Genomic DNA, 230,686 nt, shown 5'->3' with positions numbered 1-230,686 from the left:
GTTATTCTACCCATTACTGGGAAAACTGGAAGGGGCATGACGGGCCGCTGATGCCGGATGTGGCCATTAGTTATTCCGTGAAGAATTATGCAAAAGGGATTGACGAGGCCTTGGTATATTCGGATAAATAGCCTAAGGTCTTATTATTAACAACAAGTTAACCTGCCCGGCCTATCTTTGAAAAGGTGAAAGAGCTACCCGATAAAACCCTGTTCACATTGGTTCAGGACCATGATGAACGCGCGTTCGCTGTCCTGCTGGAAAGGTACAGCCGCAGGATGTATGACCTGGTCTACAAGCGTACCCGCGACGATGACGATACCAAAGATATTTTGCAGGACATTTTTATATCGTTCTGGAACAACCGGGATAAGATCAGGATCGAAGACTCTATTTATCCTTACCTTCACCGCTCGGCCAAGTACGCCGTCATTGACCTGGCTATCAGAAACCAACGCGTCAGCGCTTATCAAAACTTGTTAGCCAAACAGGACGAACCATTTATTCATCCCGCTGAAAATTCGTTGATCGCTGATGAATTGAAGCTACAATATGAACGGGAAGTCGCCCGGATGCCCGGTACCATGCAGCAGATCTTCCGGCTCAGCCGTGACCAGCACCTCTCCGCCCGGGAGATCGCGGCGCAATTGCAACTCTCCGAACAAACCGTCAGGAACAACATTACCCTGGCCCTGAAAAAGTTGCGGCTGAGCATCGGTTCCGACCAACTGATCGTTTTACTGCCGCTCAGCCTGTACATTTCTTCCGCCCTGACCGTGAATTAATTCCCTAACAAAAGTTTAATATTTTCTTAACGGTATATCAGGGCATCTCGACAGATTATACTGTTGAATGGCAAAGACACCGGAAATAACACCCGAAATAGCACTCCTGCAACGTTACCGTGCGGGGACCTGTACCCCTGAAGAAACCAGGCAGGTCGATGAATGGTTCGACGCGCAGGAAAACGAAGGCGTACCACCGCTTTTGCGCAGGCGATCCGTACAGGAAGTAAATAGCGCCGTCCTGCGGGCGATCCGCTCGCCGCAGCGAAAACGACAAAGCGGTTTTTTCTTTTTAAAGATTGCAGCTGTACTGCTGTTGGCCTTCATGGCGGGTCTTTTTGGTTACAGGCAACTATACCCTGCAAAAGAATTACCCGTTAGTTATACCACGGTCAGCACCAAACCCGGCGAACGCAAGACCATCATCCTGCCCGACAGTACCCGTATCAGCTTGAATAACGCATCGGCCATTCGATTTGCCGAAAACTTCGACGGAAAGACGAGGACTGTCAGCCTAACGGGTGAAGCTTTTTTTGAAGTACATCATGATGCTAACCGGCCGTTCATCGTCAGTACCGATCAACTGCATATTCAGGTATTAGGCACCTCCTTTGATGTCAAAGCATTCCCCGGTGAAGCACAAACTAAAGTGACCGTAGCCTCCGGAAAAGTAGGTGTTTACGGCACTAAACTCCAAACAGCGACGAAAATGCTGCTGCCCGGCCAGCAGCTTATCTATACAAATACTACAGCAACTTTTAGAACAAGCCAGGTTAACCCAGATGACCAGCATGCCTGGCAAAACGGCATTTTGGTATTCAAAGGCGAAAACCTGAAGGAGATCGCCCGGCAACTGGAACGCTGGTACAACGTAAAGATCAGTATACCGGATGCCAACCTGCAAAAGGAACAATTCAATATCAAACAGAACAACGAAAGCCTAGACCATGTCCTGGCCTCTTTAAGCCTCTCTGGCGATGGTTTCCATTACCGGATCAAAGGCAGGGAGGTACAGATTTGGTAAGCCTTTAATCAACAGAATACCTCACTTAAATAACAACAGATGAAATTATAGCCAACTATCCGACCCAGCAAATAACCCGATCAGTTAATAAAAAAGCGAAAGTGTTCCACCACTTCCGCTCATCAAGTATTCATGATCTATTGAGTTTCTAACGCAACAATAACCATTAAATACAATGCACAATTCTACAAAAAGAACTGTAATTAAACTACTGTTTTCTATGATGAGATTAACCTTTATGGTCCTCACGATCCTGCTATCCTTGACATGCACATTACTGGCCTTTAGCGGTAAAGCCCAGGATATGGACAAAACCAATATTTCCGTTAATCTAAAAAAGGCCCGGCTCGGCGAAGTATTCGACGAACTGGAAAAACAATCGGGCTTTTCCTTTACCTATCCCACAAGAATGGCCAATATCAGCCCGGTCAGCATTCAGGTTAAAGATCAATCTTTAAAAGAAATATTACAAATACTGGCTAATGCCAATAAGCTGAAGTTCACCCGGATCAACCAGATGATCTCAGTTAGCGAGGTACCGGCCCCGGCAACGCCGGGAAAGATCAGTGGAAAGGTGCTCGACGAAAAAGGCGAACCTTTACCTGGCGCGACGATCAAGGTAACTGAGACGGGTACGGCAATCCAAAGCAACGTGGATGGCACCTATCAGTTCAGCCTGCCCCCCGGCAGCTATACCATTGAAGTGAGCTATATTTCCTACCAGGCCAAACGCGTCACCGGCGTGCTGGTCACGGAAGGTAAATTGACCCAGCTGGATATCGCCATGCAGCCTGCCAAGAACTCATTGAACGAGGTAGTGGTTACTTCGGGCTATAAAAAAGCCTCGGTAGAAGGATTATATGCCCGCCAGAAAAACAATGCAGCCTTCACAGATGGGATCAGCGCCGAGCAGATCGGCCGTACTCCCGATAAAAATATTGGTGAAAGCTTAAAAAGAATTAGCGGGGTGAGCACCATCGATAACAAATACGTGGTGGTACGCGGCCTGGGCGAACGCTATAATGGGGCTATGCTCAACGGGCAGCTTATGCCGAGCACCGAACTCAACCGCAAGCAGTTCTCCTTTGACATCATCCCCTCCAATCTTGTGGATAACGTAGTGGTCAGCAAAACGATCACCCCGGATATGAGCGCCGAATTCGGCGGCGGGCTTGTCGCAGTCAATACCAAGGCCATTCCCACCGAAAATTTTCTTTCGGTAACCGTAGGGGAAAGCGTGAACGACCATACAACCGGTAAAAGGTTTCGCTCTCTTAAACTGGAAGGCCAGGAATACTGGGGGGGCCTTTCCGACCACCGCAAACTGTTTGGCAACTTCGATTGGAAAAATACCGGTGAGATCCTGGCACTCGGAAAGTTTGCGACAAGAAATAATGTCAACTACCTCAAAAACACTTCGGAATTCAATAATAACTGGGGATTGTCGGAATTTAACCCACCGCCATCACCCAATTTTCAACTGGCGTATGGGCACCTCTTTCCCAAAGCCGGTGAAGATGGCAAGATCGGTATCATCGCTTCGGCCAGTTACCGCAATACCTTGCAAACCCAGGACATCCAAATGAGCCGGGATGGTTTTGCCAACGACAGCACCGGAACGTTTGCGGGAAAACGCTACGGTTTTACTACCAATATCGGCGCGCTTGCCGGTGTCGGCTATACCAATAGCCATACCAAGATCAGCTTGCAGAGCATGTACCTGCGCACGCTGGATCAGCAACTGATTCTGGGGCAGGGCGCGCATGGCGACAACGGCTACCAGGCGGCCTTATACGACATCGCCACCCAGACCACGCTTTTTCAGCATTCGCTGAAAGGCGAATACAGTCCGAACAAGGAAGGGATCAAACTCAACTGGAACGTAGCTTATACAAACCTTGACCGCCAGAAACCCGATAACCATATCGCCCGTGTCGGGATAGCCCAGGATAATCCATCGCTTGACCAGATCAATACCAGCGGCCCTGTTGACGGTGGTTTTGAAACCGATGGCGGCGCAGGACGCTGGTGGAACCGTACCGGTGAAAAGAACCTGGGCTGGAATGCCGACCTGGCGGTTCCCTTTAAACTTAACTTTATACCTCAGCTGAGCAATACCCTGAAAAGCGGTTATGCAGGCTGGTATAAAGACCGTTTTTTATTCGTGTTCAATACCACAACGCTTTCTGATGTCAGCGACAACCCGCCATTGTCCCAGGCCTTTGACAACGAGCATGTGACCGGTATTACTTACAGCCGCTTTGGTGATGACTTTCACCGTAAGGCGGCACTGCACGCCGGTTACGCTATGCTGGATCAAAAAATTGGAAAACTAAGGTTAGTATGGGGGCTGCGGGCCGAGTATTATAACCTGAACAAGGTGAACGGTGTGCTGGATTCACTTTTCGTACTGATCAACCAGGGACAAGGTAACAAATACAAATATGACTATTCGGATTTGACGAACCGGGAAAAGAACATGCAGTTTTTCCCCTCTGCCAACCTTACTTACAGACTTACACCGAAAATGAACCTGCGCCTGGCCTATTCCAAAAGTATCATCCGGCCAGATCTGCGTGAGCTGTCTTTTTTCAAGGAGTATGATTTTGAGCTTGGTGGTACCTATGAAGCGAATGATCCGATCCATTCCACTACGATCCATAATTATGATTTCCGGTACGAATGGTACCCGGAACCCGGCGATATCATCTCTTTTTCCTTGTTCTACAAAGACCTGGATTATCCGATGGAGATCTACAACCTGGGTGGCAACCGGCAATATACCCTGCGTAATAACAAGTCGGCTAAAAACAAAGGTATTGAACTGGAACTTCGTAAATCCTTCGCATTCACCGGGCTGCCTGTCATTAAGCACATTACGCTTTACAGCAATTTCACCGCGCTGGATGCCAGCGTTGTGCCGATGACGGTTTGTCACGTCCTGAAAAAGGTTTACACATTTTACTGATTAATCCTGTTTCAAGTTTACACTTTATTTTAGTCCTGTAATGGGTTTACAGTTTTATAAAGATAAAGAATAACTGTTGTTGTTTGCTTGTAGTGTTGGAATGTGGGAAACTCCTTCAGTTTTCCATATTCCAACACGTTTTTCTTTTTTTGCTTCTTTTTTTCTTTTTGTTATCTCCTTTCTTTTTGTTTAAAAGCTATGCCATCACTTTTGCTGTCGGATGGTTAAGCAGATTTCTCCACCGGCGCTTGATCGGGCCGGTTTGCGTGTGCGCCTTTTCCGGTGTCATCATATCCACGCTGCTGTGCGGCCTCATCCGGTTGTAAATATCGATGGCTATTTTTGCCGAACACTGCGCTTGATTACTATTCGAATAAGCATCTTCAAGCAGCTCCTGTTTAAGTATCCCGTTCACTCTTTCTGCAATAGCGTTGTCTTTGGGGTTGCCGCTTTGGGTCATGCTGATATTGATAGTATTAGATTTTAATAAGGTTACATAGCCGTCGCTACAGTATTGTGAGCCACGATCGGAATGATGTATTAATGGCTTATCGCTTGCCCTCCCTTTTAACGCCATTTCCAAGGCTGTCAGCGGCCCCTCTGCCGACAAATCAATATGCATACAGAAGCCAACAATCTTACGGCTATAAGCATCCGTTATCAGGCTCAGGTAAGCGAACTTCTTCTTTCTCAGACGTATGTAGGTAATATCACTTACCCATAACTCATCTGCGCGGCTTAACCTGATGTCCTTTATAAGGTCGGGATATTTCTTCATCCAGTGATTGGAATCTGTTGTTTGGGGCTGACTGCGCCTTCTCTTTACAATCAGTAAATCATTTTCCCGCAACAAGTCAAAAAGCAGATCCCTGCATATATACATGTCATGACCTTCCATAAATGGTTCCATCATCACATGCAGTTTCCGGCATCCAAGCCGAGGCTGAAAAGTACGGTGATAGAGTACTTGCTGGATAAGCAGGTCCTCCTCAAGCGATTTTTTGCCTGACAATTTCTGGTGCTGATAGTACGCCTGCGGTGAATGACCAAGCAGTCTGCAAAACCCACGAAGACCGCGTGGGCAACTTTGCATTTTCATTTGGACTGCCTGGTGCCATGTTTTTTTCGCAGGTCGATGCCGAGCTCCTTACTGGATATATCGAGCATAAAATCCTGCAACTCGATCTTTAGCCGCGCCTCGCGTAATTCCTTTTTCAGTAGATTTATGTCATCAGGTATCGGTAATTCTTCCTTCACCACCCGGACTATTTCTCTGGCTTTTTTTGGCTTATTATGTTTTGACATCACAATACGATGTACTTGATCACGGCTTATTCCGTACTTCGCTGCTAATATACGGTAACCTAATCCTCCTTCATTATGATCATAAAGGATTGCTGACACATTTTTATATTCCATTTTTGGTTTATTTAATGTGTAAACCTATTTCAGGACTAGACAGTTAATTACGGTGCCCTCAATAAAGACAATCCATTAAAAATAACCCCGATAGAGGTATTTGGAAAAACGGAACACAGACCGCAGGCAGGAGCCAGTAACTATACGTATAACGGTGGCTTTCAATATGATGACAGCTGGCTGTCCCTCAATATCAGCTATAATTATGTATCCAACCGCACTTATCGCCTTACAGACATCTACCCGCAGTCCCTGTTCGAAAGGCCGATCAACTCCCTGGACGGGCAGCTGGCTTTCAGGATACTGAAGAAAAAGGCAGAGATTAAATTCAATGTCTCCAACCTGCTGAATTCCTCGGGTATCGTGTATACCAACTACTATGACGGCAAGCAGGTTCCAGGCGGCAGTTTTGATAATTACCCGGCCCCAACCACCCAACAGTTGCTGTACGACCCAAAAAGCGACCGGCTGGACTACAAAGCCTCACCGGGTCGTACGTATTCCCTGGCATTTACCTATAATTTCTAAAACATTATCCCATGAAAAAATATACGAAACTTTCCTTCCTGTTAGCCTTCGCCATTCTGCTGAACGCCTGTAAGAAAGGTGAACCATTGCCCGAAAAATCTTTTGCCAATATCACGGTGATCAGCAAGGTCCTGCTGGATGTACCCACATTAACGGTTTACGTAGATAGTGTACTGATGGATACGGTAGGTGGCGGCAGTGCCGGTACCACACTGATCGAGCGCAAAAAAACGACCATGAAGCTGACGATCAAAAACCTGCAAACCGGTAAAACGTTGTTGGATTCTACATTTACGGTCAAACCTAAGAACAGCTTTACCGTATTGGTCGACAATTCACTCGGTATCGCCACATTTTATACACCATCCACCAAGCCCATTCCAGCCGACAGCGGTAGTGTGCAACTATTCTGTAATTCAGTAGTAGGCGGAATGACAGGAAAAGGTCTGACCTTCAAACTTTTCACCACTTACGATAATGCGAACACATTTAATCCGACAACTTACGAAGTCAAAAACCTGGAGAACGGAAAACTGGCGGCTCCGTTGATGCTCCCCTTAACCAAAGACGCGGTGGGCGTTATGCCAACCTACTATATCCAGACAGTTGATCCGGATACCGGCACTATCCTTTCGGATCTTTTTCCCGGTTTCAGTGGCTACGGGCAGGTAACTGTTGAACCCGGCAAAAACAATGTCGTTAAAGTCGACATTATCAGCGATCCGCTATATGGCAATTTCTATAACAGCCCCTTTCTGTATTTTCCTTTATAGGCCAGGCTATCTCGATCGATCCATCCTTTCTTGAACAGGCGGTCCCGCAAGGACCGCCTGTTATTCAACCAGCAGATGAACAATACCCAAACAGCTATTACCATCCTCTCGGTACTTGATCTGAGCATCCTGGTACTCGCCCATAGCGTCGACCGTCAACTTTACCGGAAACGTACCTTGCAAAAATCCGGAGCCGGTCATTTCTTTTGCAACCCGGATTACGACGAGCGGGTCAATCGGTTTTTACTGAGCAGAGGCGGCCTTGTAGCTTACTGGACTTCTTTTCATCATAATCCTTTTATACTATTTGAGCGATGCCCAAATTTAACGAAGAAAATCAGCAACGATACACCCAAAACTCATGCTTATTGATTACCGGGATATTCGTCGCATTGGCTGGTTCCCTATGTTGGCTGCTCATTTTAAGGATGATTAATTTCCTTTCCGGCTGAACCAGACGTTGCAAGGAAAGATAAGCAGGAAGGCCTGGAACTACTTATTCAGCTAATAGCGTTGTTCAGTTGCTTTATAGCTTTACTTAATACCTGCTTAATTTACTTTAGCTATTTTAGCGGCGGTGGATCATTTATCAGATACGGAATTGTTGTTGCTGATGCAGCAAGACAGCGAACAGGCCTTCGCTGTTGTCGCTCGCCGTTACCAGGAACAGCTATACCGGCAGATCTATAAAAGAGTAGGTGATGAAGAAGATACCAAGGATATGCTCCAGAACATCTACATTTCCCTGTGGACCCGGCGTTATAGCCTTGTGATCGAAAGTTCCTTTGCACCTTACCTGACACGGGCCGCCCATTACGCCATTGTGAACGAGTACCTTTTTCGTAAGAAAAGAGCCGGGTTTGAAAGCGCTATGGCTATACTGGATGAGCTGGTCCACCCGCCGGTCGAGGACACGCTGGTCGCTGCCGACCTGCGGCAGGAATTTGAACATGAATTGCTGAAGATGCCCAAGGCCGTCCAGGAAGTATTCCGCTTAAGCAGGCAAGAAGGTCTTTCCGTCCGGGAGATCGCGATACAGCTTGGCTTGAACGAACAGACTGTTAGGAATTATTTATCTACCGCCCTACAATCGTTGCGGGCCTACCTCAAAAAAGATAATATTGCCTTTGTACTGGCCCTGGCATCCGCCTGTTGGTTCGGCGATCTGTAGACTTACCATCTCTTTACATGAACTTAACGAACTGTTGTTGATTATTTAATAGTATAAAAGGCCGCTTTGCTTGATTATACTGTTGAATGGAAACACAGGACAATCAGCTGAAAGCACTGGCCGAAAAGTACGAGGACGGGCTTTGCACACCGGAAGAGTTGAAACAGATCAGGGACTGGTACGACAGTTTTGAAGCGGATGGCTATCCGCTGCCAGCAGATCAGGAGATCAAGCGAGCCGCAGGAGAAGCGACGACACGCGCTGTTAACTGGGTCGCTGCACATCAAAAGCAGGCCCGGATCAGGAAGCTATGGCTGCCCGTCTTAAAGATAGCCGCCGTATTATTGCTGGTTGCCTCGGCAGGTTCGCTGATCTTCAAAGCAGCCCATCGTACGGAACAGCCCATTGCATGGCAAAAGGTCAGCACCGAACTGGGTGTTAAAAAACAGGTTACCCTGTCGGACGGTTCGGTGATCTCCCTCAATAGCGGATCAACCATCGCTTACCCGGAAACGTTCAGTAACACTACGCGTGAACTGAAACTCAGCGGCGAGGCCTTTTTTACTGTTGTACACGACCCCAAGCATCCTTTTATTGTGCATACCCGCCAGCTCCGGGTACAGGTGCTGGGAACCTCTTATAACATTCAAGCCTATCCTGACGAAGTAAATACAGAAGTCGCGGTCGCAACCGGTAAAGTCGGTGTATGGAACAGCAGCGAGAAAATTAAAAAAGTGTATATGCTGACGCCTGGCGAGCGGCTGGCTTATAACAATACCCATAAAAGCTATGTAAAAAGCAATTTGCGGCTTGCCGATATCGGCAGCTGGCAGCAAAATGTGCTTGACTTCCGGATGGAGACACTGGAGAACATCAGTAAAAGCCTCAGCAGGGAGTATGGTGTGACCTTTATCTTTAAAGACAGGTCATTACTGAGCAAACGCTTCCAGCTCAAAGTAAAAAAAGAAAGCCTGGCCAATATCCTGAAGCTGTTAAGTATTTCGGGGGGAAGTTTCCCTTATAGCATCAGCGGCAAAAAAGTGACTATCGGATAAATGCTATTAATTATTCACTATAAAGCAGGAGGTAAGATTTAAGAAGTGTAACCCCAAATAAAAGAAAAACAATGCGGTCATGAAAAAAGCGAAAGTGTACCACCACTTCCGCTCATTAAGCTTTATGACCACCAGATTGCAACCCAATAATCATTTTAAAAAGCTATGTACAATTCTACAAAAAGTAGTGTAATTAAACGACTATATTTTATGACGCGCCTAACTATGATGGTGACCGTTATTTCCTTCACCCTGAGCGGTGTGCTCTTCGCCTCCGAGGTCAGGTCCCAGCACCTGGACCAGACTATTGTTTCTGTTAACACGCAGAAAAGCAGCCTTCATGTCCTGCTATCCGATCTGTCAGCCCAATCGGGGTTTAACTTTGTTTACGCCGAAGAGGTCGGTAAAATCAACCCTGTTTCTTTGAACGTCAGCAAGATCAGCCTCGACAAAGTACTGGAGCTTTTAGCCAAACAGTATAGGTTGCGTTTTGCGCAGATCAACGGGGCTATTGCGGTCAGTAAGCTTCCGCCCCCGGCAGCGCCGGGAAAGATCAGCGGAAAGGTGCTCGACGAAAAAGGCGAAACGCTTCCAGGCGCGACAATTAAACTCGTAGAAACCGGGCAGGCCGTGCAAAGCAATGCAGACGGTTCTTATGTGCTGAGCGTTACACCCGGCACTTATACCGTCGAAGTGAACTTTATCGGTTACCAGCCGCAGCGCATTACCGGCATCACCGTGAACGAAGGAAAAGTAACCCCTCTCGACCTGGCCATGAAACCAGGCAATACTGCTTTAAAAGAAGTGATGGTAACGGCAAACTATCGCAAAGCATCCCTGGAAGGGCTTTATGCCAAACAAAAGAACAATGCCGGTATTACCGATGGAGTAACCGCCGAACAACTGGCGCGTACCCCGGATAAGAACCTCGGCGAATCACTGAAACGTATCAGCGGCCTGGCCACCATTGATAATAAATACGTGGTGGTGCGCGGTCTGAGCGAGCGTTACAATAACGCCGAACTTAACGGGCAATCAGTACCGAGTACCGAACTGAACCGCAAAGCCTTCAGCTTTGATATCATCCCATCTAATATGGTGGATGCCGTAATGGTAACCAAGACCCTGACCCCGGATAAAAGCGCCGAGTTCGGCGGCGGCCTGGTGCAGGTGCAGACCAAAGATATTCCTGATGAGAATTTCACTACCGTAACGATAGGCAGCAGCATCAACAGCAACACCACCGGAAAAGATTTCCTGACCCTGCCGATGGAAACCCGGAATTATTTTGCCCTACCCGCCAGTAGCCGTAACCTTTTCGGTAAACTGGACTGGAAGAGTTCTAACGATGTTTTGGCCAATACCACGCTGAACGCGACCTCGGGCAATTATGACGTCAAAGATCCCAAGGCATTGGCCAACAACTGGGGTTTATCAAAATTGAACCCGGCACCCGCACCAAACCTTCAGTTTTCTTTGGGACGTGTGTATTCGCTCAAAGATAACCAGCGCATCGGTTTGATCGCTTCGGCCAGCTACCGCAACACGTTCCAGACACAGGATATTGAAAGTACCCGCTTCGGTTTTGAAGAAACCCAGAATCCCTTATTGGGCAAACGTTATGGTTTTACAGCGAACCTTTCCGGCCTCGCAGGGCTGAGCTACAGTACAGAGCGGCTGAAACTTGGGCTTCAAACGATCTATCTGCGCACGCTTGACCAGCAATTGCTGATCGGTACAGGCAACAAGGACGGGTTCAGGCAACTGGCCTATTTTGACCAGACCACAGCTTCCAACCTGTCACAAAACCAGTTGAAAGGTGAATATGCCATCGGTAACAGGGGTATCAAACTGAACTGGCTGGGCAGCTATATCCGGCTGGACCGCCTGAAGCCCGATAACCATATCATGACAGCCAATTATGTGAAAGACGCCGCTTACGGCCCTGATGAATTTTACATCAGCCAGCCGCAGAGCGACCTGAGCCGCGGTGCCCTGCGTTCCTGGAGCCGCGCTTTGGAAAACAACCTGTCCTGGAATACCGACGTACAAATCCCATTTCAATTCAATATGGGTAAGCTGCCCTTGGCGAACAGCCTGAAGGCAGGGTATGCCGGCTGGCAAAAAGACCGCCTGTTCTACGTACTCAATTCGGGCAGCTCTGCCAACACCTCCTATTTTCCGCCCCTGGCCGAAGCTTTTGATCCCAATAATCCAGGGACATCCATCGAATTCAGCCGGTTTGGCGATGATTTCCATAAAAAGGCCAGCCTGCACGCCGCTTACCTCATGCTGGACAATAAGATCGCCGGTAAGCTGCGCTTCGTATGGGGATTGCGTGCCGAATACTATAACCTGAACGGCCTGAACCAGAACCTGGATCAGATCAAAGCCAGTGTTAAGCAATACGATTTCAGCGCGTTGGATAAACTGGAACCCAACTGGAACTTTTTCCCTTCGGCCAACCTCACTTACAGCCTGACGCCGAAAATGAACCTGCGCTTGGCCTATGCCAAAAGCATCATCCGCCCGGATTTGCGCGAACTGACCTTCTTCCAGGAATATGATTACGAGTTAGGCGGAGTGTATAATTCCCAGACACCGATCCGGTCCACCAAGATCAGCCACTATGATTTCCGGTATGAATGGTTTCCTTCACCCGGCGAGCTGATCTCGTTTTCGCTGTTCCGCAAACAGTTCGACTACCCGATGGAGATCTACAAAGACCAGAATAACCGCTTGTTTACCCTCAAGAACAACAAAGCGGCAACCAATAAGGGCATAGAAGCGGAATTCCGCAAATCGTTCGCGTTTACCGGCATACCCGTATTAAAACAACTGACCTTATACGGCAATTTCACCGCGCTGACCAGTACCGTAACGCCTATGACCCTGGCCATCGGTGCTACCGATCCCGCTCAACCCGGCAAGGTGGTAGTGGAAGAGAAGGCCGGTGCACCGGAAAAGCGTGTGCAAACCGGGGCCAGCAACCTAATGTACAACGCCGGCCTTTATTATGATACCAAACCGGTAAGGCTCAGCATGAGCTATAATTATGTATCCAACCGCCTGATCCGCCCAACCGTTGACTATTCGCAATCTCTGTTTGAACGGCCGGAAAAAGCGCTGGACGCGCAGGTAGCCTTTTACCTGCTCCAAAAGAAACTGGAGATCAAGGGCACGGTCAGCAACCTGCTGAACAGCTACTCGGTGGTTTACCAGAATGTGTATGACCAGGGTAGCCTGACGACCAAAGAACCGACCAGCCAACAATTACGTTATCAACCCGGTGTGGACCAGATCAATTACAAGTCCGCCTCCGGCCGCACCTATAGTTTAAATCTTACCTATAATTTCTAAGGACATGAAAACATTTCCATATCGTTTACTGCTGCTGCTGTTAGCTACCGCTATATTTTCCTGTAAAAAAGGAGAACCCCTAAAATCTGAACACCGCTTCGGTTCCCTGACAGCGGCACTTGCGGACCTGCCGGGTACCCCCGTCATGGATATTTATTTCAACGGCAAAAAACTCCCGGACAGCCTCATCGCAGGAGGCACCTACGGTTTAAGCCCGAAGCTTTTACTCGATGCGGGGGTAAAAGCCAAACTCGCCTTTAAAAAACATGGCACGGACAGCCTGCTGATCGATACACTGGTCACGATCCCTGCCGCAAATCTATTGAATTTCAGGCTGGCCTACAGCGAGGATCTGGGATTAAAAACCTTCCTGGATGCGGGTGCCAGTGTGGGTGTGGATTCCGTCAAAATGCAGCTTTTCAATAACCTGACCACACTGCTGCCGGATGGTATCACCGTGGATGGTTATTTGACCAGAGCGCATAACGATGGCAGCGGTATCATCGACGACCTCGGCGTAATGCCCGACCTTAACCGGAAAACGATTTCCAAAGCGATGATCCTGGCACTGAACGACCCCTCGGGGACACCCTATGGCTATATTGTCCGCCTAAAGGACAAGGCCAGCGGACAGTTTCTAACCGATGATTTCTTCGGGGAAAGCCTGGCTTTTTCATTCGACAGTTCTGCCGGAGGTAAAACCGCCATCGTCAGCCTGGTACAAACGATACAAAGAGGAAAAAAGAAATTCGCTGCGAATATCGCTATCCTGTAAAAAACGATCAAAAGGCAGCGCCCTGAAAAGCCTGCCTTTTGTATTCAAAACCATGACTACTACCCAATCCGCGATCGTCCTATTAACTGTATTGGATATGCTTATCCTGTTATTCGTATACCGGTTTGACCGCAGGCACTACAGAAAACCTTTAACTCAACAAATACACACCCGGCATTTCTTTTGCAACCCAGCATACGATGATCAGGTTAACCGTTTATTGCTCAGCAAAGGCGGTTTGCTGTTGTGCACTATTTTATTTACCCTGATATTCATATTACAGTCGCTTCATGGCTTCAACTGACGATAAAGAACATCGACAACAAAACCATAATTCACGCTTGCTGATTTCCGGAACACTCGTCGCATTAATGGGTTCGCTCTGCTGGCTGCTTATTGTTCAGATATGCAACTTCCTTTTCGGCTGAATCCAAAGCAGCAGTAAGAATACGTAGGCTGCCCTGGCCTTCGCTATTGTCGCGCGACGTTATCAGTAATAGCTCTTTGAATTATAATTTTTAATGATGGAACTGGAAGACGAACTTTTAGAGATTAATATTGCCTGTTTGTTATTGTTTTAATAAAAAGGCCTCAACGATATTCATATAGGCATCCGGTTCCTCGAACATAGGTGCATGTCCGGAGTATTGCATTTCTTCAAATGTTGCATTTTTTATTAGGGAAGCCACTTCCTTTCCGTCAGCAGGAGGGTTCAAGCCATCATATCTTCCGCTGATCACTAGCGTTTTTGCTATAACCTTGGATAATTGATTCCTGAAATCGAAAGCACCAATTGCTTTATTGGCAGCATTGAATTGTTCGGCACTTAGCTTGGTTTCAAATACCTCCAAATGGTTTTTCATCAGTTCGGGGTCATACACCATAAATTTTAATAGTTTCAATATGGTTTCATGCATATTCAAACCCTTAATTTCTTCTTCATTTTCTTTAAATAAACGCAGTATCGAAGAGGTAAGTCCATTGGATTTGGTAACCGTCAGTATTAGTTTATCAATACGATCCGGAGCGGTGATGGCAACCAACTGAGCGATATAGCTGCCCATGGATACGCCCAGTAAATGCGCTTTTTCGAAGCCAAAGTGATCCATGATTTCAATAATATCCTGAACATGATCTTCGAGGGTAAATGCTGCCGGCTTATCAGACTGTCCGTGGCCACGGCAATCCAATGCCACCGTTTGGAAGTTTTTCGAAAGTGGTTCAATTATATTTTTAAAATGAGCCTGGTGATCTCCGCCGTTTCCATGGATTAAAATAATAGGAAACCCGGTTCCTTTGACTTCGACATACAGCTGAATGCCATTAATTTTTATAAGTCCCATATAGATGATTAAACGTGTTTTTGCTATCAAAAGGTATACTTCTGAAAAGACGTAAAAATTAAACTACGTTAATTTTTGTTATCGTAATTAAAGGCTTGTCAATTATTTTTATGTTCGAGCAAAATTTGTCAGCTGAATTTTTGAATTGCTTCAAGCGTAACTGGTGTGAAAAAGTTGATCAGGTTACCATCCGGATCGCGAAATAATAGCGAGCGGTTTCCCCAGGGCATGGTCGTAGGGTTTTGAACAACTACAGGTACCAAGGCTTTAATCCGCTCGTAAGCTTCGTCTACGTTGTCCACCAGGAATTCAATGATCACACTTTTATTGCTGGCCGGCTCGGCAATTCCCTCGCCAAATAAACTCAAGGTACGTGTACTGCCGATGGCCAAAGTAGCGGTGCCGTTAGCCAATTCTGCAAAATCTTCTGTGAACCATTGCGCCGTCAGACCAGTAACACTTTCATAAAATGGCACCAAACGTTTGATGTCCCCGGTAATAATTCTTAATGACTTTAAATTCATGATATAGCTTTTTATTGTTTTTGATAGCACAAGAATAATAAGCCATAGTGACAACCCTATGTCAGGAGGATTGAATAATAAAAAACATTCTTTTAATGTCCTTACTAAACTCGAATGCCATATTCGAAAACGGCCGACCTTATTAATAGGTGGATAAGGTCATCAAGGCGGTGTTTTAACGTAATACGCATCTTATAGCACTCAACTTTTAGGTAGAAGCAATTTTTAATTATTACTATCAGTAGTAATGAATTTTGCAGTTCATTACTACTGATAAATGTTATGCTAATCCTGCATGCTTTTATTTTGTCTTAAATTGATCAATTATTACCTTTTCCCATCTCATTATATTCCTTTAATCTTTCAGGAAAATCGGCCAGCCACTTCAAATCAACGATGAATCGCGATGTAATTTGTACGGTTAAGCACCCTTTTCTGAAAAGCCTTTTTACAGCAGTAAAAGGGCTTTTTTTATGCCCTGAGGGCTTTTTTTTCGATAAAATTCTAATTCGTCACCACACACACAGTATTTTACCCGTTTATTCAAACAAAAAGCAGGCGTTACGCCGAATGATTATCGGATGTTTAATTAAATAAACTTATTTAGAATTCATATTGGGCATTTTTCTATAATAGAGTAAGTTATAAAAAATCGTGATTGCCAAGTTGAAAAGATAGCCGAGCTGAACTTGCTCGGGATATGTTTATGCTTTCCTTTACCTGTGTGGTATTAACGCTGTAGATTTATACTTAAGTAACTATAAAATCAAAGATGGAAGGATAGAATATAACAGGTCAAAAACCAAGGGTAAAAGACAGGATAAGGCTTTTATTAGTATTAATTAACCTGATGAAGCTCACCCATTCTTATTCAAATAAAGGAACATGCTTTCTGATAGGTATGCCACCATTACTAACCTGAATAAGGCTCTTAGTAAAGGCATGGCAGATACAAGAAGTTTAACAGGCATCAGCATTATATTTTATTGGGCACGACATACCTTCGGAAATCTCGCCAGAAACAAGTGTAGGAAATCAAAAGATGATGTTGCATTCGATTCCACTTTGGAACTTATTAATATCGTAACAAAATAGAAGGGGCTCTGACATGCGACCCTGCCCTGACCGAAACCAAGATAGATAATTTGGTTTGCAGCATGCCAAACCCTCGTTCATCTGTAGCCTTTTTTAATACGTTATAGCGTTATTGAATGCTAATATCAGCGTGAACCTTTAGTTTGAGGTAATATTATCCCAATTTTAATTCCTTCTTCGCTTTTCTTTCCATCTTTGTACGATTGCACGTACGTGAGCCTGAAATTGAGGTACTGCACACCCGCTGCAACCTCGTAATAGCTTTTAAGCACAGGCGTGGTTAAATAATTCAAATCTATAATTTCCTGCAGTTTTAGCTTACGGATTAGTGGGACGTTATTTAAGATATATCCTGAAAAATTGTGTTCGATATGGGCTTCAAAATATTTGTCTGGTGTGCTGTACCGGTATGAATCCAATAACAAAAACCGGTTTGACGATATGAGATTTATGAAACCGTCATTACCTATAAACTGGGCATAATCTATAAAGTATAATTGCTTAGCACGTAAAAACTTACCTGCCCCAATATAAAAAGAAGACTTGCCATAGATGCCCATGTTTACGCCCTCCTTTGATAAATTTGTTGAAAGCACATCATAATCCACATCAGAGGCGAAAATGCTTTTAATACCCTTTGTATAGCTCAGCTCCAGCTTAGGGTAAGCAGAGGGCAAATAGTGTTTACCTGTAGGGTAAGTTTCGTATTTATTACTGAAATTGTAACTGGTGCTTGCATTAATGGTAAATGATTGATTTTCGGGAAATAAAGACTGATCAATATCTGGAGTATTGGGGTTATTGGATGTAAAAGCCTTATCCCGGTTACCAAAGCTGTAAAAAGAACTGTTAGGATACCATTTGCGGTTGGCATACGTTGTTGAAATTCTTCCAAGCCAGCCCCCAGCTATCCTGGCCGATAATGATGCCTGGCCAAACTTTTTTTCATAAAGCTTCTCAAGATTTTGCCTGTCGAACAAGGTACTAATAGTGTTATTAGCGGGATCGATTGGCTCGAGGTTGTTCAAGTCATACATGCCTGTACCGCCGCTAAGGCCCAGGATAAAACGGCCTGCCGGTATGTCGGCCATTGCATTGGCATGGAATAAATGATTGCCAAAACCGTAACGCACATTTCCGCCCAGAAGCAAGCATTTACTATCGGTAGAATCTATCTGTTTAGTAAATGTTGCACCATAATTAACCGTAAGGCCTTCTACTGTATTATAAAGGAACGAGGGTATAGTCGGGTTGAAATTAAGGTATTCATTAGTATAACGGTTACGATGCAGCACACCTGTGAATAATACCTTGCCGGGAGTTACCTTATTGTATACCCGGTCAAGCGAATCGAGGTAGGGCTTTGATTCACGCCTGGCCGCCATAATAGCTTTTTTTCGGTAATCATTTGTTTCTTCTAAAGTTAGCGGTACCGGCCGTTCCTGCTGCCAATAGGTCGAATCTTTTTTGTTGATGCCTTTGGACACGCGCAATACCTCCTCAGCAAAGTCTTTTTTATTGAGGGCAGGGTTGAGAACATAATTGCTGTAAACGGCAATAAAGTAGCCGCCGAATTTGAAGCCAAAAAGGCCGCCGGTAAACTCATACTTTACCGAAGCTGGCATCCATACTTTGTTGCCAACGGGTATATATTGTTCCTTTATTTTTAAGGTGTCAACCACGTTTAGGTTGGCGCTTTCAGTTATCTTCAGGTCTAAACTATGTATGCGCCAGCTATCCTCCATAATATAGATCACCCCGGTGAACGCCGGTTCGAAAGCATGCTTGGGGGTCAGTTGTATCTTGTTTACAATTTCGCCGTTCTCTTCAATAGCGCCCAGCCATTTATAATAGTAAAAATTGAGTGCATTATCCGCAATGGGCGATATCAGCGGGCGGTTGCTCAGTTGGTCCCAGTATTGAAAATTCTCGTACATATTAACCTTAATATCTGATGCCCTGTTAAAGCTGAACGCCTGGTTACTGCCTGATACTTTGGATGAGATCATTTCTTCATGTAAAAGGTCAGGTTTTATGAAGCTGAGTTTGGATAGTGATTCTGAAAAGTATATAACACCCCGACGGTTGGAGTCAAGCCCAATCTCGCGGCCTATCTTGTTCATATCCCTGCCCAGAAACTTTTTGGGTGCGGCCAGTAGTTTTTGTAAACCTTTAAGGTATACATCGGCACTGTAGGTATCAACCTCCTTTAAGTAGGTTTTACGTTTGCGGATGGCATTGCGGATGATACCATAGGCGGGGTCTTCGCCGGTGGCGTGCACGGCCACTTCATTTAATTGGTACGAAGCTACATGGAGTTCGATATTTAAAACAACATTTTTTGCCACAGTTATCTTACGTGTTTCCTGTTGAAAACCGATGGCCTTAAATAAAAGTTCATAATTGCCGGCTGCTACGTTAATGCTGTAAGCCCCATCGCTGTTGGCAGAAGTACCCTTGGTTGTATTATGGATCAATATACTGGCAAACGGAATCGGTCTACCGGTGTCATCTGTAATAGTACCATTAATAGTGAGCTGCTGAGCGGATGCTATAGCATAGCTGATAATTAGCAAAAAGAATGCGATAACCTGTTTTTTAAGCATTTATAGGTGGTTGTTCCCTAAAGATGAATCTGTTAGGATAGTTAAGTGATGTATTGAATTCGGTTAAAGAGGCGAGCGTGTTCGGAATTTGAAATGAGGGATTTCCCAGCCATCTTATTTTTGACGGCAACTGTACGCTATGGCAACTTTGACAACAGCTGTCTGATGTTTTCAATGACTAAATAAGGTTCATCAAGCATAATAAAGTGTCCTGACTTTATTGTTGATAAATGCTGAAAAACTGTAACTCCATTTTTCAAGCTTTCATGAGCGTTATACCATAATTGTTTGTCGGCACTTGAAACCCCGGCACTGGTTTGCATACTTGTGATTACTGTTACTGGAACATTTGGCAGATTTGGTAGGGTTGACATATATTCCAAATCTTCGCGGAGCTCTCTTACCTCTTGTAGCACCCCAGGTCCGGCACCGTAAGTTTTTTTTGTTTCATCATATAACTTATCTTCCTCGTCTTGCGTCCAATGGTTATACAGTTCATGTGAAGAATCAAGAAACAAAAGCGCAGCTATCTTTGATGGATTTTTGAAGGCGTAAGCTCGTGCTATCAAACCACCTAAGGAATGGGAAACGATAATAACTTTTCTTTCACCGGCAACTGCGGCGATGACGGCAGCCAATTCATCGCTTAATCTGTCAATGGTTCGGGGTGACGGTCCTTTTTGAGATTTTCCGTAGCCAGCCCGGTCATACATCAACATATCGGAAATGCCAGATAGCGGTTTTCTAATCTTTTCTTCAGTCCAAACGGAGGCATCATTACCCAACCCGCTTTCGAATACGATTAAATATTTAGAGCCTGATGATGATGAATAAGTCATCAGCTTGTGAGTACCTAAGTCAACTTGTTTTTCGGACAAAACGGGATTAACCGAGTTTTTTTTGCAGGAAATACCTAATAGTGTAAAAAGCGTAATTAAGAAGAATGATGTTTTTAGTTTATATTTCATGAAGCAAAATTCGCTCGTAAAAAAAAATCGAACGTACTTCTTAATAAATATATTATTTTATAAAATACTGTAAGTCAATTATTTGATAGAGAAGAACTAACTTCTAACGCATTTTTTTTATTACACTGCTCTCTATATTCTCTGGGTGACAAGCCGGTGATTTTTTTAAAGAAAACATTGAAAGAGGTTTTGGAGTTGAAGCCACATTCAAACGCAATTCCTAAAATTGTAAAGTGATCATAAGCCGGGTCGTTAAACAAGCGCATGCATTCTTCAATTCTGTACCGGTTTATAAACGTGTAAAAATTTTCTTCCAAACATTCATTGAGCAAATACGACATGTGGTAGGTATTGGAAAGCATCATTTTACTGAGCTTCGGCAGCGTAATCTCACTATCTAAATAAGGCTTATCTTTTCTCATCAATTCTAATAATTGATATTCAAGCTTGATTACCTTTTCATCTGTCAATACTTTTTTCTTTAATGGTGTTGACCCGGGATTGACTGATATGGCAATATCGTGTGATACACAAATTTCCTGATTGTTAGATAGATCATCCACGCTCTGATCTTGCTCAGGAACAAAAAAAGGAGTGTCTTTTTGCTTCATAATCTGCACACCGATATAATAAAATGAGCACAGATAAATTATTGAAGCAATTAGGGAGAGTAAAGGCATGCCTGCAATGCTTTCTAACAACCAGATAACAGACAGCATGCATAATCCTATAGTTATTTGGATGAGCCATTTATAATCATTCCCAGTGAAACTGGATAGAAATAGCGGAATGGATTGCCTGTATTTTCTCAACTGCCTTAATGCCAAAAACAAATACCAAAAAATCTGTAGAAACAACAGTGTTGATAAACAAATACTTGCGATCTTCTCTATATGATTTTCTTTTGTTTTATTGGCAGCAATTACATCCGGTGGTATTTGAAAAGTTAAAATACAAACAGCAAGAAGGAAAATATATGGCAGGAAATGTAAGATAACTTTACCATTCAACTTTTTATCAACTGATGTTAAATAAACAGATGCCAAATAAAAAGATGGAGCAATGGCATAGGTGCCTGGCTGAAATATCAGCATTAGTACTGGATGCTTTAGGTACCCTCCGCCGGCACTAAATGCATCATTTGCAAAGTTTAGTGTAAGGAAAAACAAAAAGAGCGATAAAAAACGGTAGCCTATCAGTGCTGTGCTTTTTTTTGTAAAAGTTAAAAAAGCTAAAAACAATAGCGTGCTGGATATAACAGTGCTAACGTTAACTATAATTTGCGGGTTTAGGTTTAGTGAAAACATACTAATTGTCTACAGAGTTGCCAGCTATATCCATCGGTATTTGTTTCCTAAAACCAATTTTCCTTCCAAGGCTTTATAGGCAAAAACAATCGCAGATTTATAATTTGTCATATTCTATTTGAGTACAATTTTCGATAATTGTTACAACATATTTTTTTGCGTACTTGATTTATTTACTTAGTTATTATATAATTCTTTCATTTAAATATTGCCCATGATATTATTGTCGATTTGGGAAAGCACACTTCATCCAGTTCTTTTGTGTCGTTAGGTAATATGAGCCCCGGGAGATTTATCGCTGCCATCTCTGTCGGCTCATGTCTTGTGGTCTTCACGATGATTACAGCCATCTATGTTCGTATTTAGCCAGCCGTTCCGGCTTGATGTATTGCCGCTCGGTTTAAAGCCGCCAATCATTCCCTTGTCGGTATTGATTTTAGCCGGAGCAAATATCTTTTATACCATCAAGCTATATAAAAAAAACGCCCATACCGTTTATACAATAAAAGTATTTGAGGTTGTCCCCGGGTAATCATGGTCCTGATTGTCCATGCACCTGCACCGTTTATCCATGTTATCGATAATTTAAGCAGTGCACCTTTGTATTGTCAATGAAGACAAATAAAATTAAAAAAAATGTCACGTTTAACAGCACTTGATCCTGAAACAACTACAGGAAAATCTAAAGATCTTTTTACTGCCATTCAAGGCAAGCTGGGAATGGTTCCTAATATGATGAGAACTATGGCTAATTCGCCGACGGTTTTAAACGGCTATCTTGCTTTAAGCGGTGCTTTAGGAGGAGGAACTATCGGCGGAAAGCTTGGTGAACTGATTGCGCTTACCGTTGCCAACGCTAATAGCTGCGAATATTGCAATGCCGCACATACCTTTATCGGCGAAAAATTAGTCCATATTGATGCCGACAGTATTGCATACGCCCGTGAAGGTAGATCTGCTGATGCAAAAATTCAGGCAGCGCTTGATTTTTCAAGAACGATCATTGAAAAAAGAGGACTGGTTAATGACGCTGATGTAGATGCCTTGAAAAATGCCGGTTACGATGAAGCAGGAATTGCAGAAATTATCGCTCATGTTGGTTTAAACATATTCACCAACTATTTCAACAATGCCGCAAAGGTAGTGGTAGATTTCCCTGTGGTTGAGCTGGTTGAAACAGCCGCTATTTGATCGTGTTCACTCCCTAAAGAATGGATAGATTTGTATTTATCCATTCCTTAATTTAAAACTACTATGGAACAAAAACTTCCCTTGCCTCCATTTACCATGGAGACTGCATTAGAAAAGGTACAGCTTGCAGAAAATGCCTGGAACACGAAAGATCCGGAAAAGGTATGCTTGGCTTATACCATTGATACAGAATGGCGCAACCGCACTGACTTCATTAATGGTAGAGATGAGGTGAAAGCTTTTTTAGTTAGGAAATGGGAGAAAGAGCTGGATTACAAGCTGAAAAAAGAACTATGGGGATTTCGAGAAAATCGTATGGCTGTTCGTTTTGAATATGAGTGGCATGATCAAACCGGACAATGGTACCGCAGCTATGGCAACGAACTTTGGGAATTTGATGAAAACGGCTTGATGCGTAAGCGTTATGCCAGCATCAATGATCTTGAAATTTCCGTAGAAGATAGACTGCTGTTTTAATTGATATCAAACATTAATAAACAAACTTTGACAGCTCAAACCGCCTTTACATTAATTAATCCGCAAACGAAAGCTTTAGCCTTTAAGATCTTTGCTTTTGAAGACGATTCCTATTTTAACCAACAGAAAAACTACAACTACTATTCGATGCTTTTGGTGACTAAAGGAAAAGGCCGACTAACGGCGGATTTTTCTGAATATGAATTTACAGAAAATGGCCTGATAAGCTTTTCTATTTACCAGCCATATAAGATCAGGGCTGATGGTGAGTTTAAGGGGCTTTTAATCAATTTCCATCCTGATTTTTTCTGCATTCATAAGCACCATGATGAAGTCGCCTGTAATGGTGTGCTTTTTAATAATATATACGAATCGCCGCAGGTGCAGTTAACAGAATCGGAAATGGGCCTGCTTACCGGCCTGGTTGATCAGTTAAAGGTTGAAATGCAAAATATAGCAGTCGCCCAATATGAATTAATGATTGCATACCTGAAGATATTTTTGATCAATGCATCGAGGATAAAACTTAATATGCAATCCCCTAAGATATCCAATACCGAGAAGGAGCCATTTATATTAAAAACCCTGAAAGATACTATCGAAGAGCATTATAAAAGCAAGCACAGTCCCAGTGATTATGCAGATCTTCTGAACATCTCTGCCAAAGCATTGAACAGGATCAGTAAAACATATTTCAATAAAACCTTAAGTAACCTGATCTCGGAGCGCATAATTATCGAAGCTAAACGCGAATTATATCTTACCGCGAAGCCGGTTAAAATGATCGCATACGAACTGGGTTTTAACGATGAGTTTTACTTCAGCCGGTTTTTTAAAATCAATGCGGAAGTATCCCCTCAAATTTACCGGGATACGGTAGGATTTGCGAGGGCCGATGCCTGATTTATCAGATGAAATTAGCTGTCATTTAGTTGGCTTCTATAAATTCGTTTTGTAAGGACTGTAGTACTGAAGCATTATTCAACTATCCACTCTTCAATGGAAGAATAAATAAATAAAGAATGGCAAACTTTACGAAATCACAAAGTCAGAAGCCAACAGCAATATATCTTACCATAACGCTGTGTTTAAGGGTTGTGGTTTAGATCTTAACCTTAAATCAGGAAACAGGCAGAATTGGCGGCAGAATATATGGTTATGGATAATGTGGTGCCCTGCCCACTTATCTCACGTTTAGAACATTAAAGTTTAATATTGCTGGCTTGTCATGGCAAATAAACTCCTTATTGTAAAAATTGCCCCAACTGGTATTTTGATTTCCCCATTGATCGGAGGAGGGCTAAACCTGCACAAGCGATCTGATTACTGGCATAATTATAGCAATCTACCTAACTCATTGTATTTTAATCCGGTAGGATGATCCAAACTTTACTTTCCAATGAAAAAGTATTAAAGCTTATCCGGGCTAAAAGCAGAGCTGGGGCTGAGGCTTTATATGATCAATACGCGGTCGTTTTGCGTTTTGCCATATTTCGAATTGCGGGAGAAACGGATAATACCGACATCATTCTTGAAAAAGCCATCTGTAAAATATGGGACAGTGCCGACCTTTATAATGAGCATGAATTGCCGCTACTGGCCTGGATGTTAGGCATCGCTAAAGGTTTAGCCAAAGAATATTGCATTGTTCCCCTTTGAATCAGTTAGCGCCAGAATCAGTTAAATGCAACTGGCACCAAACTTGAATAACGCGAATCATCTACCTATGAATAAAAAAAGCTTTTGTCAGGAAAGCTTTTTTTATTCTGAAATCCGCTGGCCTTGATGCTGAATCTAAAACTCAGCTCAGTCAATGTTAGTACGCTTTTTATGAGTAGCGTTCAGCAATAATTTATTTTTATCCGTTTAAATTAATATTAGCACAAGGGAGTAACTTACAAGATTTTTTAATGGAAATGGGAAGAGGCTTTTGCTTGGAGGCAAGACAAAACGGATATTGATCGGTGATGAATATTTTTTTATCGATATGGTTTTATACCATCGGATATTAAAATGCCAAGTGCTAATTGAGTTAAAATCCGATAAATCTAATCATGCGCATATTTCACAACTTAACACATACCTAAATTATTACAAAAAAGAGGTGATAGAAGATACAGATAATCCACCTATAGGTATACTCATGGTTGCCGACAAAAATAATCACTTAGTTGAATATGCACTTGCCGGAATGGACAATCAACTTTTTGTTAGTCGGTATTTACTTCAACTTCCTGATAAGAAACAACTGCACGATTTTATTGCCGCAGAGATAAAGAAGTTATAGTTGGTAAATTGAAGTTTTTATTTGGCCAACGAAACTAAAAAATACCATGTCTGTAATGAAGGATGACCGCTTAGACGCATACAAATCTCTATTTAAAGCAGAGAGGATGTATTTGAGTTAAGAGTGGAGAAAAGCGGTAAAAGTAGCTATATGGCCGCCTATAGCTTTGACCCATATTGTTAAATGTGTAGTAAGTGCACAATAAAACATCCATATTAGATTAGGGGTAGTGTAAACCTCTCTACCATGGATAACAATTTTTCTGATTTACCGATCTTGCGAATCACTGTTAAAACCCAATTATGATTTTTTGACAGGTCATCATATCTTTGATTTTTTTCGGTAAATCGGCCATCGCTTTAAATCAGCGATAAACTTCGATGTAATTCGTACCGTTAGGCCTCCCTACATAAAAATGCGGGGCGTTTTTTTGTTAACATATTGCTCAGTCTCAATATTCCCATTCTATTTTATCAGGATACATTCTATTGTATTTAAAATCGTCGAAGCTATCGTAAAATTCGACACGCGGGTAGGTAGCTATTTCTTTTGCCCCTCTCCAGGTTAAATGAACAACAGCAAATTGTTTATTATAATTTTGTTTTCTTGTTACAAATAAAACATCATCATTCCTTGAATCGTGACATAGGGCCGAAATTTCAAAATCAGCTAATATATGCTGGTTTTTATTGGAAGTAATTATGTCCCCAAACGATTTATCTATATAAGTTCCGATCTCTTTCCTTAGCTCATTTTCAAATTCTATTTTTTGTTCAATTGAAATATCTTCCCAAGGGTCTTCTGTAAAAGGCCGGGGTTCTGTTTGAAGGAAAAAATCTTCAATTACATGCCTATCTACGCCAGCAATATCAATTCGCTTTGGTTCTTGTTGTAGCTCTTGAATATCATCAATTGCAAATCCTCCTGCTGCATAAATAAAATAACCATTATCAAGTTGAGCATTAAATCTCATCGCAGTCCATTTTTGATAATCGGGCTTACTTTTTGACCCAAAATCCCAAACAGCTTTTTGAATAGACTTATAGTAATTTTCATTTGGAATAAAATCCCCATATATACAACTCATGCTTTCATCCCCCAAACGTAATTCAGTTGTGCCAATATGTTTTTCATAGGAAAATATTTGTGCTCTCATCTTCTGTGTAATAGTGCTGATCTAAGATATGTATTTTTGATTGCAAGCTTAGCCGCTGTGAGTAAGCATTACTTTTGAAAAGCTGCCTATTTCAGGCCATTCATCTACAAAAAACGGCTCAAATTATGTTCAGTCATTGAGACTTTTTATGCCTTAATGGCAGTTTTTCAATAATAAAATCCGTCAGTTTTAACTCAGGCAGTCACAAATCCGTAATCGGTCTTTTCCAATCCAATAGCATTTTTATTATCAATATACTAAGCGTCGCAAGTGAATATAATGGTAGATTAAATGCTTTTGAAAAAATAAAATACTTAACAATTAGATAGTTATGTTTTAAATGGAAAATAAATTCGTTATTTTAGACCGATCGGTCTATATTTGTTCTGTCAAACAATAAGGACATGAGCAAAGCGGAAAGAACCAGGCAATTCATCATCGAACAATCCGCACCTTTATTTAATAAGAGAGGTTTGGCGGGTACGGCGATGAGCGATGTGATGGCAGCCACTAAAATGGCTAAAGGCGGTTTGTACGGGCACTTTGAAAGCAAGGATGAATTATCTTATGCCGTTGTTGATTATAACTTAGGCAAACTGGTGGATAAAGTGGATTATGCCATCAACAAAGCAGCTACGGCCAAAGATAAGCTGTTTGCATTTCTGGATGTGTTCAGCACCCCAGCGCAATTCCCGATAGAGGGCGGTTGCCCGATGCTGAACTTCGGCACCGAGGCCGATGACACCAGCCCGGTTATTACTCAAAAGGTAAAAGGCACTATTTTGAGCGCCCAAACTAAGATTGCCGCCATTATTGGAAAAGGTATCGCCAGCGGAGAGTTTAAGCCAACTTTTGACGCCAGGGAGTTTTCCATCAAAACCATGACCCTGATTGAAGGCGGTACACTGATCGGCCGTGTATTGGAAACGAACAGCCAAATGGAAATTGTCCTTAACATCCTGAAAAAAGAAATTGAAGAGCAACTGACATAACCTTTTTTTTTGATTTAAAAACGACCGATCGGTCGTTTTTAAATCGGTCTTAAATCAGAAACAACAAAATAAAAACAATCATAAAAATCAAATCACCATGAAAAAGTTAACCACCATCATCGCTATCCTGTTTTTAGCTTCAGCATTCGCCAGTGCACAACAAAAAAGCAATCGCTCAAACATCGTCATCGTACACGGCTCCTGGTCGTCTGCCGGGGATTGGGGCACGGTAGCCGCCCAACTCAAGACCGACGGAAACGATGTGACCGTGGTGAACCTGCCCGGACACGGCGCTGACGAAACACCCATTAACCAGATTAATCTCCAGGGTTATGTTGACGCGGTAAAAAAAGCCATCGGCTCCCAAAAAGACGTAATCCTGGTTGGCCACAGTTTTGGCGGCATTGTGATTAGCGAAGTGGCCGAACAGATCCCCTCGCAAATCAAAAAACTCATTTACGTGGCCGCCTATATACCTAAAAACGGCCAGAGCCTGCTTGATGTGGCCAATACCGATGCTAACAGCGATGTGCCCAAATACCTGCAAATTGAAAAAGAGAAAGGGATTGCCGGAATTGCAGCAAACGGAATTGCGTCCACCTTTGTTCCTGATGCGCCACAAGCGGTACAGGCTTATGTGGTAGCCCACTTTAAAGCAGAGCCGCTTGCGCCTTTAGCTGCACCGGTAACCCTTACCGCAGCCAACTTTGGCAGCGTTAACAAAGTATTCGTGCATACTTTCAATGATAAGGTTAACAGCTACTCCCTGCAACAAAGGATGGTAAAAGATGCAGGCATCACCCGCTTTTACGGACTGCCATCCAGCCATACGCCTTTCGTTTCCATGCCAGCCGTATTGAGCGTTATCATCGAAAACGAAGCTAAATAAATAATTCGTTCACCTAAAATAAAGTGTCATGAAAACGACCATACCATTCAGCGGATCAATCCCGCAGCATTACCAGGACCTGTTAACCCCATTTTTGTTCGATGGATTTTCAGCAGACCTGATGGAAAGAATTGATTTCTCAAACGCCTACAATGTGCTGGAACTGGCCAGCGGCACCGGCAGCGTCACCAAACAACTATTGAGGCACCTGCCGTCCGGGGCGCATTTAACAGCAACGGACTTACAAGCTGATATGCTCGAAACCGCTAAACAGCAGGTTACGGCAACTAACATTTCCTGGGATGTGGTGGATATGACCAACATTCCTTATATCGACGGACAGTACGATCTGATCGTGTGTCAGTTCGGGCTGATGCTGGTACCGGATCAGCTCAAGGCTTTAAAAGAAATGCAACGCGTACTGAAAACAGATGGGCGGTTGGTTATCAGCGTTTGGGCGGATATACAGGATAACCCGGTTTGGGAGATCAGCGGAAAAGTGATCGAAAGCTTTTTAGGAGCTAACCCGATTCTGCAGCTGCCCGGTCCGTTTTCGCTTTCGACCGAAAATGACACTAAGGAAATGTTGCAACAGGCCGGTTTCAGCACCATCAAATCCAGTTTGGTTACACAGTCCGGGCAAATAGCAAGCGCCGCTTCAGCAGCAAAAGGCTTCCTGCATGGCTTGCCGGTATTTACGGTGCTCAGTCATAAAGCACCCGGCCTGATGCCGCATATTGAGCACAGTTTGGAAAAGGAACTGGCCGCTCAATTGGGTGATCATCCGTTAATCTCTCCTTTAAAAGCCTGGATTTTTGACATCATTAAATAATTAAAAAAACTTAGCAATCATGGAAAATTTACCTTTATATATCGCCGCCACTTTCGGTATCACCGTTTTACTCACCATCTGGTTATTCAGTAAAGCTACCCACTACGCCAAACCCTTTCTTGTTTTTTTATCGGTTTTGACGATAGTACAGTCCGCCTTGGGCCTGTCGGGCTTTTACAGCGATGTTCATACCATGACCGCCCGTTTCCCTATGCTGGTTATTCCATTAACCGTATTTTGTATAGCACTTTTTCTGACCGCTAAGGGGCGGATGTTTATCGACAGCCTGGATATCAAAACGCTGACCATTTTGCATATCATCCGTATTCCGGTAGAAGTTACCTTGTTCTGGTTATTTGTACATCAGGCCATCCCACAGGCCATGACCTTTGAAGGCAGGAACTTCGATATCCTGTCCGGTCTGACCGCACCCCTGGTGTATTACTTTGCTTTTGTTAAACAGCAGCTCAGCAAAACAGTATTGATCATCTGGAATGCAGCCTGTATGCTTTTACTGATCAACGTGGTAGCCAGTGCTGTGCTGTCTTTACCGGTCAGGTTTCAAAATTTCGGCTTTGAACAGCCTAACGTTGCGGTTGGTTATTTCCCATTCTTATTGCTGCCTGCCATATTAGTGCCTCTGGTGTTATTCGCCAATGCTGCAGCTATCAGGCAATTGATCTATAATAAAAACATCATCCTCAAAAATTCAAAATAATGGAAACTCAATATACAGTAACCCATATTTCGGTCAAACTTGAATCAGGCTTTGCCGAATTCACAAGAGAACTGGAAGCGGCGCTTGGGCGGCTTGATGTACCAGCACTAACCAAGGCCGGACACGATGCTGAAGCCACCACTTTAGCCATTAAGGCTATGCAGGGCGAAGATGGAATGACTTTGTTTAACATAGAAGACCTGGGGCATTTATTGAGTTTAAACGGGCCATCCCGGACAGCTAAAAGATATTTTGTCGGCAATTACCTGCGCGCATCGCAGATCATAAGCACCGATATCCGCCTTGGTTTATATGCGCCATTACGCGTGCTGGTTTACGAAGCTGAAGATCAAACCGCTTACGCTGAATACGATTTGCCATCCTCCCAATTCTCAATGTTTGGTGATGAGCTGATCACCAAATCCGGTTTCGGATTAGACACCAAATTAAAAAATATCATCACCCTGGCCGACGAATGGGCCAAACTAAAAAATTAAACCATCAAAATTAAATCATCATGAAAAATCAAGTTTTAATAACAGGCGCTACAGGTGCTACCGGAAAAAATTCTATCGCTAAACTAATAGCATTGAATATACCCGTAAGGGCAATGGTTCATCAGATCGATGAACGTTCAAATGCATTGGCCGCCCAGGGCGTGGAAGTAGTAGTGGGTGACTTGTCTGATTTCAATTCGGTCAGCGCAGCTTTAAAAGGAATCAGTGCCGCATATTTTGTTTATCCCATCCAGGTTCCCGGCCTGATCGAAGCCACAGCTTATTTTATCCAGGCGGCATTGGAACAAAACGTCGGTCACATCGTCAATATGTCGCAACGCACCGCCAGGAGGGAATCGCCCAGCCATGGAGCACAAAATCACTGGATAGCAGAACGGCTGTTGGATCTTTCAGGCATACCGGTTACGCATTTGCGCCCCACACTTTTTGCCGAATGGCTTTCTTATTTTTCGGCTGAGATCAAAGGAAACAATCGGCTGTTATCTCCTTTTGGAAACGCGAGTTATGCCCCCGTAGCCGGAGAAGACACCGGGAGAGTGATTGCGGCTGTGCTGGCTAACCCGGATCAGTTTGCAGGGCAAACACTGGAATTGTATGGTGCAGAAGAAATGACGCAATTCCAGGTTGCACAAATACTCTCAGAAGAACTTGGCAGAAAGATCGACTATATCCCTATGGAGATCGAACCGTTCGGCGAAATGTTGAAGCAATATTTCACGCCTTACTTTGTACAGCATATTGATGGTGTGGCGCAGGATTTCAGAAGCGGCATTTCTGGAGGCATGAACGATAACGTCGAAAAGATCACCGGGCAAAAACCGCTGACGATCAGGGATTACATTCAATCACATATCCAAATATTTTAAGCTTCGCCTTTTTTGATCAGCTGGTGGAAGGTTTCTTTATAACCTTTCGCCCCAGCTTTTCATCGCCCTTAAAACCTCCATTATGCTTTCACCACCGGGCGTTAAGGCATATTCTACTTTAGTCGGCAAAATATTAAAGATCGTCTTTTCAACAATACTATGAAATTCCAGTTCGGATAGCTGCTGGTTCAGCATCCTTGCGGAAGCTCGAGGGATAGACCGATGCAGTTCAGATGGTCTTTTGAGGCCTTTACTGATATTAGCTAAAAGATTCGCCTTCCATTTGCCGCCGATTACTTCAATGGCAATGTTCAACCCACAGGTGAGGTCTTTAGCTATTTTCTTCTCGTACATGATGTGGCCTTAAGCGGGCCGCTACATTTCCGCTTTGCAAAACCTGATCTATCACCAGCAAAGCAAGCATTGCCAATGCCAGTATTTTAGCTGGCGCTTCGGTCATAACAAGTTACGCCAGACCGAAGAGCGTCGGCGCCGCGGATGAAAAAGGAAGGAGCGGCGGTTGATCTATATATCTGCGCGTTTCGTCTAAAAACCAGCGGCGCTTTTTAGGAATACGTACCTTAGTATGATGAACAAGGAACCCATCCTGCGCTTCCTGGTAGACCGCCCTTACCGTATTTACCGCCGGGTTGCCTTCGTACTGATCCTGCTCGTCCTGCTGAAAGGCGGGAACGAAGAGCACCGCTACGCGGACGATACGTTTGTATACCTGAAGCTGGGCGGACTGCTGGTGATGGTGGGCCTCACAGCGCTCAACCTGTATATACTGATCCCCCGCTTTTTATTTAAGGGAAAGTACGGGCGGTACTTTCTTTGGGTGGGGGGCGGAATCGTGCTGTCCTTCCTGGTTTTTGTTCAGGTACGCGCCTGGCTGCCCTCCCTGCGCCTGCCGGGCAACCCGGGCAAACCGATGGATAATACTGCCGACTTCCTGGCTTATGTGGTGCTGCTTTGTGTGCTCTGCGCCGCTACCGCCGGGATGAAACTCTTTCAGCGCTGGGTGACAGACAGCTACCGGCTCACCCAACTGGAGAATATCCGCATCCATACCGAACTGGACCTGCTGAAAAGCAATGTAAGCCCGCATTTTTTGTTCAATATGCTTAACGGCAGCGAAGTGCTCATCCATACCGAACCCGATAAGGCCAGCCAGATGCTGATCAAATTATCGGATCTGCTGCGCTACCAGCTCTATGACAGCGCGCGCGAACAGGTTTTATTGAGCGCCGATATTCGCTTCCTGCATGATTTCCTGTCGCTGGAAAAGATCAGGCGGGATTTTTTTGAGTTTAGTATCGAGGAGACAGGTACACACATGCCGCAAATGGTGCCGCCGCTGCTGTTCATTCCCTTTGTAGAAAATGCAGTGAAACACAATATCCAGTCGGAGGCCGGGGCTTATGTCCGGCTCGGCTTTGTATTAACAGGTACCGAACTGGTATTTACCTGTATCAATCCTAAAGGGCCGTTACCAACTCATGAACCGGGCGGCCTTGGTCTGCCCAACGTGCGGCGACGGCTTGAACTGCTGTTTCCGGCCATGCACAGCCTCATCATCCACAATAGCCCGGATAGTTATACTGTTAACCTCACCTTAAAGCTATGAAATGTTTGATTGTGGATGACGAACCGCTGGCGCGCAAAGGCGTGCAGTTGCACCTCAAAAAATACCCTGAGTTGGAACTGGCGGGCTGTTTCAATAACGCTGCGGCAGCGGCTGCTTACCTGTTGCTTAACCCGGTGGGCCTGATTTTTCTCGACATCCGCATGCCAGGGGGCAATGGGCTGTATTTTGCCCGGTCGTTAGGCAGGCAAACAATGGTGATCTTTATTACCGCTTTCGCGGAATACGCCCTGGATAGTTACGAGGTTGATGCCATTGGTTATCTGGTTAAACCGATACATGCCGAACGTTTCGACAAGGCGGTGCTGAAGGCGCTGGCCTATGAAAGGTTATTTAGTGAATCCCGCGATACTTCAGTTGAATTTGTGCCGGATCATCTGCTGGTGCGGTCCGACCGGCAATTTATCCGGGTGGCGCTGGATGAACTGCAATACATCGAGGGGCTGAAAGATTATGTGATCCTGCATCTGAAAGACCAAAAGATCATCACTGCGATGAACCTCAAACAGATCCATCAGAAACTGCCGCAGGAGCGCTTCCTTCGCGTCAGCAAATCCTATATCGTCAATACTTCCTTTATTAAAACCTTCGACAATAACGCCATTTATATCGGGTCCAACGAAGTACCGATCGGCAACAGTTTCCGCGATGCCTTTTTTGAAACATTTGTACAACGAAAACCATGAAAAGTATACGATTTGCCTGTATAGTATTGATAGTTTTGCTTTTTAGCGCATGCCGGAAAACCGATGCGCAGGATAAGGGCAAAGCGCCCCAAAAACACCCGCAGCCGGCGTTGTTCGTTTTTCCATCGCCTGGCGCTTATGATGCCGCTACCACCCTCAGCGGACGTTTAAAAGACAGCTTAGACCATACCGTTAATAACCTGTTCCGTATGACGGGCATGCCTGGACTGACCGCGGCTATGCTGGCTCCGGGTAAGGGTTTATGGCAAACTGATACCGGTTACCTCTCTAAGCCCGACCAAAGAAAAGTAAATCCCAACTCGGTATTTTATTGGGCCAGCGTGGGTAAACTACTCACCGCAACGGTTATTGAACAACTGATACAGGAGAAAAAACTGGACCGCGAAGACAAACTATCGCGCTGGTTCCCGGCTTTGCAGGACGCCCGTAAGATCACCATCGATGAACTGCTGATGCATACCAGCGGCATTTACAGCTTTAATAACGACCCTAAAGTTTTTGCCATTGACAGGTATTATTCGCCGGATGAATTGCTTGGCCTGGCCCACGCGCAAAAAAATCTTTTTCCCCCGGGCACAAATTGGTCTTACAGCAACACCAATTATTTACTGCTGGCGCTGATCGCGGAAAAGACCGAAGGAAAACCATTTGATGAACTCATCAGGGACAGGATCGCAGTACCCCTGCACCTGACATCCTTACGCGCCCTGAAGCCGCATGAACAACCAGCCAACCTCGCCGTGGCGCACGAGAACGGACAAATCGTCAAAGAAGATTATTCGGTACCTTTAGGCGCAGGGAATATCGTGAGCAACGCCAGCGATATGGTGATATTGCTCTACAGCCTGATGACCGGCAAATTAGGCCCGGTAGCACAGGTGCATGACCGCCTGAAAGACCTATATGCCATGCCAGATACAGGCACATGGTATGGCCGTGGCATGATGCTATACGATTTTAACGAAATTACCAATACGGATGATCTCTGGATCGGCCATAGCGGTGGCACCCAGACTTACCGCGCGCTACTGGTTTATGATACGGCATCCAAAACCTTTATCGCGGTAGCCATCAATGCGCATATTTCGGTGGAAGCGGTGGCCAGGAAACTGCTTTCCCGGCTGCGTTAGTCTAACAGATTCACCAGAACCTGCCGCAGCAACGTTTCCTGCGCGTCAGCAAATCCTATATAATCAATCAAAAAATGTATCTGATTACTAAACTTACGACTTGATACCGCATGAAAGCCCTGATCATCATACTTACGCTTAATTTGTTTGCCGTCCAAATGGTTTGGGGGCAATCCCCAGAGAAGTATACGCCATATAAAATGAGACAAGATGTGGATAGCCTGGTTAAATACTTATTGGAAACGCACCCTAATCCCTTTTACAGGTATCCGGAAGCTTCTTTTTTTAAAAATGTTTCCCGGATCAAAAGCCAGTTGGACAGAAATTTGAATAAAGTGGATTTTTATCTGCGGATAGCACCTTTGCTGGGAACTCTGGATGACGGTCATACCGATCTGCATATCGGCCAGTTTTATAACAGCCTAAATCCCTTTGTATTGCCTTATCATGTTAAATTATCAACAAAAAAACCTTTTATCACCTGCTCAGGAGCTTATCAAGGCTTAAAGGCGGAATTGCCTTTAGGCGCTGAGATCCTCAGTATCAATAATATCCCCGCGCTGAAAATAGTAAACGATATTATCGACTTAAACACAGGCGAAAGCCGTTTATTCAGGGCCGAGTTTGGTGCAACACGCTTTTATTTTTATCTCGAAGCGCTTTATAGGGCGAATGGTATTTACCAGCTGAAATACAAAAGCAAGGGCATTGTCAAAGCTATCACGATAAAGGGCATTCGTAAAACCGTACTCGATGACCTGGCTAAAAGGCAAGCTGATGGCAAGAATCATGCTGATCGGGTTTATGCACTCCGGCTCTTGAACGACGATCAAACGGCGGTTATTGATTTCAAAAGTTTCGATTGGAATGGATTTAAAAACTTTGCCGATTCGGCATTTAGGGTGATCAAAGAAAAGCATGTGCAGAATCTTATCATCAATTTAATCGATAACGGCGGGGGCGATTCGGATGTTGGCGACGCACTTTTTCAATACCTGTTAAATAAACCCTTTACCCAGTACGCCAAAGTGATCGGAAAAAACAGTGCGTTGTTAAAGCAACGCTTACGTGAACACCGTTTAAACAAACCGCTGGATAGCGCCGATAAAGTATTACTGGCCCGGCCCAACGGCTCATTGGATACCCAATATGTTGACCAGATAAGTATTGGAAACACCCCCCTGCGGTTTAACGGGCGGGTGATTTTATTGGTAAATATCGAAACCTATTCTTCGGCATCAGATTTTGCGCAATGTTTTAAATACTATAACAGGGGTATTATTATCGGTGAGGAAACCGGCGGATTAATCAAAAGCTATGGCGATATTGTGACTACTCACTTGCCAAACACCGGGCTCGAGTTAACGATTTCGAGCAAGCTTTATTACAATGTAGGCGCAAATGAAAATGACTGGAGGGGGGTAATTCCTGATATCTATTCATCGCCCGACAAAGCATTGCAACGTGCTTTGGATGTTGTCAATGGCAAAAAATAGCCCATTAATCAGATCCCCTGCTTGAATTGATCACGTTGGTCTAAGAATCGGCGACTTTCGTCTAAATTTCAGCCCCACCGTTTCAACCGCCTTTATTTTGCAGCCATATATGAAAAACTACAAAATTTTAGGGCTGCTGGCACTGCTGTTTGGACCGCTGGGCGTTCTGGCACAAAGTAAATACACGCTCAGCGGTACCATCACCAATAAAGCTAATGGCGAAACCCTCATCGGCGCCACCATTCGTAGCGGTGCTGCCGGTACTTCCACCAATGCTTATGGCTTTTATTCACTAACACTACCAAAAGGTATGCAGCAACTCAGCATCAGCGCTGTAGGGCAAAAAGCCAAAACGATCACTCTGAACCTGGCCTCCGATCAAAAGCTGGATATCGCCCTGGAAGATAACACCCAGGAACTACAGACGGTAACCATTACAGCCCCTTCGCGCAATGCCCGTGACCTGCGCGGCGCCCAGATGGGCTTAGAAAAACTCAGCATCAAAGAGATTAAGGACATCCCGGTACTGCTGGGCGAGCGTGATGTAGTTAAAACCCTGCAACTGTTGCCCGGTATCCAGTCTGCAGGCGAAGGCAGCGGCGGCTTTTATGTACGCGGCGGTGCGGTTGACCAGAACCTGCTGCTGCTGGATGAAGCCACGGTATACAACGCTTCGCACCTGCTTGGCTTCTTTTCCACCTTTAACTCCGACGCGATCAAAAATGTGAACATCTACAAAGGTGATATGCCTGCGCGCTACGGCGGGCGCTTATCCTCGGTGATGGATGTGCAAATGAACGATGGCAATAACCAGCAAACCCACGTGAGCGGCGGCATCGGCCTGATTGCTGCCCGGCTCAATGTGGAAGGGCCGATACAAAAAGACAAGTCCTCTTTCCTGATCTCTGCCCGCAGAACTTATGCCGATGTGTTCCTGAAGCTATCCAAAGATACCGATGTGAACCGCAGCCAATTGTACTTTTACGATCTGAACGCCAAGGTTAATTATGTATTGGGTAGCAAAGACCGGATCTATTTGTCGGGTTACTTTGGTAAGGATGTGCTGTCCGCGGATAAAGTGAACGGCATCAATTGGGGCAATACCACCGGCACCCTGCGCTGGAATCATATTTTTAATAACCAGCTTTTTTCCAATACCTCGCTCATCTACAGTAATTATGATTATACCATCAGCCTACGCCAGGATGTGAACGACTATAACATCTATTCGCGTATCCGCGACTGGAACCTGAAAGAAGACCTGCAATGGTTCCCCGGCGACCGGCATACCGTCAACTTCGGCTTCAACAGCGTTTACCACAGCATCAAACCGGGACAAATTACCGCCAGCGGCAATGCAGGGATCAGTTCGCAGGAGCTGCAGAACCGCTTCAGCCTGGACCAGGCGATATACGCAGCCGATAACTGGAAGCTGACCGACCGTTTGAGCCTGAGCTACGGACTGCGGCTCTCGGCCTTTTCTATCTTGAAGGAACAAAGCGCAAAAACCTATTTGAACGCCGAACCGCGCATCGGTGCTGCCTACCAGCTGGATGAGCAAAGCGCGCTCAAGGCGGCCTATTCGCGCAATGCGCAGAACCTGCACCTCATCTCCAATTCAAGTTCCGGCTCGCCGGTGGATAAGTGGGTGGCCAGTACCCAGATCATCCGGCCCGAACTGGCCGACCAGCTTTCGCTCGGTTATTACCGGGACCTGAGCGAACATCGATACGAGCTAACGGTAGAAACCTATTACAAAAAATTGCAGAACCAGATCGACTACCGCAACGGTGCCAATATCTTTACCAACCAGCCCATCGAAACCCAGTTATTGTACGGCCTGGGACGTGCGTACGGGCTGGAGATGCTGCTCAAAAAGAAGACAGGGCGGCTAACCGGCTGGCTGAGTTATACACTGTCGAAAACACAGCGCCAGATTGACGGCATCAACCAGGATGACTGGTATAATGCCCGGCAAGACCGCACGCATAATATTTCGCTGGTGGGCATCTATAAGCTGAGCGAGCGCTGGGTGCTGTCGGCCAACTTTGTTTATTATACCGGCGATGCAGTAACCTTCCCCGCAGGCAAATACCAGGTGGATGGCAGCACGTATTACAACTACACCAGCCGCAATGCCTCGCGCATGCCCGCCTATCACCGGCTGGACCTTGGCGCTACCAAACAGTTGAAGAAAACCAAAAAGTTCTCTTCCGAACTGAGCTTCAGCCTGTATAACGCCTACGGCAACCCGAACGCTTACCGCATCTATTTCCGCGATAACAAAACCGATCCGAACCGCACCGAAGCAGTGCGTACCACCTTGTTCACCTTTGTTCCGGCCATTTCTTACAACTTTAAATTTTAAGCCATGAAAAACATTACCTATCTCGCCTTACTGCTGCTGTTATTGAGCTCCTGCGAAAAGGCCATCGACCTGAAGTTGCCCGATAATACCCCCAAATACGTGATCGAAGCGGTACTGACCAACGAAGCCGGCGGCTGCCGCTTGGCCATCTCGCAAACCAAAGAGTTTACCGGCGACAATACCTTTACCGGCATCAGCGGAGCTACCGTCACCATCAGCGGCAACGGAACAACCCAAACGCTCCTGCCAACCAGCGCCGGTGTTTACCAGCACAGCACGTTTACCGGCGCTCCGGGAAATACGTACCAGTTAACTGTGCAGGTAAACGGCAAGGTGTTTACAGCCAGCAGCACCATGCCGCAGCCGGTACCGCTCGACAGTTTGTATGTGCAACAACAGGAGGGTAGCAATAAAGACGGCAGCCCGCTCAAATACGCGTTCGCCAAATACCATGATCCCGCTGCGGCAAAAAACTTTTATCGTTTCGTGCAGTACGTCAATAACAAAAAGGAAAAGACCATTTTTATTGCTGATGATGAATTCACTAATGGTAACACCGTGAATAACCGCCTGAGCTTTAGCAATGACAATGATGACCCGGCCCGGAACGTCAAAAGCGGCAGCCAGGTGACTGTCGAAATGCTTTGCCTGGACCCGGTAATTTATCAGTACTGGTACAGCCTGGAGAACAGCGCGGGCGGTGATGGCAACAATGCTGCCCCGTCCAACCCCGACACCAACCTTTCCGGCGGGGCGCTGGGGTACTTCAGCGCGCATACCATTCAACGGAAGACGATCTTAGTGCCCTGATTGATGATCCATCCCTGTAACAATTTACGTAAAAAAAACGTCTTCTTTTAAATTTAACCGCAATGCATCATCCGCTCAAAAAAACAAGCATCTTACTGTTAACGGCCCTAATGCTATTTTGCGTAAAATTGCCGGCCCAGGTCAGGAGCCTGTCCGGCCATTCGCTGGATAACGCGGCCCTGAGTACCTATATCAAAAAGCAGATGGATTCGCTGAAGATACCGGGCGCTGCTGTTTGCATCATCAACCACAAACAGGTGGTTTACCAGCATGTTTTCGGTTATGCCAACCTGGAACAAAAGCGGCCTGTGGACGCCCATACTTTGTTCGAGGCAGCATCCATGACCAAACCTTTGTTCGCTTACTATGTGAACTTGCTCGCTCAAACAGGGGAGATCAGTTTGGATAAGCCACTATATCAGTACTTGCCACTTCCAGACCTGGATTATGACCCGCGTTATCAAAAGAACGCCGCTTCCAGTTTACTCGCTACCAGTAACGATTACGCACCCTTCCTCTCTGCGGTACTGAGCAATCATGGGCATGAATTAAACAAAAAGATCGAAGCCTTAGTGATCAACGGACAATAACATAAAAATATCTAAATATATGATGAAGTAAGCCCATGAAGATACTTAGAAGCCTTTTGACGCTATTGTTTTTTTGTACGCTGTTGCCGGGAAAACCCGCTGCGCAAACGTTGAACGCGCGCATTGATGAATATTTTACCGCATTAACACGGCTGAAGAAATTTAACGGCGGCATCTATGTCAGCGCTAATGGCCACGACGTTTTGAAGAAAGTTTATAATATTTCCGGAGACCCAAAAAGCAGCCTCCGGGTGGCCAATAGCAGCCAGTTTGATATTCATTCCATCAGTAAGCTAATGGCTTACAGTATATTAGTTAAGCTGCAGCAGGAGCACCAGGTAAAACTAACGGATACCTTAAGTAAATACCTGCCGCAGTTCCCCAACAGCAGCCAGATCACGGTCGACCAGTTGCTGCACCACCGTTCAGGCCTGCCTCGTGAACTGACGAACAAGCCGAATAGCGTGCTATCGCTGAATCCGGAGCAGATCATGGCCGCCATTAGCAAAGAAAAACTGGAGTTTGCCCCCGGCACCGATACGCGCTACTCCAATCTGGGTTACGAGGTCATCTACTACCTGATCCGGAAGATCACCGGTAAACCTTTCGTGCAATGCGTGAAAACCTATATTTTTGATCCTCTGCAAATGAAAGCTTCGGGTGCCCACTTTTTCATCAGCCATGCCAATTTGAAGCGCCCCGCCCTAAACCATCAGGTACGGGACGGTGTGCTCACGCGGGTGCCTAATATTACGCAGGATGAGTTTTCTACGGCCCGTATTTATTCTGCCACGAGCGACCTGATGCGCTATCTGAAGTTACTTAATAAGGAACCTTACCTGTCTGCCATGCGCGACGCGCAGGGTGTGATTCAAAAGAATGGCGGCTCGGATGGGATCAGGGCACAAATATACACCCATACAGTACGGAATTACAGCTTTGTGTTATTAGCCAATGATGACGACATCCCCTTTCAACAAATCATCACGGATCTGGTGAATATGCTGGAGGGAAAGCCTTATCAGGTTCCGGCGGAGATCAACCGTAAAGGCGCACCACTGGCTCCAGCAATCCTGCAGCGGTATACCGGCTCGTATGATTTTGCAGAAGCAAACCATACCCGTTTGGAATTCAGGGTAGAAGCGGGACAATTAGCACTTTACCAGGACGATAAAAAAGAAACTTCCCTGTTCGCTGAAAATGAAAGGGTGTTTTTTGACGACCCGAAATCGGCAGACGGATTTGAATTTATCCCGCAAGGCGATGGCTGGCAGGTAAGCTGGACCTACCATGGGTCGAAATTTAAAGGCCTGAAAGCTGAAAAGCTTTAGGCATGATTTATGAAATATCTTTTGCTACTGATCTTAGCCTTTTCGGCTGTGGCTTAAACTCGAGCGCCCAGGGTAAGTATGATGCTATGACCGCTACGAGAGATCCAAAGGATTATGCCGGGATGCACAGTCCACTCATCGTTAAAAGGCGGGAAAAATAACAAGGGAGCAGGATGAGTTTAGGCAGCCAATCAGGAATTGCCGATCAGGATTGAAAATCAACGTTAGGAATGGGTTATAAAATTCAGACTTAATATCGCAAAGGCATCTTCGAAGCAGCGTAACAAATGTGAGCTGTTTGTTTGCTCACATTTGTTTAACTAAATATTAAGTTAATTGTGGGCTATCTTATTCATCACCACGTTTCCATTCGCATCATCGGTTAAATACAACGAATAAATTTTACCTGCTTGCAGATCGGAAAAAGTGTAGTTGCCGACGATGTTTTTAGATGTAAGACCTGCGACCTGTACAGTAAGCGAACCCGGCGTTACATATTTATAACCGGTAGCCAGATCCCTGACAAGTGAACCGGAATACTCATCTCCGTTTGAATTTTTAATGGTGACGATATTAGGGGCCTTATCACTAAGATGAATAAATTTAATCTTTACCTGCCCATTATTGGGTGCGCCCAGATCATCTTCAAAGTTTTTAACCCTGGCATTTGAACCGGAACCGGCCAGGTAAACGGTAAAGCTCACGCCGTTAGTTGTATAAAGTGACCCGGAAGCATACACTGTGTTTGTTCCGGCATTTTTAAACTCCGTGACCATATTTTTCCCTGAAGCGGTATTGATGTAAGCAGAGGCGTCGGTATAATTCAACCCGCCATTGACCAGCACATTTCCGGCCAATGTAAAACTCTGCGCTCCTGCCGTTGCCGAAGCATTAACGACTTTAATGTTGAACTGCCCGGATGGGTCGATGGTGTTTTTCTTGCAGGAAGAAATTAAGGCTACTGCTATGACCATGGCTATACCTGTAAATAGCTTTTTATAAATTGCTGTTTTCATACTTTTCGTTTTTTAACTATTGATAGTTTTGCGGATGTTGCCGTTACATATATTTTACTTTGATCTCCACCACCGGGTGGGCTTTCAAATCGATCTTAAAATCCTCAAAAGCCGGCTTTTTCATTTTCGTCATAAAGAAATTGGAGAAACCGAAACCCTCTTTAGGTATCCTGATCAGGTTTTTATCAATCTTTCCGTTGCTGTTCTCATCATCCAGCAGGGTGATACCATAAGTGCCGGGTTCCAGCGCTAACTTTAGGGTCATGGTGCCTTTATCCATGGGCTTTTTGTCAAATTTGAATTGCTTAAAAGGTTTTTCATCATCATAACTCGTCTGGTCTTTGAAGACGTTAATGATGATATTACCCTTAAGGGACCTGATGCCGATCACTTTGACCGGCAACTCCTGAGCCTGTATAGAGGAGCCAAAGAAAATCAACAGCAAACCGATGAATGGGTTAATGCTGGATACCGTAATTTTTTTCATAGTCTTAAATTTTAATTGAGGCGAAAGTATTAGCCCGCGAAACAAGCTGCTCATGAAAACACATTGAAACGGGCAAAGTAAGCAGCGAAGGTTTAAACGAGCGAGCTGAATATCAGTTAACCACCTTGCGGCTTATGCCTGGCTTAGGCCGCTCAAGGCTGATTTTGCCTGTTTAGGTGGGTAAAAGGTTTGTTAGCTTCAGGAAATGATTAATTTAGGACCTATGCAGGAAAAGTTACCTTTAAAGCGACTGGTGCGCCTGACCTGGTTACAGACGATCATTATTGGTTTTATCTTTTATCTGGTAGCATCTAACACGGACCGGCCACTTCAGCATATCATTGCTTTTACGCTGCTCACCATGTCCGGAGTTTTGTTGGTCGGCTATTCCGACATTTCTTTAATGATCGTTTTAGCTAAAAAAAATTCGATCAGGTCAAAAAAATTCTCGCTGTCGCGCTCTTTGTTAAGTTACCCGATCAGTGTGCTGATCTACTTGTTGTTGAGGCCTGCATTCGGTTTTTTCCAAGACAAACAGTGGTCATTTTGGGACTTTGGTTCATTTCTGGCTTTTGTCGGGTCGGGTATTGTAATCAATACTTTAATTACCCTGCTTCACAATTCAGTTTTATTATACGAGCATAAAATGCATAGTGAGCTCGAATTATCCAGGTTAAAAACGGCCCACACAGAAGCGATGAACCTCGCTTTAAAGCAGCAAATCCATCCACATTTTTTATTCAACGCGCTAAATACCTTAAAAGCGCTTTACCATAAAGACACGCAAATTGCCGATGAATATATTGTCCATATGGCTAACTTTTTAAGGGCCTCTATTTATCATCACAGCGACCATGTTTCCCGTTTAAAAGAGGAGGTGAGTTTGCTTTTAGATTACCTGGAAATGCAGCGCATCAGGTTTGGTGCGGCGCTGGATTGCACGATCGATCTGCCTGCTGAAATTTTGGAAGGGTATTTCCTGCCTTCCTTTTCACTCCAGCCGCTATTGGAGAATGCCATTAAACACAACAACTTTACAATAGAAGCTCCCCTGCAGGTGGTCATCAATCAAAGCGGCGGCTGGCTGGTGATCAGCAATAATATTCAAAAGAAAAATATAAAGGTTGCCTCGGCCAATTATGGATTAGCTAATCTTGCAGAGCGGTATAAACTCTGGTCGGGAGATGAAATCATTATCGTCGAAAAAGAAAATACATTTACAGTAAGTATTAAATTGTTAGCTCATGAATATCGTAATCATTGAGGATGAGGAAATAGTTGCAGATGAACTGGAAATCAATCTCCGTAAACTGATCCACCAACCGGTTGATATCATCAAACTTCGGTCTGTTAAGGAGGGAGTTGCCTATTTTAAAAGTAATGATGCACCAGACCTGATCTTCAGCGATATCCAGTTAGGCGATGGTTTAAGTTTCGAGATCTTTGTAAGTGAGCAGGTTGCCGTTCCGGTCATTTTTTGTACCGCATACGATGAGTATGCTTTAGATGCTTTTAAAGCTAATGGCATCGATTACATTCTAAAGCCATTTACCCGCCAGACACTGAACGCCGCATTAGAAAAATACATGCAGCTAAAGAAAATATTTTCAGTTGATCAAACGCCGCAATATGATGCGCTTCTAAAATTGTTGTCCGGAAAAGAAGGGCAGAAAGCGGCTTCGGTATTAGTTTACCACCTCGACAAGATCATTCCGATCAACCTGGAAGACATCGCCATGTTCTACCTGGAAAACAATGTTACCAATTTACTTACTTACTCCGGCAAGACATACTTTCCCAACAAGAATCTCGATGAACTTGAACGCTTGTCTGGTAATTCTTTTTTCCGTGCTAACCGTCAATACCTTGTTTGCCGAAAAGCGATCGTTGATGTTTCCAATTTTTTTTCCAGGAAACTATCCTTAAATCTTAAGGTAGCACATCCTGAAAAGGTTATCGTCAGTAAAGGAAAAGCGGCCCAGTTCTTAAGCTGGCTCGCTAACGGATAAACTTGAGGCAGACCATCTTTTTAGAGCCGTATTGCTCAGGCCCGGCTCAGTCGTTTCCAGGGTTACTTTGCCCGCTTCATTCACATTTCATGATAAATCGCGCCGTCCCCCGTGCACTTTTGAATTAAATAATCAGCAGGCCATTTGCAGGCAGCATTTAAAAATTCACAAAGAAAAAAGATTTATGAAAAAATTAGTATTGATGTTAGTGGTATTTACCGCTATAGTAATCAAAGGATTTAGCCAGACAGCGTCGGAAAACCAAAGCTTCGGCAAGAAGTTGTTAGGTAAAATGGAATTCGGACTGACGGCAGGCGGTAATGCCAGTAATTTTACCAATGCCAATTTCCCGACAGATCCCTTGCCGGGTTTCCAGGCCGGACTTACCGTAGCCTATAAGTTCACCGACAATTTCATGGTTCAGGAAGAGTTTCTTTACGCCATGCAGGGAGCCAAAGTTAAGGGAGGTATCTTAGGCACACAGGATATTAAACTGTCTTATGCTGCTGTTCCGATCCTTTTTAAATACCGCACGAATTCGGGTTTATTCGTAGAAGGCGGTCCGCAGGCCGGATTTAAAATTAAAGAGGATATGGTTGGTTATACGGACGCGCAATTTTTCAAAAAGATTGACTTTGGCGTGGTCGGTGGCATCGGTTATAAATCCAGCATTGGTTTAGGGATCGACGCCCGCTATGTTTACGGTTTGCAGAAGGTTCAGGAAAATCCGTCGGTGATCTTAGGAGATTTTAAAAATAATAGCATCCAAGCCAGTATATTTTACGTTTTTTAACAGCTACTTTAAAGTTAACAACTATGATCCCGGTATACAAAGCCGGGATTTTATTTTATATTAGAATGATCGAAATATTTAAAACGAACGTTGAAAATAAACAGGAAGTTGCCGTTGTTATTGATCTCCTCCGAATGTACTATCAGCACGCGGAAATTAATTTTGATCTGGAAGACTGTGACCGAATATTGAGGATTAAAGGAGAAGGCTTTTGCGTAGAGAATGTTATTAAGATCTTAGCAAATAATGGTTTCGAGTGCTGTTTGTTAGCATGATCTTAATATTTTTAAATAAGAAGTGGTTTAAGGCTTCTGGCAGTTGATCAGAAAAAAGCTAATTCTCTTCAGCTTCCTCAATTATGACCAAACCCGCAGCTCAAAACTCGGCTTGGATCGACTCTCGGTTATAAAAGAACATTTGCATGCTCCCAGCATAACAAATCGACCGGGGCCGATCATTTGTACTCGACTATGAACAGGCGCCGTTTGTGAAATGGCCGTGTCTATCTGAAGTGAACCCCAAAAGTTAGACAAAAACTTTTGGGGTTTATTATTTATGTCAAAGCACACATTTGAAGAGAAACTTGATGTAGTTTCTCAAGTAAGAAAGGGAAAGCCGATTCTACGGATATCCCGCGAACGCCATATCCGTGAAGGCATGATATTGGAATGGGTTCGGAAATATGATCTTTATGGCGAAAGTGGGCTGCTCAAACAACCTAACGTCAAGCCCACGCCTGATTTCAAAGAAGAAGTTGTAAGGCTTGTCATAGGAAAAAAAGTACCTTTAAATCAGGTTGTTCTGGAATATAGATTAAGCAAGACTGCTTTAGAGCGCTGGGTAAGATCAGTACGGGTTGAGGGATATGCAGTACTATACCAGCAAAAGAATCCTGGACGACCACCTAAATGCATGGGAAGATCAAAGAAGCTTGAACCTGAAACAGAAGTAGAGAAGCTCCAGGCGGAAAATAGCCGTTTGCGGGCGGAGAACGCACTATTAAAAAAAGTCACGGCCTTAGTCAAGGAAAAAGAAGCCCGCGAACGCATGAGTGGGCAAAAGCCATCGAAGAACTAAGGCCCGAACATGATGTTTCAATTCTATTGGATTGCAAACAGATGGCTCGTTCTGTATTTTATTATCATCGCAAGCGCCTAAATGATGATAAATACAAGCATGAAAAAGAAGAGATCGCAAGTATATACCACTTGCATAAAGGCAGATATGGTTATCGGCGGGTCACCGCCGAAATGAAGAACCGGGGTTATAGCATAAATCACAAGACTGTCCAAAAATTGATGGGAACATTAGGCCTAAAATGCAATATCAGGAAAGTAAGTTATCGCTCATACAAAGGTGAGGTTGGTAAAATTGCCCCTAATGTACTTGAAAGGGATTTTGAGGCAAATCTGCCTAATCAGAAATGGGCTACGGATGTCACTCAGATGAACATTAAAGGGGAGAAGATCTATTTATCTCCTATAATTGACATGTTCAACGGGGAAGTCATTTCTTATAGTATTTCAAAATCTCCAAATATGCAGATGATAGATGAAATGTTATATGAGGCTTTTGATAAAGTGAAAGATATAAGGGGACTTATTTTTCACTCTGACCAAGGGTGGCAATATCAACATTATGGATATAGAAAGGCTTTGGAAAAACATGGAATTATTCAAAGCATGTCCAGAAAGGGAAACTGCTTGGATAATGCCTTGGCCGAAAGCTTCTTTGGGATCTTAAAGACAGAATTACTGTACAAACAGAGCTTTGAAACTGCGGAAGAATTTATAACTTCGTTAAAAGAATACATTCATTACTATAACAATGAAAGAATAAAAAACAGGTTAAATGGAAAGAGCCCGGTGGAATACCGAGCTCTCGTACAAAAAACTTAATTTTGTAAACTGTCCAACTTTTTGGGGTCACACCAATCATCCAGCCGCTTTCTTTTAATATTGATAGTTATCCAAGGGCATATCCGTTAACGAGCCGCGATAAATTGTCATCATCGCCGTAGTGATTCCGCGCCCGGGTAATGACGGCTTGGACATCTCAATGCCGGTTACCGTCATGTCTCCCTGAAGAAACATAGGCTCATTTCGCCCGTAATCCAAAGCCGCGTATCCGTTCATTATTTATCGATTGCGTAACCAAAAAGTCCTTGGTCATTACTGCTGAATTTGCAGTTTCAAAATCACACATTTAGTCCAATTGCTTTTATACCCTCCGAAGATAAAAGTTCATTTTATCTTGATTGTTAATACGTAACAAAATATTATAACTTGTCCAGCCCAATGTCAAATGCGCTGCGTTCGTAATTGGGAAAGTACGGCGAAATTGTGCATAGAGGATGTATTACAGAAAGCTGAATGCCAACAAATACACCCTCTAATATATGATCTGTTAAAAAAGATTAATTGCCGCATTATGTTCAGCCAATTAATCCCCGTTAATTTTTTTTATTAATAGTGTAACCAAGGGGGCGCCTTCTGCATCTTAATATAAACAGTCCGGTTACGGCTTAAATCAACAGCCGGTCATCAAAATTTAAATCATACTTTTTAAAAAGCATAAAAAACTTTAACAGGATAACTATTGCCAAAATTTTACCACGTCAACCTATAAACATCGCTCAAAATGAAACATCTTTTTAATAAATTATACGTGCTACATATATTGCTGCTGGCAATAGCAACGGCAGGATATGCGCAAACAGCCAAACCGGGTGCAAAAATCAGCGGATCAATTGTAGATGCCCAAAATAAACCGGTAGAGTATGCTACCATTGCCCTCATACATGCAAAAGACTCTTCGATTGTAAAAGGTGTACTGGGCAACGGGCAGGGCGCGTATGTTTTAGAACGTATCCCAAACGGTACTTATCTGATTAAAGTAACCGCAGTTGGCTATAATAAAGGCTTTAGTAAAGCATTTACCGTAACGGGTGCAGATGTACGCGTTCCGGCTATTACCATGCCATCTTCGGCCAAAGCTTTAAACACCGTTACCATCAGTTCAACCCGCCCGCTGATAGAACGTAAGTTCGACCGCCTGGTGATGAATGTAGAAAACAGCGTGCTGGCTACCGGTAACACAGCTATGGATATTCTGGAACGCGCTCCCGGAGTAAGCATTGATAAAGACGATAACATTAGCCTGCAAGGGAAAAACGGCGTAACTGTAATGATTAATGATAAACTCACCTACCTTTCGGCAACCCAGCTGGCTACCATGCTGCGCGTTACCGATGGCAGCAACATTGCATCTATAGAAGTGATCACCAATCCGTCGGCCAAATACGATGCATCGGGCAATTCGGGCATCATCAACATTAAACTGAAAAAAAACCGGGACATTGGCAGCAGCGGCAGCATAACTGTAGGTACGGCCTACGGCAGGTACTGGAAGGATAATGAAAGCATATCGTTAAACCATAAACAAGGTAGGTTAAACGCTTTTGGCACTTTTAGCCACAACGATAATAAAAACTACCGCACATTGAGTATTAGCCGTGTGGTAGACAGCGTTGGCAAGAAGACGTATTTTAACCAGATGACGCTGATGGACAAATCGAACCATAACAACAACTACCGTTTTGGCGCCGATTATGATATTTCGAAAAAGAACAGCATTGGTTTCATCATCAGCGGATACAATTCATCCAACGATCAAAACACACCAACAACCACTTACATCAGCAAAAGCGAAAATTCTCGCGATTCTACACTTATCGCCAGTTCGATCACCAATCAAAACAGTCAAAATTTTGCGGCCAATATTAACGACCGCTGGCAGATAGACTCACTGGGGCAATCGCTCGGTATCGACCTGGATTACTCTAAATTCACTAATAACTCGGACGCCGACTACGTGAACGCTATTTATTTGCCAGACGGAACGTTGAAAAAACCGGCATCGTACCTGCGCAATCAAACACCATCTACTATTGATATCCGTACCGCTAAGGCCGATTATGCTTATCCGTTTACTAAAACCTTGAAGCTGGAAGCCGGCCTAAAATTTAGCGATGTTAAAACGGACAACAACCTGAACGCCCAGATTAAAGATGCATTGGGCAATTATGTTAACGATGCTACCCGTACCAATTACTTTATTTACCAGGAAAAAATTGATGCCGGGTACTTAAGCCTCAGCAAGTCGTATAAAAAAACATCAATACAGGCCGGCCTGCGCAGCGAGTACACATCGTCGGTTGGTAACCTGGTTACCAACAGCCAGGTAGTGGCCCGCCATTACATCGACTTTTTTCCCAGTTTATTTATTAACCATACGCTGAACAAGAAAAACGAAATAGGTTTTTCGTACAGCCGCCGTATAGACAGGCCAAGCTATGATGACCTGAACCCTTTTGTTTACTATCTTGATCAGTATACTTATAAGCAGGGTAACCCGTTCTTAAATCCGCAGTATACTCATTCGTTCGAGTTACATTATACCTGGAACAGCACGATTAATGTCAACCTGAATTACAGCCATACCAGCGACGTGATCACACAGATCATCCTGACGGACGCTGTTAAAAAGGCAACTTTCCAAACTGATCTTAACCTGGATCAACAGGACGCTTATGGATTGAATGTGAACTCGCCCTATACGATCACCAAATGGTGGACCGGAAACCTGAACTTCGGCTCCTTCTATCTCGATAATAAATCGGCAGGCTTATTGGGCGCCAACCTTAACAGCGGCAAATTATCGTATAACCTAAAGGCCACCCAAACATTTACCATGATTAAAGGCTATCGCATTGAAATATTCAGTGCCTATAAATCGGCTATCTCTACAGGTATTTATGATGTACGGCCGCAGTACAGTACCGATGCGGGTATCAGCCGCTCCTTTGCCAATAAAAAGCTGAATGTTAAATTATCTGTGAACGATATATTTAATCAGCGTACCAACAACGTAAACAGTATGTACCAATCGGTTAACCTTCAAATTGTCCAGAAGCCCGAAAGCCGCATAACCAGGTTGAACATCACTTATAACTTTGGTAACACCAAAATTAAAGCCCGCCAGCACCAAACCGGTGCCGACGACGAAAAGAACCGCGCCGGAGGAGGAAATTAGGCGCGGGATATTTAAATCTTTAACTCATAACCAGAGCAAACAATTGCCATTGCTTCACCAATTAATCATATTGATGAGGCAATGGTAACCTGTATCCCGAAAAGATATTTCGTTTAACCCTATCGGAAATCTTATTTGCGGTTATTCTGATAAACCAATAAACGCAATCCGTTAAAAACAACCACCAGGGTTGAGCCTTCGTGGCCTACAACGGCGGGGCCAATACCGGATATGCCTAAAATGGTTAGGGGGATCAGTATGGCCACCATGCCCAAGCTGATGAACAGGTTTTGCTTAATGATACGGCGTGATTGCCGGCTTAAGCCAATGGCGAAAGGTAGATTATCCAACCTATCGGCCATTAAAGCAATATCTGCCGTCTCCAAAGCTACGTCTGATCCGGCTGCACCCATGGCTATACCCACCGTGCTTTTGGCCATGGCGGGCGCATCGTTCACACCATCGCCTATCATGGCCACTTTTTTCTCTGTTTTGATGAGATTTTGGATAGCCTGCACCTTTTGCTCGGGCAGTAAGCCACCCATGGCGTTGGTTATACCTATTTCTTTGGCTATAGCGTCGGCCACTTGTTGGTTATCACCTGTCAGCATAATCATTTTTTTAATGCCGAGTTCCTTGAGTTCCGCTAAGGTGTTTTTAGCTTCCTTGCGCGGTACATCCATCAAGGATACCAAACCAACAATTGCTCCGTCAAGTTCAACAAGCATGGTGGTATTACCTTCTTTTTCCAGCTTCTCCACTTGCTCATTTACTTCGGTTGCCAGTTCTTTAAATAAGCTCCGGTTGCCAATCACTACTTTTTTACCGCCAACCGTGGCCTTTACGCCATGCCCGGTTACGGCCTCCAGGTTCTGGGCGGATGGTATGTTTTTTTGTTGCAGCCGTTCCAGGCCGCCCTTTACAATGGCCGCGGCTAAGGGATGATCGCTCAATTTCTCTACAGCGATGGCCATTTCCAATACTTCATTTTCCGAAAGTTGGGCCAGGGCTACTACGCCGGTTAACTTCGGCTTGCCCTCGGTAAGGGTGCCTGTTTTATCAAAAGCTATAGCAGTTAACGCACCCAATTCTTCCAGTGGGCCGCCGCCTTTAATTAGCACACCTCCTCTGGCCGCACGGGCTATGGCACTTAACACTGCGCTTGGTGTTGAAATAGCCAAAGCACAAGGGCTTGCGGCTACCAATACCGCCATTGCCCTGTAAAAGCTTTTACTAAACGGCTCATCAATAACCAGGTAAGCAAACAGTAAGGTAACTACCAATAACAATACAGCTGGCACATAAAACTTTTGGAGTTTATCTGTAAATAATTGGGTTGGCGATTTTTGCGCCTCGGTATCATTAACCAGCTTAACCAGGCGCGAAAGTGTTGAATCAGCCGCCAGTTTGGTCACCTTTACTTCCAGTACCTGGCTGCCGTTGATGGTTCCGGCAAATACCTTGTTTTCTGGTTTCAGGATTTTGTCATCGGTATAATTGTCGGGGTCGGCTACCGGCGATTTGTCCACCGGTATGCTTTCACCCGTGATGGGGGCCTGGTTAACACTGCTTTCGCCTTTAATCACCGCGCCGTCTGCCGAAATCTTGCTGTTCGGTTTTACAATGATGACATCACCCAATACCAGCTCTTCAATCGATAGTTCAGTTTCCTTACCATCGCGTCGCAAAATGGCGGTTTTGGGTGCCAGATCGGCCAAAGCCGCGATTGATTTGGTTGCTTTGCCCATAGCGTAATGTTCAAGCGAATGGCCGAAACTGAACAGGAATAACAGTAATGCCCCCTCTGCCCATTGGCCCAGAAACCCCGCGCCGACGGCTGCTACCAGCATCAGGAAATCAATCTCGAAATGGCCTTTACTGATGGCCTGGTACGCTTCTTTAGTGGTATAAAAGCCGCCAAAAAAATAACCTATGCCATAAAGAATAGTGCTGGTAAGCACTGGTAGCGCATGTACAAAAGATAAACCGAAGCCCACTGCCAGGAATACCCCCGACAGGGCGGCGAAGATCAGTTCGGTATTTTGGCCGAAGATACCGCCATGCTCATGGTTGTGGCCGGCCGCATTTTCATCGTGGTTGTGTTTTTCTTCTTTGTGCTTTGCAGAAGAGATATCAATCCCGGGTTGTTTTTTATCGCGTGCCTGATGTTCTTGTTTCATATTGTTGTCGCTATTCTTCTTCGGCGCCACCGTCCGCTTTTGATTGTAAATAAAATGCGCCCTTTAAAGCAATATTTGCCAATGCGGGCAGCTCTTCAAGCGGTTTAATCTGTATAAAACCCAGTTCTGTTACACCGGTGCCTACTTCAGCTTTTTTAAATTTAACCGTACCCTTTTTGGCGTTTTTTTGTGTTACCACAAAAATAAACTGCTTACCTTCTGAGCGTACAACGGCGTCAACAGGTACAGCTGCTGTAAGGCGGCTACCGGTGCTGATCAATGCTGTAACATACATACCAGGTATCAGGTTTTTTTGTTCTTTGTTTTTGATTACCGCATGAACTGTAACTCCCTTGCTTTCGTTTTCAAAAGATTTATTTATCCCGTTGATGGTTCCGGTAATTAATTGGTTTTCCTGGTTTGTTAATTGGAAACTCACCTTCTGCCCAACTTTAACGTGCATCAGGTCTTTTTCAAATACGGTAAGGTCGCAGTGAATTTTAGAGTTATCTACCACTTCCATAATGGAAGTTCCGGGTTGTACAAAAGCGCCGGTATTGGCAGTGATGTGGCCGATGGTTCCTCCAATTGGCGACAGTACCGGAAATTGTGAAACGATGTTTCCGTTAACAATTTTATGTGGCGCAATGCCGAGTTGTGTTAACTGACTTTCATAAGCCGTAATGCGCGAAAGTTCGGCATGGTAAGTGGCTTCTGCCGATTGAAACGATTTGCCTGTGCCAGCCCCGGCTTCCCGTAACTGTTGCTGCCTGTTGTATTCGGCCTGTACATAGGTAAAGTTGTTTTTGGCGGCTAAATAGTCCTGCTGTATCTTGATCAGGTCCTGGTTTTTAATCATTGCCAGTAGTTGCCCGCGCTTTACCTGCTGGCCTTCAATAACGCTGATGTGGTTAATGATGCCACCGGAAAGGATACTTACATCGGCTTTATTTTGAGGGGGGACGGCTAACTGTCCGTTCGCTTTGATTACCGAATCCAGATTTTTTTGTGCGATAGGGCCGGTTACAATACCAACGGATTGCATTTGCTCTGCTGTTAGTTCCAAACCATCAGGTTTTACCTTTCGCGGTTCTTCTGTATCTGCTTTTGTATCCGTTTCTTTTTTGCCGCCACCACCCGAACAGGATGCGAGCCCTATTCCTAATAAAAAGGCAGCTGTTATAAGTTTATATTGATCAATTTTCATCTGTTACTCTCCTTTAATAAATAGTATTTGAATGGCCGCTTGGTTTAAGCGGCTTAAGGTTTCGATGTAGGCTAATTTGACTTGCACTGCTGCCGACATATTTTGGATATATTCGATATAACCGATCTCGCCCAGATTGAATGATACCTGGGCGATACGTAATTGTTCGTCTGCTTGTTTTAACCCCTCAGCTAAATAATAATCTGCCGATTGCTTAAATTTGAAGTACTGCTGCAATTCCTGTTTGTATTGCATTTGTACCTCTGACCGCGAGAACTGGTAATTGGCCTGGGCCACCTGTGCCGATAACCGTTCAGATTTTACCCTTGCACGGTTTGCCCCATTGAATATCGGCAAGGCCACACCCACCTGGATCCCCGCTATACGGGTGCCTGGCGAGTAGCCGCGATCAATGCCCGAAGGATTAAAGCCGGAGATGAGCAACTGCTGGTTATAGCCTAAAGTAAGGTCGGGTAAACCTTTGGATTTTTCTACGGCTATCCTTGCATTAGCTACTTCAATAGTTTGCAGGCCAATATTCACCCGTGGGTTGTTAGCTACATTGATGGTATCCGTGGCGAGCGTGAGCAGGAGCAGTAATTTGCTTTCGGCGAGTATAAGCGGCTCGGTAGTATTGAGCAATTGTTGTAAACTCAATTCGTTACTCCGCAGATCGGCCTGAGCACCCATCTTAAGGGTGGCAATCTCCTGGTATTTATTCCGGGCGCTAATCAGTTCTAAATTGGAAGTTTCACCTGTTTTAAACCTGATTTCCGCCTTTTTAACAAAACCTTTATAAACGCTGTCCTGGTAATTCAGGATGCGCAGCGTTTCTCTGTTCAATAAATAAGCATAGTAGGCACTGCGTACCTGCCGCGTGATATCGGCACGGGTTAAATGGGCCGACCGTTCGGCCAGCAAAGTTTGCTGGTTAAGCAGCTTACGCTGGTTTTTGTATAAACCGGGCCAGGCAATAGTCTGGGTAATGCCTATCGCGTTATCCATGTTTCCGCCGCTGGTAGGGTCCTGCGTTATCATCAGCTCCGTTTTTGAAATATCAGTACCCGATTTTTGCAGCGCCCTGGCCTGTTCTACCGTGAGTGCTGCCGAACGCACTTGCAGGTTGTTTTGAATAGCGATGTTGATGGCGCTGTCGAGCGTGAGTGGTGTTTTAACTTGTGCTTGTGCGATGCTTTGATGGCAGACGCTAAAGCCCAGGATGATGCCTGCCATAACCAGGCTTTTAGGCACTTTGGCTTTTTTAGCCTCCTTGCGGTTAAAGAGCATGTAAAGGCAGGGCAGAACAAAAAGTGTTAAAAAAGTTGCGGTAATTAAGCCGCCTATAACCACGGTTGCCAGTGGCCGCTGAACCTCGGCACCAGCGCTGGAAGATAAGGCCATGGGCAGGAAACCTAAAGAGGCAACCGAGGCTGTCATTAAAACCGGGCGAAGCCTGGTTTTCGTTCCTTCCAGCACACGGTGGTAAATATCGTTCATCCCTTCTTCTTTTAACTGGTTAAAGTATCCAATCAATACAATGCCATTTAAAACCGCCACGCCAAACAAAGCGATAAAGCCTACACCTGCCGAAATGCTGAATGGCATACCGCGAAGCAACAAGGCGGCAACACCACCCATAGAGGCCAGCGGAACCGCGGTAAAAATCAGCAAGCTATCTTTTACGGAGCGGAAAGTAATATAAAGCAGCAGCAGGATAAACAGGAGCGCCGCAGGAACAGCAATTAGTAACCGCGACTTGGCGGCCTGGAGGTTTTGGAATTGGCCGCCATAGCTCAGGTAGTAGCCAGCAGGCAGTTTAAAGGTATTGCTTAGTTTAGCCTGTATCTCCTTGATGGTGGTTTCCACGTCCCGGTCCTGTACGTTAAAGCCTACATAAATGCGTCTTTTGCCATCCTCGCGGGAGATCTGCGCAGGCGCGTCTTTAAAATTGATATCTGCCACCTGGCTCAAGGGCACCTTATTGCCGGAGGGCAGGGGCACCAGCAGGTTTTCAACGCCTGATATGTTTTCCCGCAGGTCACGATTCAGCCTGACTACCATATCGAAACGCTTTTCGCCCTCAAATACCACACCGGTTACACTTCCGGCAAAAGCTGTTTTCAGAATCATATTCACATCGCTGATGTTCAAGCCGTATTGTGCCATCTTATCGCGGTTATAAACAACTTGTATTTGAGGCAGGCCACTCACTTTTTCAACATAAGGTTCGCTTACGCCCTTAACGGGCGCAATCAGTTTGGCCAGTTTTTCAGCCTGAACAGCCAGAATATCCAGGTCATCGCCATAAATTTTAATGGCAACATCCTGGCGGATACCGGTCATCAGTTCGTTAAATCTCATTTGCATGGGTTGTGATATTTCCACGTTGATGCCTGGAATGGCAGAAAGCACTTCCTCCATTTTTTCGATCATTTCCTCTTTACCGGATGCCGACTTCCATTCGCCTTTAGGTTTCATGGCCAGCATCATATCGCCTTTCTCCATGGGCATGGGGTCGGTTGGTATTTCGGAGCTGCCTATACGGGTAACGGCCTGCTTAATCTCGGGGAATTTATCTTTTAAAAGTTTTTCGGCTTTACCAAATGTTCTAACTACCTCGGTAAGCGATGTTCCCTGCATCATGGATATTTCCACGGTCAGGTCGCCTTCCTCTAAAGTTGGGATAAACTCGCCCCCCATACGGCTAAATGCCCATATCGCAACCGCAAATAGAATAAACACGATACTTACTGTAATCACCTTAAATTTTAATATGGCGATTAATGCACGTTGATAAATACGTTGTAAGAATTCGATAACACGGTCGGAGATATTCCGCTTATGGGATGTTTTTTTGCTTAAAAATAAAGCACTCGCCATCGGTACATAGGTTAACGAAAGGATGAATGCACCCAAAATGGCAAAGGCCACGGTTTCGGCCATGGGCCTGAACATTTTACCTTCAATACCAACCAGCGATAATAAGGGCAGGTAAACAATCAAAATAATGATTTGACCGAACGCGGCAGACTTCATCAGCTTGCTGGCGCTGTCGCGCACCTCAACATCCATTTGTTCGGCAGTCAGCTCAGGGACACCTTCTTTTTGATATTTCCCGGTGGTGATGTGATGCACAACGCTCTCCACGATAATTACCGCCCCATCAACAATCAACCCAAAATCAATGGCACCTAAGCTCATCAAATTGCCCGACACACCGAACAGGTGCATCATGGAGAAAGCGAATAGCATGGCTAAGGGTATTACCGAGGCTACAACTAAGCCCGCCCTTAAATTGCCTAATAGCAGTACCAGCACAAAAATAACAATCAGGGCCCCTTCCAAAAGGTTGCGTTTTACCGTCCCGATAGCGCGGTCAACCAATTCTGTCCGGTCTATAAAGGGTTCAATCATCACCCCTTCGGGCAGTGATTTTTGTATCTGCACCATCCGGTCTTTAACATTTTTAATCACCTCGCTAAAGTTCTCGCCTTTCAGCATCAACGCTACACCGGCAACCACTTCACCTTGGCCATTGCGGGTAACGGCGCCGTAGCGGGTGGCGCTGCCGAACTGAACGGTGGCAACATCACGTACCAAAATAGGCGATCCTTTGGTATTGCTAACAACAATACGGCGGATATCGTCGAGGTTCTGCACCTGGCCCAGTCCCCTGATAAAGTAGGCGTTGCGTTGCTGCTCAATATAAGATCCGCCGGTGTTTTCGTTATTCTTTTGGAGCGCTTCATACACCTGGGGTATGGTAATGCCTAATGAGTTAAGCTTATCATTATCCAAAGCTACTTCGTACTGCTTAACGTAGCCGCCCCAGCCGCTTACCTCAGCTAAGCCAACTGTGCCGGCTAACTGTGTCCGCACTATCCAGTCCTGGATGGTGCGTAGATCGGTTGCCGTATATTTATTTTCATAGCCTTTTTTGGCGTGTATAACATACTGGTATATTTCGCCAAGCCCGGTAGTTATTGGGGCGAGTGTGGGTTGGCCTAAACCGGTGGGGATGCTGTTTTCGGCTTCCTTCAATTGGGCATTAACCTGTTGCCTTGCCCAATAAATATCAACATTATCTTTAAAAACAAGGGTAATAACGGATATGCCCGAACGGGATATAGAGCGTTTTTCGATAATCCCGGCAATATTAGCCATGGATAGCTCTATGGGAGCGGTAATAAACTGCTCAACCTCTTGTGCCCCAAGGCTTGGGGCTTGTGTAATAATTTGTACCTGGTTATTGGTAATATCGGGTTGCGCGTCAACCGGAAGGTTGTATGCCGAGTAAATGCCCGCCAGTACTAAAACCAGCGTTATGATCCCGATAGTTACCTTGTTCCTGATGGAGAACGCGATAATTTGATCAAACATAAATTGTAAAAATGAATACGATACACAAAAGCCATGCAGAATTTATTGCAGGCGGAAACTAAAAGAAAGATCGTATTATGCTATTTGAGGAGGTTGCCAGATAGCGATAGGCTGTTTCAGTACGGCAGGAATGCGGTAAGCAGGATAAACGCTTATTAACGTGATGATGGGGAGCGAAATAACGCAAGGCGAACTGACGTGCCTTACCGTTGAGCAGCAGGCGCAGGTACAAAAGGGCGGGCAGCTTTCCCGGCTTTCATGTTGATTGCATTCCCGGTTTTGCCTAACGGTTACTTGCCTAACGGTTACTTGCGTAACACCGGCCATCATATCTTCACTGTCCTGGCAGGGGAGCAAGGACAGCAAGGTCATATACAAACTGATGATGATGGCAAGATATTTCACTGGTGCAAAGTTATGTATAAATTGCTTGGCTTGCTAAATATGTTTTTAATCACATTTTTACCAACCGGCAATGCTGCATACAAAAGCAGTTAAATAGGGGTAGTCGAAGGATACTGTTCCTGATCATTTGCTGATGCGATCAGAAAGGCAATTTATCCACCTCGCTCTGTATGAACTCCCAATTAGTTTATCCCCCCTAAAAAAACGCTGATTAATACCGCGTGTAACCTGTACGTAACAAATGTTACCGTTTAGCTTTTTTGCCGAAACTACCTTTGTTTCAAATTAAATTTAATGATCAGTTCTAAATATTGGATAAAGGTTGTTACCGCGTTACTGGCGGGTACGCATGTATTGACTACGCCGGTTTTGGCCCAGGACAGCACCAGAACCCTGACGCTAAATGATGCCATACAAAGCATGTTAAAAAACAACAAAAGCGTTCAGCTTTCCAAACTGGACGTAAACATAGCCACGGCTAAATATCGGCAAACAGATGCCGTATTTTTGCCGCAGGCCGACCTCTCTTATACCGCCATGGGTACCAATAACCCGCTCAGTGCCTTCGGGTTTAAGCTGGAGCAACGGAGGATATTGCAAAGCGACTTTAATCCCGACCTTTTAAATCACCCGTCAACAACGCCCGATTTAATGGCTAAACTGGAAGTACAGCAGCCATTGCTCAATATCGATATGCTGTATATGCGTAAGGGCGCCCAAAAACAAACAGAAGTTTACCAGTATAAAGTACAACGTACCGAGGAGTACATAACTTTCGAGGTGCAAAAAGCCTACCTGCAATTACAACTGGCCTACCAGGCGGTAAAGGTGTTAACAGAAGCAAGGCAAACCGCCAATGCAGTTTACGTATTTGCGGATAATCATTTTAAGCAGGGGTTGATACAAAAGTCGGACCTGTTAAATGCCCAGGTAAACGTTACTACGGTAGAGAGCAACCTGGCAAAGGCAAAAAGCAGTATCGGTAATGCGTCAGATTACCTGGGCTTTTTGATGGGGGTGCCCGCAGGCATTATTTACCAGGTTGTTGATGATCCAGGTACAACGCCGTTAACAGTAGATTCTGCCCGGCAAACATTTGCTACCCGGTCTGATTTTATGGCGATGGAAAAGGCCATTGAGGCATCGGGATTAATGATCAAGTCGAGCCAGATGACTTACCTGCCCAAACTGAACGCCTTTGGCAATTACCAGTATAACAATAGTAATTTAACTGGTTTGGGTGCTGGCGCTTACCTGTTTGGTGTACAATTGTCATGGAAGGTTTTTAACGGCAACAAAACCAGGCATGTGGTAGAGGAACAAAAACTGGAACGAGACAAACTGGCCGCCCAGTTGGTGCAGCAAAAAGAAGAGGGGGAGGTGGAGTTGAACAAGGCCTATCGCGACCTTGCAGACGCTCGTTTTGAAATTGCCCAGGCCCAGGCATCCGTACAACAATCATCAGAAGCCTTAAGGATACTGCAAAACCGTTACCTGCAAGGCCTGGTTAACACTACCGATATATTAACAGCCGGTGCGCAGTTATCCCAAATCAAATTTTTACTCGCCCAGGCGCAGTTTACCGCTAATGTAACCAGGGCTTATATTCAACTATTAACATCAACTACTACTAAATAAAGCCGAACATGAGATTAACTATCCATCCCAACAGTGCCATGCCATTATTCACCGGTATATGTTTAATGATCATGGGTTCCTGTTCTTCCAATCATCATAAAGATAAGCAAGCTGTTGCCGATACCGCAGTAGTAGTTACCGTGAGCCAGCCCGCTACCGATTTAAAAAAAGGGCTGAGTGTAAGCGGGGTTATCGAAGCGGTGCAATCGGCCAATATCAGTACTCGGGTAATGGGCTACATTACCAGCATCAAAGTTAACGTGGGTGACAGGGTGAGTAAAGGACAATTACTGCTGACAATTAGTAATGATGATATTTTGGCTAAAGGGGCCCAGGCAGATGCGATGATAGCGGAAGCCAATGCCGGATTTATTAACGCCCAGAAAGATTTTGACCGCTTTAACGCTTTGTACAAACAGCAAAGCGCATCGGCAAAGGAACTGGATAATGTTACGCTACAATATAAGTCGGCCAAAGCGAGACTGGATGCTGCCAAACAGGCCCGCAACGAGGTGAATGCTACGCTAAGTTATACCAATTTAACTGCACCCTTTGCCGGATTGGTTACCCAAAAAATGATTGACGCGGGCAGCATGGCTAATCCCGGAATGCCGCTATTGACTATTGAACAAAGCGGCAGTTACCAGGTAAGCGTATCCGTGCCCGAAAGCGAGATCGGTTTGATTACTGAAGGTACACCGGCAACCGTCACCATCAGCGCGGCTCATCAGGTTATTAACGGAAAAATAACACAGATCGGTAAATCGTCTCAAAACAGCGGCGGGCAGTACATCATCAAAATACATATTCCCGATTACCAAAAACAAGGTTTGTTTGCCGGGATGTACGCCAATGTGGCTATACCGTTAAAGCAGGCCGTAAAGGCTGCTGATACAGATGGGCTGGTTATGGTACCGGTGTCGGCTATTGAATATAAAAATCAGTTAACGGGCTTGTATACCATAAGCAGTAACCATACCGCTTTGCTGCGTTGGGTACGGTTGGGTAAAACCAGCGCAAACGAAGTAGAAGTATTAAGTGGGCTGGCAGCAAACGAGCCATTTATTGTGAGCGCCGAAGGAAAGTTATATGATGGTGTAGCGGTAAAAATAAAATAAGGAAATGAAAGAAGGATTTGCAGGAAATATAGCTAAAGCATTTATACAGTCTAAATTAACGATACTGTTGATGATTGCTTTTTTGCTCATCGGCGGGTACAGTACGTTTTTGATTCCGCGCGAGGAGGAACCGCAGATACAGGTACCCATGGCCGATATTTTTATCGGCTATCCGGGCGCATCGCCAAAAGATGTGGAGACTAAGGTAGCTGCGCCTCTCGAAAAAATGATCTCCAATATTAAGGGTGTGGAATATGTTTATTCTACCTCCATGCAGGGGCAGGCCATGGTAATTGTTCAGTTTAACGTTGGCGAAGACGTGGAGCGCTCGTTGGTGAAACTGTACAGCGAACTAATGAAGAATATGGATAAAATGCCGCAAGGCGTTACCCTGCCCATGATCAAAACCAGGGCCATTGATGATGTACCGGTGTTGGGATTAACCCTTTGGAGTGATAAGTACGACGATTACCAGCTGAAACAGATAGGCCAGGAATTAGCCAACGAAGTTAAAAAGATCAACGATGTATCGGATGTCAATTTGATAGGCGGCCGCAACCGCGAGGTAAAAGTAATATTGGATAAAAGTAAAATGGCAGATAACCATGTGGACTTTTTATCGCTGAATAAACAAATACAAGGCAGCAATATGCAATTGCCCGGCGGTACGCTACTAAAGCAAGATACTGCATTTTCTGTAGAGACAGGCAACTTTCTTACCTCTTCTGACGATGTAGGCAACCTGGTTGTAGGCGTTAACCAGCAACAGCCGGTTTACCTGAAACAAATTGCGAAGGTTGAGGAAGGGGCCGAAACCCCTAATCAATATGTACTATTCGGTTATGGAAAGGCCGATGCTGCTAATGCACCAGTTTTCAAATCCAATTACCCGGCTATTACACTTTCCATTGCCAAAAAGAAAGGCGCGGACGCGATGAAACTGTCCGAACAAATTCTGGGTAAAGTTGAGCATTTGAAGAAGGCCCTGCTGCCCGATGGTGTGCATTTAACGGTTACCCGTAATTACGGCGAAAGCGCTTCGGACAAGGTAGGCGAATTGCTGCTCCACCTGTTTATCGCCATTTTGGTTGTAACCGTATTTGTAATGCTGGCTATGGGCTGGCGCGGGGGCCTGGTGGTATTTTTATCTGTGCCGGTAACCTTTGCGCTTACGCTGTTTGCATATTACTTTATGCATTACACGCTTAACCGCATCACGCTTTTTGCCTTAGTATTTATCACAGGTATTGTGGTTGATGATTCGATCATTATTGCCGAAAATATGCACCGGCACTTTAAAATGAAAAAATTGCCCCCGCTACAGGCCGCAATTTATGCTATTAACGAAGTTGGTAACCCAACCATCCTGGCTACTTTTACCGTTATAGCGGCAGTTTTGCCAATGGCCTTTGTATCGGGGATGATGGGGCCTTATATGAGCCCGATGCCAATAGGCGCATCCATTGCCATGATTTTATCACTGGTTGTTGCGCTTACCTTAACCCCCTATCTGGGTTATATATTTTTGCGCGAGAAAGAAAACCGCGGTATAGCTCACCAGAAAAGTAAACCGAAGCTGCTGGAAGAAACACGTATTTACAAGTTATACCGCTCATCTATTCAGCCCTTACTCGAAAGCAGATGGAAACGCTGGGCATTTATCCTGGGCACCGTGGTAATCCTCTTCGGTTCACTATCTATGTTCTATACCAAAGCGGTTGCGGTTAAAATGCTGCCCTTTGATAACAAAAATGAATTTCAGGTGGTGATTGATATGCCGGAGGGAACCACGCTGGAAAAAACGCAGGCCGTAGCGAAAGACATCGGCTCTTATATTTCCGGGCAGGCATTGGTAAGAAATTACGAAACCTATATTGGTACTTCGGCACCTATTAGCTTCAACGGGCTGGTTCGGCATTACGATTTAAGGCGGGGCGACAATGTTGCCGATATACAGGTGAACCTTGTTGATAAAAAAGACCGCAGCATCCAAAGTCATGGTATAGCAAAGCAAATGCGGGCCCCTATACAAGCCATCGCCAAAAAATATAATGCCAATGTAAAGATAGTGGAAGTTCCGCCTGGGCCTCCGGTATTGTCAACCCTGGTGGCTGAGGTTTACGGACCGGACTATAAGCAAAAGATCAATGTGGCAAGGCAAGTGAAAAGCTTGATAAATAAAACAGCAGATGTGGTAGATGTGGACTGGACGGTAGAAGATGACCAGCCGGAATATCACATCGAAGTAGATAAAGAGAAAGCAATGCGTTATGGTATAGCTACCGCGCAGATAGCGGCAACTGTTAACGCCGCCCTGTCGGGCATGCCTGCAGGCAATATTGCCCAACCCGCCGCCTATAGTCAAACGGCCATTAAGCTGCAATTGAGCGATGCGGATAAAAGTAGCATAGATGATGTGCTGAGCCTGAAAGTGATGGGTATGCAGGGTAATGCTGTGCCGGTAAAGGATTTGGTTACCATAAGGCGGCAAATCAAACCCAAAAGCATTTACCGCAAAAACCAAAAGGAAGTGGTTTATGTGCTGGGCGATATGGCAGGTGAGCTGGAAAGCCCTTCGTATGCCATTTCAGATGTATCAGACCATTTAAAAGCCGTTACCGTTCCGAAAGGCTTTTCATTAAAGGAAGAATATACCCATCAGCCTGAGCTGGAGGATAATTATAGCCTGAAATGGGATGGCGAATGGCAAATCACTTTTGAGGTTTTTCGCGATCTTGGCATCGCCTTCGCTGTCGTCATCATCATGATCTATATCTTGATTGTAGGTTGGTTTCAAAATTTTACCGTGCCGCTGGTGATGCTTGCCGCTATACCATTATCCTTAATTGGGATTGTGTTAGGTCACTGGGTATTACATGCTTATTTTACAGCCACTTCCATGATCGGTTTTATTGCCTTGGCAGGTGTGATGGTGCGTAACTCTATCCTACTGATCGACTTTATCAATATCAGGCTCACAGAAGGTATTCCGCTAAAGCAGGCAATTATTGAAGCCGGTGCGGTACGTACCACCCCTATTTTGTTAACAGCGGGCGCGGTTGCTTTGGGTGCGGTAATTATTTTATTTGATCCTATTTTTCAGGGCCTTGCCATCTCGCTGATGGGGGGAACCATTACTTCAACCTTTCTTACACTTATTGTAGTGCCTTTATTGTATTTTAAGATGATGCGCAAAACCGAATAACAATTAAAAACATGAAAGAAAGAGTTGTGCGTGCCGTTGCCGGCACCCTGGTTTTAACCAGTATAACACTGGCTTATGCTGTAAATATCAACTGGCTTTGGCTGGGTGTATTTGTAGGCGTAAATTTATTGCAATCGTCGTTTACCAGGTTTTGCCCCCTGGAACTGATTCTTGATTTTTTTGGCGTTGCAAATACCTCAAATAGCTCTGCTCAATAAATAATATAATAGAAATAACGAAAATGGAAATTCTCAAACGAATATTTGGCTTAGGCAATCAGATTGACCTGGCCGCAATAATTACGAAAGATACACATCTGGTAGATGTACGCACACCGGCAGAATTTGCTGGCGGACATGTTAAAGGTTCTGTTAATATCCCCTTAGACCAGTTGCAAAAACGGCTTTCTGAATTTAAAAACAAGAAAAGTATTGTTGTTTTTTGCCAGAGCGGTAACAGAAGCCAACAGGCAAAAACCATTTTAGAAAAAAACAACATTCCCAATGTGACTAATGGCGGGAGTTGGACTACCGTTAAGCAATTTGTTAAATAAACCAAACTGGCTTTCTTTAAGTATTGGTGGTAAAAGCTGCATTTACTGCTAACTTAGCTTGATGGAAAATATTGACATTTTTGGTTCTGTTTTCGAGCCGGCTTTAGTTAAAGAGATTCACCAATTTGGCGAACTCCTGTCGTTTAAGGAAGGCGACGTCATTATGGACTATGGCAAATATATCCGTATGATGCCGATGGTGATTAAGGGGACATTGAAAGTGTTAAGAAAAGAAGAAACAGGTAAGGAGATTCTTTTATACTATCTTTCAAGTAATGAAAGTTGTTCCATGGCCTACAGTTGCCGCCTCGAGGCAAAGAAAAGTGAAGTAAAAGCGATAGCGGAAGAAGATGTCGAATTGATCGCTATTCCGCATGCTAAACTGGATGAATGGCTTTGCAAATATCCAAGTTGGAAAAACTACATTATGCGTAGCTTTAACTTACGGTTTCTGGAACTGTTAAAATCAATTGAAAGTATAGCTTTCCATAAGCTTGATAGCCGTTTAATAGCTTACCTTAAAGAGAAACAACGCCTCTCCGGCTCAAGCGTAATCAGGGCGTCGCACTACTTAATAGCCGATGAGCTTGCCACCTCCAGGGCATAGCCGTCAATTTAAGTAGCTGTACTCATATATTGTTGATTTTCAGTTATTTAATTTTTAGGCGCGGTTTGCCCGCATGGGCAAACCTATGTATTTTTACTCTCATATTTTTCGTTTTTTAAGGCGGGGAGGTTTAGATGACCCCGCCTTTCTTATTTTTGTTTAACTATCTAAATATAGTATTTAAATATCTAATAATCAAATACTTATTACAATTTCTTCTATTTTTAACCTATGTTTTCTGTGCTCTTTTGAAAGGTGCTTTAAGTTTAATTTCTCCAACAGAGCTAACCACTTTGAGCATATCCCTAAAAGCTGCGCTCGCAATTCTTCTTTCGTAGAAGCGATTAGTCGATGCACCTTTAAAACACTAATTTGACCTATCTTACCGATAGCCATGCATATTTTCCAACTCAAAACTGCCCAGATCAACTTACTGTATAATATACTGGTTATACGATCCGAACTTCCTTTGGGGAACGTGTGTATCTTTAAAAACGACTTCCATGCTTTAAAAACCAATTCTATCTGCCATCGCAGGTGATATAACTTTTGGATCAATTCAGCGCTATATTTTTCGCTCACCAGGTTGGTAACAATAAAGTTAAACCCTGCCCGCTCTTTGAATCCCTTACTGGTGGTACTGCCTTTCTTTTTATTGTACTTTTCAGTATTGGCTATCCGCCTTGCCTTGAGCTCTTCACTTACCGGTTCTATTATTATCCTTACCGGCATCTTATCAGCTCCGATATATACCTGTTGATCAAATACGCCGGTTATGCCTTGTAGTTTCGACAACTCTAACTTTTGGTATTGGTCGTCCTTTAATAGATAAATCGTTGTTTTCGGACATAATTTATTAATAAAGAAAGCTTTGACTTTGTTAATATTGTTCATATAACTCAAGTGAGTGTAACCCAGATCTCTCATATATAATACCCCCGGCTGAATTGATGCCTTGTCCAGATGACTCTCACCCTGGTCATTTGCGTTGGCCGGAGTTACTTTGATATCGCTTTTACCACTTTTGATTTCAAATTCAAATTGTACAGATGCTCCCGCTTTCATCCCACTTCCTTTTGTTCCGGGGAATGTCTCTGCAATAACTTCCGGCAACGCGAAACGGGTAGAATCTTTGATACGGATCTCCAAGCCCTGTGTTTGCTCTTGCGGTAACTCAACTGCTATTAATTGCTCAAAAACGGCTTGTACAAACTTTGTCATATTGCTGTGATGTCTTTGATGCAATGCCTGCTTCGAAATATCAAGCCCATCCCTCCGCATTAACTGCATACTCATGCCGTTAAACGATTGATCTCCATCAAATAACGCCATATCCAATAGTTCCTTGCCTCCCACTTTTCGTTTGCGTTGTATAGCCTCTGTTTTACGGGCCAGGCCATCTAACACCGTTGGTTCAAATAGTTCCGAACTCATTCGCTCGAATAATGACTGCAATTTTGCAGTTCCGATTCTTGCTCTAAAAAAATTTTATCCCTTTTTTTTCTAAAGTTGACGGCTATGACCTCCAGGGTAGTAGTTTCACGCTTGCTCAAGCAGCTGGAAAATGATGGCAAGATTGTTTTGTACCGGAACGAGATTAAGCTTTTAAATAATTTTGACTGATGTATGCTTGCGGTAAGCAGTATCTTTTGGAGTAAATGGGAAAGAGATGTAAACCGCTATATCAATTGATATGGAGCCGGTAAAATGCCCGGAAAACCTTATTTGGTATAAAAAACAAGGCCTTTGGTATAAAAAGGCAACAAGCGTTTTGCCGGATGGTAATTTGCTCTCAAAAAGATGCTTACCTTTTTGAAACAAGCCGTCACCAATATTTGGCAAACGGGTTGCCTGGTATCAAGTTTGGATGTTCAGTTTGGGCAGCTCAACGCGGTCTTCCGCGATATTGCGGTAACCGGTTTTGAATTTCGTATCAATGCCCTCAGCATTAGTAAAGATACGCTTACAACATACGGAGTAATTTTGGCTGTTGGCTCAGCAATACCCGTTTCTTGGCTTATATCCTTACCTTGAAGCCGACCTCCGGTCGGCCGATCGCACGGGCACCAGGTTGCTGTTTAAGTTACACCTGTTTTTTTAAGCTAATCCATTTTCTGTTCAACTGGTGTTGACTAAATAGAAACTTAAAATGGTTATTACTGTAACCTATCCGGCAAAATGTTGTCTTGTAATTATGAAACGATCTTTCCTGTTTTTGATGATCTATTCCTTTGCGATGTCGGGTACGGCTACTGCCAGGCAACAGTTAACCGATACAACAGATTTGATGAGCCGGATGACGAGAAAAATCGTTCAGAATGACTATGCCGGTATCCATAGCTTACTTATTGCCAAAGGTGGAAAATTGGTTTACCAACGCTATTTTAACGGATATTTGGCCGACTCGCTTCATGATAGCCGGTCGTCTTTCAAGTCGGCTACCAGCTTATTGTTAGGTATCGCTATCGATAAGGGCTTAATCAAAAGCGTTAACGAGAAAGTATATACCTTTTTTCCGGATGACAAAGCCTTTGCTGCTGACCCGCTGAAAAGTACAATGACCATCAAAGACCTGCTCGAAATGCGGTCGGGCTTAGACTGCGATGAATGGAACGATGAAAAGGATTGCGAAACAGCCATGGCCGCAACAGATGATTGGCTAAAGTTCGCGCTTAATCTTCCCATGAAACATGCGCCGGGAAAGGTGTGGGCCTACACTTCCTGCTGCCCGATGATTGTGGGCGGTATCATCAGCAAAGTTTCGGGTATGCCGGTGATGGATTTTGCTAAAAAGTATTTGTTCCAGCCGATGGGGATCAGTAAATACCGGTGGACTGTTGACCCCGCAGGGCAGGGCATGACGGGCGGCTCTTTCTATATCCTGCCTTCGGACATGGTTAAGCTTGGCGAAATGGTACTCCATGACGGACAATACCACGGTAAACAAATTATTGCTGCAAAATGGTTAAAGGAATCAACTACCGGCACGATCCCTATACCTGATTTTTCTTTTGTCAAACTGAGCCGTACCCCGGTTGCTAAGCCCCAACAAACCCACTACGGCTATTACTGGTATAACGAATTGATTAAGATTAAGGATGATGCAGTCCCGGTTGTTTTTGCTTCGGGCAATGGGGGGCAATACATCATCATCATTAAAAAGCTCGACCTGGTAGTTGTTTTTACCCAAGGAAACTTTGGAAGCTGGAAAGCCAAAAGGGCATTTGATCTGCTCGCGCAATATATCATTCCAACCTTCCAACATAAACAACAGGTGAACAAAGGTTCTGTGAATAAGAAATGATTAATGCATGCGGAGAGGGAAGGAATTAAAAAATGCTAAATCCTGTAACGCCTTAAACTCTTCGGCGTCTTTACCAACAGATGATAAACATGAAAAATAAGACACTGCTAACTGTGCTGATCCTGATGCTTGCCCAAGCCGCCTTTGGGCAAGGGTTGGTTCAAAAGCGCCTCGATTCTATTATGCAACTGGCTCATGCCCGTGGTGTTTTTAACGGCAACGTTATGCTATCGCAAAAAGGTAAAATTATTTACGAAAGATCGTTCGGCTATGCCGACGGTAGTAAAACCAAACTGTTAATATCTGCTTATCAATTTGATGACAGGGAAAGGCCATTTACTTTACCTGGATAATGCAGCTCATTACCTATATGTAGACCGGCAGGATGCTTTTCTGGATGCCTTGTCGGACCTGGGTTAAATAGGTATCAAAGTTTAGCAGGGTTAAAGCTGAAACAGTCGTCTATTGTTCAATTTCGCATTTGGTGGCACAATAAGTGAGGGGTGACTTAAATAAACAAAGCATCACTAACTACCATTTGATATGGCTGTCAATGTAAGCAATCAAGTCGTCAGCCATTACTTTATTTTCTTCTACACTGGGGTGTCCCTGCGTATTTTTGTAGGCAAAAAAATGGGTGGTAATCAATTTATCGTTGGTACGGGCTACTGCTTTTTCAACGTAGCCTTTCCAGGGCAGGGCATCTTTAACAGCATCCATACTACCTAATACACAGATAATGCGCGTGCCGGGATATTTGCTTCTGAGTGTTAGTAAAAATTTGTGATAAGCCTGGATAATAAACTCATCGTTAGGAGGTGTATCACCAAAGCGGGCTTTAAATTCTGGCCTTTCACTTTGCCGCATTAAACTGGCATCGTTCTGAAAAAGGTTAATTACAACTACATCCGGTTTAAACTTCGAAAAATCCCACAAGCTATTCGGGTCGTTAGGGTTTAAGCGATTATATAACTCCGGCATAGTTACGGGGGTATAACCCACTGTAATACCTATTCCGCTTTTGCTGATACATGAAAATTGGGCGTCAAAATGCCGGGCTGTAAGCGCAGCATAGGTCAGGTAATTGTTTTTATAAGGTGGCAGGTATGAATTATTGCCTCCATCAAAATCCTCAATACCATAACCGGAGGTAATGGAATCCCCATAAAATTCTATTTTACGTTTTTTAACCGCAGGTGGGGCCAGTATTTCGGCACCGGTGTTAAACTCAAAGCCAAAAAACAAAGTAGTTCCATCGGCCCATTCTGTACGTTTAAATATGCTTAAGCTATGCGGCCCGTTGCTTAGGCCGGTAGCCAATGTATAGGTCCTCTTTTCGGCATCGGGATGTAGCACAACAATTTTACCATCAATAATCACATTGAAAAAATTATCGCCACGCTCATCTTTTAAAGATACTTTGGCTTCTGTCCCTTTAAAATTGATTTGCATCGACGTGCCCGACCAAAAAAGTTGCGCGGCATCGTTTTGATAAGCTATCCGGCCCATGTACCGGATGTTGTCATCCTTAAAGCTAACAATTTTTTGAGCATCAACCTGTACGCATCCTGATAAGGTAACAAGCCATAAGATAATGATGTAAAGCGGACGTGTCATATCATTCATAAATTATCTCCCGAATATATCCCTTACAATTAACAATTGCAATTGTGTTTTGAGTGTGCGATGGCACATGCGACATGCGTGCGCCACCGCCAATCAGTTATTTAGGCAATAAAATAATCCTTTTCACTCTTTCTAAAACTATGTCATCCCGACCGGAGGGAAGGATCTTCTGCGCGTCCATGTGCTTCAGGACTTCTACACAAGCTTGTTTATGTGGCATGCTTATCGCTCGCAGAAGTTCCCTCGTACCTCGGGATGACAGGGTGGTGATAGGTGTTTTTGGTTGGAAATCAGTTTTTTAGGTAATAAAACAATCTTGTTCAACTGGCTGACACGCGTACACCAGCGTTAAGAATATCTATATCAACCTCACTTCAAATACACATAAGTAATTCCGTCGCCACCTCTATCGGCATGCTCATCCTCCATGCGGTCAACCTCCTTATACTTCCTCATGTATTCACGGATTAGCTTTCGTAAAATGCCGTCGCCTTTGCCGTGGATAATTTTAAGGTTGCCAAAGCCCATCATAATCGCTTTGTCTAAGTATTTTTCTATTTCGTATATGGCTTCTTCGCCGCGTTTGCCGCGCACGTCAATCTCCGGGCTAAAATTCGCCATCGAATCGGTATTGGTATAGCCTCTCCTGATCTCCTTCGGAACTTCCTTTTTCGATACCTTTTGTACGCGGTTCCGTTTGGCTACGGTACGCAGATCGCCAATGGCGATGATCAGGTTGTCGCGGGCAATTTCCATTACCTGGCCGGTAGTTTCCGAGTCGTTAAGTTTTACCCAGTCGCCGATTTTTATCTCATTATCAACAGCGGGTTTTGGAGTTGGCTGCTTAACCGTATTTTTAGCAAGCTCGACATTCAGCTTTTCGCGCAGGTCGCGGGTTTTATCCTTATCGGCGTTACTGCTTTTAATTTCTGAGATGGTATTTTCAACCAGCTTGTTGGCATTGAGGATAATATTTTTGGCCTCCTGCTTAGCCTCGCTGATCAAGGTGCGCTTATTTTCCTCGTAATAGGTTTTTAGTTTTTCGTTCTCTTCCAGCAGGGCATTTACTTTGCGCTGCTGTTTTTCCATGGCCACTTTGGTATCGTATAGCTCCTTCTTTTCGCGTTCCAGGTCAACCAGCAGGGTATCTACTTTTTTCTGACTAAAGCCTATCTTATTACGGGCCAGGTTAAGCACGTTTTGCGGCAAACCGATTTTTTGCGCAATCTCAAAAGCGTAGGAGCTACCGGGCTTGCCCACCTCCAGCATATACAGCGGCTTCATCTGCACATTATCAAAAAGCATGGAAGCATTTTCCAATCCTTCGGTATTGCTGGCAAAAATTTTGAGGTTGGAGTAGTGCGTGGTTACAATCCCTTTTACCTTTTTATGGTTCAATGATTCCAGCACAGCTTCGGCTATCGGACCGCCAAATTGCGGATCGGTACCGGTACCAAACTCGTCTATCAGAATCAGCGTTTTGCCATTGGCATTCTCCACAAAGTTTTTCATTTTGGATAAATGCGCGCTGTAGGTACTCAGGTCGCTTTCAATTGATTGGTCATCGCCAATGTCCACAAAAATCTGCTTAAACACGCCTACTTCGCTCGCTTCGGCGGCAGGAATGAGCAAACCGGCCTGCGTCATCATCTGCAACAAGCCTACGGTTTTCATACAAACCGATTTACCACCGGCGTTGGGGCCCGAAACTACAATAACGCGGTTAGCCTCGTCAATTTGTACATTGAGCGGCACAACTGTTTTATGTTCCTTTTTAAAGCTTAGTAACAACAAAGGGTGGCGGGCATTGACCAGCTTTATCTTGGCATCGTTATCCAATACTGGCATCTCGCCGTCTACATCAATAGCAAATAGCGCCTTGGCACGCACAAAGTCCAGCTTGGTAAGCAGGCTATGGTATGATAACAATAGGGGCACATAGGGCCGTAACTCGTCGGTTAAAGCAGTTAGTATTTTAACCACCTCGCGGCGGCGTTCAAATTCAAGGTCGCGGATGCGGTTATTGAGTACAAAAACCTCTTCCGGTTCCATATAAACCGTTTGGCCGGAGGCTGATTCATCGTGGATAAAACCTTTGAGCTTACGTTTATTTTCGGCCAGCAAGGGGATACAAAGCCTGCCATCGCGAACGGTTAAGCTCCCGTCGGCTGTCCAGCCGCTGCTCCCGGCGCTTTTAAATATATGGTCGATTTTTCTGCGGGCCTCTTGTTCCGCTTTGGCAATACCGGCGGTAATGTCCATCAACTCGCGCGATGCGTTTGGCCTTATTTTCCCTTTGTTGTCAATTACCCGGTCGATATGTTTCAGTATGACCTTTTCGATGGGTAAATGCTCAAACAGAGCCTCCAGATCCGGGTACTGGCCTTCGCGTTCGTTAAAATAACTGATAACCGCGAACACCGTATTCAGCGATGCCTGTACCTGGAAAAATTCATCTTCACTTAAAAATACGCCCTCGATGCGGGCTTTGGTAGCTAAGGATTTAATATCAAAAAAATGATGAATAGGCAGCGGAGCATCATTCACCAGTATATTTTTAAATTCGTTGGCCTGGCTCAAAAACTTGCGGATCAGGTCGTAATTATTCATCACCTGTATCTTATCAACCATTTGCTGGCCCATCTCACTCAGGCAGTGTGCCTTAATCAATTCTTTCACCTCGGTAAAACCGAGTTTATCAACACTGTTATTTGGATAAAGCATTTTTGTTTTTATGCTTGCTTTTTTTAGATGAATGGGGTTTCTTTTTTAAGGAGGCCTTTTTTAACGAATCAATTTTAGCCTTTGCCTTAACTTTTTGAAGGGAGTCGATATTGGGTTTTACTTTTTGTAGCGAATCAGCTTTGTGCTTGAGTATCGCCTTCTTTACCGAATCCTTGTTAATTTTCGGTTTGATCTTTTTGAGCGAGTCCAGCTTTTTATCCAACCGTTTATTTACACCTGCATAAATTTCACTCAATATATCCGGCCGCGTTGAATAAAACTTTAAGCTCTTTTTAAACTCTGCGGTATCGGTATTATGCACCTTAAAAACTGCGAGGTAAAGGCCAAGTCCGTGTTTAGCCAAGCTATCGGGTATTTGGGGGATATTGTACAAGCTACCGTCAACGATGTGGATGTCGGTGATCAGTTCGGCCATGTCATGCTCCGGTATAATACCTGCCGGAATCTTTCTTTTATCTTCGGTACAGCCGATAAAAAAAATACTAAAGCAAAAAAACAAGATCAAATAAAAACGCATTCTGTAATTTAGCAACATTATTGGGTAAAATTACGGATTAATGAGTATTGCAGATAATATTAAAAATTTAAATAAGGAAATTAAGCTATCAAAAGCCAAACTGGTAGCGGTATCAAAAACCAAGCCTGCCGAAGATTTGCAGGAAGCTTATGATGCCGGCCAGCGCATTTTTGGCGAAAACATGGTGCAGGAGTTGGTTGAAAAATACGAAAAGCTGCCCAAGGATATTCAATGGCACCTGATAGGCCACCTGCAAACCAACAAGGTAAAATATATAGCGCCGTTTATCAGCCTCATTGAATCGGTTGATAGCCTGAAGCTTTTACAGGAAATAAATAAACAGGCCGAAAAAAATAAGCGTGTAATTGATTGCCTGCTACAGGTTTATATTGCCGATGAGGAAACTAAATTTGGCCTGAGCTACGACGAACTGATTGAGCTGCTACGCTCGGACGAATACACCGCCTTAAAGAACATACGCGTTGTAGGTTTAATGGGGATAGCCACCAATACCGATAACGAGAAGCAGATTAATGATGAGTTTCATGAATTAAGAGTTTTGTTTGATGGTATTAAAGTGAGCTTCTTCCGGAAGGATGAGTTTTTTAAAGAGCTCTCGATGGGCATGTCGTCCGATTATAAGATAGCCTTGGAGCAGGGCAGCACCATGATCCGCGTGGGTAGTACCATCTTTGGGCAAAGGGTGATTAAACACTTTAAAAATAACTGAGCCGAATGAACGTAAATTTAAGGCTTGCCCAAATAGAAGATTGTCCGCGCCTGCTCGAACTGGTTAACGAACTGGCCCTGTATGAAAAAGCACCCCAGGAAGTTGACGTAAGCCTTGCCGAATTTGAAGACGCCGGTTTTGGCGCCGAGCCGGTTTGGAAAGCTTTCGTTGCCGAAGTGGATCAAAATATTGTTGGCTTTGCCTTATACTATATCCGCTACTCTACCTGGAAAGGCCGCCGCATTTATTTGGAGGACCTGATTGTTACAGAAAGCATGCGAGGTCAGGGGATTGGCAAATTATTGTTTGAGAGCGTGCTGCAAGAAACCAAAAATCTGAACTTTAGCGGTATGGTTTGGCAGGTGCTCGACTGGAACCAACCGGCCATCAATTTTTATAAAAAATACGAAGCCGGGATGGAAGCCGGCTGGCTTAATGCCTCATTATCAAAAGATCAGTTAATGCTTATCAATCATGCTTAAAACCAGGTTATTTATCATCGCAGGCTTAGCACTGCTGCTCGGGGCCTGCTTCAACAATAAATCGAAGATCAACAAGCCCGATATTACACGGGATACGCTATCTTATGCTTACCAGAATATTAAGGAACGCGCGGCCGATTGCGGTAATAAGCCCGACACGGGTTGCACCATAGCTAAAATGACATACCCTGTTTTTGTTTCGCAGAACGCGCTTAATGATACGATAGAAGCCAGGCTGCTTAACTTGTTTTTGCCCGGCAACCGCCCTGCGAATGACCTGCTAACGCAAGCCAAAAACTTTGTGGCCGATTATGATAAGTTTTTTTTAGATAAACGGAATAAAAAACTGCCTCGCATACCTTTTTACTCGGCTACATATACCAAAGTTTTAAGGCAGGACTCCAGTCTGGTTACCCTGCAAACCGGTGGTTATAGCTTTGCCGGTGGCGCTCATGGAGGCACCTTAGCCTTTTTTATCAATTGGAATACCAAGGCTCAAAAAATTATAACGTTAGGCGATATTTTTCGGACGGGATATAAACAGCCATTGACGGCAACTGCCGAAAAAATCTTCCGTAAGAATGAAAACCTGAAGGACACTTCATCGCTCGCCCGGGATTACTTTTTTAAAAACAACCAATTCGCGCTGAATGATAACTTTTTGATTACCCCGGTTGGCATCAGGTTCCTTTTTAATCAGTATGAAATTAAACCTTACGCCGCCGGAACTACCGATCTTTTTATCCCATACTCATCCATCAGCAATTTACTCAAACCTAATACGGTAGTATCACAATATATAAAATAATGCAGGTATATAAATTTGGAGGAGCATCGGTAAAAGATGCTTCAGGCATCATTAATTTATCCGAAATAGTTCGTAAAAACCGCGAAACGCCTTTGCTAATCGTGGTATCGGCCATGGGTAAAACCACCAATGCGCTCGAAAAACTCACGCGTGCTTATGTTGACCAGGCAGATGATATGCAATTTATTTTCGAGGAAATTAAGCAATACCATTATGAGATACTGCACCAGCTTTTTGCCCCAAACCATGCCGTTTTTGATGAGGTTGAAAATACTTTTGTAGAGATAGAGTGGACCATAGAAGATGAGCCGCATGACGATTTCGATTTTATTTATGATCAGATTGTTTCTATCGGCGAACTGGTATCCACCCGTATCGTAAATGCTTACCTAAACAAAGCGGGCATAGCCAGCCAATGGCTTGATGTACGCGGCTATATCCATACGGATAATACTTACCGCGAGGGAAAGGTAGACTGGGCCAAAACTAAACAAAGCATCCAGCAGGATGTGCCTGCCTTATTGCAAAAAGGTGTTGTTGTTACTCCGGGCTTCTTAGGTGGTACGTCCGAAAACTTTACAACCACGCTGGGGCGGGAGGGATCTGATTATACAGCTTCCATATTTGCGGCCTGCCTTAACGCCGACTCGGTAACTATCTGGAAAGACGTGCCCGGCGTATTAAATGCCGATCCGAAATTATTTGAGGCTACCGTAAAATACGATGAGCTATCTTATGCCGAGGCGATAGAGATGACTTATTACGGAGCCAGCGTTATCCATCCCAAAACCATCAAGCCGCTGCAAAATGCTAAGATACCCTTGCTGGTAAAACCCTTTTTACATCCCGAAGAGCCGGGTACTATCATCAGCGAAACTCAGCACATTGTATTTAATACCCCGGTAATTATTGTAAAACAGAACCAGGTTTTATTATCCATTTCTACCAAAGACTATTCCTTTATCTCGGAAGACCACCTCAGTGAAATTTTCGGCCTGTTTGCCAGTACGCATACCAAGGTGAACATTATGCAAAACTCGGCGGTAAGCTTTACCGTTTGTTTTGATGACGCACCCGAAAAATTCGAAAAATTGATGCTTGGCCTACAACCTGCCTTCCGCGTAAAATACAACACCGAATTATCGCTCATCACCGTAAGGCATTATAAACAAGGGTTATTGAAAGAATTAACTACAGGTAAAATTGTACTGCTGGAACAGATCAGCCGGAATACGGTACAAATGGTGGTGAAATAATTAGGTAGGATAAAAAAAGTGTGTATTAAAGCTTTGTCAACTTTTTAAAAGTTGACAAAGCTCAAGTTCACGAGTTATGCTATTTAAGATAGATCATCATCAAGAGGAATCGACTTTAATAAACCGCTTAACTCGGCCTCGCTTATGCTTTCCTGTTCGTTTTTATCATAAATTTTGAGGAGGTATAAAGTTTCATCTTTAACCGTCACCAATAAGTGGGTTATCACCCTGGCGCCGCCGCTTTTGCCTTTGCCCTTACTGCTAATCTGTAACCGTATTTTATAGCAATTTTTTCCAAGCGGCGTACCTGACCTTGGATTTATATTCAGATCAACCCCGAGCTTTGCCAAATCATCTTTTAGGGAGTGGTATTTTTTAGAAAGCCGTTTGAGTTCCTTTAAAAAAGATGGTAGGGGAACAATTTTAAAGCTCATCCAAAACCTCCGACAAGGTTTTTAATTGAATCTTTCCCTCCTGGTGCAGTTTAATTTCTTTAAAACCCTTCTCCAGGTCTTTTTTTAATTTTTTAGCAAAAGGAGACAATTTAGGCTCTTTCGATTCTATCAATTTTACTTTGCCACCAAGCTTTTTAACCACTTTCAGAATCATCTCCGCGTCCTGATCGGCCAACTTTATTTCCGCAATAACCATAACAATAGGTTTTATACCCTAAATTTACAAAATAAGATTTGCCAACCCAAATAACATTTCTTTAAAAAAATCTATCTTGCCAAACTATGAAAGCTAAAGACAATATCCGAGATACCATATTAATCATCCTCGGCATACTATCTGCCGGGATGGGCCTTAAAGGATTTTTATTATCCAGCCATTTTATCGATGGCGGCGTTACCGGGATTTCGATGCTTTTGTCTGACGTAACCAAACTCCCCATCTCTATATTGATCTTTGTGATCAACGTACCTTTTTTGTGGTTGGGCTATAGTAAACTCGGAATCAGCTTCGCTATCAAAAGCACCTTAGCCATTGCAGGGCTATCCCTTTGCCTGGCTTTTATCCATTTTCCGGATGTTACCCATGATAAATTGCTGACGGCCGTTTTCGGGGGCTTTTTTATTGGTGTGGGCATAGGCCTGGCCATGCGCGGCGGCGCCGTGTTAGATGGTACCGAGATTGCCGCCCTGCTGGTGAGCAAAAAAACACAAGTAGCTAAAGTGAGCGATATTATACTGATCCTGAATGTGGTGATATTTTCGGCTGCGGGCTTTTTACTGGGCATTGAATCGGCGCTCTACTCCATCCTGACCTACCTTGCCGCATCAAAAATGATCGACTTTATTTTGAATGGTATTGAGCAATACACCGGTGTTACCGTGGTATCAACCAAAAGCGAGGAGATCCGTATGGCTATAACCGAAAACCTGGGCCGTGGCGTAACCATTTATGAAGGCAAAAGCGGATATGGAAAAGACGGGCAGATTAACGATCCGCGCGATATTATATTTACCGTAGCTACCCGGTTGGAGATCCCATCGCTCAAAAATGAAATTTTGCGTATTGATCCGCGGGCGTTTATTGTACAGCAAAGTATTGATGATACTACAGGCGGATTACTTAAAAAGAAAAGATTACATTAAGGAGAAGCTATTTACTGCTGGCTATATATAACTTTATGTTTGGATTGCTTTGAAATTAAGCAGGATATACAATGAATGTACCGAAACTGGGTAGAGTCGCAAAATTCGCGGCCTTTGGTTATATATTACTCTTAAATATATTATCAGTTTAAAGTAAATTAAATTTGCAACTATAAAATTATTTAAAACTGGCATAAATACTGCTTTGTTTGGATCATTGTTTAAATAATTTTTCTAATTCATGATCGATGTTATCAAAAGAAATAATATCCGGATATTTGGCGAGGGGAGCCAGCCATTAATTTTTGCCCATGGTTTCGGTTGCGACCAAAATGTGTGGAGGCACCTTGTCAACTCATTTCAATCTCAATATAAAATCATTTTGTTTGATTATGTAGGGGCGGGGAAATCTGACCTGTCTGCCTATGACTCGAAAAAATATGCTTCGTTGGATGGTTACGCGCAGGATGTTATAGACATCTGTGAGGTATTGGATCTTAAAGATGTTGTTTTTGTAGGTCACTCGGTTAGTTGTATGGTTGGTGTTAGGGCCGCTATTCTCAATCCGTCTTACTTTAGCAAACTTGTTTTTGTAACACCTTCGCCCTGTTATATTAATGATGGGGAGTATATTGGCGGGCTGGAAGAAACAGACCTGTTAGATTTATTGGCCGTAATGGATAATAATTATCTCGGCTGGTCTGGGATGATAGCCCCCATGGTGATGGCAAATGCCGAACGGCCCGAGCTTGCGGAAGAGCTCAATGATAATTTTTGCGCTACCGACCCAGGTATCGCAAAAGAATTTGCAAGAGTAACTTTTCTATCAGACAGTAGGGAAGATTTGCAAAAATTAACCATTCCAAGTTTTACGCTTCAGTGCTCGGATGATATCCTGGCCCCTGTAACTGTAGGTTATTATATTCAACAAAACGTTTTGGATAACAGCCTCGCTATTTTAAACGCCACGGGCCATTGCCCGCACTTGAGTGCTCCTGAAGAAACGATAAGCGTCATCCGGTCGTTTTTAGACGCCGCTTAAACTATCGTGATGGAAGAAATTGATTTGGAAAATCTGTACAATAATGCCGCTTGCGGCTTAATTACTTTCAAATTAAACGGAACAATCGTCCATGCTAACAATACTCTTTTAAAGTGGTTGGGCTATACCCAAGATGAAATAATCGATACCCTTTTCTCAGATCTTTTGTTCAGAGGAGGTAAAATGTATTACAACCTTTTTATACTACCCTTACTGCAATTACAAACCGAAGTGCAGGAGATTAGCTTTGATATTCAAACTAAAACGAGCACTCTTCCTGTTCTGTTTAGTGCTGTGTATTTCGATGCGAATAAGAGTGTGGGTAAAGTAATCAATGCTGTGATCTTTAAAATTTCTGACAGGAAAAAATTTGAAGCTGAATTATTAAGGCAAAAAAATCTTGTAGAGCAAGAAGTTGAAAAGAAAACCAATGCGCTGGAAGAAGTAGCATTTAATCAATCACATCTGATACGTGCTCCCTTGGCCAACGTAATGGGATTGATCAATCTGCTGGATGAGGAATCCGACCTTGATTATCATCATAAAGCCATGCTGAAGCTGCTTAAGGAAAGCGCCTATAAGTTAGATAAGGTAATTAAAGATATTGTTTTTGATGCCTCAAATCAGTAGCACTATTGAGAGCCCGGAAATGGTAAACAAAAATGCCCCTCAATAAAAAATTATGAGGGGCATAAATGAAGAATTGAATAGCCGTATTATTGAGCCTTTTCAGGTGCTTTGCCAATTAAATCCATAAACTGATCCAGTTTAGGCGTAATGATAATCTGTGTGCGGCGGTTTTGTGCCTTTCCGGATTCTGTTGAATTATCTGCCACCGGGTTATATTCTCCGCGGCCACCAGCTGTTAAACGTTTAGGTTCAACACCGTAATTGTTTTGGAGCGATTGTACTACCGATGATGCCCTTAAAGCACTTAGGTCCCAATTGTTGCGGATATTGGGTTTTGATATAGGCAAATTGTCGGTATTACCTTCTATCAATACATCGTATCCTTTATAGTCGGTAATTATTTTAGCTATTTTGGCTAAAGTGGCTCCAGCTTTTTCGGAAATCTCGTAACTGCCAGATTTGTAAAGCATATTGTCTGATAGAGATATATATACTACGCCTTTAAGTACTTTTACATTCACATCTTTGCTTTCATCGGCACTTAAGGAACGCGTCAGGTTGTTCGTTAACACCATATTCAACGAGTCACTTGTGTTTTTTACGTTCACCAGGTGCTGGATATATTTGTTTGACGAGTTAATCTCGTCTACCAGTTTAGAAATATTCACATTGCCCTGGCTGGTTGATGACAAGCACTTATTTAAAGCTTCCTGTAAATTAGAGTTATTCAATTTTTCTGACGCGATCTGCTCTTCAAGACTTTTTACACGGGTGGACGATCCTGTAAGATCCTGCTGGCCGCTTTGATATTTCTGTTCTAAATCGCGGTTCTTATCCTGTAATTGGTTGTAACTGCTTTGTAATTGGGTGTATTTTTTATTACTGACACAACTTTGGGTTAATACGACTACAACAAGCGCAATTGGCGCTAAAATGGAATATTTCATATCTGTATATATTTGTTTTTAAATCATTTATGATCATACCAAAATCAGTCTCCTAAGGGTTTTATTATACTGATACAAACAAAAACGCTTAGCATTCAAAAGTGTTGTAGGATGTACTAAATTTCTGTTGCCTACTCAAATATAGCGTTAAGCAGCGAAAAAAAAGAACTAATAATTTGAGACCGCCGTTTAATAAAAATAAAAATTAAAAACAAAATATACCTTGCTTTACAGCATAGCACAGAAATCCATCACCCTGACAGCCTTGGCTTTATGACAGGATACAGACATTGATCCGAAAGGCTTGTCGCCATTACGCTCCACCAACTTTTTGTTGGTCGGGAACCTCATTTGGGCCTGCAACTTCGGGGCTATTACTTCCATAATCGGGGCCGCTTTGTTCTTCTTCTTTATAATCGGCTTTGCCCGGTTCACTGGTATTGCCCTGCTCACCGGCGCTTTGTTCTTCATCGGCATCCTCGCCAGGTTGCGCCTGCTGATAATTCGGTTCACCTTGCTGGCTTTGGTCCTTAAAATTATTGTTTTCAGTATCCTCCTCCAGTGGCTCTGTACGGCTAAAGTATCCGTTGCTGTATCCTGCGTTACGAGAAGGGTTAGCCGGATCATCACCTGTAGGAGGCTGGCTGCTTCCGCCAAATTGCTCGCCACCCATACCTTCACCCTCCATACCCGGAGCATTGGCGTCTTTCATTTCGCCGCCAATAATGTAATTACGTTTCAAACTTGCTTCATCGGCATTATCATCATCAATGCGCTCTGCGGTTGGTGTGGTATGGGTGTTTTGTTCTTGCTGCTCATCCTGAGCATTCAATAACTCTTCGTCTTGTAAATTCATAGGTGTATGTTATTTATTATAGTAATAGTTAATTTTATTAATTGTTTTTAAAATGAACGAATTAAGATAAAAATGGAAAAAGGATATCAAATTTTTTAAGTGGTGGGCATTTTTGAGATGCTTTGAGATGGATGTGAAAAATTAAACAGGCAGTCCATTAATCAAAGTTCGTGGACGTAGCACTAACAGTTTGCCTTTGTTAGCGCTAAACAAAATCTGAATTACTTATATCTACATCCTATTCCTTATTTTCGTACCGACCAATAGTATAAAACCATGAACAAAATTGTTTCTTCGGCCGACGAAGCTATACGCGATATTGAGGACGGCATGACCTTAATGTTAGGAGGCTTCGGTTTGTGCGGTTTGCCCGAAAATTGTATAGCCGCCCTGGTAAAAAAAGGAGTGAAGGAGCTTACCTGTATCTCAAATAATGCCGGGGTTGATGATTTTGGCATAGGCCTGATGTTGAAACAACGACAGGTTAAAAAGATGATCTCATCATATGTTGGCGAAAATGCTGAATTTGAACGGCAACTATTGAGTGGTGAACTTGATGTAGAACTTATACCGCAAGGCACGCTGGCTACGCGTTGCATGGCCGCCGGTTATGGCATGCCAGCTATTTTTACCCCGGCCGGTATAGGTACCGAAGTTGCTATTGGCAAAGAAGTGCGTAATTTTAATGGCAAGGATTACCTGATGGAACTTGCCTTTGATGCAGATTTTGCCATTGTAAAAGCGTGGAAGGGAGATACCTTGGGTAACCTCGTTTATAAATCAACCGCTCGCAATTTTAATCCTGTTATGGCTATGGCAGGCAAAATTACCATTGCCGAAGTTGAAGAACTGGTGCCCGCAGGTCAGCTTGATCCCGATCAAATTCATACGCCAGGCATCTATGTCCACAGGATTTTCAGAGGTGTAAATTATGAAAAACGAATTGAACATAGAACGGTAAGAAGCCGGTAGATTGAGTTCTGAGTCTTGAGTTCTGAGCCGGGAGTCTTTGAGGGTAGGGGGCAGGATTTGGTGTTTGTTCCTGTTGAGGAAAATTGTTTCTTCTATGCGCTTAATCGCTTTAATATAATCATTGTGCAAGTAAGTATAACTTAAGACTACGCGGCCAGGCCATCCGACGAAATTTTCACGACTTTTAGTTAGATATTTCGTTTGTGGAAATATTTAAAACAATTAAGAAATAAATTACTTGTGTATAGTATAACAATTAATTTATAAACTTAAGAGAAATAGTCATGATAACGATCAATCAAGAATCCTGGAATGAAAAAGATGGTGAATTAAGTAACCGTGAAAATGATGAAACCCTAATTCACAGCAACCGTGTTGAAAGCGACCGCCCGGAAGGAATTTCTGAGGGTGTATATAATACGGATACCGATGAGGATGATCAAAATCTGAGCGACGATGATGTAAATGGTCGTGATCTGGATACCGATAACTCTGACGAGTGGGATGAGGGGGATGCGAACGATCCCGATTTGGAGGAAGATGATTTAGCCGATAATGACCAGGCTGCAGCCGACTTACATCAGGTTAAGAATGATCAGTTTGGCAGTCTCGCTTCCAGTGTGCAAAATGGCCCAGATCCAAACGAAATACCTGAAGAAGGCGAATCGGGTAATGGTGAATTGGATTATCCTGATGACGGTGGCATGGAGCAGGCGAATGATGATGAAGTTGAATATGAAGAAAACAACGAGGTAGAGCAACCCAGTGAAACCGAAGCTCCGGACACTAAAGCCGCTACCTTAGGTAATCTCGATTCAACATTTACAGACCAGTCGCATGGCAGAACAACTGGCCGGATGATAGACCACGAACCGGGATCTAACGGTGTTGACGGGCCATATAACCTTTAATAAAGAAAAAAATAGTTTGATTGGCCGCTATGGATAGTTAAATATTCATGGCGGTTTTTTGTGCTAATGCCGACAAAAAGGAGATTAATCGTCGTCAATCTTTTTTTATCCAACCACAAACTCAAAGTGCTACGCCATGTATATTTTGAGGGAGCTCTTGAAAGCTTTAATTAATCATCTAATAAACACTACTACCGGGTGTTATCCCTACTTCCAGTCGCTCGCTTTGGGCATACGTGTTAAAATAATTTTTACAGGTTTGCCAACCAGGCGAGTTAATTGTTTTTGCTGATCAGCTAACGACCGGTTTTTTAGAACGGAAATGGCGCCTGGCAAATATTTTTCGAGCGCCTTATGGTTGAGGTGCTTAATTACTTCATTTTTATCAACCTTAACAAAAGGATCAATTGATGCTTCTTTTACTTGTTGCAGTGTGCCCAGATCGAGGCTCACGTACGTTATCTGTAGCGGTGCCTTTACAATAATGGTATCTTTATTACGCTCAATAATGGTATTTACCGAGTCGGCCAGGTTAATGTGAAAGCCGATTTTGCCAAAAACAGTTGTTGATACTGATTCTTTGGTGGTAAACATTTGGAAATAGGTACGTTCCTGGCTTTCCAGGTTACTCATTAAAAAATCCTGTTCCCATATCACCAGTTTGGTTACGCCTCTTAGTTGTTGCAGGCTAAAATTATATTGGCGCTCTTCGGCTGTTTCAATAGCTTTTAAATGTAAAAACCAGGCCACTACAGCCGCAATAATTGCCAGTATTAAAATGTAACGTTTACGAATGTGCATGAAATAAGCTTTTTAATAATAACGCCCGGCAAACCAAATGTTTTATAGCAGAGCTGATAATTGACTTGAAACTGATAATGCCATCATTCAGCTTTGATATAACCCGTAGCAGCCTGTTAAATAACTTCCTTAACAGTATATTTTTTCCCGTTGAGGGTAAACTCATTACCGGCTTTCTGCCCTTTTAGTTTGAGCCCGATTGGCGAAGCTGGCGAAACGGCGAAATAAGTTTCATCGTTTACTACAATACTTCCGGCGCTTATGGCTAAAAAAAAGCGTCCGTCGTTGGTAATTACTACGCTTCCTGCTTCGGCATGGGTAGTAAGGCCGTTAATGCTGATCCGGTTTAAAGCCACCAGCAATTTGTTAGCCTCTGTTAGCTGGGCCATATTGCGGTTAGTTTCCTGTTGCATCATCTCGCGCGATGTTTCATACTTATCACCCGCGCTGCTCTTGGTATCATCATTAGATGCCTGTTGGGCTGATTGGATGGCCTGCCCGGCATTGTTGATCCGGTTTTGTACGAAATTGAGACATTGCTGAAATAACAGCTGTTTTAAATCACTCATAAATAAGGGCAAATATCAGCAAAATTTATGGGGCTGAGCAGCCCATTGTGTATGGCTATCTTTGCTATGGGAGATGAAAACCGGCTTACAAGGGCTTGGGCGCAAAACGGCCGGCACCCAGTTGATACAGAATCCAGTTATCCGATTCATAAACAATCCGCATAGAAAAATCGTTTTTACGAGCCATCAATAGTTTATATTTATGATTTAGCTGCGTATACCCACCAATGGGATTTTGCACAGTGGCAACTAAAACATAGTCGACATATTTATCCGGATTTTCGATGGCGCTTAAAAACGAGGGCTGGTAAGGCAGTGTAACCGAATGCATATCAGAGATATAGGATACAATGGGGTAAGCGTTAGCATCATCCATTAAAACCTGGGAGTTTCTCGGCAGGTTGTTGATAAAGCCGGCCACGTCCTTTGATTCTTCGTAGCCTTCTTCACTCGGGTTATTTCTTTCCAGCGTTAGGATGAAGTTTTTTTCGCTTGCAACAAACGAGTTTTTTAAAAAGTAATACCCGGTATAAATCTGTACAATAACCAGCGCAAATATTAAAACTTTGTAGATGATTTTACGCGAAATGATGTGTCCCTTTAGCATAATCGTTAAAAATGCCAGGATCAGAAATATCAAGTAGTACTGCATCTGCAGAAAAGAATTATCATACTTGATTTTGAAAAACTCCAGCAAGCCAAAGGGTATCATGATGGTTAGCAAGTGTTGTGTATTGCTTCTGAAGAGATAAATACCAAGCAGTATAAGGGGGCAGTACATCAGCACACGCACAGAAGTTAAAAAGCTAATCTCGGGCACCTTATAATTATCCATCACCGGGGTTATAGAGCTTTCCAGTTTATCCACCAAAACGCGCCAGGTTGCATAGGGGCTGTCGGCAAAGTAATTGAAATCGTTGGCGTGCGATTGATTCAATACCTTATAGCAAAAAATACAGATGATAGGTAGTATGAATATGATAACATACATGGCAAATGTTTTATTAGCCAGTTTGCGCCTTAATGATGGGTTATTAAAGCTCATCGATAACCTGAAAATTGATTGCTGCTCGCTTAGGTTAAGGCTTTGCAGGGCAATGGATATGATGAGAGGGATAAAAAACAGGGTGAGCCAGATAAACCGGTAATCGCAAAAAACCAAAACCACCAGCAACATACTGGCCACAGAAATATGAAAGGTAGTATTTGAATAATAAAACCGGAACATATTGTAAAAAAACAAGAAAAAGAAGATCAGCGAAAAGTAAATGCCCTTTCCGGAGCAAGCGGTGTAAATAATGCCGGGATGAAACAGAAATAATACCAGGAGGAGCATAGTTAAATAGTTATCATCACTGCTCTTGATGATAGATACACCCATTATTAAAAAAAGTATCGCCGTGCCAATTGCTGACGCTATAATTGGAGCAAAGGTGTAGCTTATACCTATAAACGGTAATACCCCGTAAAAAGGCAATATGGGTGATGTAAGGCCGATAATTTTTAAACGGTCGCCAGAGCCTTCAAAAATGATACGCGCCTTTTCAATATAAAATAACGATTCGTGGTTATGATAACCGGCGCGATACATATTGATGCCCAGTATCAGGTAGTACACGGCAAGCAGTAGTGCAATCGAAATTAAATAGAGTAACCTGCGTTTTTTCATCAGAACAAATTGTTTTAAATGGTTGCCCCTTTACTTAGTGCCATTATTCACCTTGGTTAAACCGTGGTTGGTTTTTTCCCAATAAAAAGGCTTAACAATTAATTGATATAGTCCCTTATAAGCTGATATTGAATGTAAAATCCAGTAAACGGGATTGGCTAAAGCAAACAGGATAAGTTCGTAATAGCGGCGCTTAAATACGGCCATCATATTGATATAAACCATTAAGATGTTGCCCACCAGTAAATTAAAAATGGCGATAAACAATACCCAGTTTGGAAACAATACCCTGATGAACTTAAAGTCGAATATAACGTAGCACGCAAATATAGACAGGAGCACGGGGTATATTAAAAACGTAGCAGGGGTGGCACCTATAAAAAAGTTAAAGCCTAAAAAACCTCTCAATCCTATTTTTTTATAAAGCTTGATGGGGTTGCGCATATGTACCAGGTACGATTGCATATAACCCTTTATCCAGCGCGACCTCTGTCTTACCCAGTTAAAGGGTTCGTTATTGGCTTCCTCATAAGTAGTGGAGTTTACTATAGATACTTTATACCCTTTGGCATAAGCCCTAACGCCTAAATCCGCGTCTTCGGTTACGTTAAAGGGGTCCCAGCCACCTAACTCTACCAGCTTGTTTAATTTAAAATGGTTACTGGTGCCACCAAGCGGTATGGGTATGTTCAATGTATCTAAACCGGGCAACATATAATCAAACCAGTAAGAGTACTCTAAGGTAAACATACGGGTCAAAAAGTTTTCGTTTCGATTAAAGTAATTGAGGGCACTTTGGATGCAGATGTACTCTTCCGGGAGTTTATCAAACAGGATAATTACTTTTTTTAACTGGTCGATATCCGGGATATCCTCGGCATCGTAAATGGTGAGGTATTTACCCCTTGCAAAGTGTAAGCCATAATTACAAGCTTTGGGCTTGGTTTTAGGCATATGGAACGGAACTACAGTTACATCAAATATTGCCGGGAAATTAAGATCCTTTACAGCATTTAACGTTTTTGCATCATCCTCTTCTATCAATAGTTTGATATCCAGCTTCTCGCGCGGATAATCTAAGCTCTGTAAGTTCCAGATTAATTTTTTTATAAGTTTATCTTCTTTATAAACCGGGAGCAGAATGGTATATACCGGTAATTCGTCGTCTACCACATTTCTCACTTCTTCTTTAGTAACGGCTTGATGCAATTCAAAGCGGGAGCCGGTTAATGCTAAAAACAGTTTAAATACAATGCTTACTAAAAAAATGGTACTCACCAGGATATTTAAAACAATAGCAGTAGTAACAAACCTTAAAAAAAGGAAACTTACAACTATTGCGATAGCGCCAAACAAAGCATACAGCTGTTTGGGCGAAAAGGTAATTACCGCCGAATTTGCCGGGTCGCTTTTCATTAACTCAAAAACCGAGGCTTTGAGGTAGGCTTCGCCCAGCAGTTTATGGCTCATCCAGGTAATATCCAGATCAGAAGCCAAAACGATTTCGGGCTCTAAGCCATAAGTTTCGTAAACAAAGTTGATAAATTCATGATCGGTTGGATCGGCCATCAGCGTTACAACCTTGTCGTTTTCAATTCGCAGCGGCAAAGCCAGCACATTACTGATGTGCTTTAAATCAAGTAATGCAATGATATCGGTATCAATAGGCTCTTGCCGTACATCTTCGTGGAAAACATAGCCGAAATTGGTTAATGAGCGTTCGTAGTTTTTTCGCGAAATGTAACCGAAAGTCAGTAATATCTTAATCAATGATATTCCAGATTTTTTGGAAAATAGATGTACCTTTTCCATATCAGCGGCCGTTATAAACTGGTCGTTAATCAGGATCTCGTAAACCGGGACAGTATCATTTATTAAATTGGATTCTGACATTCTTTAAATCAGATAGATTATAATCATCTTACTTTATATGTACCGGGAAGGTGATGTCCTTGCGGAACTGAAACCCGCCTTCCCGGCTTTATTGCAAACGTTGGCCGTGTTTAGCGTATGTTAGTCGTTAAATGATTCCTGCGACTTTTGTACCCTCGAACGTACATACAGGAATGATATCAGGATCAATACCAGTATCACTAATAGGATATATAAGTTATAGGATTCCCAAAACAGGGCAAATGATCCTTTGGCATCTGTATATTCAAGGTTGTCACTATCTTTACTGATGTTGAAAAGGTATTTATTAAACTCGTCGGAAATACAAATATTACTCGACAAGGTTGACAGTTGGTCGGTAATGGATCTTGCTGCCGATAAAAAGGCTTTATCCATGTTGCGGCCTGTGCCAGTAATAATTAAAGTTCCGTTATTACCCCTGCCGTAAAATATCTGCGCAAGGCCGTTTGATACGGTATCATTCAATTCGTATACGATCCTGTTGTTTTCGGTGTTATACAGCCTGAATCTTTGGTTAAACTTGATGGGCGCGTCCGGAAACTCGTCCATAATAGGGTCGTTTTTTTCAAGGAGGGCAATAATGTTGTTTTTCTTCAATACTGATTTGTCGTATTGGTCTGAATAGAAAAAGTCGGGGAAGTTATCAGCATGCAAATTATTATTCAGTTCATAAATAATTTCGCCTATGGTGGCCGCAGTATTCGGTGCTGTCCTTCTGCTTAATATAATTGTTGTTTTGCCAGTGTTAAATGCTTCCGGATATTGGTAAAAACTTAAATTATTAGCAATAAAAGGTATTTTAGTTTGCAGGTATGATTTACTGATGTTAATCTCGGCAAAGTAATTGGTAAAGCTGTTTTGACAATTACCGTTACCGGGGTAAAACCTGAATTCGGTTTCAAGAGTATTGAATTTCTGCAGCTCGTAGCGGTTAATCAGTGCGGAGGTATTTAACTTTCCGGATTGGTCTAACTTTTCGCTGCTAATTAATATCCCGTTAAGGTAAATATTAAAAAAACCGCGATCATTTAAATTCAGGTTGGCGTAGTTACCAACAATTTTAATTTCTATCTCCTTAGGCGTAAATGCAAAATCGCTGTTTTTAAAACTGTAGCTGTTTTTTAAAGATCCTACACCGGTAAGAAAGGAGGTAAGGCCGCCCATATCTTTTAAAGTAAGCCTCGATCTGCTTTCGTCGATGGTTTTTACACCAACGTTTTCGGCCTTGTTGATGATCAGGTAATCGCCATAACTGGAGTTTAAAACATTGCTGTTGGCCAGGGTGGTAATGGTATTATTATAACCTGCATCGCCATTGCCTGTTACAAATAAAATTTCGGATGGTACAGGCTTTATCGATACTGTTTTAACAAATATGGGGTTGCTGTTTCGGTTTGATACCTCTCTTACGGCCGTATCCGGTAACTGTTCTACCGTTTTGCGCAAATAGAGCAGGCCTTGCCCTTCTTCGGGGCTAAATTTCAATAGTTGTTTTTTGGCTTCGGGGATGCTTGCCCAGTTACCAACAATTACATAATTTCTTAAACTATCCGGAACATGGTCTGATGGATATACCTGGATTTGTTTGATCTGAGTCTTTTTTAACCTGGCGTAAACCCAGCCTACTGCTTTCAGGTCCATCAAGGTTGGGTTAGCAGGGTATACTATGGCTCTTTTAGTATCAAAGCAGTTTGAAATGTTAACGTTATTAAAAAAGTTACTGGTTGTTTTAATCAGCGATAAATATGATGTCCCTTTTACCTTCACCCACATCGCTGGGTTATCTATATCTTTACACTTATCATCGGATATGTTGAGCAGGGTACGGATTTGTACCTTTAAAAATTTATGATCTTCGGTTAAGCTATTCTTAGTCAGGTTGATGGTATACCGCATAATCGAATCGCCAGATAAGTGGGTACTATAAACTGGTTTATCGCCTATTAAAATGTTTAAATACGACTGCGACTTTACCAAAACCTGAGACGGCTCGATCAATAATACCAGCTTGCTGCCTTCAATTTGTACCGTAGGATCTATTTTAATGAAATAAGCAGACGAGCCACTTACGCCGGCGATTACATCGTCATCGAATCCTAAAGATTTAAACGAAACTACGGATTGCCCGTTAACACCCTTGGCAAAAAAGATGAGCAATAAAACGAAGGTTAAAAATTTATTCATGTTGATTTTAATAGTCATTAGCTTATTACATTAAATTCTACCCGGAAGTAGTTACCGTTTTCATCACTGCGGTATTGCAGGTCGCCCCCCATGTCTATCGTCATTAATTTAGCTATTGATAAGCCAAGGCCCAGTCTGCTTTCAAATGTTTTGGATGTATCGTTCAGCGTTCTTAATTTATTAAACATGGCATCCAGTTCTTCCTGGCCAATGGCTATCCCCCTATCTATAATTTCAAAAACAAATTTTTGATGTTGCAAGGTGGTTACAATCTTAATTTTATTATTGGTTTGCGAAAACTTGATGGCGTTTGACAGTAAGTTCTGAAATACCTGACCTGTAAAAACTTTATCAAGCCGTACATTTAAAGGTAGCCTTAAAATATTATCAATCAGCTGTATATTTTTCATCTGGGCAGTTTCAATTAAACCTTTTACCACATGATTAACCTCTGCGTTAATGTCAAATATTTCCAGGTTATACTTGATCTCGGGCGACTCAATTTCTTTGACGTCCATCAGCTTGCTCAGCATATATTGCATCTTCTCGGCAGACTGGCCAATAAAATCGGCAAATTCGCGCTGATCCGAACTCAAACGGAAATCTTCTTCCTTGATCATGTTGTTGCTTACGATGATCGAGCCGATTAAATTTTTTAAATCATGGCCAACAATATTGATAAAGCTGTTTTTTTGTTCGTCCATTTTTCTTAGTCGATCGTATTGCTCGTCAATTATGTTGTTTTTTTGAGTAATATCGCGATATTGCTGCTTGAGTTGCTCGTTAGATTTTTCGATCAGGATGTGTGATCGTGCTTCACGTTCAAGTACCTTATATCTGGCATTAGGTATAAGACAGGATATGATGGATATGATAATAAAAAATTGGCCACCGTTTGTTACAAATATGTCTACCCTGTATTCATTGAGCGCCTTAAAAAAAATACCAAGCAAAATCAAGGAAAGCAAAGCCTGTATCACCGAGTTTAATGGCTCCCAAAATACCTGCACGTTAAAAAATAAAACAATTGCAGCGTAAGTTAAAAAGTAAATGTTCAATTGGTCCATCGTTACCAGGGTGCACGATATGGAACAAATGATAGATATGGAGAAAAAGGCGATATGAAGTAATATGCGGTAATTGTAATTGTTGCGCTGAAACAAGTTGTATAACATGTATAAAGACATGATCACAATGATCCGCGCAATCAGAAATTGTATCCAAACATTATTCAGATAAATAAAATCAAGAACACTAAAGAGCGGGAAAATAAATATAATTGTCCAAATGATGTTATTGGTAAGGTACCACGCCTTTTTGGATGTTTCTTTGGATAACTCGTCTTTATCTATCTGGACAAACATTAAATATATTAGTTAATTGAGTTAAAAAATTAAACTGTTTTAAAAATACAAAAATAACGATGATAGCTGTAGGAACTTATCGGTATAATTGGGTAGTAATTATCTCCTGCTTATTTCAGTTATCATGCATCCCCATGCATATAATGGCAAAAACTAAACCAACAACAGTGCCGGCAGATGTTTTATTGTTCAAAAAAGCTCAGAGTTTAGGCCCGGGCATTAACCTGTCGTGGTTGGAGCAAACCTGGGATAGCCATATTTTGCAAGATACGAGCATAACCGAGCACGATTTTAAACTGTTAAAAACCCTGGGTTTTAAATCAATCAGGTTGCCGGTGGCATTTACCCATTTTGAGCGTAACAATGTGCCGCTTGATAGTGTGTTGCTGCGTATAAACAAGGTGCTGGCTTTATGTAAGAAGTATGGTTTTAACCTGGTTATAGACTACCATTACGGTAATTTAACAAATGAGAATTACCAAGCTGAAACCCTTAAAATAACGGATTTTTGGCAAAAAATGGCTAAAATATATATCAAAGAACGTGCAGACCGCTTGTTTTTTGAGATTTATAATGAACCAACCGTGGACGATGCGATTTGGAAAGATGCTGCTTACAATATTGTAACCGGTATACGCAAAATTGATAAAAAGAGAACTTTGTTGGTAGGTGCTTCAAACTATAACAGCATTTACGAGTTGAGCCGCTTTGTACGCCTGGCTGATGAGAACATTATATATTGTTTCCATTTTTACGAACCCTTCTTTTTTACTCATCAGGGTGCATTGTGGGTGGGAGACCAGGTAGCTACAACTGGGGTGAGTTTTCCATATAATGAGGAAAAGTTTCCTGCACTAAACCCCCGCGCTAAAAATACCTGGGGCGAAACAAATTATTATAAATATCGTAATGATGGTAACGAAGCATCACTTATGGATAAACTAAAAGGCTATGTAAAGCCCTGGGCTGATCGATATAAAGTGCCGGTGGTTTGTACCGAATATGGTGTTTATAATAAATATGCCGATCAATATAGCCGCTGCAGGTATATAAAAGCAATGCGCACTACGCTTAAAGCTTTAAACATACCAGGCATGCTTTGGGAGTACAATAGCAATTTTTCTATTTTTGACGGAAAGCCGTCATTAGATAACTTGCCAGATTGTATGCGCGATGCTATAGGCTATACTAATTAAAACCATTATAAATAGTATGAAATTGGGTTTAATGATTAACTTTGTTCATTAATATAACATGATGAATTTTTTGGTAGAGCAGCGTAGAGAAGTAATGCGACACATCGAGAAGTATATGCTTGAGAAGATGTTCGACTTTTTAAAGCCCATTGACGATATATGGCAACCATCTGATTTTTTGCCTGATTCCACAAAAGATACTTTTTTTTCGGACGTTAGGGATCTGCGCGAAAACGCCAGTGGCCTGTCTTATGATTTGCTTGCAGTTTTAATTGGCGATACCATTACAGAAGAGGCTTTGCCTACTTATGAATCATGGTTAATGATGGTTGACGCTGTATCAAAAGACGAAGAAGGCGGATGGATGAAGTGGACGCGCCATTGGACTGCCGAAGAAAACCGTCATGGCGATCTGCTTAATAAATATCTTTATTTAACCGGCCGTGTTGATATGCGCAAAATGGAAATATCAACCCAGTACTTAATAGCCGATGGTTTTGATATCGGTACAGGAGCTGATCCCTACCGTAACTTTATTTACACCTCATTCCAGGAACTGGCTACCAATGTGAGCCACCGCCGGGTAGCGAGCCTTGCAAAAAAGGATGGCGACACCTTACTGTCAAGAATGTGTGGAGTAATAGCTGCCGACGAGGCGCGCCATGCCAAAGCGTACAAACATTTTATTAGTAAGATATTTGAAGTTGACGCCAACGAAGCTATGCTGGCTTTTGAGGATATGATGCGTAAAAAAATTGTAATGCCCGCACACTTTTTACGTGAGCTGGGTACCAAAATAGGCCAAACATTTGGCCATTTTACTGATGCCGCACAACGCCTTGGGGTATATACCGCTGTTGATTACGTTGATATTTTGAAGGAACTGATTGAAGACTGGCATATTGAAAGCGCCACCGACTTAACCGAATCTGGAGAAAAGGCACGTGATTATATTGTTAAATTACCCGAACGTTTGCTACGTGTTGCCGAAAGAATGAAAAATCCGGGATTGGATTATAAATTTAGCTGGATAGCAGTATAGTACGGTTTAGCTTTAGTCAAATTTTCTTAAATAACGTATATCAATTAATTCGCCGTAAGGTATACTAACAGGTTTATCCAAACTAAACCATGCTGTTTCGTATTTTAGAATCTGGATATCCTGCGCGGGCATATAGCTTTGCGCCAGCATAAATATCTTATGATGTGCGCTGTTTTCGGCAACGTTCATCACAATAAAACAGTGCCCCGGCGATCCGCCATGGATAAATACATCGCCGGCCTTTAAATCCTTTTCGGTATTTACTTTCTGAAGTTCTTTTTCTAAAGAGAGCGTTCCGCCGTAAGAAAAAACCAGGTTCATGTACCGTAAAAAATTAGGATAGCTATAGTCCTTTTTTCCTGATAAAACCCACCTGTCGTTTTTATACCTGTACCCATTGGCATAATGAACAAAATCGCATTTAAAACCGCTGGTAAATTTAAACGAGATAGCGCTATAGTTGTTTTGATGGTACAAGTATTCGCCTCTAAGGCGCATTACCGCATCGGCGCATTGCTGTAAATCCTGCTTCCCTAAACTCAAATCAATTACAGCCGCGGTATAGGCATTGGTAGCGGCTATTGTTCCCCGGTAGGTTTTGGTGGGTGTACCGGCAGGTTTAAGCGGAAGCCCTTGCAGATAAGCGGCAAAGCTACCTGGTTGAGCGGCTACACTTTGATAACCGGCCGGCGTTGTAAACCGGCTGATAATGTTATCGGGTGCCGGGTTGAGCAGGAGCAATAATGTTAATAGCAGGGCTTTCATATAGTTAAAGATAGTTTTATTAAAACAAAAGAAAGAACGGTATTAGGGCCTATGATTATCGATGTTCTATATTTTCATAGTAATAGATCCGTCCAGTCGAAAAAAATAGCGATGACGTTTTGAACCTCCGTGATCTCCCTGGAGCACCGGCAAAGTGCGCAGAGGCCAGACTGCACGCCGGGCCGGGAGCTGGCCTGTGGGCGGAAGGATCGGGCAGTCTTGACGTTATTCACCTGTTGTTTGTTTTTTTCGGTGTTCATGAGCTCCCTTCGGTCGGTATTGGTTACTTTTGTGTCAAGACAAATTGCGTTAGCAATCATTCACACCAAAAACAAACAACAGGTGAATAACGTAACAGCCCTTCACGCGGCGACTGAGCGTGCCGATGTTCTAAATTAAGAATACTGATGATTAACGCAATAATACACGTATTGACAATCAATTATTGACAAAATAAAAATTGTAGGCCCACAAAAACAACGTTTACCTTTTATAAGTTTTAACTAAATCGGCATAACAATTATAGGCAACCGGCAAATTATCTATTAAATGATAAGCCGAAAAATGCAGATGAGTTGGCGACCTTTTTTTATAGGCGTTATATCCTGTACGCCCCATCTCAGCTATTTTATCGCCTTTTTTAACCACATCACCCGGTGTAACAAAAAGCTCACGGTTATGCGCGTAATAGGTTAATATATTTTGCCTTGGGTGATAGATCCAGATGTATCTTCCGCCGCGCAGGGTACTGTTGATTTCCCATTCGTTACTACAGGCTATGACCACGCCATCGGCAACGGCCAAAATATTAACCGGCTGATGGGTTTTATCATCTATACAATCCTGGTTGCGGTCGGTAATAAACAGATCATGCGCAGGGTGAGCCAGGTGTTTATTGCCATCAAAATAAGTATAGCTTCTGTCAGCATATCCATTTCCGGCAATTCCGCCGGCTGCCCTGTAATTATATCCCTGCACCGGGAAAACCCATTCGTTGGTATCATTTATTTGGTTGCTATGGGCTTTCAGCGCTATCATCAGGTTTTGAAATTGTGTTTTGGCTTCCGGCTTCTTGATTTTACCATCGCGGATGGCGGTATTGAGTTGGTTAAACCTGATACAATCAGCTTTAAGCTCGTTGTTTTGTGCGGCAACGGTTGTGCAACTTAAGCAAAAAAGTATAAAAATGTAAATGGTGTTGCTGCTCATTTGGGTAAAGCTTTTTCCAAGGCGGCCATTAATTCCAATCCTAACGAGTCGCCAGTGGTAGCATTATTGGTTAACAGTACCACTACCATGTTTCTTTTTAAGTTAACGCATATGGCGGTGCGATATCCGCCTGTGCCGCCTGTATGCTGTATCACCGGGTCCTTATCATCCTTTAAATAATGCCAGCCCAAGCCTACTCTGTTAATACCATCATCAAAAGTAGGCTGGTGCGTTAGTTTTAGGATGGGCAACAGCGGGTTGTTAAGTAGTTGAAATTGCTTTTTGCCATATTGCAATAAATCGAAAGCAGTAGATTTAATGGCACCCGCCGCTTGGGTGGCGTTTTGTATCCATAAAGCCGCCGGGTTGTTGGCCATATCGTACCCTTGTGCCAGGCGTTTTGTATCGGTTGCAGTTAAATCTATTTTAGTTTCACGTAGTAACAAAGGTTGCGTAATATATAATTTTACAAGCTCTGCGTATGGTTTATGGTAAATTTTCTCCAGTATAACCCCGAGCAAGCCTGCGCCCAAGTTGCTATATTCGTACTTAACGCCTACGCCGCGGGTGGCTTTATAGCTTTTAAGGTAAGCAAGCAGGTGCGGCACATCGTAGTTTTCGTACGGTTGCCTCAGGTTGGTTATGGTGGCATCAATATTATCGGGCATCCTGGGCAGGCCCGAAGTATGGTTAGCCAACTGCTTGAGCGTGATCAGTTTGATATATGGGTTAGCTGCTACAGAATCGGGTAAAAATTTGGTGATGCGCGTATCTAAAGTAACCAGGCCTTGTGTTACGGCTTTTGCCAGCAATGTAGCGGTAAACGTTTTGGTGATAGAGCCAATCTCGTATAAAGTATGCCGGTCGGGGAGTTGATGATTGCCGCTGGCGGTTTCGCCGTAATTGTAATAATGATCCAGGCCCTTGTAATATACAGCTGCGCTTAAGCCTACATTACCCTTGGTTTGAATGTAATGTGATAGCCAGTGGTTAACCAGGCTGTCTAATTTGGAATGTAAGTGATTGTCGGTAGCGGCTTTAATGCTTTTTTTTGCATCCTCGTGATAGGCCTGTATAGCCAGGGTTGCAAATTTTCCGGTTTCATCCAAACCAATAATAAGCTGTAGTTGGTCGAGCTTGTATTTATTAACGCCATTTAGGCTACCTACAAATACAGGCTTCTGTAAAGGTAATAAAGGATAAAGTTGCTTTTCGGTAATATCGTGCCAGGTAGGCAGGTCTATCTTGCTTTTGAAAGCTTCTCCGGCAAGTACATAAGCGCTGTCGGCTTGTTTAGCATTTAAAAAAGACAGAACCTTCATGGCAATCAGGTCGGTTTGCTTCTCATCTTCCGACATGTTTGCCGGTTTTATTTCGTCCTGATAAGATACAAAGTTAAAATCGGCTATTTTGTTATGGTCGTCCAGGCTGATATTCAATTGCAGGGCCATTTTGCCTTCCAGCTTATAATGGTTTACCGGGGCATCGCTACCTTTAAAAATAACATCTTTAAACGGAAGTAATGCGGCCAGTTGATTCTGGTTGAATGCTTTCCATTGCTCAAGCGTCATCAACTTCTGAAATGCTTCGCCGGTTAAAGCGTAAGCACTATCAGTTTGATGCTGGTTAATTAGCCTGATGCATTTGCGGGCTATGATATCAGTATTAATTTCAGCGGCTGTATTGGGGGCCTGCGCATGGGCAAACGTTATGGCAAAGGCTAATATAACCGTTGCCAGTACAGTGTACCATTTGATCCGCAAGCCCCTGCGCATTATTTTTTTCGCTTAAAGTTTTTCTTTTTCTTGTAGCCCCCGCCTCCGCTACCACCGCCACTTCCAACAGGTTTAAAAACCGGCGGTTCGCCCAATTCGGCAGGTAGTTCGCTTACTTTAATCTCCCGGCCTATTAACGATTCTATGTTGATCAGCTTGCGTTGGTCGCGTTCGTTTACAAAGGTAATGGCAGTTCCGGTTGTTGCCGCGCGGGCTGTACGTCCTATCCGGTGGATATAATCTTCCGGGTCACCTGGTACATCGTAGTTAATCACCAGGTCAATGCCTTCTACATCTATACCGCGTGAAAGTACATCGGTGCCTATCAATACCTGTAGCTTCCGGTTTTTAAATTGCAGTAAAATTTCTTCGCGTTCGGCTTGTTTCAGGTCGGAGTGAAAAGCTTCAACCTTAACTTTTAGTTTACCCAACACTTTGTAAACCTCTTTTACTTTTTCTTTGGTTGAAGCAAAGATGATTACGCTGGTATAAGCCGCGTCTTTCAGCAGCATTTCGGTTAAAGCGGTTTTCTGGTTATCGTAAACCTTATAGATCTGCTGATCAATACCTACAGCAGGTTGAGACAGCGCAATATTGATTTGCTGCGGATTATTCAGAATAGAGCCAGCCAGTTTGCGGATGCGCCCCGGCATGGTGGCCGAGAATAATAACGTTTGCCTTTTTTTTGGCAAAAAGCTAATAATGCGCATAATATCATCCATAAAGCCCATATCCAGCATCCGGTCGGCCTCATCTAAAATCAAGTGCTGCAGGTCGTCCAGTTTTAAAACGCCCGATGCCAGGTGCGCCAAAAACCTTCCGGGTGTTGCAATCAATATATTGGCATGGTGTTGTATAGCCTTGCGCTGCTGCTCATAAACGCTGCCATCGCCGCCGCCAAATATGGCTACCGAGGTTACGCCCGTAAAATAGGCAAGCCCCTGTATCTGCTGGTCTATCTGCTGGGCCAGTTCGCGGGTGGGCGCCAATATCAGGGTATTGATTTTGGGCTTGGTTTTGCGGCTGATATGATCTAATACCGGCAGTAAATAGGCTGCCGTTTTCCCCGTTCCTGTTTGCGCGCAGGCTATCAAATCGTGTCCTTCTAAGATGATCGGAATGGCCATTCCCTGGATGGGCGTAGGCGTGGTGTATCCCATACTTTGGATACCTTCGAACAATGGTTCGTTAAAATTAAAATCCTGAAATGTCAATGTTTATCTTCTAAATGTGCAAGATAGGTATTTTTTGTTGGATGTGGATTAAAGAAGAAATTACAAAAGGGAATTTGCATTTTGCTATACAGACAACTGCTGCAGAAATTACTCGTATAAAACCGCTCTCATCCTTTTTTGATCGTTCCATGAAGATACATTCGGCAGATATGTTTAAAATTGTAGTTTAAATAAAGTAAGTATGATGCCTTCGCCAGAACAACTGATTAAACAAAAACTATTGGATACAGCCGCGATTCAATTGCAGGTGGAATATTGGAAAGCCGGTGGCGAGAAAATTGTTTTTACAAATGGTTGTTTTGATTTGGTGCACCTTGGCCACATTACTTACTTGGCGGAAGCTGCCGCCCTGGGGACTAAAACGATCGTCGCCATTAACTCTGATGCTTCGGTTAAGCGCCTGAAAGGCACAAACCGGCCTATTAACGACGAGTATAGCCGCGCCATGATGCTGGCTTCTTTCTTTTTTATCGACGCCATTATTGTGTTTGATGAGGATACGCCCTTGCTTACCATACAGCAAATTATGCCACACGTTTTGGTAAAGGGCGGCGATTATACCATCCCCCAAATAGTGGGTGCGCCCGAGGTGATAGCCAACGGTGGCGCAGTTGAGGTATTGGATTTTGTTCCAGGGTATTCGTCAACAAGTATCATTAACAGGATTCGGAATGGCGCTGAGGCTGGGTAATGCTGTTTGGTATGGAGTTCTGAGTTAATTTGCAATCGCGTTCTGCTGCTTTTACTCCACAACAATACCATATTTAGCTAATAAGCCAACCAGGCCGTGGCTGGAAAATCTTGCTTTGCGCAGCTGATTCTTTTCCGGATCGATGGTGAAGTTAAACGCCGTGCTTAGGTTGGCACCGGTTAGGATGGTGCGCTCAAACTCGGCCAACAGTAAATCGCAATTCTGAAAAACCGAATCGCTAAGGTCGGCCTCGGTTAAATCGATGCTTTTCATGGAGCAATTGATAAACCGGGCTTTTTTATTTTTCTTTTTATGAAACGAGGAATAATCCAGGATGCAATCTTCAAAGTTGGCGCTAAACAAAAAGTCTTTACAATGGCTCAGGTTAACGCCAGTTAACTTACAGCCTTTAAATGTAACGTTTTTAAGGCCCGTATTGTTAAATTTAGCCATGCTGAAATTGCAGCTCTCAAAGGCGGTATCGATAAAATCGCTCCCCGAAAAATTAACGTTCGAAAAATCACAGCTTTTTAAGGTGCAGTTTTCAAACACGGCTTCAACATGTGCCTGATGCGGAAATCTGGTTTTCTCAAATAACTGATCGGTATAAAACAGAGGGCCTTTTGCAGACATAGCAGGTAGTATTTTGGAGCTGCAAATTAAATATAATTTATGCGATATTGATTTTGGAAAGTTCCGGACATTGACAAAAATAATAGGCGAAATGGTGTTGTATTGTTTGCTATAAACAGATAGCTTCATGAGGTATAGGCTTATCTTATAATGGTGTCTTTTTTAATTTATTGATTATCAGCATGTAATTTTCTTCGGAAATCATCACGTATTAGTCTGTGAGTTTCAAATGTCATCCCTATTTTTTTCCGGCTGGCCGGATCCTTACTCAGTATAACACTCTCTTTTTTAGTGCGCGTAAGTTGTCATCCTGAGTATCCCACCGGGCCTCACCCCGGAAAAAACAGGGATGACATTTGAAAGCAGATGAATTTGTCTGATGCAGATACAAACGTGCGCAAAAGCCCCGACTGCACGCCGGGCCGGGAGCTGGCCTCGCGGGCTGAAGGATCGGGCAGTCTTGACTTTTTGGTTACTTTTGTGTCAAGTGGCTGTTGCACAACTCAGAAACAAACTTCAAAATATGAATTTTTGCGGATAGACTGGCTGAGATTTTAATATTCAACAGTTATCCAGAACTTATTCGCCAATATTGAAACGTCAGCAGGTCAAATAGCTACAAAAGGACAGGCTTTTATCTCTTTTTTAGTTGCGCAACAGCCACTCAAGACAAAAGTAACAGCCCTTCACGCGGCGATTGAGCGTGCCGATGTTGTAAATTAAGAACTCTGATTATCGTAGCAAAAACAGACGCGCTGATAATCAAAAACTTAAGTAGACGTCTTTGTAATATACAGGAGAACCTGCAGAGCCGCTCTGCCTATGTAGAGATTGCTTCGTTCCTCGCAATGACGATTCGATATTGATAATCAATAACTTAACAATACGTCATTATAAGCCTGTCGAAGGACGTGCGGCATGGCCCTGTACGAGGTGTTTTTTATGCGGCTTATCAATTCGCTTATTTAAGTTGTTGATTGTCATTGTGTATATTATTGCTCGAATATACAGTATTCTTAATTTATAGCATCGGCACGCTCAATCGCCGCGTGAAGGGCTTGTTACTTTATTCACTCGTGTTTGTTTTTGGTGTGAATGAATGCTACGCAGTTTTGTCTTGATACAAAAAGTAACCAAAAACCGACCGGAGGGAGCTCATGAACACCTTAAAAAAACAAACACAGGTGAATAACATCAAGACTACCCGATCCTTCCACCCACAGGCCAGCTCCCGGCCCGGCGTGCAGTCTGGCCATTGCCCGCTTTTGCCCGTGCTCCAATAATTACCGAAGGATCAAACGTCGTCCCTATTTTTTTTTGTTTGGTCGGATTCGTTATTTATTATGATCCAATTATACACGCTAAATTTATTTATAGGAAAATAAAAATAAAAAAATCCGCCCGGGTTCAAAACCCGGGCGGACAGCCTAAATATATGTTGAGGTGGTTATAGCCTGATTATAATGTTTTAGTTTCCTGGTGCACATCGCGACGCCATTGCATACGGCGCTCCCAGCGATCGCGACACCAGCGATCGTCTTTCCCAACCAACAACCGGATGCCGATGGCGATTAAAACGAGCGGCCATAAAAAGTAGATCGAGATATTGATGATATGGCCTAACAAGAACACGCTACCTATAAACATCATGACATACGCTCCGGGATGACGGAAGTTGTGTTTAATGCCGCTGATCAACCCGATCAAAATCAGGATCATCGGCCAGCTGAACAGCCAGGTAGGGAAGAAGATAAAGTCCAGCTGGCGAAGTAAATAAATCCCACCTAATCCTACTAAAAATAATCCGGCAAAAGTGCGGTTGTTTTGACGGGATGGTTTGCTGTTGTTGCTATCGTTGTACATTGTTTTGTTATTAATTATGATGTAAATGTAGGCCGATAAACGAGGCGCATCAAGCGGTATTGGGCAGGCAGCTAAAACTACTCGGTAAAGGCTGGAGAATTGTCGGTGAAACATGTAAGAGCGGTTTTGACCGGCGAGATGTAAATAACCAAATACTTTTTTATGCGGGTTAATCGTTTGAATAGCCGCCTGATGTGATAGTTTGTTTAACTGCGCAGAAGGTAGGCTTTTATTTGTTATTAAAATCTCTTGGTTAGTTTAAACTAATTGAAAAATAGTGTGTTATATTGCCATCAAAACGATAAATAACCATGAAACAAACTATATTGATTACCGGAGCCTCGTCAGGCATAGGGAAGGCAACTGCGTTGTATTTTGCAGCCCAAGGCTGGAATGTAGCAGCCACTATGCGTAATACCGAAGGCCAAACCGAATTGGCGCAACACGAAAACATTAAGCTTTATCAATTGGATGTAACAGATGCCAGTAATGTGGTAGCAGCTGTAAATGCCGTAATAGCCGATTTTAAGCAGGTAGATGTATTGCTTAATAATGCCGGGTACGGTATAGTGGGCCCTTTAGAAACAGCCAGCGAAGAAAGTATAATGCAGCAGTTTAATACCAATATGTTCGGGGTAATACGTACCATTCAGGCTGTATTGCCGTATATGAAAAATACCGGTGGAACCATTATCAACATTACTTCAATAGGTGGTTTGGTTGCTTTCCCATTCAACAGTTTGTACCATGCTACCAAATTTGGTTTGGACGGCTTGTCGGAATCGTTAAAGTATGAATTAAAACCCTATGGCATAAAAGTTAAAGTGGTTGCCCCTGGTGGCGTAACTACCGATTTTGCCGGCAGATCATTACATAGTACTATCAAACCGGGCCATAAAACTGACTATGATGATGCCATAGCTAAAGTTTGGGCAGGCTTTAGTAAAAACTCAGGTAATTATTCTTCGCCTGAATTGATAGCCGGAATTATATACGAAGCTGCTACTGATGGCAGCGATAGGCTAAGATACCTGGCCGGTAAAGATGCTGAAGCTACTTATGCCGCCTGGAAGAGCATGGATAACGAAGCGTTTTTTAATATGATCGACACTAATTTTGGACTCGCCTGATTGCCTGCTGTGCCAATGCTTGTATCAGAAGCCGATTTTCTTAGTTCACATTCATCGCTGTTTGGCTTGCCATAGTTTATTTGCCTGTAGAAGTGTATCAAGATAGATGAGTTCTGGATAACACACTATTGGTAACACCGGGAAATAAAAAAGCCCCGTTCAAAAAAAATGAACGGGGCTTCAATTATATCAGCTTAATTATTTACCTAACTTCTTTTTCAGGTTTTCATCAATTGCTTCCAAAAATTCTTCGGTGTACAGGTAATCTGTACCGTGTTCAACTTTTGGTTTAATGGTAATAGCCAAATCCTTGGTCATTTTGCCGCTTTCAACAGTTTCGATACAAACTTGCTCTAAAGCTTTGCAGAAGTCGATCAGCTCCTGGTTGCCATCTAAAACACCGCGGAACTCTAAACCACGGGTCCATGCGAAGATTGACGCGATAGGGTTTGTTGAAGTTGGGCGGCCTGCCTGGTGCTCGCGGTAGTGGCGGGTTACTGTACCATGTGCGGCTTCTGCCTCCATAACGGTGCCATCAGGTGTAACCAAAGTAGAGGTCATTAAACCTAATGAACCAAAACCTTGGGCTACGGTATCGCTTTGTACGTCGCCATCGTAGTTTTTACAAGCCCAAACAAAGTTACCGTTCCATTTCAGGGCCGATGCAACCATGTCGTCAATTAAACGGTGCTCATAAGTAATGCCGGCTTCAGCAAATTTAGCTTTGTAATCTGCCTGGTAAATCTCTTCAAAAAGATCTTTAAAACGGCCATCATATTTTTTCAGGATGGTGTTTTTGGTTGAAAGGTATAAAGGCCAGCCTTTCATCAAAGCCTGGTTAAAGCAAGCATGTGCAAAACCGCGGATAGATTCGTCGGTATTATACATGGCTAAAGCTACACCATCGCCCTTAAAATTAAACACTTCGAACGATTGTTCGGCACCGCCATCTTCGGGTGTAAAAGTAATGGTTAATTTACCTTTGCCTTTGGTTACAAAATCGGTAGCGCGGTACTGGTCGCCAAAAGCGTGACGGCCAATGCAGATAGGGGCTGTCCAGTTAGGTACCAAGCGGGGTACATTGCTCATTACAATAGGCTCGCGGAAAACAGTTCCATCTAAAATATTACGGATGGTTCCGTTTGGCGATTTCCACATTTGTTTCAGGCCAAACTCCTTAACACGCTCTTCATCAGGTGTAATAGTGGCACATTTAATACCAACACCATATTGTTTAATGGCATTTGCAGCATCAATAGTTACCTGGTCGTTAGTTTCATCACGGTACTCAATGCCTAAATCATAGTACTTAATATCCAGTTCAAGATAAGGGATGATTAATTTATCTTTGATAAATTTCCAAATGATGCGCGTCATTTCGTCGCCATCAAGCTCCACTACAGGGTTCGCTACTTTAATTTTTGACATATACAGACTGTTTTTTTTCGAATTTTAATAACTGCCAAACTTACATAAAAAATTTATGCCTTATAAATTATCGCTAATCAGGTTTAACTTTTTTTGCTGCGCAGTAAAAAAAACGATTTCTAAATGACATACCGGTAAATGACTTTAGTCACTTTTAATATACCGTGTTTTTTTGGCAAGGTTTTTAAAGTAGCTTTGATATAAAACTATAAACCAATGAACAAACAAACATTTTACCCTGGTTTTAATGATGATAGTGAAGACAGGGACCGGAAATTGAAAGACGAATTAGGAGAAACGATAGACAAGGAAGATCTGAGTTTTAATGAGGATGAGCAAAGCTTTGAATACGATGTAAAAAGCGACGACCCGGATTATGACCATCCCGACCCTTACAATACGGCGGTGAAAAATGGTGGCGATATGGATTCTACCTACGACGAGGCAAACCCCGTAGCTGTTGATGAATATATTAAGGACGAATCGTTGGAGATGGATGCCGATAAATTAGGTATGCACGTGAGTAACACCGAAGATCTGGAAATTGATCCTATTGATGAAGTTCTTTCGCGTACACAGGAAGATGACCGCGATGATCTGGATGAAGAAGGCTATCCAAAAAACGACGAGCCGATGAAATAAATTGAGATAATGTGTCTGCCGGAGTTATAATTAAGCGGAAAGGCTGATCGTAACTCCGGGCTGCACTTCCTTCAAAATTCGATTATTATTCAACCTCCAGGTTAAATCGTTTTTTTAATTCGGCCAGGTCTGGGTTTTTGGTGGCCATGTGCTGGTACTTATCCTGTGCGGAGTATAATCTTTTGGTGGCCTTTACCTCGTCAATCCGCGTTTGTATCTCGATATCGAAATTTTTTAGCGATGTGCGCAAAAAGTTTAAAATAAAGGGCTTCTCATCTCTAAATGCGTTCTCCTGTACTTTGGTGCCTGCAATTACTTCAAATACATAAGGTTTAAGCATAACGGGGGCATTAGTAGTAAAAATACTGAGCAAATTCTTTTTACCGTCTTCTTTAACCTTCGCTGTATAGTGGTGCCAGTATTTTAAAAAGTCGTCATACGTAAAATTTTCCCTGTCGGTGCCTTTTAAATAGGGGTCGTCTTCTTTTTCTACTTCCGTGGCAACACCCTTGCCCAAATCTTTAAGCGAAGGTATTTTTATGGAGCTCGACGCGATATGCTGATTCGGAATAAAAATGGGCGGCTTTTCGGCTATCGGTTTTTCTACAGGCTCTACTTTAGCAGGTGCTGTTAAGGCTGGAGTTACACTAACAGGTTGGGTTTGGCTAACCTGTGGTGTGCTTACAGGCGCGGTTTTATCAGGTGCTTCGGGCTCGTTTGCTACTAAATCAGGTTTTTTTTTTACCTGCCCTTCGGGCTGGTTATTATTAAAGTTAGTTTGAGCTAAGTTGAGGGCGGCCATTATATGGCACATTTTGAGTAAGGCCAGCTCAACCTGCAGCCTTTGGTTTTTACTCAGTTTATAATTTAAATCGCACTGATTGGCAATGTTCATTGCCGATAGCAGGAACGAAACCGTTGCCGCCTGCGATTGCTCGATGTATTTTTTGCGGATGCCTTCGCTCACTTCGAGCAGTTTTAGGGTTTCGGCATCTTTACCTACCAACAGGTTACGTAAATGCTCGGTTAAACCGGATATAAAATGGCTGCCATCAAAGCCTTTTGAAAGTATCTCATCAAATAACAGTAATGTTTTGGCCGTATCCTCGCTAAGCAGGCTTTGGGTTACGTTAAAGTAATAATCGTAATCTAAAATATTCAGGTTATCAATTACCGAACGATAAGTAACATTCCCGCCCGAGAAGTTAACGATCTGATCAAACATCGATAAAGCATCGCGTAAGCCGCCATCAGCTTTTTGGGCAATGATGTGCAAGCCGTCAACCTCGTAACCGATGCTTTCTTTTTGGGCGATGGATGCCAGGTGGCCGGCCATATCATCAACTTTGATCCTGTTAAAATCAAATATCTGGCAACGGGATAATATAGTAGGCAGTATTTTATGCTTCTCGGTAGTAGCTAATATAAATATAGCGTATGATGGTGGTTCTTCCAGCGTTTTCAGGAAGGCGTTAAAGGCCGCCTGCGATAGCATGTGCACCTCATCAATAATATAAATTTTATACTTACCGGCCTGGGGCGGTATGCGCACCTGCTCAATCAGGCTGCGGATATCCTCAACCGAGTTGTTTGAGGCGGCATCCAACTCGTGCACGTTAAAAGAGTTACCCCGCTGGAAGGCCTTGCACGAATCGCACTCGCCGCAAGCTTCAATACCGGCTTGCAAATTGGTGCAGTTAATGGTTTTGGCCAGGATACGCGCACAGGTAGTTTTACCTACACCACGTGGCCCGCAGAATAAAAATGCCTGCGCCAGCTGATTATTTTTTATAGCGTTTTTTAGCGTGTTGGTTATATGTTGTTGGCCCACAACGGTATCAAAGGTAACCGGGCGGTATTTACGGGCCGAAACAATAAAATTATCCATCGCAACTAAATTAGAAATATCTGCGGGTATGTGCAAATGAAATACGCGGGGCGGATCAGGGAATATCTTAGATCAATCAACACGCAGCTAAATAACAGTGCCGAAAGTTATTTAATGCTGATTACTGTACTAACAAACATTGATGTAAGCCACATCTCGTGGCTTACATCAATAAAAACCGACTGGTTTGTTTTTAACAGCTTATAAACTGCTTATTTTGGAAACAACGGTGTAAGCGTTGCCTATATCAAGGCCAACGGCCTCATTAATGTCGCCGCAGCGTTGGTACGATTTAAGGCAGTAACCCAGGCTGGCCATATAGCTCGGTTCTGGCGGAATAATTACATTCAGCACGCCGTCAAATTCTTCACGGAAACAGTTGGCCAGGTCTGTGTAAAGGGCACCGCCCCCAACCAGGTAAAGTTTGCCGGCTTTGTCAAAGTCGGTATCGGTAAAGGTTTTCTTTAAGGTGGGCGATATAACCTCCTTATAATAATTGAGTAACTGGCTGCGGCGCAAATCGGTCAGGTCCTTCCGCTTGCGGTCAACCACAATGCTGCCGCCCTGAAAACTCTGGTTAATCATGTGTTCATTCTTCATGCCTAAATTGCTGCTGCGGCTTAGCTCGCTCTGTAAATTGTTAACTGCATAACGCAAGCCAGATACACTCATGCAGGTACGCCCAACAAGGCCGCCGTTAATGCTTAAGCCGGTTTCGCAGGTACCGTATCCTAAACTCACTACAAAAAAGTCGTCGTTCTCTACTATCGGCCCCTTCCTGATGGCATCTATACAACCTAATATTTCGGGTACCACCTCTATATTCCTTACGGTTATCTGCATGCGCCTGTGTTCATTGGTGGCATAGGTATCTCCATTATATTCAATAAAAATATCCCTGGGGGTGTAAAAATTGATAGCCTGTTGTTTGAAAATTTCGTAAGTAGTATAAGGAAAGCCGGTTGTTAATACAACTTCGGCAGATTTCCCCTGCCCGGCAATCAACAAACCAGCTTTGGCCAGTAATTGGTAATCCAGGTCGGATGGGGAGCTGTTGATATTTCGGTATGGCGCATAGCCCTGTTGCAGTGCCAGGCTACCTATTAAATATCCATCACCGTTTTCATAAAGCTGGATGTTATTTTCCGGGTCGCCGGTTACATTAATTAAAGTTTGGCTGTAACGTTCAATTACGCTGGGAATGTTGATTGATTGGGCTATCATATTAAGTTAAAGATTTAGTAAGCTAAATATAATAGTAACCGGATAAAGTAAATGTTAAGTGGCTGTTTTTTTTATCATTATGCCCAATATTTACTAAAAAAAATCTATACAAACCAGGTAGAGTTGCTGCGTTTAAGAGAAGGCTGCCTGCCGGGATTATAAAAAGAAATCCGGCGCGCAGATACTGATTTTCTATTTATTGAATAGTACAGGCGCTGTTTGTTGTTCTAATTGTAATTATTTCTCCCATAGGTATTTATTTAATTTTAAGTAAATGTTTAAACATGTAAAATACGTATTACTACGCATATGAAATGTTGTTTACCTATCTTATATTTGGACGAACAAAGAGATATCAGTTTAAATTAATTAAGGGGAAAATCAATTAATAAATTGTCTTTGTTTATTAGGTGTGTTTAAGGCGATGAGGATTCTTAACCTCATCGCTTCTTTTTTTTAAAAAGCTTTGTATTATTCAGGGGTTTACGTACATTTGCAGCCCGCTTAAAAAGCGGATAATATATAAAAATCAAAGTTTAAATGCAACAGTACGAAACCGTGATCATTCTAACCCCGTTGTTGTCAGTTGAGACTGCTAAAGAGGCCGTAGCCAAATTTACCAAGATCTTAACAGATAACGGAGCCGAAATTATCCAAGAGGATAATTGGGGTTTGAGAAAACTAGCGTATCCTATCGAAAAAAAGACTACAGGATACTACCACCTAACTGAATTTAAGGCTCCGGGTGAATTAATTAACAAACTGGAGATTGAATACAGAAGAGATGAGCGCATCATGCGTTTTCTTACAATCGCCCTGGATAAACATGCTACAGCTTATAACGACAAAAAACGTAGCGGTGCATTCAACCAGAAAAAACCTAAAACAGAGGAGGTAGCAAGGTAATGGCAAAAGATCAAATTCAATACGTTACTGCTCCCAAAGTGGAGGATAACCGTAAAAAATACTGCCGTTTTAAAAAGAACGGAATTAAGTATATCGATTACAAAGACGCTAACTTTTTATTGAAGTTTATTAACGACCAAGGTAAATTATTACCACGCCGTTTAACAGGTACTTCTTTAAAGTTTCAGCGTAAAGTGGCCCAGGCTGTTAAACGCTCACGCCATATCGGTTTATTACCTTATGTTACTGACTCGTTAAAATAATCAAGGAGGTTAAGCAATGGAAGTTATTTTAAAACAAGATATTAAAAACCTCGGCGAGAAAGACGATGTAGTGAATGTAAAACCAGGCTATGGCCGTAATTTTCTGATTCCTCAGGGATTTGCTATACTGGCTACAGTTTCTTCGCGTAAGGTATTGGCTGAGAACCTTAAACAGGCTCAGTTTAAACAAGAAAAAATCCGTAAGGATGCTGATGCTATCGCTGCCCGTTTAGAAGGTGTTACACTGACTATTGGTGCTAAAGCCGGCGAAACCGGAAAAATATTTGGAGCTATCAATACCATTCAGATTGCTGATGCATTGAAGAAAGAAGGCTTTGAAGTTGACCGTCGCCGTATCACATTTGATACCGAACCTAAATTTGTTGGTGAATACACCGCTAATTTAAACTTGCACAAAGAAGTGAAAGTTAAGGTTCCGTTTACCGTAGTTGCCGAATAAGTATACTACCTCTCCTGAAAAAGGAGAGTGTAAAAGAATAGAATTATTATAAAGGTATTTAGCCTCCGGCTAAGTACCTTTTTTTATTTTTGCGCCGTCATGATTAAATCCGGTATTCTCAAATTAATTCTGCGTATCATCAAACTCGCGCTTATCCTTTTTGTAGGCGTTAGCGTAATCTGGGTATTGTTTTATCGTTTTGTGAATCCGCCTGTCACCTGGCTGATGATCAGCCGTGGCTTTGAACGCAAAGCCGATGGCAAAGACTGGAAAATTGACAAACATTGGATTAAGTTTGATGACATTGCCGACCCCATGAAAAGGGCAGCAGTAGCATCAGAAGATCAATTGTTTTTAGAGCACCATGGCTTTGACCTTAACGCTATTGAAAAGGCGATTGACAAAAACCAACATAGCAAAAAGCTGATTGGCGGCAGTACCATATCGCAGCAAACAGCTAAAAATGTTTTTTTATGGCCGGGGCGCTCTTATATCCGTAAAGCGTTTGAGGCCTGGTTTACTTTGCTGATAGAGATTTTTTGGAGCAAAGAGCGCATTATGGAGGTTTACCTGAATGTAATTGAAATGGGCGACGGCATTTATGGCGTTGAAGCAGCATCACAAAATTACTTTCATAAATCAGCTTCCGATCTAACTAAATCGCAGGCAGCATTAATTGTGGCCGTTTGGCCTAACCCACTAAAATGGTCGCCGGTTAAGCCCACGGTTTACATTCAGCACCGCAAATATTTGATCATGAAAAATATGCGAAGGTTGGGGCCTTTGGATTTCTAATTTGAGAAGTTTATTATTCAAATGAATGATCATTTAAAGGATCTTTAAAAAACACGAGCAACCGTACAGGCTCTGCAGTACGGTCGTCACTCATGAAAAATATCATCTGCGTGTTCGTATCGCGTTCCGATCAGCTTTGACGACTTTCTGAAAGTTGTCAAAGCTTTTACTTTGTAATAAGATAAATGTTATTTCGATGAGGTGCGACGAGAAATCTTCTGCGCGCGAGTGGTCAACCTATTTCTGATACTTCCAATGCCTGCTTTTACCTTCTGCTATCCACTCCAGCGCCGTTTGTATCCTTTTTGAGCGGGTAGCTTCAGTTTTGGCTTCTCCAAACCACTCCAGGTATTCCTTTTGTTTTGCGAGGCTAAATTTGGCGAAGTTTTCATCGGCGGCCGGGCTGGCGTCCAATAAATTTAGAAACTCTTCGGGTACCGGAATTTCTTTTTTTTCGATTACTTGTTTTGCGGGTTTGTATTTAGCGCGCATTCCGGCCTTTACGCCGCTTTCATTGAGTCCGACGGCTTCGCGGATATAGGCGATCAGGATTTCATCAGGCGGAAGATCGGTGAGGCTGTTGAGCCGGCCAAAGTTTCCGGCGGAAGCTTCTTCTCCCTTGTTCATCATTTGATGCGGATCGCTCAGGGCGCTGGCTTTCCAGAAACCGAAAGCGCAATGCTGCTTAAATGCCGCCATTTGGCAAACGGTTCCTTTATAATCAAAAAATGGCATACTCCATTTGATGGTTTCCTGTATCTGCGGATGAGTCTGGTGTACCAACTCACGCAGATGGGTCAATATCGGTTGGGCAAAGGCTGCGGATTTGGCTATATACTCGTCAATCCTCGGGTCAAATTGTTCCATATAGCTAAGTTAAAAAATAGCAGAATATGGTTAATGGCGTTGCTGTCTTTTTATAAGATTTTATATAGATAGAATTTGATAGCCTGTGTGAGATATTCGCCGCGCTGTCTTTATTCAGCAGAATTCGGATTGTTTATAATGGCGTGCTGTTAAGTTGTTGATTGTCAATACTGAATCTCTCTCCATCATGTCATCCCGACGTGAGGAGGGATCTTTTGCGCGCGATAAGTATGCAGCATATCGGCTGCGCTGATTGGCAATCTGCTATCTTTTCTCCGACAATCAGTATCCTTTAATTTAGAGCATCGGCCCGCTCAATCGCCGCGGGAGGGCTTGTTACTTTTTGTCTTGACACAAAAAGAACCAAAAAAGTCAAGACTGCCCGATCCTTCCGCCCGCTAGGCCAACTCCTGGCCCGGCGTGCAGTCTGGCTTTTGCGCACATTTCCTGCCTGCGCTTGGTAATCTATAAGGTTCAAACGTCATCCCTGTTTTTTCCGGTTGGTCGAGTCTATTATTTGTAATGACGTTTCGTTAAGTTGTTGATTGTCAATACTGAATCTCTCTCCATCATGTCATCCCGACGCGAGGAGGGACCTCCTATGATGAAATATGCAAGGTAAACGAGGCAAAAGGGCTTAAAAAGGGGTTATAACACGTATTGCTTAAATGTTTTAAATATTTTTGGTCAAAGCATGGCCCTGTTTGTTTAACTTTCCAGTGCAAATCAAAAGAGGAAACAGGCGCTGCTGAGGAGCAACCTGCCAGCAATATGATTTGCTGAACCACGGATAAAGGCCTCTGTCAAAGGAGGCTTTTTATTTATCCTGTTCACTGAATGGCTAAAAAAACCTTCACGAATTTTTATTTTAATGCGTTGATAAATGACCAGCTAACCTCCTATAAGCAGACACTTTGCAGGCTGCAGGATCGCGTTCAAATTATTTGGATAAAAGGGCAACCGTAACCTTTTGTATAGCAGACACCTTTCGGGCCGCAGATCCCTCGCTTCGGTTTGCCCATTTCATAAAAAAACCAAACCGGCTTTATCAGGCATTCGTCCTTTTGGACTTATTTGACAACCGAAGTTACGTAAGGTTTTTGATTCTTCATAACGAACCGTATCCGGTTGAGCATTTTTTTAGCTATCCTGATGATGGCCTTATTCTTTTTCATTTTTTTGCAAAGGTTATTGAAAGCCAGCGTCATGGCCGGGTCGAGCCTGACAGCTATCCAAGAGGCCTCGATAAGCTTCTCCCGTAATTGGTGATGGGCTCTTTTAGTGAGCCCCAATATGATTTTTTGATCGCCGGAACTATGCATATCCGGCACCAGCCCCACATATCCACACAAGGCATCCAGGGAATCAAAGCGTTCAATGTCGCCGATCTCTGTGACAAATAATAAGGCGGTAATCTCGCCTATACCGGGGATGGTCCGGATCAGTTTTATAATTTGTTGATAACGTGGCTGCCTGGATAGGGCTCTGACTTCCCTGGTGGCTGTGAGTACCATGATACGGGTCTGCTGGTATCCCTGTAGCAGAATATCCAGGTTGATCCGTGCTGATGAAGGCAAGCAAAGGGCCTTGAGCAGGCAGATATAATGATTCGACCAGTATTTATCGGTGTCTACCGTCACCGACTGGTCCTGGAAGTTAAGCCATCCTTTTATTCGGTTCTTATAGCGTGTCTGATCTTTGATCATTTGCTGGTAAACACGGATAATACCGCGGTCATCCTGTTGCTCGATGCCAGGCACGAAGATACCTTTCAGGGCTCCTTCACTTAATGTTTTACTGAGTTTCCGGCAATCGACCGTATCTGATTTGCGCTGCTTTTCCTTGTCTGTCAGCGGGACATCGGCAGGATTTACGACGATGCAGGACATCCCCAGCTCACTAAACTGTCGCTGATAGCCAAAGCCGCAAAAACCGGCTTCGTAAACGAGCCTGTAATCGGCCGAAGGATAGTTCTGTTGTAGATGCCCGCTTAAGGCCTTAGGTGAAGGTTCCTGGGAAAACGTCTTTAGCTCCATATGGGTGCTGCGAAGGCTGACCTTCCAGGACTTCTTGTGGACATCTATGCCAACAAAAATAGTTTGTCCGCTAAAATCTAATTGTGTACCTTGTTTCATGAGTTCTTGGTTTAAAGTGTTTGTTAATGGTTCACTATTAAGCTACAACCTTTTTTTCAAGAACTCTTTTACATCATCTATCGAACCATTTCATACATACGACCTTTTGCGCGCGATAAGTATGCAGCATATCGGGTGTGCTGATTGTCAATCGCTTATTTTGCTTTAATAATCAGTATTCATAATTTAGAACATCGGCCCGCTCAATCGCCGCGGGAGGGCTTGTTACTTTTTGTCTTGACACAAAAAGAACCAAAAAAGTCAAGACTGCCCGATCCTTCCGCCCGCTAGGCCAACTCCTGGCCCGGCGTGCAGTCTGGCTTTTGCGCACATTTCCTGCCTGCGCTTGGTAATCTATAAGGTTCAAACGTCATCCCTGTTTTTTCCGGTTGGTCGAGTCTATTATTTATAATGACGTTTTGTTAAGTTGTTGATTGTCAATACTGAATCTCTCTCCATCATGTCATCCCGACGTGAGGGGGGAGCTTTTGCGCGCGATAAGTATGCAGCATATCGGGTGCGCTGATTGTCAATCGCTTATTTTGCGTTAATAATCAGTAGCTCTTAATTTAAAACATCGGCCCGCTCAATCGCCGCGGGAAGGGCTGTTTCTTTTTTCTTGGCAAAAAGAACAAAAAAGTCAAAACTGCCCGATCCTTCCACCCGCGAGGCCAGCTCCCGGCCCGGCGTGCAGTCGGGCTTTTGCGTACATATCCTACCTGCGCTTGGTAATCTATAAGGTTCAAACGTCATCCCTATTTCCGGTTGGCCGGGTTCGTTACTCATAATTACGCTTCTGCTAAATACAAAGCTTAGTAAGTCGTCTTATCGTAAACGCATCAGCTCTTATCATTCGGGTTTATTACTGGCCCAGTAACGTTTGCAGGTCGGGGTGGTATTGCGAGGTGAGGAAGTGGGTTAAGGTATATTCAGCGAGCTCGTGCCTGGTAAAGGGATCTTCGAGCATTATTTTTTTTACGGCAGCTTCATCATCGGCCAGGGCCAGGATAATGCCACCAGTGCGCGGTACTTTTCTGCCGGAAGCCACAAATATTCCCTTTTTGTAATATTTGTGCAGAAACTTAACATGCTCAGCCATGTGGTGGTCCAGTTCTTCGAGGGGCACGATATAGTTCAGATCAATAATGAACATAATTATGCGATAACCAAAGCGCCGAAAACCTGATTATGCCAGCTGTTTTTAAACGGAACTTCCCATTTGGTATCCAGGTCTTTCAGGGTATTCACCAGGTTGTTAAATACGATGGTATCGGCGTTAACAACCCCTTGTTTAATCAGTTCTTCAAACTCGCTGCGCGATGCTGACGCTATCCCGTCGGCAGTACGGTAAGCGGTGTTAAACCGGTCGAACAGGTTAATGTGAAACTCGTGTTCTAATGATTTCATCAGGGTTACCGATTTATCGATGGAGCAACCGGTAACGCCAGCCTGGCTTTCGTCGACTGTTAAAATGATAAAGCGGTTATAACGGATTTGAGCCTTTGCTTTAAGCTGGTTATTGTGGGCTGTCCATTCGGACGTAAAATCGTTGAGTATGTGCTCCATGCGGAACACTTCGTCTGCATTGAGCTCGCGATTGGACTGGTAGATCCAGATGCGTGAATTTTCAGAAAAGTTCATATACAAAATTAGCAATTATTAAGTTAAGCGCGGATAGCTGTTGTCATGCTTATATCAATTATTAATTGTTTTAATAGTTCGCTTGTTTGCAGCAGGAGGCCAAAAAGGAGGGATTTTAAGGGCGCTGCCCGGGCTGCTACCGTCCGTTTTTTAAACCATTAGTTGGCGCAATACGGGCCAAACCTTAGCGGCAATAATTTGGTAGCCTTCGGCGGTGGGGTGTATACGGTCGCGCAGGTTTAGATGGGCCTGGCCTGCAACTCCATCTAAAAAGAAGGGGACAAAGGCCATTTGGTTGGCGGTGGCCAGTTGGCGGAAAATAGCCATGAATTGAGCCGCAAAAGCAATGGGCATAAAAGCCGGGATCTCCATGCCCATTAAAGCCATTTTTACCTGGGGATATTTGGTTTTTACCTTAGTGATGATGCCTTGCAGGTTTTTTAAAGTGGTTTGTGGCGGGATACCGCGCATCACATCGTTAATACCTAATTCAAGCACAAAAATATCTACCGGCTGGCTAATCCAGTAATCAAGCCGGTTAAGGCCGCCTGCCGAGGTATCGCCGCTTACGCCCGCGTTAATGATGCGGTAATCCAGTTGTTCTGCATTAATTTTTTGTTGGATCAGCGCCGGGAGGGATTCGGTAGTGGTGCTTTGTAATCCGTAACCCGCTGTTAAACTATCACCCAAAAAAACGATGTTTTTCATGCTGTAATAACGGCGATTGGTTAGCAGTGTTTTGTAAAATAACGGGGATTGGTTTTTCGCGTTAACGATTGCAGTGGAGCCCGGAATGGAGCGGAGCGAAATGAGGACTTGTAACGGAAAGCGTGGCCCGTCCGTCAGGCGGGAAACGCCCATGAAGTTTGAAACGGAATTGGTTTCCTGTGGTAGTAGAGGTAGAAATCTGCAAAAAAGCCCCCCGTTACTCAGACGAGGGGCACACTTATCAAATCAAACAAAACAACAACAATCTTTATTTAGAGGCCATTTGCCCTGGCGGTAATTTCGGCAATATCCAGTACCTGGATTTCCTGTTCTTTTTCAAAATGCTTTACACCATCGCGCAGCATAGTCATGCAGAAGGGGCAGGCGGCAGCAACAACCTGCGCCTGGGTATCAATAGCTTCCTGGATGCGTTCAACATTGATATCTTGCGTGCCTTTTTCGGGTTCTTTAAACATCTGGCCGCCGCCTGCACCGCAGCATAAGCCGTTAGATCGGCATCGCTTCATTTCAACCAGCTCTGTATCCAATATTTCGAGCGCCTTGCGCGGGGCTTCGTAAACACCATTGCCGCGGCCAAGGTAGCATGGGTCGTGATAGGTGATTTTTTTGCCTTTGAAGCTTTCGCCGCCTTCGGCTTTAAGTTTGCCCTCATCAATTAACTGCTGGATGAGTTGCGTATGGTGTATTACCTCGTACGTGCCGCCAAGGCCCGGGTATTCATTTTTGATGGTGTTGAAGCAATGGGGGCAGCCGGTTACTATTTTTTTAATGTTATACCCATTTAGGGTTTCGATATTAACCATGGCCTGCATCTGGAATAAAAACTCGTTACCGGCCCGTTTAGCAGGGTCGCCGGTGCAGCTTTCTTCGGTGCCTAATACGGCATAGCTCATGCCCACATGTTGCAATATTTTACAAATGGAACGGGTTATTTTTTGAGCGCGCTCGTCAAAACTACCGGCACAACCTACCCAAAATAAAATTTCGGGCTCCTTGCCGCCAGCCACCATCTCGGCCATAGTTGGTACTTGAAGTATTTCGGATATCGGGTTTTCCATTTTAGGCTATAATTGATTTCAGAAATCGAGTTTCGATTTCGAATTTGTTTTTTAATTTTTTTATTTGCCAGCAAGGAAGTTAATCCACCGACGCCTTATTTATTATTTGCACGCTTGACATCACCAACTTGCTCATTAAATCATTTCTTTGTTTGCACACCCGCACATTTACTCATTCGCACATTAAAATCATTTCTTCATTTGCACACCTGCACATTTACTCATCTGCACATTCACTCAGGTTTAGCCCAGTTCAGCCTGTCGGCGTTTGAGTATTTCCAGGGGGCGCTGTTGTTTTCGATATTGCCGAACATGTTGTTTAAACTTGCCGGAGCCTGCGATTCTTCCATGACCACATATCTCCTTAGTTCTGTTATAATCTCAAGAGGATTGATGTTTACCGGGCAGGCTTCTGCGCAGGCATTGCAGGTTGTGCAGGCCCAGATCTCTTCGCGGGTGATGTACGTGTCTAATAACGATTTTTCGTCTTTAAAATCCTTGCCGTGCTTGTCGATGTTGTTGCCTACCTCGGTAATGCGGTCGCGGGTGTCCATCATGATTTTGCGGGGCGACAACAGTTTGCCGGTAATATTGGCCGGGCAAACCGAGGTGCAGCGGCCGCACTCGGTACAGGTATAGGCCTCCATCAGGTTTTTCCAGGTAAGGTCGGTTACGTCTTTAGCCCCGAAGCGACCCGGCTCGCCGGTGTTTTCAGGAACGAAAGAGGGATCGAGCATAGCCTTTACCTCGGTAGTTACCGATGCCATATTGGTGAACTTACCCTTGGGGTTAAGGTTGGAGTAATAGGTATTAGGGAAGGCCAGCATGATGTGAAAATGCTTGGAGTAAGGCAGGTAGTTTAAGAAAGCCAATATGCCTATAATATGGAACCACCAGCAGCCGCGTTCTATCAGTTCGAGTGTGGCGGCATCGGTTGGTAAAATAGGCGCAAGGAAATTGCTGACCGGGAAACTGCCTGCGTGAATATAATGGCCGAAGCCTAAAAGCTGCAATTGATGATCGGCAGCGTTCATGGTTAAAAAGGCCGTCATTAATAAGATTTCGACGATGAGGATGTAGTTGGCGTCGGACTTTGGCCAGCTCGTCATCTCCACGCCCGAAAAGCGTTTCAGCTTGAGGATGTTCCGCCTGCATAAAAAGGCGACGCACGCTATCAGTACCAGCAAGGCCAATACCTCGAACGAGCCGATGAGCACACCATACAGGCTACCCAGTGGACGAGAGAATACGCGGTGCGAGCCGAAGATACCATCGAGCATGATCTCGAGCACCTCGATGTTGATGATGACGAAACCCACATAAATAAAAAAGTGCAGCATGGCGGCAACGGGGCGCTTAACCATTTTGGTTTGGCCCAGGGCTACCTTGGCCATGGTTTTCCAACGAAGTGCGGGGTTATCCGACCGGTTGGTATCGTGCCCGAGCAGGATATTACGCCTTATTTTACGGACGTTTTTGCTGAACAGGGCAATAGCAAGGGCAAGTATAAGGCTAAAAATAATTTGTGCTATCATTATGCATGCATAGTATTTATGATCTAAATTAGATAAAACCTTTGAAAAGCAAAATGTTTTTTTAAATTTAAAATGTTAGTTAACAGGTGTATAAATGACAGTTTATAAAAAATTTCAAAAAAAGTTTCCATAAATAAAAAAACACGCTACCTTTGCAATCCGCAATCGGGAGGTACCATAGCTCAGATGGTAGAGCAAAGGACTGAAAATCCTTGTGTCGCTGGTTCGATCCCAGCTGGTACCACACTAAAAATCAGAAGCCATTTAGATAGTCTAAGTGGCTTTTTTTATTGGTTTAAAGTGTGCATACATGAAACTAATTCAACTTCCTGTATTCCTGCGGAGTTAATCCTGTTTTGTTTTTAAACAAGCGACTGAAATAATGCGGATAGTTAAAACCTAAACTATAAGCTATATTACTAACAGGATCTGCTTCGCTAAGCAATAATGTTTTGGCTTTTTCAATGATGAAATTATTGACGTGATCGGTTACCGTATAACCAGTTTCTTTTTTTAACAGGTCGCTTAAATAATTTCCGGAAAGATGGATCTTATCCGAAAAATATTCAATGGATGGGATCCCTGTTTCCGCAAATTTCCCGTTTTTAAAATAGCTGTTGAGTAGTGCATGGAACTGGCTGACCACATCAGAACTTTGTGCCGACCGGGTGTTGAATTGCCTTTCGTAATAACGCCTCGACAAATTCAATAACAATTCTAACGAAGATGCGATCACGGTTTGGCTATGATTGTCTATCCGTTCCAATAGCTCATTTTGAATCATATACTGACAATCGGTGATGGTCTTTTGTTCAGCATCCGATAAATGGAGAGCTTCATGCACTTCGTAATTAAAAAAACTGTAGTCTTCCACACATTGGCCTAATGGGGTATTACGAATGAGGTCGGGATGGAAGAACAACATCCATCCCTGTATCTCATTTAATTCCTGCGCTTTTGATACGGATTGCACCTGATCGGGCGAGGTAAATATTAATACGCCTTCATTAAAGTCATAGGTGTTTCTTCCGTATTGCAAACCACAGCTTTTGTCTTTTAAACCAATTGTGTACAAATTGGACGTATATTTTACGCCGATAAATTGTTCCGGGATCTCCCATTTGGAAACATCGATAATGCTGATCAAGGGATGGGTAGGTTTGGCAAAGCCAAAGATCTCGTGCAGCTGGCTGATCGACCTGATATTTTGAATGTCCTGCTTCATTTTATCGACTGTTTTCAATGTTGCTTTTTAAAAGGATATTGTGTTGTTCAAATGCCAGTTCCATTTTTTTAACAAAGCCTTTCGGCAAAAAATACGCAATAACACCCGTAAAGTATTCTCCGTGCTCCAATTCGGTCTGGGTAGCGGTAACCGCCTTTAGTCGGTAATAATGTTTGGCAGCCAGCAAAAATTTTGCCCCCAGTACTCCCTGCCAGAGCAGTTCCCGGTTCTCGTGATAACGTAGCAAAACAGGATAGAACGTGTTGTTTAAAGGGACAATATAAGTAGAAATCTTTTTACCCTCCTTCAATTCTCCTTCTAATTTGCCTACAATAGGATTCCAGGCGGGGTAGCTTTTAAAGTTGGTCAATTCCCGCCAAACCTCGTTTAGCGTACCGTTGATCGTAACGGAGGTGTGATATTGCTTCATGACACTTTTATTTACTTAACCTGGCTCATGATTACTTTATCAAACACGCTATCGCCAAACCATTTTCTTATGAATATGGTTAGTGCAGCCATATAACCTTTTACATACCTGGTTTTTGGTTTTTTGTCTGTAGCCGCCTTTGCAATTGTTTGCCCTAATACATCGGCGTCAGTTGGTTGTTTGCTGGAGTTCATCTTCTCAAAATTGGCTGCAATTTTATTGGCTAAACCGGCATAAGCCCCGTTGCCCGAAGTTTTCCTTAAATTTTCTGTAGCAATTGCACCCCAGGGAGTTTTGATGATGCCCGGTTCTACCACTACCACATCTATTCCAAATTCCTTCAACTCCAAACGCAAACAATCGCTCCAGCCTTCAACGGCGTGTTTGGTGGCGTGGTACCAGGCACCCATTGGCGTATAAATTTTACCACCCATTGATGAGATATTCACGATCCTGCCCGAGTGTTGCTCACGCATGGTTGGTAATACCAGTTGCGTTAATCTGGCCATACCAAAAACGTTTACCTCAAATTGCCTTCTGGCTTCGTCAAGAGGGACATCCTCAACAGCACCATAAGAACCATAGCCAGCATTATTAACTAAAATATCGATTTTGCCTTCTTTATCAATAATAGTACTTACTGCTTTAACAATTGATGCGTCATCTGTTAAATCGAGTGCGATTACACCCATTCCTTTTGCTTTCAAGTCATTCATTTCATCAGTACGTCTGGCTGCGCCGTAAACTATATAGCCCTGGCTATGCAGTATGTTAGCTGTTGCTTTTCCCATTCCTGAACTTGCTCCTGTAATTAATGCTACTTTTTTCATGATTTTTCGTGTTTTAATTGTTTTTAGCGGAACTCAAGAGGGCGCCGCCGTTTCTAAATTTTAAATTGTTTATGAATTATTTACAATGCAAATTTAGTCTGGCCAATGGGGACGGATTAGCACAGTAAACGGGATTTATAACACAAATTACAGAATGTGAAATTAGTCTGTCTGGTAATTGATGAAGCCAAGTAATATTCGAAATTGAACCACTTTCAATTCAGGTCTAAATCTGCCAGTCTTTTCAAATCATAAAAGAAATGGTGTGTTATAATTAAAGTCTGCACCACAGAAGAAACCCTTCAGATTAATTTTTGAGGGGTTTCTTGTTTACGGTAGTCTGAGACTACGGACATATTGATCCGAAGCTTGGAAACTTCGGATAGCGAGGTAGGAAAAAGTTCGAAATTTGTACAGCAGCCACCACAATATTAAGCAAGTTGTCAACAAAGTTGACAACTTTTTTTATGGTGCGCCCGGCAGGGCGCGTTTACTTGGCGGTGAAAGTCCGCTATGGGCCTGTTAAGGGGAACCATTAGCCGAGCGGCAAGGGTGTCTATCGCGAGGTGGAATCTGAAGGAAGCCGAAGGCAAAACGCTGGCCTGACGAACAGGAATCGCATAATAGGCTTATATGCCGGGTAAGGAGGCCATCATCTCTAAAGCCCGATACTTAACCGGAAGGCATATAGGTATATGCGGCAGGTATAAGCGTGAAGGTAAATGCGCATTACCCGGGGAGACCTGAATGAAAAGTCGGCTGAAAGGGCGTGTGGTTCCCGTAAGCGACAACCCGGATGGAGACGTTCGGCTGAACATTCAGGAGTCAGCAGAGGCCATAGTATTCCGCAGTCGCGGAAGAAGGGCTGAACCGTAGTTACGGGAAGGACTATTATGATACAGAAGAAAGAAGCAGAATCGAAGGACAATCCTAAGGCCATTATAAGAGGAGAACACCCGGAAGGCGTTCGGAGTAATAATGGTGCGGATACTTCTGTACCCATAACAGGGCAGCCAACCCCAGCAATCAAAGACCTGATGGCTCAGGTATTAAGTACAGCGAACATGCTCATGGCGTACAAACGAGTGGTTGTGAACAACGGATCAGCAGGTGTCGACGGGATGAAAGTGGAGGGACTAAAGCCGTATCTTCAATCCAACTGGTCATCCATCAAGGAGCAACTGGAACAAGGGACCTACTATCCAAAAGCAGTTCGCAAGGTAGAGATACCGAAACCAGGGGGAGGAGGCATGCGGATGTTAGGCATCCCCACGGCAGTAGATCGCCTGATAACCCAGGCAATCCAACAAGTGCTCAGCCCGATATGGGAGGAGACGTTTTCGGATGGCAGCTATGGGTTTCGTCCGGGACGCAGCGCAGCAGATGCCGTTAAGAAAGCCCAAACGTATCAGGAAGAAGGCTTGAAGATAGTGGTAGACATCGACTTATCAAAGTTCTTTGACGAGGTAAACCATTCAAGGCTGATGTCACGGCTAATGGAGCGCACACCGGGGGAATGGCAACTACACAGATTGATACATCGCTACCTTAAGGCGGGTATCATGGAAGGCGGGCTGACATCCTCACGTGACAAAGGGACTCCGCAAGGCTCGCCGCTATCGCCACTATTATCGAATATCGTCCTTGACGAGTTGGATAAAGAGTTGGAGACGCGAGGTCACAAGTTTGTCCGCTACGCAGACGACTGCAATGTGTATGTTTCCAAACAACGCTCCGGGGAACGTGTTTATGCATCGCTCACGCGCTTTCTTGAAAGCAAAATGCGGTTAAAGGTAAATAAAGAGAAGAGCAAGGTAGACAAGCCCCGGAACCGTAAGTTTCTTGGGTTTTCGTTCTATAGCAAGCGGGGCGGGGTAGGGATACGCATATCCCCAGGCAGCGTAGAACGGGTTTACAAGAAAGTGAAAGCCCTATGCCGTCAGGGCAGGGGATGGAACCTTGGCCGATTTATCAAAGAACTTCTCAATCCGTACCTTCGGGGATGGGTAAATTACTACCGGGTAGCAGATGCAAAAAGCATCCTTGAGCAATTGGACGAATGGATACGCAGGCGGCTTAGACTTATCCTGTGGCGACAATGGAAACACAGATGGACGAGGCGGAATAAGTTGGTCGCTGCTGGTCTAAGTGAACAAAGAGCAGTTGAATCAGCTTTCAATGACCGTGGGCCATGGTGGAATTCAGGAGCCAGTCATATGAATCAAGCCATTACAAAGCGCTATTTTCAGAAACTGGAACTCGTGAGCCTACTTGACAGGTATTTAGATTACAATAAATCAGTAACTATTGGAACCGCCGTATACGGAACCGTACGTACGGTGGTGTGAGAGAGCGGCGAAACGAATAAAAGTTTCGCCCTCTACTCGATCGATTCCGGTTTACTTTATGTGATTGTCCAATCATCATATTCAGCGTCCAATCTGAATTTTGGAAATTTAAGAATTTTAGAGATTGTCCCGGCGTCTCGGGAATATCATTAAATAAATCCGACTGTGCAGCTGATTGGTTTCCTTAAGGAACAAGCGGGTTCATTCCTTATTTTTCCAGTAGCTTTTCCGTTTTGGACAGGAACGTTTCCAGCGCATCGGAGATGTTCAAGTCCATGCGATCAGCAAGGATTGTTAGCCACCAAATACATTCGCCCAATTTGTGTTCCAGTTCAGGCCCGGCATTGCTCTTTGGCCAGCGGCCCTGCTGCGACATGGTCAGGCGGCCGACTAAACCGGCGTCGGTTAAAAAGGCCAGGGTGTCTTCCTCAACCGTCCACTCACTGCCGTGGTGGGTTATTTCCAGTTCATGGTATTGTTTTCTTATTTTTTTTGATCTTTCGATCATTTCACTGATTTTGCTATCGTTCATGTTTTTAATCTAAAAAAGCATTAATAATTGTGATCAGTCCCGCTTCGTTGAAGCGAAATTCCAGTCCGCCGGTCTCGTGGCCGAAGTCTCCAGTAAAATCCACTTTCGCTAAAATCTTGCCTGTCTCCGTATGTTCCAATGACAGTAGTTCAGTCTTGGTATGATAGCCAAAGAAGAACGTTGTGATGTATTTTTTGATACCGGCAAGGCCTTCAAAATTTTCTCCGACAGATACGTCGTCAATCACGGCATCTGTGGCAAAAAGGTCAAGCACGGTTTGCGTGTCATAACTGTTGGCGGCTGTTATGAATTTTTGGATAATAAGTTTGCTCATGGGGTGATTAGTTTAATGACTGCCTGAAATCAAGTGGTGACTGTTTGGTTTTGCTTTTAAAAAGCCGGTTAAAGGATTGTGGATGCTCAAAACCCAATTGATAGGCAATTTCTGCAACGGAGAGTTCGCTCGCGCTTAACAATTCTTTAGACTTTTCGATCAGTTTAGCATGAAGGTGCTGTTGCGTATTTTGTCCCGTCAGTGTGCGAAGCATATCGCTCAGGTAATGCGCTGATACATTTAAAGCGGTGGCTAATTCCTCTACGGCCGGAAGCCCGTTGACAGCTTTACCCGTATCAAAATAGTCAGCCAGTACGCTTTCAAAGCGTGCCAGTAATTCGCTGCTGACTATTTTGCGAGTGATGAACTGCCGGTTATAATAGCGTTTACTGTAGTTCAGTAACAGTTCTACTTGCGATACCAATACATCCTGACTGATCTGATCGATCGCCGAATCCAATTCAATCTCGATATTTTTAAATAGCCCAGTGATCACTTGCTTTTCTTTATCCGACAAGTACAGGGCCTCAGTTACGGCGTAAGAAAAGAAACCATAGTTCTTGATGCTTTTTCCCAAAGGGTAGGTCCTTATAAAATCCGGGTGAATTAATAAAGTATAGCCGCCGTAATCCGCTTCACCTTCCAAAGCCGTGATCACCTGGTTGGGCGAGATAAACGATAAGCCGCCCTCGTCAAAATCATAATGGCTCTGCCCGTATTTGATCTTACCGCTAAAGTTCTTTTTATAGGAGATCTTATAAAAGTTGAACAGCATCCCCTTTTCCAGTTCGGCGGTATTCACCGTAATATTACTATAATCCACCAGACTGATCAGTGGGTGCAAAGGCCTGGGCAAACCTAATGCCCGGTGCAGTTCTGAGATCGAATTAAAGAAGATGGGTTGTTTACTGGCTTTCATAAGGACTCTGCAAGTTAAGGTATTTTGTTAGATTGTTCCGGTAAGCTTCCGGTCCTTCTTTTAAACGCTTGGCATACAAACGTACCGCGTCATTACCGGCCGGATAAGTTAATTGATCTTTGTTGTCGGTCGCAGCGGTATAAACTACTTCAGCAATCTGTTCCGCTTCGGTAAATTCCATCAGTGTGCCATCCTGAAAACCTTCCATCATTTTAGCCATGGTAGCATCATAAGCTTTATCTTCCGTTACCTGCATCGCTTTGGTGAAATCAGTTTTAATGCCGCCCGGCGCTACGTTTTTGATGCCAATATTGAATTGTGCTAAATCATACGACAGGCTTTCGGCTAAGCCCTGCAAAGCCCATTTCGAAGCATTATAGATTGCTGATTGCGGGTTGGATACCAAACCACAAAGTGAAGTAGTATTGATAAACAAGCCTTTGTTACGTTCACGGAAATAAGGGATAAAAGCCCTGATCACCGACAGTGTACCAAAGAAGTTAGTATCGAACAGCGCCCTAATTTGTTCTTCGCTATGCGATTCTGTTGGCCCGACTAAACCAAAACCAGCGTTATTAAATACAACATCAATATCACCGATTTTCAATGCGTTTTTTACTGTGATTCGCACTTGATCGGCATTAGTAACATCCAGCGGCAGCAAAAACACGTTTGACAGTTGGTTTAATTCCGTTTCGTTTTCGGGTGAGCGCATGGTAGCTATCACTTTCCAGCCTTTAGCCTGAAATAATTTAGCGGTTGCTTTACCTAATCCGGTTGATGCACCGGTGATCAAAATAGTTTTCATGTTCGTTTCCTTTAGTATGTTACAAAGGTGTGGCTTCGCTAAAGCAGGATTGTAACTAAAACGGACGATGTTGTAACCAAAATGAAGAATTGATTAATTAGAGATTTGCGTTATGTAGTACTGAGTTGGACATTGCGAGTTTCAATTTTTGGAAAGTTGTTTTAATAATTATAAATCCAAATCGGCCATTAAACGCAAATCAGATAGGAAATAGTTCGAAATTTGTACAGTAGCCACCACAGAAGAAACCCTTCAGATTAAGTTTTGAGGGGTTTCTTGTTTACGGTAGTCTGAGACTACGGGCATATTGAAGTTTGGAAACTTCGGATAGCGAGGCGGCCTTTATGGTGTCTTTGCCATGCTTGTTGATCGTGCGTTTATGTACCAGGGACACAAGTTTATCCGTATCGGTCTCTCCAAGGCTCAGCGCCTTGATGACCGCCCTCATTGATTTGCCCCCGATATCGAAACATAATTGCTCAAACGGATATTGCAGCGTTGGAGTACCAGGTACAGGCCCTGCTCTGCGCTTTGATGATGTCTGACCAAAGCGAAACGCCGCCGGTGATACTGACGCATCTGCTGTATCTGCGGGCCCGGCACGAAACTGTCCCGGAGCAATTCCTTTAGTTGCTATCTTGTCAGTTCAAGACAAACGTATCTGCAAGTGTTGCTTTAATCTCACGGTCAATATTCTGACTATGCGAAGGCTGTTTGCAGTAACCATTCAACTTATCTAATTCCTTGGTATACTCAGCGCGTTAGTCTAATCAAAAAAACATAATAACCGGGCGACTATTTAGCTAAATAATCGCCCGGCAGAAAATAAAGCATCAGATCAATGCCCGATCCACACTCCTATAGGGGTTAATGTATTGAGTTGAACAAAGTATACTCCCGGTGCATAGCTTCCCGACAGGGATACCTGTAGCGCATCGCCATCTGCTTTAAACGTATTTGCCTGCATTACCTTTCCGAAGGTATTTCTTATTTTTATGTTAATCTGCTGATTTAAAAGCTCCTTGGTTAGTTTTACTGAAAAGCGGGTATCAATCACAGGGTTAGGATAAATGATTAATTTGTCTGAAATGGGCTTATCAGTATCTGTTGACGATGTTGATTTTGCCGTTTGCGCTGTTGCCATAGTTGCCAATGAATTGACAGATAGTGCAGCGGGCTCGGTACCATAGAACAATACACCCTTGTAATAAGCCGTGATCCGGTTGTTTTCCTTCATCACATCTTTAGCAGCATAAGAATAATCATTCGCTTCGTTAAAGCCCGACCAGTCGGCCTTGGCGATACGGTATTGGATATTTCCCGAATTACTCAACGGGTAGAGCTTGCCAGCTGTGGCCTTAACCGCTGTTTCAAAATAGTGGTCTGCACCTGTTAAAGGCGTATTTAAAGTTACTATTTTTCCGCTGATGTTGTTAGTGCCCTTAACGGCATAATCTATCCAGTAGTTCATACTTTGCGAACCGTCTTCCATAAACCAGTATCTAACCGTAACATCGCCATAGTCAACCGTAACATTGCCGGTATTATTGATTGAAAGATAAGTACTGATCGTATTTCCGCCTGAAGTTTGATTCTGATTCTGATAAGAAACGCTCAGTGCGGTAACCGGGGTAGCCGTGGTAGGCTCTGTGCCCCAAATCAGAGCACCGTTCCTGTAAAGTGTAATATGCGGGTTAGCGGTGTAGTTGCCCGTATTGTTTTGGTAAGAGTAATCATCCGCCTCGTTCAGGTTAGACCAATCCTGATTAGCCAGTCTGGACTGTATTGGCCCGGTATTGCTATTGGCAGCCAGGCTTCCCGCAGATAAAATGCGGTATTCGATGTAGCCCGTAGCACCATTCCGTGGCTCCGGTAACGGAATGTAAGCCATCGATACGTTGCTGTTACCCAATTGGGCATAGTCTACCCAGGTATTGATGCCCGAATAATTTTCAGCAGTAAACCAATACCTCATGGTGAGTTCGTTATAAGCTACCGCAACAGAATCCTGATTAACAATCCTGATATATGGGCGGATCACGTTGTTGCCCGCTTGTTTGTTATCACCGTCAATATATTGAACTTGAAGATTAACCGGCATCACCGTAAAAATCTGGGTTGCGGTTGCAGGCTCATAAGTGCCATTGCCAGCCTGACTAACCGTTATTGTGGTATTACCCACGCCTGTGACATGAAGCTGGCCATTGGTAAACACGGCAACATTACTATTGCTGCTGGTATAAGTTAAGGGCAAACCTGTATTTATGGTCGCCGTCATTAAAACATCCGCATCTCCCAGTCTTTTAGCTGGCAACGGATTAAACGTAAGCACTTGAGTTAGTTTGTTAACAATCAGGTTTTGTGTTACCGGGGCGGCCGGTAAATACCTTGCATCTCCATTTTGTAAAGCCGTAATTGCCGCGGTACCCGCGCCTGTGATACGAACCGTATCATTAACAACAACGGCTACAGTAGAATCTGAGCTCGTATATGTTAACGGCAACGAGGAGCTCGCCGATGCCCCGGTGGCAAAATTAATGTCATTCGCATTTTTCACCGGAAATGAATTAAAGGTGATGGCCTGGCTGAGCTTGTTTACCGTTAACACTTGTTGTATCACGGGAGCGGCGTTAAATAAATTGTTGCCCGGTTGCGTAGCCGAAATGATAGTTGTACCGCCCGATACCATGTGCACTTTGTTATTAACTATTGTTGCCACGGTAGTATCCGAACTGCTATAGTTTACCGGAAGCCCCGAAGAAGCAGTCGCCATCGGGTCAAGATCTGCATCTCCCAACTGTTGAGGCACGATAGCGGCGAAAGTAATTGTTTGATCGTTATAAAGCAGGGCGGCGATCTCGGTATTGCTCAAGCCCCGGTTATAGATCCGGAAGTCATCATAGGTATGGCCGCTGTAGGGATCGGTTGAATACTGTGATTTACCCAAATAATTATTAGTGGTTAGCCCCAGATCGGCCGGCTTTATTGTGGCATTGTTGTCGGTATACTGCTGCACCCCATTAACGTAAAATTTAAAAGTTGTTCCTTGTTGAGTAATCGCAATGTGTACCCATTGGTCAAGTGGCAATACGTAAGGCATCGATCTGTCATTGGTTCCGGTGGCGCATGTAATCTTGTACCTCACATTAGTTCCCGACTTGGGGATCAAGATCATGAAGTTGGATGTCCCGGTCCCGAAATCAAAAAGACGTGTATTGGTTGCCAGCGTTGCCGGGAGTTTAACCCAGGCCGCAATTGTGAAATCAGTCAACGTACTCACCACGCCCTTAGTTAGTTGTAGGTATGAACTTGTTGCACTTGCCAGGTTTAATGCTCCGTCCGGCCCGTCTTTTCCCGCGGTCCAGGTAGCGGCGTTTACAACGGTTCCGTTATAGCCGCCCCAATCGTCTGCGGTAAAGGTACCCGCATTTTCATTGAAGCCAATGTGCAGGTGATGGCTCAATACAGGTGTTCCCGAAAGTACCACTGTTTCGGGGCTACGGCCAGCGCCGTTAAAAGCCACTATTTTATAATAATAGGTTGTTCCGTTGCTGGTGTTGGTGTCCTCATATCTTAGCGCGGTAACATTGCTTGCAATAACAGTATATGGGCCACCAGGCGCTGCTGAACGGCTGATTTCGTAGCTGGCATCGTATAGCAGATCCCAGGTGAGCGTAATCTTTTTGTCGCCCGAAGCAATGTGCGGATTAATCACTGCGGTTGGGGTGATCAAGTCGTTCGTTTTCAATTGCAATACGGTTGAATTAGCACTCTCTCCGGCTGAATTTACTGCGTTGACCACATAGTAATAAGTAGTACCCGGAGAAAGGGTTGTATCCCGGTAGGTTAGATTAGTGGTATTTGCATAAACCGTTGTAAAAGGGCCGTCGGCGCTTGCTGAACGTTTCAGACTGTACGCCCGGGCACCTGCACTTGCTGTCCAGTTGAGATTGACTATCCTGGCGGACACTACCGTTCCGCTCAACGCGCTTGGGGGAGCAGCAGTTGCTTCTCTCGTTAAAGCCAAAACCGGAGAGTAAACCGTTTGTGTCCCTGCCAAATTAAAAGCTTTGATGCGGTAACGTACCTTAGCATAAACACTGTCTACATACGCCAGTTTACTCCCAAAGGGGTAACTTGTAAATTCACGGACTGTTGTAAAATTGGTATCTACACCAACAATCATTCGCTCCAATATATATTTGGAACCTAATTCGCCATTCAGGTCTAACCACTTGAGCGTAAGCCTGTAAAAGTTATCCGAATTAATAGAACTGTAAATTATAGGAGCTGCCAGTTGCCAGTTATGAACGGCCGCAGTACTTGCATTGTAAGCCAGTGCAGATTTATTGGCATAATAATATTTACCTGCGGGTGTAAGCGTGTCGGCCAATACCAGGGCTCTTTTATCCTCAACCCAGTCGTATTCAGCATACCGTTCCACAAACGATGCGGTGTCCAAAACAGTTAAAATACCTTTTATATCGCTCAACTGCTTCTGCTGCGCCTGTGCAACATCGGCAGGCCAGCTCTCTCCTGTCCAGTTTGCCCCGTTATTCCATTCTGTGATCCAGAGAGGCCTTTTTACCCTGTTGTAAATATTTTTTAACCGTGAATACCATTGCTGGGGAGTTTGCCCTCCCCAATAGCAGTGTATCGCAACAAAATCAACACGAAGATTCATGGAATCGGTTTTCGCCAAAAAGTTGGTAATCCAGCTGCTTTCGGGATTGGCCGGGGCAGGTGAACCAACACGTAAGCCGGATTTCATGATCTCGGGCCATTGCTGTACGGCCTGATCCACCGTTAGGTTTGACTGATTGGTTTGATCGGGTTCATTAAACCCGAGTACATGGTTAACATTTTGTTTGTTCTGAATATCAGTCCAGGACGGCCATCCTCCGTTTTGCCTTATAATTGAATAATTATAATCTGTACTTTCTGATCCTCCAATGTTCCAATCATAATACCATGTGGCCCCAACCTTGGCCGGCGACCATCCCGCTTTCCCTTTTTTGCTAACCCAATCCCACTTGAATACGCGGATAAATGAGGCTGTAGCATCGAGGCCCTGCGGCATGGTATTGATTATCAGATCTGCATCATCAGCAATAAATACCCGGCTATATCCCGAGCCATCCCGATTAGTGGCGAAGGTTGCCATATAGCCACGCTTGAGTTTGAAAGACCTGATCGCGTTATCGAATGTTTTCAAACTATCATGATAGGCAGTGATCTGATATGACGTTGTTGCGCCGCTCAGGTTGGTGCCTGTATACACCTGCAACGCCTGGGTAGAGGTGATGTTACCGTTAGGGATCACCACTGTGCCGTTTTTATAGATAGATACCCTGACGCTGGGATTATTGAGGGCGGAGACACCGTTGATGCTGACGAAACCGAGCCAGTTGGCAATCACAATGGATGGTTTGATATTATCAAAAAAGAGCCACGAATCGTCCGAATTCAACTGCACTGAGGAGTTGACGAGGGGGGAAGCCTCTCCGGTGAGATGCATATCTGTTTTTCCGGGCACAATAAAGTTAGTATTGAAAGCTGGCAGATAACTTGCCGTGGTTCCGGTTACGATAACATCTTGTTTCGGCCCCGAAACTATCCCTGCAGGTGCATAGGCACCATCGTCATAAGTAACAGAAGTGACAGACATATCAACCGCGCCGTTGGGGTAATTTTTCCCGAAAATAAAACGCGGCGCAATATCTATCTTAGTCAGCTGTAATTCGGCAATCGAAAAAAGTGCCCAGTCTCCTGTAAAAGTAAGGTAGTAAAGTCCTGCTTCCTGAGATGTAAAACCAAACGCCTCCCGGTTCAATACCCTTGTGCCGCTGGTAGAAAATACATGAGACGCATATCTCCCGGTCAAAGCGGTAGTCTTGCCAATACCTACCGTCATTGTTTTCCCGCCGGTAGCATTGGAAAGATAAGCATGAAGCATGGAGAAATTATAGGTGGTATTGGCTTCCAGCATCACAGGATAACTGTAAACGGTACCCGAAGTAGTGCTTCCATCCCATCTGATGTACAATACGCGCCCCGTATAGGTGTTGCCGTTATAGGTGTGTACATTAGCACCCGAAGATGCATTTACATCTATGTAACGTACGCCCGAGCCCCCATTCGCCGTGTTAAACAAAGTTGTTACGGTTGTTCCGGTATATGCCCAGCTATAGTTGCCTGGTGAACCCGCATTATTTGGTGCAATGCCCGCCCAGTTTGGGATGAGCGAGGATGCAGTATTTTTATTTATTGACAGTTCGGCAATGGAGAATAAACCCCATGGCCCGGTAAATGTAAGGTAATAAGTACCCGCCTCCTGAGAAGTAAAAGTAAAATCTTCACGCTTCAAATCCTTGGTGCCGTTGGTGTTGAATACATAAGAAGCATACCTGTCGGTAAGCGCTGTGGTTTTACCAATACCTGCCGTTATTGTTTTTGCCCCTGTAGCATTTGAAACATAGGCATGGAGCATAGAGAAATTATAAGTGGTATTTGCCTCCAGTGTTACCGGATAGCTATAAACAGCATTAGTGAGATCGGGAGCGTCCCATCTCATATAAAGTACCCGCCCATTATAAGTTGTGCCGTCGTAAGTGTGGGTATTAGATGTGGCATTCGCATCCGCATAACGGGAACCGGCTGTTGAATTAGCGACGCTGAACACCGAGGTTGACGTTGTTCCGGTAAGGGCCCAGCCATAATCGCTTGGTTTGCCTGCATAGTTTCCGGTGGTGCCCGCCCAGCCCGGCATAACGTTAGGGCCCGCTACTGCACTTTGGCTCCCCGGACTTTCCACTCCGCCAACCATATCATTAATGGTGGAAAGCGGCTGCGACTTGATGTACGCTCCATTATGGTAAATATGCGCAGAGTCTTTTTTTACCGCGATACGGATGGTTTGATCTGTTCCGGCCTGGGATGCTGAGAGGGCGGTAACAGCACTTAGTGATGACGTTGATTTTAAGCTGGACATATCCAGCGACAGGCGGACGCCCATGCCTTTTGAATTGCGGGCGTCAATATCCAATCCGCGCCCGGTAGCCGAATTAACTTTTCCGATAACTTCGAGCGTATATTCACCAGGAACCAGGCGGTTTTTTACCACCGTGTCTGTCTGACTGGCATTGGTAAATGTGCTGGAAGAAAGGATGGTCTGGCTTAATGTAGCCTTGGTGGGCAAATTGGGCGATTGCGCTGCTGCCTTCAAACTACAGAAACAGGCTATCATTGCTGCCAATGGTAAACTTTTTTTCATAGGTTATTGTATGGTTAGGTTAGTTACTCATTCTACACATTCTATAAAATTTCATTTATAGAATTCCCCGGTAAAAGGATAGAAACATAATCCCAATAATTATAATAAACCGGATATCAAATAGATTGATTAGTTTATCACACAGCACATCAGTACCTATAATTGTTTGTATATAATAATTGGTTACCCGAAGTAAGCCAATTCTGAATTAAACCAGGGGGGGTATTTCAGTATTTTTAGGGGGTATATTTATAAAAAGACAAGTCGGTTGATCTGATATACTTAATATATAACAGTTTAGTTTAATAGTATTTATTATGGTGTAATACTTTGGTGGGTTAATTTACTGAAGGGCTTTTCTAAATAAGTTCAAATTTTTTCAGGGCGCTTGCTATCATATTTAGGCTTATCACTATCGGTCTTAACCTAAAAGTCGCAGACTGAAAATAAGGCCAACAAATGAGAGAAAAGCCAGGATATTTTTCGACTTCTATCTTTAACTTATTTATTAACTCACCTTACGCAAGATTGGTCTGAAAGATGTAGGTTCAAGCGGCGTTAAGTGTTGATAACTTTTTAAGCTCAAGGTAGGCAGCCTTTTGTGCGGCCAGGTATATTTTAGCCTTCATCGCAAAATGATTATGCCCAGTTCGCTGTTTTAGCCATTCCATTTTGACGTACGCGATGATGGAAAGGATAAAATGATTGGTTTGGGTACCTACTGTTTTTGTTGGTGACTTGGCAAAACCAACATTGCTTTTTACTGATTTATGATATTCTTCTACTCCCCACCGTTTTTTGTAGATCGCAGTAATCTGTTCGTATGTTAAAGTCAAATCGCTACAAGCCAGGTACAGCTCGCCCACTGTATCGTCCTCGTTTTTGAAGACTTACCTTATCAGCGACAGCGGATAATCCAGCTCTGGAAGCCAAACCTCCACGGTTTGCTGTCCCGGCTGTAACGATTCGATTTTACATATTCCTTTTTTTGTTTGCTCTCCTGGCTTAGGGCTACCTTACGATTGCTCTTTAATGCCATCACAAAGTTACGCTTAAGTTCTTCTTTTACCCATTTCATGTTTTCCACTGAAGAAAACCAGCTATCGGTAGCCACATACTGGAAATGTAGATTCCGATCACAGTGTTTGAGCATTTCGCGGAAACCGCTATATCTGCTTGTTGACGTATTGTTAACTTTTAATTGTTTAATTGGATGTTAATTGGAATAACCGACCGCATAAGCTGCAAAATAATATTGTCATATTGTACAATATGTTGTAAATTTAAGCAGTGGTACCGTTTGGTTTACCAGGTATCAGGAACGAAAGGATAAGATCAAAAATGCGCTGTTTTTACAATGCGGGTTTCATTACGATCAGTAAAAAAATGCTCAACTCATTCTTGAAAAAAAGGAAGTATAAAAAACGATATTCGGAAAATGATTTTCCGGGCCTTGATGCGATTAGTTTAAAACAAAAGGAAATTTACGGCGAACAGGAACCTGTTCATTATGCAACCATCGTGCCTTACGAATTGGGTGGTGAAGATCCGTTATGGGCTGTCGAATGTTACAACAGTACAAGGCAAGATGCTCATTTTCATTTTATGACAATAGGTTTTAGTAATTTGTTTTACGACGAAGATGCTATTGATGATGAATATAGCGGCTTCGGATTTGAAATAACTTTTAGACATTTGCCATTTAATGATGATCCCGAAAAACCAATATGGGCGGTTAACTTTCTCCAGAATATTGCAAAGTATGTTTTCGAATCAGGAAAGGGGTTTGATGATTTTCACTTCATGTCGGCAAATGGCCCTATCAGATCTGAAACAGAAACCGATATTACGGCTTTTACATTTGTTACGGATGCCGAAATGGGAGAGATAAATACGCCGCATGGAAAAGTTAAATTTTTGCAGTTATTCGGTATTACCTCGCAGGAATATATAGATATAAAAAACAAGATATATACCGCAAAGGAATTAACTGAAAGGCAAAAAACGAATAACCCACTGTTAATAACAGATCTAACAAGATGATATTATAAAAGTCTGTGACAACAATCACAGACTTTTATAATGTTAAAACGTTCATCAATCAACTCGCCAACACATTACTCCTCAATCATACCACAGCCGGAGTTTGGCTTCATGCACAAGAAAGCTATAACCTTGCCCAGGCTCGCAATATACCCCAGGCTAAATTTACGTGAACAATTGATTGCCGTAGGTGAGTTGACGGTAAGGTTAGACCAGTTGGAAAAGTGCTTAAAATTTTTGTGTCACCGGTTCGATCCCAGTTGCCACCGCAGAAAAAGTAAAAGCTCATTCTTTTATTGAAATGGGCTTTTTTGTGGTAAAGCGATATTTCAAGCTGAAATAGTTTACAAATCATTCTCCTGGTCAGCGGCTTCTTTTCCTGGCTCAAAAATACCCGGGATGGCCTGTTCATCACTTACCACTTTTTGATCTTTGGGACCAGCCATTTCCATATTCATAAATTTTTGTTGTATTAAAATAGCCCGCCGTGCTTATTCAATTTCTTCAGGGATTAAGATTTATTACCTTTGCGCCTCAATAAATTACTGCTATGACTGAACTTGCACCATGCCCAATCTGCCAATCGCCTTATACTTATGAACTTGAAGACTTGCTGGTTTGCCCGGAATGCGGGCATGAGTGGAAAGCTGCGGAAGAGACTACAGTTGAGGAAGGTTTTGTTGTAAAAGACAGCAACGGCAATATCCTGGTGGACGGCGATACGGTAGTGACGATTAAAAACCTGCCGGTAAAGGGAACCTCCCAATCCATCAAAGCTGGTACCAAGGTCAAAAATATCCGTTTGGTGGATAGCGATCACAATATTGACTGTAAGATCGATGGTTTTGGCGCGATGGCGCTCAAATCAGAATTCGTAAAAAAAGCCTGATATTCATTCCTGAAATTAAACCGCTTAACAGTCCGCAATTCAGAATAAAAAACGGGCCTAACAAATAAGAATCAGATAATAACCAAAACCATTTGCGAAAAAATCACTTAAAAGACTTACTTCTTCGGTACAAGGCGGGTGTCTGGCCAATTTTTGATTTAAAGATCCGGTTAAAAGCGGCTTCCGACTGGTAACCGACCTTAGCGGCAATTTCGGATATATTGCTGTTATCTGTCAATAATAACTTTTGGGCCTGCCTGATGCGCCAGTTGGTAAGGTAGCTCAACGGTGTTTCGTGTACTAATTTTTTAAACTGATTAAAGAAAACGGAACGTGACATACCAATTTCGGATGCAAGAGATTGCAGCGTCCAATCATTTTGAGGTGAGTCCTGCATCAATTTTAAAGCCTTGCTGATCCTCGGGTCGTTTAATGCCGAAAGAAAACCACTACTGGGCATAGTCTGTTCTAAATAAGCCCTGATGATATTAATAAACATAATTTCCGACAAGCATTTCAGCATCACGCTGCTTCCCGGTCTCTCGTTGTTGAGTTCTTCCAGCATTAATTGGGTAACCTGCCTCAGTAAGATCTCATTTTCTGTCACATATTGCCTGATATGAATAATTGAGGGCAAGTCCTTTAAAAAAGGGTGCAAAGGTTGATAGTCAAATTCAAAATGGCCCGCTATAAGGGTAGTTATCTCGCCGCCAGTATTAAAAACAGGTATTCCTGCTCTGCGGGCCTTAACAAATTCGGGTGATGGCATGCGTAAACTTGTAGCTTTATCGGCTATCCAATGGGCGCTTCCATGAGGCACAAATACCAGATCGCCCTCCGCCAATTCTATAACATGGCCGTCGGGTGAACCAATAGTACAACTACCGCTCACCAATCGCCAAAATTGCGAATTTTCATCCTGAACAATGTCAAGCCCCCACGGTGCAGCAAGTGGGAATTTGCTATAGACTACGCTTCTAAGCCTGGTTGTGTCTAATATGGTACTTAAGGCATCCATTCGTTCAAATAAATACGTTTGAGCAAATATATAACACTTTCTAATACTTTAAGTATTGAATCGCCGGATACCTTTGTATGACTAAATAATCAGAAAATGACAAGTCAAGAATTAGCGAATCGTTATTATGACCTTTTTCAAAAAAGGCAAGTGGCAGAAATTTACGGACAGTTTTATAGTGCCAACATTATTTGCACTGAACCTGAACATGCTTTGGCGATGGGTGTACCAACTATAACCAAAGGAATTAAGGCGGTTTTAGCAAAGTCAAATGCCAGGCAGGAACTTATAGCAGAAGTGCACAGCTTCTTTTGCAGCGAACCGGTAGTTGGAGGCAGCTACTTTAGTGTATCTATGGGCAGAGACATGACCATGAAAAATGGGCAAAGATTGCAGGTGGAGGAAATTGCCGTTTTTGGTGTAGAGGAAGGTAAAATCATAACCGAAACCTTTTTCTATTAGCGATAAATAAAACCATACCCCTTTTTGTTGACGCTATTGACCATTCCGGACGGCTTTGAATATGACCAAACGCAAAATTGAACTTGAAAAATGATAAGTCTAAATAGGCTATTAAATGCCGATGAAGTAGGAAATGCTTCGATATCTACAGTCTGCACCATAAACTCATACCTTGTTACAATAGTGTGAAAATTAAAAAAGCCTTCTGATCTCCTGAAGGCTTTTTAATAAGATTTTAAAGCAGATCTGTCATTACTCATTTACTATTATATTCTTGTAATTGATGACCTATTCCAATTAAAGAATTATGATGGGTTGTAATATTTAAACCTACAAAATCACTATAAATTAAGCCCTTATTTCAATAGTTAAAATCAACCTATATAGACAATTGTATATTTGACATTTTTATTAATTTTCTTAAGTTTACTTTTTAGAAAGATGCCTGACAAAGGCAAACCAATTAATTAAAACGGCATATGGTAGCCTCTGAAGATATTCATGAATAATATAACAAAGACGCTGTACTTTGGGAAACTTCAGTAAAGGATATAAGAGTGTACATATTCGTTTGATGACTAAGCATACAAAACCATTGTTCAATTAAGGCCATCCTAACTGACCTGTTTTGATGATAAATATAAAAAACTATCTGCATCTATATGATATATAAAGCCCATCTTGTAGTTTTATCCTTTTTCTTTTTTCTGGTAATTAAAGTGAATGCCCAGAATATCATCGTTAAGAATGCTCCGGCTTCGTCAGCGACTGACATCTCTTTGGTAAGTTATAAGACGACCGCTCCTGTTATAATTGATGAGGATGAGTACCCGACGGTGAAATTGGTGGCCGGTTTTTTTACTGACGATGTAAAACGCGTAACAGGCAGTATGCCCAGGATTGGCGGATTAGATGCAGCGGCCTCAGAAGCAATTATTGTCGGCACGATAGGAAGGAGTAAACTTATTGACCGGTTAATAGCTGCTAAAAAAGTTCATAATCTTGAGAAGATCCAGGGGCATTGGGAGGCATCATTATGGCAGATCGTGGTTAATCCGGTTCCGGGCGTAAAAAAAGCTCTTGTGATTATAGGCAGCGATAGGCGGGGTACTGCTTATGGCTTGCTGCAACTTTCCAGGCAAATCGGCGTATCGCCATGGTATTGGTGGGCGGATGTTCCTACCAAACAATGTAAAATTTTAACGATCTCTGTTTCAAAACCGACCTGGGATGAACCAACCATTAAATATCGCGGTATTTTTATCAACGATGAAGACTGGGGCTTAAACCAATGGGCCCGTAACACGTTTGAGAAAGATTTAGGAAGTATAGGGCCTAAAACTTATGAAAAAGTATTTGAGCTGATGTTGCGTCTGAGGTTGAACTATCTGTGGCCGGCAATGCACGAAGTGACAAAAGAGTTTGGCAGCATTCCCGAAAACTGGCAGTTGGCAGAGCGTTATGGGATTGTAACAGGAACGTCTCATTGTGAACCAATGCTGTATAATAATGTGCATTGGGATGAAAAGATAAGGGGAAAATGGAATTATAGCATAAACCGGGATACGATTTACAGCACATGGCAAAAAACCGCTATGGAAAGAGGTAATGGCGAGTCGGTATGGACAGTCGGTATCCGTGGTATACACGACCGTGGAATGGAAGCTCCACCAAATGGTATTTCCGAAAGGATAAATTTGGTTGAAGAGGTATTAAAAGATCAGCGGGGGCTTATTAAACAATATGCAAGTAAAGAATGGGGAAAAGTGGCACAGTGTTTTGTCCCTTATAAAGAAGTCCTGCCTATCTACGATGCTGGGCTTAAGGTTCCTGATGATGTGACGCTAATTTGGGTAGACGACAACTTTGGTTATATCCGGCGTCTTTCAAGTCCACAGGAAAGAGAACGTTCAGGGGGCAGCGGCCTGTATTGGCACCTGTCCTATTATGGGAGGCCTCACTCTTATACCTGGATCAATACTACTTCACCAGCTTTAATGTGGGAAGAATTCCATAAGGCATGGGAAAATCAGGCACGTAACATATGGGTGATTAATGTAGGGGATATTAAACCGATGGAGTTAGGAATCGATTATTTCTCCAAACTCGCCTGGAAACCCGAGGCACAGCAGGCAAATGCACAGCCCCAATTTTTAAAGTCGTTCCTTACGGAACATTTCAATGCTGATCTAATCCCCTCGCTTAGCGAACTGTTAACAGAATTCTACCGCTTAGGTACCGTCAGGAAGCCTGAATTGATGGATCGTGATTGGGCAGTATCACTTTCTGACCAAAATGCAAGCCAGCTTCAGTCTGCCTATGAGATGTTGATGAAGAAAGAAAAAATAATTGCCGACAGAATTCCATCAGAATATAAGGATGCGTACACCGAGATGATTGGACTTCCGGCGAAAATTCTAACTTCAACAGGATTAATTTTCATGCATGACAGAGCGAAAGTGTATGGCTTGAATCAGAAGGAAAATGAAGCCGAAATTGAAAAATTAAAAACCTTTTTAGAAAAACAGATAGATCTATTCAACAATAAAACGGCAGGTGGGAAATGGCGATATATGATGCCTGGAACAATAACCGGTAAAAATTTACCAGCCTGGAACAGCCAAGTGGCATGGCCATGGGGAGAAATCAGGCAGCCTGATACTTCCAGAAAATCAGCTGAGCCCGAAGTTATCCGCCCGGCAGGGTCAGCAAACCGCCAGTCTGGCATTGGCACAGCAAAATGGGTAACAGTACCTGGGCTTGGGAATACTGGACAAGCTATGGCATTAAAACCTGTCAGTTTAAATGCATCCTGGGAACCTTCAGATACGTCGGCACCAAAATTGGAATATGACTTTATCGCCAACGATAGGCAAACAAGCGTGACGATTGATTTTATGCCAACCTTTCGGATTTATCCCGGAATGCAGCTTCGTGTAGTTGTTGGTTTGGATAATAAACAACTAAGCATGATTGAAGTTCCCGGATCGAACGGAAAAGAAGATGAGAATGGATCAAATCGAAATCAGGGAATCAGAAATAATTATGTGAGATCAATTATTGACCTACCGCAAATGAGTACCGGTAAGCACACGTTGTTCATCAAAGCTGTGGACCCTGGCGTAGTGATCGACAGAATTTCCTTTCTGACCAAAAGTATTAAACATTAAGAAAACTTATAAAGCCCAAAAGTGTCAGATGTTGGGAATAGATGAATTGGATTTTAAAAACTAAGGGAGTAAATAGGCTCAACCCAAGCTTAACAATCCCTTAACTTGAGGCGGCTAACTTTGCGCAATGGCCAAATGTTTTTCCGATGTTTCTGATGCTCAACTGCTGCAAAACTGGCGGAATGGCGACGCTCGGGCATTCGACCAGCTATTTGAACGTTATTTCTACCAGCTTTTCCGGTTTGCATTAACGTATATGGGCGACGCCAGCCTGGCCGAAGAAATGATCATGGATGTGCTGCTCAAACTCTGGCAAAAAAAGGAATTGCTTCAGGACCAAAGTTTGTCTCCATTTTTTTTTCACCTGCTCAAATCAAAAGTGATTGATCACTACCGCAAAAAGAAACTGGAGTTTAGTTAGGTGTTAGCTCATTCGCTCCTTAAACTCTTAACCGGGTTAGTAACTGCTACTTTTATTGATTGAAAGCTAATGGTGACAAGGGCGATGATGATTACCAATGCACCGCCCAACACAAATAACCACCAGCCAAGCAGGATACGGTAAGGATAATGTTGCAGCCACTGGCTGGTAGCAATCCACGCAAAGGGAACCGATATGGCCAGTGAAATGAAAATCAGCTTTAAAAAATCGACAGACAGCATAGTAACAATACTGCTGACCGATGCGCCAAGTACTTTGCGCACGCCGATCTCTTTCACACGCTTTTCAACAGCTAAAACGGATAAACCAAATAAGCCGATACAGGAAATAAAGATGGTCAGTACGGCGCTGAACAGGATGATCTGCTTCCACCTGGCTTCGGTAGCATAACTTTGTTCGTTTTGTTCCTGTTTGAAAGCATAAATGAACGGGTTCATGGGAAAGAGGCGCTTAAATGTTTTTGCGATATATTGCAGGCTTGCCTTTTCCGTACCGGGTTTGATCTTAATGTATACCATACCGTAGCTGTTTGCCGTATCCATCGTAAAAAACTGCGGGCCTATCTTTTCTGTTAAAGGTTTGTAATGGTAATTTTTTACCACGCCGGCAACAGTGTATGTTTTACCATCAAATGTTTTGATCTGTTGGGTTGCCAACTTATCAATTGGCAGTTTTTTTCTCAGCTTGTTTTTGTATTCCAAAGGGGTCTTGTTAGTTATCTCTTTGAAAACGCGATGGAAAGTTCTTTCGGAGTTAAATCCTGAGTCGTAAGCGATGCCAAGTAGTGTAAGCCGGTCATTGGCCGGATCGCGCATCTTACGGGCAATTTCCCGTACCCTGAATTCGTTAATAAAATCATTGAAATTCTTTTCCAGCCCCTGGTTGATCATACGGGACAGGTCATGCGGATGGATATGCAGTTTCAGCGCAAGGGTGGCCAGCGTTAGTTCAGTATCCTCGTAAAACCGGCTCGCCGCCACAATTTCCTTTAATCGCCGGCCTTTCTCTCTTGCATCCGACCTATCACTTATCGGCTTTGTCAATTGCCTATCCGTATCCTGCTTCAGCAAAGCTTCCGCAGCCATTGCGATGAGCACGATGGTAACCATCAGGTAAAAAACAGTATTGAAAGCCGATAACACGCAACATAAGCCGAGGATAAACAGACCTTCTCCAGCCACCGGAAAGCATAACGTGGCCGATCCATCAATACCGGCCGTAGGCGGCTGTAAAAACCCACTATCAGTTGTTGCGACAGGTACACATATACAACGACCGATGTTAAAACCAACCAGCCTGGCATCCAATACCCCACCAATACCAAAGTAAAATGCAGGCCATCTTTTTGGCGCAACCGATGCCCGGGGGCGGTTAGTTGGCGTATATAAAAATACAGTAGCGGCCCCAGCGCTGGCAATAACAACGTTGTTAATCCACCGGTCTTCCAGGTAATTACGAGTAAAGCCGCGCTTAAAAACAGGTTAGCTGTGTGGTCAAGCCTTTTTGCGAATCCTAAAAGCAACGCAAGCGTTAGCCCGGTGAACAAGGTGCCCACGGAAATCAGGTCATAAAAGCTGATATGTAAAATGTAGAAATTCAAGTAATACAACAACTCAATCGTTGTTCCAAATTACTAATATATTGATAAATAAAGAATTATAAGGTTTTTAGGTTTTGTTCGTTTGTAACGAAACCGGACATGAGGTGTCCGGTTTAAATGAACCCATGAATTGCTATGCTTTGAAGTACCGGCAGCCATAAATTGTGTTAATGGCTCTACGTGATGATCACCGAATTGTGTGATTTGGTGATCAAAATATTTTATCTTTATATTTTTTGAATAGCCAAGTTCCGGCCATTTTGATTGAATTACAGAGTATGAAACCTAAATTATTTGCCTTCCTTTTTGTTTGCAGCTCTTTTATTGGCTTGGTATCAGCGCAACCGGGCACAAGTTGTTTTAGTGCCAATAGTACCACCATGATATACGAGGCAGAAGCCGCATCGCCGATAGGTAGTGCTGTTAAGGTAGTAGCCAACTCCGCATCTGGCGGAAATGCTGTTACGTTGAGCAGGCCTGGCGATGGCGTTATGTTTAAAAATATAAAGGTTGCCCAAAAATTGGCGATCCGATATTCCTCTTCCGGGGTGGGCTTGATAGCGGTAGCTGTTAACGGTCAGGTAAAGAAAAAGTTCAATATACACTCATCAGGTAATTTGAGCCTGTCGTTCCTAAACGCAATCACCAATATTAAAATTGACGCCGGTACAACAGTGGCCATCACACTCATTACTGATAACATTACCGTTAACTTAGACGAAATTGCCATGGGCGATAATTTAAAATTGCCGCCTGATATCTGGAATTTACCAGTCCTTCCCGTAGCTTCGGGGCCTTTTAAGCCCGACTGGAAGGATATTAGCGAACATTATCTGGCACCAAACTGGTGGCGCGAAGCGAAATTTGGCGCGTGGTCGCACTGGGACCCGCAATCGATGCCGGAAGAAGGCGACTGGTATTCGCGCAAAATGTACCAGGAAAATTCGCCTGTTTACAAGTTTCATGTTAAAACTTTTGGCCACCCGTCTGAATATGGTTATAAGGATATAGCCCATAACTGGGGTATAGACCGGTGGGATCCCGAAGCATTGATGAATTTATATGTAGCCATGGGCGCCCGTTATTTTATGGCAATGGGTGTGCATCATGATAATTTTGATAACTGGAATTCTGCATACCAACCATGGAATTCGGTAAATGTAGGCCCTAAAAAAGATATCGTGGGCATTTGGGAAAAAACAGTAAGAAAACACGGACTCCGCTTTGGCATAGGGTTTCATAATACGCCACCACGTACCTGGGGGCAGTTTATGCCGGTAAAGTATGCCAGTGATCAAAACGGGCCTCTAAAAGATGTGCCTTATGACGGATTACAGACGATTGCCGACGGTAAAGGAAAATGGTGGGAGGGAATGGACCCGGTTGATCTTTACGGGCCGGTGCACGCCAGTAAAGATGATCCCCTGCATTCTCCCTTTGCCAACCAGTTTATGTGGCGTGTGGATGATGCCATTACCAAATACCATCCTGATGTGATCTATTTTGATGAACATGCCGGCGATTCGCAGGTTGACCTGGGCGTACACATGGGGCTGGGGTTTCTGGCCCCGCAGTTAATTGCTAATTACTACAACAAATCGCTTAAATGGAACCACGGCAAAATGGAAGCGGTAGTAAACTTAAAGGGCGTTGGCGGCCAGTATAATAGTTTCCAAAATAGTAAGGAGTTACTACCATTTGTTGAACATTCGCTGGTTAAAAGCTCAGAAAAAGTTATTGAGAAGGAAATTTCAGCCTACCCGTTCCAAACCGAAGAATCCATTGCGGAATGGCATTACCAGACAGGGCAAAAATGCCTGGATGCCCCTGCGATTGTTAAAATTCTGATGGAAAACGTTTCCCGCAATGGTACCCTTTTGCTTAATTTAACACAACACGGCCGCGGCAATTTGGATGCTGAAGTTATTCAAACTGCCAGAGATATAGGCGCCTGGCTGAAAATAAATGGCGAAGCAATATATGGCTCCCGCCCCTTTGAGGTTTATGGTGACACGTCCGTTTATTATACCCGCAATAAAGGAAAGCTGTACGCCACTCTGACTACCACATGGAAGAATGCGCCAGTTAAATTAAAGGCTTTAAAAACAAATGGCGCAACCTTAGGCAAAGTGTCGAAAGTTGAATTATTGGGCGCAGGCATTGCATTGCCATTTGTACAAGATGAACAAGGGCTAACCATAAGCCCACCGGCTTATTTGAAACCCATTAACGGCATCAGTAATGCCACTCTTGCATCGCTATACCGCATACTGCGTATCACCCATGATAAAACCTGGATAAATGATGACGACCCTGGGGTAAAAATGGCACGTGGGTGGTTCAGACAAAGTAATCTAAATGACGGAGACTTTAACAACGATTTGACTACCAGCAATACACCCGGCGCGAAATGGAGCTTTGACTTCATTGGAAACAGTATTTCTGTAATTGCGCCTAAGCAAGCAGGCTCAGGAAAAATAGAGGTGCTGATAGACGGAAAAGCCAGGAAAACGGTCGGCCTGTCAGCAACAACCTACGAAAGCCAGCAGGTTGTATGCCGGATTGACAAGCTAACAACGGGCAGCCACACGATAAGCGTTATTAACCGCGGCGGCGGCCCCGTTGCAATCGATGCTTTGGTAGTTTCTAATGCACGATAAGCCGTAAATCGGGCTCAAATGGCATTTTAAAATTACATCACCTGCTTATTGTATTCATAATTAAGGATGCAGTTTTCAGCCCTGGGGAACTAACCTGCAATGCTAACTTTCCAGGTTTTTGTGTACTTTTTAGGATAGCCAGAGCCCTCCCCTTCCAGGCCTTATGTTGATTGCCTATGTAAGGATCCGTATCCTGTAAATTAGCGTTGCCTAAACCTGCTATTGTCCCCTCGCCGCTAATGTTGAAAGAAAGCTGGTTATTGGCATCAGGCACAGGTCGTCCATTTTCATCAACAATTTCAACAGTTACATACGACAGATCCTGTGCATTGGCAGACAGTGCCCTTCTATCGGCAATCAATTTGATTCCGGCTGCCTTGCCTGCTGTTTTAAGGATTCGCGTCTCCACCTCTTTACCGTCTTTTACGGCTACCGCTTTTATTACGCCGGGCGTATAAGGTATTGTAAAAGTCGCTTTAAATTGTTGCTCCTCGGCTGTCAGCTGTTCTCCTAACAGTTTGTCATTCAGATATAACCGTACTGCCGGATATTTTGAATAAACTTCAACCTGTATGTCTTTGCCTTCAAACCCCGGCCAGGTCCAGCTTTCCCATGTTGGCCAAACCGCCCAGGATGTTAAACTGATTGGACCACTTGCCGGATTAGGCTCTTTCACCGCCAGGTACAATTCTTCTTTATCACTATACAATAACTCCCGGTAATGCGATATGGGTTTTCTCCAGCCGGTGAGATCAATATCACCACAATAGGCACCATGCCATGGAAATAGCGGCTTTTCATAGTGCTGGCCCGTAGGGTCTCCAGGATAAAAGTAGCGGCCGATGCTTGATTCTCCCAGGTAATCGATGGCGGTCCACACAAAATCTCCCAGTATATAGCTGTTTTCATGAGATAATTTCCAATTGTCAAAAGCATCCTTCGGATAAGATTCGGTCTGTACAATAATCCTTGATGGTATACGCTTATGATCGTCGGCGGCACGGTATAATTGATAGTTGTACCCGGCAATATCATAAGCGGCAAAAAGAGGGTCGAACATTTCCCACTCGCTGTCCCAGGTGGTCATGGCAGAAGTTATTGGGCGCGTTGTATCCAGCGTTTTAATAAATTTTGCCATCATTGTAGCAGTCGCAATTGCTTCCGGCTTTTTCCTTTCGATGACCTCATTGCCGATACTCCACATAAAAATGGAAGGATGACTGCGGTCACGTAACACCATTGTCTCTACATCCCGTTGCCACCATGTGTCAAAATACATCGTATAATCATACGCTGTTTTGCTTTGGCGCCAACCGTCAAATGATTCATCGATCACTAAAAGTCCTAATCTGTCGCAGGCATTCAAAAAAGCTTCCGAAGGCGGATTGTGGGAAGTCCTGACGGCATTAAATCCGGCTGCTTTTAATAGTTCAACCTTTTTTTCTTCGGCGCGGTCATAAGCGGCGGCGCCTAATATGCCATTATCATGATGGGCGCAGCCGCCGTTTAAAATGATTTTCTTCCCGTTTAGTTGAAATCCGTTTTCGGTACTAAAAGCAAGCGAACGTATACCAAAGTCGTTAAAGGTTTCATCAATAATTTTAAAGCCTCGTTTTACCGATATACGCACCTTGTAAAGATCAGGATGGTTTGGCGACCAAAGCAACGGATCTTTGATGACAACGTTTTGAATGAACTCTTTTGTTTCGTTGGGCGCTAAGGCAACTTGAATTACTGTATTGCCTGCCTGGCGCTTGTTTTTAGCTGTTAATACTGCATATAAGCTGATATTTTGAGGCGTTGGCAGCTCGTTTTTTAAAATGGTTTTTATTTCAACTTCTGCCGAGGCTTTACTTATGTTATTTGTTGTGATCACCGTGCCCCAATTTCCGATGTGAACGGCATCCGTCACCGTTACCCATACGTGCCGGTAAATGCCTGAACCACTATACCACCTCGAATTTTTTTGCCGGGAGTTATCAGCCTTAACAACCAAAATATTGTCACCATTATAGTTAAGGTAGGGAGTTATATCGTAAACAAAAGCAGAATAACCGTAAGGCCGTACACCTAATGATTTTCCGTTGATAAAAACCTCCGAATTCATATAAACCCCCTCAAAGTACACCGATATTTTTTTTCCTTTCATTGCCGTCGGAATCAAGAATTTTTTTCGGTACCAACCGGTTCCTGCTGGGAAATATCCCCCATCATTTCCCGATGGATTATCAGCTTTTGTTTGTCCCTCTATACTCCAGTCATGAGGTAAATTAATCGTTCTCCACTTAGTGTCATTGAAATCGGGCTGGCTTGCTGTTCGTTCCTGAGCAAGCGAAAATTTCCAGTCGTAATCAAAAAGCTGCTTTCTACTGCCGGTTAAAACATTTTGCGCGCTCACCATCGCAGTTAGCGACAGGAACAATAGAGTTAAAACAGATTTCATAACGATAAAGGTTAATTTAGGATGGTTTTTTTTACTGATATTAAAAAATAAAAAGCGTTCAAATAAAACTATATCACAGTAATTGCTGCTTAGACGATCACTTAGCCAACAAAGGCAACTAACTGGTTTGCGGTGGCAATGGCTTTAACAATGCCCCTAAGATTACTAATACAAAATGCAAGGTTGTGTTTTAATAATTAAAAAGTTTAACTTTAAGTACGGTGACTTCATTAAGGTGCACATCTGAAGCTAAATCATAGGGGTTAGGTGGTAATTTTATTCCAAACTCATCACCGTTTATAATTCTGTTTTTCATCCATTTTCCGTCAACAATCTTCCCTTCTTCAACCGAGAGAAGTTGCGAGTTTGGTTTGCCGACATCAGCAGACATTTGCGTTATGCTACATGCATTTCCGGCAACTATATATTCATCTTTCGATATTTGCATGATCAGGCCATATCCTTTAATCAGCGGGTCCTTTTGGATCTTATAATTGGGTTTAAATATAAAATCCCCCAGTTTAAAGGATTCTGGTGAAGTTTCATCTCCTTCCATAAAACTATTAATTTTATCATCTGCCTGAGCCTTGAAAATTAAGGGCATCAAATTATTTAATACTTTATAAGCATTCTTTATCGGATGGTTATTGCGGTATACGGAATGATCAATACCAAACGGTGAAAACCCCATCGCTTTAAGATGCCCAAAACAAAAAAAGGCTTTCGGACCGGCACTTATTGTATCATTCTGCCAAATTGCACAGGCTTCAGGGATGAGCAAAGGATTGTTGTTATGAACAAAATTGTTGGCCGATAATCCAAATTTATTGGAATAATTATCGTTTGCCAGAATATCAATAGCAGGAGCTCCTGCTTGCCAAATGTCAAGCATCAGATAATTTGGTCCGCCACTGGGCCAAACACCTGGAATGAGATTGCCGCCGGCAGCATCCCAGGCATTAACATAAGTGGGCAAATTATATATAGACTTACCTGCTTTAGCAATTTCATTTACGTATTTAGCATAATTCCAAGCCATAAAAATCTCATCTGTGTTGGGTGATTTTCCAAAAACCTCTTCCCAAGTGCCCTCGGTTTTTGAGCCATTATCTGCGTATGGCTTGTAAATATTGGGGTTTATTTGATCACGATTGGCATTAATATACTTAATTAATTCGCTTGGAACACGTTGCTCAAATAGTTTATTCGCTTCAGCAGAAAAATCTCTTGAACTTCCCAAAAGACCAACCTCGTTCTCAACTTGCATCATAATTACAGTACCATGCTTGTCTACCTGGGCAATTCTCTGCATTAACTTTTTATATGCCTTAATATCGGCCGATAAGCAATTTTTATTAATGTTTGAGATAACATTTGAAATTTTTCCGTCTTTTAGCAACATACGTGGGAAACGTCCCATGTCGGTTTTTACCCAATCTGGAGTATAATGTGATTCTCCATTTTTCCAACTTCCAAACCATAAAAATATTAGCTTCAAACCATTTTCATCTGCGCTTTTGATGTGGCTATCCACAATTGAGTAATCAAATTTGCCTTCTTGTGGCTCGAATTGCTGTCTAGTCCTGAAATAGGTTTACACATTAAATAAACCAAAAATGGAATATAAAAATGTGTCAGCAATCCTTTATGATCATAATGAAGGAGGATTAGGTTACCGTATATTAGCAGCGAAGTACGGAATAAGCCGTGATCAAGTACATCGTATTGTGATGTCAAAACATAATAAGCCAAAAAAAGCCAGAGAAATAGTCCGGGTGGTGAAGGAAGAATTACCGATACCTGATGACATAAATCTACTGAAAAAGGAATTACGCGAGGCGCGGCTAAAGATCGAGTTGCAGGATTTTATGCTCGATATATCCAGTAAGGAGCTCGGCATCGACCTGCGAAAAAAACATGGCACCAGGCAGTCCAAATGAAAATGCAAAGTTGCCCACGCGGTCTTCGTGGGTTTTGCAGACTGCTTGGTCATTCACCGCAGGCGTACTATCAGCACCAGAAATTGTCAGGCAAAAAATCGCTTGAGGAGGACCTGCTTATCCAGCAAGTACTCTATCACCGTACTTTTCAGCCTCGGCTTGGATGCCGGAAACTGCATGTGATGATGGAACCATTTATGGAAGGTCATGACATGTATATATGCAGGGATCTGCTTTTTGACTTGTTGCGGGAAAATGATTTACTGATTGTAAAGAGAAGGCGCAGTCAGCCCCAAACAACAGATTCCAATCACTGGATGAAGAAATATCCCGACCTTATAAAGGACATCAGGTTAAGCCGCGCAGATGAGTTATGGGTAAGTGATATTACCTACATACGTCTGAGAAAGAAGAAGTTCGCTTACCTGAGCCTGATAACGGATGCTTATAGCCGTAAGATTGTTGGCTTCTGTATGCATATTGATTTGTCGGCAGAGGGGCCGCTGACAGCCTTGGAAATGGCGTTAAAAGGGAGGGCAAGCGATAAGCCATTAATACATCATTCCGATCGTGGCTCACAATACTGTAGCGACGGCTATGTAACCTTATTAAAATCTAATACTATCAATATCAGCATGACCCAAAGCGGCAACCCCAAAGACAACGCTATTGCAGAAAGAGTGAACGGGATACTTAAACAGGAGCTGCTTGAAGATGCTTATTCGAATAGTAATCAAGCGCAGTGTTCGGCAAAAATAGCCATCGATATTTACAACCGGATGAGGCCGCACAGCAGCGTGGATATGATGACACCGGAAAAGGCGCACACGCAAACCGGCCCGATCAAGCGCCGGTGGAGAAATCTGCTTAACCATCCGACAGCAAAAGTGATGGCATAGCTTTTAAACAAAAAGAAAGGAGATAACAAAAAGAAAAAAAGAAGCAAAAAAAGAAAAACGTGTTGGAATATGGAAAACTGAAGGAGTTTCCCACATTCCAACACTACAAGCAAACAACAACAGTTATTCTTTATCTTTATAAAACTGTAAACCCATTACAGGACTAAAATAAAGTGTAAACTTGAAACAGGATTAATCAGTAAAATGTGTAAACCTTTTTCAGGACGTGACATGCTGCCAGGTTACAGGTAGATATATAGTATTAACATTCAGCGCTTTAGCGCGTTTCCATATATCGCTCATATACGTAATGCTTGATGCTGAAGAATTTAATAATTCAGCTCCAATAATAAGGTATGGCTTATTGTTAACATATAATTGTTTTACTCCATTTGTTTTTTTTATTACCGGCAACGTGAAATTGGCGGCAATTTGATTTGAATCAGCTGGATGATTAGCATTGGTAAATGCCATCATTAATGCGCATAACAAAGTAAAAACCAGCGATAATTTTATTTTATTCATTGTAAATGTTTTATCAGTTCAAAGCGATGCCATTCAAGCGTTATGAGATTATCATATTTATTAATGTCCGTTTCAAGATAATAGGTTTTTAAATTCAAGACAATAATATCAGCAAATACCCTCTTTCAATTATTGCAAAAACCTATAGGCAAAGCGGACAATATTCTACGAAATGTAACGCCAGTTTAAACCGTACAAATTAGTATTTAACCGTTTGTTCCTTCCAGGTCGGCCCATCTATAGTAAATAAGCCGTTACGGAAATACACCGGTTCAATACCCATTTGGGGCTTGGGTTCAGCCATTTCATTGACCGAGGGAAAGGGCTGTCCCTTGTAAAAAACAAAGTGGCATGAACTCCATAATTTTCCATCTGGGCCCTCAAAAATTGAATTGTGCCCAGTTTCGCAATAGGGGTCTTTAGTATCTTCAAAATTTCCGGCTACGTCAGCGATCTGCCCTCTATAGGCCTTTTTACGGGTGCCGAAAATCGGGTCTGGCGAGGCCAGTTCCCAGGGCCCTAATGGAGACCTGGATTTTAGCAAGCCCACTTCATACCCTCTTGTCCAGGTCGAGAAAAACATATAATATATGCCCTCGCGTTTGAGAACGAACGGGCCTTCAATCCCTCCCCACATCCAGCGCGGATTGGCTGTGTCGCGGGCGGTGCGGAATTTTTGTAGTTCACCAATGATTTCGCCTTTTGCCAGGTCTAATTTTGCCTGGAACAAGCCGTTGCCGCTACAATACATGTAAACCTGGCCGTCCGAGTCCTCAAATAAGGTGGCATCGTTATTATATTGCGGCGTCAAAGGACCGTTAACCAATTTATAGGGGCCCGTAACTTTATCAGCGCTGAACAACCATATACTGTGTTTGGCCATTCCTTTTGGATCTTGCGGCGTCACTTTTCCGCTGTTGACGATGAGCCAGTATTTACCCTTCATAAAATGAATTTCAGGCGCCCAGAACCTGCCGTTATACGGGCAGTCGGGCGCGAGTTTGGTTGCGTCTATCAGCCATGAATCTTGTTTCCAATGGATCATGTCATCAGAGACCAAAAGCCTTACACCGGGATTTGGCCCTGTCCATACGGGCAATGACGTACCTGTACAATACCACTTGCTGCCTACCCGGATGATGCAATAATCGCGCATAGAAATAGTGGTGTCTTGTGTAATTGGGTTAGTATACCTGAACACATGCCTGCCCGGATTCTTCACGCTTTTATTGGGCGAATTAATAAATGCAGGTTGTTCATCACTGTTGACAACCTGCGCTTTTGTTTCAGTATTAAAAATAAAAAACAGGAGAACAAAGCATATGGCTTTAAGCCAAAATCTGCTTACCAGAGTGAAAGATTGTTTCCGCATTTGTTTTATTGATTTAACACAATTAATAAACCTTTATTAACAAGTATAGCGTTTTTATACGTTCTTTAACTGGCGGTAGCGTAAAATCCTTGCAAAAATTTCTTTACTGAAATTGGTTTTCTGCCTAAGAGATTTTCCAGGTCAGTTTTGAACGTTTCAAATTCACCCTGCCTGATCGCATCGGAAAAACCTGCAAACATTCCCACAAATTCTTAAGGCATGTCTGCCTTAGTCATCGTTTCAATATATAATGCACCTGGGTTATCTAATCAGAACTGGGTAAAAATTCTTTTACGGATACGGCTTAGCGATTGTGGTTTTACCCCGACAAAGGAGGCAATATGGTACTGGGATATCCTTTGTTGCAGATCTGCATGGTTTTTTAAAAAACGCTCGTAACGCAGTTCAGGCGTTTCCGCATATAAGGCACTGATGTCTTGCAGCATTTTTAAAAAGACTGCTTCAATGGCGACTCGGCCAAAACGTTCCCCTCCGCGAACGTTGGCATAAAATAGTTGCAGGTCGGCATGCGAAATCACAAAAACGATACTGTCCTCTAACGCCTGGATATTTTTTGACGAAGGAACCTGTGGAAGAAAGCTTTCGTAGTTGCATACAAATTCATTTTCCTGGGAAAAATCGTATATTTTTTCCTCTCCATCCTGATTAATATAGAACCGCATTAATCCTTTTGCCACAAAACCTACTTGTTTACAAATTCGCCCTTCTTGTAAAAAAAAATCTCCTTTTTTGTAGATCTTTTCTTTAAACAAAGATGTCACGATATCTATCTCTGCCGGGCTTAGCGCAATCACCTTTTGTATGCTGTTCAGTAAGCTGTTTATCATATCATCATTTTGAACGGGATAAAAACCAAAAATACACAACCTGCGAGCAAATTGTGTATTAAATCATGCTACGGCAAAGCCGATTAGCTTGCAGACCTTAAAATTTTTGTTTCTACATTAATAATTTTTTTTCTGTCAAAGCCTGCGGTATCAGCGGCAAATTCCTGGCTTTTCAAATAGCGCTCAGTCATTTGATCGACATCGCCATTGTCCGGAAAGGATACCAGGGCGATGACCTGGTTTGCAATACCGGGTGTATTGCCGATCCAAACGCCTTTCACCTCAAAGCCGAACTTCGGAAGGTTTATTCTGTGCTTAGCCCAATTTGCTGTTAAATATTGTGCCGCTGTTTCTTTATCAGCCAGGGTGTAAATTCTTAATTGTTCCATGATGTTTGTTTTTTGTTGTCTCTTTATAATATTGCTGTATTAATTTTTTTTGATAGCTGAAAGCATCGTTTGGTAAGTCTTTTTTTTAGCCTCCCTTTAAGTGATCAGTTTAATGTATCACTATTTTTTGATGGAGCTTTTATTGAAGGTTTAGCTGTCAACAAAAGTATGCCTACTACTGAACAAATAATGGTGGCTACAATGTGCGGTATCGCTTGCGGCACACTGGTATAACTTTTTTGGTGTACAGTAATCATATCGGAAACCGGAATGATTGTCGCCACGAATAACATCACGCCCAAGGCCCGGCGTTCGTTCATCAACACCAAAGCACACAATAAGATTCCGGAAAATATATCCCTGATCCCTTTGATGTGATGAAAGGAGTAACAAAAAAAGTATTCAAGTAAAATGTCTTCCCAGGGGTGGTTTTGTGGCTCATTTTAACGTTGAATAATAAATTTACGAAAACGATCTTAACACATGCTAGCCATAATCGTAACAGATTATTGGTCGGATAGGTAAATATTTAAGCATTAAGAAATATTATGATAGATCTGTTCGAATAAGTAAGCGACCGGATTTCCTGAGTTTTCTTCGTGCTAAATATTGTTGGATCCGGATAGAAATTTATTGCTTTTTAAGGGTGATTACTTCTAATCAATTTATTAATAAGGACCTTTGAAGATCAGATCAAGCATATTTCGCAATTTTATTCCAATAGTTTAATATGTATTTGACATCTTTTGCATTTTTTGGCAAAATTTTAATCAAAATATCCTAAATAGACTTTGTAAACCTTTAAAATAGTAACCGTTGCTTTGTTGTTTGAAAATTTTACTACATTTATCTTTGGAAAACTATTGATGCTTAATGCAAACAGAGGTGTTACGAAGTTGTAGTGATGAAGTTCTGCTGGAAATGATCCGGTTAGAGGGTAATCACTTAGCTTTTACTACGCTTTATGATCGCTACTGGAATAAGTTACTCGCTATTGCCTATAATCTTTTACGCGATAAGTCTTCTGCCAAGGAAATTGTTCAGGAAGTATTTATTAGTTTATGGAACCGCCGTACGAATATTGAAGTAAGGAATGCGGGCAGTTATCTTGCAACCGCAGTGAAATTTTCAGTCTTTAAGCAGATTGAACGGGAACGAAGATACCGGCATATCGAATTGGCCGACGTTGGTGATTTACAGTTAGCAGCCGTAGATGATAGGATTGAAGATTTATTTATTAAAGAATATCTGGCCGGATTGTTAGAAGCACTGCCGGAGAAGTGCGCCCTGGTAATTAATTACAGCCGTATACGCGACTGGAGTAATGCGCAGATTGCAGAAGAGCTTAACATAGCCGAAAAAACAGTGGAAGGCCACCTTACAAAAGGATTGAAACTGATCCGTGCAAATCTCAAAGCTTCCGGAATGCTATCTTTATTAACAGCATCAGCAACCTGGCATTTATTCAGATAACATTACTTCCGAGTAAAGCAATTATCTAACTGCAATCATAGTAAACTACGTTTTGAAATTCACACCAAGATCATTAAATGGCGCCTGGCCTAGTGTTCTGTTGCTTCTATGCTTGAACTTTAACGCCGCTATCAAGTGCAGGAAGTGACCGGGGCAGAGCGCTCCGCCTATGTGAAAAGTAACACTTTCCGCCCGAATGTTCATACAACGGACGTTTTTTGGCACCCGGGATACACTATCTTAAAGGAAAATTCTGGCGTCCATCGGTTCAGTTATAATTGGGATCAAATTCCACAATCCATTCAATGCCATATTTGTCCCTGAACATTCCGGCGTAGGTGCCCCAGGGGCTATCGCCAATTTCTCCTTCGATATTTCCACCTGCTGATAGCCCGTTAAATATTTCGTCGGCTTCTTCACGGCTTTCTGCACTCACTAATATTTTAGACCGGTTTTCGTTTTCGTTTACCCGGCCCATAAATTCGGGAACGTCATTGGCCACTAATACGTTGTATTTGCCAATAGGCAAAGCAATATGCATAATTTTATTTGCCTCATTGTCTGCTACAGAAAATTCAGCGCTCGATAGGTCCTTGAAACGGATGATCTTTGTGAACTCTCCGCCAAAAACTGATTTGTAAAAAGTGAATGCTTCTTCGGCCTTGCCATTGAAGTTGATCCAGGAATTGATTGTTCTCATCATTTTTATGTTTAAATTGTTAATGTTCTTTTTATGATTTTCTGCGATAAAGTTGTCAGCAGATCGTCCAGGTCCACGATTAGTTGTCAATAATGACATAAGATTACAAAAAATTAAAATTATTTTAACCTGAGCAAGGGTTGCACCCATCATTTTGGTACATACAGTAAAGTTGCTGTAAACGATGCGCCCTGAAAACTTAGATGAACTTGTTGCTAAATACCTGGATGGCTCCGCTACCCAACAGGAAAGAGAATTGCTTAACAATTGGTTTCGCCTTGAGCAATTAAAACCTTATGAATGGGAAGCTGAGCATCCTGACGAGGAAAGCAACCTAAAGGCTGATATTTTTGATGCGATTGAGCAAAATATCAGGCTCACACGGCAGCCTGCAGTTATCAGGCGATGGCCACGTTACGTTGCTGCGGCCTCGATCATACTTTTCGTTGCTGCTGGATCTTTTTTTTATTTACAGTCTAAAAAGCAGACAGCGTACCAGTCAGCAACTGTTAAAACAGATGCTTTGCCAGGCACCAGCGGCGCAATTCTTACCTTAGCCAATGGTCAGCGTGTAGTACTTGGAAAATCCGGATCGGGAATCCAGTCGCTCAAATCGGTCAACCATATTCAAATCTCGAGTGATAGCGCTATCGTTTATAACAAAGGCGCTGTTTCACCATCTTCAATTGCTTATAATACCTTGACGACTCCCAACGGCAGGCAGTTCAATGTCATTCTTCCAGATGGAACAAAAGTATGGATGAATGCAGGGTCCACTTTACAGTATCCCATTACCTTTTCAGGAAGGGAGCGAATTGTAAAACTTTCCGGTGAAGCCTACTTTGAAGTTGTTCATAACGCGAAAATGCCTTTTAAAGTGATGGTTAACGGGCAGTCTGTTAACGACATTGGTACCGCTTTTAATATCAATAGTTACACGGACGAGCCAGTGATGGCGGTAACACTTGTTGAAGGCAGCGCAAGTATTAGTAATAACACACATAACGAATTGCTGCACCCGGGTGAGCAGGCAGTTATTAAGGCTGGCAGCGATAATATTAAGCTGGTACAGGCTGACATAGAAATGGCGATGGCATGGAAAAATGGCCTGTTCCATTTTGAGCATGCCCCACTAAATAGTGCTTTAAGGCAAATTGCTCGCTGGTATGATCTCAAAGTTGAATATGAAGGTAAAGTGCCCGACATTACCATCGACGGTGATATCTATCGCGATGTAAAGGCATCGCAATTGTTTGCGATCTTGGGGAGGTTAAATGTGAATTTTAGAATTGAAGGAAATAAACTGATTGTTGTACCTAAACCAAAAGATATGGAAAAAATAGACTAAAGACTCATATTACACTCTCATTAATCCTGAAAAAAAACCGCAAAGATACTGAACTATCTTCACGGCTAATACGGATTAAACATCCCTTAGGGGAAATCATCAAGTAATTAATTTATTAACCCATTAATAGCAAAATTAATGAAATATAATTCTTTTGCTCTTTTTTTTCGTAAAATCTCCCTAAAAGAGTTTCAAGCGCCAGTTCTCAGACTAATGACGCTAACATTATTATTGGTATTATTTTTCAATACTACGCACGCCCAAACGGATAACAACATTACGCTGAAATTTAAACACGCTCCGTTATCGAAAGTTTTAAAAACTATCAAAAACCAAACCGGTTACGTGTTTGTAACAGGACAGATAGATTTGGCTAACATTTTTGTAGACGCTGATTTTAAAAAAGCAGATATCAGGACTGTGCTTTCCTCTTGCTTACCCAAGGTGAGCCTGCAATATTTTATCTATGACAAAACCATAGTTATTACACGCGGGACAACTGATCCTGCGAAGTTGAAAAACCTCTCCGGGTCAGACGAGCTTTCGGGAACCATTGTAGGCGAAGCTGGCGAAACCCTGCCAGGTGCTACCGTAGTAATTGTTGGTCTGCAAAGAGTTGTTCTTACCAATAATCACGGCTACTTCACTATGGCTGGTGTGCCGCCTAATGCCACCGTGCGTATATCTTATACGGGATTTATCACCGAAGAATTGTCTGTTCCCATAACCCGTAATTTAGGCACTGTAACCCTGAAGGTTAATAATAATAAATTGGATGAGGTTCATGTATTAGGTTATGGACAAACTACCAGTGAGCGGTATAGTACAGGTTCGTCGGCAAAGGTAACAACAAGCGACATCGCTAACCAGCCTGTAACCAACGTTCTGCAAGCACTTGAAGGGCGTGTTGCCGGTTTAACAATAAGGCAAACAAGCGGTTTGCCGGGTTCGGATATTGATGTGCAGATACGTGGGCAAAGCTCTATCAACACCAACGCCAATGTAATAAATAGTACCAATGTTATCAAAAACGTGCCCCTGTTTGTTGTGGATGGTGTGCCGTTCCCTGCGGCAGCTATTAATCAGCAATCATCAAACGCTGATAAGAACGGGACCTATAACTATCTGGTCGGCCCCAATGGTAACGGCAGCCCTTTAGCTACCATCAACCCCAATGATATCGAGAGTATTGAAGTATTAAAAGACGCAAGCGCTACCGGTATCTACGGATCAAGAGGAGCAAATGGCGTCATCCTCATCACTACAAAAAAAGGAAAACCAGGTAAAGCAAATATGTCAGCCAGTGTGAATACCGGCTATAGCTATGTGCCCTCATCTTTATCGGTACTTAACCTGACCGATTACCTCGCACTGCGAAAAGAGGCATTTGTAAACGATAGCAGGACCCCCACCGCTGGCAACGCGCCGGACCTTACACAGTGGAGCCAAACAACCCCAACTGATTTTAAATCGCTTTTGCTGGGGAAACCGTCCCATACGGTGAGTTCAAATTTGTCCTTTTCAGGAGGTTCAGGCGGAACAACATTTATCATTTCGGGTAGTTATGGTCGTCAGAGTTCAATTTTTGATGATGACCGTTCTTCAAGCAATTACGGGGTTCATTTTGGTTTAACTTATGCCAGTGACGACCAGCGTTTTAAAACATCTGTGTCGGCTTTGATTGGCAATGCTACCGGTAATCTGGCCAACGTTGATTTTTATCGAACCATTTTTACCTTACCCCCTAATTTTCCGCTTTACAACGCCGCAGGCCAATTATATTGGTATAACGGGATACCGGGGATTGCTAATCCATTATCGCAGCTTAATATGAGCTACCAAAATGCGATGACCAACATCAGTACGAGTGTAAACCTGCAGTATTCCATTTTACCGGGCTTAGATGCGCAGGTAAACTTAGGTTACAATAAAACACAGTCAAATCAAAACTCCCTACAGCCGTCTACATCGTTTGATCCCTCCCAATTGGCTTATGCAACGCCTTCTGCATCCTACACCGAATCGTACAACCAAAACTTACTGGTAGAACCACAATTAAACTACCATAGAACCGTAGGCAAAGGGGCCCTAACCGCGTTTGTAGGTGGTACATTACAAAAAACGGTATACGAACAACCTTTTTTGATCAGTGCAAGCGGCTTTCCGTCAGATCAGTTCTTAAATAACCTTTCCCTGGCTACCAATTACCAAATATTTAACGGATATAACGCTTATAGCTATGCTTCGTTACTTGGCCGTGTAAATTATATTTGGGATAAAAGGATAGTTTTAGACGCTAACTTCAGACGCGACGGTTCTTCGAAATTTGGAACAAATAACCTTTATGGCAACTTTGGCTCGGTGAGTGGCGCATGGATTTTCACAAACGAAAGCTGGCTGAAAAACAAACCCGATTGGTTCAGCTTTGGAAAGCTGCGTGCCAGCTATGGTTCAATTGGTAGTGATGGTGTATCAAATTACTCTTACCTGTCTACTTACTCCAGTAACGTAAATAATTACTATTCAGGAGCTAATGGCTTATCCCCGGTAAGATTGGCAAACCCTGACTTTAAATGGGAAACAACACATAAAACTGATGTCGGTTTAGATATCGGCTTATTTCAGGATAAAGTATTGTTAAGTGCAGTATATTATCGTGGAGTTACTTCAAACCAGCTGTTGCCAACCCCATTGCCTACACAAACTGGTTTTGATAGTTACGTCCAGAATTTTGACGCAACAGTTGAAAATTCCGGCTGGGAATTTACTTTAGTTAGTAATAATATCAAATCAGCTAACTTTTCCTGGTCAAGTACCTTTAATGCCGGCTTTGCTTCGAATAAGCTTTTGTCATACGCCGGACTTGACAAATCTATTTTTGCTTCGGCGTATGTTGTAGGTAAACCTCTTTCAGCGCTTTATTTGTTGCACTACACCGGCATTGGTGCCAACGGATTACCAACTTATGAAGACGTTGATAAAGACGGTGTAATAACAACAAGCCAGGGCTACAACACGGGAATAGGCGACCTGCTTTACGCCGGAAAAAGCACGCCGGATTTATCTGGCGGCTTAGGGAATGCCTTCAGGTATAAAGGCTTACAGCTTAATGTGTTTTTTCAATATACCGTTGGAGCGGTTGATCAAGGCATTCTATCTTATCTGTCGGCACCTCCGGGTGGTCTATCCAATGTACCCGAGGCTATTGTGTCGCAAATGCGTTCCCTGGGATTATCTAAACTTTTTTCTTCAAGGAGCTATTCTTCCAACTTTAATAACTTTCGACAGTCAGACGCTTTGCTTAGCAAGATATCATACGCCAGGTTAACCAACTTGTCCTTATCCTACAATTTGCCTGCTCAGGTTACAAAAAAACTTGGAGCAGGAGCGATCAACGTTTATCTGCGCGGGCAAAACCTTTTCGTGTTTACACTTAGCGGAAAATCTTATCCGGGCATCGATCCCGAAACCGGTCCTGTTGCGGTACCCCCTTTACGTGCTTTTGTTGGAGGTTTACAATTTTCATTTTAACATCATGACTACAACTCATTTAAATAGATTGCTTTGCTCCGGCAGCAAGAAATCCACAAATTCAGACGTGAAAAACAGGGTGCTTTTTTTCCTTTACCTGTTGATCGCGCTGTTGACAACCGGCTGTAAAAAACTGGTAGAACTTGATCCGCCAAAAACCGAATCTGTACCTTCTGCGGTTTTTGGAACAGATGCCAGTGCTGGAACAGCTATGACCGGCCTTTACGCAAGCCTTATCAATAGCAGTTCTCCGTACACAACAATTGGCTACCTGGGCAGCTTGTCTGCAGATGAGTCTGACCCTACCAATGCCTATTCTTTTTACCTGGATTTTGGCACGAATACCTTAACGCCTGATAATGGTAACATACAAAATTTATGGTCTGGCATGTACGCAACAATTTTTCAGGCCAATAGTATAATCGAAAACATTCAAGCCTCCAAGGGGATGAGTGACGCGGCAAAATTGCGCTACACCGGCGAGGCGGAATTTGTGCGTGCGTTGAGCCACTATTACCTTACCAATTTTTTGGGGCCGGTGCCGGTCATTACCACCACGGATGTAAAAACTAACGTAGCCGCGGGTAGATCTGATACTGTTACCGTGTATAAACAAATCATCGCCGATTTGGTTGATGCGCAAAAAAACCTTCCGGTAGACTATACTTCCTACAATAACAGGCGCGACAGGGCCAACCAGGGCGCGGCTGCGGCATTATTGGCTAAGGCGTACCTGGCTACGGGTGACAATGCTGGCGCGGAACGCGCGGCCTCGGCGGTTATATCAAATAGTCTGTACAGTTTGCAAACCGGGGGAAATATTGACAAAGTATTTTTAAAGGATAGCCCCGAAACGATATGGGCCATTAACCCCGAAAAGTCAACCGGCCATACACTAACAACTGATGCAACCTATTATGGAACCAGCAGCCTTTACGGAGCTTTGTATGGCCCACAATATGTGCTGTTACCCGGCCTTATCAACAGTTTTGAGTCCGGCGATCTGAGAAAGACCCATTGGATCAATACATTCAACTATCAAGGCACAGACTATTATTATGGAGCTAAGTACAAAGATTACAACCCCAATCAAAAGCCAAGCGAGTACGATGTTGTTTTAAGGCTATCAGAACAATATTTAATCAGAGCAGAAGCGCGTGTTAAGCAAGGGAATATTGGAGGTGCTCAAAGCGATTTAAATATTGTGCGCAGCCGCGCAGGGCTCGGTAATACAACTGCATCAACCAGCAAAGATTTGATTGATGCCGTTTTACAAGAGCGGCAGCACGAATTGTTTCTGGAGTTTGCCAGCCGTTGGTTTGATTTAAAAAGAACAGGCCGTGCTAACGGTATTTTAGGGGCTTTGAAGGCTTCTACCTGGAAGCCTACTGCTGTATTATATCCACTCCCGATAGAAGAGGTGAAAAAAGCACCACAATTAACCCAAAATCCGGGCTATTAATATTCAAAATCAATCACCAGGTTATAGTTATAACTACTGTGGCCTGGTGATGTTTAACAAATCACATGCAAAACAAACGCACTACCGCAGCCATCATTGTGACCGCATTTACATTATTGTTTAACTTGATTTCGTCGCAAACTACGTTTGCACAAAAGCAGAAAGGTAAAAACAAGAAAACTAACATTTCACCTGTAGTAAAGGATACCACTGCCGCCTTCGGTACGGTGCAACCCTACAACAAAGTTATTACCAGTGACGCTAAAATATTCAGCGGCCTTTTTAAGATCATTAAATTAAAAGACCGCTTTTATTTTGAGCTGCCTGATTCCCTGATGGAAAGGGATATCCACATCATCAGCCGTATTACTAAAGGTGCGGCTTCGCCGTATGGCAGGTCCGTTTTAAGCTTTGCCGGCGACGATCTGGGCGATGCACAGATCAGTTTTGCAAAAGCGCCCAATAATAAGTTATTTATCAAACAGCTGGTTTATCGTGATAAAGCGAGCGATACATCGGCCTATGGTCTGCATCGGGCTTTAATGAATAATAACCTGCAGCCGGTACTTTCGGTATTCGATATTAAAACCTACGGCAAGGATTCATCTGTAGTGATCGATATGACCGATTATCTTAACGGCGATCAAAGCATAATTACCGGGAAATTGAAAGAAAACGTACAGGTGCAGGGTATCCAGACAGACAAATCATATATCGAATCGGTTTATGCCTATCCTAAAAATATGGATATTGAAATGGTGAAAACGTATTCGGCACAACCCGGTGCGAAAACATTGAAGATGAGCGCCTCATTTATGCTGCTACCCAAAACACCTATGCAAATAAGGCTTGCTGATGAACGTGTTGGTTATATTACCCGTAATTACAATGATTTTGACCTGGACCCACAGCGAGCTAAAACTATTAACGAAATTTGCAGGTGGCGATTGGAGCCACGCAGGGCCGATATGGAGCGTTACATAAAAGGAGAACTTGTTGAACCGCAAAAGCCCATTGTATTTTATATAGACCCTGCCACGCCCAAAAAATGGGTGCCTTATTTGATTCGGGCAGTTAACGACTGGCAGCAGGCGTTTGAGCGTGCGGGTTATAAAAACGCCATCTGCGCAAAAGAAACAACTTCTGGTGATACGACATGGGATACCCGGGACGATCGTTTTAATACCATTGTTTATGCGCCTTCAACATCTTTTGCCATAAAATCGGGCACGGTTATCGATCCCCGCAGCGGCGAGATCATTCACGCCAATATCCATGTAGATCATAATATATTACAGGAACTGCACGACGTTTATATGGTACAGGCCGGTAATGTCGACCCTACAGCCCGGAAAATGATGTTTCCTGATGCCCTGATGGGTGAATTGTTACGCGCCATAGTCAGCAGGAACGTGGGCTATACGCTTGGCCTGGTTAATAATGCCGGTGCATCTGCTACGGTACCGGTAGAAAAGATCAAAGATCGTAACTGGGTAAGGCAGCACGGCATCAGCCCCAGTATTCTTAAGGATGTATTGGTTAATTATACCGCTACGCCCGAGGATAGTTTTAAGCCGGCAGAACTTTTGCCAAGAGTGGGCGAATATGATAAATGGGCGATAGACTGGGGCTACCGCTGGTTACCTCAATTTAAGGATGCGAATGAAGAGCGAAATTATCAGCACGAAAGAATTATTGATTCTTTAAAAACGAACAACCGTTTATTTTTCAGTCCGGAGGTAAAAGACAACCAGATGGATGCAAGGGCACTATCTCAAAGCCTGGGTAATGATCCTGTAAAAGCCGGATTCTATGGTATTCAAAACTTAAAGAAAATAGTTCCCCAACTTGCTGGTTGGACACAAGATCAGGATGTCATATACTCTACATCGACCAGTCCGCTTGGAAGCATAGCAAGTGAAGTACAAAACGAATTTTTTACTTATATCAGTAATGTAACGGCGGTATTTGGAACTATTTATTATAACCCGCGTGGTACCGAGACTAACGCCCCCGTTTACACTTATGTACCGCTGAGCAGGCAAAAAGATGCCCTTAGTTTTTTAAACCGGGAATTGTTTTCGACGGAGCCGAAATGGCTGGCTACCCAAGCCATACAGGATAAGGGATTACCCCCGGCCTTAAAAAATTATCTGTTTGAACCGGGGCAGAGATGCCTTTCAGCTTCGCTCTTAGATCTGAAGGTAATGAACAATATCAATGCACTTTCTGACCGGTATGGGGCAGAGAAAACCATCTCGTTGCCAGTTTACCTGAATGCGTTGGAATCAATCATCTGGCCTGAACTGGTATCCGGCAAGCCGGTTAGCGAATATCACATGGCCTTGCAAAGGACATATATTAATAGCCTGGGGCTGATCATCGACACCAAACGCGAAGGCAGCAACATAGGTGCCATAGCGCTTACGCGCGGCTATGCCGATGCTTTAAAATCAAAATTGAAGGGTGCAATTATGCATACCCCTTCCAAGCAAACAAAGGCACACTATCAGGATATGCTGTCGATAGTTACTGCGCTTGTTGACCCCAAGCGCCCCGCACCCGTTCAGGTACTTGGCCCGCCCAAACCGGCAAACAGCATCAGCTATTATGACCTGCAAAAACAAGACTTTTAAAGCGAATACGATGATAAAGGAATTCATATTTTCAATAGCCAGAAGCGTTTCATTCATTTTTGCTTTTACGGTATTACCCTGCTGCTGCTTTTCACAGGGTGTAATTTGGGGGGGCGGCGGCCTGCCGTCAGCCGGGCCGGTTGCCTTCAATAAATTGATCAAGCCGAATGCCAGGGTAAATAAAGGCATGTTTACCATTTATACAACTGAAGGGCACTATTATTTGCGGATAAACGACACCTTGCTCAACCGCCCGATGATGGTTGTTAGCCGGGTAGTACAGTCATCTGCCGGTACGATTGACGAAAAGAACGGAATTTATGGCGGCGACGGATTGGGCGAAAGCGACATCACCTTCGATAAAGCCAACGGCAAAATCAATATCAGAAACCTGACATTCGCTGAAAGATCAAAAGACAATACGCAAAATGGCCTGTTAAAGGCGCTGAATAAAAATAATTTAGCCGAAATTTTAATGTCCTGGGATATTAAAGCCTATGGTCCTGATTCTACTTCTACTGTCATTGATATCACAGAATTGTTAACCGGGAACAGTAATTTGATGACCGGCCACGCCAGCACACTGAATTATCAGTCAGACAAATCTTTCGTCGAAGACATCCGTTCATTCCCTGCTAACACTGAGATCCGGACTTTTAAAACCTATGGCATAGGCAAAGGTGACACGACAAATACCATCAGGATAAACACTTCGTTTGTGCTTCTCCCGGACAAACCTATGCATGAGCGCGCGCTTGACGCGCGGATTGGTTACTTTACGCCGTACAATGTGGATTATGACCGGAATCCGCAGCAGGCAAAATTGGAACTGAAGATCAGCCGGTGGCGTTTACAACCCAAGCCTGCTGATATGGATAAATACCGGAGGGGGGAGTTAGTAGAACCGGTGAAGCCAATTATTTTTTACATTGATCCTGCGACGCCTAAACAGTGGGTACCCTACCTGAAAATGGGTGTAGACGATTGGCAGGCCGCTTTTGAAAGAGCAGGTTTTAAGAACGCTATTTTTGCCAGGGAAGTATCACCCTCTGATAGTACCTGGAGCATGAATGATGCCCGGTACAGTGTAATTGTTTACAAGCCGTCGTTTATCGCGAACGCTGCAGGGCCGACTATCATCGATCCACGTTCGGGCGAGATCATGGAATCCCATGTAAGCTGGTACCACAATGTGATGACACTTTTGCATAATTGGTATATGTTGCAGGCTGGAATGGTTGACACAGCGGCTCAAAAACCCGAATTCAGCACCGAACTCATGGGGCAGCTCATCCGTTTTGTATCATCTCACGAGATAGGCCATACTTTAGGACTGAAACATAATTTTGGCTCATCGTCAACCGTTCCTGTTGATAGTTTGCGCAATAAAAAATGGGTAGAACTGCATGGCCATACGCCATCTATAATGGATTACGCCAGGTTTAACTACGTAGCACAGCCTGAAGACCATATTTCGACAAAAGGTATTTTTCCGCGAATAGGCGACTATGATAAGTGGGCGATCGAATGGGGATACCGGGTATTCCCCGATATTACCGATGAGCGCAAGGAACGCCATATTTTGTTTAACCTCGTTACAGACAGTTTAAAAAATAATAAAAGGCTTTTTTACGGCGAACAAAGTTTCCTTGGAATAATCGATCCAAGATCTCAAACCGAGGACCTAAGCAACGATGTAATTGCAGCTAATACTTATGGGCTAAAAAATCTTAAACGGATAGTTACGCGCTTGCCTTCATGGACCTTTCAGTATGGAGACCAGTTCGGCGAAAATTCAGGAAATAGCTTAAAAAGGACACACCCTGCGTTATTAGGACAGTACTTTACTTATCTGATGCACGCAGTCAATTGTATTGGGTTAGGTTATTACAACAATCTGACTTCCGCTGACACGGGCAGAATATTTGAACCCGCCCCAAAGTTGCTTCAGCAACGGGCAATGAGTTTTCTGAACAAAGAGGTTTTTAGTAAAGAGCCCGCGTGGATTGCTCCTGAAGCAATTACCTCGCAGGTTTGGAATCCTCAGAGGGGTTTGCATCCCCAGTTACTGGCCAGCGACATTCTGAGCGCATTATTGGCACCGCAAAGATTAATCAATCTTTATGACGCTTCTGTATTTTATCATGAACGAACTTTTACGCTTGATGATTTCTTAAGCCAACTTAAAGATGGTTTGTGGCCGGAACTGAAAAGTCCTGTAGCAGTTAGTCATTATCATATGGTATTACAACAACAATATGTAGATAACATGCTGGCGCTTATCAGCAGTTTCAAAAATCATGGTCTGTCGGCTCTCGTTCGCGCGCATCTTACAGTGCTTCAAAAAAATATTGAAAGAGTTGCGCCTTTGGTTAAAGATACTACTACACAATATCATTACCGGGATTTATTAATTCAATTAAAAAGGCTCAGTTCTTCTGTATAAAATACAGTAAGGGTAAAGTATATCTATGAGAGGTTAGCCATAAATAGCTTAGGTTTCATATGTATCATAGTATCTCCGGATGATAGTGACAAATACCAAAACTATAACTCCCAACAATGGGGTCAAATAAATCTACAGCTTTTTATGGCTTGTTCTTGGACCTCATTGTTGGGAGTATTATGGTTAGGGCAGATCTTTACCATCCGCAATAACAAGAAGCAGGCCTTCAAAAGGCTGGCTATCTGGCATATCGATGTAGGAGATACAGGAATTGATGCTTTTAAAGCTGTATCAAGGTCTGTTCAAACCCATTACGAATGTATCTTATTCTTCTTCGACCACAGAAGTACAAATGCATCCGCAGAATTATCAACGCCAGGATCAAAGCTTTCAGGGCCTTTCAAGAGTGGTTAGTTACTGCTTTCTTTCTCCTCAGGCTTGCTAATATCCCTGCGTAAACTATCTATATCCCATAAAAATTCTGATTCTACAAAATTTCTTCTTTGACCCAAGAATACCTACCCACGAGTCCGTGGCCTCTATTAACAATTGGTTAACATACAATTGATGCAGCCTTATTTTTCTGCTCATTACTTTTGGTGCGGGAAATTTAGTTCACCTATGGCATTTAAAGATTTACCAGATCATATTCTTATAGAAAAATGCCGGGAAGACAATCTGCAAGCTTATGACGCATTATTCTTCCGTTATTTTAAGAAGATCTATTCTTTCGCTTTGTCGTCATTGCATGATGAGGATATAGCAAAAGAATTATCGATGGATGTTATGCTGCGGTTGTGGCAAAAAAAAGGCGATATCCTGATCGAAGCCGATTTGTCGGCTTATCTATTTCAATCGATCCGGAACGCTTTGTATAACCATTGGCGACGAAAAGCCGTATTGACCAGGCCTATAGAGTATTTGGAAGATAATTTGGCTCATGTTTCCAGACCTGCAGATTATAACCTGAATCACAAAGAACTTCAACATCTTTACCAGGAGAAATTAAACCTCCTCAGCCCGCAACGTAAACAAGTATTCCGTTTAAGCCGGGAAGAGAATATGAGCTATTCGGAGATTGCAAGTCATTTAAACCTCTCCATCCATACCGTAAGAAATCATATTAACGCGTCATTACAGCACTTTCGGGATCATCTACAGGAATTGGCCACTATTCTTCTGCCCATCCTCGCGCTTATCGCAGTGTTGGCTAAGGCCTAAAATAGCGGTTATATTTCCTGGTGGGAAATACAAAATAAATTGTATAGGGTTTATTCATCCTGGATACAATGATGCATCCATTCTTTCTTTGATTCTGCTGTTCTCCAAAAAACACATCAATGGCTATTGCCGAATAGGCCTGGGATAAATCCGCGAAATTGAAACTTAATGACGTGCTTTCATCGCGGCGGCGAGTACTTCTATGGATAGCTGATATGTAGAGGCTTTTAGGGGCGATTTCAAGGTACCCCTAATCTATAATGATGTCTATTTAAGTCGCTTATTATCAATATCTAATCGTCATTTCGAGGTACGAAACAATCTCTACATAGGCAGAGTGGCTCCGAAGTTTCTTCCTGTATGTCATAAAGATTGATTCGTCGTTCTCCTTATAAGGATGTATATATAAGTATTTGATTATCAATGTTATTTTTGTGCGTTAATAACCAGTATTCTTAACTGGCGGCATCGTCCCGTTCAATCGCAGCGGGAAGGGCCCGGTAGGGAGGGCTTTAAAGTCTCCCTTACCGGGGGAGATTTAGAGGGGGCTTGTCCGCTTTGCTTCTGCACCGAATATCTACCAAGGTTCAAACGTCATCCCTTTTTTTTTCCGATTAGCCGGGCTCATTACTTAAATGAAATTTATTTTCAATCCGGTTAGTACTTCGGTTTAATAAAGGTGTTACCCTATTTGAAACATTGATATGGAAGAACCGTTGACCCGCGAATTAATTATTAAATTTTTAGCCCAGCAATGCACTGAGGCAGAAAAGCAAACAATCCTTCAGGGTATCAATACACCCGAAGGTCAAAAATTGTTTGACGAGGTTCTGTTGGATCGATGGAATCAAACTTCGGCTGATGCCAATATAAGCGATACCCAGTTATTTGATTGGAACCAGGAGATTCATAACCGGATTGCAATTGCTGGTCCCGCAAAAAAGTCCGTTAGGTTTTTAAGTCCGGCGGTGTTACGCTACGCGGGTATCTGTGCTGCGGTGATTATCGGAGTAGTGTTGTTCAATACGTTGAAAACTAAAAACCGCCTATCGGTTCAACCCATAGCCATGCGGGAAATTGTAAACCCTTATGGTAAAAGATCGATCGTTACCCTGCCGGATAGTTCGGTGATTTACCTGGGTGCCGGCAGTAAAATTCGTTTCCCGGAAGTTTTCGCAAAAAACAGTCGTGATATCACTTTAGAAGGGGAGGCTTTTTTTGACGTTAAACATCGGAGCTACCAGGCTTTTATAGTTCATACCGGAGCCTTGCAAACCCGGGATATTGGAACTGCATTTAAGATCACCGCTTTTAAAAATCAACCTATAATTGTTGCCTTAGCGAGCGGCAAGGTTAGCATTGAAAAGGTTAAAAATGACAAGATACTGGTTTTAGCTAACCTGGTACCGGGGCAGCAATCCATCTGGGAAAATGGGAAATTGACCACCAATAACATTCCCGCCGAAGATATAGCCGGTTGGAAAGATGGCCGCCTGGTATTTCACGAAACTCCGCTAACACAATTGACGGCGGTATTGGAGCGCTGGTACGATGTGAAATTTCAGTATAACAATACAAAGAAGTTGCAAGAAAAAATAACGGTGGTTTTGCAGGGCGATATGCCTTTTGTTAAGATCATGAACGTATTGAGCGCAACAGGCCACTTTAAGTATTCAGTTAAGGGGCGAAATGTTGTGATCAAGTAATTACGAATAATAGAAAGGAAAGTTATGTAACATCATTACAAAAAACATTCCCCGCCAAAGGCAGGGAATGCATTTTACGAATAAACCGTGTGAATTTCGACGTCCTCCCGGTTTAATTCACTTCCGTACCTGAGAACAGGTTACGGGCTTTAACAGATTAACGCTTTGCGGCGAATAACCAGTAATATTCAAAAATATGCAAAAAGGATTAAAACGATATCCTTCAATCCGTTTTATTATGAAATGTTCTTTTTTGTTTATGGCAGCCCAGCTTGTTTTTATAAGTATGTTGCTGGCCAATAATGTAAAAAGTCAGGATCTTGAACAAAAGATAAATGTCCGGTTACAGAATGTTTCCATAGCGCAGGGCTTATCATTTATCAGCCAGCAAACCCATATTCAATTTTCAATCAGGGCGCAATCGCTTAAAAACAACAATAAGAAAATTACACTGGTTTCTGACGGGATAACGGTAAGAAAGGTGATGGACCAGCTACTGATGAATACTGATTTACAGTACAAACCCGTGGAAGGATACATTGTTATAGACAGCAAACCTGTACCGGTTGTGATAACCGGAACTGTAACCGACGATAAAACCAAGGAATTACTTGTAGGCGTAGGCATCCGCATAAAAGGTACCAACATAGGGGCGGCAACCGATATAAATGGTAGTTTCCATATTGCCATACCTACGGAGGGCGCCACACTTGTTGTATCCTACATTGGATATCAAACTCAGGAAATCAAGGTTAACGCGCATAGCGGCGACATTAAGATTAGCCTGAAGGCCGAAGCGAAACAACTGCTCGAGGTAGCTGTGCAGGCACGAAGAAGGACCAATACGGAAATTTCGGTACTTAATGAGCGTAAAAAATCTGCAACCATACAGGATGCCATATCTGCGGCACAAATTGAGCGCACTGCCAGCATAACAACAACACAGGCATTGCAGCGTGTAGCAGGCGTTACCGTTACCGATGATAAATATGTGGCCATCCGCGGTTTGGGCGACCGAAGCGTAATTGCGCAATTAAACGGTATTCGCCTGGCCTCTTCCGATCCGGACCGGAGCGCCATCCCTTTAGACCTTGTACCGGCATCGTTGCTCGATAATATCACCATCTATAAAACGGTATCATCAGATAAGCCTGCCGACGCGGCAGCCGGCATTGTTGAATTGAAAACCAAGTCGGTTCCGGATAGTATGGTATTGGATATTGTTGTTCAATCCGGTTTTAATTCCAACATCGGTATCGGCGGCATGCACAATAGCTTTTACAATAGCGATATGGGCTTCCTGGCCAATAAAATCAATAAGAAAGATCTTTCGCCCGACTTCCTGAACCTTGCTAACCAATATAAGGGCGGCTTGCCGCAAATACAGCGCATGATAGCCAATAGTGGTTATAGCCCAGCTGTAAAGCAGGAAGTTAGCAGGATCAATAATATTATGCAGGGGTTTGACCCGGTGTTAACAACCAGCTATAAAGCTACGCCGCTTAACCAATTGTATTCGGCCACGTTCGGTAACAACTATACCGTATTTAAGAAGCATAAAATAGGTGTCATCGCAGGTGTCAATTACTATCGCCGTACAACAGATATTTATGGCGGGGATGTTCAGCAATATAGTATTTACCAGGGTGTGATCACCGGTAATCCGCAGGTTTACAGCCCGCGTAATATCCCCAATTATATTACCCCCAATAATTTATACATGGGTAAATACCTAACGTATAAGGAAAATACAGGTACAGAAACTTTAAATTATGGCGGCCTTTTGGGCTTAACCTATCGTTTTGATGCCCGGAATGAGATCAGCGTACAATACCTGGGCAGCTGGGGCGGCGAAACGCAGGCCACCAATTTGAACGGGAGATATGATTATACCGGCCTGCCCGGGGAGGTAAAAAGTACAATTTACTCGTTAAAGCAATCCTACCGCACCTTAAATACTTTCAATTTGCAGGGGGAGCATAAGTTTTTAAAAGGCGAATACTCACCAAAGCTAAGTTATAATGTGGCCTCGTCAAAAGCCGGTCAAAATGATCCGGACTATCGTTTTGTTTCACTTGCCGATTATACGCCAAATGGCGGGGGGAATTATAACAACCCGGTTGTAGGCCCGCAGAATACTGCACCCAACCAGGCCTATACAAACCACCTTTATGCGCTTTCTTCCGGATACGTTAACGGCTTTGGTGCTTATGGGATTATCCAGGCGGAGCCTAACGGGCGCAGATACCGCAAACTGGATGAAACCAATTATAACTACAAAGCAGACCTGAGTTTTCCTTTTAAATTTTTAGGCCAGAAGCAGGAATTTAAAACCGGCTTTAACTACCTGAACCGCGACAGGGTATTTACAGAGAATGTTCTTTTTTTGCCGGGGTCTAACTTTTCATCTAACGGGGCTCTACCGCTATATACAGTGGAGGGAAACCTGAACCGTTTGGTAAGTTCCGACATTGTCGGCATCCATCCCATGGCTTCGGGCACAGGCGAAGGGGCCGCGCCGATAGGAGGCTTTTTGTATAACAGCCAAAAATCGCCCAATAATTATACCGGCTTTTTTGAAACCAAAGCAGCTTATGGTATGCTCGATCTGAAACTGACCAAAGATATCAGGCTTACCGGCGGTGTCCGCTTTGAATCAACCAATATTCAATCCGCAGTTGATACTTCGGGCGTTTTCCTTGATCCGGCGCTTACCACGCCGGGAGCTAACGGAACGCGGATACCCTTATCGCTCACCAGCCCCAATTCGGTTTATAAGGTAGGTTACAAGCCTTATTATGCGCTGAACATGACTTATAACTACAAGGAGAATATGAATTTCAGGGCAGGGTACAATACCACGCTGGCCAGGCCCGAATTAAGAGAGATCACTAATGTGTTTGAGTTTGATGCCATTCAGGGAGGTTTGGTAGTTGGAAACCCCAGCCTGATTAACCAGTCTACCCAGAACTATGATTTCCGCTGGGAATATTTCCCTAATCCCGGAGAAGTAATAGCGGTGTCCGTATTTGGCAAGCGAATTAAAAATCAGTTATATAAAGTATTCAGTTTGCAAACTAATGGCCTGGCGGCCACCTATCCCGAATACCCCACTATCCGGTTTGAAAATGATCCGAATATTGGTAAGGTATGGGGCATAGAACTGGAAATTGTAAAAGATCTGGGCAAAGTTTGGGATCCGCTTAAAAACCTGTTCATCGGCTCTAACCTGATGCTGGCGCAAAGCGATATCAAAAAATCGGCGGCCCGCCTGCAAGCAAACCGTTCGCTTGACAGGCATTCGCCGGATAATAGTCCTTTATTTGAACAAGCACCATATTCCGTAAATGGTTGGTTAAATTATGACAATAAACGTTCGGGCACAAGCTTAACAGGTACTTTCAATATGGTTGGCGAGCGGTTGGTACAGATCAATCTTACCGGTGAGCCCGACCTTTATACCCGCCCTGTGCCCGTGCTCGACTTTGTGTTCAGCCAGCGCTTAACCCGGAAAATTCTGTTTAAGGGATACTTCAAAAACATGCTGAACCCCGACGTGAAAACGGTATATGCCAACCCCGGAACCGGTGGTAAATGGTACGGTAACGAATATGTTAACCGGAGCTATCAGCGTGGTAGCGAAATCATGATGGGGTTTACCTATAATTTATTATAACCATGAAAGAACTGAATAAACATTTAAGCAGCTTAGCGGCAGTGCTTGGTTTGTTTTTGCTGCTGGCCTTTAGCGCTTGTAAAAAAGACAAGCAAAACCTTATTGCCGATAACCGCAACGTAACCGATACGCGTAAAAATTCAACCGTTAGGATAGTAAACCTGGCCGGCTATAATCAGCTTCAAATTAACGGGGACACGTTAACCAATTATGTAGTAAGAGACCCACAGGGCGCTACAGCAGGGCAATACCCCGGTACTAAATATTTCCCTGACAATGGGCGGCTTGGTACAACGTGGTCTATTCCACAAAGTTTTTTAACCAACGGCACCGCCAGCGTTATGGTGGAGCATAGAGAGTATCAGAGCAACAGTAACGATCCGTTGGCATTAACGGTGCAGGAAGACAGCCAGCAAGCGTTCGATTATTATTTGCTTCCCACAACAGCTTACGCCCAGGTTACTAACTTGCCTAAATTGATTAAAATACCAAGATCAATAGCTGCCGCGACAGATCAATCGCATTTTAAGGTAAGGATCTTGAATCTGGCCGGTAAGGTTAATGATGATCCGAGGATGGGGAATTTGGTATCTCCCCTTACACTCACCTGGGCAGATGGTACCCCTGTAAGCAGCCAAACCAGTAATATTACCCCCGGCAATTACTCTGCTTATATCGATCTGCCTTATTGTACAGCACAATTTAAGGTATTGACAGATCAGGGCGTACAGGTTCCGGGCAACGGTAAACTCACTTCGGGCGATGTGGTATTAGAACCTGTTGCCTCCACTATTTATCATACCAGTTTAACATACTCACCTATTAAAACTTATGCGCCCGGAGGTGTATATACTATAGTTGTAACGCCTAAGCAGTATAAGGTTCCTACGCCCGGCACCTCTACAGATGAAACCACAACAGCCTATCAAAATAGTTTTTTTATCATCAGTGATGTTGCGGAGCCTGTAAATTTAGCTTATGCCCGGCTGCAGGCTGTTAACGCCATGCCCAATCTCAACGGCATAAAAGTAACCGTTAACGGGCAGGTTTTAGGTGGGCCCATAGCCTATACCGGTTATACGGACTATAGCGTCTTTTTTATCGGCAAGTACACTATTCAGGCTACAGATGGCTCGGGCGCGGTGCTGGCCAGTACTACTTTATCATTGGATGCCAATACCAATTTTACCCTTTGGGTATTTCCGGATGCTAACGGCAAACCAGTAATCAGCGCGTTAGCCAACGATTTAAGCGGAACCCTGGTGGGTAATGCGACTGATGATGCAACATATACACGCAACTCCGATGCGTTTTCTTTCAGCATGCGTTTCCTTAACCTTTGCCAGGATTTCCCTTATCTCACATTGACTACCGATAACGCCCAAAATTTCAATAGTGTTTTTGGCTTCAATACAGCGGCTGTCACCAATTTAAGGCCAGGTATTTTTCCAATCGAGTTTCCTTATATCAGGGCAAATTACGATGCTAAACCTTACCAGATTATGGCATTCCGTTCCTCGCCATCGGTAGTTCCGGGCAGCTGGGCTACTGATATCCCGGTGTTAACAGGTCAGGCTTTAATTGCCAGGCCTTCTTTATATGCCAATGGAAACCTGCCCAATCACGAACCCGGTTTTTATAGCATCGCGCTGGTGGGAAGCACCCTGCCATCAGCTGCCGCGCAGGCCAAAGCAAAAATGATCATTGTTAAACACAGTAAATAGCTATAATATGTTAAAGTTTAAATTACAAAACATTTTTTTATGCGGCTTATCCCTATTGTTGTTTGCTACAGGGTGCAGCAAAGTTAATTATGCCAAGATAGACGACCCTGCTTACTTAAGAGTATTCAACAACCTCAACTATACCATTTCCCTGGAAAATAAGGACGAGCCGGTACCCTTCCTTGCGATGCTGATCGATCCGCAAATGGATCAGAATAACATCCCGGTGAGCGCCGCAATAACAGGTGATTTTCTCGATCAGCGCGAGCCCTACGCACCGCCTTATCCTTCGCACGTAGGTACAAGCATCTCGTATAAAAATCCGGAATATCCGGGTAAAGAGGATGTATTGGTTGGCCCGATACTAAACGGTTTTGATTTGAGTAGCTGGGCGCAGATCCCTTCCGGAAAACACCGCATTGTGTTTATGTTCCGGCCGGTTAATAACACGCCGTTTTTTAATCTGGAGTCTAAGTTAAAACGCAGTGTACTTATCGACACTACGATTACGCTTGATGCTAAAGAGATCTATACGCTTCATGTGTTACAAAAAGATTTCGTCAGCAAAAAAAACGGCATCTATCTCCGTCAGGAAAACTTTCAAAAACTATCCCTATCAGATTCATTGGTCTATATTAATTTTTATAACATGAGCGCCAAGGGCTTTCAGCAGGCAAACAGTAGTTTAAAAACTTCTTATGCAGCTTCCGGAGCATTGCAGGATGGTATAAAAGATGAGATGAATATTTTTTACACCCTGTATAAAACCAGCCTGTCAATCAATGACCCCTTGCCTGCTTATACGCAAAAATATATGGGCAACCTCACACGTAATTCTGAGAGTCCGGCAGTTAATCCCTACTATAGCTTTCCCTTATTTGCAGACGGCAGTTCCAACGGCATCGTTACCGGTATATGGCAGCATATTGATTTGATGGCACCGGGTTTTAACCCTTCAAACAACCCTTATTATCCTTTTGAGGTGCATACCGATAGTAACTGGGCGCCTATAAATTGTATTCTTACCGGCAAAACCAGGGTTCCCGGTAATGATAACGCCGCCCTGCTGCCCAACATGATCGTTAACATTCCATCCGGAAAATATAATCTGCGCTCGTTTGCCACGGTGAACACTATCGAGATTGTAAATGGTAATGTGTATCTCACCACCATACAACGCAAATATGCGCCGCCAACCTATTAATAACAGATCAGACAACAAATAGTCGATGCTCATGAAAAGGAAAAAATTTATAAAAAATATATTGCTGTTGATCCCGGCATTCATGCTGATGTTACTGAACTCGTGTAAACACGATGACCTTCAAATTACCAAAGAGAACGAAAACCTTAGGCTGGGGGCCGATTTTATCAGGAATAACTATGACATGACCTTGTTTTATGCCGCTATCCAAAAAGCTGGCATGGCCGACGTTTTAAACGGACAAGGGCCATTTACTATACTGGTACCTAGTAATTCGGCATTTCAGCAACTGGGTATCACCAAGCCTTCTGATTTTGATAAAATGAACTCAGATAGCCTTAAAGGCATGATCCAGCGTCATGTTTTAACTCAACGGTTGTTATTTAGTGATATTCCGGTTAACGGCGTAGATATCCGTTATCAAACCTTAGCTGGAACTGAAGTGTACGCCTCTTTAGCAGGCTATATCCCCGGAAATAGCCAATATCCGGCTAACAATCTTTATTTCAATGGTTCATCCGTTACACGTAAAGATGTCAATATTGCTAACGGCATCATCCAGGTAATAAATAAAGTGATGAAATATACGCCCAGGAGCACCGTGCAAGACTGGCTGGCCAGCCGCCCGCAATACAGCATTTTTGTGAGCGGTTTAAAAAAGTTTGGTTTATGGAGTCAACTTAATACAACCGGGCCATTTACCGTTTTTGCTCCTCAAAATAATGTATTTGAGGCCCAGAACATCACGGCAGCCTCTATTATGGCTTTAGACACGGCAGTCTATTCGGGTAGACGGCTCTTTGGCGGGTATATCATCAATAAGAAGCATTATTTTATCTCGGATATTAATGTGTTCTATATTATCAACAGCGAACCCGCCTATGTTGGCCATATAACCGGCGACAGCTGGTATCAGGTGGTCAGCACAACCAGGGATTACTTCACTGCGGATGTAACCTATTCCATGAATTTGAGAACACCCATCAATTATCCCTATGATAATTATCCCGGCGCAGCTGGTTTGTTACCCGCTTTAACCGATAATTTAACCGATAACGGACTGGTACATGATATACAAGGATTGTTGCTGCTACCCGTGCAAGCCTTAAAATAACTGACACTACCTAAAGTATTTCAAAAATGAAACCTATAAAATTACCCACTATAATTACCAGCGGGCTACTTTCTTTCTGCTTGCTGCTGTTATTTCTGCCCGCATGCAGAAAAGCCGAATTTATGCCTGTGCCCGAAGGGCAAGCGGTTCCGTATCAAAATATTAACCTTACGCTGAAAGATGCCCTTGCTGCTTCTCCCTATACTTTGTTCAAAACTGCCTGGAAGCGTAGTGATATGGATAGTATCCTCAAAGCACAAGGAAATAAAGTCCCTTTCACCTTACTGGTACCCACCGATGCTGCCTTTACAGCAGACGGATTAACATTGGATGTGATCAACAAAACATCACCTGCCCTGCTGGATAGTATTTTGCTCTATCATACGATAAATACAAATATTAGCACACAGGATATCAAGGACAGAAAAGAGAATTTAAAATGTAGAACGCTTCTGCAAAACCCATACCTTACGGTGAACCCGGCAGTATATGGGGCAACGGTTAAGGATCCCTACTATTATTTACAGTATCTTAAATTAACCGACGGCGTATTATTCATCAATGGTAAAACGGCAGGCCAATCATCGCCCGTACAGGCTAAAGACGGATCGATCTGGCCGATAGACCATGTATTGCACAAGCCAACGAAAACCATATTGCAGGCCTTACAGGATGATGGCCGCTTTGGAATGTACCTTGCATTAAACCAGCGTAATGATTCGCTATACACCGTAGTTAGCGAGGGGATAATCTTTCGTGATTTTACGCAAGGCCTTGCTCCTGATTATACCAATAACATCGCTATATATACTTCGGTATTTGCCATTCCGGATGCTGTTTTTCATGCGGCAGGCTATCAAACGGTTGATGATGTGATGAACCTGAATAACCGTAACCCGCTCCCAACGGTTGATTACAATACCTATACGGTTATAGGCGGATTAGCAACAGATACGCTTATCGCGTACCATCGCTGGGGGGTAATGTTCGCTTATTACGATCCCAATTATGGCGGTGGCCAGCAGGTATCAAATAATTTCTATTCTAATGATCTGAGCAATACTGTTTTGTCCGGCTATACACTCGTTAACTCCGGTTACAGTGGTACCTATCCTCCTTATCTTATGCCATTTGATTTTGGAAAAAGCAATGGTGCCATAACAGTTGCAGTAGCGGGATCCAGCCATCCGGCGGCCAAAATTGTGGAATCGGATATCAATACGCTGATGGGCCCCATCCACGTGGTCGACCACTTTATTGTTCCTAAGGATTTCAAGTTTTAGCATATAGATAACCATAAATAATTAACTGGAAACCATGAATAATTCTAAATATATTTTACTGGCTATTCTTACCTGCAACTTGTGCCTGTACGGTTGTAAAAAAGACCAGGCGAATACGGCTGACAATAGCAGTAATAAAATCAGCAATGTAATTGCTGATAATTTTAACCTGAGCTTGTTCAATACGGGGCTTAGCGTGAGCGGGCTACGTGCTAAATTGTTTGAACCAGGACCTTTTACAGTAATTGCCCCGTCAGACGATGCTTTTACAAAAGCCGGGTACCCTACAACGGTAGCTATTTTAGGCGAAGTGCCGGCAAGGATATCGGCCATTATGAATTACCATATCCTTAACGGCAATTACGAACTGAATAAACTGCCTTTTTTATTTAACCAGGAAATCCGCTCTTCAAACGGGGGGAAGCTTTTTGTTACACACTGGGTAAAAGGGGCGGATACCGTGCTGACTATTAACGGTTCAACGGTATTGGCTCAAAACGTTCCGGCTGCAAACGGCTTGATCCAGGTGGTGAACAGGGTGCTGGAACCTTATACCTATCAGCAAATAACCGATGCGATTGCATCCGATAAAAACCTGAGTTTGTTTTACCAGGCTATCCAGCGGGCCGGCTTAACAGATGTACTGAACAGTAGTGGCCCCTATTCGGTATTTGCGCCTGGTAATGCAGCAATGATCGCGTACGGTTTTCCAACTTTAGCGGCCGTTAACCAGGCTGATCCGGCTACCTTAAAGGCATTGATAAGGTATCATATTGTGAATGAACGCCGGTTTATATACGATTATGTGCTCAGTACCGGTACCAGCAATCAAAGCCAGCAAGCCATGTTGGATGGTAATTTAGTTAAAATACAATTAATTCCGGATAATACTAAACCGGGAAGTTTTTCCGGCATCAGCCTCCAGGGCACTGGCAATACAACAACTGTACAATTGACTAAACAAGACGTACTGACGGGCAACGGGGTACTGCATACCATTGATGGTGTACTCAAGATCACACAGTAATTTTAAATAAGACATTAGAGATGATATCAAATAAACTACTCCAGAAAATAGTATTTTTCCTGGTGCTGCTACTGCCATTGGCATCGCACGCGCAGGAAACAAGCGGTACCCTTAGCGGTACCGTATCCGACTCGGCAGGGCAGGCCTTGCCGGGTGCTACGGTAACGGCAATTCACCAGCCATCGGGCACCAAATATGCAATTGCTACCGATAAAGGCGGGCATTACTACCTGCCCAATCTGCGCATTGGCGGGCCTTATAGTGTTGAGGCAACGATGATCAGCATGGCGCCGTCAAAAAAAGAGGGCATAACAGTGAGGTTGGGATCAGCCGTACAAATCAATTTTGCATTAACCGATAACACGAAGCAACTTGGCGAAGTTGTAATTAAAGCTACAAAAGGTGGCCCGCGCATCAACAACTACGGATCGGGCAAAAACATCAGCGCGGCACAGGTGAAAAATATGCCTACCGTGGCGCGTAGTATTACCGATATTACCCGTTTGGTGCCCCAGGCCAGTAAAGACAATAGTTTTGGAGGAAGCAATTTCCGCTATAATAACGTAACTATTGATGGTGCCATTAATAACGATGCCATCGGCTTCAGCCCCTCTTTGGGTGGCCAGTCGGGCACGTCGGGTATGGCAGGCAGTTCCACCCGTACCAACCCCATCTCTCTTGATGCTATTGAGGATATGCAGGTTTATTTGGCACCCTATGATGTTAAAATCGGAAATTTTACCGGCGGTTCGGTAAATGCGGTCACTCGCAGCGGTACCAATACCCTGAGTGGTTCGGTTTACGGCTTTGGCCGTAATGCCGCATTAACTGGTAATGACAGGGTAGGTACCCTGGGTAAAATGAATAGCGATTTTTATGATTATCAAACCGGTTTAAGGGTGGGTTTCCCGATTATTAAAAATAAACTTTTCTTTTTTTCGAATGAAGAGATCACCCATCGCCAGGATCCCGTGCAGCTCATGGCTGGCCAGGCAGAAACCAGCCAGATACTGAGTTTGGCAGATGCCAGAGCAATCAGTGCCGCCAGCCCTTTTGATGCCGGTACGGCAGGCGCTTTTAACACCTACGCCAAATCAACCAAATTTTTTAACCGGTTAGACTGGAATATTAACGATAAAAACCAGCTTGCTATCCGTAACAATACCATCTTATCCGAGGCCACCAGTATGGACCGTGATCAGCAGGATTTCAGGTTCAGCAGTATGGCGTATTTGCAAAAAAACAATCAAAGTTCTACCGTGGCCGAACTGAAAAGCAGGTTAAACAATAGACTGTCGGGCAATGTGCTGGTGGGGTACACGATGGTTAACGATTCCAGGGACCCGCTGAGTGATCCGAGCTTGCCCCAGGTACAAATAGCAGGCCGTACACCCGGTACTACCATTTATCTGGGCACCGATCGCGAAGCCAGCATATTTAACATGAAGCAGCGCACGCTGGAACTTACTGCAAACCTGAATTACAATGTGGGTAAAAACAGGTTTACGATAGGTACACATAACGAACTTTATCGGATTACGTATGGCTTCGTTAATGGCTGGAATGGCAGGGTGGATTATAACAGCATTGAAGATTATTTGAGTAATAAGCCTTATCGCGTTCGTGGAGCTTACAATTATGCTGATAACAGCCGCGACTATATCCTGAATCATCCGGGGGCCCAATTTAATGTAAACATGTACAGTTTGTATTTACAGGATGAGATCAGTGTTTCGGATCAATTAAAGGTGATTCCTGGTTTAAGGGCCGATATAACCGATTTACCGGATATGCCCCAACTTAACGATAAAATACATTCGGCATTGGCCGATCCTTATTTCGGCACAACTTATTCTTATACCCCCCTGAGCCGGATTACCAATCAATTTTTAAACAAGGTGCAGCTATCGCCCAGGATAGGTTTTCGTTATGATTGGTTTGGAGATCAAAGCCTGATCTTTCGCGGAGGGGCTGGCTTGTTTACAGGCCGCATACCGATGGCCTGGTTGGCTTATGCCTATTACAATACCGGTAACAGCTATGGTGCTGTTGATCAGAAGGCTGATAAAAAACCATTTGTACCCGGAAGCAATCCGCTTAGTGGTGGCGCAAATGGTATCGGAGGTTTTGTTCAGCAAAACGGAACCGTGATCAGCAACTCCAATAGCGGCCAAACACAGGTTGATTTAATTGATAACGATTTTGTAATGCCACAGGTACTGCGTGGCAGTTTGGCGGCAGATTATACCACCAGCAACCAGTGGAAGTTTACCATAGAAGGTATTTATACCAAAAACATTAAAGATGTGCTATTTCAGCAATTGAATGTACAGGATAACCCCACTTATTTTGCTTATGATAAACTGCACCAGCAACCTATCTATAGCGGCACGGTTGATCAGCGGTTTTCAAATATTTACTTACTGAGCAATACCAGCCGGGGTTACCGCTATAGTTTGACCGGGAGTATCGCTAAAACCATTGGAGATGAATTGCAAGCTTCTGTTTCTTATACCTACGGACAGTCGAAAGATCTGTCAAACGGGGTTCGTAATTCGATGGAATCCAACTGGCAGCTTAACCAGTCGCTGGTACCTAATAACCCAACATTAGCCAACAGTAATTTTGATATCCGCAACCGTATTGTAAGCAGTATCAGTTATAACAAAGCATGGGCTAAAGCGGGCAGAACCAATATTTCGTTGTTTTTCAGCGCCCAGTCGGGTAGCCCGTTCAGCTATGGTATTGTCAATAATAGTGTGCAGGGCTTACCGCAACAGGTTAGTTTAGCTTATATCCCGCAAAGGGATGAAGCCATCCGCTTTTTTCAGGATAATGCGATCTCGGGTACCGCTGTACAGCAAGCCAACGCCTTTAATACCTACATTGACCAGGATAGCTATCTAAGCAGCAGACGCGGACAGTTTACCGAGCGCAATAAAGGCCGCACACCATGGAATGTGCAGGCAGATCTGCATTTGTCGCATGATATTTTCATCAATCAGGAAAAAAAGCAAGTCATCACGATTACTGCCGATATTATGAACCTGACCAACCTGATCAATAAAAATTGGGGTATCCAGTATTTTTCGCCTAACACTTTCAATTCTACAGCCAGTGTAGGGCTTACGCCGGTACTGTTTCCGCCGCAACAAAACGCGGGGGGATACCCGCTTTATCAGTTTACCACACCAGGTAAACCCTATAGCATTGATTATTACGGATCAAGAACCCAGGCGCAATTGGGTTTGAGGTATACTTTTTAATTAACGGTTAATCGCGATATAAAATCATGAAAAAACAAAATATAAAATATTTCGGTGTACTGTGTTGCATGCTGATACTGATGTTTGGCGCTTGTAAAAAAGACAATAAAAACGACGATAAGCCCCAACCCAAGGTTACCGATTATTATCCAAACAGCGGGAATGATGGTACATTAGTGACCATTGAGGGAACCGGATTTAGCAGCAATATAGGGGATGTATCTGCAACATTTGCAGGCACATCAGCTGATGTGGTTAGTGCAACATCTACAGCAGTTGTGTTAAGGGCTCCAAAAAAGGGCGTAACCGGAAGCATTGTACTAAACATGGCTGGCCTTACCATCCCGATAGGAAACTATACTTTCCAACAGTTAAGTGTACAGAAAATAAACCCGACAAATGGGGCTGCTGGTACACACATCAATATTACCGGGGCCGGGTTTAGCAGTATAGCAGGCCCTGTAACCGTATCGATTAACGGAAAACCAGCTACCGTAGTTAATGCAAACGATACGCTTGTGGTGGTTGAGGTTCCAGTTGCCGCAGGTACCGGGCCGGTTAAAGTAACAGTTAATGGCAAGGAAGCTACGGGCCAAACATTTAAGTTTCAGGCAATTTCTGCCATTAAACCATTAACCGGTGGTAAGGGTACGGTAGTAAGGGTAAGCGGCGAAGGATTTGAAAACGTGATAGCTGGCAATACAGTTGACTTTAACGGCACCACAGCGGTAGTAACCGAAGCCGGTACAGATCACCTGTTGGTTATTGCGCCCGATGCCGTGCAAACAGGGCCGTTATCGGTTACCATCAATGGGCAAAAAATAGGAGGGCCGGTATTTACCGTTGTGCCACCGCCAACAATTCAAACAGTAACGCCGCTTAGCGGACCGGCCAATACCGTGATGACCATCAGCGGAACTACTTTTAGTAATATATTGGATGAGAATAAGGTGACCGTCAACGGTATTACTATACCCATCACATCAGCTACTGCCACTCAATTAACGTTGACTATTCCGGGCGGTACCGGCAACGGTAAAGTTATTGTAACGGTAAATGGCCAGGCGGTTGAAGGGCCGGTATTTAAAGATCAGTCTATAGGTATAACATCATTTAGCCCGGCCAATGGGCTTGCAGGTACGCATGTAGTTATCACCGGTTTAGGTTTCAATACTTCCGCAGGCTCAAATATAGTTACCTTTAATGGGGTACAGGCCCTGGTAGTTAATGCTACTTCAACAAGCCTGGAGGTTATAGCGCCCGATAATTTAACATCGGGGCCGTTAAAAGTAACCAATAGCGGTGTGGAAGCGCTTGCGCCAACCAATTTTTATCGTGCGGGTGTAGTTACCCTGGCCGGTGGGTCTTTGAATAACTTACTGAACCTGTCTCCTTATAGAACAGTTAGTTTAGTGGCCGACAGCAAAGGTAATGTGTTTGTTATTGAGGGCGACTATAGCCGTATCAAAAAGATCAGTACGGATGGTACGGTATCTGTATTTGCCGGCAGCCCTTCTGGTGCCAGAGGCAGCGTGGATGGCCAGGGGACAGCGGCATTATTTAATTTGGGAACTAACCCGGGTATGGATATAGATGCCAATGATAACCTATTTATCAGTGATGGTACAAGCTTACGCAAAGTAACCCCACAAGGTATGGTAAGCACTTTTGCCACAGGTTTAGGTACAATAAATAAAATTGCGTTTGATGAAAACGGAATATTATACGCCCTGGGTAGCTTTAACGGTGGATGGAGTTTTCAAAAAGACGGAACCAAAACGGTTTTAAGCTTACTTACTATCTCGGATGTCGCTCGTCCGGCAATCTTAAACAATATCATTTATAAGGTGCAGAACCCGGGATATTCTGTAGATATGTATACTATTGGTAACGGAAGAAATACTTACAACTGGGTTGGTAACGACTATGGTTTTGCCGATGGAATTGGAAAGGCAGCTATGTTCCAGACTATTAACGCGCTTGCTTCTGATCGTGCCGGGAATATATTTCTGTCAGACGGAATTGCGATACGCAAAATCAATATTGCCACTCAGCAAGTAACCACCATAGCTCAGTTCACCAGGGGTGCTGCTGTGGATGGTGCATTGAATAATGCCAAATCAGGCTTGATAGGCGACGTTTTTGTTGATAAAAATGGCGACATCTACTTTGTAGATATGACAAATAATGCCGTAAGGAAGATCTTCCTGAAGTAAATAACAAGGTTTAAAAATATTCCGGGGCGGCCAAATGCCGCCCCGGTTTTTAATTTAGTAAGAATCCAATTGCCCTTCTAAATGAAAGTAAAAGAGATTGAGGGATGTGATATCCAACCAGAGCATTCTCGGGCCTGCTATCATTACAATCCTAACCTGTTAACAGGTATTCTCATCACAATCGCCGGGTTAATGATGCATGTAGTATATTTAATCTGCTGAAGGATATTCTATTGATGTAGCACTATGGAGGTTGTTTATTTAATCAGGTACTTCCTGATTATCGTTTTTGTTTTATCAATCATAATTAGAATGTGAGTGGATAAAATAAGATGATGTATCGTTTAAAATCGGAAAGATATCCATAACTAACCCATAGATTAATTTATTCGCTGACGCTTTTGTAATGTACTTGACGACAAAGAAATAGGTTGATTATTTACAGGTTACATTTTAAAAAACACCTTAAAAACGGATCCCTTACCCGGTTTGCATTCTACCTCGATCTTGCCACCCGACGCGTTGACGATCTTTCGGATAAGATATAGCCCTATTCCGCTGCCTTCGGTATCCGTATTGACCCGCTTATATTTTTGAAAAATTTGATCAATGTCGTCTTTGGCGATACCGATGCCATTATCACAGATCGTTAGGACGATAAACTCGTCTGATTTCTCGGTTTTGAGACTGATCTTCGGCACGCGTTTCGGCGAACTGAACTTTAGCGCATTGGTTATGAGGTTCAGCATTATGCTCCGCAAATTCTTTCTGGCGAACCTGACTTCCGTTATACCGAAGTCGATCCGGAAAACGGCTTTCGAAACTTTGATTTTTTCCGACAAGGCGGCTTTGATCTCTTCGAATAGCATCGGAAAGCTTTCCAGCGCATCAGCCGTATCTTCCGATTCGATAGATCCGACCCTGGCCAGGTCGCTGATGACCGCTTTAAAATTAGTAACCGATTTATGCATCATGCCGGATAGCTTGATCACTTCAGGGTCTTGGGTATCCAGTTTATCATTGAGTATTTCCAGCAGCATTTCAATGTTCAGGATCGGTGCATTCAGGTCATGTGAGGCGCCGAAAATAAAATTATTCAGGTCAGCATTGATCCTTAACAAGCTTTTATTGCTGATATCAAGTTCACCTAATATTTTTTTCAGCTCGGTGATATCGTAAAAGCTGATAATAGCGCCTTCAGCTTTTTTGCTGTTTTTTTTCAGGTAGGGCATGGTCATTACCTGGTACACCCTGCCGTCAGTCGCCTCAGCTTCGCGGGTAATAGGTTCTTCGTCGTTAATCACCTTCTTTATATCCGCTATCAAGGTTTCAAACCTGATATTGTTGGTGATGTTGCTAAGCGGCCGGCCAATATCACCTTCCCTGATATTAATATGCTTCACCGCTCCGGGCGAATATCTTTTCAGCAGCAGTTCCCTGTCCACAAAAAGTTGCCCATTGATGTTGCTGCGGAAGTAATTGTTCAGATCGTCATTCAGGTCTGTTAATTGGTCAATGGTCAATTGGTGGTCCTTGTTCACCGTTTGAAGTTCCTCGTTCACAGACTGCAGTTCCTCATTCGAACTTTGCATTTCTTCATTGGCGGATTGCATTTCCTCGTTGGCTGATTGCAACTCTTCGTTAAAGGACTGCATGTGCTCGTTGGAAGATGAGATACGCTGATGCGCTACTGCTACAGTATGTTTTAATTGCGCCACCTCCCGCTCCAGGTTGATTACATGCTCCCGGGTTACTTCGCTGATATCTTCTGCATGGATAATATTTTCTTCGTTCGCCCCGGTTTTTATGTCCGTAAACAGTACCAACAACAACCTTTCTTCCGATCCGGATTTGGCAAACGGGCTGAGGACAATATTGAATGGCTTGTTTATCACTTTACCGGGACCATCGAGACTGAGCTGATGGAGCACGACCCTTTCGTTCAGTTTAAAAGCCTTGTGCGCAGCCGCTTTAAAAACTGTGGAAATGTGTGTCGGCAGCAATTCATTAAGGTCATGTTTAAAATTGATGTTTTTCAAATACGGTTTGGTGTTGCCGAACGAGTGGACAACCGACAGATTCTCATCGGTACAAACGCCATTAAACGCACACTCCCGTAACAAGGCGGAATCGACCTGGCTGGCAAGGTCGGTCTTAGATACCGGCACGACTTGCTTTGCAGGTACTTCCATCGTCGTTGTCTTGAGTTCCCCGATCGTATGAGATGAAAAAGCATCAAAACGGATTGCGCGGCCTGTTTTATTACTTTTCAGAATGTTCCATTTATTATTGATCTCCGTAAAATCATCTTTAATGACAGTAGCGCTCTCGCTGGGCCCCAAAACGAGGTAGCCATCTTTTTTCAATCCAAAATGCAACATGGCAAATACCTTTTTTTGTAAGGCCACATTGAGATAGATCAGTAAGTTACGGCAGCTGATCAAATCGATATTACAGTATGGCGGGTTCCTGGTCAGGTCATGTTCGGCGAAGATCAGCATCTTGCGGATCTCGTGTTTGACCCGATAGCCTGTATTTTCTTTGGTGAAAAATTGTTGTAATCTTTCTTTGGAGACCGTTTTAATAATACTGTCCGGATAAAAGCCTTTTGAGGCAATATCCAATGCCGCCTTGCTGATATCCGAGGCGAAGATCTTAACCTCCATGTTTCGGGGATACTTATTTAAATACTCTTTGATGAGTATAGCTATGGAATAAGCCTCTTCACCGGTAGCGCAGCCGGCTACCCATATTTTCAATGCTTCTGTATGGTTTTTTTTTATAATAGCCGGAATAACTGTTTCTTCGATGATCTTAAAAGCTTCCGGATCACGAAAAAAAGAGGTCACACTGATCAGAAAATCGTTGGCAAGCAGCGCTATTTCGGCAGCATTTCCTTTCAGGAACTGGTAATACTTATCCACCTTGTTGAGGTTATGGCTTACCATCCGCCTTTTGATCCGCCTGATAATGGTCGGGCGTTTATAGTCGGTGAAATCCAGTGGCAGGTTGCCTTTAATCAGAGTAAATATTTGTGCAAGCTCATCCTCGCTGATCTGTTCGGAAGGCTGGTCAGTCAATAGTTCCAGAATTCCATCCCTTACATAATCGTCAATTATCTGAGGCATGGCCTCTGGTGAAAGAATCCTGTCCGCGCAATTGCTCGCAATGGCCGCCTCTGGCATGCCTTTAAAGTTTGCCGTAGCGGGGTCCTGCACCAACACAATACCTCCGGCATGTTTTATGGCTGTTATCCCTTTCGAGCCATCATCACCGGTACCTGATAAAATAATACCGATGGCCTTGTTTCCACGTTCCTTTGCCAGGGAGCTGAAAAAGTAGTCGATCGTCATATGCGGTCTGGGCCGGTCCTTTTTATCCGAAAGGATCAGTCGGCCCTTTTTTACGGCCATGAATTTAGCACTCGGTATCAGGTAAACGGTATTGGGTTTAATATCTACGTTCTCGATGGCCTCTACCACCAGCAGTTTACTATGCTGGGAAAGGATCTGTACCATCTGGCTTTTAAAATCAGCCGAAAGGTGCTGTATCACGATGTAAGATACAGAGTCAAGCGGTGTATAATCAAAAAAGGCGGATATCGCTTCTAAGCCGCCGGACGATGCGCCGATGGCAATAACATATTGTTGATCGGCAATTTTGGGCATGGGCTGATAGGGGTTTACGTTAGTAGCTGAATAATAATGATAATAATAAGTAAATTGAATTATTGTTTCATACCAAGCTATTTATTTCTAAGTATTTAAATCATTAATTGTTGGTGCAGAAAACAGAATCGATGTTATATGGCTTAATGGCGCTTTATAGCGGTTTAACCGGAAAGGTGATCCTAAAGGTGGTGCCCTTATTGACCTGGCTTTTAAACTTGATTTTTCCGTTCATTAAGGCGGTATATCTCGTAACGATATTCAATCCCAATCCGGTTCCGGGTATATTGCCGGTGTTATGCGCGCGAAAGAAGGCCTCAAAAAGATGTTTTTGGTCTTCTTTGGGTATACCGATACCGTTATCCCTGATGATAATAGTCAAATTGTTGCCGGTAATTTGGGTGGAAAATTCGATACGGGAATCAGGGCCGGAATATTTGATCGCGTTGCTGATCAGGTTGATAATACAGTTTTTAAGCAATGAAGGATTAAGGGTCACTAACCTGCCCCGGCCGGAATGGATGTAGCTGATCTGCTGTTCGCGTTTGGCCAGGTACTGCATATCTTCGGTAATATCCGCTGCAAACTTAACGAGATCAAACTCGCTCAATATCGGATTGATTCTGCCTGTTTCCAGCAGTTCCAACGATAAAAAATCGTTTAAGATATTGGTGAGGTTCTTTGCGGCGTTTTTGATGGTTTCGGTATACTTTTTTACAATAGGGTGATCCATATCCACCGCTATCTTACCGATTAGCTCTGCAGAAAGCTGGATAGCGGTGAGCGGGGTTTTGAACTCATGCGAGGCCATGGAGACAAAGCGGCTCTTCAATGCATTCAGCTGTTTTTCCTTTTCCAGAGATTGGCTTACCTGCTCCCTGCTCAATTTGATGGCGGCGATGGAATCGGTGAGGCCTTTGTTGCTGATATCCAGCGCGGCCAACAGTTTCTTGAGCTCTGTAATGTCATGGAAACTGATAATAGCGCCGTCTGTATTATTGGTGTTTTGACGTACATAAGGCATGGTCATCACCTGGTATATTTTGCCGTCCGAAGATTCAGCTTCCCTGGTAATGGTCTGTTCGTTTAACATAACATTTTGAATATCAGCTATAAGAGTTTCAAGCTTGATATTGGTGGTGATATGTGCCAGCGGCCTGCCGATATCGCTTTCCCGGAGATTAATATGCTTAACCGCACCCGGTGAGTATCGTTTAAGTATCAGGTCATGATCCACGAATAACTGCCCGTTGGTATTACTTCGGAAATAATTATTGAGGTCATCGTTTGATTCTGTCAGTTCGGTATTAGTTTGCTGCTGCTGCCGGTTAACGGTTTGTAATTCTTCATTAACAGACTGCAGTTCCTCATTCGCACTATGCATCTCTTCATTTGCGGACTGTAGCTCCTCGTTAAAGGACTTAATGTTATCATTGGAGGAATTAATTGCTTCATAAGCTACTTCCAGGTTATCTTTTGCTTCTGTCAATTCCAACTCCAGGCTTGCCAGGTGTTGCCGGGTAAGTTGTTCAACGCCAGTTTGCTTGATAACGGACCTATCTTTGGTTTTTTTTTTGTTGGTGGTAAACAGGACGAGCAATTGCCGGTCGGCATCATCGGTAATAAAGGGACTAATGGCTATTTGGACAGCATACACGCCACCGAAATTCAATTCGCTTAAGGTGACCCGCTTATTGGATGCCAGTGCCCGGTGCGCAGCGGCTTTAACGATCACGCCAACGTCGTCAGGCAACAGTTCGCTGAGATCAAAAATGAAATTCTCAGCTTTCAGGTAGGCGGTGGTATCCCCAAACGCTTTCAAAACGGTCAGTTGCTGATCGGTGCAAACACCGTTCAGTCCAGCAGCTTCAAGTACGGCTACCTGCGCATCAGATGTTTTCAACACCTTGGCTACTAAAATAGCTGATCTTTTAAATTCTTGCACGTTTATCGATTTTATTGGCGAACGCAACCGGATGCCTATCAAATATACTCAAATACATGACTAAATAATTAATTTGAATTTAACTCTATTTGATAGTAGCGAGTTATCATTAACAGATCAAATGGGATGCCAACTTCCGTCATTTCATATACATTCGCGATGTTTATAAAGTACGGGCGCAAGTTCGGTAAATCCGTTAACGCTATTTACAGTAACGCCATAGCGGCGGATGAGTAAGCTTTGACCACAGATCATAAAATGATTCTAAAATTTAGGTGGGGAAGTCGGTTATTTTTTGATCAACGCTGCTGAAAAAGATATCATTTAATTCGATATAGCCAGATAGCCTGCGCAATCCCCCTTTGTTAACGGCTTAAACCCATGCGCGGAGTGCTATACAGCCCCATGTGAACGGGTATATTTAATTTATATCATTACCTTACAATAAGTTATCAATTTTATTGTAAATTACGTTCTTGTTGATCTGCATATTATAAGCTAACCTAAACTTATATTTTATGGCAAATTCCATAGCACTTATACTACTGCCTGGCAAAGTTGAACCGGCTCGCCCTGGCGCCAAGGGGCTTGATGTTAATGCCGTTTTGACGGCCGCTAACGCGGCTGATTTCAAAGCTGCCGGATATGACTTTTGTATCCGTTACATTCCGCGCACAGCCCATCTGCTTAAGGGCAATCTTTCTAATACTGAAGCTTTGCATATCCTCAATGCCGGCCTTGCCCTGATGGCCGTCCAGCATGTTGCAAATCCGGGTTGGATGCCATCTGCAGAACTTGGCAAAGCCTACGGCGCTTATGCGGCGGTATACGCCAAAACCATTGTAGGCTTACCAGCGGGCATCAATGTATGGCTGGACCTGGAAGAGGTGTCGAAAGATGCTGCCAGTGCAGACATCATCGCGTATTGCACTGCCTGGTATAACGAAGTGAAGTCGGCCGGGTATGATCCTGGCATTTATACCGGCTATGGTACCGGGCTAAGTTCAGCACAATTGTATCACGACCTCCCGTTCAGGCATTATTGGCGGGCGTACAATGGGCCTGACGTGGCGAATCGCGGTTTTCAAATCATTCAGAAAACCCAAATCAAACTGAATGGTTTTGAAGTAGACCCTGACTATATACAAATGGACAAGAAGGGGGATCTTCCGATCTGGCTTTCCGCTGTGAATAATGTTTGAAGTACATTAACGCCAAAACTTTAGACGGAGATTCTGAAGGTTTTATATTTTCAGATGCTCCTTAACCTTATCTGTACTCATGAAAAAAACATTTACTCTACCACATCCGGCGTTGCGTTTAATGCTTCGCAAGTTCGTAGCTTCCTGTTCATTGGTACGCTAAAATAATAATCTCATTGGCACATGCTGTAATTTGAATTGTGTTTGGCGGCATTTTATGAGATTGCCACCTACTATTATGATTTTCCAGCATCTGCCCCAGTAACAATTACAGGCAAGCCTTTTTTAATAGGTGCTGCTCCACTTGTTAAAGCTTTTTACGTTACAAAATGGGCTGTTATGCAACAGGTTTCCAGAGCATAACTAACCGTTTTAAGAAATAGCTATAAATACCTGTTTTTTAAAAAATACCAGGTATAAATGCCTGCTTTTTAATTGTAATAGAGGTTGTTATGAAATTAATTATGGATCTTTATTTATGATTTTATTCATTAATTAACCTAAAAACAATATCAAAATGAAACCTTATCTCATCACCATCATCATTTTTACGTCTGTATTAACCGGCTTGCTCATCGGTTATGTTGTTTTTCCTTGTCCAAACCCAAACTCATGTTGTGTGGTTACTTCATCCTCTTCAGATACCGTTAACACGGTTAATCTTTCACACCGAGATTCATCGCGGGTATGGGTGGCCAACTACAAAGCAATTTGGGGCAAAATAGTAAAAAAAGACGCTGCGTTGAAGGATAGCTTGCCACTATATTTTACGCTTAAGTCTCAAGATGTTTTAAATGCAATGGGAATAGATGAGTCGTGGAAATGCTTAACCAAATTGCGATACTTCCGTTTAACACTCGGATTTGATTCCGTTAATAAAAACATGAAGGCTTTTATACAACCGGTAATAAATGTTAATTTAGGTAGTAAAAGCCCTTTTCCGGCCGGCACTGCACTATTCTTTAATGGCAATGGTGAGATAGTCGACTCAGTAGGGCAACGGCTTGATTCGCTTAATACGTCATGTTACCTTTTAAGAATGAAGGCAAAAAAAACAAAATTTAAGGCAGTATCAGATAAAAGCGGTGTTTACGTAGGCGATTTGAGTACTCCATGCCCCAATACCTGTGGAGATTAATTAAGCAAATACTTTCATGACAATAACTAAAGCCATACTTGTTGCAAACGATATTCCGATATTACTATCAGGGGTTTTAGCGGTGATATTCTACCGGAGGTTTGAAAAAAAATTCAAAATATTTTCGTGGTTTCTCATCTGCTCAAGCATAATTCAAATCATTGCTTTAATATTTTGGTTTGTACGGGCAAATAACATGCCCCTGCTTCATTTGTATGTGCCTTTAGGGTTTGTTTTATTGGCCTGGTTTTATCAGGCGGTTTTAGAAAGCTTTATCAACAAAGGAATAATAGTGACGGTTACACTATTGTTCCTTTGCTTCTCCATCATTAACTCGGTTTTTTTTGAAAATATCCATATATTCAATTCAAACGCGCTCACGGTAGAATCGATTTTACTCATTATTTTTTCCATATTTACCTTTATTGTGCTTTTAAACCAGCAATTGCAATCCGTAACGCGCGATGTAAAACAGAGTTTAAGCTGGATAAACTCCGGTATCCTTATCTATTATTCTACCACGTTGTTGCTGTTTTATTTTTCAAATTATCTGATGCATCACCATAGCGTTAATATTAGTGCTTTTACCTGGATGTTCCACTCATTTGCCTCAATAACAATGTACTGTTGTATTTTAGTTGGTTTATGGAAACGGGGTCGCAAATATCATTGATTGATGTAATTATACCTTTTACCGTTGTGCTTTTTATAATTGCAGTGGGTGTGGTATTGCTATACACACATTTTCAAAAAAATTTGTACCGGCAAGAGTTAGATAAAGCAGCGTTAAAGTCTGCTCAGCACGAAGAACTGCTCAGGAACAGTATTTTTGTACAGGAAGAAGAAAGAAAGCGTATTGCAACCGATCTTCATGATGAATTAGGGGCCGTTATTTCGATTATGCGCATGAACCTGGTTCTTATCCAGCAAAAGTTCAAAGAAAGGGACACCGTTGGACCCGATCTTCTCTCGATAGTTGAAAACCTGGTGAACCTATCAGAAAGCGGAATATCCAGTGTCCGAAGCATCAGTCATCAGCTCATTCCACCCCAGCTCGAAACTTTCGGGCTCGTTAAAACATTAGAATACTTTATCGAAAAAGTGAATGCATCCGGAAAAATCAACATTTACTTATGGGTGAAAAATGAACTTCCGGATTTGCACTGGCCTATATCCTTAGGGTTATACAGGATTATTATGGAACTGATTGGTAACACCATTAAACATGCAGGGGCCAATAAAATAACTATTGAAATTAATTATGATAGTGATTTTTTACTGTTTAATTTTAATGATGATGGGCGTGGGATAGATTTTGCTAATGGCCATCAAATAGGCATGGGTTTTAAAAATATCGAGGCCAGGGTTATGGCTCTAAAAGGAACATTTGAGTATGGAAATAATATAGACAATACTGGTTTTAAGGCATTTTTTAAATTGCCTATCCGGTAATAGATAATTACTTATGCAAACTCCAGATACAATTAAAATTGGTATAGTAGAAGATCAGCTTTTGTTTAGGGAAGGTATTAAAGCAATACTACATAACTGGGGGGATTTTTCTGTTATTTTTGAGAGTGCAGACGGCCATTCTGTGATACAAAAATTAAGCACCACTGCTGTTTTGCCTGACGTAATGTTGGTAGACCTCATGCTGCCTTCCATTAATAATAAGGAATACCGAGGATCTCATTTAACCCTGGCATTGGGTGAGCTATATCCATCAATCAAGGTATTGATATTATCGGTTCATGATGATGAAAATTTTATTATTGAACTGGTAAAGAATGGTGCACATGGCTATTTGGTAAAGGATTGCGACCCACAAGAGTTGCATGACGCTATTGTGGCAGTTTATACCAAAGGGTCTTACATTAATTCCAGAACGCTAACTGCCATACAGAACAATATGGGACGAAAAGTAAAATCCAAAAAGCTTTTAGTCAATATTTCTGCACGGGAGGAAGAAATACTACGGCTAACATGCCAGCAATACACAGCAGAAGAAATTGCGAACAAATTATTTATCAGCGTAAAAACAGTTAATGGCCACAGAAACAACCTGCTGATTAAAACCGGATCAAGAAATGTAACCGGACTTGTAATTTACGCTATCAAGAACAATATTGTCAGTTTGATATAAAACACTACAGTAAGATTAAACCTATAAACTCCCCTGTATTCAAGCCAGCATTAATGTTAACGAGCCACATTCAGTAATCATACTAATTATTCAGGCAACTTAAATTAACATTGCTTAGGCGCAGTCATCACCTATATTTCATACCATATATTGTCTCTTTAGGTAACCTTTCTATTCTGGTGTATGGCCGGAGTAACTTCAATGGCATCACTCTATCTGAAAGCGTCAGCTTAAACAATACTACCATCCAGTGATGTAGCAGACGGGCATTTCTGTGCCTATTTCAACATTTCATGCCCTATTTATTCACTTTTGTACCCGTTGGCGCATTTTTCTCTTATCTAAATTTACCAACGCATACCAATAAACCGAACACATTAAAATAATGATATCTGGGTTGCTATGCACCATTTTGGTGCGCTCATTTATCACTGTTTTAATGACCCTGTTTTTATTAATTCATCTTTTTCCTTGCGATAAAAATGTTAAACCGATTTTTTAAATAAACCTGCGTAACGCTTTATTCATCATAAAAAACAATGTTCAAACACTTACTCAATTACCCTGCATTCAGGCACAATCCCTTTAGGATAATCATCCTATTTTTCATGCTCATCATTACAGCTATACATGCTGCCAGCGCCTCCGTGATATCTTATAAAAAAGAAGCCGATGGGCTTTTATTTACATTGGATAAAGGCCAGATGAAGATTACCATTTGCAGGGACGACATTATCCAGGTAAAATATACCGTTTTCAACAAGTTTATCAATAAGCCCTCGCTTATCGTCAATGCAAAATGGGGCTCTCCTGCTTTTAAGGTGGCGGAAGACAAGAATCAGGTTGTTGTTGTAACCGCTAAGCTAAAAGTAATCATCAGCAAATCCACTAACAATATCAGTTACAAAGATCTTGATGGAAAAACAATTGCTTCCGAAGATGATAAGAGCATTACCCCCGCAACCATTGCCGGCATCAACACTTATAATGTAAGTACACAATTTAATTCGCCGAAGGATGAGGCGCTTTTTGGCCTGGGCTGCCATCCTATCGATACAGGCTCTATCAACTATAAAGGCCGCAACCAGGATCTGGCCATCAAATACCTTACAGGTGCTATTCCTGTACTGTTATCCAGCAAAGGGTATGGGCTGATGTGGGATAATTATTCGGCATCAAATTTTTATGGTGCCGAGGCAGGCAACACCAAATTTAAATATGTATCCGAAAGCGGCAGGCAGGTTGACTATTACTTTTTTTACGGCCCCGGGTTCGATCAGATCATAAACCTGTACCGTATAGCTACAGGGAAGGCGCCCATGTTTGCTAAATGGGCATTCGGACTGTTCCAATCGCAAGACAGGTATATGAGCCAGGACGAGGTGATTTCGGTAAAGGATAATTATCGCAATAACCATATCCCGGTGGATGTTATTGTGCAGGACTGGTATTATTGGGACCCTTTCCCCATTGGCGCTCACGTAATGAACCCCGCACGTTATCCCAATCCTAAAAAAATGGTTGATGAGCTGCATCAAAGTAATATACATGGTATGATATCCATCTGGCCCCTGTTTGGCAAAGGCACCAGGGACTTTGATACCATAAAAAATATGGGCGGATTAACCAATATAACCTGGGATAATATTGTAACGCACACCTTTGATAATTACTACGATGCGCACAACCCGAAAGCGCGTGAATTATATTGGGACATGGCCCGCGACAGCCTGATTAAAAGGTATGGCTGGGATGCCTGGTGGGTTGACCAGTGCGAGCCTGACAATGGTTTATTGTTAGATGAGCGCCGGAAAAGCGATTTTTGGCTGGGTAAAGGTATTGACTATTTCAATACCTACTCGTTACAACATTCCACAGGCATATATCAAGGCTGGCGCCGGGATATTCCGCAAAAGAGGGCATTCTTTTTACTCAGGCAGTCGTTTGCCGGCGAGCAGCGCAATGCCGGCGCGCTTTGGTCGTCCGATATTTCCTGTACGTTTGAAGCCTTTAAAAGCCAGGTGCCACAAGGTATTAACGCATGTGCGTCGGGCATCCCGTACTGGACATCAGACATAGGCGGGTACCACTACAATTGGGGCGTTCCGGATTGGTCGAAACCCGAAATGAGGGAATTATTTACCAGGTGGTTCCAGTTTGGTACGTTTTGCCCCATTATGCGCATTCATGGCAAAGGCGAGCGGGCCATATTTTCAAAAAACTGGGATGAAGATACCCGGGCGATATTAATTAAGTTCGATAAACTGAGGTACCGCCTGCTGCCCTATATTTATTCGCTTGCTGCAAAAACCACGCTGGAAAATTATACCATGATGCGTTCGCTGGCATTTGATTTCCGCAATGATTCCCATGTTTATAGCATACCCGATCAATATATGTTTGGCCCGGCATTTTTGGTGAATCCGGTTACAGGCAAAGGCCAAACGGCAAGAAAAGTTTATTTGCCCGGAACGGATGTATGGTATAACTTCTGGACAGGAGAAAAGATTCCTGGCGGTAAATCCATCAATGCTGCTTCGCCGATAAACCTGATGCCATTATATGTACGGGCTGGTTCCATCGTCCCGATGGGGCCTGAAGTTGAATACGCTACCCAGAAAACCAACAAGGTGATTGAATTGCGTATTTACCCGGGTGCCGATGGGCAGTTTACCTTTTATGAAGACGAGAATGATAATTACAATTATGAAAAGGGCAGGTACACCACTTTTTCATTAACCTGGAATGATCAACAGCGAAAATTAAGTATTTCTGGCACCAAAGGAAGTTTCCCGGGTGCGTTAAGGCAACATATTTTCAACGTTGTTTTGGTTAACAGCAATTACGGGGCCGGACCGTTAGAGGCGGCCAAGGCTGATAAAAGGGTTGTGTACAACAGCAGTGCCTTAGTAGTGCAATTATAGTTTGTTAAAAGAAGTAATATAGGATATATGCGGATGTGGCTGATGTGATGATCGGGCAGCTTAGTCCACCTGTTATATGGCTTTCATTTTTGCAGGCCGGTTATAAGAAACCAATTATAAACTTCAATATATGAGGACATTAAACTATTTTTTCGCTATCATCATCCTGGTGGCAACAGGATGCCACAAACAGGAAATTGCCAGTTCGGGCGTAGAGCTGCCCGTGAAAAAAACAATGGGCAGTAAGGCGTTGAGCGCGACAAGCTATCCAAGTTACAATACTTCGCCGCTTGCGCCAGATCAAACAGGGGTAACCAGTACGGCGGTTCAGCTCGCGGCAAAAATCCATTTAGGATTCAATATCGGCAATACCATGGAAGCTCCAAACGACGAAAAAGGATGGGGGAACCCGGCCATCACTCAGGCGCTGATTGATAAGGTAAAGCAAAGCGATTTTAATGCCATACGGATTCCCTGCCAATGGGATTACTCGCATATCGTCAATACAACCACCGAGCAGATCGACCCGGCCTGGCTCAACCGGGTACAGCAGGTTGTGCAGTACTGTATTAACGATGGTTTGTATGTGATATTAAATATACATTGGGACGGGGGATGGCTGCAAGGGAATTGCACAGTAGCCCAACAGGCAGCCGTAAATGCTAAACAAAAAGCCCTTTGGGAGCAAATTGCTACACAGATGCGTGGTTTTGACGAACATTTAATTTTAGCCAGCACTAATGAACCTGCCGTAACAGATGCCACGGGCATGAGCGTTCTGCTTTCTTATCATCAAACTTTTATCAATGCTGTCCGGTCAACCGGTGGGCACAACAGTTACAGGGTGTTGCTTATCCAGGGCCCCAATACAGATATTACCGCAACAAATAATCTGATGAACACACTTCCTTCCGATCCGGCATCCAATCGTATGATGGTTGAAGTTCATTACTATACCCCTTACAACTTCTGTTTGATGGATACAGACCAAAGCTGGGGCAACATGTTTTATTATTGGGGTTCAGGGTATCACTCCGCCATCGATGTTACACGCAATGCCGCCTGGGGCGAGGAAAGCGACCTTAACGGATATTTCCAGTTGATGAAAACGAAATTCGTTGACCACGGCATTCCGGTAGTGATGGGCGAATTTTCAGCAAGCCGCCGGTCATCTCTAAAAGGGGATTCTTTAAACCTTCACCTTGCTTCCAGGGCATACTGGTATAATTACCTTGTACACCAGGCTGGGGCCAACGGCATACTTCCTTTTCTTTGGGATACCGGATCGATCATTGACAGATCGACATACGCTGTGAAAGATCAGCAACAGTTAGCCGCGCTTGTGCAGGGAACGCAAACTGGAACATCGCCTGGAATCCAGGTTGGAAGTATATATCAGATTTTCAACAGAAATAGTTTTAAGGCTTTGGAATTCGCCGGTTGGGGAACCGCCAACCAAACAATGGCCGATCAGTGGGATTATTTAGCCGGAGCAAACCAGCAATTTAAGCTGGAAGATGCGGGTGGCGGCTATTACAGGTTAACGCCTATGCATGCCACCACTAAGTGTTTAGAGATATATGGTTGGTCTAACGCTAACGGCGGGCAGGCTGATTTATGGGATTATACCGGCACCGGTGGAAATAATCAAAAATGGATGGTTCAGGCAACAGATAATGGATACTATAAGATTATAAATGTAAATAGCGGAAAAGCCCTTGAAATTTCGGGAGCATCCCTCAAAAACGGCGGCTTAGCTGATCAATCGGATTATAACGGAGCTCGAAACCAACAATGGGCGTTTTTGAAAATATAATTTACAACTGTTGCACTAATTTAGGCGACCTGTTTAAAATTTGCTTTTAGTACATTTAAAAAAATACAACTAACATTGAATTGCAGGTCAATGCGTCCGGGTTGAAATCCGAGCGCATTTTTTACAGATTATACGATACCGCGTGATGTTATTTGGAAAAACACAGGCCAATGCCTTCCGGAGTTTGTCTTTACCTTATATCGAGATCAATAACAATAAATAGATGATCCGTTTAATTGTTAAATATTCATAACCTTGTTGTGTAGCATTTGTACTACCTTAGTGTACTGTCTTTAAAATAAACCTGGTTTTGGGCTTTCAATAACACCCCGATGCGCATCAAATTTTACTATCTTCTTGCGGTTGCATTAATTTTTGCAGGTACTCATGCTTTGGCCCAAAGCAGCCGGTACAGGTTTTCGCAGCTTGATATCAGTAACGGGCTGTCGCATAATCAGGTTAACTGTATATTTAAAGATTCGGAAGGCTTTATGTGGTTTGGTACGGCGTCGGGCCTTAACCGGTTTGATGGTTATACCTTTAAGGTATTTAAGCATGATAGTGGGGATAAAAACTCGGTTACCGATGATTTTATAGCCAGAATTTTTGAAGGCCCCGATAAAAAATTGTGGATATCAACCCGCAACGGGTATTGTTTTTATGATCCCGCAACGGAGCAGTTTAACGGTGATATGTCATCATTGCTTCATTCCCTGAAGCTCCCTGTTTATCCAAATGTAATTAAGATACTGCGAGCAAGTGCTACAGATTTTTGGTTTTTATATCCCGATTCGGGTATTTATAGGTATAACGTAGCCAGTAAGCAAACAAAACGCTATTATCATAGTGGAAATTCGGCTTCATCAATATATTCCGGTTCAATTACAGATATAACAGCTGATGCAAAAGGCAATATATGGATAGTTTACAGCGATGCCACGGTAGAACTTTTTGATGTTAAATTGAATAAGGTCAGCTATCGCACGGACGCTTTTAGTAAAGTAATTAAGAGCAAAAGCACTTTTTATTCTTTAACTGTAGATCGGGATAATGATTTGTGGTTTTACGGCTCTTATATGGATATGGGCGTGTTTTATTACAGCCCTTCAACAGGGGTTTTCCGCCATATTGATAAGGAGTCGGCCGGGGTTCGGTTGAAAGCGAACGTGATTAGTAACATTATACAGGACGATGATGGCCTGATATGGATTGCCGCCGACCATGGGGGCATCGGCGTATTAGACAAAAAGAAAACCCAGATCAGTTATCTGCTGAACCGCGAAGACGACGCCACATCATTAAGACAGAATTCCGCCGTACTCTACAAAGATAACTCCGGTATTATTTGGGCCGGTACCTTTAAAAAGGGAATAAGTTATTATCATAAAAACATCATCAGGTTTCCGCTCTACCGGCATTTTGCCTCAGACCCTGCCAGCCTACCCTTTAACGATGTTGATAAATTTGCCGAAGACAGGCTGGGAAATTTATGGATCGGTACCAATGGCGGGGGCCTTATTTATTTTAACCGCAAAACAGGCAAGTATACCCAGTATAAACACGAGCCGGGAAACTCCAATAGCCTGAGTAATGATATTATTGTGAGTTTATGTATTGACCACGATCAGAAGTTATGGATCGGCACCTATTTCGGTGGGCTGGATTGCTTTGACGGCAAAACCTTTACCCATTACAGGCACGATGAAAAATTAGCCACCAGCATTGCCGACGACAGGGTGTGGAGTATCATGGAAGATTCTTCGAACCGCTTATGGATAGGGACGTTTGCCGGAGGCCTTGAAATTTTCGACCGGCAGAAAAAAATATTTTACCATCCTTTTAGCCAAAGTGATATAAGGTCAATGTTTGTATCCTCGATTTTTGAGGATAAACAAGGCAATATATGGATAGGGGGCTATCTGGGCATGGATGTGATAATGAAAAAAGGCGGCAGGGTGATTCATTATGTATCGAACGAAAAAGGTACAAACTCTTTAATTAACAATACCGTAAACAGCATCAACCAGGACAGGCGCGGTTTAATATGGGTGGCCACAGCGGGCGGAATAAGTGTGTTGAATCCTGAAAAAAATACATTTACATCGCTCACAAAAAAAAATGGGCTTCCTGATAATTCAGTATCCAATACCGAAGAGGATGGCAAGGGAACGATGTGGCTGAGCACGTCAAATGGCTTAAGCCGTGTCACCTTAACGCCGTCAGCTGATACGCTTAAGTTTCACTTCGAAAACTTCGACGAAATGGATGGCCTGCAAGGGCGCGAGTTTAATATCAACTCAGCTTTAAAAACACGCGGCGGCGAACTGATATTTGGAGGTAGCGATGGCTTTAATAGTTTTGACCCGGCAAGTATAGAGCCTGTTACAAATAAACTCCGGTTAATTTTTACCGATTTTCAGTTATTCAACAAAAGCATATCGGCCAACCAGCTTATTAACGGGCACGAGGTGCTGTCAAAAGCCATATCCATAACACAGGCCATAACGCTTCATCACAACGAAAACGTTTTCTCGATTGAGTTTGCCGCGCTTGATTTTTTTAACCCCAGCAAAGTTAAGCATCAGTATATGCTGGATGGTTTTGATAAAGGATGGATAAACGCGGATAACAGAACCCGGAAAGCCACTTATACCAACCTGGATCAGGGTGATTATGTTTTTAAGGTACGGGCCTCCAATTCAGAGGATGGGATAAACTCTGGTTATATTTCGTTAAAAATTAAAGTACTGCCGCCCTTTTGGGAATCAACCCTGGCCTATATCATTTACATGGTACTGTTTTTTGGTGCTCTTTTGTTGATAAGGCAAAGGGGGATACAAAAAATAAGAAGGCAATTTATAGCCGAAAAAGAAAAGCAGGAAGCAAGGTTATTGATTGAGCAGGAGCGCCAGGAAATCAGGCGTATGCAAGAGCTCGACCAGCTGAAAACTAAATTTTTAACCAACGTAAGCCACGAATTCAGAACGCCACTGTCGTTAATTATGGCGCCGGTTAATAAAATGCTTACCCGTGCCGATCAGGAACAGAAGCAACAGTTGAACATGATCAGAAAAAATGCCAGACGGTTATTAAACCTGGTAAACCAACTGCTTGATTTTCGTAAAATGGAAGTTCAGGAGCTTAAACTGCACAGCAAGCCCGGAGATATTATAAAGTTTATAGGCGAGATAAGCCAGTCGTTTACAGATATTGCCGAAGAAAAAGAGATCGATTTTGTATTTGATACCACGGTTGATGCGATGTTTACCAGTTTTGATCATGATAAAATTGAAAGGATATTGTTTAACCTGATATCAAATGCCTTTAAATTTACGCCGGCCGGAGGCCAGGTAAGCGTTCTGCTCAACGTGGATCAGCAGACAGCGAACAGCGATACTTCTCTCGAAATTAAGGTGATTGATACAGGTATTGGCATCCCGCCTGAAAAACACAGCAAAATTTTTGAGCGTTTTTTTCAGCACGATGTTCCCGAATCGATGATTAACCAGGGCAGCGGTATTGGCCTTGCCATCACACGGGAGTTTGTGAAGATGCATGGCGGAGAAATAACTGTTGAAAGCGAGCCCGATCATGGTAGTTGTTTCATCATTAAAATGCCGCTTGCCATTTATGCCGGCCCCGGCATACAAGCGTTGGCAGGCGATGACGCTGATAATGAATGCTGGGACGATATCAGCCATAATGAAAATAAAGCCGTACCCAAACTACAGCATAGCGGTAAGAAGCCTGTGGTTCTTTTAGTTGAGGATAACGATGATTTCCGTTTCTATCTGAAAGACAATTTAAAGGAGGTGTTTTTTTTAATCGAAGCCTCAAATGGCCGGGAAGGCTGGCAAAAGGCGCTTGCCATGCATCCGGATATTATTGTAAGCGATATCAGTATGCCCGAGATGACGGGAATTGAATTGTGCAAAAAGCTAAAGAGTGATAAGCGCACATCACATATCCCCGTTGTTTTGCTAACCGCCTTAACCGGTGAGGCCGACCAGATCAAAGGCCTGGAGATAGGTGCGAACGATTACATGACGAAGCCGTTTAATTTTGAAATATTGCTGTCAAAAATCAAAAACATCCTGACCCTGCGGGATACCTATAAGCAAACGTACAAAAAGCAGATGGATGTACAATTGCAGGACATTCCCCTGGAAAATGGAGACGAAAAACTGTTAAGGAGTATAGTTCACCATATCGAGCTCAACATTTTAAACGATAGCCTTTCGGTAGAAGAATTGAGCCAGAAGATGAACATGAGCCGTGGCTCGCTTTACAATAAGGTGTTAATGCTTACCGGCAAATCGCCCGTCGAGTTCATCCGTTCAATCAGGTTAAAAAAAGCGGTGTACCTGCTCGAAAACAGCCAGATGACTATAAGCCAGATCTGCTACGAAGTGGGCTTTAATACCCCCAAATATTTCACAAAGCTGTTCAAGGATGAGTATAATGTTCTCCCGTCTGTATATGCTGCATCTTTTCGTCAAAACAAAGTTTTACCGGAGGCAGAAGATAAAGAACAATAGCCGCTGTTATTTATAATTTAATTATTATTCGCCAAACGGCGGCTATTCCCGCCGGTGCATGCGTGCAAGGCCACGGGCAACAGCTATGGCAGCACCCCGGCCAGCTTCACGTACTTGAAGCCTGGTTGTTGTACTTCCTGGTACCGCATCTGTATCTTTTAATATCACTCTTAGCATTAATAAGACGCTTTAAAATTGATGCCCCGGAGTGTTCAGTTATTAGGTTGCTAAATCTTTAAAGAAACTGAATAAATATATCCGGATAGTAAAAAATCGATACAATTAATTCATTTTCAGGTATTTATTGTGGGTTGTACATTTGGTCTATATTTTTGTTCAACTCTGCCACCTCTCCTTTTTGCGCTTATAATAGCTTTATCCCTCAGAACAGAGTTTCAAAGCAATGTACTTGCTCATTCGCTTTCCAACCCTGTTCCACCAATTATCAAAAGAGCCAATAGTTAATTTATTTTTCGGGTGATTAAGCAGCCCCGGGCTGTATTTAAATTTTAGTGGTTGTTGGTACAGCAAAATGTACAAACCATCAGGAAGGTAAATTTTAGCGGTTGTTTTGTGCATTTTTTTACTTCTTAAAATATTAAATAAATATGAATAGAAACTAAAACCTACTAACCAAACACCAATGAACCAATTATTAAAAAAAACCTTAAAATTCCTTTATTAATTAAGATGGAAAAAAATTTACAAAGAAGAATGAAACGCTTTATTTCATTGTTTATCACAAGCATGTTGCTTTATCTTTCGGGCCATGCGCAAACGCTCAAGGTTGTTGGAAAAGTGACCAGTGCCGACGACTTGCAGCCACTGCCGGGAGCGAGTATTAAGCTTAAAGGCACATCCATAGGAACCATAGCCGCACCTGACGGCACTTACACTATAACGGCAAAACCAGGCAATGTATTGGTGTTTAGTTTTTTAGGATACACATCTCAGGAGGTGCCTGTTAAACAGGTCGGTACCATTAATGTTAAGCTAAACTCAACATCAAGCCACTTAAACGATGTGGTTGTTATTGGTTATGCTAAGCAGGCAAGAAAAGATAATACGGGTTCTATCAGTTCGATAAAAGGGGATGATCTCCGCCAAACCCAACCAACTACATTTGATCAGGCCTTGCAGGGAAAAGTTGCGGGAGTTGTGGTTCAGCAGGTGTCAGGGCAACCTGGTGGCGGCGTATCTATTCAAATTCGTGGTGTGTCTTCCATAAGTGGGTCTAATTCGCCTCTATTTGTGATAGATGGTATTATCATCCCTCCGGTTAGTGATCCTGGCAATGGTTCAAATCCATTAAATACCATTAATCCTGCCGAAATAGCATCGATCGACGTATTGAAAGACGCTTCTGCAACTGCCATTTATGGTTCGCAGGCAACCAATGGTGTTGTGGTGATTACTACAAAAAGAGGTAAAGCAGGGCCTCCACAGGTAACCTATGATTTTTATGCAGGTTATCAGGAAATACCGGGCACACTGCCTACAATGGACTTGCAACAGTATGCCACTTTTATTAACGCAAGGGCACAGGTATGGGGCTTTGATGCCAGGCCCGAATTTGCCAATCCCCAATATTTAGGTGCCGGTACCAACTGGCAAAAAGAGCTATTCCGGAAAGCTCAGCAAAGCAGCCATACGCTTACAATAAGCGGAGGTGACGCCAGAACACAGTATTTACTGTCCGGATCTTATTTTAACCAGGATGGTATAGCTATTGGATCGGTTTTTAAAAGATATTCCGTACGGCTTAATTTGGACAATAAAACAACAGATTGGCTAAAGGTAGGAACCAGTCTTCAATTAGCTCATATCAATGAAGATCAAAACACTACTGCCTCTGGCGTAATTAATTCGGCACTCAACCTCACTCCTGATGTTCCGGTGCAAAATCCGGATGGCTCATGGGGTGGTGTTACCAATACCAGCGGCTACGTAACCGGTGTTGTTAACCCGGTGGCGATAGCCGAAATTGTTAAAAACCTGAAAACAAGAAACCAGGTGTTTGGTAATTTATATGCCGAAATCCAATTTTATAAAGATCTGTCACTGCGGAATGAGGTGTCGGGCAATTTTGATTTTAGTACGCAAGATAATTTTACGCCAACTTATACTTTTGGTAAAGTTGTTAATGGCACCAACAGTGCTTCTTCAGCGTCGAGCCAGAACTTTTATACAGTAATACGCAATTTTCTAACGTATAATCATAGCTTCCGTAAATACAATGTCAATGCCTTGTTGGGCCATGAATCACAGCTGAGCACTTTTGAAAGTGTTAGCGCCCAACGATCAAATTTCCCTTCAAACAATGTACAAGCTATTAATGCCGGTGATGCCACCACGGCTAAAAACTCTGGCGATAATGGTTCTGGTTCTGCGCAGGAATCTTATTTCGGCCGTATCAACTTGTCGTGGAATGATAGGTACCTCATCACGGCTAACGTACGCGACGATGGATCTTCAAATTTCCCGGCCAACAACCGTTGGGTTACTACCTATTCGGGCGCATTTGCCTGGAAAATTAATAATGAACCCTTTTTAAGAAATGTAAACGCCATAAGCGAATTGAAATTGAGGCTTGGTTACGGGCTTACCAACAATCAGGGTATACCAGGCAATACGTTTGTAACGCAACTTCAATCGGTGGCTAATGGCCTTTCGGGTACGGCTCAGTTTCAGAGCAATTTAGCAAACCCTTATGTAACATGGGAAAAAACAAATTATTCAAATGCCGGGCTTGATGCATCGTTTATCAATGGGCGGTTAAGTTTTTCATTGGATGTTTACGACCGTGAAACACACGGGCTTTTATTAAAGGTTCCGCTTCCGTTATATACCGGTACTACTACCGCTTATTCGCCGGGATCTATGGCTGCACCGTATGCCAACGTAGGTTCTGTTAGTAATAAAGGATTCGACTTCAGCATCAATACGACCAATATTAGTTTAAAAAATTTCACATGGAAAACTGATATTACGCTATCGAGGAATGTGAATAAGGTACTCAGTTTAGGTACAGGTGGCAGTGATGCTAACTTAAGCCAAACCTCTTATGTAATTAACGATGTAGTTGAGAAAACGGTAGTGGGGCAGCCCATCGGCGAATTCTACGGCTATGTATTCGATGGCGTTTTTGCAAGTGCCAAAGATTTCCAAACGCATGCCTTACCGGTTGACCAAAGCGGCAAAGCTTATCCAATTTCGCCTTCAGGCGGGGGTATTTGGTATGGCGACCGTATGTTTAAAGATTTAAATGGCGACGGTGTTATTGACTCTAAGGACGAAACTTATTTGGGCTCTCCAACTCCAAAATTTCAGTTTGGTATCAACAATACGTTTTCCTATAAAAATTTCGATCTGAATGTGTTCTTCAGTGGCAGCGTAGGTAACAAGGTGTTCAATCAGTTGGCTGTGGCCCAAACCAATTCGCAAAACAATACCAACTACTTTGTATCTGTATTAAATTATGCAAAGTTGGCTTTAATCAATCCCAATGGCTCTGCATCTGATGTTAACAACGTGTATGTTACCAATCCAGGTACATCTGTTGTTGGTTTAAGAAATGATAATACCAACAACAATAACCGCCCTTCCAGTTTGTTTATCGAAGATGGATCTTTCGTGAGGTGTAAAAACATCACACTTGGTTATCGCTTGCCCGAAAGTGTGCTCTCAAAAATATATGTGCATTCCATACGGATATACGGTAATGTGTCCAACGCTTTTATCATTACCAAATATTCGGGCATGGATCCTGAAATTGGTTCATGGAACCCGCTTCAGGCAGGCTGGGATAGCGGTTATTATCCGCAGCCAAGAATATTTACCATTGGTGCAAATATCACATTTTCCAAATAAAACGATCACCAGTTAAAAAAGGTATTTATGAAATCGATCAATAAAATAATAGTTATTTTGCTCCTGGCAGCAGCAATTGCCGGATGCAAAAAGAGTTTCCTTGACAGGCCCTCGAACTCGCAAATCAGCTCTAATAATTTTTACCAAACAACCTCCGATTTGAGGCTGGCCACGGCAAGCCTATACGGCGGGTCTGAGTGGTGGCAATGGCATAATGGTGCTTTGTTGCCATTTGGCGACGTGTTGAGCGGCACGGGCTACTTTCCATATTATGGCGATTTAGTTCAGCTTTATACACGTACTATTACGGGGCAAAACGGCATCGTATCAAGCGGGTGGACCGGCTTGTACAATGTTATAGCACAATGTAATACCGTTATTAACGCCATACAGCAACAAGCTTCTTCGTCTATTTCGGCCACAGACAAAAATGCCGCTATAGCAGAGGCAAGGTTTATTCGTGGTGTAGCATATTACCATCTGGCTGTTTATTGGGGAGCAGTACCTATTATTGAAGACAATAGTAAATTAATCCAAAATCCGCTGCTTAATCGTAATATCGTTTCGGACGTATACAAATTTATTGCCAAAGACCTGACTTATGCGGCGCAAAACCTTCCTAATTCGGATATAACCGGGCGGGTAACTACCTGGTCGGCACAGGGGATGCTGGGAAAAACCTATTTAACAATGTCGGGCTTGGGGCAAAGCGGAGGTACACGTAACCAGGCTTTGCTTGACAGTGCTAAAAAGTATGCGGGCAACGTGTGTAAAAATAGCGGCCTGGTGTTACTCTCCAATTATTACAATTTATTTAAGGCACAATATAATGATAATCCAGAGTCGTTATTTGCCCTCCAATGGACAGCCGGTGTTGGTTATGGAAATGGCAACGATTGGCTAACCTACTCACCAAGTAACGACATAAACCCGTTAAAGACCGGTGCATGGACACCCTTAGCGCCAACTTATGATTTATACCAGATGTATACCGCCAAAGATACAGTTAGGCGCAAGGCCACGATTATGTTAAACGGCGATTATTATCCCGAATTGAATGCCGCCGGAGGGGGCTATACGGCAACCTCGGTATGTATGAAAAAGCACATCATAGGTAACGAAAAAGACAATAATGCGCCAACAATGGATATTTGGTCGTCAATTGAACATAACGCGATTTTGAGATTGGCCGATGTGTATTTGGTATATGCCGAAGCCATAATGGGTAACAGTGCCACCACAACTAATGCTGATGCCTTGCTGTATTTCAACAAAGTACGCACGAGGGCCGGCGTGGATGCAGCTTTGGTGTTAAGCCCTGACATCATTCTTAGGGAAAGGAGAATTGAATTTGCTTTTGAAGGGCAATATTGGATAGATCTGGTTAGGCTGTCTTATTACAATCCGCAAAAAGCTCTTGATATGATCAATAATCAGCAAAGGGTAACTTTTACTTATGATCCTGTTACCCGTATAGCCACGCCTGATGCCAGTACCGGTACATCCGTTCTTCCGGCAACCATCAGTTCATTTACATTGCAAATTCCGGCGTCTGAGTTAGCCAGCGACCCTAAATTGGCACAGCCCGCAGTACCTTATTATTAATTAACATTTAAAAATAGATGGTTATGAAAAGAAATTTATACCTCCGCCTGTATTTTGTGCCGCTTTTCTTCGTAATGGTGGCTTTACTGTCGGCTTGTAAAAAAAATGCTGACAATGCCCCGATCATTTCAGGTGTCAGGAGTTACGTCGCCTCACCGAACGATACGGTTTTGCATAGCGCCGTGGCAAGCGGCCAATGGGTAGTTATCACCGGGCAGAATTTGCAAAATGCAACCCAGATTAAATTTGACGGGGTTCCGGCCGCTTTCAATAGCGCTTTATTTGCTTCTAACAGCGCCGTCGTACAAATACCTGCCATACAGTTTTCAACTATTGATACTGCCAAACTTTATACCATACAGTATGTTACGCCGGCAGGTTCAGCAACGTTTTCGTTTAAATTAGGCCCGGCGGGGCCAACTATTAGCGCTATATCCAATGTATTTGCCAACCCCGGCGATTCGGTTTACGTTTATGGTGCCAATTTGGTATTGGTACAACGTTTTTCGTATGGCGGAACCGTAATCTCGTCATTTAAACCAAGCCTCGACGGAACCTCGATCGGTTTTCTAATGCCTGCACAAACAACTACCGATCAGGTAACGGTTATCGCCAAAGCCGGTTCAGTTAATTTTAAGATATTAGCCATACCAACCATTACAGCTGTTTCCAACGAAAATGCCAGCCCCGGCGATTCTGTTTATATTTATGGTACCAATCTTAAAAATATCCAAACGCTAACTTTTGCCGGTACTGCAGTCACCTCCTTTACTTCATCAGGCAGCGGCAATGCTTTGGGTTTTGTTCTGCCTGCATTAACTAAAAGCGCACCTGTATCGGTTACTACTAAATTTGGTACAGCAACTACAGTATATAATGTAAATGATGTTGCAACCGGAAGAATATCTGATTGGGAATGGGGCGGAAATTTCAACTGGCAATGGTGGGGTGGGTCCTACTATACCAGTGGCAGTGCCGATTTTCCTGGTAATTCAAGCCAATATATGGTGCTCAAAACCAGTTCGCTGATAGGTGGCGAAGGGAACACCTATTCTAATTACGCAATACTCATGAATGCAGCGCAATGGGTGCCAACGGCTAACCTTAATGATCCGGTTGATAATTGGGCCTTTAAATTTGAAGTAAGCGTACCAAAACCCTGGAATGGCGGCACAATCGATATTCTGAGTGGGGTAAGCAGCAGCCCTATAGCCAGGTGGGAGCCATGGCAGGTATCTGCAAGCGCTACGGCATCATATACTACAAATAAATGGGTAACGGTAACCATTCCTTTATCATCCTTCCGAGCTAAAGACGCTACGCTGGGCGAAGGTAAAGGAGCCTCTATAACTAAAATTGCTGATTTAACAGGGCCAACAGGCAATACCGCCTGCACGGTTTATATCCATAACTACAGCACAGCTGCAACTGCAACGGGCTTTTATGGCGCCTTTGATAATTTCAGGGTTGTAAAAATTAAATAAGCTTTTAACGGTCACCTTTTTTGATAGAACGAGATGAAAATAAAAAAAATAAAAATTGAGACGGCGTATAAGGTTTTGGGGATGGTTGTGATTGTTTTAATTGCTGTTTCGTGCAAAAAAACAGGTACAACAGATTCACAGCTTACGCTCTCGAATATGACGAAAGCAATACCCGAAGTTGGTGGAACGGTAGCTTTGGCATTTACTTCCGATGCTGCCTGGAGTGTTGATACCACTGGTATAGGCTGGCTGCACTTAAGTCAAATATCGGGTGGTGGCGGTGCCGCCACCATTAACTTAACTGCCCCCACTAATAAATCGGGCATGAGCCGCTCTCTGCGTTTAGTCGTAAATGCAGCAAACGGACAAAGCAGGCGAATTACAGTATCACAGGATGCCAGTATTTTTCCATCCTACAATACGTTGGCCATAGCGCCCGATGCAACTGGTATGGGTAGCACGGCTATGCAATTGGCCGCAAGCGTTACAATGGGTTGGAATATCTTCAACACCATGGAAGCTCCAGGTGGAGAAACCGGATGGGGAAACCCGGTAATTACCCAGCAGTTGATTGATTTGGTAAAGCAAAGTGGCATGAATGCCATACGGATACCCATCCAGTATGATTGGTCGCATATCATCAACCGGGCAACCGCACAAATAGACCCAGTGTGGCTCGCCCGGGTAAAACAAGTGGTTCAATATTGCGCTAACGACAATATGTATGTGATCATCAATATCCACTATGATGGTGGCTGGCTTGATTGTACAGCAACAGGTGCTAAACAGGATAGTATTAATGCGAAGCAAAAGGCATATTGGGAGCAAATAGCCACAACGATGCGGGGTTTCGACGAGCATTTGATGTTTGCCAGCTCCAACGAACCCAATGCGAGCGATGTATCAACATCGGTTACCTTAATGCGTTATCACCAAACGTTTATTAATGCAGTGCGCAGTACTGGCGGTAAAAACACTTATCGTACTTTGATTATTCAATCACCCTCTACATCAGTTGATTTGGCTAACCAATACCTCAATCCGGCTAATGTATATAAAACAGTGCCGGTCCCTACCGACCCGACACCTAATAAAATGATGATAGAGTTTCATTATTACAGCCCGGCTAATTTTTGCATATTAAGTGGCGACGCCAGCTGGGGGAAAGAATGGTATTTCTGGGGGAAAGATTTTCATACAAAAAACCCGCTCTTCCTTGACCGCAACGCGACAGCTCCAACAGAAGAACATTATGTAGATTCTATATTAAACTCTGTAAGATTAAATTTTGCTTCGAAAGGGATCCCGTTGGTTATGGGCGAATTTGATGCGGAATATCACGCCGGTAAATTAAAAGGGTATCCGCAGGATTCGATATTGTCGGTAAACTCGGGAAGGCATTTCTACAGTTATCTTGCAAAAAAAGCCAAAGCAAATGGTGTGCTGCCATTTTTATGGGCCAGCGGTATATTCAACCGTTCTACTAACACTATAGGAGACAGGGCCGCACTGGATTCGTTGAAAAAGGGCGCAGGTTTTTAACGCCACACAAAATACCCCAAAAAGATTAACGTACCATTGCCCCGCTTACACCGGTGGGGCAATTAAAATAATATCACACGGATGTTTGAGTACGTTGACTTTTTACATTGTTTACATTGAATGATAAAAACAAAATGACGGTAAAGTATTCATTTAAAATACTGATATTTCTAATCGCGCTCACATCCTTTTTCTCTTTCACAAGGGCAAATCATAACATGGTTGCTAAACCAACAATTACCGGCGGGCCTGCAAAACCAAACCGATCCGGCAGTTTGGTAAGCTATGGCTACCGGCAGGCGCGAAGGGTTGCGGCCCCCGCGCCTCTCATCGTTTATCCTTCTTATAATACTTCGCCAAAGGCTCCCGACTCAACGGGAATGAGCAGTAATGCTGTCCAGCTGGCGGCAAAGATCAGCTTAGGGTGGAACATCGGTAATACTTTTGAAGCTCCGGGTGGCGAAACAGGTTGGGGCAGCCCCGTTATTACAGAGGATTATATCAAATGCGTAAAAAAGCAGGGGTTTAATGCCGTCCGCCTGCCATGTGCCTGGAATTTGACACATTTGGCCAATGAGGGTAAAGCCCGCATAGATGCTAACTGGCTCAACAGGGTTAAACAAGTAATAGGGTACTGCGTAAAAAATGATATGTATGTTTTACTCAATATCCATTGGGACAAGGGCTGGCTTGAAAACAATTGCACCACGGCAAAAAAAGACGCTGTTAATGCCAAACAAAAAGCGCTTTGGGAGCAAATCGCCACCACGATGCGTGATTTTGATGAACATTTGATGTTTGCCAGCGCTAACGAACCTAATGTAGAGAACGCCGCTCAAATGGAGGTATTAAATAGCTATCATCAAACCTTCATCCACGCGGTGCGGTCTACGGGCGGCAGAAACAGTTACAGGGTGCTGGTAGTTCAGGGCCCCTCCACGGATATCGACAAAACCAATAAATTGATGGATCATTTCCCGGTAGATCAGGTAGCAGGGCGAATGATGCTGGAGGTACATTATTACAGCCCTTTTCAGTTTTGTTTGATGAACGGAGATGCAAGCTGGGGCAAAATGTTCTACTACTGGGGCGAAGGGCATCACTCAACCAATGAACCTGAGCGGAATGCCACCTGGGCAGAAGAAAATGAGGTGAACAAGGCTTTCCACAAATTGAAGACAAAGTTTTTCGACAAAGGGATCCCTATCATCATGGGTGAATACGGCGCTTACAGAAGAAACGATGGAAAATATATTCCGAAAGATTTAGCCATGCATAATGATGCAGTGGATTATTGGCTAACTTACATTACAAAACAAGCTAAGGCCAACGGGATGTTACCGTTTTTTTGGGATACGGGCGGCGCTTTAGACAGGCAAAATTATTCGGTAAAAGATGAGCGTACCATTGACGCTATAACCGCGGGGGGCAAATAAATAAGAGATAGGTTATTGATCAACAAGCCATATCAGCTTACATAAAAAAATAAGATATTCCAGATGATAAAAAAAAGTATAACAATATTTCTGATCGCCATACTCACCTCGCCGGTAGTAATAAAGGCACAGCAAGCTAACCGTTTTTTTCCGGAAGGCGACCTGGTAACTACTGGCATCTATTATTATCCCGAACATTGGAATGAAAGCCAATGGGAAAGGGATATCAAAAAGATATCAGATATGGGTTTTGAATTTGTTCATCTGGCCGAATTTGCCTGGTTTAAAATGGAACCCCAGGAGGGGAATTTCGATTTTAAATGGCTTGATAAGGTAGTGGGCCTTTGCGCAAAATATCATCTCAAAGTGCTTTTATGTACACCTTCTGCAACTACCCCAACCTGGATGCGGATCAATTATCCGGAAACGTTTATGATGGACGGCCACTATATCCGGGCAGAGAATGGCACAAGGGGATTAGGCTCCATTGTTAATGAGAAGTATTGCAGCTACGTAAAAAAAATCGTTGCTGAAATGGCTATGCATTACGGGCAGAATAAAAATGTAATAGGCTGGCAGATAGACAATGAGCCCGGCGCCCTTCCCGATTACAGCCCTTCGTCGCAGGAGGCTTTCAGAACATGGCTGAAAAATAAATATAAAACCATTTACGGATTAAATGCCACCTGGGGAGCCGCTTTCTGGAGCCAGTGGTTTAATAATTTTGATCAGGTGATTATCCCGAATACCAACCTGGTAGGCTGGTGGGGTAATAACCCTCACGCCCTGCTGGATTTTAAAAGATATTCGGCCGATGCCCAGGCCGGATTTCTTGATCTCCAGGCAGATGTTTTACGCGGTTACATTTCAAAGGGTCAATTTATAACTACCAACTATACTGCCGTTTGCACCGGGTCAGACCCTAATCGTACCAAAAAGCTTGATTTTGCGGCATACACGGCGTATCCCAACGGAGGAACTGACAATATTGGCGAATTAGGTTTTCGCTTAGGTAATAGCGATGTTATTCTTTTTGCTTCAGAATATTATAAATCCGTGGGTGGTGTATCCGGGGTGATGGAGATTCAGCCCGGTCCGGTCAATTGGGGAAGTTATAATCCGCTGCTGCTGCTGGGTACCGTCCGTTTATGGCTGTACCACAGTTTTGCCGCCGGGGGCAAGATAGCCTGTTCATACCGCTTTCGCCAGATCTTGTACAGTGCAGAACAATATCATGCGGCCGTGATACAAACAGACGGAGTAACGCCTTCGCAGGGCGGTAAAGACTATATGCAGTTTATGAAGGAAATAACAGAACTGCGTAAGCAATTTAAGCCAGGCGCAAAAATGCCGGCAAAGATGGCCGAACGATCAACTGCGCTGCTTTGGAATTTGGAAAATTACTGGAGCATTGACAGGCAAAAGCAGACCGGGCAATGGAATACCTGGGATTATCCGGTAAAATTCCTTTCAGCTGCAAAATCATTGGGGGCTCCTGTAGATGTAATTCAGGAGACGGCAGATTTTTCAAAATATAAATTCCTCATCGTTCCGGCCTATGAAATGGCCGACTCTGCATTGGTAAAAAAATGGAACGAGTATGTAGCCAAAGGTGGCCATCTGATTGTTACCTGCCGCACGGCTACCAAAAACCGGAACGGGCATTTTTGGGAAGGAGAGGCCGCCGCATCAATTTCAAGTTTGATTGGCGCGCATATAGAAGCAACAGATATGCTCTCGCCATACGGCAAAGGCGATGTGCTGATGAACTCCAACCATTACCTGTGGAATAACTGGGCTGATTTGCTGGTGCCGGATAACAACACCACTGTGTTGGCTACTTATGATAACCAGTTTTATAAGGGAAAAGCCGCCGTTGTAAAACACCGGATAGGCAAAGGCGATGTAACCTATATCGGCGTAGATACCGACCAATCAAAATTAGAAAAGGATATATTGAGGCAGATTTATAAAGATGCCGGTGCTACAACCGACGATTACCCTCCGGGCGTATTTGTTTATTGGCGCGATGGTTTTTACACCGCATTAAATTACTCATCCGAAAATTATACGGCAAACCTGCCGGATAACGCCAAAGTTTTAATTGGAGAAAAGGTACTCAAGCCAGCGGGCGTGCTCGTATGGACAGAATAGTTTTATATAAAAATTAACAAGCAAATGAAAAAAATAATTGGGGCATTGCTGGCTTCGCAACTTGTTTTTTTGGCGAATGTAAATGGCCAAAGAGCAATCAACGCAGATTTCAATAAGCCGCAGGGTAAGCTTAATACCACGTTTAATGCCTGCGTAGGTGCGGGCCGTGCAAATGAAGGGCTGCGTGCCGACTGGCAGCAGCAGTTAGAATATGTAAAAAAAGAATGCGGGTTCAAATATATCCGCATGCATGGTTTACTGACCGACGATATGGCCGTTTATACCGAAGACGCTAAAGGAAACCCCCAGTATAATTACATGTATGTAGATGTGCTGTTTGATTTTCTGCACCGCATTGGTATGAAACCTTTTGTTGAATTAGGTTTTATGCCTAATGCCCTGGCAAGCGGCAGCCAGACAATTTTTTGGTGGCGCGGCAATGTTACACCGCCAAAAGATTATAACAAATGGCAAGGGCTTATCCGTAACCTTGTTCAGCACTTTACAGAACGGTATGGCACCGATGAAGTAAAGTCGTGGTATTTTGAAGTATGGAACGAACCTAACCTGTCCCCAGGCTTCTGGACGGGGACGCAGGCAGATTATTTTAAATTGTACGATTATTCGGTAAAGGCGGTAAAAAGCGTAAACCCGGCATATAAGGTAGGTGGGCCGGGCACGGCGGGAGCAGCATGGGTTCCAGACATGATCAATCATTGCAGCAAAAATAACGTCCCCATTGATTTTATCAGCACGCATTCGTATGGCGTAAAGCAAGGCTTCCTGGACGAACACGGAAACTCGGGTACTGTACTAAGCAGTGATTCGCTGGCGGTGAGTGGCGATGTATTAAACTCCCGTAAACAAATTGCTCAGTCGGCCTTACCGAACCTGGAACTGCATTATACAGAATGGAGTGCCTCCTATACCCCGGCAGACCCGGTGCACGACAGCTATCACGAGGCAGCCTATATTTTAGAAAAATTAAAACAGGTAGGCCATGCCGCCAACTCCATGTCGTACTGGGTTTTTACCGATATTTTTGAAGAACCCGGCCCAAGGTTTACGCCTTTTCATGGTGGCTTTGGCTTACTAAACATTCAGGGAATTAATAAGCCCGCTTTTTATTCCTATCAATTCATGAATAAGCTCGGGCAAACTGAATTAGCCAATAGTGATACCCGGTCTTGGGTTTGTAAAAACGATAAAGGCGGCGTACAGTTATTGTTTTGGGATTTTACCCACACCCTTCCAGATTCGGTAAACGATCAGGCTTATTATATCAAAGATTTGCCCGCCAAAGCCAAAGGCAGGGTGAAGGTAAATTTATCGCATCTACCTGCCGGAAAATACACCGTGGAAATTTATAAGGTAGGTTACCGGGTAAACGATGCCTATACCGGGTATGTGGATCTGGGCAGGCCGGGGCAGCTAAACAGGCAGCAGGTTGAAAAGTTAAAACAACAAAACGGCTCTCCCGTAGCCGTGCAACAAATTGAAATAAAACCCAATTCAACGTATTCCCGCGAATTTGACATTCGGGAAAATGATGTTGTGCTGGTAAACTTAATTAAACGATAATAGATGATTGTAGTGATATCAAAGCTAAAAATAATGATAAAGCCATGCTGCCATGTGCTTTTTTTTACCTTACTGGCCGTAGGGGCGGCTAACGCGCAACGTATTCAGGATGATAGCCGCCAGAAAGAAAAAATCCGCTCGCTGATTAGCCGGATGACGTTGCAGGAGAAAGTGAGCCTGCTGCATGCCAATTCTAAATTTTATGTGTCAGGTATAAAAAGATTAGGTATCCCTGAATTGGCGCTGAGTGACGGGCCTCACGGGGTACGCGCTGAAGTTAACCGGAACGATTGGGCATATTCTGGCTGGACCACCGATTCTGCAACCTGCTTCCCTCCGGGCACTGCTCTTGCCGCAACCTGGAATCCGGCCCTGGCCTATAAGCAAGGGCTTGTATTGGGCGAAGAAGCCCGGTTCAGAAAAAAGGATGTTTTACTGGGCCCGGGCATCAATATTATCCGTTCGCCACTTTGCGGTCGCAACTTTGAGTACATGAGCGAAGATCCGCTTCTCATCTCAAAAATGGCCGTCGCCTATATCAAAGCACTGCAATCTAAAGATGTGGCTGTGAGTGTAAAACACTGGATAGCCAATAACCAGGAAACACATCGCGATTCTGTTGATGTACAAATGAGCGAAAGGGCTTTGCGCGAGATTTATCTGCCCGGTTTTAAAGCGGCAGTTACCGAAGGCGGGGCTTATACCGTAATGGCTGCTTATAATAAATTCAGGGGCGACTGGTGCTCGGAAAACGAATATCTCAACAGGCAAATTCTTCGAAATGAATTTGGATTTAAAGGCGTGTTAATGACTGACTGGGCAGCGGCGCATACCACGGTAAAGGCGGCATTAAGCGGCCTGGATCTGGAAATGGGCACCGATATAAAAGATTACAACCAATGGTATTTTGCTGATCCGTTAATTAAAGCCGTAGCAGAAGGAAAGGTGCCCTTATCTGTTGTTGATGAAAAAGTAGAGCATGTTTTGACGGTGATGTTCAAAACCAAAATGTTTGATGAAAGCAAGCGCGAAAAGGGAAAAATGAATACCCCCGAGCATCAAAAGGCGGCCTATAATTCAGCTGCTGAAGCCGCGGTATTGCTTCAAAACAAAGGGGGGCTCCTCCCGGTCAATTTCGATAAAATAAAATCGGTCGCTATCGTTGGCGATAATGCCACCCGCAAACATTGTGGGGCAGGGTTGAGTTCCGAAATAAAGGCCTTATACGAAATAAGTCCTCTGGAAGCCATAAAGCAAAAGTTTGGTGCTAAAGTAAAAATAAATTTTGCCCAGGGATATGATAAGCAATCCAGCTTCAAAGAAGGCAGTAATGCGGGCCAGTCAAATTCAAATCATGTCGACTGGAAATTAATTCAGGAGGCTGTAAAGGTTGCCAGGGAATCAGAAGTGGTTATCATTTTCGGCGGGCTGAACCACGATTTTGATACCGAATCTTTTGACCGGCAAAATATGGACTTGCCTTACGGGCAGGAAGTATTGATCCAGGAAGTAGCCAAGGCAAACCCAAACACAGCGGTAGTTATAGTGGCCGGTTCGCCGGTAAAATTAGCGGGTATTGTTAACCGGGTTCCGGCTATTTTATGGTCGTGGTATGGTGGTATGGAAGCCGGTAATGCGGTGGCCGATCTGTTAAGCGGAAAGGTAAATCCATCCGGCAAATTGCCTTTTACCATACCGGTGGCTCTTGACCAGTCGCCTGCCCACGCTTTGGGTAATTTTCCCGGAATGAACCTGAAAGTAAATTACGAGGAAGATATTTTAGTAGGGTATCGTTGGTTTGATACCAAAAAGATTCAGCCTCAATTCCCCTTTGGGTACGGACTTTCTTATACGGCCTTCGCAATCGATAATTTCTCGGCAGATAAGGCCATCTATAAAAAGGATGATGTTATTCGTGCAAAATTCGTAGTTAAAAATACCGGTACCCGTTACGGTGCCGAGGTTCTGCAATTATATGCAAGTGACCCTGCGAGCCCCGTTTTACATCCCGAAAAGGAATTAAAGGCTTTCGAGAAAATTTTCCTGCAACCAGGCGAGATAAAAACAGTTGAGCTGAGTATAAAGGTTGCAGATCTGGCTTATTACGACGAAACAAAAAAAGCATGGAAAGTGGAAACCGGCCAGTTTGCGCTGCAATTAGGCAACTCATCACGAAATATTTCGAAAGTGATAAATATCTCAATTGAATAATATTCAAAAGTAGCGAGGGTAATTAAATGGAAGGCCGGAATTGGGTGTTTTTCCGGCAGAATGGGGTAAATGTTTGGATACACATAGTAAGTTGATACCCAAACAAGGGCGAGTAAAAAATGAAAAGTAAAATAATGATACAACGCCGTTTGGTTAGGCAGTTTCACGCAGGGGTTAAGAGTTCGTCGCGCGGCGAAACACACCCCCCGCCATTGCGCACCGCCCTGCCCGCCCCCTCTCGAGAGGGGAGATTGAAAGAAAAAGCGGCGGGCCCGTGCGATTCCCCTCTCGAGAGCAGGGCTGTTGCATTCTAAGTGAGTAATTGTTTCAATCTGCCGATGTCATTGCAAACGAGTCTTTGTGCTTGTGCTATATTTTGAAAGCCATGAGCTCTGAAAACGTTAATAGCGATGTTTCTAAACACCGATATATTTTCTGGTGCATGAGAAGTTCTAATGCGGGAGGCATCCTCTTTAAACGTGACATCCTTTACCCAATGTAGCTTATTCTCTATCCCCCAATGACTTCTGATTCCATAGCATAACAATTGTGCATTTTCCCTCACACTGCTGATATAGAATGCGCAATCCTCACTGATCTTATTTTTGTCTTTTACCCAACGCTCTACCTTGATTACCTGACTGGCGCCTATCCAGGCTTTACTGATTTCTTCTGGCGCCGGGCATATACATACCGATCTGCGCTCTGTACGTCCTTTATTTTTCTCCAATTCAACGAACTTGCTGCAAACCTTTGCTGTATCCGATGTCAGCGCCGCTATTTTTTCATAAAGGCCCTTTTGATTCTTTTTTACGCCTATCATATAATCATTATTCGTACCTATTATCAGCTCAACTGTTTTTTTTGGCAATGTAAGGCGTCAAGCGTAAACGTTACCCCTTCCAATCCCAGTTCAGCAATAAGCTTGCGTACCACCGGAATTTCACTTTCCTTTGAATTGTCTACAAGACCCTGGGCTAATACTTGACCACGGCTCCCATTATAGATACTCACCAAATTTACAAATCGCTGTTTTTCAAGCGCATAATCACTCATTGTCCCTTTGATCGCTTTGCCATCTATATTCATCCATTCATTTTTATTGATTTCTGTATACTGACTGGCCCATTGATAAAAAACTTCGCTTAAACTTTCAAAATCTAAATTCTGCAGTACACGCCTCACGGTATAAAACGTAGGCAAACGGGATTTTTTCGGAGTGAAATAAGTCAAAAGATCTTTTTGATTACGCTTTATAAAATCACCCAGAGCACGATAGCCGTAATAACCACTCATCGTCCCCATCACAAATAATAACAAAATAAACGTTTGGTCATGCCGCTGACCAGCCTTTCTACGCACGTCTGGCAACTTCTGCAAATAGGTTATGATGCCCTTGTCCATACTCTTTTTTCTGCAAATTTAAATCCTTCTTCTTTTAAATGCAACAGCCCTGCTCTCGAGAGGGGCGGAGGGGTGTGTTCTATGCAAGCGATTGTAAAGCGCAGCCTGTATTCTTATCTGTTAAACGAAATTGAACAATGATATCAAATAACGCAATTGCAAAACATGGGGTATTAACGTGCTTTTTCATTTTGCTGTTCGTTGATATGGCAACTGCCCAAATGGCGATGATCAGTGCCGCCGAAAGAAAGGTAACCAGCTTAAACGGATACTGGGATGTAATTATCGATCCGACAGGTATTGGCGACTGGAGGCAAGTTTGGCTGGAACACAAACCGGAGAAGAAAAGCGATTTTTTTGAATATTCTTTTCAGGGAGGGCCTCAGTTAAAGGTGCCCGGCGACTTTAACTCTCAAAAGCCAGAGCTCACTTATTTTGAGGGCACGGTTTGGTATAAAAAACAATTTAACTATGAACCTAAAAAAGGCAAAAGGCTGTTTATTTATTTCGGCGCGGTAAATTATAGGACCGATGTTTTTTTGAACGGGAAAAAAATAGGCAGCCATGAGGGAGGGTTTACACCTTTTCAGTTCGAAATATCCGCCCCGGTAAAAGCAGGGCTTAACACCATTATAGTTAAAGTAAATAATACCCGCTATCAAAACGGGATACCCGGCAAAGGCTATGACTGGTTAAACTATGGTGGCATAACCCGCGATGTAAATCTTATCGAAACCAACAATACTTATATTGATGATTACAGCATTCAATTGAAAAAGGGAAGTTTAAATACGGTGCTGGGCTGGGTACAATTAAATGGTGAGCGGCCCCGGCAAAATATCAGCATCAACATACCCGAACTCAATTTATCTTATCATGCAAAAACAAATGATGAAGGTATAGCCAAGGTTGAGTTTTCGTCAGCATTTAAACTTTGGTCGCCAAGCAGCCCGAAGTTATACAGGCTAATCATCGAAAGCGAAACAGATACTGTGGCTGATGATATCGGTTTTAGGAGTATTGAGGTAAAGGGAAGTAAAATAATGCTGAACGGGAAGCCGGTTTTTCTGAAAGCTGTAAATATTCACGAAGAAAACCCTTACAAAGCTGCCCGTGCCAGAAACAAAGAAGACGCCCTTTTATTGCTGAACGCGGCTAAAAAGTTAGGTTGTAACATGGTAAGGCTGGCTCACTATCCCCATAATGAAAACATGGTGAAAGAGGCTGAAAAGATGGGGCTGATGGTATGGAGCGAAATTCCGGTATATCAGCACATCGAATTTGCCGACACTGTTGTTACTCAAAAAATGGAACGGATGATGGAGGAGATGATTAAAAGAGATAAAAACCGCTGTGGCGTTATCATCTGGAGCCTTTCGAATGAAACATATCCGTCGGCACCAAACAGAAATAATGCATTGATAGCGCTTACCAAAAAATGCAGGAACGTTGATTCCACAAGGCTGATCACGCATGTAATCAATAGCCAGCAATACGAAAACAATACGTTTGATGTGTGGGATACGCTTGGTCGTTATGCAGATATTGTTTCCATCAACGAATATGTGGGCTGGTATACGCCCTGGCAGGGTTTGCCCGCCAATACCAAATGGAAGCTGATTTGCCCGGAAAAGCCCGTGTTTATTTCGGAGTTTGGAGGCGAAGCCCTGTACGGCAGCAACAATGGCCCGACCGATGAAGCCGCTTACTGGACTGAAGCTTACCAGGCAAAAATTTATACAAGCCAGGTAGCAATGTTTGGCACGGTACCCAATTTATGTGGGGTATGCCCCTGGTTATTGTTTGATTACCGGTCCTTAGGGAGAATGCACCCGGTTTATCAAAAAGGCTATAACCGCAAGGGTTTACTATCCGAAAAAGGCGAGAAAAAGAAAGCTTGGTATATGATGAAAGAATATTACAGCAAAAAATAAAAAGGATTATTCATGGTGTTTTTCCAGAGGGCCCCTTTAACCATAACATTAGTTTATAAAAAAAATAAATTTTGATGAAGATAGCTTTAGTAATAGCGGTTTTATGCAGTTGTATTTTTATCGCCAATGCTCAAACTTTATACGTGGGCACCAATTATCATCCGCATGATGATAAAGATCCGGAGAAAATAAAAAAGGATATTATGCTGATGAAAGCCGCCGGATTTAAGGTGGTGCGCATGGGCCATTTAGCCTGGGACAGTTATGAACCTGCTGAAGGCAAGTTCGATTTTCAATGGTTTGATGCCGTAATGGACATGATGGATAAGGCGGGGATTAAAGTGATTCTGGATATTGCTATCCGCCCGGCACCTATTTGGCTTCACCATAAATATCCCTCAATTGATGTAACCAGCCCTGGCGGCAACGCGCAATACCCTAACCATCGCTATATGGATGATGTAGGCGATCCGATGTATCAAAAATATGCGGTGCGCTACGCGGATACGTTGACCAAACATTATGCTAAACATCCGGCCCTTTTAGCTTTTGGTATTGATAATGAATCGGGCGACGGCCCTATTTCCTATTCGGAAACGGTGAGAAAAAGGTTTGTGCTTTGGCTGGAAAAAAAGTACTCAACCCTTGATAATTTTAACAAGGCCTGGGCTACACAACGTTGGTCGAGGCGGATTAACCAGTTTGATGAGGTTGGCCTGCCCGTAACCGGCGAAAAAAACGGCGCACCGGAGAAAATATTAGATTTCAGGCGTTTTATTTCCGATGAAGTGAACCAGATTTTATTCAAGGTGCTCGACAGGGTGAATACCAATGCCCCCGGTGTATTGACCAATACCAATGCCTGGTACTTCAGCGCGCTGCGGTATTTTGATTATTCTGAAATTGCCTATTCCGGAAAAATGGCCCGCGAGGGTTGCGGCTTTTATCCCGGCAACTCATTAACCACCAATTGGGGGGTAATGAATTCGGCATTTGTAATTGCCCGCAGCCAGTTTGAAAGTGCCAACCCTTTTTGGTGCAGTGAGTTTACTACCATGACTGCTGTACCCAATTCCATCCGTAAATCGGCTTATGCCACGCTGATGTACGGTAACCAAATGGTTTGCGGCTGGACCTGGCAAAGTATGTGGGCGGGCGAAGAGCAATACCTGGAAGGGATGCTCGATTGGGACGGGATACCTAATCGTAAATACGATGAATACAAAAAGATAGCTGCGGAGTTTAAAAAGATTGAAAAATTCTTCCCTTACAAGCTCAATGCAGAGGTCGGTTTGGCATTCTCTTTCCCCAGTCAGATAGCCAGCAGCTCTTTCCCCGAAGCGCAGGACCAACAACTACAAGCCTGCTGGAATTTGTTCTATTACCGCAATATGGATACCCGAGTGGTCGAGATCAGCAAAAGCTCATTAAACTATAAATTACTTTTTGTGCCCGGTGTAACCGTAATGGACGAAACAACGGCCAATAAAATCCGGGATTTTGTAAAAAATGGCGGTACCGTTGTGATGACGAGTAATTCGGCCGTGGTTGACGAAACCGGGAAAGTATTTGCATCCACCCACCCCGGGCGTTTAAACGATGTATTTGGCATACGGGTAGCGGGTTATGAGGAAACAGAAGCGCTAAACGAAATATCCCGTGAGGGGCTGAAAGGCAAAAAAATGAAGTTAAACTATAAAGGGAAGGCTATTGAAGCTGAATCAGCACGGTTGGATATCATAGAGCCCAAAGGAGCCCAGGTTCTCGCCAATATCACCAGTTTGGATAAAGATTACCCCATCATAACTTCCAATAAATACGGCAAAGGCAGGGCCATTTATATTGGGTTGCCTGCCAGCGATGGTTTATTGAACCCATTGGTGGACGATCTGATCAATGAATTAGGTATCAAAAAAGGCCCGCAGGTGCCTCATGGCGTTATGGCCAGGCAGATTGACAAGAATCATTTTTTATATCTTAACGTAACAGGACAATCAAAAGAAATACCGGTGAATGGAAAATCGCAGAGTATTCTTTTTGATAAAAGTTATACCGGCAATTTTACTATTGCACCGTATGAGCCGGAGTTTATAGAGGTAAAATAAATTTATTTTGTTACTAACTTAATAACCGAAAGTGATAAACAGCGTGATACTTAAAAGCTATCTTATAACGGCGGCAGTTGTATTTACTGCTTGCCTATGGCCGGCTTTTAGCAGGGCGCAAACAAATCTGTATGTTTCTGTTCGGGGTAACGATGCTGATCCGGGTACACCAAGTAAACCAGTTGCTTCTATAAACAGAGCGTTAGTGCTGGCGCGGAAAATGCGGGGGGCTGTTTTCATCAGGCTATATGGGGGCACGTATTACTTAAGTAAGCCCGTGGTATTTACCGTTGCCGACTCGAGGAAAGATAACGAACCGCTGACTTTGACGAGCGTTGACCATCAGAAAGTGATTATCAGTGGTGCCGCTATCCTCGGCGGCTTGAGCTGGACCCCATATAAAAATGGTATCTGGCAAACTAAGATTGAGCAAGACCTTGTTTTTGATGCATTGCTTGTTAATGGCAAATTGCAGCACATGGCCCGCTACCCAAACTATAATCCATCGGTACAAATTCTCGGCGGTACGGCAGCTGATGCCGTAAGTAAAGAACGGGCTGCAAGGTGGCTATCGCCAGCGGGCGGTTATGTGCATGCATTGCACAGCGCCAGGTGGGGTGATATGCATTACGTTATTACCGGCAAAGACAGCGGCGGCCTCCCCACTCTTGAAGGGGGCTGGCAAAATAACAGGCGGTCGGCAATGCATGAAAAATACCGTTATGTTGAAAACGTTTTTGAGGAACTTGACTGAGCAAACGAATGGTATTACAATAAGCAGCAAAGAACCTTATATTATCTGCCACCTAAAGGCCTTGATTTAAAGACAGCAAGGTTTGAAGCGCCGCAACTACCCGGCTTATTTGAATTTAAGGGCTCAGAAAAAAATCCGGTTAAAAACATCACTATCTCCGGCCTTACGTTAACTGGAACCGTGCGGACCTTTATGCAAAACAAAGAACCCCTGCTGCGCAGCGATTGGACGATTTACCGTGGTGGCGCAGTATTCTTCGAAGGTGCCGAAAGTTGCCGCCTCCAAAATTGCCTGCTGTATGATTTAGGCAATAACGCTGTATTTTTCAGCAAATTCAACCGCGGCTGCGAAGTGTCTGGCTGCCAGATTTCCGAAATCGGCGCAAGCGGCATTTGTTTTGTCGGCGACCCTGGAGCAGTACGTTCGCCAAGTTTTGAGTATAACGAATTCATACCTCCGCCGGAGATAGACCGTACGCCCGGGCCCAAAACAAACAATTATCCCAAAGATTGTAAAGTATATGATAACCTGCTATTTGACCTTGGTTACGTTGAAAAGCAATCAGCCGGGATAGAACTATCCATGTGTCAGGATATTGTGATAAGCCATAATACCATTTATGATGTGCCCCGTGCGGGCATCAACGTAAGCGAAGGGACCTGGGGAGGGCATATTATTGAGTATAACGATGTGTTTAATACCGTAAAAGAAACCGGGGATCACGGTTCTTTTAATTCCTGGGGGCGCGACCGGTATTGGCAGGCTGATAAGAAAAAGCTTGATTCGGTCGTCGCCGAAAACCACGGCATGGCGCTTCTTGATGTTGTGAAACCGATTGTGCTCCGTAATAACCGGTTCCGCTGCGACCACGGCTGGGATATCGATCTGGATGATGGGTCCAGCAATTATCTTATTTACAATAATCTTTGTTTAAATGGGGGGATCAAACTGCGGGAGGGCGTAAACCGGATTGTAGAAAACAACATCATGGTCAATAATACTTTTCACCCCCACGTATGGTTTAAAAACAGCCAGGATGTATTTCGCCATAATATTGTTGGGGCAGCATACTTACCCATCGGTATTGCCGATTGGGGAACGGAAATCGATTATAATGCTTTTCCTGATTCCGTTTCGCTGGCTCAGGCAAGGTCGCGCGGTACGGATGAACATTCAGTGTACGGCCCCTTGCTGTTTGAGAATCCTCAGAAAGGAGATTTTAGAGTAAAAAAAGATGCTGCTGCCTTATCCATAGGCTTCAAAAATTTTGAGATGGATAGTTTCGGCGTTGTTTCTGCGCGCCTGAAGGCCATTGCAAAAAAAGTAAATTTTCCCTCAGTATTGGCTGTTGATAATTACAGCAAAGACG

General features: G+C 43.4%; 181 protein-coding genes, 1 tRNA gene and 3 pseudogenes (2 of these 185 only partly in view). 113 read left to right on the top strand and 72 right to left on the bottom strand.

What is annotated here, in order from left to right; translation table 11 throughout:
* The 4 genes from MUCPA_RS35920 to MUCPA_RS09895 all read left to right on the top strand — a co-directional run.
* Positions 1 to 131, top strand: partial view of a S41 family peptidase gene (locus MUCPA_RS35920; protein WP_008506126.1) — the 3' portion only. The gene continues 1,075 nt to the left of window position 1, outside the view; the window shows 131 of its 1,206 coding nt (coding positions 1,076-1,206); its start codon lies off the left edge, out of view; its stop codon occupies positions 129 to 131.
* Positions 132 to 185: 54 nt separating this feature from the next.
* Complete coding sequence (locus tag MUCPA_RS09905; RefSeq protein ID WP_008506125.1) at positions 186 to 785, top strand: RNA polymerase sigma factor; 600 nt, start codon at positions 186 to 188, stop codon at positions 783 to 785.
* A gap of 67 nt (positions 786 to 852) precedes the next feature.
* Positions 853 to 1,809 carry a FecR family protein gene (locus MUCPA_RS35915; protein ID WP_008506123.1) on the top strand — a complete coding sequence of 319 codons (957 nt, stop codon included), beginning with the start codon at positions 853 to 855 and terminating at the stop codon, positions 1,807 to 1,809.
* Between the two features lie 220 nt (positions 1,810 to 2,029).
* Complete coding sequence (locus tag MUCPA_RS09895) at positions 2,030 to 4,777, top strand: TonB-dependent receptor (RefSeq protein ID WP_157543861.1); 2,748 nt, start codon at positions 2,030 to 2,032, stop codon at positions 4,775 to 4,777.
* Between the two features lie 196 nt (positions 4,778 to 4,973).
* On the opposite strand, the gene MUCPA_RS09890 is transcribed toward MUCPA_RS09895, so the two are convergent.
* Together MUCPA_RS09890 and MUCPA_RS09885 are read right to left on the bottom strand one after the other, a co-directional pair.
* Positions 4,974 to 5,876 (bottom strand): IS3 family transposase, encoded by a 903-nt coding sequence (locus MUCPA_RS09890; protein WP_008503962.1) that lies wholly within the window; start codon positions 5,874 to 5,876, stop codon positions 4,974 to 4,976.
* Positions 5,873 to 6,196, bottom strand: coding sequence for a hypothetical protein (locus MUCPA_RS09885; protein WP_008503961.1), 324 nt, complete (start codon positions 6,194 to 6,196; stop codon positions 5,873 to 5,875). The genes MUCPA_RS09890 and MUCPA_RS09885 overlap by 4 nt, the downstream gene beginning before the upstream one ends.
* A gap of 363 nt (positions 6,197 to 6,559) precedes the next feature.
* Here MUCPA_RS09885 and MUCPA_RS39395 point away from each other — a divergent pair, with 363 nt between their 5' ends.
* The 8 genes from MUCPA_RS39395 to MUCPA_RS38205 all read left to right on the top strand — a co-directional run bounded on the left by MUCPA_RS39395 (position 6,560) and on the right by MUCPA_RS38205 (position 14,162).
* The gene (locus tag MUCPA_RS39395; RefSeq protein WP_157543860.1) at positions 6,560 to 6,724 is read left to right on the top strand and encodes a hypothetical protein; all 165 of its coding nucleotides are present in this window, start codon (positions 6,560 to 6,562) and stop codon (positions 6,722 to 6,724) included.
* 11 nt (positions 6,725 to 6,735) lie between these two features.
* Positions 6,736 to 7,497, top strand: coding sequence for a hypothetical protein (locus tag MUCPA_RS09875; protein WP_008506118.1), 762 nt, complete (start codon positions 6,736 to 6,738; stop codon positions 7,495 to 7,497).
* A 75-nt stretch (positions 7,498 to 7,572) separates the two neighbouring features.
* The gene (locus MUCPA_RS09870) at positions 7,573 to 7,869 is read left to right on the top strand and encodes a hypothetical protein (RefSeq protein WP_157543859.1); all 297 of its coding nucleotides are present in this window, start codon (positions 7,573 to 7,575) and stop codon (positions 7,867 to 7,869) included.
* 205 nt (positions 7,870 to 8,074) lie between these two features.
* Entirely contained in the window at positions 8,075 to 8,668 is a 594-nt protein-coding gene (locus tag MUCPA_RS09865) for an RNA polymerase sigma factor (protein WP_008506115.1), read from the top strand.
* 86 nt (positions 8,669 to 8,754) lie between these two features.
* Positions 8,755 to 9,723, top strand: a complete 969-nt coding sequence (locus MUCPA_RS09860) for a FecR family protein (RefSeq protein WP_008506113.1) — start codon at positions 8,755 to 8,757, stop codon at positions 9,721 to 9,723.
* A gap of 210 nt (positions 9,724 to 9,933) precedes the next feature.
* Positions 9,934 to 13,083, top strand: coding sequence for a TonB-dependent receptor (locus MUCPA_RS09855; protein ID WP_233276851.1), 3,150 nt, complete (start codon positions 9,934 to 9,936; stop codon positions 13,081 to 13,083).
* Positions 13,084 to 13,087: 4 nt separating this feature from the next.
* Complete coding sequence (locus MUCPA_RS09850; protein ID WP_008506109.1) at positions 13,088 to 13,858, top strand: hypothetical protein; 771 nt, start codon at positions 13,088 to 13,090, stop codon at positions 13,856 to 13,858.
* Positions 13,859 to 13,910: 52 nt separating this feature from the next.
* A complete protein-coding gene (locus MUCPA_RS38205) occupies positions 13,911 to 14,162 on the top strand; it encodes a hypothetical protein (RefSeq protein WP_040625821.1) in 252 nt (83 codons plus the stop codon).
* Positions 14,163 to 14,427: 265 nt separating this feature from the next.
* Here the strand turns inward: MUCPA_RS38205 and MUCPA_RS09840 are convergent, their stop codons facing one another.
* The 5 genes from MUCPA_RS09840 to MUCPA_RS35910 all read right to left on the bottom strand — a co-directional run bounded on the left by MUCPA_RS09840 (position 14,428) and on the right by MUCPA_RS35910 (position 21,701).
* Positions 14,428 to 15,201, bottom strand: coding sequence for an alpha/beta fold hydrolase (locus MUCPA_RS09840; RefSeq protein ID WP_008506108.1), 774 nt, complete (start codon positions 15,199 to 15,201; stop codon positions 14,428 to 14,430).
* 128 nt (positions 15,202 to 15,329) lie between these two features.
* The gene (locus MUCPA_RS09835) at positions 15,330 to 15,725 is read right to left on the bottom strand and encodes a VOC family protein (RefSeq protein WP_008506105.1); all 396 of its coding nucleotides are present in this window, start codon (positions 15,723 to 15,725) and stop codon (positions 15,330 to 15,332) included.
* 1,220 nt (positions 15,726 to 16,945) lie between these two features.
* The gene (locus tag MUCPA_RS09830; RefSeq protein WP_008506103.1) at positions 16,946 to 19,426 is read right to left on the bottom strand and encodes a DUF5686 and carboxypeptidase regulatory-like domain-containing protein; all 2,481 of its coding nucleotides are present in this window, start codon (positions 19,424 to 19,426) and stop codon (positions 16,946 to 16,948) included.
* A gap of 137 nt (positions 19,427 to 19,563) precedes the next feature.
* Entirely contained in the window at positions 19,564 to 20,394 is an 831-nt protein-coding gene (locus MUCPA_RS09825; RefSeq protein WP_008506101.1) for an alpha/beta fold hydrolase, read from the bottom strand.
* A gap of 74 nt (positions 20,395 to 20,468) precedes the next feature.
* Positions 20,469 to 21,701 carry a helix-turn-helix domain-containing protein gene (locus tag MUCPA_RS35910; RefSeq protein ID WP_008506100.1) on the bottom strand — a complete coding sequence of 411 codons (1,233 nt, stop codon included), beginning with the start codon at positions 21,699 to 21,701 and terminating at the stop codon, positions 20,469 to 20,471.
* A gap of 352 nt (positions 21,702 to 22,053) precedes the next feature.
* Here MUCPA_RS35910 and MUCPA_RS38200 point away from each other — a divergent pair, with 352 nt between their 5' ends.
* The 6 genes and pseudogenes from MUCPA_RS38200 to MUCPA_RS09790 form a co-directional block, all read left to right on the top strand.
* Positions 22,054 to 22,233: a hypothetical protein gene (locus MUCPA_RS38200; RefSeq protein ID WP_040625820.1), complete on the top strand. Its 180-nt coding sequence runs from the start codon at positions 22,054 to 22,056 to the stop codon at positions 22,231 to 22,233.
* A gap of 104 nt (positions 22,234 to 22,337) precedes the next feature.
* Positions 22,338 to 22,892: a carboxymuconolactone decarboxylase family protein gene (locus tag MUCPA_RS09810; RefSeq protein WP_008506099.1), complete on the top strand. Its 555-nt coding sequence runs from the start codon at positions 22,338 to 22,340 to the stop codon at positions 22,890 to 22,892.
* Positions 22,893 to 22,955: 63 nt separating this feature from the next.
* Entirely contained in the window at positions 22,956 to 23,369 is a 414-nt protein-coding gene (locus MUCPA_RS09805) for a nuclear transport factor 2 family protein (RefSeq protein ID WP_008506098.1), read from the top strand.
* Positions 23,370 to 23,396: 27 nt separating this feature from the next.
* Positions 23,397 to 24,272 carry a helix-turn-helix domain-containing protein gene (locus tag MUCPA_RS09800; protein WP_008506096.1) on the top strand — a complete coding sequence of 292 codons (876 nt, stop codon included), beginning with the start codon at positions 23,397 to 23,399 and terminating at the stop codon, positions 24,270 to 24,272.
* Positions 24,273 to 24,746: 474 nt separating this feature from the next.
* The gene (locus MUCPA_RS09795) at positions 24,747 to 25,028 is read left to right on the top strand and encodes a hypothetical protein (protein ID WP_008506095.1); all 282 of its coding nucleotides are present in this window, start codon (positions 24,747 to 24,749) and stop codon (positions 25,026 to 25,028) included.
* Between the two features lie 253 nt (positions 25,029 to 25,281).
* Positions 25,282 to 25,656: pseudogene (locus tag MUCPA_RS09790) on the top strand (PDDEXK nuclease domain-containing protein); the annotation flags it as partial.
* A 451-nt stretch (positions 25,657 to 26,107) separates the two neighbouring features.
* On the opposite strand, the gene MUCPA_RS09785 reads toward MUCPA_RS09790, so the two are convergent.
* Positions 26,108 to 26,812, bottom strand: coding sequence for a hypothetical protein (locus tag MUCPA_RS09785; protein WP_008506094.1), 705 nt, complete (start codon positions 26,810 to 26,812; stop codon positions 26,108 to 26,110).
* A gap of 404 nt (positions 26,813 to 27,216) precedes the next feature.
* Between MUCPA_RS09785 and MUCPA_RS09780 the strand changes: the two genes are divergently transcribed.
* From MUCPA_RS09780 to MUCPA_RS09755, 6 genes are all read left to right on the top strand, one after another.
* Entirely contained in the window at positions 27,217 to 27,804 is a 588-nt protein-coding gene (locus tag MUCPA_RS09780) for a TetR/AcrR family transcriptional regulator (RefSeq protein WP_008506093.1), read from the top strand.
* A 97-nt stretch (positions 27,805 to 27,901) separates the two neighbouring features.
* Positions 27,902 to 28,693 (top strand): alpha/beta fold hydrolase, encoded by a 792-nt coding sequence (locus MUCPA_RS09775; RefSeq protein WP_008506092.1) that lies wholly within the window; start codon positions 27,902 to 27,904, stop codon positions 28,691 to 28,693.
* A 28-nt stretch (positions 28,694 to 28,721) separates the two neighbouring features.
* Positions 28,722 to 29,525, top strand: coding sequence for a class I SAM-dependent methyltransferase (locus MUCPA_RS35905; protein ID WP_008506090.1), 804 nt, complete (start codon positions 28,722 to 28,724; stop codon positions 29,523 to 29,525).
* Between the two features lie 19 nt (positions 29,526 to 29,544).
* Complete coding sequence (locus tag MUCPA_RS09765; RefSeq protein ID WP_008506088.1) at positions 29,545 to 30,243, top strand: hypothetical protein; 699 nt, start codon at positions 29,545 to 29,547, stop codon at positions 30,241 to 30,243.
* Positions 30,243 to 30,740, top strand: coding sequence for a DUF302 domain-containing protein (locus MUCPA_RS35900; RefSeq protein WP_008506087.1), 498 nt, complete (start codon positions 30,243 to 30,245; stop codon positions 30,738 to 30,740). Before MUCPA_RS09765 ends, MUCPA_RS35900 begins: the two co-directional genes overlap by 1 nt.
* Positions 30,741 to 30,760: 20 nt before the next feature.
* Positions 30,761 to 31,627: an NmrA family NAD(P)-binding protein gene (locus MUCPA_RS09755; protein WP_008506086.1), complete on the top strand. Its 867-nt coding sequence runs from the start codon at positions 30,761 to 30,763 to the stop codon at positions 31,625 to 31,627.
* A gap of 36 nt (positions 31,628 to 31,663) precedes the next feature.
* Here MUCPA_RS09755 and MUCPA_RS09750 read toward each other — a convergent pair whose 3' ends face one another.
* Positions 31,664 to 31,981: a winged helix-turn-helix transcriptional regulator gene (locus MUCPA_RS09750; protein ID WP_008506085.1), complete on the bottom strand. Its 318-nt coding sequence runs from the start codon at positions 31,979 to 31,981 to the stop codon at positions 31,664 to 31,666.
* A 232-nt stretch (positions 31,982 to 32,213) separates the two neighbouring features.
* Here MUCPA_RS09750 and MUCPA_RS09745 point away from each other — a divergent pair, with 232 nt between their 5' ends.
* The 8 genes from MUCPA_RS09745 to MUCPA_RS09710 all read left to right on the top strand — a co-directional run bounded on the left by MUCPA_RS09745 (position 32,214) and on the right by MUCPA_RS09710 (position 41,704).
* Positions 32,214 to 33,254 carry a sensor histidine kinase gene (locus MUCPA_RS09745; protein ID WP_040625818.1) on the top strand — a complete coding sequence of 347 codons (1,041 nt, stop codon included), beginning with the start codon at positions 32,214 to 32,216 and terminating at the stop codon, positions 33,252 to 33,254.
* Positions 33,251 to 33,958, top strand: a complete 708-nt coding sequence (locus tag MUCPA_RS09740; protein WP_008506083.1) for a LytR/AlgR family response regulator transcription factor — start codon at positions 33,251 to 33,253, stop codon at positions 33,956 to 33,958. The genes MUCPA_RS09745 and MUCPA_RS09740 overlap by 4 nt, the downstream gene beginning before the upstream one ends.
* Complete coding sequence (locus MUCPA_RS09735; RefSeq protein ID WP_008506082.1) at positions 33,955 to 35,109, top strand: serine hydrolase domain-containing protein; 1,155 nt, start codon at positions 33,955 to 33,957, stop codon at positions 35,107 to 35,109. Before MUCPA_RS09740 ends, MUCPA_RS09735 begins: the two co-directional genes overlap by 4 nt.
* A 110-nt stretch (positions 35,110 to 35,219) precedes the next feature.
* Complete coding sequence (locus tag MUCPA_RS09730) at positions 35,220 to 36,605, top strand: S41 family peptidase (protein WP_008506081.1); 1,386 nt, start codon at positions 35,220 to 35,222, stop codon at positions 36,603 to 36,605.
* A 109-nt stretch (positions 36,606 to 36,714) separates the two neighbouring features.
* The gene (locus MUCPA_RS09725; RefSeq protein ID WP_008506080.1) at positions 36,715 to 38,973 is read left to right on the top strand and encodes a TonB-dependent receptor; all 2,259 of its coding nucleotides are present in this window, start codon (positions 36,715 to 36,717) and stop codon (positions 38,971 to 38,973) included.
* Positions 38,974 to 38,976: 3 nt separating this feature from the next.
* Positions 38,977 to 39,783, top strand: a complete 807-nt coding sequence (locus MUCPA_RS09720; RefSeq protein ID WP_008506079.1) for a DUF4249 domain-containing protein — start codon at positions 38,977 to 38,979, stop codon at positions 39,781 to 39,783.
* 62 nt (positions 39,784 to 39,845) lie between these two features.
* Positions 39,846 to 40,373, top strand: coding sequence for a serine hydrolase domain-containing protein (locus tag MUCPA_RS09715; RefSeq protein ID WP_008506078.1), 528 nt, complete (start codon positions 39,846 to 39,848; stop codon positions 40,371 to 40,373).
* Positions 40,374 to 40,408: 35 nt separating this feature from the next.
* Positions 40,409 to 41,704 carry a serine hydrolase domain-containing protein gene (locus MUCPA_RS09710; protein WP_008506077.1) on the top strand — a complete coding sequence of 432 codons (1,296 nt, stop codon included), beginning with the start codon at positions 40,409 to 40,411 and terminating at the stop codon, positions 41,702 to 41,704.
* Between the two features lie 332 nt (positions 41,705 to 42,036).
* On the opposite strand, the gene MUCPA_RS09705 is transcribed toward MUCPA_RS09710, so the two are convergent.
* Together MUCPA_RS09705 and MUCPA_RS09700 are read right to left on the bottom strand one after the other, a co-directional pair.
* The gene (locus tag MUCPA_RS09705) at positions 42,037 to 42,720 is read right to left on the bottom strand and encodes a DUF4397 domain-containing protein (RefSeq protein WP_008506075.1); all 684 of its coding nucleotides are present in this window, start codon (positions 42,718 to 42,720) and stop codon (positions 42,037 to 42,039) included.
* 43 nt (positions 42,721 to 42,763) lie between these two features.
* Entirely contained in the window at positions 42,764 to 43,207 is a 444-nt protein-coding gene (locus MUCPA_RS09700; RefSeq protein ID WP_008506072.1) for a DUF2141 domain-containing protein, read from the bottom strand.
* Between the two features lie 223 nt (positions 43,208 to 43,430).
* On the opposite strand from MUCPA_RS09700, the gene MUCPA_RS09695 reads away from it, so the two are divergent.
* From MUCPA_RS09695 to MUCPA_RS09670, 5 genes are all read left to right on the top strand, one after another.
* A complete protein-coding gene (locus tag MUCPA_RS09695) occupies positions 43,431 to 44,471 on the top strand; it encodes a sensor histidine kinase (protein WP_008506070.1) in 1,041 nt (346 codons plus the stop codon).
* Complete coding sequence (locus tag MUCPA_RS09690) at positions 44,452 to 45,216, top strand: LytR/AlgR family response regulator transcription factor (RefSeq protein ID WP_008506068.1); 765 nt, start codon at positions 44,452 to 44,454, stop codon at positions 45,214 to 45,216. The genes MUCPA_RS09695 and MUCPA_RS09690 overlap by 20 nt, the downstream gene beginning before the upstream one ends.
* 184 nt (positions 45,217 to 45,400) lie before the next feature.
* Positions 45,401 to 46,009, top strand: a complete 609-nt coding sequence (locus MUCPA_RS09685; RefSeq protein WP_008506067.1) for a porin family protein — start codon at positions 45,401 to 45,403, stop codon at positions 46,007 to 46,009.
* A gap of 555 nt (positions 46,010 to 46,564) precedes the next feature.
* Positions 46,565 to 47,086 (top strand): helix-turn-helix domain-containing protein, encoded by a 522-nt coding sequence (locus MUCPA_RS09675; RefSeq protein ID WP_008506063.1) that lies wholly within the window; start codon positions 46,565 to 46,567, stop codon positions 47,084 to 47,086.
* A complete protein-coding gene (locus MUCPA_RS09670) occupies positions 47,008 to 47,907 on the top strand; it encodes an IS3 family transposase (protein WP_157544057.1) in 900 nt (299 codons plus the stop codon). Before MUCPA_RS09675 ends, MUCPA_RS09670 begins: the two co-directional genes overlap by 79 nt.
* A gap of 54 nt (positions 47,908 to 47,961) precedes the next feature.
* Here MUCPA_RS09670 and MUCPA_RS09665 read toward each other — a convergent pair whose 3' ends face one another.
* Complete coding sequence (locus MUCPA_RS09665; protein ID WP_050982063.1) at positions 47,962 to 48,144, bottom strand: hypothetical protein; 183 nt, start codon at positions 48,142 to 48,144, stop codon at positions 47,962 to 47,964.
* Positions 48,145 to 48,649: 505 nt separating this feature from the next.
* Here MUCPA_RS09665 and MUCPA_RS09660 point away from each other — a divergent pair.
* Positions 48,650 to 51,103, top strand: a complete 2,454-nt coding sequence (locus MUCPA_RS09660; protein WP_008506061.1) for an outer membrane beta-barrel family protein — start codon at positions 48,650 to 48,652, stop codon at positions 51,101 to 51,103.
* 131 nt (positions 51,104 to 51,234) lie between these two features.
* Here the strand turns inward: MUCPA_RS09660 and MUCPA_RS09655 are convergent, their stop codons facing one another.
* The 4 genes from MUCPA_RS09655 to MUCPA_RS37645 form a co-directional block, all read right to left on the bottom strand.
* The gene (locus MUCPA_RS09655; protein WP_040627264.1) at positions 51,235 to 53,283 is read right to left on the bottom strand and encodes a heavy metal translocating P-type ATPase; all 2,049 of its coding nucleotides are present in this window, start codon (positions 53,281 to 53,283) and stop codon (positions 51,235 to 51,237) included.
* 10 nt (positions 53,284 to 53,293) lie between these two features.
* Positions 53,294 to 54,490: an efflux RND transporter periplasmic adaptor subunit gene (locus MUCPA_RS09650; protein ID WP_008506057.1), complete on the bottom strand. Its 1,197-nt coding sequence runs from the start codon at positions 54,488 to 54,490 to the stop codon at positions 53,294 to 53,296.
* 3 nt (positions 54,491 to 54,493) lie between these two features.
* A complete protein-coding gene (locus MUCPA_RS09645) occupies positions 54,494 to 58,870 on the bottom strand; it encodes a CusA/CzcA family heavy metal efflux RND transporter (protein WP_008506055.1) in 4,377 nt (1,458 codons plus the stop codon).
* A gap of 75 nt (positions 58,871 to 58,945) precedes the next feature.
* Positions 58,946 to 59,275, bottom strand: a complete 330-nt coding sequence (locus tag MUCPA_RS37645; protein WP_008506053.1) for a DUF6660 family protein — start codon at positions 59,273 to 59,275, stop codon at positions 58,946 to 58,948.
* Positions 59,276 to 59,569: 294 nt separating this feature from the next.
* Between MUCPA_RS37645 and MUCPA_RS09635 the strand changes: the two genes are divergently transcribed.
* The 6 genes from MUCPA_RS09635 (at position 59,570) to MUCPA_RS09610 (ending at position 66,396) form a co-directional block, all read left to right on the top strand.
* Complete coding sequence (locus MUCPA_RS09635) at positions 59,570 to 60,913, top strand: TolC family protein (protein ID WP_008506052.1); 1,344 nt, start codon at positions 59,570 to 59,572, stop codon at positions 60,911 to 60,913.
* 8 nt (positions 60,914 to 60,921) lie between these two features.
* The gene (locus MUCPA_RS09630; protein WP_008506051.1) at positions 60,922 to 62,031 is read left to right on the top strand and encodes an efflux RND transporter periplasmic adaptor subunit; all 1,110 of its coding nucleotides are present in this window, start codon (positions 60,922 to 60,924) and stop codon (positions 62,029 to 62,031) included.
* Positions 62,032 to 62,035: 4 nt separating this feature from the next.
* Positions 62,036 to 65,236, top strand: coding sequence for an efflux RND transporter permease subunit (locus MUCPA_RS09625; RefSeq protein ID WP_008506050.1), 3,201 nt, complete (start codon positions 62,036 to 62,038; stop codon positions 65,234 to 65,236).
* A gap of 11 nt (positions 65,237 to 65,247) precedes the next feature.
* Complete coding sequence (locus tag MUCPA_RS09620; RefSeq protein ID WP_008506049.1) at positions 65,248 to 65,454, top strand: YgaP family membrane protein; 207 nt, start codon at positions 65,248 to 65,250, stop codon at positions 65,452 to 65,454.
* A 23-nt stretch (positions 65,455 to 65,477) separates the two neighbouring features.
* Complete coding sequence (locus tag MUCPA_RS09615) at positions 65,478 to 65,789, top strand: rhodanese-like domain-containing protein (RefSeq protein ID WP_008506048.1); 312 nt, start codon at positions 65,478 to 65,480, stop codon at positions 65,787 to 65,789.
* Between the two features lie 61 nt (positions 65,790 to 65,850).
* Complete coding sequence (locus MUCPA_RS09610) at positions 65,851 to 66,396, top strand: Crp/Fnr family transcriptional regulator (protein WP_050982062.1); 546 nt, start codon at positions 65,851 to 65,853, stop codon at positions 66,394 to 66,396.
* Positions 66,397 to 66,591: 195 nt separating this feature from the next.
* Here MUCPA_RS09610 and MUCPA_RS09605 read toward each other — a convergent pair whose 3' ends face one another.
* Entirely contained in the window at positions 66,592 to 67,830 is a 1,239-nt protein-coding gene (locus tag MUCPA_RS09605; RefSeq protein ID WP_008503844.1) for an IS4 family transposase, read from the bottom strand.
* A 366-nt stretch (positions 67,831 to 68,196) separates the two neighbouring features.
* Here MUCPA_RS09605 and MUCPA_RS09600 point away from each other — a divergent pair, with 366 nt between their 5' ends.
* The 3 genes from MUCPA_RS09600 (at position 68,197) to MUCPA_RS09590 (ending at position 70,053) form a co-directional block, all read left to right on the top strand.
* Positions 68,197 to 68,430, top strand: coding sequence for a hypothetical protein (locus MUCPA_RS09600; protein ID WP_008506047.1), 234 nt, complete (start codon positions 68,197 to 68,199; stop codon positions 68,428 to 68,430).
* Between the two features lie 160 nt (positions 68,431 to 68,590).
* Positions 68,591 to 69,700 carry a serine hydrolase domain-containing protein gene (locus MUCPA_RS09595; RefSeq protein ID WP_157543857.1) on the top strand — a complete coding sequence of 370 codons (1,110 nt, stop codon included), beginning with the start codon at positions 68,591 to 68,593 and terminating at the stop codon, positions 69,698 to 69,700.
* Between the two features lie 89 nt (positions 69,701 to 69,789).
* Positions 69,790 to 70,053: a hypothetical protein gene (locus MUCPA_RS09590; RefSeq protein ID WP_040625812.1), complete on the top strand. Its 264-nt coding sequence runs from the start codon at positions 69,790 to 69,792 to the stop codon at positions 70,051 to 70,053.
* 178 nt (positions 70,054 to 70,231) lie between these two features.
* Here the strand turns inward: MUCPA_RS09590 and MUCPA_RS09585 are convergent, their stop codons facing one another.
* From MUCPA_RS09585 to MUCPA_RS09575, 3 genes are all read right to left on the bottom strand, one after another.
* On the bottom strand, positions 70,232 to 71,326 hold the full coding sequence (locus MUCPA_RS09585; protein ID WP_217220451.1) for an SGNH/GDSL hydrolase family protein: 1,095 nt from the start codon (positions 71,324 to 71,326) through the stop codon (positions 70,232 to 70,234).
* Positions 71,327 to 71,695: 369 nt separating this feature from the next.
* Entirely contained in the window at positions 71,696 to 74,050 is a 2,355-nt protein-coding gene (locus tag MUCPA_RS09580) for an endonuclease MutS2 (RefSeq protein ID WP_008506043.1), read from the bottom strand.
* Positions 74,034 to 74,588: a DUF4296 domain-containing protein gene (locus MUCPA_RS09575; protein WP_008506041.1), complete on the bottom strand. Its 555-nt coding sequence runs from the start codon at positions 74,586 to 74,588 to the stop codon at positions 74,034 to 74,036. The genes MUCPA_RS09580 and MUCPA_RS09575 overlap by 17 nt, the downstream gene beginning before the upstream one ends.
* Positions 74,589 to 74,628: 40 nt before the next feature.
* Here MUCPA_RS09575 and MUCPA_RS09570 point away from each other — a divergent pair, with 40 nt between their 5' ends.
* From MUCPA_RS09570 to MUCPA_RS09555, 4 genes are read left to right on the top strand one after another with little or no spacing between them, the layout of a single operon-like run.
* Positions 74,629 to 75,318, top strand: a complete 690-nt coding sequence (locus tag MUCPA_RS09570) for a YggS family pyridoxal phosphate-dependent enzyme (protein ID WP_008506040.1) — start codon at positions 74,629 to 74,631, stop codon at positions 75,316 to 75,318.
* A 5-nt stretch (positions 75,319 to 75,323) separates the two neighbouring features.
* Positions 75,324 to 75,800, top strand: coding sequence for a GNAT family N-acetyltransferase (locus MUCPA_RS09565; protein WP_008506038.1), 477 nt, complete (start codon positions 75,324 to 75,326; stop codon positions 75,798 to 75,800).
* Positions 75,793 to 76,608 (top strand): DUF3298 and DUF4163 domain-containing protein, encoded by an 816-nt coding sequence (locus tag MUCPA_RS35895; RefSeq protein ID WP_008506036.1) that lies wholly within the window; start codon positions 75,793 to 75,795, stop codon positions 76,606 to 76,608. Before MUCPA_RS09565 ends, MUCPA_RS35895 begins: the two co-directional genes overlap by 8 nt.
* A complete protein-coding gene (locus MUCPA_RS09555) occupies positions 76,608 to 77,864 on the top strand; it encodes an aspartate kinase (protein WP_008506034.1) in 1,257 nt (418 codons plus the stop codon). Before MUCPA_RS35895 ends, MUCPA_RS09555 begins: the two co-directional genes overlap by 1 nt.
* A gap of 83 nt (positions 77,865 to 77,947) precedes the next feature.
* Here the strand turns inward: MUCPA_RS09555 and MUCPA_RS09550 are convergent, their stop codons facing one another.
* The gene (locus tag MUCPA_RS09550; protein ID WP_008506031.1) at positions 77,948 to 78,298 is read right to left on the bottom strand and encodes a type II toxin-antitoxin system RelE/ParE family toxin; all 351 of its coding nucleotides are present in this window, start codon (positions 78,296 to 78,298) and stop codon (positions 77,948 to 77,950) included.
* Positions 78,288 to 78,515, bottom strand: a complete 228-nt coding sequence (locus tag MUCPA_RS09545; RefSeq protein WP_008506029.1) for a hypothetical protein — start codon at positions 78,513 to 78,515, stop codon at positions 78,288 to 78,290. Before MUCPA_RS09545 ends, MUCPA_RS09550 begins: the two co-directional genes overlap by 11 nt.
* An 86-nt stretch (positions 78,516 to 78,601) precedes the next feature.
* Here MUCPA_RS09545 and MUCPA_RS09540 point away from each other — a divergent pair, with 86 nt between their 5' ends.
* The 3 genes from MUCPA_RS09540 to MUCPA_RS09530 all read left to right on the top strand — a co-directional run bounded on the left by MUCPA_RS09540 (position 78,602) and on the right by MUCPA_RS09530 (position 81,134).
* Entirely contained in the window at positions 78,602 to 79,462 is an 861-nt protein-coding gene (locus MUCPA_RS09540; RefSeq protein ID WP_008506027.1) for a YitT family protein, read from the top strand.
* Between the two features lie 241 nt (positions 79,463 to 79,703).
* Positions 79,704 to 80,504, top strand: coding sequence for an alpha/beta fold hydrolase (locus MUCPA_RS09535; protein ID WP_008506026.1), 801 nt, complete (start codon positions 79,704 to 79,706; stop codon positions 80,502 to 80,504).
* Positions 80,505 to 80,513: 9 nt separating this feature from the next.
* Positions 80,514 to 81,134 carry a PAS domain S-box protein gene (locus MUCPA_RS09530; RefSeq protein ID WP_008506024.1) on the top strand — a complete coding sequence of 207 codons (621 nt, stop codon included), beginning with the start codon at positions 80,514 to 80,516 and terminating at the stop codon, positions 81,132 to 81,134.
* Between the two features lie 86 nt (positions 81,135 to 81,220).
* Here MUCPA_RS09530 and MUCPA_RS09525 read toward each other — a convergent pair whose 3' ends face one another.
* Positions 81,221 to 82,081 (bottom strand): OmpA/MotB family protein, encoded by an 861-nt coding sequence (locus tag MUCPA_RS09525; protein WP_008506023.1) that lies wholly within the window; start codon positions 82,079 to 82,081, stop codon positions 81,221 to 81,223.
* A gap of 313 nt (positions 82,082 to 82,394) precedes the next feature.
* Positions 82,395 to 82,937 carry a hypothetical protein gene (locus MUCPA_RS09520; RefSeq protein ID WP_008506022.1) on the bottom strand — a complete coding sequence of 181 codons (543 nt, stop codon included), beginning with the start codon at positions 82,935 to 82,937 and terminating at the stop codon, positions 82,395 to 82,397.
* Positions 82,938 to 83,213: 276 nt separating this feature from the next.
* Here MUCPA_RS09520 and MUCPA_RS09515 point away from each other — a divergent pair, with 276 nt between their 5' ends.
* A complete protein-coding gene (locus tag MUCPA_RS09515; protein ID WP_008506021.1) occupies positions 83,214 to 83,909 on the top strand; it encodes a CoA transferase subunit A in 696 nt (231 codons plus the stop codon).
* 284 nt (positions 83,910 to 84,193) lie between these two features.
* On the top strand, positions 84,194 to 84,820 hold the full coding sequence (locus MUCPA_RS09510; protein ID WP_008506020.1) for a hypothetical protein: 627 nt from the start codon (positions 84,194 to 84,196) through the stop codon (positions 84,818 to 84,820).
* A 207-nt stretch (positions 84,821 to 85,027) separates the two neighbouring features.
* On the opposite strand, the gene MUCPA_RS09505 is transcribed toward MUCPA_RS09510, so the two are convergent.
* The 6 genes from MUCPA_RS09505 to MUCPA_RS09480 form a co-directional block, all read right to left on the bottom strand.
* Positions 85,028 to 85,621, bottom strand: coding sequence for a hypothetical protein (locus tag MUCPA_RS09505; protein ID WP_008506019.1), 594 nt, complete (start codon positions 85,619 to 85,621; stop codon positions 85,028 to 85,030).
* 116 nt (positions 85,622 to 85,737) lie between these two features.
* The gene (locus MUCPA_RS09500) at positions 85,738 to 86,190 is read right to left on the bottom strand and encodes a hypothetical protein (RefSeq protein WP_008506018.1); all 453 of its coding nucleotides are present in this window, start codon (positions 86,188 to 86,190) and stop codon (positions 85,738 to 85,740) included.
* 85 nt (positions 86,191 to 86,275) lie between these two features.
* Positions 86,276 to 87,859 (bottom strand): hypothetical protein, encoded by a 1,584-nt coding sequence (locus tag MUCPA_RS09495; protein ID WP_008506017.1) that lies wholly within the window; start codon positions 87,857 to 87,859, stop codon positions 86,276 to 86,278.
* Positions 87,860 to 87,889: 30 nt separating this feature from the next.
* Positions 87,890 to 89,752 (bottom strand): glycosyltransferase family 2 protein, encoded by a 1,863-nt coding sequence (locus tag MUCPA_RS09490; RefSeq protein WP_008506016.1) that lies wholly within the window; start codon positions 89,750 to 89,752, stop codon positions 87,890 to 87,892.
* Between the two features lie 120 nt (positions 89,753 to 89,872).
* The gene (locus MUCPA_RS09485; protein WP_157543856.1) at positions 89,873 to 91,957 is read right to left on the bottom strand and encodes a cellulose biosynthesis cyclic di-GMP-binding regulatory protein BcsB; all 2,085 of its coding nucleotides are present in this window, start codon (positions 91,955 to 91,957) and stop codon (positions 89,873 to 89,875) included.
* 17 nt (positions 91,958 to 91,974) lie between these two features.
* Positions 91,975 to 93,321, bottom strand: a complete 1,347-nt coding sequence (locus MUCPA_RS09480; protein ID WP_008506014.1) for a sensor histidine kinase — start codon at positions 93,319 to 93,321, stop codon at positions 91,975 to 91,977.
* 143 nt (positions 93,322 to 93,464) lie between these two features.
* Between MUCPA_RS09480 and MUCPA_RS09475 the strand changes: the two genes are divergently transcribed.
* Together MUCPA_RS09475 and MUCPA_RS09470 are read left to right on the top strand one after the other, a co-directional pair.
* Entirely contained in the window at positions 93,465 to 94,517 is a 1,053-nt protein-coding gene (locus MUCPA_RS09475) for a glycoside hydrolase family 5 protein (RefSeq protein WP_040625811.1), read from the top strand.
* A 58-nt stretch (positions 94,518 to 94,575) separates the two neighbouring features.
* Positions 94,576 to 95,559 (top strand): acyl-ACP desaturase, encoded by a 984-nt coding sequence (locus MUCPA_RS09470; RefSeq protein ID WP_008506012.1) that lies wholly within the window; start codon positions 94,576 to 94,578, stop codon positions 95,557 to 95,559.
* Positions 95,560 to 95,571: 12 nt separating this feature from the next.
* Here the strand turns inward: MUCPA_RS09470 and MUCPA_RS09465 are convergent, their stop codons facing one another.
* From MUCPA_RS09465 to MUCPA_RS09445, 4 genes are all read right to left on the bottom strand, one after another.
* Positions 95,572 to 96,324 carry a DUF4846 domain-containing protein gene (locus MUCPA_RS09465; RefSeq protein WP_008506011.1) on the bottom strand — a complete coding sequence of 251 codons (753 nt, stop codon included), beginning with the start codon at positions 96,322 to 96,324 and terminating at the stop codon, positions 95,572 to 95,574.
* A 483-nt stretch (positions 96,325 to 96,807) separates the two neighbouring features.
* The gene (locus MUCPA_RS09455; protein ID WP_008506008.1) at positions 96,808 to 97,533 is read right to left on the bottom strand and encodes a M23 family metallopeptidase; all 726 of its coding nucleotides are present in this window, start codon (positions 97,531 to 97,533) and stop codon (positions 96,808 to 96,810) included.
* Entirely contained in the window at positions 97,530 to 99,308 is a 1,779-nt protein-coding gene (locus MUCPA_RS35890) for a serine hydrolase domain-containing protein (RefSeq protein WP_008506006.1), read from the bottom strand. The genes MUCPA_RS09455 and MUCPA_RS35890 overlap by 4 nt, the downstream gene beginning before the upstream one ends.
* Positions 99,308 to 100,522: a DEAD/DEAH box helicase gene (locus tag MUCPA_RS09445; RefSeq protein WP_008506004.1), complete on the bottom strand. Its 1,215-nt coding sequence runs from the start codon at positions 100,520 to 100,522 to the stop codon at positions 99,308 to 99,310. Before MUCPA_RS09445 ends, MUCPA_RS35890 begins: the two co-directional genes overlap by 1 nt.
* A gap of 202 nt (positions 100,523 to 100,724) precedes the next feature.
* Between MUCPA_RS09445 and rfaE2 the strand changes: the two genes are divergently transcribed.
* Entirely contained in the window at positions 100,725 to 101,234 is a 510-nt protein-coding gene (gene rfaE2 / locus MUCPA_RS09440; protein ID WP_008506003.1) for a D-glycero-beta-D-manno-heptose 1-phosphate adenylyltransferase, read from the top strand.
* 51 nt (positions 101,235 to 101,285) lie between these two features.
* On the opposite strand, the gene MUCPA_RS09435 is transcribed toward rfaE2, so the two are convergent.
* Positions 101,286 to 101,867 carry a pentapeptide repeat-containing protein gene (locus MUCPA_RS09435; RefSeq protein ID WP_040625808.1) on the bottom strand — a complete coding sequence of 194 codons (582 nt, stop codon included), beginning with the start codon at positions 101,865 to 101,867 and terminating at the stop codon, positions 101,286 to 101,288.
* Between the two features lie 1,157 nt (positions 101,868 to 103,024).
* Here MUCPA_RS09435 and MUCPA_RS39205 point away from each other — a divergent pair.
* Positions 103,025 to 103,150 carry a hypothetical protein gene (locus tag MUCPA_RS39205; RefSeq protein WP_262492992.1) on the top strand — a complete coding sequence of 42 codons (126 nt, stop codon included), beginning with the start codon at positions 103,025 to 103,027 and terminating at the stop codon, positions 103,148 to 103,150.
* Positions 103,151 to 103,325: 175 nt separating this feature from the next.
* Here the strand turns inward: MUCPA_RS39205 and MUCPA_RS35885 are convergent, their stop codons facing one another.
* Positions 103,326 to 103,730: a LiaF transmembrane domain-containing protein gene (locus MUCPA_RS35885; protein ID WP_008506001.1), complete on the bottom strand. Its 405-nt coding sequence runs from the start codon at positions 103,728 to 103,730 to the stop codon at positions 103,326 to 103,328.
* A gap of 311 nt (positions 103,731 to 104,041) precedes the next feature.
* Between MUCPA_RS35885 and MUCPA_RS09420 the strand changes: the two genes are divergently transcribed.
* Positions 104,042 to 104,860: an SDR family oxidoreductase gene (locus MUCPA_RS09420; protein ID WP_008506000.1), complete on the top strand. Its 819-nt coding sequence runs from the start codon at positions 104,042 to 104,044 to the stop codon at positions 104,858 to 104,860.
* 198 nt (positions 104,861 to 105,058) lie between these two features.
* Here the strand turns inward: MUCPA_RS09420 and MUCPA_RS09415 are convergent, their stop codons facing one another.
* Positions 105,059 to 106,288 carry an NADP-dependent isocitrate dehydrogenase gene (locus MUCPA_RS09415; protein WP_008505999.1) on the bottom strand — a complete coding sequence of 410 codons (1,230 nt, stop codon included), beginning with the start codon at positions 106,286 to 106,288 and terminating at the stop codon, positions 105,059 to 105,061.
* 216 nt (positions 106,289 to 106,504) lie between these two features.
* Here MUCPA_RS09415 and MUCPA_RS09410 point away from each other — a divergent pair, with 216 nt between their 5' ends.
* Positions 106,505 to 106,930: a hypothetical protein gene (locus tag MUCPA_RS09410; RefSeq protein ID WP_008505998.1), complete on the top strand. Its 426-nt coding sequence runs from the start codon at positions 106,505 to 106,507 to the stop codon at positions 106,928 to 106,930.
* A gap of 85 nt (positions 106,931 to 107,015) precedes the next feature.
* Here MUCPA_RS09410 and MUCPA_RS09405 read toward each other — a convergent pair whose 3' ends face one another.
* Together MUCPA_RS09405 and MUCPA_RS09400 are read right to left on the bottom strand one after the other, a co-directional pair.
* Complete coding sequence (locus tag MUCPA_RS09405) at positions 107,016 to 108,818, bottom strand: DNA polymerase III subunit gamma/tau (protein WP_008505997.1); 1,803 nt, start codon at positions 108,816 to 108,818, stop codon at positions 107,016 to 107,018.
* A gap of 201 nt (positions 108,819 to 109,019) precedes the next feature.
* Positions 109,020 to 110,042: a ParM/StbA family protein gene (locus MUCPA_RS09400; protein WP_008505996.1), complete on the bottom strand. Its 1,023-nt coding sequence runs from the start codon at positions 110,040 to 110,042 to the stop codon at positions 109,020 to 109,022.
* Between the two features lie 540 nt (positions 110,043 to 110,582).
* On the opposite strand from MUCPA_RS09400, the gene rpsF reads away from it, so the two are divergent.
* The 4 genes from rpsF (at position 110,583) to mtgA (ending at position 112,466) form a co-directional block, all read left to right on the top strand.
* Positions 110,583 to 110,948, top strand: coding sequence for a 30S ribosomal protein S6 (rpsF, locus tag MUCPA_RS09395; RefSeq protein WP_008505995.1), 366 nt, complete (start codon positions 110,583 to 110,585; stop codon positions 110,946 to 110,948).
* Positions 110,948 to 111,211, top strand: a complete 264-nt coding sequence (gene rpsR, locus MUCPA_RS09390) for a 30S ribosomal protein S18 (RefSeq protein WP_008505994.1) — start codon at positions 110,948 to 110,950, stop codon at positions 111,209 to 111,211. The genes rpsF and rpsR overlap by 1 nt, the downstream gene beginning before the upstream one ends.
* A 16-nt stretch (positions 111,212 to 111,227) precedes the next feature.
* A complete protein-coding gene (rplI, locus tag MUCPA_RS09385; RefSeq protein WP_008505993.1) occupies positions 111,228 to 111,671 on the top strand; it encodes a 50S ribosomal protein L9 in 444 nt (147 codons plus the stop codon).
* Positions 111,672 to 111,770: 99 nt separating this feature from the next.
* Positions 111,771 to 112,466 (top strand): monofunctional biosynthetic peptidoglycan transglycosylase, encoded by a 696-nt coding sequence (gene mtgA, locus MUCPA_RS09380; RefSeq protein WP_008505992.1) that lies wholly within the window; start codon positions 111,771 to 111,773, stop codon positions 112,464 to 112,466.
* A 237-nt stretch (positions 112,467 to 112,703) separates the two neighbouring features.
* Here the strand turns inward: mtgA and MUCPA_RS09375 are convergent, their stop codons facing one another.
* The 8 genes from MUCPA_RS09375 to MUCPA_RS09335 all read right to left on the bottom strand — a co-directional run bounded on the left by MUCPA_RS09375 (position 112,704) and on the right by MUCPA_RS09335 (position 120,431).
* Positions 112,704 to 113,333, bottom strand: a complete 630-nt coding sequence (locus MUCPA_RS09375) for a YdeI/OmpD-associated family protein (RefSeq protein WP_008505991.1) — start codon at positions 113,331 to 113,333, stop codon at positions 112,704 to 112,706.
* A 1,070-nt stretch (positions 113,334 to 114,403) separates the two neighbouring features.
* Entirely contained in the window at positions 114,404 to 115,468 is a 1,065-nt protein-coding gene (locus MUCPA_RS09365; RefSeq protein WP_008505990.1) for an IS110 family RNA-guided transposase, read from the bottom strand.
* Between the two features lie 564 nt (positions 115,469 to 116,032).
* Positions 116,033 to 116,254 carry a hypothetical protein gene (locus MUCPA_RS09360; RefSeq protein ID WP_008505989.1) on the bottom strand — a complete coding sequence of 74 codons (222 nt, stop codon included), beginning with the start codon at positions 116,252 to 116,254 and terminating at the stop codon, positions 116,033 to 116,035.
* Positions 116,255 to 116,330: 76 nt separating this feature from the next.
* Positions 116,331 to 116,621 (bottom strand): YciI family protein, encoded by a 291-nt coding sequence (locus tag MUCPA_RS09355; RefSeq protein WP_008505988.1) that lies wholly within the window; start codon positions 116,619 to 116,621, stop codon positions 116,331 to 116,333.
* A 2-nt stretch (positions 116,622 to 116,623) separates the two neighbouring features.
* The gene (locus MUCPA_RS09350; protein ID WP_008505987.1) at positions 116,624 to 117,109 is read right to left on the bottom strand and encodes a hypothetical protein; all 486 of its coding nucleotides are present in this window, start codon (positions 117,107 to 117,109) and stop codon (positions 116,624 to 116,626) included.
* Positions 117,110 to 117,259: 150 nt separating this feature from the next.
* On the bottom strand, positions 117,260 to 117,817 hold the full coding sequence (locus MUCPA_RS09345; RefSeq protein WP_040627252.1) for an arylesterase: 558 nt from the start codon (positions 117,815 to 117,817) through the stop codon (positions 117,260 to 117,262).
* Between the two features lie 272 nt (positions 117,818 to 118,089).
* Positions 118,090 to 118,896 (bottom strand): (Fe-S)-binding protein, encoded by an 807-nt coding sequence (locus MUCPA_RS09340; RefSeq protein WP_008505983.1) that lies wholly within the window; start codon positions 118,894 to 118,896, stop codon positions 118,090 to 118,092.
* Positions 118,897 to 119,129: 233 nt separating this feature from the next.
* Positions 119,130 to 120,431, bottom strand: a complete 1,302-nt coding sequence (locus MUCPA_RS09335; RefSeq protein ID WP_008505981.1) for a (Fe-S)-binding protein — start codon at positions 120,429 to 120,431, stop codon at positions 119,130 to 119,132.
* Between the two features lie 171 nt (positions 120,432 to 120,602).
* On the opposite strand from MUCPA_RS09335, the gene MUCPA_RS09330 reads away from it, so the two are divergent.
* Positions 120,603 to 120,675 (top strand) — tRNA-Phe (locus tag MUCPA_RS09330).
* 72 nt (positions 120,676 to 120,747) lie between these two features.
* On the opposite strand, the gene MUCPA_RS09325 is transcribed toward MUCPA_RS09330, so the two are convergent.
* From MUCPA_RS09325 to MUCPA_RS09315, 3 genes are read right to left on the bottom strand one after another with little or no spacing between them, the layout of a single operon-like run.
* On the bottom strand, positions 120,748 to 121,656 hold the full coding sequence (locus MUCPA_RS09325; RefSeq protein ID WP_008505980.1) for a helix-turn-helix domain-containing protein: 909 nt from the start codon (positions 121,654 to 121,656) through the stop codon (positions 120,748 to 120,750).
* Between the two features lies 1 nt (position 121,657).
* On the bottom strand, positions 121,658 to 122,086 hold the full coding sequence (locus tag MUCPA_RS35880; protein WP_008505978.1) for an SRPBCC domain-containing protein: 429 nt from the start codon (positions 122,084 to 122,086) through the stop codon (positions 121,658 to 121,660).
* 11 nt (positions 122,087 to 122,097) lie between these two features.
* Positions 122,098 to 122,916, bottom strand: coding sequence for an oxidoreductase (locus MUCPA_RS09315; protein ID WP_008505975.1), 819 nt, complete (start codon positions 122,914 to 122,916; stop codon positions 122,098 to 122,100).
* Between the two features lie 893 nt (positions 122,917 to 123,809).
* On the opposite strand from MUCPA_RS09315, the gene ltrA reads away from it, so the two are divergent.
* Complete coding sequence (ltrA, locus tag MUCPA_RS09310; RefSeq protein WP_008505972.1) at positions 123,810 to 125,264, top strand: group II intron reverse transcriptase/maturase; 1,455 nt, start codon at positions 123,810 to 123,812, stop codon at positions 125,262 to 125,264.
* Positions 125,265 to 125,472: 208 nt separating this feature from the next.
* Here ltrA and MUCPA_RS09305 read toward each other — a convergent pair whose 3' ends face one another.
* The 7 genes from MUCPA_RS09305 to MUCPA_RS35865 all read right to left on the bottom strand — a co-directional run bounded on the left by MUCPA_RS09305 (position 125,473) and on the right by MUCPA_RS35865 (position 136,340).
* Positions 125,473 to 125,796 (bottom strand): MazG-like protein, encoded by a 324-nt coding sequence (locus MUCPA_RS09305; protein ID WP_008505970.1) that lies wholly within the window; start codon positions 125,794 to 125,796, stop codon positions 125,473 to 125,475.
* A gap of 4 nt (positions 125,797 to 125,800) precedes the next feature.
* Entirely contained in the window at positions 125,801 to 126,130 is a 330-nt protein-coding gene (locus MUCPA_RS09300; RefSeq protein ID WP_008505969.1) for a nuclear transport factor 2 family protein, read from the bottom strand.
* A 7-nt stretch (positions 126,131 to 126,137) separates the two neighbouring features.
* Positions 126,138 to 127,049, bottom strand: a complete 912-nt coding sequence (locus tag MUCPA_RS09295; RefSeq protein ID WP_008505966.1) for a helix-turn-helix domain-containing protein — start codon at positions 127,047 to 127,049, stop codon at positions 126,138 to 126,140.
* Entirely contained in the window at positions 127,036 to 127,857 is an 822-nt protein-coding gene (locus tag MUCPA_RS09290; RefSeq protein ID WP_008505964.1) for an SDR family oxidoreductase, read from the bottom strand. The genes MUCPA_RS09295 and MUCPA_RS09290 overlap by 14 nt, the downstream gene beginning before the upstream one ends.
* 838 nt (positions 127,858 to 128,695) lie before the next feature.
* Complete coding sequence (locus MUCPA_RS35875) at positions 128,696 to 135,130, bottom strand: cellulose binding domain-containing protein (RefSeq protein WP_008505962.1); 6,435 nt, start codon at positions 135,128 to 135,130, stop codon at positions 128,696 to 128,698.
* 548 nt (positions 135,131 to 135,678) lie between these two features.
* Positions 135,679 to 135,996, bottom strand: coding sequence for a transposase (locus tag MUCPA_RS35870; protein ID WP_050982059.1), 318 nt, complete (start codon positions 135,994 to 135,996; stop codon positions 135,679 to 135,681).
* A gap of 32 nt (positions 135,997 to 136,028) precedes the next feature.
* Positions 136,029 to 136,340, bottom strand: a complete 312-nt coding sequence (locus tag MUCPA_RS35865; RefSeq protein WP_262493002.1) for a transposase — start codon at positions 136,338 to 136,340, stop codon at positions 136,029 to 136,031.
* A 176-nt stretch (positions 136,341 to 136,516) separates the two neighbouring features.
* On the opposite strand from MUCPA_RS35865, the gene MUCPA_RS09275 reads away from it, so the two are divergent.
* Positions 136,517 to 137,173: a suppressor of fused domain protein gene (locus MUCPA_RS09275; protein ID WP_040627247.1), complete on the top strand. Its 657-nt coding sequence runs from the start codon at positions 136,517 to 136,519 to the stop codon at positions 137,171 to 137,173.
* A gap of 550 nt (positions 137,174 to 137,723) precedes the next feature.
* Positions 137,724 to 138,062: a zinc ribbon domain-containing protein YjdM gene (locus MUCPA_RS09270; protein WP_008505957.1), complete on the top strand. Its 339-nt coding sequence runs from the start codon at positions 137,724 to 137,726 to the stop codon at positions 138,060 to 138,062.
* Between the two features lie 103 nt (positions 138,063 to 138,165).
* On the opposite strand, the gene MUCPA_RS09265 is transcribed toward MUCPA_RS09270, so the two are convergent.
* Positions 138,166 to 139,080 (bottom strand): AraC family transcriptional regulator, encoded by a 915-nt coding sequence (locus MUCPA_RS09265; protein ID WP_008505955.1) that lies wholly within the window; start codon positions 139,078 to 139,080, stop codon positions 138,166 to 138,168.
* A gap of 96 nt (positions 139,081 to 139,176) precedes the next feature.
* On the opposite strand from MUCPA_RS09265, the gene MUCPA_RS35860 reads away from it, so the two are divergent.
* The 3 genes from MUCPA_RS35860 to MUCPA_RS09250 all read left to right on the top strand — a co-directional run bounded on the left by MUCPA_RS35860 (position 139,177) and on the right by MUCPA_RS09250 (position 143,133).
* Positions 139,177 to 139,542, top strand: a complete 366-nt coding sequence (locus MUCPA_RS35860; RefSeq protein ID WP_008505954.1) for a SnoaL-like domain-containing protein — start codon at positions 139,177 to 139,179, stop codon at positions 139,540 to 139,542.
* A 662-nt stretch (positions 139,543 to 140,204) separates the two neighbouring features.
* A complete protein-coding gene (locus tag MUCPA_RS35855; protein ID WP_008505952.1) occupies positions 140,205 to 142,712 on the top strand; it encodes a glycosyl hydrolase 115 family protein in 2,508 nt (835 codons plus the stop codon).
* Positions 142,713 to 142,839: 127 nt separating this feature from the next.
* Entirely contained in the window at positions 142,840 to 143,133 is a 294-nt protein-coding gene (locus MUCPA_RS09250; RefSeq protein ID WP_008505951.1) for an RNA polymerase sigma factor, read from the top strand.
* An 8-nt stretch (positions 143,134 to 143,141) separates the two neighbouring features.
* On the opposite strand, the gene MUCPA_RS09245 is transcribed toward MUCPA_RS09250, so the two are convergent.
* Both MUCPA_RS09245 and MUCPA_RS09240 read right to left on the bottom strand, forming a co-directional pair.
* Positions 143,142 to 144,335: a helix-turn-helix domain-containing protein gene (locus MUCPA_RS09245; RefSeq protein ID WP_169316163.1), complete on the bottom strand. Its 1,194-nt coding sequence runs from the start codon at positions 144,333 to 144,335 to the stop codon at positions 143,142 to 143,144.
* On the bottom strand, positions 144,263 to 144,754 hold the full coding sequence (locus MUCPA_RS09240) for a hypothetical protein (RefSeq protein ID WP_040625805.1): 492 nt from the start codon (positions 144,752 to 144,754) through the stop codon (positions 144,263 to 144,265). Before MUCPA_RS09240 ends, MUCPA_RS09245 begins: the two co-directional genes overlap by 73 nt.
* Positions 144,755 to 145,032: 278 nt before the next feature.
* Here MUCPA_RS09240 and MUCPA_RS35850 point away from each other — a divergent pair, with 278 nt between their 5' ends.
* Positions 145,033 to 147,414 carry an alpha-L-fucosidase gene (locus MUCPA_RS35850; protein ID WP_050982057.1) on the top strand — a complete coding sequence of 794 codons (2,382 nt, stop codon included), beginning with the start codon at positions 145,033 to 145,035 and terminating at the stop codon, positions 147,412 to 147,414.
* A 37-nt stretch (positions 147,415 to 147,451) separates the two neighbouring features.
* Here the strand turns inward: MUCPA_RS35850 and MUCPA_RS09230 are convergent, their stop codons facing one another.
* The gene (locus MUCPA_RS09230) at positions 147,452 to 149,857 is read right to left on the bottom strand and encodes a glycoside hydrolase family 2 TIM barrel-domain containing protein (RefSeq protein WP_008505948.1); all 2,406 of its coding nucleotides are present in this window, start codon (positions 149,855 to 149,857) and stop codon (positions 147,452 to 147,454) included.
* Between the two features lie 190 nt (positions 149,858 to 150,047).
* Positions 150,048 to 151,421: pseudogene (locus MUCPA_RS39675) on the bottom strand (GH35 family beta-galactosidase); the annotation flags it as partial.
* A 52-nt stretch (positions 151,422 to 151,473) separates the two neighbouring features.
* Between MUCPA_RS39675 and MUCPA_RS09220 the strand changes: the two are divergent.
* Positions 151,474 to 151,797, top strand: a complete 324-nt coding sequence (locus tag MUCPA_RS09220) for a hypothetical protein (RefSeq protein WP_008503961.1) — start codon at positions 151,474 to 151,476, stop codon at positions 151,795 to 151,797.
* Complete coding sequence (locus MUCPA_RS09215; RefSeq protein ID WP_008503962.1) at positions 151,794 to 152,696, top strand: IS3 family transposase; 903 nt, start codon at positions 151,794 to 151,796, stop codon at positions 152,694 to 152,696. The genes MUCPA_RS09220 and MUCPA_RS09215 overlap by 4 nt, the downstream gene beginning before the upstream one ends.
* Before the next feature lie 219 nt (positions 152,697 to 152,915).
* Here MUCPA_RS09215 and MUCPA_RS09210 read toward each other — a convergent pair whose 3' ends face one another.
* From MUCPA_RS09210 to MUCPA_RS09190, 5 genes are all read right to left on the bottom strand, one after another.
* Entirely contained in the window at positions 152,916 to 153,221 is a 306-nt protein-coding gene (locus MUCPA_RS09210) for a hypothetical protein (protein WP_157543852.1), read from the bottom strand.
* A gap of 199 nt (positions 153,222 to 153,420) precedes the next feature.
* Positions 153,421 to 154,593, bottom strand: a complete 1,173-nt coding sequence (locus tag MUCPA_RS09205; RefSeq protein ID WP_008505947.1) for a glycoside hydrolase family 43 protein — start codon at positions 154,591 to 154,593, stop codon at positions 153,421 to 153,423.
* A 269-nt stretch (positions 154,594 to 154,862) separates the two neighbouring features.
* Positions 154,863 to 155,441 (bottom strand): Crp/Fnr family transcriptional regulator, encoded by a 579-nt coding sequence (locus tag MUCPA_RS09200; protein ID WP_008505946.1) that lies wholly within the window; start codon positions 155,439 to 155,441, stop codon positions 154,863 to 154,865.
* A gap of 83 nt (positions 155,442 to 155,524) precedes the next feature.
* Positions 155,525 to 155,830 (bottom strand): NIPSNAP family protein, encoded by a 306-nt coding sequence (locus MUCPA_RS09195; protein WP_008505945.1) that lies wholly within the window; start codon positions 155,828 to 155,830, stop codon positions 155,525 to 155,527.
* 104 nt (positions 155,831 to 155,934) lie between these two features.
* The gene (locus tag MUCPA_RS09190; protein WP_262493000.1) at positions 155,935 to 156,204 is read right to left on the bottom strand and encodes a DUF4267 domain-containing protein; all 270 of its coding nucleotides are present in this window, start codon (positions 156,202 to 156,204) and stop codon (positions 155,935 to 155,937) included.
* Between the two features lie 499 nt (positions 156,205 to 156,703).
* On the opposite strand from MUCPA_RS09190, the gene MUCPA_RS09185 reads away from it, so the two are divergent.
* A complete protein-coding gene (locus MUCPA_RS09185) occupies positions 156,704 to 157,303 on the top strand; it encodes a sigma-70 family RNA polymerase sigma factor (protein WP_008505944.1) in 600 nt (199 codons plus the stop codon).
* A 268-nt stretch (positions 157,304 to 157,571) separates the two neighbouring features.
* On the opposite strand, the gene MUCPA_RS09180 is transcribed toward MUCPA_RS09185, so the two are convergent.
* On the bottom strand, positions 157,572 to 158,003 hold the full coding sequence (locus tag MUCPA_RS09180; protein WP_008505943.1) for a VOC family protein: 432 nt from the start codon (positions 158,001 to 158,003) through the stop codon (positions 157,572 to 157,574).
* Between the two features lie 184 nt (positions 158,004 to 158,187).
* On the opposite strand from MUCPA_RS09180, the gene MUCPA_RS09175 reads away from it, so the two are divergent.
* The 16 genes from MUCPA_RS09175 to MUCPA_RS09100 all read left to right on the top strand — a co-directional run bounded on the left by MUCPA_RS09175 (position 158,188) and on the right by MUCPA_RS09100 (position 187,863).
* On the top strand, positions 158,188 to 159,351 hold the full coding sequence (locus MUCPA_RS09175) for a FecR family protein (protein ID WP_008505942.1): 1,164 nt from the start codon (positions 158,188 to 158,190) through the stop codon (positions 159,349 to 159,351).
* A 213-nt stretch (positions 159,352 to 159,564) separates the two neighbouring features.
* Complete coding sequence (locus tag MUCPA_RS09170; RefSeq protein WP_050982055.1) at positions 159,565 to 162,882, top strand: SusC/RagA family TonB-linked outer membrane protein; 3,318 nt, start codon at positions 159,565 to 159,567, stop codon at positions 162,880 to 162,882.
* 4 nt (positions 162,883 to 162,886) lie between these two features.
* Complete coding sequence (locus MUCPA_RS09165) at positions 162,887 to 164,344, top strand: RagB/SusD family nutrient uptake outer membrane protein (RefSeq protein ID WP_008505940.1); 1,458 nt, start codon at positions 162,887 to 162,889, stop codon at positions 164,342 to 164,344.
* Between the two features lie 65 nt (positions 164,345 to 164,409).
* Positions 164,410 to 166,980, top strand: a complete 2,571-nt coding sequence (locus MUCPA_RS09160) for a zinc-dependent metalloprotease (RefSeq protein ID WP_008505939.1) — start codon at positions 164,410 to 164,412, stop codon at positions 166,978 to 166,980.
* 10 nt (positions 166,981 to 166,990) lie between these two features.
* The gene (locus tag MUCPA_RS09155) at positions 166,991 to 169,426 is read left to right on the top strand and encodes a zinc-dependent metalloprotease (protein ID WP_008505938.1); all 2,436 of its coding nucleotides are present in this window, start codon (positions 166,991 to 166,993) and stop codon (positions 169,424 to 169,426) included.
* A gap of 144 nt (positions 169,427 to 169,570) precedes the next feature.
* A complete protein-coding gene (locus tag MUCPA_RS39510; RefSeq protein WP_083839320.1) occupies positions 169,571 to 169,840 on the top strand; it encodes a transposase in 270 nt (89 codons plus the stop codon).
* Between the two features lie 207 nt (positions 169,841 to 170,047).
* Complete coding sequence (locus MUCPA_RS09145; RefSeq protein WP_008505936.1) at positions 170,048 to 170,647, top strand: RNA polymerase sigma-70 factor; 600 nt, start codon at positions 170,048 to 170,050, stop codon at positions 170,645 to 170,647.
* Positions 170,648 to 171,351: 704 nt separating this feature from the next.
* On the top strand, positions 171,352 to 172,353 hold the full coding sequence (locus MUCPA_RS09140) for a FecR family protein (RefSeq protein WP_008505935.1): 1,002 nt from the start codon (positions 171,352 to 171,354) through the stop codon (positions 172,351 to 172,353).
* Positions 172,354 to 172,591: 238 nt separating this feature from the next.
* On the top strand, positions 172,592 to 176,029 hold the full coding sequence (locus MUCPA_RS09135; RefSeq protein WP_169316162.1) for a TonB-dependent receptor: 3,438 nt from the start codon (positions 172,592 to 172,594) through the stop codon (positions 176,027 to 176,029).
* Between the two features lie 2 nt (positions 176,030 to 176,031).
* The gene (locus MUCPA_RS09130) at positions 176,032 to 177,753 is read left to right on the top strand and encodes a DUF4397 domain-containing protein (protein WP_008505930.1); all 1,722 of its coding nucleotides are present in this window, start codon (positions 176,032 to 176,034) and stop codon (positions 177,751 to 177,753) included.
* A gap of 7 nt (positions 177,754 to 177,760) precedes the next feature.
* Positions 177,761 to 178,957, top strand: coding sequence for a hypothetical protein (locus MUCPA_RS09125; protein WP_008505929.1), 1,197 nt, complete (start codon positions 177,761 to 177,763; stop codon positions 178,955 to 178,957).
* 31 nt (positions 178,958 to 178,988) lie between these two features.
* Positions 178,989 to 180,071, top strand: a complete 1,083-nt coding sequence (locus MUCPA_RS09120) for a fasciclin domain-containing protein (protein ID WP_040625801.1) — start codon at positions 178,989 to 178,991, stop codon at positions 180,069 to 180,071.
* Positions 180,072 to 180,097: 26 nt separating this feature from the next.
* On the top strand, positions 180,098 to 181,354 hold the full coding sequence (locus MUCPA_RS09115; RefSeq protein WP_008505925.1) for a fasciclin domain-containing protein: 1,257 nt from the start codon (positions 180,098 to 180,100) through the stop codon (positions 181,352 to 181,354).
* Positions 181,355 to 181,388: 34 nt separating this feature from the next.
* A complete protein-coding gene (locus MUCPA_RS09110; RefSeq protein ID WP_008505922.1) occupies positions 181,389 to 182,381 on the top strand; it encodes a fasciclin domain-containing protein in 993 nt (330 codons plus the stop codon).
* A 20-nt stretch (positions 182,382 to 182,401) separates the two neighbouring features.
* Entirely contained in the window at positions 182,402 to 185,647 is a 3,246-nt protein-coding gene (locus MUCPA_RS09105) for a TonB-dependent receptor (RefSeq protein WP_008505920.1), read from the top strand.
* Positions 185,648 to 185,673: 26 nt separating this feature from the next.
* A complete protein-coding gene (locus MUCPA_RS09100; RefSeq protein ID WP_008505917.1) occupies positions 185,674 to 187,863 on the top strand; it encodes an IPT/TIG domain-containing protein in 2,190 nt (729 codons plus the stop codon).
* Positions 187,864 to 188,309: 446 nt separating this feature from the next.
* On the opposite strand, the gene MUCPA_RS09095 is transcribed toward MUCPA_RS09100, so the two are convergent.
* Positions 188,310 to 191,531, bottom strand: a complete 3,222-nt coding sequence (locus MUCPA_RS09095; protein WP_008505916.1) for a CheR family methyltransferase — start codon at positions 191,529 to 191,531, stop codon at positions 188,310 to 188,312.
* A 154-nt stretch (positions 191,532 to 191,685) separates the two neighbouring features.
* Positions 191,686 to 193,476 carry an ATP-binding protein gene (locus tag MUCPA_RS09090; protein WP_008505914.1) on the bottom strand — a complete coding sequence of 597 codons (1,791 nt, stop codon included), beginning with the start codon at positions 193,474 to 193,476 and terminating at the stop codon, positions 191,686 to 191,688.
* 518 nt (positions 193,477 to 193,994) lie between these two features.
* On the opposite strand from MUCPA_RS09090, the gene MUCPA_RS09085 reads away from it, so the two are divergent.
* The 8 genes from MUCPA_RS09085 to MUCPA_RS09050 all read left to right on the top strand — a co-directional run bounded on the left by MUCPA_RS09085 (position 193,995) and on the right by MUCPA_RS09050 (position 207,237).
* Complete coding sequence (locus tag MUCPA_RS09085; RefSeq protein ID WP_008505913.1) at positions 193,995 to 194,678, top strand: DUF1906 domain-containing protein; 684 nt, start codon at positions 193,995 to 193,997, stop codon at positions 194,676 to 194,678.
* A 517-nt stretch (positions 194,679 to 195,195) separates the two neighbouring features.
* Positions 195,196 to 195,816 carry a hypothetical protein gene (locus MUCPA_RS09080; protein WP_008505910.1) on the top strand — a complete coding sequence of 207 codons (621 nt, stop codon included), beginning with the start codon at positions 195,196 to 195,198 and terminating at the stop codon, positions 195,814 to 195,816.
* Positions 195,817 to 195,832: 16 nt separating this feature from the next.
* Entirely contained in the window at positions 195,833 to 196,489 is a 657-nt protein-coding gene (locus tag MUCPA_RS09075) for a hypothetical protein (RefSeq protein WP_008505909.1), read from the top strand.
* On the top strand, positions 196,462 to 197,268 hold the full coding sequence (locus tag MUCPA_RS09070) for a sensor histidine kinase (RefSeq protein ID WP_008505907.1): 807 nt from the start codon (positions 196,462 to 196,464) through the stop codon (positions 197,266 to 197,268). The genes MUCPA_RS09075 and MUCPA_RS09070 overlap by 28 nt, the downstream gene beginning before the upstream one ends.
* A 13-nt stretch (positions 197,269 to 197,281) precedes the next feature.
* Positions 197,282 to 197,959, top strand: coding sequence for a response regulator transcription factor (locus MUCPA_RS09065; protein ID WP_008505904.1), 678 nt, complete (start codon positions 197,282 to 197,284; stop codon positions 197,957 to 197,959).
* A 539-nt stretch (positions 197,960 to 198,498) separates the two neighbouring features.
* Complete coding sequence (locus MUCPA_RS09060; RefSeq protein WP_008505902.1) at positions 198,499 to 200,883, top strand: glycoside hydrolase family 31 protein; 2,385 nt, start codon at positions 198,499 to 198,501, stop codon at positions 200,881 to 200,883.
* A gap of 130 nt (positions 200,884 to 201,013) precedes the next feature.
* On the top strand, positions 201,014 to 202,699 hold the full coding sequence (locus MUCPA_RS09055) for a cellulase family glycosylhydrolase (protein WP_008505900.1): 1,686 nt from the start codon (positions 201,014 to 201,016) through the stop codon (positions 202,697 to 202,699).
* Positions 202,700 to 203,031: 332 nt separating this feature from the next.
* Positions 203,032 to 207,237 (top strand): hybrid sensor histidine kinase/response regulator transcription factor, encoded by a 4,206-nt coding sequence (locus tag MUCPA_RS09050; RefSeq protein ID WP_008505898.1) that lies wholly within the window; start codon positions 203,032 to 203,034, stop codon positions 207,235 to 207,237.
* A gap of 42 nt (positions 207,238 to 207,279) precedes the next feature.
* Here the strand turns inward: MUCPA_RS09050 and MUCPA_RS39190 are convergent, their stop codons facing one another.
* The gene (locus MUCPA_RS39190) at positions 207,280 to 207,414 is read right to left on the bottom strand and encodes a hypothetical protein (protein ID WP_008505896.1); all 135 of its coding nucleotides are present in this window, start codon (positions 207,412 to 207,414) and stop codon (positions 207,280 to 207,282) included.
* Between the two features lie 513 nt (positions 207,415 to 207,927).
* Between MUCPA_RS39190 and MUCPA_RS09040 the strand changes: the two genes are divergently transcribed.
* From MUCPA_RS09040 to MUCPA_RS09005, 8 genes are all read left to right on the top strand, one after another.
* Positions 207,928 to 211,107: a SusC/RagA family TonB-linked outer membrane protein gene (locus MUCPA_RS09040; protein WP_008505892.1), complete on the top strand. Its 3,180-nt coding sequence runs from the start codon at positions 207,928 to 207,930 to the stop codon at positions 211,105 to 211,107.
* 27 nt (positions 211,108 to 211,134) lie between these two features.
* Positions 211,135 to 212,712: a RagB/SusD family nutrient uptake outer membrane protein gene (locus tag MUCPA_RS09035; protein ID WP_008505890.1), complete on the top strand. Its 1,578-nt coding sequence runs from the start codon at positions 211,135 to 211,137 to the stop codon at positions 212,710 to 212,712.
* Between the two features lie 23 nt (positions 212,713 to 212,735).
* Entirely contained in the window at positions 212,736 to 214,196 is a 1,461-nt protein-coding gene (locus MUCPA_RS09030; protein WP_008505888.1) for a glycan-binding surface protein, read from the top strand.
* Positions 214,197 to 214,229: 33 nt separating this feature from the next.
* Entirely contained in the window at positions 214,230 to 215,738 is a 1,509-nt protein-coding gene (locus MUCPA_RS09025; protein ID WP_008505887.1) for a cellulase family glycosylhydrolase, read from the top strand.
* Between the two features lie 218 nt (positions 215,739 to 215,956).
* Positions 215,957 to 217,174, top strand: coding sequence for a glycoside hydrolase family 5 protein (locus MUCPA_RS09020; protein ID WP_217220448.1), 1,218 nt, complete (start codon positions 215,957 to 215,959; stop codon positions 217,172 to 217,174).
* A 63-nt stretch (positions 217,175 to 217,237) separates the two neighbouring features.
* The gene (locus tag MUCPA_RS09015) at positions 217,238 to 219,328 is read left to right on the top strand and encodes a beta-galactosidase (protein WP_008505884.1); all 2,091 of its coding nucleotides are present in this window, start codon (positions 217,238 to 217,240) and stop codon (positions 219,326 to 219,328) included.
* Between the two features lie 24 nt (positions 219,329 to 219,352).
* A complete protein-coding gene (locus tag MUCPA_RS09010; protein WP_008505883.1) occupies positions 219,353 to 220,909 on the top strand; it encodes a GH39 family glycosyl hydrolase in 1,557 nt (518 codons plus the stop codon).
* Positions 220,910 to 220,942: 33 nt separating this feature from the next.
* Entirely contained in the window at positions 220,943 to 223,120 is a 2,178-nt protein-coding gene (locus tag MUCPA_RS09005) for a glycoside hydrolase family 3 C-terminal domain-containing protein (protein WP_050982213.1), read from the top strand.
* Positions 223,121 to 223,430: 310 nt separating this feature from the next.
* On the opposite strand, the pseudogene MUCPA_RS38195 reads toward MUCPA_RS09005, so the two are convergent.
* Positions 223,431 to 224,524: pseudogene (locus MUCPA_RS38195) on the bottom strand (ISAs1 family transposase).
* Positions 224,525 to 224,730: 206 nt separating this feature from the next.
* Between MUCPA_RS38195 and MUCPA_RS08990 the strand changes: the two are divergent.
* From MUCPA_RS08990 to MUCPA_RS38610, 4 genes are all read left to right on the top strand, one after another.
* Entirely contained in the window at positions 224,731 to 226,458 is a 1,728-nt protein-coding gene (locus tag MUCPA_RS08990) for a glycoside hydrolase family 2 protein (protein ID WP_217220445.1), read from the top strand.
* A 74-nt stretch (positions 226,459 to 226,532) separates the two neighbouring features.
* A complete protein-coding gene (locus MUCPA_RS08985; protein WP_008505878.1) occupies positions 226,533 to 228,563 on the top strand; it encodes a beta-galactosidase in 2,031 nt (676 codons plus the stop codon).
* A gap of 31 nt (positions 228,564 to 228,594) precedes the next feature.
* Positions 228,595 to 229,317 carry a hypothetical protein gene (locus MUCPA_RS38615; RefSeq protein ID WP_217220442.1) on the top strand — a complete coding sequence of 241 codons (723 nt, stop codon included), beginning with the start codon at positions 228,595 to 228,597 and terminating at the stop codon, positions 229,315 to 229,317.
* 192 nt (positions 229,318 to 229,509) lie between these two features.
* On the top strand, positions 229,510 to 230,686 hold the 5' portion of the coding sequence (locus tag MUCPA_RS38610; RefSeq protein WP_217220440.1) for a right-handed parallel beta-helix repeat-containing protein. It continues 293 nt past the right edge of the window; 1,177 of the gene's 1,470 nt are visible here — the first part of the coding sequence; its start codon is at positions 229,510 to 229,512; its stop codon lies beyond the right edge, outside the window.

It is taken from the genome of Mucilaginibacter paludis DSM 18603 (genome assembly GCF_000166195.2).
GTDB classification, from domain to species: Bacteria; Bacteroidota; Bacteroidia; order Sphingobacteriales; family Sphingobacteriaceae; genus Mucilaginibacter; species Mucilaginibacter paludis.
The sequence above is the reverse complement of the archived record's forward strand: the minus strand, read 5'-3'. Positions and strand labels throughout refer to the sequence as shown.

Coding starts and splice junctions, on each gene's coding strand:
- MUCPA_RS35915 (WP_008506123.1), top strand. CDS start 853: ATGGCAAAGACACCGGAAATAACACCCGAAATAGCACTCCTGCAACGT.
- MUCPA_RS09895 (WP_157543861.1), top strand. CDS start 2,030: ATGATGAGATTAACCTTTATGGTCCTCACGATCCTGCTATCCTTGACA.
- MUCPA_RS09890 (WP_008503962.1), bottom strand. CDS start 5,876: ATGAAAATGCAAAGTTGCCCACGCGGTCTTCGTGGGTTTTGCAGACTG.
- MUCPA_RS09885 (WP_008503961.1), bottom strand. CDS start 6,196: ATGGAATATAAAAATGTGTCAGCAATCCTTTATGATCATAATGAAGGA.
- MUCPA_RS09875 (WP_008506118.1), top strand. CDS start 6,736: ATGAAAAAATATACGAAACTTTCCTTCCTGTTAGCCTTCGCCATTCTG.
- MUCPA_RS09870 (WP_157543859.1), top strand. CDS start 7,573: ATGAACAATACCCAAACAGCTATTACCATCCTCTCGGTACTTGATCTG.
- MUCPA_RS09860 (WP_008506113.1), top strand. CDS start 8,755: ATGGAAACACAGGACAATCAGCTGAAAGCACTGGCCGAAAAGTACGAG.
- MUCPA_RS09855 (WP_233276851.1), top strand. CDS start 9,934: ATGACGCGCCTAACTATGATGGTGACCGTTATTTCCTTCACCCTGAGC.
- MUCPA_RS09850 (WP_008506109.1), top strand. CDS start 13,088: ATGAAAACATTTCCATATCGTTTACTGCTGCTGCTGTTAGCTACCGCT.
- MUCPA_RS38205 (WP_040625821.1), top strand. CDS start 13,911: ATGACTACTACCCAATCCGCGATCGTCCTATTAACTGTATTGGATATG.
- MUCPA_RS09840 (WP_008506108.1), bottom strand. CDS start 15,201: ATGGGACTTATAAAAATTAATGGCATTCAGCTGTATGTCGAAGTCAAA.
- MUCPA_RS09835 (WP_008506105.1), bottom strand. CDS start 15,725: ATGAATTTAAAGTCATTAAGAATTATTACCGGGGACATCAAACGTTTG.
- MUCPA_RS09830 (WP_008506103.1), bottom strand. CDS start 19,426: ATGCTTAAAAAACAGGTTATCGCATTCTTTTTGCTAATTATCAGCTAT.
- MUCPA_RS09825 (WP_008506101.1), bottom strand. CDS start 20,394: ATGAAATATAAACTAAAAACATCATTCTTCTTAATTACGCTTTTTACA.
- MUCPA_RS35910 (WP_008506100.1), bottom strand. CDS start 21,701: ATGTTTTCACTAAACCTAAACCCGCAAATTATAGTTAACGTTAGCACT.
- MUCPA_RS38200 (WP_040625820.1), top strand. CDS start 22,054: ATGTTCGTATTTAGCCAGCCGTTCCGGCTTGATGTATTGCCGCTCGGT.
- MUCPA_RS09810 (WP_008506099.1), top strand. CDS start 22,338: ATGTCACGTTTAACAGCACTTGATCCTGAAACAACTACAGGAAAATCT.
- MUCPA_RS09805 (WP_008506098.1), top strand. CDS start 22,956: ATGGAACAAAAACTTCCCTTGCCTCCATTTACCATGGAGACTGCATTA.
- MUCPA_RS09795 (WP_008506095.1), top strand. CDS start 24,747: ATGATCCAAACTTTACTTTCCAATGAAAAAGTATTAAAGCTTATCCGG.
- MUCPA_RS09785 (WP_008506094.1), bottom strand. CDS start 26,812: ATGAGAGCACAAATATTTTCCTATGAAAAACATATTGGCACAACTGAA.
- MUCPA_RS09780 (WP_008506093.1), top strand. CDS start 27,217: ATGAGCAAAGCGGAAAGAACCAGGCAATTCATCATCGAACAATCCGCA.
- MUCPA_RS09775 (WP_008506092.1), top strand. CDS start 27,902: ATGAAAAAGTTAACCACCATCATCGCTATCCTGTTTTTAGCTTCAGCA.
- MUCPA_RS35905 (WP_008506090.1), top strand. CDS start 28,722: ATGAAAACGACCATACCATTCAGCGGATCAATCCCGCAGCATTACCAG.
- MUCPA_RS09765 (WP_008506088.1), top strand. CDS start 29,545: ATGGAAAATTTACCTTTATATATCGCCGCCACTTTCGGTATCACCGTT.
- MUCPA_RS35900 (WP_008506087.1), top strand. CDS start 30,243: ATGGAAACTCAATATACAGTAACCCATATTTCGGTCAAACTTGAATCA.
- MUCPA_RS09755 (WP_008506086.1), top strand. CDS start 30,761: ATGAAAAATCAAGTTTTAATAACAGGCGCTACAGGTGCTACCGGAAAA.
- MUCPA_RS09750 (WP_008506085.1), bottom strand. CDS start 31,981: ATGTACGAGAAGAAAATAGCTAAAGACCTCACCTGTGGGTTGAACATT.
- MUCPA_RS09745 (WP_040625818.1), top strand. CDS start 32,214: ATGATGAACAAGGAACCCATCCTGCGCTTCCTGGTAGACCGCCCTTAC.
- MUCPA_RS09740 (WP_008506083.1), top strand. CDS start 33,251: ATGAAATGTTTGATTGTGGATGACGAACCGCTGGCGCGCAAAGGCGTG.
- MUCPA_RS09735 (WP_008506082.1), top strand. CDS start 33,955: ATGAAAAGTATACGATTTGCCTGTATAGTATTGATAGTTTTGCTTTTT.
- MUCPA_RS09730 (WP_008506081.1), top strand. CDS start 35,220: ATGAAAGCCCTGATCATCATACTTACGCTTAATTTGTTTGCCGTCCAA.
- MUCPA_RS09725 (WP_008506080.1), top strand. CDS start 36,715: ATGAAAAACTACAAAATTTTAGGGCTGCTGGCACTGCTGTTTGGACCG.
- MUCPA_RS09720 (WP_008506079.1), top strand. CDS start 38,977: ATGAAAAACATTACCTATCTCGCCTTACTGCTGCTGTTATTGAGCTCC.
- MUCPA_RS09715 (WP_008506078.1), top strand. CDS start 39,846: ATGCATCATCCGCTCAAAAAAACAAGCATCTTACTGTTAACGGCCCTA.
- MUCPA_RS09710 (WP_008506077.1), top strand. CDS start 40,409: ATGAAGATACTTAGAAGCCTTTTGACGCTATTGTTTTTTTGTACGCTG.
- MUCPA_RS09705 (WP_008506075.1), bottom strand. CDS start 42,720: ATGAAAACAGCAATTTATAAAAAGCTATTTACAGGTATAGCCATGGTC.
- MUCPA_RS09700 (WP_008506072.1), bottom strand. CDS start 43,207: ATGAAAAAAATTACGGTATCCAGCATTAACCCATTCATCGGTTTGCTG.
- MUCPA_RS09695 (WP_008506070.1), top strand. CDS start 43,431: ATGCAGGAAAAGTTACCTTTAAAGCGACTGGTGCGCCTGACCTGGTTA.
- MUCPA_RS09690 (WP_008506068.1), top strand. CDS start 44,452: ATGAATATCGTAATCATTGAGGATGAGGAAATAGTTGCAGATGAACTG.
- MUCPA_RS09685 (WP_008506067.1), top strand. CDS start 45,401: ATGAAAAAATTAGTATTGATGTTAGTGGTATTTACCGCTATAGTAATC.
- MUCPA_RS09675 (WP_008506063.1), top strand. CDS start 46,565: ATGTCAAAGCACACATTTGAAGAGAAACTTGATGTAGTTTCTCAAGTA.
- MUCPA_RS09665 (WP_050982063.1), bottom strand. CDS start 48,144: ATGAACGGATACGCGGCTTTGGATTACGGGCGAAATGAGCCTATGTTT.
- MUCPA_RS09660 (WP_008506061.1), top strand. CDS start 48,650: ATGAAACATCTTTTTAATAAATTATACGTGCTACATATATTGCTGCTG.
- MUCPA_RS09655 (WP_040627264.1), bottom strand. CDS start 53,283: ATGAAACAAGAACATCAGGCACGCGATAAAAAACAACCCGGGATTGAT.
- MUCPA_RS09650 (WP_008506057.1), bottom strand. CDS start 54,490: ATGAAAATTGATCAATATAAACTTATAACAGCTGCCTTTTTATTAGGA.
- MUCPA_RS09645 (WP_008506055.1), bottom strand. CDS start 58,870: ATGTTTGATCAAATTATCGCGTTCTCCATCAGGAACAAGGTAACTATC.
- MUCPA_RS09635 (WP_008506052.1), top strand. CDS start 59,570: ATGATCAGTTCTAAATATTGGATAAAGGTTGTTACCGCGTTACTGGCG.
- MUCPA_RS09630 (WP_008506051.1), top strand. CDS start 60,922: ATGAGATTAACTATCCATCCCAACAGTGCCATGCCATTATTCACCGGT.
- MUCPA_RS09625 (WP_008506050.1), top strand. CDS start 62,036: ATGAAAGAAGGATTTGCAGGAAATATAGCTAAAGCATTTATACAGTCT.
- MUCPA_RS09620 (WP_008506049.1), top strand. CDS start 65,248: ATGAAAGAAAGAGTTGTGCGTGCCGTTGCCGGCACCCTGGTTTTAACC.
- MUCPA_RS09615 (WP_008506048.1), top strand. CDS start 65,478: ATGGAAATTCTCAAACGAATATTTGGCTTAGGCAATCAGATTGACCTG.
- MUCPA_RS09610 (WP_050982062.1), top strand. CDS start 65,851: ATGGAAAATATTGACATTTTTGGTTCTGTTTTCGAGCCGGCTTTAGTT.
- MUCPA_RS09605 (WP_008503844.1), bottom strand. CDS start 67,830: ATGAGTTCGGAACTATTTGAACCAACGGTGTTAGATGGCCTGGCCCGT.
- MUCPA_RS09600 (WP_008506047.1), top strand. CDS start 68,197: ATGCTTACCTTTTTGAAACAAGCCGTCACCAATATTTGGCAAACGGGT.
- MUCPA_RS09595 (WP_157543857.1), top strand. CDS start 68,591: ATGAAACGATCTTTCCTGTTTTTGATGATCTATTCCTTTGCGATGTCG.
- MUCPA_RS09590 (WP_040625812.1), top strand. CDS start 69,790: ATGAAAAATAAGACACTGCTAACTGTGCTGATCCTGATGCTTGCCCAA.
- MUCPA_RS09585 (WP_217220451.1), bottom strand. CDS start 71,326: ATGAATGATATGACACGTCCGCTTTACATCATTATCTTATGGCTTGTT.
- MUCPA_RS09580 (WP_008506043.1), bottom strand. CDS start 74,050: ATGCTTTATCCAAATAACAGTGTTGATAAACTCGGTTTTACCGAGGTG.
- MUCPA_RS09575 (WP_008506041.1), bottom strand. CDS start 74,588: ATGCGTTTTTATTTGATCTTGTTTTTTTGCTTTAGTATTTTTTTTATC.
- MUCPA_RS09570 (WP_008506040.1), top strand. CDS start 74,629: ATGAGTATTGCAGATAATATTAAAAATTTAAATAAGGAAATTAAGCTA.
- MUCPA_RS09565 (WP_008506038.1), top strand. CDS start 75,324: ATGAACGTAAATTTAAGGCTTGCCCAAATAGAAGATTGTCCGCGCCTG.
- MUCPA_RS35895 (WP_008506036.1), top strand. CDS start 75,793: ATGCTTAAAACCAGGTTATTTATCATCGCAGGCTTAGCACTGCTGCTC.
- MUCPA_RS09555 (WP_008506034.1), top strand. CDS start 76,608: ATGCAGGTATATAAATTTGGAGGAGCATCGGTAAAAGATGCTTCAGGC.
- MUCPA_RS09550 (WP_008506031.1), bottom strand. CDS start 78,298: ATGAGCTTTAAAATTGTTCCCCTACCATCTTTTTTAAAGGAACTCAAA.
- MUCPA_RS09545 (WP_008506029.1), bottom strand. CDS start 78,515: ATGGTTATTGCGGAAATAAAGTTGGCCGATCAGGACGCGGAGATGATT.
- MUCPA_RS09540 (WP_008506027.1), top strand. CDS start 78,602: ATGAAAGCTAAAGACAATATCCGAGATACCATATTAATCATCCTCGGC.
- MUCPA_RS09535 (WP_008506026.1), top strand. CDS start 79,704: ATGATCGATGTTATCAAAAGAAATAATATCCGGATATTTGGCGAGGGG.
- MUCPA_RS09530 (WP_008506024.1), top strand. CDS start 80,514: ATGGAAGAAATTGATTTGGAAAATCTGTACAATAATGCCGCTTGCGGC.
- MUCPA_RS09525 (WP_008506023.1), bottom strand. CDS start 82,081: ATGAAATATTCCATTTTAGCGCCAATTGCGCTTGTTGTAGTCGTATTA.
- MUCPA_RS09520 (WP_008506022.1), bottom strand. CDS start 82,937: ATGAATTTACAAGACGAAGAGTTATTGAATGCTCAGGATGAGCAGCAA.
- MUCPA_RS09515 (WP_008506021.1), top strand. CDS start 83,214: ATGAACAAAATTGTTTCTTCGGCCGACGAAGCTATACGCGATATTGAG.
- MUCPA_RS09510 (WP_008506020.1), top strand. CDS start 84,194: ATGATAACGATCAATCAAGAATCCTGGAATGAAAAAGATGGTGAATTA.
- MUCPA_RS09505 (WP_008506019.1), bottom strand. CDS start 85,621: ATGCACATTCGTAAACGTTACATTTTAATACTGGCAATTATTGCGGCT.
- MUCPA_RS09500 (WP_008506018.1), bottom strand. CDS start 86,190: ATGAGTGATTTAAAACAGCTGTTATTTCAGCAATGTCTCAATTTCGTA.
- MUCPA_RS09495 (WP_008506017.1), bottom strand. CDS start 87,859: ATGAAAAAACGCAGGTTACTCTATTTAATTTCGATTGCACTACTGCTT.
- MUCPA_RS09490 (WP_008506016.1), bottom strand. CDS start 89,752: ATGTCAGAATCCAATTTAATAAATGATACTGTCCCGGTTTACGAGATC.
- MUCPA_RS09485 (WP_157543856.1), bottom strand. CDS start 91,957: ATGAATAAATTTTTAACCTTCGTTTTATTGCTCATCTTTTTTGCCAAG.
- MUCPA_RS09480 (WP_008506014.1), bottom strand. CDS start 93,321: ATGTTTGTCCAGATAGATAAAGACGAGTTATCCAAAGAAACATCCAAA.
- MUCPA_RS09475 (WP_040625811.1), top strand. CDS start 93,465: ATGGCAAAAACTAAACCAACAACAGTGCCGGCAGATGTTTTATTGTTC.
- MUCPA_RS09470 (WP_008506012.1), top strand. CDS start 94,576: ATGATGAATTTTTTGGTAGAGCAGCGTAGAGAAGTAATGCGACACATC.
- MUCPA_RS09465 (WP_008506011.1), bottom strand. CDS start 96,324: ATGAAAGCCCTGCTATTAACATTATTGCTCCTGCTCAACCCGGCACCC.
- MUCPA_RS09455 (WP_008506008.1), bottom strand. CDS start 97,533: ATGAGCAGCAACACCATTTACATTTTTATACTTTTTTGCTTAAGTTGC.
- MUCPA_RS35890 (WP_008506006.1), bottom strand. CDS start 99,308: ATGCGCAGGGGCTTGCGGATCAAATGGTACACTGTACTGGCAACGGTT.
- rfaE2 (WP_008506003.1), top strand. CDS start 100,725: ATGATGCCTTCGCCAGAACAACTGATTAAACAAAAACTATTGGATACA.
- MUCPA_RS09435 (WP_040625808.1), bottom strand. CDS start 101,867: ATGTCTGCAAAAGGCCCTCTGTTTTATACCGATCAGTTATTTGAGAAA.
- MUCPA_RS39205 (WP_262492992.1), top strand. CDS start 103,025: ATGAACACCTTAAAAAAACAAACACAGGTGAATAACATCAAGACTACC.
- MUCPA_RS35885 (WP_008506001.1), bottom strand. CDS start 103,730: ATGTACAACGATAGCAACAACAGCAAACCATCCCGTCAAAACAACCGC.
- MUCPA_RS09420 (WP_008506000.1), top strand. CDS start 104,042: ATGAAACAAACTATATTGATTACCGGAGCCTCGTCAGGCATAGGGAAG.
- MUCPA_RS09415 (WP_008505999.1), bottom strand. CDS start 106,288: ATGTCAAAAATTAAAGTAGCGAACCCTGTAGTGGAGCTTGATGGCGAC.
- MUCPA_RS09410 (WP_008505998.1), top strand. CDS start 106,505: ATGAACAAACAAACATTTTACCCTGGTTTTAATGATGATAGTGAAGAC.
- MUCPA_RS09405 (WP_008505997.1), bottom strand. CDS start 108,818: ATGGATAATTTTATTGTTTCGGCCCGTAAATACCGCCCGGTTACCTTT.
- MUCPA_RS09400 (WP_008505996.1), bottom strand. CDS start 110,042: ATGATAGCCCAATCAATCAACATTCCCAGCGTAATTGAACGTTACAGC.
- rpsF (WP_008505995.1), top strand. CDS start 110,583: ATGCAACAGTACGAAACCGTGATCATTCTAACCCCGTTGTTGTCAGTT.
- rpsR (WP_008505994.1), top strand. CDS start 110,948: ATGGCAAAAGATCAAATTCAATACGTTACTGCTCCCAAAGTGGAGGAT.
- rplI (WP_008505993.1), top strand. CDS start 111,228: ATGGAAGTTATTTTAAAACAAGATATTAAAAACCTCGGCGAGAAAGAC.
- mtgA (WP_008505992.1), top strand. CDS start 111,771: ATGATTAAATCCGGTATTCTCAAATTAATTCTGCGTATCATCAAACTC.
- MUCPA_RS09375 (WP_008505991.1), bottom strand. CDS start 113,333: ATGGAACAATTTGACCCGAGGATTGACGAGTATATAGCCAAATCCGCA.
- MUCPA_RS09365 (WP_008505990.1), bottom strand. CDS start 115,468: ATGAAACAAGGTACACAATTAGATTTTAGCGGACAAACTATTTTTGTT.
- MUCPA_RS09360 (WP_008505989.1), bottom strand. CDS start 116,254: ATGAGTAACGAACCCGGCCAACCGGAAATAGGGATGACGTTTGAACCT.
- MUCPA_RS09355 (WP_008505988.1), bottom strand. CDS start 116,621: ATGTTCATTATTGATCTGAACTATATCGTGCCCCTCGAAGAACTGGAC.
- MUCPA_RS09350 (WP_008505987.1), bottom strand. CDS start 117,109: ATGAACTTTTCTGAAAATTCACGCATCTGGATCTACCAGTCCAATCGC.
- MUCPA_RS09345 (WP_040627252.1), bottom strand. CDS start 117,817: ATGAAAAACATCGTTTTTTTGGGTGATAGTTTAACAGCGGGTTACGGA.
- MUCPA_RS09340 (WP_008505983.1), bottom strand. CDS start 118,896: ATGGAAAACCCGATATCCGAAATACTTCAAGTACCAACTATGGCCGAG.
- MUCPA_RS09335 (WP_008505981.1), bottom strand. CDS start 120,431: ATGATAGCACAAATTATTTTTAGCCTTATACTTGCCCTTGCTATTGCC.
- MUCPA_RS09325 (WP_008505980.1), bottom strand. CDS start 121,656: ATGAAGCAGGACATTCAAAATATCAGGTCGATCAGCCAGCTGCACGAG.
- MUCPA_RS35880 (WP_008505978.1), bottom strand. CDS start 122,086: ATGAAGCAATATCACACCTCCGTTACGATCAACGGTACGCTAAACGAG.
- MUCPA_RS09315 (WP_008505975.1), bottom strand. CDS start 122,916: ATGAAAAAAGTAGCATTAATTACAGGAGCAAGTTCAGGAATGGGAAAA.
- ltrA (WP_008505972.1), top strand. CDS start 123,810: ATGATACAGAAGAAAGAAGCAGAATCGAAGGACAATCCTAAGGCCATT.
- MUCPA_RS09305 (WP_008505970.1), bottom strand. CDS start 125,796: ATGAACGATAGCAAAATCAGTGAAATGATCGAAAGATCAAAAAAAATA.
- MUCPA_RS09300 (WP_008505969.1), bottom strand. CDS start 126,130: ATGAGCAAACTTATTATCCAAAAATTCATAACAGCCGCCAACAGTTAT.
- MUCPA_RS09295 (WP_008505966.1), bottom strand. CDS start 127,049: ATGAAAGCCAGTAAACAACCCATCTTCTTTAATTCGATCTCAGAACTG.
- MUCPA_RS09290 (WP_008505964.1), bottom strand. CDS start 127,857: ATGAAAACTATTTTGATCACCGGTGCATCAACCGGATTAGGTAAAGCA.
- MUCPA_RS35875 (WP_008505962.1), bottom strand. CDS start 135,130: ATGAAAAAAAGTTTACCATTGGCAGCAATGATAGCCTGTTTCTGTAGT.
- MUCPA_RS09275 (WP_040627247.1), top strand. CDS start 136,517: ATGCTCAACTCATTCTTGAAAAAAAGGAAGTATAAAAAACGATATTCG.
- MUCPA_RS09270 (WP_008505957.1), top strand. CDS start 137,724: ATGACTGAACTTGCACCATGCCCAATCTGCCAATCGCCTTATACTTAT.
- MUCPA_RS09265 (WP_008505955.1), bottom strand. CDS start 139,080: ATGGATGCCTTAAGTACCATATTAGACACAACCAGGCTTAGAAGCGTA.
- MUCPA_RS35860 (WP_008505954.1), top strand. CDS start 139,177: ATGACAAGTCAAGAATTAGCGAATCGTTATTATGACCTTTTTCAAAAA.
- MUCPA_RS35855 (WP_008505952.1), top strand. CDS start 140,205: ATGATATATAAAGCCCATCTTGTAGTTTTATCCTTTTTCTTTTTTCTG.
- MUCPA_RS09250 (WP_008505951.1), top strand. CDS start 142,840: ATGGCCAAATGTTTTTCCGATGTTTCTGATGCTCAACTGCTGCAAAAC.
- MUCPA_RS35850 (WP_050982057.1), top strand. CDS start 145,033: ATGAAACCTAAATTATTTGCCTTCCTTTTTGTTTGCAGCTCTTTTATT.
- MUCPA_RS09230 (WP_008505948.1), bottom strand. CDS start 149,857: ATGAAATCTGTTTTAACTCTATTGTTCCTGTCGCTAACTGCGATGGTG.
- MUCPA_RS09220 (WP_008503961.1), top strand. CDS start 151,474: ATGGAATATAAAAATGTGTCAGCAATCCTTTATGATCATAATGAAGGA.
- MUCPA_RS09215 (WP_008503962.1), top strand. CDS start 151,794: ATGAAAATGCAAAGTTGCCCACGCGGTCTTCGTGGGTTTTGCAGACTG.
- MUCPA_RS09210 (WP_157543852.1), bottom strand. CDS start 153,221: ATGAATAAAATAAAATTATCGCTGGTTTTTACTTTGTTATGCGCATTA.
- MUCPA_RS09205 (WP_008505947.1), bottom strand. CDS start 154,593: ATGCGGAAACAATCTTTCACTCTGGTAAGCAGATTTTGGCTTAAAGCC.
- MUCPA_RS09200 (WP_008505946.1), bottom strand. CDS start 155,441: ATGATAAACAGCTTACTGAACAGCATACAAAAGGTGATTGCGCTAAGC.
- MUCPA_RS09195 (WP_008505945.1), bottom strand. CDS start 155,830: ATGGAACAATTAAGAATTTACACCCTGGCTGATAAAGAAACAGCGGCA.
- MUCPA_RS09185 (WP_008505944.1), top strand. CDS start 156,704: ATGCAAACAGAGGTGTTACGAAGTTGTAGTGATGAAGTTCTGCTGGAA.
- MUCPA_RS09180 (WP_008505943.1), bottom strand. CDS start 158,003: ATGAGAACAATCAATTCCTGGATCAACTTCAATGGCAAGGCCGAAGAA.
- MUCPA_RS09175 (WP_008505942.1), top strand. CDS start 158,188: ATGCGCCCTGAAAACTTAGATGAACTTGTTGCTAAATACCTGGATGGC.
- MUCPA_RS09170 (WP_050982055.1), top strand. CDS start 159,565: ATGACGCTAACATTATTATTGGTATTATTTTTCAATACTACGCACGCC.
- MUCPA_RS09165 (WP_008505940.1), top strand. CDS start 162,887: ATGACTACAACTCATTTAAATAGATTGCTTTGCTCCGGCAGCAAGAAA.
- MUCPA_RS09160 (WP_008505939.1), top strand. CDS start 164,410: ATGCAAAACAAACGCACTACCGCAGCCATCATTGTGACCGCATTTACA.
- MUCPA_RS09155 (WP_008505938.1), top strand. CDS start 166,991: ATGATAAAGGAATTCATATTTTCAATAGCCAGAAGCGTTTCATTCATT.
- MUCPA_RS39510 (WP_083839320.1), top strand. CDS start 169,571: ATGGCTTGTTCTTGGACCTCATTGTTGGGAGTATTATGGTTAGGGCAG.
- MUCPA_RS09145 (WP_008505936.1), top strand. CDS start 170,048: ATGGCATTTAAAGATTTACCAGATCATATTCTTATAGAAAAATGCCGG.
- MUCPA_RS09140 (WP_008505935.1), top strand. CDS start 171,352: ATGGAAGAACCGTTGACCCGCGAATTAATTATTAAATTTTTAGCCCAG.
- MUCPA_RS09135 (WP_169316162.1), top strand. CDS start 172,592: ATGAAATGTTCTTTTTTGTTTATGGCAGCCCAGCTTGTTTTTATAAGT.
- MUCPA_RS09130 (WP_008505930.1), top strand. CDS start 176,032: ATGAAAGAACTGAATAAACATTTAAGCAGCTTAGCGGCAGTGCTTGGT.
- MUCPA_RS09125 (WP_008505929.1), top strand. CDS start 177,761: ATGTTAAAGTTTAAATTACAAAACATTTTTTTATGCGGCTTATCCCTA.
- MUCPA_RS09120 (WP_040625801.1), top strand. CDS start 178,989: ATGAAAAGGAAAAAATTTATAAAAAATATATTGCTGTTGATCCCGGCA.
- MUCPA_RS09115 (WP_008505925.1), top strand. CDS start 180,098: ATGAAACCTATAAAATTACCCACTATAATTACCAGCGGGCTACTTTCT.
- MUCPA_RS09110 (WP_008505922.1), top strand. CDS start 181,389: ATGAATAATTCTAAATATATTTTACTGGCTATTCTTACCTGCAACTTG.
- MUCPA_RS09105 (WP_008505920.1), top strand. CDS start 182,402: ATGATATCAAATAAACTACTCCAGAAAATAGTATTTTTCCTGGTGCTG.
- MUCPA_RS09100 (WP_008505917.1), top strand. CDS start 185,674: ATGAAAAAACAAAATATAAAATATTTCGGTGTACTGTGTTGCATGCTG.
- MUCPA_RS09095 (WP_008505916.1), bottom strand. CDS start 191,531: ATGCCCAAAATTGCCGATCAACAATATGTTATTGCCATCGGCGCATCG.
- MUCPA_RS09085 (WP_008505913.1), top strand. CDS start 193,995: ATGGCAAATTCCATAGCACTTATACTACTGCCTGGCAAAGTTGAACCG.
- MUCPA_RS09080 (WP_008505910.1), top strand. CDS start 195,196: ATGAAACCTTATCTCATCACCATCATCATTTTTACGTCTGTATTAACC.
- MUCPA_RS09075 (WP_008505909.1), top strand. CDS start 195,833: ATGACAATAACTAAAGCCATACTTGTTGCAAACGATATTCCGATATTA.
- MUCPA_RS09070 (WP_008505907.1), top strand. CDS start 196,462: ATGGAAACGGGGTCGCAAATATCATTGATTGATGTAATTATACCTTTT.
- MUCPA_RS09065 (WP_008505904.1), top strand. CDS start 197,282: ATGCAAACTCCAGATACAATTAAAATTGGTATAGTAGAAGATCAGCTT.
- MUCPA_RS09060 (WP_008505902.1), top strand. CDS start 198,499: ATGTTCAAACACTTACTCAATTACCCTGCATTCAGGCACAATCCCTTT.
- MUCPA_RS09055 (WP_008505900.1), top strand. CDS start 201,014: ATGAGGACATTAAACTATTTTTTCGCTATCATCATCCTGGTGGCAACA.
- MUCPA_RS09050 (WP_008505898.1), top strand. CDS start 203,032: ATGCGCATCAAATTTTACTATCTTCTTGCGGTTGCATTAATTTTTGCA.
- MUCPA_RS39190 (WP_008505896.1), bottom strand. CDS start 207,414: ATGCTAAGAGTGATATTAAAAGATACAGATGCGGTACCAGGAAGTACA.
- MUCPA_RS09040 (WP_008505892.1), top strand. CDS start 207,928: ATGGAAAAAAATTTACAAAGAAGAATGAAACGCTTTATTTCATTGTTT.
- MUCPA_RS09035 (WP_008505890.1), top strand. CDS start 211,135: ATGAAATCGATCAATAAAATAATAGTTATTTTGCTCCTGGCAGCAGCA.
- MUCPA_RS09030 (WP_008505888.1), top strand. CDS start 212,736: ATGAAAAGAAATTTATACCTCCGCCTGTATTTTGTGCCGCTTTTCTTC.
- MUCPA_RS09025 (WP_008505887.1), top strand. CDS start 214,230: ATGAAAATAAAAAAAATAAAAATTGAGACGGCGTATAAGGTTTTGGGG.
- MUCPA_RS09020 (WP_217220448.1), top strand. CDS start 215,957: ATGGTTGCTAAACCAACAATTACCGGCGGGCCTGCAAAACCAAACCGA.
- MUCPA_RS09015 (WP_008505884.1), top strand. CDS start 217,238: ATGATAAAAAAAAGTATAACAATATTTCTGATCGCCATACTCACCTCG.
- MUCPA_RS09010 (WP_008505883.1), top strand. CDS start 219,353: ATGAAAAAAATAATTGGGGCATTGCTGGCTTCGCAACTTGTTTTTTTG.
- MUCPA_RS09005 (WP_050982213.1), top strand. CDS start 220,943: ATGATAAAGCCATGCTGCCATGTGCTTTTTTTTACCTTACTGGCCGTA.
- MUCPA_RS08990 (WP_217220445.1), top strand. CDS start 224,731: ATGGCAACTGCCCAAATGGCGATGATCAGTGCCGCCGAAAGAAAGGTA.
- MUCPA_RS08985 (WP_008505878.1), top strand. CDS start 226,533: ATGAAGATAGCTTTAGTAATAGCGGTTTTATGCAGTTGTATTTTTATC.